The sequence below is a fragment of the Sorangium sp. So ce128 genome (assembly GCF_051525245.1).
GTDB lineage: Bacteria > Myxococcota_A > Polyangia > Polyangiales > Polyangiaceae > Sorangium > Sorangium cellulosum_B.
The window spans coordinates 3,500,858-3,725,000 of record NZ_CP150313.1; the positions used below are offsets into that span (position 1 = coordinate 3,500,858).

Below are 224,143 nucleotides of genomic sequence, written 5' to 3' on the forward strand. Positions count from 1 at the left end.
GCAAACGCCGCCGTACCGTCCTCACACGCTAGCGTGAGCAGCCGTTCCGCACGGCGCAGCCGCTTGTCGTGGGTTCGCAGGTTTGCGGGTAACTCCTCCTCTCGCCAGCTGGCCTCGGCGGCTCGCTGCGGGTGAGCGCAGCGGTCTGTTCAGGAATACTTTCGCGGGTTTGGCCACATCGGGTGACAGTGGAACTTGGTTCCGGTGCGGTAGCGATCCTGATAAGGTGACGGGGGGATCACTCGTTGCAACCTGAACACTCCGGAGGCGCCCCAGGGAACGGCGCCTCCTCATGGAGGCTCCCTCATGGCCGATCGTCGTGTCGACTCCTCGCGAAAGAGCTCTCCGGAAACGGCCTCCGCTTCCGACTCGGCGCCGCGGAGCCGGCCGTCTGCGCCAAGTAGCCAGGCCAGCGAGACCGCTCGAAAGAAGAAGATCCTCGTCGTCGACGACTCGCTGACTTCGCTGCTGTCACAGCAGCTGACGCTCGGCGTGGACGACTACGACATCGTCATCGCGCGCAACGGCAAGGAGGCCATCGCGAAGGCGATTGCGGAGCGCCCCGATCTCATCCTGATGGACGTCGTCATGCCGGCGATGGACGGCTTCCAGGCCTGCAGGTGGCTCCGCGCGTTCGATGCGACGAAGACCGTGCCGATCATCATGATGACGACGAGGAGCGATCAGACGAGCATCAAGATCGGCTTCGCGAACGGGTGCACCGACTACCTCATCAAGCCTTTCGACAGCAATACGCTGCTCACGAAGGTCCGCACCCACCTCGGCGAATAAGCGATCTCGCCCTCTCGGCGCGCGCCAGGCGCTGCTTCGACCGAACCCTGGCGACCGGAAAGGCCCTCCGCGCGCAGGAGCAGCTTGCAGGAAGATGGGACGGCACGCGCCGCGCGAGGCCTGCCGCAACGCATACGCGCCTTGCGCGAGGTGCCCTGTCACGAGGGGCGCAGAGCAGCCACGCGGCGCGCGCGACAGGCTCGGCGCCGGCCGTCGATCAGAAGAACTGGGCCACGACGGCGCCGGACACGGGCAGTCCGGCGCATTCGCGCAGGTTCTCTATCACCGTGTTGCACCCGGCGATGGCGACGTCTCTGCCGTCGCACACGAACTCATCGTCGATGCAGGAGATGGCCTCGTCGAACTGGTCCTCGCAGCCGTCGTACTCCGCGGATCTCTCGGCGTCCTCGAGGGCGTCCACGCACTCCACCTCGTCTCTTTCGCTGCACGAGCCAGTGCAATCGCACTTGTCCTCGCACAGGCCGGACAGCGAAGCACCACAGCCCGGAAGCATGGCGAGCGCGAGGGCGATCGTGAACGAGGGGGCGAGCTTCAAGGGGTATCCTCCGACTTGGACGCGCAGCGCGCGAGCTTCGATGACGGTGGCCCTCTTATCGCGTCCGCGGAGGAGGCACAAGCCGCACGTGCGCCGCCAGCCGTGCGCCAGGGAGCTGGCCAGTGTGCGATACCGCCTCCCTCTCAGTTCCGCTGGCCCCGTTTGGCCCCTTCGGACTGCGCCGGCCAGAGCCGGCGGAAGCCGACGCCGAGGAGGGTGCCGTCGTCGCGCCGCACCAGGCCGCCGAAGCGGCACTTCTCCACCAGCGTGCCTTCGGCGAGATCGCCGCCGTCTTGAAACCGGATGCGCTGGCCCTCGCTCAGGGCCGCGAAGACGCGCGCGTCGGCCGCGATGGCGTTGAGCGACTCCGGCGCAGCGACGCGCAACGGCGCGAGGTCGGCAGGGCGCGCTCGGTGAACCACGCCCCGGCGGGTCACGGCGCTTGCGAGGCCCAGGCTTCGCGCTTCGTCCGGGATGGATGATGCCGTTGTGGTGGTGTCAATCCACACATCGACGGTGGTGCCACCCCTGAACAGGACCACGCCAGGGAGCGCCTTGCCCGTGGCGGTGGTCAGCAGGACCAGCTCGCCCACGCCGGGCTCGGTCGACGCGCGCCCGCCGAGGCGCTCACGCACCGCGTCCACCGTGGGCGTGGCCGACGCAGGCGCCGCCGCGCGGTCGGTGCGGGCCCGGTGGAGCAGGGGGAGCGAAAACTTGCGCGTCATCGGCCCCAACCATTCTACGCGAACCGACGCGCCCTCGCTCGGGCGCGGCCCTGGAATCCGCGCCTGAAGCCGCCTGCGTGTCTCCCATCAGGCCGACGCTCGCGGCCCCCGGTTACAGGCCGATGGCGCCGCGGTACATCCACCCCGTCTTGCCGCGGTGCTCGATCTTGTACCAATCGTTCTGCCGGCCAACGAGCTTGACCCGAGTGCCACGCACCAGCCGCATCACCACATCACCCTCCTTGGGCGCGCCGCGGACGAGCGCAGTATCCCAGCTCACCGTGGCCAGGCCGCTCACGGCGGTCTCGCTCGTGGTCGTGCCGGCGGCCTGCTCCTGGTCGTCGCCGCCGGCCTCCGCCTTGGCGGCGTCGGACTGCGCGCCCGGGGGATGGAAGGTGGCAGTGTAAACGAGGGAGTACCGGCGGTACTTGTGCGGGACTTCCTCGAGGGACACGTTCGAGAACTCCCGCGCTGCGCACTGGAGAATGCCGCTGACCGTCGAGGCCGGCAGGCTCGTCTTCTTCCCCTTGACGACCTGGACCTCCTTCTTCTCGAAGTTGAGCTCGAAGCCGATCGGGAGCTTGCCGTCCACGCCGAGCGCCGCCGGACACTGGGCGAGCTCCTTCAGCCGGGGCAGCGCGATCGGATCGAACTGGAGCTCTCCGCAGTCCTCGACCTTCTTGTTCTTCTTGTCGGAGCAGCGCGTGATCCTGCCAGGGCCGACCACGACCTGCTGCTGGTTCTTCGCGGCGGCCTCGGGAGGCTTGGCCTCGGGCTCGGCGGTCCCGGGCGCCGCCGCCGCGGGGGGAGGGGACGCCGGCGCCGCCGTGGCCTCGGCCGTTGCCTTGACGTCGGAAGGCACGGTCGGGCCGATGCGGACGCCGGCGAGCTTGGGCCACGCGACGCCGACGACAAACCCCACCAGCGCGATCACCCCGACCCGCGACCAGACCGGCTGCTCATCGCCGGGACGGGGGATGTCGACCGTCAGCGGGCGCTGCCTCTTCGCCATGTCCGCCTTCGCCATGTCCAGCACGTCGCCTAGCACAGGTGAGCCATCAGAACGAAATAGTCCGTTCGATCGGGCCGTGGACCGCTCAGTCGCCCGCGATGCCCGCCGCCTCGAGGAGCGGTCGCACCCGGGACTGCGCGATGGCGTAGACCGCGCGCACGCCGTCGCGCCGGGCGTAGACGATGTTCGTGCCGCGGAAGGCGTCGCCCGCGCCGATCGCGATCGTGAACGACCCCACGGGCGCCCGCGGCGGGACCGCGACGCTTTCCTCCGCCGGGGCGGCCTGCGGCCGGGAAAGCTCGGCGGTGACCCGGAGGCGCGGCGGGCTGAGGCCATGGTGCCGCTCCGGCTCGCCCAGCGCGACGGCGCCCTCGGCCCGAAGATCGGCCAGCGCGTCCCGGACGCTCGCGGCCAGCGCGGCGGCGCTCGCCTGATCGGCCGCTCCCGCGATCGTGAAGCCCTCCGGTGAGCGCTCGAGCACGACCGGCTTCGCGCCCCGAGGGACCAGCGTCACCCGGGCGATCTCGTGAGGCGGGACGAGGAAGACGTCGCGGCGGAGCAGCAGGCGACCGGCCGCGGCCTCCAGCGCCGGCGGCGCGACGAACACCGCAGCGCCGTCCCCGGCGCGCGCGAAGGACCCCGCGCCGCTGCGCGCGCCGAGCGCCACCCGGGCCGCGCGCGTCGCCGCGCCGGTGCTTCCACCGCCGGGCTCCGGCGCGGGGTCGAGCTCGGCCTCGACCACGAGCCGGGGCGCGCCGAGCCCGTAGCTCTGGCCAGCATCCTCGGCGATCCAGCGCTCGGCCTGGAGGCCGGCGAGCAGCTCGGCGAGCTCGTCCGCCAGCCCGCTGTCGGCCGCGAGGCCCTCGCCGCTCGGCTCGACGAGCCGCCAGGCGCCCTCGCCCGTCCGGCGGAGCCGCTGGACCAGGCCGGGGCGCTCGAGCCGCAGCGCGCTGACCCGATCGGGGGTGAAATCGAAGACCTTCATGGAGCGCAGCGACACCTCGGAAGGGAGGAGCGCGCCGGCGGCCAGGGCCGGGATCTCGGCGATCGCGCCGTCCTCGAGCCGCCGGACGTGCACCACGCCGGCCTGCTCGGCGCCGATCTCGAGCGTCTCGATCCGCTCCTGCGGCTCGCCCTCGGCGATCGCGCCCGGCGGCGTCGAGACGACGCGCAGGGTGGCCCGAGGCGAGGCGAGGCCGAGCGCCGCGAGATCGCGCGCCCCGGGCAGGAGGCGCGTGGCGCGGACGTCGAGGATCGCCTGGACCAGGGCGCGGCCCGTCTCGGTCGGGACAGGCCGGTCCTGCGGGGCCCTCAGGTGCCACTCGCTGCCGGCGCGCGCGAGCTCCAGCGAACGCTCGCCGGCGGCGAGCTTCACCTCGGCGATCTCGTCGAGCGGCGCGGCGACGAGCGCGAGATCGACGAAGCGCGACGCCTCCTCGGTGAGCGGATCGAGCACGCTCGCGGGCACGCAGGCGGCCGCGCGCGCGGGCTCGCGCCGCGCCGCGACGACGTGGCCGGGCCGGCCCGGGCAGGCGCCCCCCACGTCGATGACGGCGCGCTTCGCCGCGGGATCGCTGGGCTCCAGCGTCAGCGTGACCCGGGGGCCGCCGGAGGACGCGGCCTGCTGCGCTTCCTCCTCGGAGAGGAACGCCTCGGCCTGCATGCGGCCGAGCGCCGAGAGCACGAGGTCGAGCGCCGGCGCGCTGACCCGGACGCCGCTGCCCTCGGGCGAGCCCTCCGCGAAGCGGAAGCCGGCCCCGCGGCCGCCGCCCCAGGGGGCGCGCGAGAACCGCCGCGATCCGCCGTCGCCGTCGAGCGTGAGGCCCGAGAGCTCCGCGGCGACGTAGGGGACGAAGCTCCGCGAGCGGAAGCGATCCGGCGCCACGTCAAGGGCCGAGGCGAGCTGCTTCGTGATGACGAAGACGCCTCGGCCCGCGACCTCGGCGTAGACCGCGCCGGGCGGCGTCGGGGCGCCGCCGCCGAGCAGCAGGCGCTCGCGGCGCGGGCCCATCGCGAGCGCGATCGAGAGCCTGGGCGAGGCCAGGCCGAGGGCGGCCGGGTCGCTCGCCTCCGCGGAGACGCGACGCTCCGCGGTCGCGAACTCCAGCGTGCCGAGGAGCTGGTCGACCGTGGGCTCGTCGGCCGGGTAGCGCTGCCCGTCGATCTCGACGTTCCAGGGGCGCTGGCCGGCGTCGTCGACCTCGCCGCGGGTGAGCCGCGCGGTCTGCGGCGCGCCGGGCGCGGCCATCGTCACGGTGAGCTCGGTGATCTCGTCGGGCCGCCACGCCTCGATCAGGTGCTTCTTGCGGCGCTCGGCCTCGTCGGTGGACACCGAGCCCCGGTCGAGGACGAGCAGCGCGACGGCCGCCGCGGCGGTGAGCGCGACCAGGAGCAGCGTCGTCGCGTGCCGGCGCAGCGGCCGCATCACGGCGATCCTTCGCGCTCGGCCCCGCCCGGCGCGCCGGGGCCCCCCTTGTCGCCGGGGCGGCGCTCGGAGCCGCGCCGCGCCAGGTACACGGCGAGGCCGAGGAGGGCCGCGGCGAGCGGCATGTACACGATGACGTAGCGGAAGATCCCGGCGAGCGAGTCCTCGCTGATCCGCAGGCCCGCCGTGAACGCCGGCTTGTCCGGGATGTCGAGCATGGGCGGGCTCGCCGCGAGCCAGGACAGCGCGCTCTCGACGAGCACGGCTGTCCCGCGGAGCTCCGGGCTCTGCCAGTTCGCGCCGTGGAGCACGCCGGGCGAGCCGACCACCACGACGCGCGGCCCGTGCGCGGCGCTGGACCCCGCGGGCTTCGGCAGCTCCGAGGCGCAGGCGACCGTGAGCGGACCTGGATGATCGCCGTCGCGCGGCTTCGGCTCGGACGGATCCCGGGCCCAGCCGAAGAAATCGACCATGCCGAAGGCCTGGTCGCTCGTCACGAGCAGGGGCGCCGGGACCACCGGCCCGCTCGCCGTGGGCGCGAGCGAGCTCGCCACCGTGAGCACCGGGCCGAGCCCGAGATCGGCCGCCTTGATGAGTCCCTCGGTGATCGGGTGCGGCCTGACGATCGGCGCGAAGGTCTCGCCGAAGCCCTGCGTCGACCGGAGCTTCGGGTCGAGCTCGAACACGAAGTCCGACCGGAGCTCGACCCCCGCCACGGCGAGCAGGCCCGAGAGCCCGAGGTCCACGTACCGTTGATCGCTCTCGTCCGGCACGGGCCCGAGCGCGATCAGCGCGCTGCCGCCCTTCTCGATGAACGCGCGGTAGCGGGCCACGTCGCTGGCCGGCACCGGCTGGCTCGGCCCGGCGAGGACGAGCACCCGGCAGCGGTCGAGATCGACCTCCGGCGCAGGCTCCGGCGGCGCGGCGAAAGCCTCCTCCTCGTCGCCGTGGCCGTCCGCGCCGCGGCCGCCGCCGAGCGCCACGACCTCGTAGTTGTTCTTGTTGAGCCGGTCCTTCAGCGCCGCGAGCCCGCCGGCGCCGCCGGCCTCGATCGACTTCTCGCCGTGCCCGGCCGCGAAGCAGATCAGCGGCCGCTCGCTGCGCAGGACGCTCCGGAGCGCGCCGGTGAGCGCCTGCTCGAGCCGCGGGCGCGACCGCAGGTCGTCCTCGTCCTCGACCTCGACCAGGTCGCTCGCCGTCAGGAAATGGGGCCGATCGCCGCGCGCGACGATGATCGCCGCGTCCGTGACGATGCGCCCGTCGTCCGTCTTGCCCGCGACGACGCCGTAGCGCTGCTGCACCGCCAGGAACTCCGCCGGGCGCCGGTCGGGATCGGTCACCTCGACCTCGATCCGCGGGTTCTCGGCCCGGTACGCGTCGAGCAGGTGCCGCACCGAGAGCGTCAGGGGGTCGCCCTCCGAGAGCAGGACGTAGACGCGGATCGGCTCCTCGATCGAGCGCAGCGTCGAGACGGTCGCGTCGCTCAGCGTGTACAGGCCGCCCTGCGTCCAGTCCCAGCGCCTGTAGTGGCGAGCGACGAGCAAGTTGACCAGCACCGCGAGCACCATCGCCGCGATGATCCCGACGCTCGCCGAGAGCTTCTCGCCGAGCGAGGTGCCCGGCGGCGGAGCCCCGGCTTGCGCGGGCCGCTCGCCGGACATCAGCCCCACCTCCACGCGTCCACCGCGCGCACGGTCACGAACAGCGGCAGCGCGACCACCGTCCCGTCGAACACGAGGCGGCGCAGATCGACGATCCCCCGGGAGAAGTCGTTCATCTGCGTCCACACCGACACGTAGGCGCAGAGGTCGTGCGCCGGGCCGTCCGGGAAGATGAACTCGCCGATGCCGAGGATGAACATGCCCATCACCGCCATCGTGCTGAGCACCGCGGCCATGAGCTGGCTCTTCGTGAGCGCGCTGGTCATCGTCCCGATCGCGAGGTAGCCGGCGCCGACCGCGAAGACGGCGAGGTAGCTCGACCCCACGACCCGCCAGTCGAGCTCGCCGGTCCTGCCGATGAGGACGACGTAGAGCAGCGTCGGCGCCCACATCGCGACGTACGTCACGAGGGCCGCTGCGTACTTCGCCAGCACCACGCCGGCGGAGCCGACCGGCGCCGTCAGGAGCGCCTCGATGGTGCCGCTCCTGCGCTCCTCCGCGAAGAGGCGCATCGTGAGCAGCGGGCAGACGAAGAGCAGCGGCAGGTAGATCAGGATCGTCTGGCCGAAGAAGACCTGCACCGGGCCCGTGTCGGCGGAGAGCTCCACCTCGCCCGCGAACTGCGTCGCGATCAGGAAGAAATGCACGCCCTGCACCAGCAGGAACGTGGTGATCAGCACCCACGCGAGCGGCGTCACGAAGAGCGAGAAGAGCTCCCGCTTGAAGATCGGCCAGAAGCCCCTCACCGCCGCTCCTTCCCCGCGCCGCCCTCGCCGCGCCGGGCCGCGCTGCCCTTCTTCTTCCGGTTCCCGGCCGCCGGCCGAGGCGCCTCGCCGCCCTCCGCCCCGGGCTCGACCGGCTCTCCGGCGCCGCCCCGCGCGCCGGCGTCGTCGGCCGCGGTCAGCTCGGAGAAGACCTGCTCCAGCGAAGGGGCCCAGGGGACGAGCTCGCGCACCCCGAAGCCCGCGGCGACCAGCGCGGCGACGAGGCGCTCCGCGGCCTCGCCCGCGTCGGCGCCGGCGTCGAACTCGACCGTGAGCCGCGCCGCTTCGCCGGCGTCCTCTGCCTCGGCGGAGCGGACCTGCGCCGCGCCGCGCGCCACCGCGAGCGCCGCGTCCGCCGCCCCGCGCACGACGACGCGCGCGCCGGACGACCGGCGCATCGCGCGGAGCTCGTCGATCGAGCCCTCCGCCACGAGCCTGCCGCGGGCGATCACGAGCGCCCGCGTGCACGTCGCCTCGACCTCGGAGAGGATGTGCGTCGAGAGGAGCACGGTACGGCCCGGGCCGAGCCGGCGCACGAGCGCGCGCACCTCGCGGATCTGGTTCGGATCGAGGCCCGCCGTCGGCTCGTCCAGGATGAGCAGCGGCGGGTCGCCGACGAGCGCGTCCGCGAGGCCGACCCGCTGGCGGTAGCCCTTCGAGAGGTGGCCGATCAGGACGCTCGCGACGTCCTCGACGCGCGCGTCGCGGAGGGCGCGCGCGACGGCCTCGCCGCGCGCCCTCCGCGGCACGAGCTTCAGCTCGGCGCGGAACGCGAGGTACTCCGAGACGCGCATCTCCGGGTAGAGCGGCGAGGTCTCGGGCATGTACCCGAGCGAGGCCCGCGCGCGCATCGGCTCCTCGGTGATGTCGTGGCCCGCGATCCGCACCCGGCCGGACGTCGCGCCGAGGAACCCCGCGAGGATGCGGAGGGTCGTGCTCTTGCCTGCGCCGTTCGGCCCGAGGAACCCGACGATCTCCCCCTGGCTCACCTGGAACGAGAGGTCGCTCACCGCCTGGTGGGGGCCGTAGGACTTGGAGAGGTGCTCGACCTCGATCATCGTGGCATCGGGCGCAGGGGGTCAGGGCCGCCGGCGCGGTGCGCGCGGGCAGGCGGTCGATCGCGCGGAACGCTTAGCGCACCGGGCGTGGCAGGGGAAGCGCGCGCCGGGCTCTGGCGGTGGTCTGGCGGCGGTCTGACGACGAGCGCGCCGGCGAGTAGCCAGAGCCGCGCGTCTCTGGTAACCCTGCGCCGTCGCGCCCGGCGGCCCGGGCGCTCACGCCATGGGCCCCTTTGCGAGGCGACGCACCCGGTGCGCCGAGCGCCGCGGCCCCCTCACACCCACCGCTGCACGATGGATCAGACGCTCCTCCGGTCGTATTTCTCGACCATCTACGAGTTCCCCACCCCGGCGGGGACGCTGCGCGTCTCGCTGGACGGCGAGATCGTCCAGGATCAGGCCGGGCTCCCCGATCTCCTGACCCGCAAGTTCGCGGTGCTCACCGCCTACAACCCGCGCTCGATGCTCATCCCGCGCCGGGTCAACGATCAGCGCCACCACGTCCTCCGCGATCTCCTGATCCTCGGCTGTTACCGGGTGGAGCCGTGCGTCGGCTCCGAGGCGGAGCCGGAGGGCATCTGGCGCGAGCCGGCGTGGCTCGTCCACGGCATGGACCGGGACGAGGCGATCGCCTTCGGCCGCGTCTTCCGGCAGAACACGATCGTGTTCGCGCAAGGCGGCCGGCCGGAGCTCATCATCACCGATCCGACAGCCGACGACATCGGCCGAACTTTCCAGGGGAACTGGCGGGTGCGGTCCTGACCCACGCGGCGGCCGTGGACGCGGATCGCCGATTCCATGTTGAAACGTACCCGCAAAATGTGGGTTCATGCCTTGGCGTTTAGGGATGGGCGGACCGGCCTCGCTCACCACATGAGGAGACACAGCAGAATGCGCACCCAGGTCACCCTCGCAGCGCTCGTCGCTGCGCTCGGGCTCGTCGCCGGCGCTGGCGGCTGCGGCCAGAACAAGGTCTCGGAGTGCAACGCGCTCATCGAGGTCATCAACAAGGGCGTTCAGAGCATCGAGAAAGGCACCAAGGCCGGCACCGACCAGGGCGGGTCGAGCGAGCTGAAGGCGATGGCCGACGCGATGGACAAGGTGGCGGCCGACGCGGCGCAGGTGAAGCTGACCACCCCGGAGCTGCAGAAGTTCTCGGGCGAGTACCAGGCCATGGCGAAGGACGTGGCCAAGGCGGCGCGCGATCTCGCGACGGCGGCGGACGCCAACGACGCGGAGAAGAGCAACGCCGCCCAGGCGTCGATCGAGAAGGCGATCAAGCAGGAAGACCCCCTCGTCGACAACATCAACAAGTTCTGTCAGGCGCCCTGACGGGGCGCGCCCCCGAAGCGCTCGCCCTCCGATCGCCGCGGGCTGGGGCCGCCCCGCCCGCAGCGCGGCCCTCGCGGCTGTGATCAGGGGACGAAGCGATAGCCGACGCCGCGCACCGTCAGCAGGTGGCGCGGCGTCGTCGCGTTCTCTTCCAGCTTGTTGCGGAGCTGGAGGATGAAATTGTCGATGGTGCGCGGGGTCCCGTGGTGCGTCGGGCCCCAGACCTTGGCCTGGATCTGCTCCCTCGACAGGACCCTGCCGCCCGCCTCGGCGAGGCAGAGCAGCACGTCGAACTCGGTCGCCGTGAGCTCGATCAGCGCGTCGCCGCGGCGGACCTCGCGCGTCGCCGCGTTGATCACGATGTCGCCGGCGCGCAGCTGCGCCCCGTCGGCGCGCGCGATCGCGTCGCGCCGGAGCACGGCCTTCACGCGCGCGAGCAGCTCGGCCAGGCTGAACGGCTTCGTGATGTAGTCCTCGGCGCCGAGCTCGAGGCCCATCACCTTGTCCATCTCGGCGCCGCGCGCGGACAGCATGATCACCGGCAGGGTGCGCCGCTCGTTCCGGAGGATGCGGAGCAGCTCGAAGCCGTTCAGCCGGGGGAGCATGACGTCGATGATGATGAGATCGATCCCGCCGCCGCGGGCCAGCGCGAGCCCGCGCTCCCCGTCCTCGGCCACGAGGACGCGGTAGCCCTCGGCGGTCAGGTTCATCTCGAGACCCATCGCGATGCTGGGGTCGTCCTCCACGAGCAGGACGGTCCGCGCGGGTGTCTGAGGGGTTCGGGTCATGCTGAGGAGGTCCTCTAGCATGTTCATGTCCTGACCGGCGGCGGCCGCGCTACGGCGGCGCGCTCGCGTCGGCGCCGTGATCCGACGCGTCGTTGTGCGCCGCGGCGACCGCGGGCGCCGCAACCCGCGGGCGTCGCTCGGCGCTCGCCTTGGGCATGCTCCGGAGCGGGAGCACGAGGGTGAACGTGCTGCCCTTCCCGGGCTCGCTGTCGACGAGGATCTTACCGCCGTGCGCCCGGATGACATGCTTGACGATCGACAGCCCGAGCCCGGAGCCCTCCTGCTGCCGGGCCAGGAGATCGTCGACCCGGTAGAACTTCTCGAAGATCCGCTTGTGCTCCGCGCGGGCGATGCCCTTGCCGTTGTCGCGGACCGTGAGCAGCGCCGACCGCTTGAGGACGTGGGCGGAGACGCTGATCTTCCTCGGCTGGCCGCCGTACTTGTAGGCGTTCGACAGGAGGTTCACGATCGCGTCGACGAGCGCGCTGCGATCGCAGAGCACGGGCGGGACGTTCGCGTCGATGGAGACGTCGAGGTCGACGCTGCGCTTCTCGCGGGTCGGCTCGAAGGCGTGGATCGCCTCGTCGGCGATCTCCCCGAGGTGGTGCTCCGAGAGCTCGTAGACGCGCCGGCCGCTCTCCATCCGCCCCCAGTCGAGCAGCCGATCGATGAGCTGCTGGAGGCGGGCGCTCTCCTTGGTGAGCGCCTCGATGCAGCGATCCTCGCTGATCGCGTCGCCGCGCCGGAGCGTGAGGGTCTCGGTGAACATCCGGATCGACGTGAGCGGGGTGCGCAGCTCGTGCGAGACCTTGGACACGAAATCGGCCTGGAGCTCGGACAGGTTGCGCTCGCGCCGGAGGAAGACCCACACGAGGATGACCCCGGTCGCGAGCGTCCCGCAGAACGTGAGGACGATGATCCCCATGATGAGGTTGTACTGGGCCTCGCCGAGGACGAGCAGGAGGAAGCCGACGCCCGACAGGAGCACGCCCGGGATGATGACCAGGTAAACGAGGAGCTGGATGATCCGCCGGTAGCCGAGCGTGGTGAGGTCGCGCCTCGGGGTCCGCATGCCGGCAGCTTAGTGGGGCCCCGCGCCGCCGGCGAGCGCCCGCGAGCGCACGCGCGCGGCTATGCCTCGATCCGCTCCAGCACGAGCGCGGGCGCCTCGGCGGGCGCCGGGCCGAGCCGGAAGGCGGCGCGGACGCGATCGGCCGCGGCCCGCGCGTCGTCCGCCCGGCGCGCGTGGATGCGGGCGAGGGGCGCGCCGCGGTCCACGCGATCGCCGCGCACCGCGGCGAGCTCGATCCCCACGGCGGGGTCCACGCGCTGGTCGGCGCGCGTCCGCCCGGCGCCGAGCGCGACCGCCGACAGGCCGATCTCCAGCGGATCGACGGCGGCGACGTACCCCTCGTCCTGCGCGGCGATCTCGACCACGACGGGGGCGCTGGGCAGCCGGCCGGCGTCCTGCACCACGGCCGGATCGCCCTTCTGCGCGGCGATCATCCGCGCGAGGACCTCGGCCGCCGCGCCGCTCGCGATGGCGGCCTCGAGCTTCGGCCGCGCCTCGGCCGCGCTCGCCGCCACGCCGCCGGCGATCAGCATCTCCTCGCCGAGGGCGAGCGTGCACGCGACGAGGTCGCCCGGCCCGCGGCCGTGCAGCACCTCGATCGCCTCGCGGGTCTCGATGGCGTTGCCGACGGCGCGCCCGAGCGGGGCGCTCATGTCGGTGAGCAGCGCGGAGACGCGCTTGCCGGCCGCGGTCCCGACGCGCACGAGCGCGGTCGCGAGGGCGCGGGCGTCGCCGAGGGTCTTCATGAACGCGCCGCGCCCGACCTTGACGTCGAGCACGAGCGCGTCGATGCCCTCCGCGAGCTTCTTCGAGAGGATGCTGGCGACGATGAGCGGGATCGACTCGACCGTGGCGGTCACGTCGCGCAGCGCGTAGATGCGCTTGTCCGCGGGCGCGATCCGCGCGGTCTGCCCGATCATGCACGTCCCCACCTCGCGGACGATGCGCGCGAACGCGTCGACGTCGAGCGCGACGTCGAACCCCGGGATCGCCTCGAGCTTGTCGAGGGTGCCTCCGGTGTGGCCGAGGCCGCGGCCGGACACCATCGGGACGGGCACGCCGCAGGCGGCGACGAGGGGGGCGAGGCAGATCGAGACCTTGTCGCCGACGCCGCCGGTCGAGTGCTTGTCGACCTTCCGTCCGGGCACGCCGGACAGATCGAGGACGTCGCCCGAGTGGAGCATCGCGCGCGTGAGCGCGACCGTCTCGGCGTCGTCCATGCCGCGGAAGAAGATCGCCATGAGCAGCGCGGCCATCTGGTAATCGGCCAGCTCGCCGTCGCTGTGGGCGCGGACGATCCGCGCGATCTCGTCCTCGGACAGCCGCCCGCCGTCGCGCTTCTTCGCGACGAGCTCGACAAGGGTCTGCATCGGCGTCGAGCTTACCCGGGTTCGCCCCTATTTGTCCCTGGCGCGGGCCCCCCTATGGTCGGCGGGAGCGCGCGGACCGTCCCCGCAGGAGAGCGGACACGGCGTCGGTCGCGGTCGCGCGGGAGAAGGGAGCCGACCTGGGCCTCATGAACAGCCTCCTCTATGCCCGGGCCCAGATGGGCCTGTCGCTGGCATTTCACATGATCTTCGCCGCCGCCGGGGTGGCGCTGCCGCTGATCATGGTCATCGCGGACGCGCTCTGGCACCGGACGGGCGATCGAGACTACCTCGAGTTCTCGAAGCGCATGGCGAAGGGGACAGCGATCCTGTTCGCGGTGGGCGCCGTGTCGGGGACGGTGCTCTCGTTCGAGCTCGGGCTCCTGTGGCCGAGCTTCATGGGGACGTTCGGAGAGGTGATAGGGCTCCCGTTCTCGCTCGAGGGGTTCGCGTTCTTCACGGAGGCGATCTTCCTCGGCATCTATCTCTACGGGCGCGGCAAGCTTTCGCCGAGGCTGCACCTGCTCTCGGGCGCGCTGGTCGCGCTGAGCGGCGCGCTCTCGGCGTTCTTCGTGATCCTGGTGAACGCGTGCATGAACCACCCTGCCGGGTTCACGATGGTCGACGGGCGCCCGGCGGACATCGACCCGGTCGCGGCGATGTTCAGCCCGCCGTGGAAGCACGAGACGCTGCACGGCATCCTCGCGTGTTATCAGGCGACGGCGTTCGTGATGACGGGGATCCACGCGCTGGTGCTCCTTCGGCACCCGTCGAGCCCGCTGTTCCGCAAGGCGTTCGCGGTGACGTTCGCGATCGCCGGGCTGACGGCGCTGGCGCAGCCGCTCGTCGGTCACTACGCGGCGGTGGAGGTCGGGACGGGGCAGCCCGCCAAGCTCGCGGCGATGGAGGCGCACTTCGAGACCTCGGCCCGCGCGCCGCTCCTCGTCGGCGGCCTGCCCGACGTGGAGCGGGGCGAGGTCGACTACGCGATCGAGATCCCGGCGGGGCTCTCGGTGTTCCTGCACGCGGATCCTGACGCGGTGGTGCCCGGGCTGGATGCGGTCCCGCGGGACGAGTGGCCGCCGGTCACGGCGACGCACCTCTCGTTTCAGGTGATGGTGGGCGCGGGCTCCGCGATGGCGCTGCTGGCGGTGGTCGGGGCGGTGCTCGCGTGGCGCCGCAGGGGGATCCCGGATCAGCGCCCGTTCCTCTGGGCGGCGATCCTGGCGAGCCCGCTCGGCATCGTGGCGATGGAGGCGGGCTGGCTGGTGACGGAGCTCGGTCGCCAGCCGTGGATCGTGCGGGGCGCGATGCGCACGCGCGACGCGGTGACCCCGTTCCCGCACCTCGCGGCGCCTTTCTGGACGTTCACGGCGCTCTATGTCTTTCTCGGCGTGGTGGTGGTCTACCTGCTCGTGCGCCAGCTCCGCGCGGCGCCGCTCGGGGTGACGGGCGGCGGCGGCGCGCCGCGTGCGTCCGGGGGAGGCGAGCCCGATGCGCACTGAGTGGTTCATCGGCGGGGTGATGATGGCGGCGCTCGTGCTGTATGCGCTGCTCGGGGGCGCCGATTTCGGCGGCGGCGTGTGGGATCTGCTCGCCTCCGGCCCGCGGAAGCGGGAGCAGCGCGCCCTCATCGAGCGGGTCATCGGCCCGATCTGGGAGGCCAACCACGTGTGGCTCATCCTGGTCGTGGTGCTGCTCTTCACCGCGTTTCCTCCCGCGTTCGCCGCGATCTCGATCGCGCTGCACGTCCCCCTCACGCTGTTCCTCGTGGGCGTCGTGTTTCGCGGCTCGGCGTTCAGCTTCCGCAGCTACGATTCCCGGGGGGATCGGCGGCAGAAGCGCTGGGGGTTCGTCTTCTCGCTCGCGAGCGTCATCGCGCCGGTGCTGCTCGGCATGATCGTCGGCGCGGTGGCGTCCGGGCGGATCCGGGTGGCGTCGGGAATGGTGACGAGCGGCTTCTTCGCGCCGTGGCTCTCGCTATTTCCGTTCGTGGTGGGGCTGTTCGCGCTGGCGCTGTTCGCGTTTCTCGCGGCGGTGTACCTGACGAACGAGGCGAAGGAGCCTGCGCTCGTCGACGATTTCCGGCGGCGCGCGCTCGCCTCGGGCGGCGTGGTGGCGGCGCTCGCGCTGGCGTCGTTCGCGGCGTCGTTCCGGGGCGCCCCGCTCATTCGAGAGGGGCTGACGGATCATCCGATCACGTGGCCGCTCCACGTCACGACGGGCCTCGCGGCCACCGCGGCGTTCTTCGCGTTGTGGACCCGCCGTTTCCGTCTGGCGCGCTTCGCGGCGGCGGCGCAGGTCACGCTGATACTGCTCGGCTGGGCGGCCTCGCAGTACCCGTTCCTGGTGGTGCCCGACGTGACGCTCGAGGGGGCGGCGGCGAACCCGAGGACGCTGCGATTGCTTGTCTGGGTGCTCGGCGTCGGATCCGTGCTGCTGTTCCCATCGCTGTACGTGCTCTTCCGTGTCTTCGGCAGCGGCCGGGCGGGGGCTGCGTCGGACGGCGACGACGACCATTGAGCGGGAGTGGGGCCGACGTATGTGGAAGTCGCGGTGGCCAAATTTGATGCACCACCTCGACCTACCCGCAGGAGAGGCGTGAGGACGGCTGGCTGAACAGTGGCTCTGTGTCCGTCCGGGCGCTAGGGGGCGATGGCGCGATGCCGGTCGCGCATTGCATTCCTGGGACCTGCAACCCGCTCTCGCGGCACCCCCGAAAAAATGCGAACGCTTTCGCGGGCCTCCCCACGGCGGACGAACCGTGTTACGCTCGCAGGCGCGAAGTTTTCAGGATGCTTGTGGGGGAAGGAGCCCTGTGGAGATGGCGAACATGGCTAGATACCGTCGACACGCGATTGTGGGGTTACTTGCAGCGACAGCCGGTGTGACGGGCTCGTTCGCCGCGTGCACGGACTCGTACCGCCAAGGGCTCACCGGCTCCGGCTCGGGCCCCACCGGGACCGGCGGCGGCGGCGGCGGCACCGGCGGCGCGGGCGGGGAGGGGGGGAGCACGGGGACCTTCGGGGAGGGGGGGCGGTGCGAGTACACGTGCTCCAACGATCTGAAGAAGGTCATCAGCTGCAATGGCGCGACGATCGAGGAGTGCAAGCCTGACGAGGGTTGCGTCAACGCGGAGTGCGTGCCCAACCCGTGCGAGGCGGCGGAGAGGTCGAAGAGCTCGTACGGATGCGACTATTGGGCGCTCAAGACGGCCCTCCGGCCGACCGCTCAGGGGGCCTGTTTCTCCGCGATTGTCGCCAACACGTGGGAGCTGCCGGTCCATATCAATGTTGAGCGCGGTGGGCAGCCGCTTGATGTAGAGAACTTCGCCTACATTCCGGAGGGGCAAGGTTCCATCGAAGACATCCAGTATAAGCCCTACGATCCGGTCGCTGGGCTCGGCGTCGGAGAGGTCGCTGTCCTGTTCCTCTCGAGGCTCTCTGCGGGATCGAGCGTCGTTGATTGCCCTGAACCGGGCGCGTTGGATGAGGAGACTGGTGTCGATGGCACCGGTCGCGGAGCAGCGTTTCACATCACGACCGACTATCCAGTCGTAGCCTATCAGATGCTGCCCTACGGCGGAGGGCAGGCCGCCATCACCTCCGCGACCTTGCTCCTGCCGACCAGCGCCTGGCACACCAACTACGTTGCCATCAACGGCTACTCGTCATCGGACTCGGCCGCCTACCGCGGTGCGTTTCCCTCGCTGGCCATCGTTGCCCATCAGGACGAGACGGATGTGACCATCTTGCCGAAGGTGAATATTCAGGAGAGCACCGGTGTAGAGGGAGCCGAACAAGGTGTGGCGAAGACTTACCGGTTGAACGCCGGTGAATTCCTGCAGATCACCCAGGCGGATGAGCTGACTGGCAGCCCTATCGAGTCGACGAAGCCCATCGGCCTCTTCGGAGCCCATGCTTGCATGGTCGTGCCGAACGGTGTCGCCGACTGCGATTCAGGTCAACAGCAAATCGCGCCGGTTCGGGCTACCGGGAGCGAGTACGTGTCGGTCCGCTACCGGAACCGCATCGCGGATCGCGAGGAGTCGCCGCCCTGGCGGATCGTAGGCATGGTGGACGATACGAAGCTCACCTGGGAGCCGTCCAAACCAGAGGGCGCGCCGGATACCGTCAAGCTCGGTGAAGTGTATCAGTTCGACAGTGGCGGGCCTTTTATCGTCAAGAGCCAGGACGTGAATCATCCGTTCTATGTCGGTCAGTACATGACCGGCGGTAGCGCATACACGAACATCGGCGATCCGGATTGGGTCAATGTGGTCCCGCCGTCTCAATTCCTGGATTACTATGTGTTCTTCACAGATCCGACCTACCCCGAGACGAGCCTCGTCGTCGTCCGTACCCGTTCTAGGGTGAATAACGAGTTCGCCGACGTCGAGCTGGACTGCGCAGGCAAGCTTACTGGGTGGACACCGATCGGAGACGGAGACTACGAGTACACCATCGTCGATATTACCACGGGGAACTTCGAGCCGATAGGTGATTGTGCCAATGGCCGGCACGAGATGCGGAGCGATCTTCCCTTCGGGGTCACGGTATGGGGGTGGGGCGCGATTCAGCAAAACTATCGTGTTTCTTACGCTTACCCTGCCGGTGCTGGGTTCCTGCCCATCAATGAGGTCGAGATTCCACCCATTGCCAACTAGCTGACGCGGCAGTGGACTCCCCCGCCGGCGTCCTGCATCTCTGCCCTGCGAACCCCGTGTCCGAGCCCAGATCGAGGAGTGAAGGGCGGTCCCAGGGCGACTGCCGTACCGGACGTCAATGGGGCGTATCGCCGACGCAGTCGCGCTCGTCGTGCGCGCAACCCCCGGCGCCCGAGCTCGAGGCGCTGTCGCCGCCAGCTCCGCCTCCCCAGCACCCGCCCGCGGAGCGTCCTTGAAGTCGTCAAGCCCGAGCACCAGGCCGCAGCTGGTCATCCCGGCCGCAATTGCCAGGGAGCCATCCGTGCACCCGCGCCGTAGCCCGTTCGCCGCTTTTTCACCGTCGCCACGCGGCCCACGCTACATACCGTGCCGAGGGCGCGGTAGCACCGCGCGCCAGCCCGCCGCCTCAACCCCGCGCGCCCCGGACACAGCCGCCCGCTTCCGCGGCGGTCCTCGCACCTCCTGGTTCGACCCAGGAGACATCCTCCCCCGGGCCGAGTAGTCTCCCGCCCGGACGCCGGCCCGCATGCGGCGGAACGCCCGCGTCAACCTCGTTTTTCGAGCGTTGCTTGGAGGACAGCTCACCGTGATGGATCGACGAAACCTGCCGGGCCGTGCGCCGCGACGCCCGTCGCGCCTTCGCTGCGCGCTGACCGCAGCGGCCCTGGCCGCACCGGCCCTCGCCGCGCTGGCGCCCTCCGCCGCCCGCGCGCAGGACCGGACCTTCTACCTCGATCGCCTCAGGATGGCCGGCGCCCCCGACGACGGAATCGGCGTCTGGCGCCCGCACATGGGGGAACGGACGCGCTTCTTCGGGCAGCTCGGGCTGGGGATGTCGGTCCACCCGCTCCGCGACGACAACTACGTTGACAACCTCGCCATCGAGGAGCGGATCGAGGGCGACGGGCCCGTCACCTCGCAGCTCATCACCTACCTGAACGCGGGCGTCGAGATCCTCGGCCGCGGCGCCCTCCAGGTCGCGTTCCCCATCGTCCTGTTCCAGGACGGCAACCAGACCTACCACCGCGAGCTCGGCCTCAACCAGAGCGTCGACCTGAAGACCGCCACCCCGATGGACCTCCGGGTCGACGCGCGCTTCATCGCCCTGGAGCTCGACGAGCGCCGCTTCCGGCTGGGCGTCACCGGCGCGGTCTTCGTGCCCATCGGCAACACGTACTCGTTCGCCGGCGACCGGGGCGTGAGCAGCTCGTTCGGCCTCGGCGCCGAGTACGACTTCAAGGATTTCTTCGTCACCCTGAACACCGGCGTCGCCATCCGGCCGCGCGTGGCGCTCAACGAGCTCGTCGTGGGCAGCGAGCTCACGTACGGCGTCGGCGGCTACGTCCCGCTCCTCGACGGCAAGCTCCGCCTCGGGGCCGAGATCTTCGGCTCGTTCGGCCTCCTCAAGGAGACCGCGGGCGAGCTCGATGCCTCGCCCATCGAGTGGCAGCTCAACAGCAAGATGTTCCTCACCAAGGACAAGGCGGTCTACGTCGGCGCCGGCGTCGGCACCCGCATGAGCGGCGGCTACGCGCCCGATTTCCGGGGGGTCGCCCTCGTCGGCGGCTCGTTCGGCATCGCCGACTCCGACGCCCGCTCGCCCGGCTTCAACTACGTGATCACGGCGGAGAAGGACACCGACGGCGACGGCTACCCCGACGTCATCGACCTCTGCCCGGAGGACCCCGAGGACGGCAAGCAGCCCAAGCCGAGCGACGGATGTCCGGACATGCCCGACCGCGACGGCGACGGCATCCCCGACGTCGTCGACAAGTGCCCGGACGACCCCGAGGACAAGGACGGCATCGACGATCGCGACGGCTGCCCCGAGGAGGACGCGGATCAGGACGGCATCCCCGACGCCACGGACAAATGCCCGAAGGAGCCGGGGCAGGTCGTCGTCGAAGACCCGGAGAAGAACGGCTGCCCCTTCTACATCCGCAGGATCACGGGCTCCGCCGAGATCGAGATCATGAAGCAGGTCGAGTTCGAGTTCGACAGCTCCAGGATCCTCCCGCAGAGCTATCCGATCCTCGACGAGGTCGTGCGCCTGCTCAAGGCGAACCCCGAGATCAAGCTGCTCAGCATCGAGGGGCACACCGACAACCAGGGCACCATCGACTACAACGACCGGCTCGCGCACAACCGCGCCATCGCGGTCAGGGTCTACCTGATCAACAAGGGCGTTCAGTCGGAGCGGCTCACCTCCGTCGGCTATGGCTCCCGCCGGCCGCTCCTGTCCAACGACACGCCCGAAGGCCGGCAGCGCAACCGGCGCGTCGAGTTCCATATCAAGTCGCAGACGATCGAGGGCCGGTAAGCTCCAGCTGGAGCGGCTGGCCGATCCTCCCCCCCGAGATCAAGCGACGTTTGCGTGCACGTGCCCCGGCATGTGCACGCAAACGTCATCTCCTGAGCGCCGGCCGGGTTCGGCCCGGCCACGCGGGCGCGTCCCACGCAAGCGCGCTCCCGGGGATCGGCGTTCAGTCGTCGCGGTGCGTGGGCGCCGGGCGACGATGGTCGCACTTGCCGGGGATCGGAAAGCCGCAGACCGCCTCTTCCGTCAGGCAAACCTGCTCCGCGGGACACTGCTCCGGATCGAGGGCGCCGGGATCGCAGGGACGAGAGCAGAAATCGGGCCTCGCCAGCGGGGCGTCGTAGCGGCCGTTGCCGTCGACATCGATGGTGATCGGGTTCGTGATCGCATAGGGCGGGACCGGCGACCAGTCGGGCACCGTCGGCGTGGGCGCGAACAGGGCGCTGAGCGCGGGGATCCGGCCGAACGCGTCGCCGGCCAGCCGCGAGAGCTGGATCTCACCGAAGGGGACGTCCAGGGAGACAGGGCTCATGAGGTTCCTGTCCTCGAGCCCCATGGCGATGATCACCACCCAGGAGTCGCGATCCGGCGCCGTGAAGGTGACCTTGCCGCGCACGTCCACGATCGCGCTCGGCGGCATGGCCGGCTCCAGCAAGCGGACCATCCCGCCGTTCAGGTAGATCTCCACCCGATCGACGCCGAACCAGCTCGCCGTCTGGACATCGAACAGGAGCTCGAGCGACTCTCCGGCGCTCGCCGCCGCCACCTCACCATACGTCTTGCCGCGGATCGTCGCGCGGATGAAGGGGCCGTACGTCGCGAAGGCGTGCGCGCCCCGCAAGCTCTCGACCGCGGCCGGCGTCTCGAGGGCGGCCGGGGAGTCGGTCGCGCTCCGGAAATAGGTCCGCGGGAAGCCCGGCTCCTTCGACCCGTCGTGGCTGTCGCTGCTGGCGATCTGCGCCGGGGCGAAGCCCCGATCGAGGTAGCGGAAATAATCGTCCACCTGGCCCGCGCGGTACGTGCACGGCGCGTCGCGCGCGTCCTCGGGGACCGGATCGCCGCCGAGCGCCGCGGGCCCGCAGAGCTCCTGGCTGTCGGAGGTCGTTCCGGAGAAGCCCCAGTTGTTCGCCTGCTCGTCGGGCGTCCGGGCGAGGATGCGCTTCATCAGCGCCCACGCGAGCTCGGTGCGGGCGCGGCGCTTGCAATCGGAAACGGCCAAAGCGGCGGCAGCCGCGCCTGCGCCGGGGGCGCCGCCCGGCGCGGACGTCGCCGCGCACGGCGCGCGCAGCCAGCCCGCCGCCTCGGGGCACGCGGCCTCGATCTCGGCGGCGCTCCCGGCGGCGTTCAGCCGCGCGAGGCAGCGGTTCCAGTCGACGACCTCGGCCACGCTCGGCGTGCGCACCAGATCGAACCGCTTGCCGTTGATGACCTCCATCGCGTCGAACGCGCAGCTCGCGGTCCGGAAGACGGGGTTGTTCTCCTCGAGGAACGTCGGCGTCCGGCCCATCGTGTAGGTGTCGACGCCGAGCTGGTCGATGTAGCCGAAGAAGCCGTCGCGCGGGTGCGCGACGATCGTCAGCGGCGCCACGGTGCCGTCGCCGGAGGCCCGGAGGGCGTCGAGGATCGCCCCGCCGGGCTCGCACGTCCAGTCGTGCGCCCCGTGGCCCGGGACGTCGAGCTCGTCGTATTCGAGCGGGAACCCGATGAAATGCCCCTGCTCCAGCGTGGTGATCTCCGCCCCGATCGCCGTGGCGAGGTGAGGCGCGAGCCCGAGCGCGCGCGCTGTCGGCTGGTAGTCCGTCTCGACGTCATGGTCGGTCGACACCGCGAGCTCCACGCCCTCCGCCGCCACCGTGGCCACCCGCCGCGGCAGCGCCATGCCGCTGTCGAAGCTCGGCTCGGAGTGGAGGTGCATGTCGGCCGACATCCACCCCCTCGTGTCGACCTCGCGCACGAGCGTGGCGTCGAGCTGCAACGTGCGGCCCGGCGCGAGCGTGACGTCACGCTCCACGTAGATGCCGTACTCGATGCCGCGCGACACCGTGATCTGGTATCGCCCCGGCTCGATCTCGACCTCTCCCTCGCCGGTGGCCGTGATCTCGACGGCGCGGTTGCCGTTCCCGAGCCGGCCGTCGCCGAGGTAGACCCTGCGCCGGCCGTCGCCCGGGAGCCTCCGCCCCGCCTCGTCGAGCGAGGCGAAGGCGAGCTTGGCCGGCACCCGCTGGCCCGCCTCGTCCGCGACGCGGTAGCGCACCCGTGCCGGCGCGGGGAGGCGCGGCGACACCACGGCTTCCTGTCCCGCCCGCAGGCTCACCCGGATGGGCGCCGACATCGCCGTCCCCGCCGCGTTCCTCGCCACGAGCAGGTAGCTTCCGGGCGGCAGGGCGCCGCGGAAATCGCCGTCCTCGGACGGGTCGAGGCCGAGATCCGCGTCGATCTCGTCGATGAGGCCCACGTCGCCGCGCGCCTCCCGGTTGGCCGCCACGAGCTCGTCCAGCGAGGCGAAGGGCCGCGTGGGATCGGGATCGGCGAAGACGAACACCCGGGCGTTCGGCGCGGCCTCGAGGGTGTCCTCCCACAGCACGTGGCCGCTGACCGCGCCGGTCGCGGTCCCGCGGAGCCGGTGCATCACGCCGGTCACGCTCGAGACGTCTCCGTCGCCCACGGCCAGGTAGCGCTCGTAGCTGAACGCGCGGTGGGCGTCGCACGCCGCGTCGTCCTCCTCGTTGAACAGGCACGATCGGCTGGCGGACACGAACGCCGTCGCCGCGCTCGCGAAGAGGGGCACGTTGACCAAAGGCGGCGCCGCGCCCTCCGCTGCCTTCGTGAAGTAGCCGTAGCTGACGTCGCCGCCCGTCGCGGCCACGAAATCGAAGGTGAGCGGCGCCTGGAAGGAGTTCCGCCCCGCGTTCCAGGCGTCCTGGACCGCCGTGTCCTCGTCGAAGCCCGCGCCGGGCGCGAAGACGTCGTTCTGGTTGCCGAAGAACACGAAATCTCCGGCGACGATGCCGGCGCGGCGCGACGACGCCTCCTGCGCGGCCTCCGGCGGATCGCCGAGGACGCCGCCGAACACCGAGACCGGGGCCGTGGCGTTGTCCAGCGGCAGGACGTCGCTGCACGCGCAGGTCAGGCAGCCGCCCGGATCCTGCCGATACCCGTTCGGGCACGGCTCGCAGCTCCTCTGGGGCTCGCAGCCGGGCGGCGGCCTGTCGTCGAGCAGGAGGACCGTGCGCACCGTCACGAACCGATCGCCCGGGTGAAGGAGGTAGTCTGTCCGGAAGCGGATCCTGGAGCGGACGCCGGGGAAGAAGAGGCCGAGCAGATCCTCCTGCGCCCGGAGCAGGCCTATCGCCTCGAACAGGAACTCGCCGTCTCCCTCGACGCGGATCCCGGCCTCTGCGCCGTCGGAGCCGTCCGCGAGCACGGAGACGTCGGTCGCCGTCGGGTCGGGCACGATGAGGTTGGCGAGCGAGAACATCTCCGCGAACCGGTCCCGCCCCTGTCCGCCCTCCTCGCCGATCCGGCCGCGCCGCCGGTCGACGTCGACCACGGCCCCGCCGAAGATCCCCGGCCCAGGCGAGTCCCGCCCGCCCAGGATCGCCACGCGGATCTGGTCGTTCTCGAGGAGGAAGTCGCCTATGTCCGCCATCGCCACCGGGCCGCCGACGAGCTCGGCGCGCTGCTCTATCCGCTTGGCGCGGAGCAGCCGATCGCCCCCGCAGCTCGGCAGCGCGGGGGCGGCGAGCGCGGCGGCGGCGAGCGGGACGAGCGCTACCCGGGTGAGCCAGCGGTGGGTTCGCCGCACAGAGCTCTCTCCTACAGCGAGAGCTGGAGTTGCAGGAGGAGCACGTCGTTCGAGCTCGACAGCCCGCCGAGCTCCTCCCGGTGCGTGTATTCGAGCTGCGCCTTCACCAGATCGTCGTACGCGTGGTAGCTCGCGCCGCCGGTGAGCACGAGGTTGTCCCCTTCATCGTCGATATCCAGGTTGGGGTCGATCCACTCCGCGCGACCCGAGACACCGAGCTTCCGGGCGATGAGCATGTAGCCTGCCTCGAAGACGAGCGCGAGCGACGAGACCGAGGTGATCTGCGCGATCGGCTGGGTGGGCACCGCCTTGGGGCTCGCCCCGGTCCAGAGCACCTCGCCGAGCGCGTGAAGCCCCGCGGCGTGCATCAGGACATCGGCGCTCGCGCCGTAGAGCGTGCGCGCGCCGCCGTCGCTGAAGAAGCCGTCGGCGCCGACCCCGAGGCGGAAGGGCGAGCGGGCGACGTCCTGGAGCGTACGGCCGAGCGGGCCCCGCGGCTCGGTGGCGACCCGGCCGGCGACGGCGATCCCCTCGAAGCGGTTGCCGAGGGGAGCGAGGCTCTCGGAGGGACCTGCGTAGAACTGATCCGAGCGCTGGAAGGCGTTGTAGACGCCCGCGTGACAGCTGAAGGCGCGGTCCTGGAAGTGCCCTTCGGCCTGGATCCCGACCTGCGTGAACGGGGCGATCGCGCGGACGGCGAGCGGCCGCTCGGCGAGGGCGCCGTCGCCGGCGCCGGTCATCGCCGAGCGAGAGAAGGGCACGGTGCGCGCGCCCGCGATCACCTCGAGCGCGCGCGCCGCCGTGACGCCGGCCCACGCCTCGTGGATGCGCGCCGTCCCCTCGTCGTCCCCGGCGAGCTCCGTCGAGATGGCGAACCGCACGAGCCCCGCGACGTCGCCGCGCAGCCCGGCGCGGACCCGGCGCAGCCGGAAGCCGGGCTGCTCGGCGCTGTCGCCGGCCTGGCCCAGCGCGTCGTCGCCCACGTAGGGCGCGGCTTGCAGCGCGAGCAGCGCGATCGGCGCGATCTCGAGCGGCCCGAGCGCGACCCGCACCCGCTCCCGGAAGCCCGGCGGCAAGAGGTCGCCGCGGTCGCCGCTCGCGGGCGCCGGAGAGGCGGGCGCTGGCGCCTCGCGCGGCCGCGGCTCCCGCGCAGGCGCGCTCGGCCGAGCGGCCGGCGCCGCTGCGCCTCCCGGCTCGGCGGCCGCCTCGACCCCTTCTGCCTGCGCGTCGCCAGGGCTCGCGACCGCGGCGGCGGGCTCCTCTGCCGCGGGCCCGGGCTCCTGCGCGCGCGGCGTGGCGGCGGCGAGCAGGACTGCGGCGCCGCCTGCGACGCGAGCGAGGTGCCTCATGGATTCGGGTCTCCTGGAGGGCTGCGTGGAGCGCCCCGTGCCGCTCCGGCTGGCCAGTGGTCGTCACCTCGTGCCGTGTCCACCCGGCGAGGTGCCCGGGAAACTAGAGGAAGACACGCGGCGCTGCAATCCGCGCGGCGCGCTGTGCTAACGCTCGCGGCCTACCCGCTCCTCGCGCAGCAGCGGAGAGAAGGGGAGCGCCACACTTCTCATGGAAATGCCCGGTTCGAGCCCGTCCGACAGCGATCCCACGCCCCGGGCCAGCGCGTCCGCCGCCCCGCCGCCTCCATCTCCCGGCGCGGAGGCGCCTCCCGCGGTCGGGAGCGGGAATCGCTGGCCCTGCGACAGGGCGTTCATCGCGACGTTCGTGCTCCTCGCCGTCGCAGCCATCGTGCCGATATGGCGGGTGCGGTTCCTGCCGCTGCTCGATCTGCCGAACCACCTCGCGGCCGTCCATATCTGGCACAGCTTCGATGAGCCGTGGACGCGCTTCAGGGACTTCTACGAGCTCAGCCTCCGTCCGGCCCCCTACGGCGCCTATCACATCCTGACGCACGTGATCGCCTATGGCGTCGGCCTCGAGAACGCGAATCGCGTCGTGCTCTCCGGGTATGTGCTCGCCATCCCCGCGGCGGCGCTCGGCTGGGCGCGCCGGACGCGGCGCAGCCCCTGGCTCTCGGTCCTCACCTTCCCGCTGGCCTTCACCCTCTCCTGGGCGTGCGGCTTCCTGCCGTTCCTCGTCGGCGTCGCGCTGCTGCTCGCCGGCGTGCTCGCGCTCGACGCCTACCTCGATCGGCCGAGCCCCTTGCGCGGGGCTGCCGTCGCGCTGCTCAGCGTCGGCTGCGGCCTCAGCCATCCGCTGATCCTCTTCGGCTTTTACGTCTGCGTCGCCGTGCTGATGCTCTGCCACCTGCCCCGGTGGTCGCGGATCGCCGTCGCGCTGCCGCTCTTCGCGCCCGCCGTCGCGCTCGTCCTGTGGCAGCTCGTCGCCTTCAAGAGCCCCATGGTCGATCTGCGGAGCGGCCCGCGGTTCCAGGGCGTCTGGGTGCCATGGCACGAGATGCTCCGATCGTTCCCCGAGTACACGCTCGACTCGGTATCGGGCGATCTCGACACCCGGCTCTTCTGGGTGCTCCTCGCGGTGGCGTCGCTGCTGGGCCTCTCTGGCGTCGCGCGCATCGCCCGGCGCTTCCTCCTTGGCCGCGGCCTTCCCGCGCGCGAGCCAGCCGCGCCTGCCGGCCCGCTTCTCGACCGGCTGCACCGCCATCGCTCTCTCGCCCTCTGCGCTGCGATGGCGATCTGCTATTTTCTCGTGCCGCTGCACCTGGCTCGCCCCTTCGACTGGTGGTTCGTGAGCGGGCGCTTCTCGCCGTTCATCTGCTTCTTCGGCTTCCTGGCCATCACGGCGCCGCTCCAGGGCCGCTCGCGCCTCCTGATGGCCCCCGCCGTGGCGGCCGCGCTCGTGCTGCCGCTCCACCTCTCGGAGAAATACGCGCGCTTCGACGAGCGCGTCGCGCCGTTCGCCCGGATGGTGGCGCGCATCCCGCCGGGCGCCGAGGTCCTCTTCTTGACGCTGCCTCCACGGACCGATGAATCGTTGATCATCGAGGGCACGAACCACTTCTCCTCGTGGGTGCAGATCATGCACGGGGGCTTCAGCGCGGACGGCTGGCACAACGTGGGTTTCCCCTTCACGCTGAAGCGTCGCCTCCCCGCGCCGCCGTCGAACCGCGGTGAGTGGTTCAAGCCGGATGTCCATGGCGTCGCGTACGATTACGTGATCCTCCGGAACGAGCGGCCGGATAAGCCGGTGTTCACCGCGGCGCACCCCTCGTTTCGCCGGATCGAGCGCGATGGCGCCTTCACGCTCTACGAGCACACGCGTTGAGCGACGCCCCGGTCGCACCTCCGCTCGGCGCGGCCGAGCGCGCCGCTGTCGTGTGTCGCGCGTCGCGAAGCGCGCCGTGGTCGCAGGGGGCGCGTCGATGACGTGACGTTCAGGCGAGACGCCTCATCCCCGCCGATCTGCCGTCGTTCCAGGCACCGACCGGGTAGTCTACGATCCTTGCGGTCGGCCACCCCTCGGGTGCGTCGCGCCGAGGAGGGGAGCCGCTTGCCGATGTCGACCAGAACCCGCGCAGTCCGTCGCCGCCCGCTGGCCTGGAGCGGAGGGCTTGCCGCCGTGGTCGGGCTCGCGCTGGCGTCCGGCGTGGCGCCGTCCTGCGCCGGCGCGGCAGGCCCCGACACCCCGCGAGGCGCCGGAGGCGAGGGCGCTTCCGGCTGTCCGGCCGATTGCGCCGCGGACCCGAGCGCCCCGCTGTGCGACCGGGAGACGGGCGACTGCGTGGCCTGTCTGCCTGGCCCTCTGGCGTGCCCGCCCGGTCAGGTTTGTGATCCCGAGGCGAAGCGCTGCCTTTCGGGCTGTGAAGACGAGTCCGACTGCGCAGCTCCGCTCACCTGCGATCCAGCGAAGCACGCCTGTGTTGCCTGTATCGTCGACGGCGACTGTCCCCCGGGCGCGCTGTGCACCGGAGAGGGCGAGTGCGTTCAGGGCTGCTCGGCGGCGCACCCGTGTGAGAGCGGCGCGGCATGCTGCGATGGTGTCTGTCGGGATCTCTTGACGGACGCGCTGAGCTGCGGCGCCTGCGGTCGCGCCTGTCCGGAGCTCTCGCACGCCGGGATCGCCTGCGCCTCGGGAGCGTGCGCGCTCACCGACTGCGAGGACGGGTTCCTCGACTGCAACCACGACCCGGCGGACGGGTGCGAGCACGACGAAGCAGAGCGCGGGCCCTGCTCGTGCACGCCGGGCGACACGAGGGTGTGTTACGAGGGATCGCCGGGTACCGAAGGGGTCGCTCCCTGCGCCCCCGGGGTCTCCACCTGCAGGCCGAGCGGCCTCTCGTGGGGGCCATGCCTCCACCAGGTGCTGCCGGCGCTCGACGTGTGCGCCGACGATGTCGACAACGACTGCGACGGTGCCGTCGACAACCCACCCGATCAGGACGGCGACGGGTGGACGATCTGCGACGGCGATTGCTGCGACTCCCCGTCGGACGGGTGCGGCACCCCGGCCCTCGTGAACCGCGGAGCGTTCGAGGTGGCGGGCAACGGGATCGACGACGACTGCGACGGCGTGGCAGACAACACCGCGCCTTGCGACGCCGGGCTCACGAGCGACTCGCCGACCGCGCTCGACTATGCGAAGGCGATCGACCTCTGCGTCACCACGACGGCGAGCCCACCGTCGCGCTCGCAGCGCACGTGGGGTGTCCTCTCCGCGAGCTTCCACCGCGCCGACGGCGCAAGCGCGCCGGCCGCGGCCCAGCGATCGATCCGCCAGGGCTTCGGGTCCGGCATCACGCCGCTCCGGGGCGCGCGGCTCGCGGTGCTCTCGACCGGCGTCGCCGCGGCCGAGGCGGCGCCGAACAACACGAGGCCGAGCTTCGCCCCGTTCCAGGGCGGTCAGGACATGGGGACGTCGAGCAGGGTGCCCGCGGACTGGCTCGACGCGAACGGCGACAACCTCCCGAACGCGCCCGGGTGCCCTGACCCGCAGGGCGGCGCGACGGCCTTCGATCCCGTGATGCTGAAGCTGCGCGTCCGCGTGCCGACGAACGCGAGCGCGTTCAGCGTCTCGACGTTCTTCCTCTCGTCCGAGTATCCGGAGTGGGTGTGCAGCCGGTTCAACGACTTCTTTCTGGCGCTCCTCGACTCGACGTTCGAGCCCTTTCCAGGCGAGGCGGCGAACCCTGCGGACGGGAACCTCGCCTTCTATGACCCGCCGCCCGCGGGGGCGCCGGTCTACCCGCTGGGCACGAACCTCGCGTTCGGCGACACCGGGCTCTTCACCCAGTGCGTGAACGGGCCGACCGGGTGCGGCGGCGGCGCCACCCCCGGAACGACGACCACCTGCACGAGCATCACCCAGCTCCGCGGGACGGGGTTCGATGCCACGAGGCCGCCCGCCCAGGTCGGCGGTGACCCTGGCTGGTGCGGATCGAGCGAGCTCGCGGGCGGCGGGACCGGATGGCTGGTCATGAACGGCAATGTCACCCCGGGTGAGATCATGGAGCTGCGCTTCGTACTTTGGGACACCGGCGATCCCTGGAACGATTCCGTGGCCCTCCTCGACAACTTCCAGTGGTCGACGTTTGCCTCGACGCCCGGCACGCGGGAGTGAAGCGCTGCGCAGGGCGGTAGGGCAGGCGCCGCTCCGGGGCACGTCGGGGCGCGGCGCCCGATCACCCGATGGGGGGGCCTCGGCGGCGCCCCTGGCGAGGGCGCTGTGGGGACGCGGCGCTTCGAGGAATGGCGCCCCGACCGAGGCGCGCGACCGCAGCGGACGGACGGCGACCCGATTACACTGCGCGGCGCACAGAGGACCGCGGCACGCATCCCTCGGCCTCGCGCTCGTCAGGAGCGCTTCCGTTCATCACCCAAGGAGACTGCATGAGGAGAACGATCACGCCGCTCGCGCTGTTGCTCGCGAGCCTGTCTTTCGCCACGCTCGGCTGCGATAGCAAGGGGAGCGACGCGACGGCCCCCGGAGCGGTGGCCGAGGGCAAGCCGACCGAGAGCGCCGCCCCTGCGGCGACGACGGCCGCGCCGGCGGCGACGGCGGCCGTGCCGGCCGCGGCGACCGCCGAGCCGACGGCCGCTGCGTCGGCCGCGCCGGCGGAGACGGCCGTGGCGACCGCCGCGCCGGCGGAGACGGCCGCGCCGAAGGCGACGGCCGTTGCGTCTGCCGCCGCGGCCGCGGGACCAGCGTCGACCGGCGCCGCGCAGGCGGGCGAGAAGAAGTTCGAGTGCGGGGCGAAGGGCCAGAAGATGTGCCCAATGCAGGCCTGGATGAAGAGCACGATGGCCTCCGCGACCTCGAGCGGCGACGCCGCGAAGATCGCGACGGCGCTGCAGTACGTGGCCGGCAAGCCGCCGCCCGGCATGGGCAGCTGGGTGGCGATCACGAAGGCTGGCATCGCCAAGGCGAAGGCCGGCGACGTCGACGGCGCGAAGGCGAGCTGCAAGCAGTGCCACGACCTCTACAAGGAGCAGTACAAGAAGACGATGCGCGATCGTCCCTGGTGAGCCGCCCGCCGGCGGCACGGCGGATCCGCTCCGGTTCACGCCGCTCGCCGCTGCGTCCCCGCGGCTCACCGCGGCGAAATTCCCGTAACCCAGCGACATTTTCGCGGGCTCACGGCGCCGTGGCGAGCGCTGAGCGCCGCTTCCTGGAGCGCCGCGAGCGGCGAGCGTCGCCGCCGCGCGCCCGGCCGGCGATCGCTGCTCGGTCGGCAGGGCGCGGGACAAACATCTTGGACGGGAGGGGGTGATGCGATAGAGCGCTGAGCTGATGGCGCGCGCTGTTCGCACAGGCCCTGGGGGTGCCCATGCGCCTGCCACCTCGTCGTCTACTACCCGCGCGCGAGGGGCCGGCAAATCGAGCGGGGCAGCGGCTGCTCCGCGCCCGCGCGCCGGCCAGACCGCCGACCCGTTCTCGAGCGGCGCGACGCCACCCTCGAAGCCGCGCGCGGGCGCGGCGCCGCGGCTCACCGGGGACGAAGCGGCCCTCGACGTCCGATCGAGCACGGCGGCTCCGAGCGTGCGCCCTCCAGCGGCCCCGTCCGCGCCGAGCGTGCGCCCTCCAGCGGGCCCTCCGCGGGCGGACGCGGGTGCTCCTGCGGCCGCCTCGAAGAGGCCTCCTCCGCCGGACGACGACGACGACGACGACGAGGACGACGCGCGGGGCGGCGCGCAGCGCGGCCGGCCGCGCGGCCCGTTCACGCAGCACCGGCGGCTCGACTCGCTGCGCAGCCTGCTGCAGAAGCACCCTGCCGGCCTGACGATCTACGATCTCGCGCGCGAGCTCAACGTCACGCCGCGCTCGCTCCGGCGCTACCTTGTCGAGGTCAAGCGCGAGCTCGATCTCGTGTCGGTCGCCACGCGCCCCGGGGGCCCTCGCCTCTGGCGGCTGTCTCCGAGCGAGGCGCCCCGGCGCGTCGAGGTGCGGCGGACGCAGGCGTACGCCCTGCTCGCCGCCCGCCGGCTGTTCGAGCCGATGCGCGGCTCGACCCTGTTCGAGGAGATCGACCTCGCTGCGCAGCGCCTCCTCGGCGTCGCGCGCAGGCCCGGGCGCGGGCCGAACGCCGGCGTCGCCGACGCGCGGCTGGAGGAGCGCTTCCTCTATCTCCCGTTCGCCCCGAAGGACTACGCCGCGCGCACCGAGGAGCTCGACGACCTGTTCCAGTCCGTCGCCGACCTGCGCCCCCTGCGGTGCCGCTACCGCCGCTCGCGGGACGGGCGCGAGGAGCGGGTGCTCATCCACCCGTACGCGCTCGTCCTCTACAAGGACGCGATCTACTGCGTGGGCCTCCACGTGGGGCGCGGCGAGGTGCGCACGTTCCTGCTCGATCGCATGCGCGACACGGAGTGCGCGGTCACCGAGCGGTTCGAGCTGCCCCCGGATTTCTCCATCGACGACTACTTCCAGGGCCAGTTTGGCATCTGGCGCGGGGGCGAGCCCCGGCGCGTCGTGATCGACTTCGACGAGCGCGTCACCGAGTTCGTGCGGACGCGCAAGGTGCATCCGTCTCAGGAGATCACTCCGCTGTCCGGCGGCGGCGTGCGGCTCACGATGCTCATCGGCGACATGACGGAGCTCGCGACGTGGGTCCTCGGCTTCGGCGAGACCGCGCGCGTCGTCGAGCCGCCCGACCTCGTGGACCGCGTGAAGCGTGAGCTCGCCGGCGCGCTCGCTCGCTACGAGGAGCCGCCGTCGCCGGCCGAGGCCTAGCTCCGCAGTCCAGCGATCCCGGGTGGGATCCCTGACCCGCGGAGCTGGCCCGCCTCAGCGCGAGGCCTGGAGCGCCTCGTCGATCATCTTCTGGTGCTCCGCCGGGTCCGCCCAGCGGGCGCGCCCCTCGGCCGGCAGCTGATCGATCGGATCGAAGTACGTGTACCGCTGCCCCGGCTTGACGCTCGGCGCCTCGAACACCGAGATCCCGGTCGTGCGGTCGTAGTGCTCGAACGAGTGCGCGTCGCGCTTGCCTCCGCCGCCGGGCGCGTCGACGACGAACGTCGGCGTGTTGAACCCGGCGGTCGAGCCGCGCACGTACTTCTCGATCGTGAGCCCGGTCGCCAGCGTGGTCCGGAGGTCCTCCACGCCGCGGACGAGGTCGTGGATGTAGACGTAGTAGGGGTGCACGTGCACGTGCCCCAGGCGCTTCACGAGCAGCTTCATCGTCTCGGGCGTGTCGTTCACCCCGCGCTGCAGCACGGACTGGTTCCTGACCGTGATCCCCCGCTCGAAGAGCTTGTTCATCGCGTCGCGGGTGACGCCCGTGATCTCGTTCGGGTGGTTGAAGTGCGTGTGGATCACGACCTCCTTGTGCAGCTTCCGGCCGAGCTCGACCGTGCGCGTGACCGCGTCGATCCACTCGTCGTCGGTCAGGATCTTCTGCGGCATCACGGCCGGGCCCTTCGTGGCGAGGCGGATGCGCTGGATGTTCGGCATCCTGAGCAGCGTCTCGCCGATCGCGCCGAGCTGCTCCGGCCGCAGGTTGTACGCGTCTCCGCCGGAGACGACGATGTCCTCCAGCTCGGGGCGCGACGCGATGTACGCGTACGCTCGCTTCCAGCGCTCCTCGTCGACCTTGAAGTGCGTCTTCTCGACCTCCTCCGTGTCGATGCCCACCGCGTAGCTGCGCGTACAGAAGCGGCAGTACACGGGGCACGTGTCGAGCGGCAGGAAGAGCGCCTTGTCGGCGTACCGGTGCGTCAGCCCGGGGACGGGCGCGTCCGCGCGCTCGTGCAGCGAGTCGAGCCCGAGCTTCGGGTGATCCGGCAGGAAGCGCGAGGCCAGCGGGATGAACTGCGTACGGAGCGGATCGCCGTACGGATCGTTCCAGTCGATCAGAGAGAGCATGTACGGCGAGACCCGGACGCTCATCGGCGCGCGCGCGAAGCCCTCGGTCGCGTCCCGGATGAAGTCGTCCGACACCATCCCGCGCAGCGTGTCGAGCAGCTTGTCGGGGCGGGTGATCGACTTCTTCGCCTGCCACCGGTGGTCCATGAACTGCTCGTCGGTCACGTCGGCGTAGGCCGGGATCCTCCGGAAATCGGGCAGCTCGAGCAGGTTCGCGTGCTGGAGGGACGCCGGGTCCACCGGCGGCTTGAGGGGCGCGATGTCGTGGCTTCGCTTGCTGAGTTCGATGAGGCTCGAGGTGGTCGTCATGTCGTGGACCCTTGCTCGCGCGGAGCAAAGAGAGCGTCGAGGGATGGCCGCGTGCCTGCGCCTACGCGTCTCGGGGCCTGCCCGGGAGAGGCTGCGGCAGCGGTTCCTGGGAGCGTAGCATCGCGGTACCCCGGTCGGGGGCGATGTGCGCCGCTTGTCGCCGAGCGGCGCCTCCGGCGGGCGGGCGGGGGGTTGGCGAGCGCGCTCGCGGTTGGCGGGCGCGCGAGCCGGTCAGGGTTCGATCGACGCGACCGTGGTGTCGCGGGTGGTGCGGTAGCGCGCGTAGTAGGTCCGGACGCGCGTCACGTAGGCCTGGGTCTCTTCGTACGGCGGGATGCCGCCGTGCCTCATGACCGCCCCTTCACCGGCGTTGTAGCCGGCGATGGTGAGATCGAGATCTCCGTTGAAGAGGTTGGCCAGGATGCGCAGGTACCGCGTTCCACCGAAGATGTTCTCTCGCGCGTCGAACGCGTCGCGCACCTGCATGCGGAGCGCGGTCTCTGGCATCAGCTGCATCAGCCCCTGCGCGCCGACGGGCGAGACGGCCCGTGGATCGTAGTCGCTCTCGCACTTGATCACCGCGCGGACGAGCTCCTCGGGGATCTGATAGAGCGCGGCGGCCTGCCGGATCCACGCGTCGTAGCGGCTGAAGCGCTCGAGCGATTTGTCGCTCGGCGCGACGGGCGTCACCCCCGCGCGCGTCGTCGAGGAGCGGCGCCCGTCGCCCTTGATGTACAGCTTGAACCGCGCGTCGCCGGTGGGGCGGTTCGCGAAGTGCACCGTTCCATCCGCGTCGGTGTACGTGAAGATGTCGGCGAGCGCGCTGCCCGGGTGCAGCGCGAGGACGGCGAGCCCGAGCGCGGCGGCGAGGGCGCGCAGGGGCACGCGAAGGGAAGGCCCGGAGGTCGACGGGGCAGGCATCTCTCGGTTCAGCATAGGTTGCGATCGTCCGCTCGCGCAAACCGCACCGTATCGGCGGAAATCGTGCCAGTGGAATCGGAGGAAGCTGAATTGGAGAGCAACGCTTCGGGCACGCGCCGTCATTCCGAGGACGCCGTCGTGAGGCGATCCGGCGCGCCGCCCCCCCGTCGTGGAAGCTCGGTCTGGTGAGCACGTCCCGGGCGCTGTAGTAAGGCGGGCGCCATGGAGATCGGCTGGCGGCATGTGCTCGCGGGGGTTGCGGCCCTCTTCATCCTGTTCCTCGTCGTCAAGATGCGCCCTGCCCGGCGGCGCCGGGACGCGCTGAGCGCCGAGGTGCAGGCCGCGCGGGAGCGCGCGCGGCGCGCGGCGACCCCGCGCGAGCGGGCCGAGGCCCTGTGCGACGCTGGCGTACAGGCGATGCACGGCGGCCGCCGCGTGACAGCGGCCGTGGGGTTCTTCGTGCGCGCGATGCGCGCCGACCCGACCTCGGCTCGGGTCATCGAGCTCGCGAGCGGCGCGCTGGCCAGGCGCAAACCTCGGCTCCTCGAGAAGATCCTCTGGCGGAGGCTCGCGGTGCTCCCCTGGGACGGCGAGCACCGCGACGCGGTGCGCGCGGCCGCGGGCGGGCTGGAGGCGCTCTACCGGCGCGGGATCCGTGACCGAAGCCGGGCGGAGATCATGCGCAAGCTGACCCGGGCGCTCGGCTGAGCCAGGGCGCGAGGGCGCGTCATCGGGCGCGCCGCCGGCCGGCCGGCGAAGACGTCAGAAGACGTCACGTCCCCCAGAACGATCGCGGCAGCGCGCCGCGGTTCGACAGCGCGACGAGGTCCATGAGCAGCGCGATCGTGACGTGGACCAGGAAGCCCGAGTAGATGCTCTTCGTGCGCATCGCGAGCGAGCCGAGCGCGATCCCGGCGACCACGGCGCCGGCCGCCTCCAGGTACGGCTTGCCGAAGTGGATCATGCAGTAGGGGACGATCATCGCGAAGATCGCGCCGGAGCCCAGCGTGTGCCGCAGGCCGGCGAGCCAGAAGCCGCGGAAGAAGATCTCCAGCGCGAAGAACTGGGCGAAATACATCGTCTCCCAGGCGATGAGGTCGAACCAGGAGCGGGAGGACTGCTTGTAGAACGGGTAATAGGTCCCGAAGTCGGGCGCGCTCGCGACGACGAACACCGCCGGGACGACGACGGCGAGGCAGAGCAGGTAGATCCACGCGTGCTTCGCGAGCCCCCGGACGCGCAGCCCCATGTCGAGCAGGCTGTCCTTCGGGAAGCAGGCCTTCCACGCGACCATCGGGATGGCGACGTACCCGAAGACGCGGGTGAACGACCACCAGACGTAGCTGTAGAGCTCGTCGTAGCGGCGGATCGAGATGGGCAGCAGCGTCCCGCCCGGCGAGAGCGCCTGAGCGAGCTCGAGCTCGCGCAGCCACGGCCGGATGTGCTCGTCGTAGACGGCGCGGCCGCCGTAGTACTGCTGCAGCATGAGCACGACGGCGGTGATGGTGAACAGGACCGCGGGGCGGCGGTCGTAGCCGCCGGCGGCGAGGGTGCGCCGCTGGTGCTCGTGGGCCTCGACGTCGAGCTCCCGCCAGGTGCGCCGGAAGAAGAGCCAGAGGACGGGCGCGAGCGCGATGTACGCGACGACCGGGAACAGGGCCTTGAGGACGGTGCTCCCCAGGGCCGACGAGGGCCCGGCGAGGCGGGAGCTGACGTCCGAGAGGGGCGGCTGCAGCGGCCGGAGCCGGTCGACGTGCGCCACGAGCCAGCTCCCCAGGTTGAGCATCGGCGCGCCGTGTACCACGATCCGCGGCCCAGCACAGCGGCGACACTCGGGCGACGCGGGATCTCGACCGCCGCCGGCGCCGCCCCTCCGCAGCGCGGCCTTGCGGCGCCCTGCCCTGCTCTGCTAGATCGCGCCCCTCTTCAAAGCCGCGCGAGTCATCTCGCGCATGTCCGGCGCAGGCCTCGCCTGCCCGTGGGAGTCTCAGCAATGGCCAGCAAAAATCCGCTTGCGATCGTGAAGGAGCGCTTCGGCGACAAGGCGAAGCTCGTCGAGGCCGTGAAAGGGTTCGCGACCGAGGACCTCTGGCTCGGGCGCGTCAGCTCCGATCGGGGCGGCACGAAGGGCCTGGATCACGTCTCGAACGCCAAGCTCCTCCGCCTCCACGCGACGTTCAGCGTTGTAAAGGAGAAGTTCGGGACGCGGGCGAAGCTCATCGACGAGACGTTGACCGTCCTGAACCGGTCGAAGGACCAGGGGTACAGGAAGCGCCTCGAGGCGTACCCCGTCCCGCGCCTCTATGATCTCTACCAGTCGGCCTCGAAGCGGGCGAAGGCGGCCTCGAAGGCCCAGGCCTGAGCGCGCGCTGCTCGGAGCCCCCTCCCGCCGGTTGTGACCGGGCTGCCTGCCCTTGAAGGTCAGGCGTTCCTATCGTAATGAGCCGCGTCGCCAGCGCGCGGCATCCAGCCGTCCTGCGTCGGACCGACGATCTGACGTCCCCCTGATGAGCCAGAAGCCCCCTCGTGGGGGCCCTCCCAGAGAAGGTGTGGGTGCCGCCGGCCGCGGCCCCCGCCAAGGAGAACGACCGTGAGCAGCGCGCACGAGACCGAGACCGACGTCTGGACGACCGAAGACGCCAAGTCGCTCTACATGATCGACCGCTGGGGTCGTGGCTACTTCGACGTGAGCCCGGACGGCAACCTCACGGTCGCGCCGCTCCAGGAGCGCGGCAGCAAGATCGCGATCCGCGACGTCGTCGACGCGGCGCTCGAGCAAGGGCTCCGCACGCCGCTGCTCATCCGCTTTCAGGATCTCCTCCATCACCGGGTGCGGGCGCTCAACGAGGCCTTCAACAGGGCGATCGCCGAGAGCAAGTTCCGCGGGACCTACCGCGGCGTGTTCCCGATCAAGGTGAACCAGCTCCGGGAGGTCGTGGAGGAGATCCTCGACGCGGGAAAGACCTACCACTACGGCGTCGAGGTCGGCTCCAAGCCCGAGGTGTTCGCCGGCCTGTCGGTCCATACCGACCCCGAGTCGCTGATCGTCTGCAACGGCTACAAGGACGAGAACTTCATCCGGACGGCGCTGATCGGGCGCAAGCTCGGCAAGAAGGTGATCCTCATCGCGGAGAAGCTCTCCGAGGTGCGCATGATCACCCGCGTCGCCAAGGAGATGAACGTCGAGCCGATGATCGGGCTCAGGGTGCGGCTGCTCACCGAGGGGGCGGGCAAGTGGAAGACCTCGGGCGGAGAGAACGCGAAGTTCGGGCTCTCCACGGCGGAGATCCTCGCGGCGAGCAGGATCATGGACGAGGCGGGCATGAGCGCCTCGTTCAAGCTCCTCCACTTCCATATCGGCTCGCAGGTGCCGGACATCCTGATCATCAAGCGCGCCGTGCGCGAGGCGACGCGGTACTACGCGAAGCTCCGCAAGATGGGGCAGCGCATCGAGTACATCGACGTCGGCGGCGGGCTCGCCATCGACTACGACGGCTCGCGCTCGACCTTCCACTCCTCGATGAATTACTCGGTCGAGGAGTACGCGCGCGACATCGTGCACAACATCGCCGACATCTGCGACGAGGAGCGGGTGCCTCACCCCAACATCGTCTCCGAGTCCGGGCGAGCGATCGTCGCGCACCACTCGGTGCTGGTCGTCCAGGCGTTCGGCTCGATCGAGAAGACGCCGATGTCGCCGATCGACATCCAGACCGAGGAGCACAAGCTCATCCAGAACCTCCTCTACATCAAGGACAACATCTCCGGGCCGAACCTCGGCGAGTCGTGGCACGACCTCCTCCAGATCAAGGAGGAGGCGCAGAAGATGTTCGAGCTCGGCCTCCTCAACCTCGACGTGAAGGCCCGGGTCGAGATCCTCTTCTGGGAGATCGCCGAGGCCATGCAGAAGATCGCGTCGTCGCTCGAGCCGGAGGAGGTGCCGGACGATCTCGGCGAGCTCCGCAAGCAGCTCGCCGACCAGTACATCTGCAACTTCTCGGTGTTCCAGTCGCTGCTCGATCACTGGGCGCTCGGCGCGCTCTTCCCGATCGTGCCGATCCACCGGCTGAACGAGCGCCCCGCGGTCGACAGCACGCTCGTCGACATCACCTGCGACTCCGACGGCAAGGTGAGCAAGTTCATCGATCTCAACGACGTGAAGGACACGCTCCCGCTGCACCCGATCTCGGGCGACCAGCCGTACTACGTCGGCATCTTCCTGACCGGCGCGTACCAGGACATCATGGGCGACATCCACAACCTCTTCGGCCGGGTCAACGAGGTGCACGTCTTCCTCGATGAGGACGAGGAGAGCGGGTACTACATCGAGGAGACGATCGCCGGGAACAAGATCCACGAGGTGCTGGCGCTGACCCAGTACGACAACCGCGATCTCGTGGGGAAGGTGAAGGCCCAGGTGGACGGCGCGATCAAGCAGGACCTGCTCAAGCCGACGGAGGGCATGCGCCTCCTCGCCGACTACGAGCGAGGGCTCAAGGACCAGACGTACCTGAGCCTCACCTCCGCGCCGTGATCTCGGAGAGCACGGCGCCCACGGTCCGCGCGTCGCTCCCCCGGCGCCGGCCCGGCTGGGCGCGCCAGGCGGCGCTCGTCGCGCGGAAGGACCTCGCGATCGAGCTCGCCACGGGCGAGATCGTCACCACGAGCGGGTTCTTCGCGGTGCTCGTCGCCGTGATCGCGTCGCTCGCGTTCTACGCGGGCCAGGACGCGGCCGAGCGGGTCGCGCCCGGGGTCATCTGGGTGAGCGTGGCGTTCGCGTCGGTGCTCGCGCTGAGCCGCACGTGGCAGCGGGAGCGCGAGGACGGCGCGCTCTCGGGCCTGCTCGTGCTGCCCATCGCGAGGAGCGCGCTCTTCGCCGGCAAGGCGCTCGGGCTCTGCGCGTTCGTGATCGCGGTCGAGGTGATCATCATCCCGGTCGCGGCGCTCCTCTTCGCGGTGGATCTCGTGAAGACGGGCCCGGGGCTCGCGCTCTTCTGCCTCGCGGCGACGCCGGGCATCGCCGCGAGCGGCACCCTCTTCGGGGCCATGACCGTGCGCACCCGCGCCCGCGACCTCGTGCTCGCGAGCGTGCTCTTCCCGCTGCTCGCGCCCACATTGCTCGCCGCGGTCGCCGGGACGAGGGAGCTCTTCGGCGGCGCGACGATCGGCGAGCTCACCGACTACGTGGCGCTCATGGGCGTGTTCGACGTCGTGTTCCTCGCGGGCGGGCTCGGCCTCTTCGATCTGATCATCGAGGGCTGAGCCGCCGCGCGGGTCGATCTCGACGCGCGCGCCCGCAGGCTCACGCGGGCGCGCCGCGCGCCGCGAGCACGTCGTCGGCGAGGGTCGTCGCCGCCCGCTCGATGCCGGCGAGATCGAGCGAGGCGCCGGTGCACTCGCCGATCGCCCACAGGCCGTCACCGGCCTTGCCGCGCGCGTCGACCTGCACCGCGTACCCCGCGCGCGGGTGGATCTCGACGCGCGCGCCCGCCTGCGCGGCGACCTCGAACGCGGGCGCGGCCGGCGCGTCCACCGCGACGGCCACGACCCGGACGTCGCCCGTCGGGCTGTCGGGGGCGAACGGCGCGTCGCGCACCGTGACGCTCTTCACCTGCGAGATCCCGTTCACCGCGGCGAGCGCGGCGAGCGGGATCCGGACCGCGAGGCGGTCGCCGAGGGCGCTCGCGAGCTCGTCGGCCCAGAGGCCCTCGCCCGCGAGCGCGACGGGGCCGGTCGGCTCGACGCCGCACGCGAGGAGCCGGCAGAACGCGCGCGCCGAGAAGACCCCGGGCAGATCGTTGTTCGGGAACGCCGCGACGCCGTCGTGCGCCCCGGTGGCGAAGACCTTGGCGGGCGCCCTGATCACGGTCGCGCCCGCGTCGCCGGCGACCAGGAGCTCGCCGAGGTAAACGCCTGCGGCCACGTGACGGCGGAGCACGCGGACGCCGTCGAGCGGGTATCGCGCGAGGAGCTCCGCCGCGCGGCGCGGCGCGCCGGCGAGCGACCCGCCGGGGGCGAGCCCGTCGTCGACCAGCGCCACGCGGAGGCCGCGCGCCGAGAGCGCCGACGCAGCCGCCACGCCTGCGGGCCCGGCGCCGATCACGGCCGCGTCCACGTCGAGCCGCGCGGCGCGCTCGGGGGGGAGCGGCGCGCTCGGCAGCTGCCCGAGCCCCGCCAGCTTGCGCGCGATCGACTGCATGACCCCGGACAGGCCGGGGACGCCGGCCATCAGGTGGTGGTGGTCGATCCCCTGCGGGAAGAACCAGTCGGTCACCTGGAGCAGGTCGGCCTGCCGCGAGCCCACGACGTTCTGCACCTCGATGCGCTCTCCACCGGCCGCCGGTCGCAGGCAGGTCATCACGTTGGGCACGCCATCGACCCGCGCGAGGCAGCCGTCGCAGCCTCCGCGCAGGCAGGTCGGCGCCCTGGGACGGTGCAGCTTCGGGCTCCGCGCGAGCGTCACGCGCCCGGAGGCGATCAGCGCCACGGCCAGGGGCTCGCCCCGCTCCGCCGGGACGTCCGCCCCGTCGAGGGTGATGGTGACCGGATGCTGGAGCGCGCGAGCTCGCCGAAACATGGGCGGACGCTAGCAGACGCGCGCCGCGCCGGCAGAGGAGGGCGCGGGAGCAAGCAGGAGGAGAGAGACGGAGAGAGGCCGGAGCAGGGAAAGACAGACGATCGCCGGCGGCAGGAGCCCGACGCGCGGAGGCGCGCAATCACGGGAGGCGCGGGAGGCACGGGAGGCGCGGACGGCGCGGGAATCATGGGAGGCAAAGGGAGGCAATGGGAGGCAGCCGAGGCGCGGGTAGCGCGCAGAGCGGGCGGAGTGGAGAAGGTGCCCTCACCTTCGCGCGGTGATCTATGCTGTGTCCGATGCGCCTCGGCGTCCTCGGCCCTGCTCAGGGTGATCTGCCCGCGCTCGCTCGCGGCGCGCAGCACCTGCTCGACGAAGGCCACGCCGAGCGGGTCATCTACGTCGCCGAGGACGACGCGCTCGACCGGGTCGTCGTGGGCTGGGCGCAGCGCCTGGTCGGCGCGGACCCCACCGAGGGCGCGCTGTTCGATCGGGCCGCTCGGTGCGCCGCCGCGACGCCGGACCAGATCGACGCCTTCGTGGCGTCCGAGCGCGCTCGGCTGCGCCTCCGGGTGCTGATGAGCCTGCCGTCGGGGCGGCGCACCATCGAGATCCTGGACGGGCGCGTCGCGCTCTTCGTGTTCGACAAGGCGGCGCTCGACGAGGAGGACATCGTGGCGGCGTCGCTCCTCGTCTTCGGCAAGAGCCCGGAGCCGCTCATCAAGAAGGTCGGCTCGCGGACGTTCTTCTCTCCGGGGCCGATCGGCTCCGACGGCGGCACGGCGCTCCTCGACGACGGGCAGGGCGGCGTGCGGATCGAGGTGATGAACGCGAGCGGCGCGGTGACGGCGCGCGAGATCGTGGGCCCGTCCGCCGCCGGCCCCAGGCTGAGGGTTCAAGGTGGCTCGCACGGTTGATGCGCCCGCCCGCGCCCCGGCCGCGCGCGCGCCCGAGGCGCGCCGCGTCGCCATCTTCGGGGGCAGCTTCAACCCGCCCCACGTCGCGCATGTCCTCGCGGCCACCTACGCGATCTCCATCGCGCCGATCGACGAGGTGCTCGTCGTCCCTGTCTACCGCCACCCCTTCTCGAAGGAGCTCGTGCCGTTCGAGCATCGTCTGGCGATGTGCCACCTCGCGCTCGGGTGGCTCCCGGGCGTGTCGGTGTCGCCCGTCGAGCGCGATCTCGGCGGCGAGAGCCTCACGCTGCGCACGCTGGAGCACCTCGCCGCGGCGCACTCGGACTGGGCGATGCGCCTGCTCGTGGGCGCCGACGTGCTCCCCGATCTACCGAGGTGGCACCGCTTCGACCGCATCGAGCAGCTCGCCCCGCCGATCGTCCTCGGCCGCTCCGGCGTCGTCGCGCCCGCCGCGGAGCGCCTCGATGCGGAGCCGGCCGATGATCGTCCTCACCTGCGCCCCGCTGACGTGGAGCTCCCTCGGATCTCGAGCAGCGACATCCGCCGGGCGCTCGCGGCGGGCGATCTCGAGGCCGTCCACCAGCGCGTGCCGCGCGCCGTGCTGGACTACGTGCTCGCGCACCGCCTTTACGGGAGCGGCCCGTGAGCGAGATGGACAGCACGCGCCCGTCGCCGGTGCACCCGGAGGACAACGCCCTCCTGGAGGTGTTCATCTATGGCGGCGGCAAGGTGGGCCGCGGGCTCGCGCGCGCGATCCGCGACGCGGGGCTACGAGTGACCCTCCGGCCGGCCCGGGACGGCCTGCCGTCGGAGCGCATCGAGGCGAACTTCGTGATCCTCGCCGTGCGCGATCGGGATATCGCGCCGTGCGCCGAGGCGCTGCGCGACCGCGGGCTCGTCGGCCACAGGGACGTCGCCGTGGTGCACTGCGCCGGCGCGCTCGGCCCGGAGGCGCTCGCGGCGGCGCGAGGCGGCCGCGTCTCGGTCGCGCAGATGCACCCGATGATCTCGTTCGCCTCGCCCTCGTTCGCGCCCTTCCTCGAGCGTGGCCAGCTCCACATCGACGGCGATCCGACCGCCGTGCGCGCCGCTCGCTCGCTCGGGGTGTGCCTCGGCATGACGCCGCGCACGTTCTCCGGCCTCGACCGCGTCGCCTACCACGCGGCGGCGGGCCTGGTCGCCAACGGCGCTGCCGCGCTCGCCGCCGCCGGCGTCGACCTGCTCGAGCGCGCGGGCATCGATCGGAGGACGGCGGCCGAGATGCTCGGCCCGCTGCTCCGAACGGTCGCGGACAACGTCGAGGTCCTCGGCGTGCCCGACGCGCTGACGGGGCCTGTGCGCCGCGGCGACGCGGCCGGCGTCGCGCGGCACCTCGAAGCGCTCTGTCGGCTCGCGCCGCACCTCGTACCGTTCTACGTCGCCGCCGCGGCGACGCAGCTCCCGCTGGCCCGCGTCCTGGGCGAAGCACCCGCGGATGCGTTCGACGCCATCCAGCGGGTCCTGGACGGAGCAGGGCAATAAGACTGTAATTTTATTATGGTGAGGTAGGCGCCTCATTATATTCAACGGCGGGATCCATTGATGCGAGGTCCGGCGGAGAGGTACGCTTTTGTTGCCTTGGGATCCGTTGCCGCAGCCTGCGTTCCTTCTGTCATCACGAGCGACTCCGGGGGGTTCCGGGCGCTCGATGAGCGCGTCCGTGATGCCGCGTCGCGTGGGGTGCTCCACGTCCATGGACAGCGGTCGGTCCTGGACGCCGTTTGTTCCCACCTCGCGCGCCGCGCTCGAGGTGTGGGACGCTCGCTGATCTCGGCCGCGCACGCCGCGGATCGGGATCCCTGGCGCGATCTCGCGCTTCGCTGCGCTGTCACTTCTGCCGATCCGGCCGCGGCCGCTCAGGGCATCAGCGCCGCCGCGCAAGGCGCGATCCTGCTGGTCGCCGAGGGAGAGGCCACCAGCTGGGGGAGCCTGGTGCTGGATGAGGTCACGCGCCTCATCGCGGAGGGGTCGTGCTCCGCGCTGGTCATCGTGTGCAGCGACGGCGCGATGCGGCCCTGGACGAGCGCGCTCACGATCGACGGCATCGCGTCGCCGGACGATCTGCACCGCTTCTGGGAGGCGTTCGCGGCGGACGCGGAGCGCCGGGTCGTCGCGAAGATCGAGCGGCTCGACGCGCTGGAGGGCTGGTGCTCCGCCGTGCTGGCCGCGCCGCCCGAGCAGCGCCCCGCGCGGCAGCCGCCGAGCCGCGACGCCGCGCGCCTGCTCGACCGGCTCGCGCTGAGCCAGCGGCCCTGGCCGTCCGCGCAGCTCCGCCAGCTCGCGGCGCGGCGCGCGGAGCCCGGGCCGGGGGACGCGGCGTGCCAGGGGGTCGCCCAGGAGCTCGCCGCCCTCGGTCTGATCGAGGTCGACGATCGAGGGTGGGTCGCCGCGCGGCGCGCGATCGTCGACCCGGCCAACGTCGACCGCGAGGATGTGTTCGCGATCGCGGAGGCGCTCGTGGAGCAGTCGTCCGACCCGTGGAGCCTCTCGCGCGCGAGCGAGCTCCTCGCCTCGCTGGGCCAGGACGACCGCGCCGAGGCCGCGGCGATGCTCGCGATCTCCTCGGTCGGCGAGCCGTCGGCGCGCGCCGATTTCTGGCAGCGCTGGGCCCGGACGATGCGGGCGCTCTCCGGCGGGAGCGCCGCGTCGGGCGAGCGGCTGCTCCGCGCGGCGACGCTCGCGCTCCGGCTCGGCGACATCGAGTTCGCCATCGACTTCTCCTCCGCGGCCCAGCGCGAGCGGGAGACGTTCGCCGCGCTGCTCGTGCGCGGCCGCGCGACGAGCGCGCGCGGCGACCTCACGACCGCCGCGATGGTGCTCTCGCGGGCGCTCTCGCTCGCCGCCACGCCCGAGGAGCGGGCGCGCGGCGCTGTGGAGATGGCGGAGCTCTGCTGCAAGACGGGCGACCTCGCGGCGGCCAAGGCGCGCGCCGAGGAAGGGCTCGCAGGCGCGGGGGAGATCGCGACGCGCCTCCAGGCGCGCAACATCCTCGGCAAGCTCCTCCTCGCGCAGCAGGCCTGGGCCGAGGCGGAGCTGCATTTCGCGGCCGACGCGTGGGAGGCGGCGTGCGCGGGCGAGCACGTGAGCGAGCTGCGCGCCCGGCTGAACCGCGCCATCGCGCTGCTCTCCAGCGGCCGCCTCGACGAGGCGCGCACGATGCTCGCCGGCGTGCTCGAGGAGGGAGAGCGGCGCGGCGAGCGCGCGGCGACCGGCTATGCGCTCACGAACCTCGCGGTCATCGCCCACCTGAAGCACGAGTACCCGGAGGCGTTGCGCCTCTTCGAGCGCGCGATCGAGATCTTCCGGAGGATCGGCGACAAGGTCGCGCTCGTGAACCTCATCACGAACCTCGCCGAGATCCGGCTACAGCTCGGGCTGATCGAGGAGGCCGAGCAGGCGCTCGCGTTCGCGCGGAAGGCCTGCGGCCACGTCATCCCTGGCGTTCGGATCACGCACGTCGCCTACGTCGCGGCGCAGATCCACCTCGAGTGCCGCCGCACGGTGGACGCCTGGTCCGAGCTCACGGCCGCCTTCGCCTACGGCGCCGGCTCGAAGCTCGGCGAGTGCTACGCGATCGCCGCGCGCATCGCGCTGCACGACGGCGACCTCCTGCAGGCCGGTCAGATGATCCAGCGGGCGCGCGCCGAGGCGACCTCCGACCGGCACCGCGCCGAGATCGCCCTCCTCGAGGCGATGTGCTCGCGCGCCGCCGGCGCGCCGTTCGGGCCGATCGCCGCCGAGGCGCTCGCGCTGTCGCGCCAGGCCCACAGCCACGAGTGCGCCCTGGAGGCGCACGTGCTGCTTCACCACGCGTCGTCCGCCGGGGACCGCGCGTCGCGCGCCCCCGAGGACGAGCCCACGGCGGCGCGCTCGCACCTGGAGGCGGCGATCGACCTCCGCGATCGCATCGCCGAGTCGCTCCCGCCCGAGATCTCGCGCAAGTTCCTCGCGCGCCGGAGCTTCGCCGAGCTTGCCCGGCTGGAGGCGTGCGCGCGCAGCGCCGCCGAGGCGGAGCCGAGGGGCTGCGAGCTCTGCGGCTCCAGCGCGTGCGCCGGGTGCGCCAGGGGGGCGGCTCGCGCCCCGCGGCCGGCGAGCGTGGGCCCCGCGATCAAGCGGATGGTCGGGACGACGCCGGCGCTGCTCAGCCTCATCCACCAGATCGAGAAGGTCGGCGCGAGCGACGCGACCGTGTTGATCCACGGCGAGAGCGGCACCGGGAAGGAGCTCGTCGCCGAGGCGATCCACGAGGTGAGCGCGCGGCGCGCGGGCCCGCTGATCAAGGTCAACTGTGCCGCCCTGGTCGAGACGCTGCTGCTCTCGGAGCTGTTCGGCCACGAGAAGGGGTCGTTCACCGGCGCGGCGTCGCGCCGTCGCGGGCGCTTCGAGCTCGCCGAGGGGGGAACGCTCTTCCTCGACGAGATCGGGGACATCTCGCCGCGCACGCAGGTCGCGCTGCTCCGCGTCCTGCAGGACAAGACCTTCGAGCGGGTCGGGGGTGTCACGCCGCTGCGCGCGAACGTGCGGATCCTCTGCGCGACCCACCGCGACCTGCGTGCGATGGTTGCCCGGGGCGAGTTCCGGGAAGATCTCTATTACCGGCTCCGGCAGGTCGTCCTGGAGGTCCCCGCGCTGCGCCATCGGCCGCGGGATCTGCCCGCGATCGCGGCCGCGATCCTGGAGAGGATCGGCGGCGAGCGTGGCGTGGCGCCGAAGCGCCTGTCCAGCCGGGCCATCGAGGCGCTGTCGCGGCACTCCTGGCCGGGGAACGTGCGCGAGCTCGAGAACGCCCTGCGCGCCGCGGCGATCTTCGCGGACAGCGATGTGATCGATCTCGAGGATTTCACGACGAACGTCGAAGGGCTGCGGGAGCTCGACGCCGCGGAGCTGGTGAGCGCTCCGATGACGCCGAGGGCTGGCATGCACCCTGCCTTAGAATCGTCGAGAGAATCGTCGAGAGAATCGTCGAGAGAATCGCCGAGAGAATCGTCGAGAGAGTCGTCCAGAGACGCGCCCAGAGAGCCGTCCAGCGGGCCACGCGCGTCGGCGCCCGATCAGGCGACGCTGGTGGCGCATCCCCCGTCGATGCCTGTGGATCGCACGCCGCTGGAGCTCGCGTACGCTCATGTCCGCGGAGGGGTCAGCCTCAGCGACATGAAGCGCGAGATCGAGCGCGAGTGCGTTGCTAGGGCGCTCGACGAAAGTCGTGGGAACATCACACGCGCCGCCGTGCTCCTGGGCATGAAACGTCCGCGGCTTTCCCAGCTTGTCAAACAGTATGGCTTTGGCGGGACTTCGGAGGATTGAAGTGATGCGAGGTTGCTGGAGGAGTTGGCTGTCGGGGGGCTTCGCGGCGCCTCTGCTGCTGGCGGGCTGCGCGATCGCGTCCCCGGAGCACGAGGAGCAGAGCGTCGAAGCGTGGAGCGATCTCGACCCGATGATCTCCGAGGAAGCGTCCGGATCGAGCGATGGCACCGACGGCGATGTCGTCGTACCCGTCACCGACTTCGTCACGCCTGCGTCGCTCCCGCCGCGCGACGTCGCGCCGCCGTCCAGCGGTGACGGCGCGCCCACGACGATCGAGGTGCGATCGCAGGAGCGCTGCAACCCGGACCCGCTCCCGTGGAGCCCCAGCAGCGCGGACAGACACGACGCCGCTCCCTCCGAGAGCGACGGGACGCGCTGAGCCGCGCGCCCGGGCGGCCTGAGCGCGTCCGCGCCCCGGCGCCGCCCGGCCCCGCTCCCCGGCGCGTTTTGCGGTCGCCGCGCGGCTCTCCGCGGTAGCCTTCGCGCGTGGCGCCGCTCGGGATCGATCTCCGCACACGGACGACCCTGGTCTGCGGGGCCCTTGCCCTCGCCATCGCGGCGTCGACGCTGCTGCGAGGTCGCGTCCGCCGCGTCCACCTCTTCTTCGCTGCGTTCGCCGCCGACGTCGGGCTCTGGTACCTCTCGCAGTCGCTCTTCGGCTTCTTCCAGGCCTCGATCTGGGAGCGCTTCACGGCGATCCTCGCCGTGCTGCTCCCGCAGTTCGCGCTGCAGCTCTTCGAGGCGATGATCCCCCATGACCCGGATCGGCGCTCGCGGCTGCTCCGGTTCGCGGGGGTGCTCGTCATCCCGCTGTTCATCCTCGTGCTGGTGAGCCGGGAGCCGGGCTCGTGGCTCGACTGGCTCACGCGCGGCTGCATTTTCCTCTACGTCTTCGCGCTGCTCACCGCGGGGCTGTACACGCTCGGCCAGCGCGGCAAGCAGAGCTCCTCGCGCGCGACGCAGCGCCGCGTGCGGTTCCTCGTGGTGATCGGCGCGCTCGCCGGGCTCGCCAGCGTCGCCGACTTCGCCTGGTTCCTCGGCGCGGAGCCGCCGCCCGTGGGCGCGGCGCTCTCGATCGTGTTCCTGTTCGTCCTCGCCCAGGCCCTCCGTCACGAGCGCCTGCTCGACGCTTACGAGATGCTCGCGCGCCTGCTCGTCGCCACGGCGGTCGCGTTCCTGATCGCGCTGATCTTCTATCTCCTGCTCACGTTCATCGGCGGCTTCAACACGATGTACCTGAACGCGGTGCTCGCCGCGATCGTCATCCTGGTGCTGTTCGACCCGCTGCGGGAGCGCGTCGAGGAGCAGCTCCAGCGCGTCTTCTTGCGGGAGCGGTTCGATCTCGACCGCTCGCTCGCGGAGGCCCGGCGGCGCCTCGTGCACACGCTCGAGGTGGACGAGATGGGCTCGATCGTGATGAGCGCGCTCGAGCAGTCGCGCCGGGTCACGGCGGCGGCGCTCTACCTCCGCGATCAGGACGGGACGGGCTTCGACCGGCTCGCCTCGCTCGGGCCGCGGGTCCCCGAGCGGATCGAGGTGGCGACCGCGAGGGCGCTGCTCGATCGCCTCGACCGGGGGCCGCTCGCGATGGAGGAGCTGGAGCGGGAGGCGCGCGAGCGGCGGGCGCGCCGCAGCCAGAGCGACGCGGACGACGACGGCAACTTCGCGCGGCGGACGGAGGTGCGGCCCCAGGTCCCCGAGGACGCGGTGCTCGCGGCGGCCGAGGTGCTCGGCAGCCTCTGCTCGGGCGTGGTGCTGTGCGCGCGCGACGAGCAGGGCGAGCCGATCGGGCTCCTGGTCGTGGCGGACACGCGCGTGCGCGACGCGTTCTCTCCCGAGGAGCTGACCCTGCTCGAGACGCTCGCCGCGCAGATCGGCGTCGTCCTGGAGAACTCGCGGCTCTACGCGCAGATGAAGGAGCGCGACCGGCTCGCGCTCCTCGGCCAGATGGCGGCCGGGCTCGCGCACGAGATCAGGAACCCGCTCGGCGCGATCAAGGGGGCGGCGCAGCTGCTCGCCGATCCCGTGCCGGAAGCGCAGATCGACGCGGCGTCGCGCGAGTTCCTCGGGATCATCCTCGAGGAGGTCGATCGGCTCGATCGCGTCGTGGGCTCGGTGCTCGATCTCGCGCGGCCGGCGCAGGGCTCGGTCGTCCCGACCGACGTGAACGCGATCGTGCGCCGCACCTTGCAGGTGCTCTCGATCGAGCGCAGGAACGACCAGCTCGAGGTCGAGGTCACGCTCGATCCCGATCTCCCCCGCGTCGCCATCGATCCAGAGCAGCTGCGGCAGGTGCTGATGAACCTGTTCCGCAACGCCGTTCAGGCCATGAAGAGCCGGGGCAAGGTGGTGATCTCGACGCGCGTCCGCTTCGGCCGCGGCACGCGGCCCGGCTCGGGCTCGGACGAGCCGTTCGTCGAGCTCAACGTCACCGACAACGGCCCCGGGATCTCCCAGAAGGTGCTCGCGAACATCTTCCTGCCGTTCTTCACGACGAAGGACAAGGGGACCGGGCTCGGCCTGTCCATCAGCCAGCGCATCGCGCAGAGCGCCGGCGGCCGCATCGAGGTCCGGTCGTACGAGGGGAAGGGGAGCACCTTCGCCGTGATCCTCCCCGCCGCCGTCGACAAGCTGAGCGCGCCGCAGCCGTCGCCCGCGGCGCTGGCGCCCGCCGAGCCGGCCCCTCAGGAGCGGCCCGGCTGAAGCGGGTGACCCCGGAAGCGCCCGCGGCGTCCGGGCGGGTGCGCGCTGCGCGCGTTGCGTCGAGCGGGGCGCTCAGCCGTAGCGCGAGGTCATGAGCCGCTCGAGCGCGGGATGCTCGCGCACGAGCGCGAGCGTGTGCTCGGCGTGTCCGTGGGCGTAGCCGTTGCCGATGTAGAGGTCCACGTCCTTGCCGATCCCCTCGGCCCCCAGGGCGGCGGCGGTGAAGCTCGTGCTCATCGCGAAGAAGTACGTCTTGCCGCGATCGCGCGTGGCGACGATCGCGCTGAGCTCTACGCCTGGGACGTTCACGCACGAGAGCGTGAGGTCGGCGCCCGCGTCGCCGGTGAACGGCAGCACGGCGTCGCGCACGGCGAGGGGGTCGCGCGCGTCGAGGACCGCGACGTGGTCGCAGATCGCGAGCGAGCGCAGATCGGCGGCGAGCCCCGGCGACGCCTCGATCCCGATGACGCGCCCGGCGCGGCCGACGCAGCGCCGCGCCTCGGCCGCGCACAGGAGGCCCGATTTCCCGCCCGCGCCGAGCACCACGACGCTGTCGCGCGGGCCGGCGAGGCGCGCCACCTGAGGCGCCGCGCCGGCGACGTCGAGCAGCGCGAGGGCGAGCCGTTCGGGCATGTCGGTCGGCATCCGGGCGAGCGGCGCCGACCCGAAGAGGATCGCGGTGCCCTCGACGTCGATCTGCGCGGACGCGGGCCTCACGGCGATGACCCGGCGAAGCGAGAGCGGCGTGAGCGAGAGCGACGCGAGCGTCGCGATGCGATCGCCGACGGCGACGCCGCGGTGCTCGGCGAGCGAGCCGACCCGACGCACGACGCCGAGCAGCATGCCGCCCGAGCCGGTGACCGGGTTGTGCTGCTTGCCCCGGCGCGCCACCGTCTCGAGGACGAGCTGGGCCACGCCGTCCGTGCTGCCGCCGGAGGCCTCCTCCATCTGGCGGAAGCTCGCGGCGTCGATGTTCAGCGTCTGCACATCGACGACGATCTCGGTCTCGAAGCGGCGCGAGGCGTCGGCGTCCAGCCGCTCTGCCGGCTGCGGCATGGCCCCCGGTGGGTCGAGCACGCGGTGCGTGCCCAGCGGATCGCCTGCGGAGAGGGTGGGTCGCGTCGCTTCGGAGCTCACGTCGAGGCCGTTCAACATACCGGGCTCGAAAGCAAGGGCAATGAGCCGAGCGACCGCAGGATTCCTCGCTGAGGCGGCCCGGCGCACCACCCGGGGCCCGGGGGCCCCGGAAACCGGCGATGCTGGCCGTTTCGACGGAGCCAATCGCCCTCTTTCCCTCAAATTGGATACACTCGCGTGCGCCGAGTACGTTGGCCCCTACCCCCGCGGCTCGCCACTGTGGCGGCCGAGGGAGGGGGGCCGGCGCGTTGCGTCAGGATCGGACGAGCCGACTCATTTGAAAGAACAGACCGGATCTCTTGACCACCTTTGCTCGGTGAAACTAAGCTTTGCCCCCTGCTGGCGCTCTCGTAAGCGCACGAAGGTTTTTACTCCCTGCGATGGATAACCACGCTCCCAAGGTGTCGGCAACGCGGCAACTAGCGTTGCGCTTCATCTCCGGGAAGTACCAAGGCGGCGAATTCCCCCTCGGGGAGCAGCAGGAGATCGTCGTGGGTCGCTCCAGCGACCTCGACATGGTCCTCGTCGAGGACATGGTCTCCCGGCGCCATGCCCGGATTGCCTGCACCGAACAGTCGATTGTGATCGAGGATCTCGGCTCGACGAACGGAACGTTCGTCAACGGCGAGAAGATCAAGAAGACGACCCTGAAGGAGGGCGATCGGGTGCTCATCGGCACCAGCATCCTCAAGGTCGTCTCCACCGACCCGGGCGCGCCGCCGGCGCGGAAACGGATGGACGAGCCATCGCTGAGGAGCGGTCAGACCCGGTCGATGTCCGGGTCGATCGACGAGATCCCGCTCCCGGATCTGCTGCAGCTCTTCGGCACATCGAAGAAGAGCGGCGTCCTCGTGGTCCGCTCCGACGACGACGTCGGCAAGATCTACCTGCGCAAGGGCATCGTGACCTTTGCGACCATCAACGATCTGACCGACGTCCCGCCGCTGAAGAGCGTCTACCGGATCCTCACCTGGGCCGGCGGGACGTTCGACCTCGAGGCGGCCGAGGAGCGGGTCATGACCGGCGAGATCAGCGCGACGGTGCAGGAGCTCCTCATGGAGGGGCTCCGGCAGATCGACGAGCTGAACAACATCCGCCACCAGCTCCCGGACCTGTCGGCGCGCCTGGTCATCCCCCAGCCGCTCAAGCCGCAGCTCCGCGATCTCTCGCCCATCGATCTCGACGTCCTCCAGGTCGTCTACAACCACGGGCACCTCGCGATGGTCCTCAACAAGAGCCCGGCGACGGATCTGGAGACCGCGCAGTCCGTGTTGAAGATGATCAACGCGGGCTACCTCCGCGCCGAGTGAGCCTGGCGGGAGCGCACGGCGTCGCGAGGCCGCGCAAGGCGGCCGATCGCGGCGGCGCGCGCAGCGCTCGGCTGAACCGAGCTCGATAGGTCAGGGGAGCGCGGTCGACAGCGCGTCCTCGCGCGCCGCGCTCCCGAGGGCGCGGCGCGCCGGGCGGCAGCGCGGTGTCAGGACTGCGACGTGCCGCGCTTCGCGGGGTCGGTCGCCTTGCTCGCGAGGCGGAGCGACACGGCGCGGGCGTGCGCCTGCAGGCCCTCGGCCAAGGCCAGCTTCTCGATGATCGGGCCTTGCGTCCGGAGCGCCGCGCTCGAGTACCGGATGAGGCTCGCGCGCGTCACGAAGTCGTAGACCCCGAGCGGCGCACCGAAGCGCGCTGAGCCGCCGGTCGGGAGGACGTGGGACGGCCCCGCGAGGTAGTCGCCCGCGGCGACCGGGGTGAGGTCGCCGAGCAGCGCGGCGCCGAGCGTGCCGATCTCCGAGAACAACCCCTCGGCGTCGGCGACGTGGAAGGCCACGTGCTCGACCGCGAGCTGGTCGGCGATCTCGGCGAGGCGGGCGCGCGAGCCGACGACCAGCGCCGCCGCGTGCGTCGAGAGCGACGCCTGCACGATCGTGCGACGGGTGAGCTCGGGGAGCGCCGCGTCGAGCTCGCGCGCGACCGCCTCCGCCAGCTTCGCGGAGGTGGTCGCGAGCAGGGCGTAGGACGCCTCGTCATGCTCGGCCTGCGAGAGGAGATCGGCGGCGACGAGCCGGGGATCCGCGGATTCGTCGGCGAGCGCGAGGATCTCGCTCGGCCCGGTGATGCCGTCGATCGACACATCCCCGAAGACGAGCTTCTTCGCGCAGGCGACGTACGCGTTGCCGGGCCCCACGATCTTGTCGACCGGCGCGAGCTCCGGGAGCCCGTAGGCCAGGGCCGCGATCGCCTGCGCGCCGCCCGAGTCGAGCAGGGTCGTCACGCCGGAGAGGTGCGCGGCGGCGAGCGTGGCGTCGTCGGCCGACGGGCTCGCGAGGACGATCTCCCGCACGCCGGCGATGCGCGCGGGGATGGCCGACATGAGCACGCTGGAGGGGTAGCGGGCCTTGCCGCCCGGCGCGTAGACGCCGACCCGGCGCAGCGGGCGCACGCGCATGCCCAGCAGGACGCCCTCCTCTTCGTAGCTGAAGCCGGCCTGCAGCGCGGGGCCGCTCGCCGCCACGTTCGCGGGGCCGAGATCGCCCGCGTCGCGCTGCCGCTCATGGTAACGCGCGATCCTCGCTGCCGCGGTCTCGAGCGCGGCGCGGACCTCCGGCGAGAGCCTCGCGAGCGCCTCGGCCCCGCCGAAGCCGCCCTCCGCCTCGGGGCCTGCGTGGCGGACGAGCGCCTTCGACGTCCTCCGCTCGAACTTCTCGATGTACCCGAGCACGGCGGACGTCCCCCCGCGCCGCACGTTGTCGATGATCTCGGTCACGGCCGGCGTGACGTTCGCGAGGTCGCCCGTGCCGCGGGTGCGCAGGGCTGACAGGGTGGACTCGAACTGAGGCGAACCTTCGATGTAGATGGGCAGCATGGCTTGAGTTGGACCGGCGCGGTGGAATCTCCGCGTGGGTGGCGACACCCCGTACCACACCACCCCGGCCGCCGGTACGTCGGCCGCGCGGCTGCGGCCGCGGCGCGCGCCGCGGTCGCGGCAGCGCATCGCGGCGGCTGCCGCGCGTCGCTCCCCGAGTTCCCCGGCCTGAGCGGATCGAGTAGGGTCGCCCGATGCGGTCCGGCTCGTTGGGTCTCGCCTCCACCGCGCTCTCGGTCGTGCTCCTCGCGCTGGCGCCTGCCGTGCTCGTCGGTTGCCCGGAGAACTCCTGCTTCCTCAAGATCTGCCAGGGCAGCAGCTGCCGCTGCTCGATCTCGTCGTGCAGCGACGGCGCCGGCTTCGACACGAAGCAGAACCGCTGCCGATGCCTGAAGGGCTACCTCTCGGTCGCGGGCCAGTGCCTCACGCCCCAGGCGGCGAACGCCTACTGCGGCGTGGGTCGCCACTACGAGGCCGGTGGGTGCGCTCCCGATCGCTGCCGGCCCGGCGACGAGATCGACCAGAGCACGGGCTACTGTGTGTCGCGCGAGCAGGTGGCGACCAACATCGGCGTCGCGGTCGGCGCCGGGCAGAAGCTCGGGTGCCCACCTGGCCAGGAGCTCATCGTCGACGGTCCGACCGCCGCGTGCGTACCGCTCTCGCAGACCTGCGCGCGCGACGAGGTCTGGACCGGCCAGGCGTGCGCGAAGGTAGGGCGCTGCCCAACGGGCGCGATGTGGGATCCCGCGCTCGCCCAGTGCGTCCAGTACGCGCAGGGCTCGGGTGAGAGCGGGCTCACGGTCAACGTCGGGCAGTGGGCGTCGGCGAACTACGGGCCCGACGGCGGCATGGGCACGAGCGGCTTCTGCGGCGCTTTCGCGAAGAAGCCGTACAGCTTCGGGATCGTCGAGGGGGCCTCGGCCTACGTCCGTGCCACGGTGATGATGTCCTTCCCGGAGGGCGAGATCGCCCGCGGCGTCGTGCAGGCGGTGACGGTGTTCGACGCGAGCGGGAACCCGGTGCCGCCGCGCGGCGCCGCGGAGGTCGATGCGGCGGCGCGCAACATCTTCGGCACGCTCGTGCTGGGCGGCGGGCGGGCGAGCGCGCCGACCTCGTCGACGACCGTCCGCTGCGCGGTCATCCACGCCGGAAAGCCGCAGCCGGTGCCCGCGGTCGGCGGATTGTAACGCGGCGTGCCGCGCTACAGCCGCGACAGCGTGCTCACGACGCGCGTGGCGGGGAGGGCGCTGAGGCCGACGCAGCTGACGACCTTGCCGCGCTCCACCACGAAGTTGCTCGTCGATGGCTCGATCTTCGCGAACTCGACGCTCAGGCGGGCCCCGTCGAAGCTCGCGCGCAGGGGGTGGCCCTCCACCGCGCTGCGGACGTCCTGGCAGGTGCCCCTGGAGCGGGCCGGATCGAACTTGCGCGACTCGGGGGCGATGAAGCGGAGCCGGTCCTCGACGGCGAACACCCCGGTCTCGCCGGGGATCTCGCGCAGCGAGAAGCGGGCCTCGCCCTCGGCATAGTCCTGCGGCGCGAACTGCTCCGGGCGGCGGACCCGGAACTCGAGCGACTCGCCGGCAAGGATGGCCTCGAGCTCGCGCCCGTTGCCGACCCACAGCCCGATCAGGCTGGCGAGCGGCGACGACTGCGGCTGCTCCGCGCTCGCCGCCGGGGTGGTGCTGCTCGCGCTGGCCGCGGGGCGCTGCTCCCTCGACGAGACGGCCCGGCGGCGACCATCGCGCGGCCTGTCGAGCACGCCCAGCCCGAGCAGCGCGGCGGCCCCGCCGAACATCACGAGGGCCCCGGCGCCGATCGCGAGCCACGAGCCGCGCGCGCGCTGCGACCCCGCAGGCCCGCTGGCCAGCGCAGCGCCCGACGGCGACCGCAGCCCCTCGCGGACCTCGTCGACCGTCGTGGCCGCGGGCGGCGGCGGGCGGCTCGACGCGCCGAGCGGCGCGGCGGCCGCGGCAGGCGCAGGGTGGGCGATCGCGTCGACCGCGGCGAGCAGCTCCTCGCAGCTGGCAAAGCGATCCGCCCGTTCCTTGGCGCAGGCCTTCTGGAGGAAGGCGTCGAGCGCCGGAGGGACGTCGTGACGCACGGCGCTGACCAGGGGGAGCGGCACCTCCGCGTGCTGCCGCATGATCTCGATGTCGCTCTCGGCGTCGAACGGCACCTGCCCTACCAGCATCTCGTAGAGCACGACGCCCAGCGCGTAGATGTCCACCCGCTTGTCGAGGTCGCGGCGCCCGAGGACCTGCTCCGGCGACATGTAATAGAGCGAGCCGATGATTCCCTTGGTCAGCCCGCGCCCCGCGAGCGCGTCCGCCTCGGCCTTGGCGATGCCGAAGTCGGTGACCTTCGCGACGCCGTCCTTGCCGCGGATGAGCACGTTCGCCGGCTTGAGATCGCGGTGGATCACGCCCTCGCGGTGCGCGGCCGCGATGCCGGAGGCGATCTGGCGGAAGATCGAGAGCGCCTCGGGCAGGGGCATCCGCCGGCGCTCCTCGGCGTACCTGGCGAGCGTCTGCTCGAGGCTCTCGCCGTCGATGTACTGCATGACGAGCCAGAGGTCGTCTCGCTCCGCCACCACCGCCTTCAGGTGGACGACGTTCGGATGATCGATCTGCGCGAGCGCGCGGCCCTCGGCGAGCGTCCGCGCGCGCACGTCCGGCCGGTGCCCGAGCTCCTGGCGCACCGCCTTCAGCACCACGTGCAGGCCGGTGTGGACGTCCCGAGCGAGGTAGACGACGCCCATGCCGCCCTCGCCGAGCACCCGCTCGACCACGTACTTCTGATCGACGAGCGTCCCCGCCGGCAGGTGGCCGCCCGGCGCGCGCCGCGGCAGCGAGCCCGCCAGCGGCGCGGGGACGATGTGAGGCGCGTGGACGTTCGCTGCGGGCCCGTTCGCGCCGCCGGCCGCGAGGGCCGAGAGGCGGGCCCTGTGCGCCGGATCCTCGGGCACCAGCGCGCCCAGCAGCGGCTGCCCAGGGACGGTCGTCCGCGGGCCGGGCGCAGGAGGCGCCGAGGTCGCCGCGCCGACGCCCGCCTCCTTCGCGGTCAGCGACGCGCCGCACGCCACACAGAACCGGGCGGAGCCGGGGTTCTCGGCGTTGCATACGAGGCACCTGGCCATGGCGCGGTCAGCTCGATCCGCGGCGCGCCCGGCGAGCAGCGCGCCGTGGAGGTTACGTCAGGTCCAGTGGCCCGCGCGGAGCGCCGCGGCGTCGATGGTCTTGATCTTCGGCGCGAGCGCCTCGCGGAAGATGGCCTCGTCGTCGTCGTCGAGGCCGCTCTCTCCGAAGCCGGACGCGACCTCCATCGAGGTAGCGAGGATGCGCAGGAACTGCTGGAAGCTCGACGCGCAGAGCTCTGGCTTGAGCGACTCGATCCCTGTCATACAGGTGAACACAGGGCAGTCGCCCTCGGCGTCGAGCTTCGAGATGTCGAGGAAATAGGGATCTCCCAGCAGGGCGCTGCGAGCGATGAGGATCCAGCTCTTGCGCCAGCCTGCGAGGGAGCTGTCGCCGCCGTTCGCCTGCTGCTCGGCCGCGAGCTTCTCGGAGGGGATGAGGCGTACACGCTCAACCGGGGTCACCGTCTCGACGTCGAGCGGGTCGGCCTCCTGCAGGAAAGCGCGGTACCTCGCGGGCACCCGCAGCGTCTTGCGCAGCTCTTCCACCGCCGCTGGAGCCGCCTTTCCGAACCTCGCAGGGATGCCTCTTCGGACAAAGGCATCCTTGAGCGCCGTAACCGACTCGGCAAGGTCGCTATCCACCGAACATCCCTTCCTTTGCAAGTCCACCGGGACAGCCCGCTGGGCGGGCGCCCTCATCGCTTCGAAACCACTCCGCTCCCGGGGAGAGCACCGGCGCGCACCGGAGGAATACCCCGCGCCGGGCCAGGTAGTGTAACAGAAAAACGATGGTCGACGTTGCGTACGCTGAGAGTCGATTCCGGCCCCCCGAAATCGCCCACCGGTACGGTCCGTGCGTGCACCTGCTCGATGACCCGCTCGCATGGACTCTGCTGGCTCGAGCCTGCTCCCCGGAGACGGTCCAGCCCGACGTCGGGCGTCTCGTCGGGGTTCTCTACCAGAACCTGGCGCGCGCCGTCCTCGCCGCCGAGCTGGGGCGCGCGCGCGTCGACATCCCGACCCGGATGATCTCCTCCCACCCGGAGGCCGTGTATCGCGGCGCCGCGCTGTCGCGCGCGACCAAGGCCGTCACGGTGGGCATCGCGCGCGCCGGGACGATGCCCTCCCAGGTCGTCTACGAGCTCTTGAACGAGGTCCTCGACCCCGCGCTGGTGCGGCAGGATCACCTGTTCATGAGCCGGCAGACGAACGAGCAGGGCGAGGTCGTCGGCGCGACCTGGCACGACGCCAAGATCGGCCGCGACGTCGAGGGGCGCCACGTGCTCTTCCCCGACCCGATGGGCGCCACCGGCTCGTCCATGGTCAGCGCCATGACGTACTACAAGACCGCGCTCGAGGGGCGGCCGGCCAAGTGCATCGCCATGCACCTCATCGTCACGCCCGAGTACATCCGCCGCGTCACCGAGGCTCACCCGGACGCCATTATCTACGCGCTCCGGCTCGATCGCGGCCTCTCGCCGGCGCGCGTCCTCAAGACCGAGCCGGGCACGCACTGGGACGAGGAGCGCGGCCTGAACAGCATCCAGTACATCGTCCCGGGCGCCGGCGGCGTCGGCGAGATCCTCAACAACGCCTGGCTGTGAGCGCGAGGGCGTCGCCGCGGCGGCGCCCCGCCCGCTGTCAGCGGCCGCGCTTCGAGCGGCGGTTGTGACCGGCGGCGAGCGCGCGATAGTCGATGTCCGCGTGCGGCCGGCTCACGGCGGGGCGCAGATCGCTGCAGAGCCGCGTGAGCTCCGCGACCATCGCGCCGAGATCGCTCGCGCCCGCGGCCCTGCGCTGCGCGAGCTCGCCGTAAGCGGCCGCGAGGGACGCGATGCCCTTGCCGGAGACGTGCCCGCGGCGCGACAGATCGACGTAGCTCCGCGCGAGCGCGACGCTGTCGAAGTTGTGGGCGACGACCAGCGACTGCGCGACGCGGAGCACGGCGTGCGCCGCGATCCGGCCGTCCTCGTGAAGGACGAACGCCGCCTGCAGGTAGTTGTAGAAGGGGACGACCCGGTCGCCGAAGATCCGGAAATCCGAGGGCGAGGACTGGCGGTCGAGGTGGATCAGGATGCGCTCGACGACGGGGCCCTTCTCGACATAGCTCGCGAACCGGATCGCATCGACGATGGTGTCGTCGTACGCGTGCCCGAGCCGCATCACCTCGCCGAGCTCCAGCGGGGTGACCCGGCCCTCGCAGACGTCCGCGTACAGCGAGTAGACGAACGCGTCGGCCTCCGCGTCGTCCCCGAGCAGCACCTCGCGGATGAGCGCGCCGCTCTGGTCGCGCTGATCCGCGAGCTCGCAGCGCCGCTGGAGCAGCGCGGGCAGCTTGTAGCCGAGCTGCCCGCGCAGCGCGCGGAAGCGCAGGCGGAGGATGTTCTGCAGGTTGGGCTTCAGCGTGAGCGACGCCCAGCGCGCCCCGTCGAGCCGCAGCTTCTGCTCGATGCGGGAGCGGAGCTGCTCCGGGCTGCCCGAGAGGATGTGGGTCTCGACGCCCGCGCGGCCGAGCTCGCGCAGGAGCGACCCCGCGCCCGGCACGGTGCGCTTCTGATCCGGCCGCTCGATCGCGGTCCGCACGAGGTCGCGCAGCGTGTCGAAGTCGGTCCGGAGGTAGGTCTTGTCGAGGTCCCACCGCGCGATGAACGGCGCGCGCGGCGGCGATGCCGCTGCGTTCGCCGGCGATCCGGGCCCTCGCGATCGTTCCTCGTCGTTCACCGTCTCTCGCTCAGCGCGACATCCACTCGCGCCGCATCTTGTCGAGCGACTGCACCACGTCGCTGTCGGCGCCCTGCCGGGCGAGGTCCATCGCCTCGCGGAGGTACATCGACGCCTCGCCCGTGCGCTCGCGCTGGTGCGCCACGTGCGCCAGCGCGCCCAGGACGAGCGCGCGATCAGGCCCGCCTGGGCCGGCGAGGTCGAGCGCCTCGCGCAGCACGCCGTCGGCGTCGGTCAGATCACCGGCGCGCGCGAGCGCCTCGCCGAGCTTCCGGCTGAAGATCAGGACGGCGCGCACCGGATCGTCGAGCTCGCCCCGGAAGATCTCCCGCCGCGCCAGATCGAGGCCGCGGCGCAGCGCGAGCACGCTGCCGGCGCTGTCCCCGCGCGCGGCGGAGCGGTCCGCCGCCTGCTCGAGGAGCATCAGCGCGACGAACGCGTTCTGCGCGTGGTAGGCGTGGATCGCCTGCACCTCGAGCGGCAGCGCGAGCGGGTCGCCCGCGCTGTCGAACGTCGCCTTGGCGTGCAGATCGCGCCGGACGCCGGCCGGGATCGTCGCGAGCGTCACGTCGCGGAGCAGCGGGTGCGCCGTGCGGATGCCGCTCGAGTGCTCCTCGATCATGCCCGCCGCCGCGAGCTTGCCGAGCAGGTCGTCGAAGGCGCGGATGTCCGGGAGCAGGCGCTGCAGCGTGGCCCGGTCCGCCGCGTCGCCGATGACGGCGAGCGCCTGCAGCGTGCGGCGCGCGTCCTGCGGGAGCCGCTCGATCCGCGCGGCGACGAGGTCGGCCATCCGCGCGGGCGGGTCGCTGCCCCCCTCGAGCGTGTAGCGCACCAGCTGGTCGATGTAGAGCGGCGGCACCGTCGCGGCCTCGCCGCCGAGGACGGCCGGGCTCGCCGCGCTCGGCGGCAGGGCCAGCGGGGTTTGATCGGCGGCGCCGTCCGACGGGTCGCGCCGCGGCGACAGCCGCAGGCCGCCCATGCTCGGCGGCGTCTTGCGGGCGGCGCGGTGGTCCAGGCCGACGCTGCTGCGGAGGAGCGAGAGCGCGATGTCCTTCGGGAGGCCGCCGAGCGCGCGCGCGGCGCCGCCCCACTCGGGCTCGAAGCCCGGCGTGTGGCTGGCGACGATGAGCAGCGCCGCGAGCGGCGGCTCCGCGATCACGTCGGCGAACGCGTTCCGGCTCGCGCCGTCGACGGCGTGCAGGTCGTCGATCGCGAGCAGGACCCGGTGCGGGAAGGCGGTCTGCTGCGCGCGAGAGAGCGCCCAGCGCAGGGCCTCCGCGGCGATGAAGCGGCGATCGTCGGGCGACAGGCCCCCCGCCGTCGGCTTGTTCCACGCGTGCCTGCGCACGTCGCTCCCGCGGTCGCCCTTGCCGAAGATCTCGAGCAGCCCGCGCCGCGCCTCCGGCGTCGCGCCGCTCCAGTTCGACGCGTTGCCGCCGTCGGGCGGGAGCTCGGCGAGCCCGGCGATCGCCCAGCGGAGCGCGTAGTAGCCGACCTCCGCGCCCCACGGGTCCGGGCCGGTCTGGATGACGATGTCGCCCCGGCTCGCGGCGACGTCGAGGAACTCGCGGAGGAGCCGGGTCTTGCCGACGCCGTGCTCGCCGACGATGCGCGCGGCGACGACCGAGCCCTCGACGTCGGCGAGGCAGGTGTCGAGCCACGCGAGGTCGTCCTCGCGCGCCGCGAACGGGAGCGGGAGCGTGGGGGCCGAGGGGGCGCGATCGCGCCGGGCGGCCTGGGGCGCCGCGCGCGGCGCAGGGGCGGGCGAGTGCGCCTGCGCGATCCTGGCGCCGCACTCGCCGCAGAACTTCTGGCCGCGCGGCACGATGGCCCGGCACGAGCCGCAGATGACCGTCGCGTCGGAGAACGAGAAGCGCCCCGAGGGGGTGTCGAACGTCCCGAGCGCCGCGCGCAGCGCCGCCGCGAACTCGTCCGCCGACTGGTAGCGCCGCGCGGCGTCCTTCTCGAGCGCCCGGAGCGTGACCTCGACGAGCGGCTCGGGGATCTCGCGCTCCGGCGCGAGCAGGGCGGGATCGGGCGGCGGCAAGGAGAGGTGCATCAGCACCACCTGCGTCGGCGATTCCGCCTCGAACGGGAGCCGGCCCGTCAGCAACTGGAACAGGATGACGCCGCACGCGTAGAGGTCGCTCCGCGCGTCGATCGGATCGCCTCGCCCCTGCTCCGGGGCCATGTAGTCCGGGGTCCCGCAGACGATGCCGGGGCTCGTGATGTTCGTCGTCGCGACCTCCCCCTTCAGCTTCGCGAGGCCGAAATCGACGACCTTCACGAAGTCGCCGCCCGAGCGCATCGGCTCGAGCACGATGTTCTCGGGCTTGAGATCGCGGTGGATGATGCCGAGGTGGTGCGCCTCGGCGAGCGCCGCGAGCACCTGGCAGAGGATGTCGACGATGCGGCGGAACGGGAGCGGGCCGTCCTCGTAGACGACGCGGGCGAGGTCGCGCCCGCGCAGGAACTCCATGACGAGGTAGAGCTGCCCGCCGTTCTTACCGAAGTCGATGACCCCGACCGAGTTCGGGTGGTTGAGGCGGCTCGCGGCGCGCGCCTCGGTGATGAACCGGACCGACGCGCTCTCGTCGCCGAGCAGGTGGGGATGGATGATCTTGACGGCCACGGTGCGCCCCAGGGCCTTCTGCTCGGCCCTGTACACGCGGCCCATGCCGCCCACCCCGACGAGCTCCAGGATCACGTAGTTGCCAGGGAGCGTCGTCCCGATCAGCGGATCGTCGGACGTCCGGTTGAACTCCGAGATCGGGAAGCCGCACACCGGGCAGAATTTGTGCGCCTGCTCGCACGGATTCGCGCATTGCGGGCAGACCACTGTGGACACGCGCGGGACCTTACCACGTTCGGGATAGCGATTGGAGTCGAGGTCTCCCTCGGCCCGAGGGGGCGCCGTCTGGAGGGGGCGGGGGGGCTCGTCCAGCCGTCTGTTAGGTCCTGGATCCTTCTTGGGGTAACCTCGGGCGCGATGGTTACGCCTCGCCTACGTCTCGGTCAGCTCCTGGTCGACGCGCGGATGATCACCCAGGACGCCCTCGAGAGGACCCTGGAGCAGCAGCGCACGGATGGCCGGCGGCTGGGGACGCTCCTTGTCGAGCAAGGGCTCATCAACGAAACCCAGCTGACGCAGATCCTGTCGCACCAGCTCGCTGTCCCGTGGGTGTCGCTCCTGCACATCGAGTTCTCGCGGCAGCTGCTCAACCTCGTCCCGCACGACGTGGCCGAGCGCTACTGCCTCGTCCCGATCTACGTTCGCCACGTCCGCAACCAGGGCGAGACGCTGTACGTCGCGATGGACGATCCGACGAACGAGGACGGCATGAAGGAGTGCATGGCGTTCTCCGGCCTGCCCGTGCGCGCGATGATCGCTCCGCCGAGCGACATCCGGAACGCGATCCGGGTCTATTACGGAGCGCGCGCCCGCTCGGCGCCGCCGCCCGCGCCCGCGAAGCAGGCCCAGGTGAGCGAGCCGCAGTCGCGGGCGCGCCCCGCCGACCCGCCGCCTTCGTCCGAGCTCTCCGGAGCGCCCGAGACCGCGCGCCACGCGGAGGACACGCCGCTGACGCCATCGACGCCGGAGCCCTTGCTGCTCACCAGGCCCGCCATGCGATCCGGGGCGCGGCTGGTCGAGGACGCGGGGCCGGCGATCGAGACCTCCGACGTCGACCCCTCCGACGTGGGCGTCATGGATGACGAGCTGGCGTGGGAACCGCCTCGCTCCGCGGCCAAGGAAGTCCGCAGCTCCCCGGAGGAGCGGCAGATCCGCGGCCGACCGGACGAGCGCTCGCGGCCGACGTTGAAGGTCGCGCCGACGCCCGAGCTGCTCGCGGCGGCGCAGGCAGCACGATCTGCGCAGCCAGCGCAGGCGCAGTTCACGCAGGCGGCACAGGCGCAGTCCACGCAGGCGGCGCAGGCGCAGGCAGCGCAGCCGGAGCGCCGGAAGACGATGCGCCCGAGCTCCGCACCGGGGCCCGTCGCGGCGTCCGCCGGCGACGCGGCGCCGAGCATGGACGGGGCGCCGACGTCGAGCACGCCAGCCGCGGCTCTCCTCGGCGCGGTGCTCGGACGCGCCAGCGCTGCGGCGCGCACCGTCCCGGAGAGCGTGCCCGACTACGGCGACGAGCCCCCGAGCGAGCGCGAGGTGCGCAACATCCCCGCGCCGCAAGGCCGCGGTCGCCGGCGGATGGTCTCGCTCACCCTGCTCGACGGGACGACGATCACGCTCCCCGCGCGCGGGTCCAAATCCCAGCAGCAGCCGCAGCAGCCGCGAAAAGAAGCCCCGTCCCCCCGCGCCACCGCGCAGTCCGAGCCGCCTCCTCCTCCCACGGCGGACGACTCGGGCCTCACCGCGCGCGATCTGGTGTCCGCGCTGCGCGCGGTGTCCCACGGCGCCGACGCGAGCGAGATCCTCGGCAACAACGTGCGCTGGGAGGCGATGTTCGCCGCGCTCCTGTCGCTGATGCTCAAGAAGCACCTCATCGCCGACTGGGAGTTCGTCGACGAGCTGAAGAAGATCTGACGCGAAGCAGCAGCTCGGTCGCCGCTGACGGCGCGCCGCGCGCATCTTCGACGTGGCACGTGGCGCGCGGCGCGCTCGCGAACGGCGGCCGTCAGCGCGCCTCCCGCGCCGCGCCTGCGCGGATCAGCGCGTCGATGTCCCCTTCCGAGAAGCCCGCGTCGCGGAGCACGGCGCGCGTGTGCTCGCCGGCTCGAGGCGCCGGCGAGAACGCGACGCCCGCCGGCGTGACCGGCGTCCTCAGCTGGGGGATCCGGCCGCGCGGCGAGGCGATCTCGAACACGAGATCGCGCGAGGCGAGGTGGGGATCCGCCGCGGCGCTCCGCGGATCGAGGACCGGCTCGAGGCAGCAGTCGCGCTCGGCGGCGAAGGTCTCCCACTCGGCGCGCGTCCTCTCCCGAACGACGGCGGCCAGCTTGCGCTTGAGCTCGGCCTGGTGCGGCCCGGGGACGAGCGCGCTCGGGTCGGGATCGAGCCCGGCGCCCTCGCAGAACGAGGCCCAGAACTTCGGCTCCAGCGCGGCGAGGGCCATCGCGTGCCCGTCCTTCGAGAGGTAGGTGTTGTACGGCGCGAGCCCGCCTGTGAGCGGCGCGCCGCCCGCCGCGCGCGCCGTCTCCCCGACCGCTTCTCCGCCGCTCGCGAGCGCGGCGGCGAGCGTGGGAAGGGCGAAGCCGAGCACGCCGTCGGTCATGGCGATGTCGAGCACCGCGCCCTGCCCGGTCCGCTCCCGCTCACGCAGCGCGGCGAGGATGGCGATCACGCACCACATCCCGCCGCTCATGTCGGCGACCTGGAAGCCCGGCACCTGCGGCGGCCCCTCGGCGGGCCCCTGCGCGCCGAGGACCCCCGCGCGCGCGATGTAGTTGAGATCGTGCCCCGCGCGCGCCGCCAGCGTGCCCGTTTGACCGTAGCCGGTCAGCGCGCAGACGATGAGCCGCGGGTTGTCCGCCCGCAGCGCCGCGTGACCGAGCCCGAGCCGATCGAGCACCCCCGGGCGGAACTGGTCGAAGAGCACGTCGTAGCCGGCGACGAGCCGGCGGAAGGCGTCGCGCCCCTCAGGCGCCTTCAGGTCGAGCAGGGCGCTGCGCTTGCCGCGGTTCAAGAGCTGGAACGCCGCGGATTCTCCGGCGATCTGCGGGGGGAGCTGGCGCAGGAAGTCCCCGCCGGCGACGTCCTCGATCTTGTCCACCGTCGCGCCGAGATCCGCGAGCACGAGGGTCGCGAAGGGGCCCGGCAAGAGCCTCGAAAGATCGAGGACGCGCGTGTCGGTGAGAGGGCGCACGGCGGCTTTCCTGTCGTTGCGCGAGATCCGTCGAGGGATCGAGCGATCGAGGAATCATGAGCGAAGGGCGCGCCGCGCGCAGAAGGCACCCGAGGTTGGCTGGAGCGGACGCGCAGGGGCTGCGATCCACCAGCGAGCCGTTACCGCGCGCGGCGGCGCAGGCGGGCTCGCCGGATCTCCGCCGGCGCCCGGATCAGCCCGCGTTGAGCTGGAACAGCTTCGGGAGCTTCATCGCGAGCATCTGGTTGCCCGTGACCTTCAGCTTGCCCGCGAAGAAGAGCTGCATCGAGTTGGCCTGCGGGTTCTCGTGCAGCTTCTGGAAATCCTCGCTGCTGAGGGAGATCGTGACATCCGCGTTGCCAGGGTTGCCCGAGGAGAGCTTGGGCCCGCTGTCGGACAGGTCGATCAGCCACTCGCCGCCGCCCTCGCCCGTCACGTTGATCTGGTACTTCCCGCCGATCTGCTTGGCCGCGTCCGAATGCTTCACCAGCGCAGCGGGCAGCTCCTCGTTGAACAGTTTCTGGATATCGACGGCCATGGATCGCCTCCGGATGTCGTGTGGGACGTGGTGACTCGAAATCGCCTGGATACCAAGCGCGGTTTACCCGTGCCCGCGCGCGGGAGTCAAGCGAAGCACGACGCCCGCGCGCTGTCTCCTCGCTCCGTCAGGGCAGCCCTGGCGCGCCGTCTCGTCGACCCATCAGGGCAGCCCTGGCGCTGGGTTCACCGTGGATGCGTCATGCACGCGCGCGCGGCGCCTGCGCGGCGGGCCGGGGCGCCTTGTCCAGCGCGGATCGGATCGGGACCATCAGCAGGCGATCGATGGCGACGCGCTGATCGGCGGGCGGCGGGCTCTCCGGTATGCCTTGCATCAGCCGGAGGTCACGGAGCGCGCCGCGATCGAGCGGGCCGAGCGATGCCCCCAGCCCGTCGAGCGCCGGCGTCATCGCGGGGAGCAGACAGACGAGGGAGAGCTCGTTGGTACCCTGGCGTACCCACGTTCCCTGGTACACCGCGATCGCCTGCCCGAGCGCCTCCTGGAACACGAACGCGCGCCACTCGAGCGGCGCCGTCAGATCGAAGACGCGGCCGCCGGCGCGGAGCTCGCGGCTGTCGAGGCCGAGGGCGGCGCCGCGCGCGTCGGTCAGGAGGAAGCGCTCGAGGCACCCAGGAGAGCGCAGCGTGAGCTCCTCGAGGAGCGCGGCGAGCGCCGCGGGGCTGAGCGAGATCGGCTCGCCGTCCGGGCCGATCGCCTCGAGCCCGACCTCGTCGGAGCCCACGACGGACGCGTGGTCGAGCAGCGCGGCGAAGGTGCGCCGCGAGGGGCCGTCGAAGCCGGCCCCGATGGAGGACATCCCGGCGCTGGAGCTGAGCAGGGCGACGATACGATCCCGGCGCGGCGTCGCGAGGAGCGTGACGCCGAACCGCTCGCGGGTGGTGAGCAGCACGTGCTGCGCAGCGCTGCTCTGGCTTCGAAGGAGCAGCTGATCGCCCTCGAGGCTCAGCCCGCGCCGGCTCACCTGCGGAGGGGGCACGAGCTGCCGCCGTCCCCGCGCGAGCAGCGCGACCGCCGCCGTCACGAGGGCGACCGGCAACAGCGCACGGAATATCAGGCCGCGCGCGGTCACGACCAGCACGAGCGCGGCCAGGAAGAGCGGGATCGCCCAGCGCCGCCGGGTGTCCGTGCCGCCCGCCGGCGTCACATCGGGAGCGGTCGCGTCGAACCAACGGGCCCGTGGGACAGGCGTCACGGCGGCGTCGCTCGCCGGCTCGCCCGCGCGCTGCGTCGCCGGCCTGCCTGTCGCAGAGGGAGGCTCGTGGGCTCGGACCTCGATCGACGGGAGCATCGCGACGGACCCAAGCGGGTCCTTCTGGCCCTTCGCCTCGCGTCCCATCGCACCTCCACCCCGACCGAAAGTTGGCGGTAGAATAGCATTGACCGAGGCCGGAGCGAGGGGACTTTGGGACAACGCGCTGCGTAGGGTGCTGCGCGTTGTTGACGACCCGCTCTGTTACAACCGGTTACGACTGGTGTTGACCGGTTACGACCGACTACGGCCTGCCGAGGACGTCCCCGGCGGGTCGCGAATCGCGTGCGCTGCGACGTGTCACGCCGCGTTGCGACCCCTCCTCGGCGACGAGGAGCCCGATGAGGTCCGCTCGCATGCTTCCTCGAACTCGCGGTTTTCCGTACCCGAGCTGGATAGCGCCTGCCCCGGAACGACTGGTGATGCGGCGGATCCGGTCGAAGCGGAGGTAGCTCTCGGCCGCAGGCGCGGGACCGATGGCGTACGAAGCGCTCGCGAGGCGGACATGGAGGTTGTCGCCGCCTGCGTCGCTGCAGACGGCGATGCCCTGGAGGCCGGCCTCATGCAGCGATCGGAGGACTCGCACGGCGATCTCGCCGCGGTCGGGGAGGAGGACCTTGCGGATCACGAGCCGGCCCTCTCACACGGAATCGCCTCCGCGAACGGCCCGTCGCTCCGCCGCTCCGCGCCGAGCCTCGTCGCGCGCCCGACGGCGGGCTCGCCTGACGCGGGATCAGGCCCGCGAGAGTCTTTCCACAGGCCGAGCAAAAGGGTACGTCTGCCCTGTGCAGCGCCGCGATATCCCGCCCGAGCTCTCGTTCGCGGCCCTTCCCGTCGCCGAGCCTCGCGAGCTCACGGGCCCGCCGCCCTCGCGCCGCCAGCGGGGCGCCGAGCCGGAGGTGGTCTCGGTCGCGGAGCTGGATCGCCGGCTGAAGCGGATCCTCGAGGGGTCGACCGCGGACGTACGCGTCGAGGGCGAGATCTCGGGCCTGCGCGTCGTGGGCAGCGGCCACGCCTACTTCACGCTCAAGGACGAGAGCGAAGAGGCGGCCATCGACTGCGTGATGTACAGGACCGCGGCGCCGCGCGCGCGGAAGCTGCTCGCCGACGGCGCGCGCGTCGTGCTCACCGGCCGCGCCACGGTCTACGTGCCTCGGGGCCGGCTCCAGTTCTCCGCGGACGACGCGCGCCTCGCCGGCCGCGGCGCGCTCCTGGAGGCGCTCTTCCGCCTCAAGGAGAAGCTCGCCGCCGAGGGGCTCTTCGCGCCGGAGCGCAAGCGCAAGCTGCCCGTCGATCCGCAGATCATCGGCGTCGTCACGAGCGGCGACGGCGCGGCGATCCACGACATCGTGACCGTCGCGTTCCGCCGCGGCGGCGCACGGCTGATCCTGGCGCGCACGCCGGTGCAGGGCGCCGGCGCAGGGCAGCGGATCGTGCGCGCGATCGCGCTGCTCGAGGAGTTCCCGGGCATCGAGGTGATCATCGTGGGGCGCGGGGGCGGCTCGGCCGACGACCTCAGCGCGTTCAACGAGGAGATCGTCGTCCGGAAGGTCGCGGCCGCGCGCGTGCCGATCGTGAGCGCCGTGGGGCACGAGATCGACGTCGCGCTGACCGACCTCGCCGCCGACGCGCGCGCCGCCACGCCCTCGCAGGCAGCAGAGATGCTCGTCGCGGACGCGGCCGCGCGGCGCGCGGCGCTGGAGCACCTCGAGGCCCGCATGCGCCGCGCGATCGCCCACCGGCTCCGGGGCGCTCGGGCCGATCTCGACCGGCAGCGCGCCCGGCTCGGCTCGCCCGCGCAGATCCTGGCGGAGCCCCAGCAGCGCATCGACGACGCCATGGCGAGGCTCCGGCGCCGCATGGAGCGCATCCTCGTCGAGGATCGCGCCGCGCTCCAGCGCCTCGAGCGGAGGCTCGCCGCGCGCCACCCGCGCGCGGTGCTCGCGGGCGCCCGCGGGGCGCTCAGGCCGCTGTCGGTGCGCCTCGCCGCCGCCGCGCACCGCCACGTCGCCCTCCTGCGGGAGGGCTTCGCGGGCGACGTGGCCCGGCTCGAGGCGATGTCGCCGCTCCGCGTGCTCGCGCGCGGCTACGCCATCGCGACGGACGCGTCGGGGCGTGCGGTCCGCGATCACCGCGAGGTCGCGCCGGGCGATCCGATCGCGGTGCGCGTGCACCACGGAGCGCTCCTCGCGCGGGTCGTCATCACCGCAGGTCCGGACGAGCCGCTCGTCGAGGGCCACGCGCACGCGCCGGCAGCGGAGGCAGCGGTGGCAGCGGCGGCGCCCGCGCCGCCTGCGCGCCAGGGCGGCGGCCCGCGCGCCGCGTCCGGCCGCGCGCCGAGGCGCAAGAGGACGCAGCCCGGCGCGCCCGCGTGCGAGCAGCTCGGGCTCGGCTTCGCGGCCGAGGAGCACGCCCCGGCCGTCGGTCGCGCGGGCGCCGTCGGCCAGGTCTCGGTGGGGCAGGGCGGCGCGGAGGCCGGCCCTGAGGAGAGGCACCATGTCGAACGCTGAGCGGCGAAGGTTCGGTCTTGTGGGGCACCCGGTGGGCCACTCGGTCTCGCCGGCGATGCACTCGGCCGCGTTTCGGGCGCACCACCTGCCGCACATCTACAGCGCGTTCGACGTGCCCACCGGCGCGGAGCTCGCGCGCTTCGTCAGCGACATCCGGAGCGGCCTTATCGCTGGCGCGAACGTCACGATCCCGCACAAGCGCGCGATCATGTCGATGGTCGACGACGTGGACGCGAGCGCGGCCGACGTCGGCGCCGCGAACGTCCTCTGCGCGACGGAGGCGCGGCGCGTGACGGCGTACAACACCGACGTGGTCGCGCTCCGCGACGAGCTCGCGCTGCTCCTGGGATCCGCCCCGCCCCGCGGGGACGATCCGGAGGGGCCGTACGGCGCGCGCTCGAGCCCGCGCCAGCGCGCGGTGATCATCGGCGCGGGCGGCGCGGCGTTCGCGGCGATCGCCGCGTGCAAGCTGCTCGGCTATCACCTCATCAGCGTGACCACCCGCTCGTGGACCGGCACCGAGGCGATGCTCGAGTCGCCCGCGGGGCAGCGCGCGTCCGAGCTCGGCGCGCTCACCGCGCCCTGGCCGATCCCGACCGACAGGTCGATCAGCAGCAAGTCCTCCGTGGCGCTGCGGCTCAACTGGAGCGAGTTCACCGTCGCCGCCGACCTGATCATCCAGGCCACGAGCGCCGGCATGCTCGGGGGGCCGCCCGGGGAGGAGGTCACGGGCATCATCCCGTGGGACGCGCTCTCGCCGAGCGTGTGCCTCTACGACCTCGTCTACAACCCCCCGGTGACGCCCTTCCTCCGGACGGCGCGCGAGAGAGGGCTCCGCGCCGAAGGCGGGCTCGGGATGCTGGTCGGCCAGGCCGCGCAGTCCTTCACGCTCTGGACCGGCCTCCCGGCGCCGGTCGAGGTGATGCGCTCCGCCGCCGAGGATTCGCTCAGGAAGGCAACCGGCGGTCGATGAGCTCGGACGGATCCCGGCGGAATTCCCCGACCCACGACGCGCTGTCGTCCACGCCCGCGGCGCCCCGCGGCCAGGGCGCCGCGCTCGAGCACGCCTCGCCGTGGCCGCACGTCGAGGTGCGGGGCCAGTTCTCGATCGCGCGCAAGGAGTGGCTGCACACGAACGGCGCGGGGGCCTACGCGAGCTCGACGATCGCCGGCATGCACACCCGCCGTTACCACGGCCTGCTCGTCGCGGCCCTCGACCCTCCGCGGCGCCGGCACGTCATGCTCTCGCACGTCGACGTCTGCGTCCGCCCGGTCCGACAGCAGGGCGCGCCGTCCGAGCGCCGCGCCTCGTGGCCGCGGTGGGACCTCGCCAAGCACCAGTTCCCGGGCATCGATCCGGAGAGCAGCTCGTTCTACCTCGAGCGCTTCGATCAGGATCCGCTCCCGCGCTGGGCGTACGCCGTCCCGGGCGGCGAGCTCGAGGTGACGCTCGGCCTCGTGCGCGGCGAGAACGCCGCCGTCCTCCGTTATGCCTGGAGCGGGGCGGATCCGGTGATGCTGACGCTGCGCCCGCTCCTCGCCGCCCGCCACATCCACCAGCTGCTCCGCGAGAACGGCGGGATCTCCCAGAAGGTCGAGCTGCGCGCAGGGGCGGCGCGCGGCGAGCCCGGCTCGGGGCGCGACCGCCCCGTGATGGGCGAGGTCCGGGTGCAGCCGAACCGCGCGCTGCCGAGGATCTGCTTCCGCTACCAGGGCACGTTCGTCGGCTCGCAGGACTGGTGGCGACGCTTCGAGTACCTCGGCGAGCAGGATCGGGGCCTCGACTTCCTCGAGGATCTCTGGACGCCGGGCCATTTCGAGACGGTGATCGGCGCCGAGCCCGTTCACCTGCTCGTGGCGGTGGGCGCGCTGCCCGACGACGAGCCGGAGAACCTCCTCGCGGCGGCGAGCGCGGCGATCCGCGCCGAGGACCCGGGGCCCCGGCGCCCGCTCCTGGAGCGGAAGCTCACCATCGCGGCCGAGGCGTTCCGCGCCGACGCGGCCGCGCGGCCCAGCGTCATCGCGGGCTATCCCTGGTTCGAGGTGTGGGGCCGCGACGCGCTCATCTCCCTGCCCGGTCTCTACCTCGTGCCCCGCAAGACCGAGGCCGCGATCCGCGTCCTCCGCGCGATGATCGACGCGATGCAGGACGGCCTCGTGCCGAACCGGCTCCCCGACGCGGGCGAGCCGGCGGACTTCCACGCGGCCGACGCGACCCTCTGGCTGTTCGAGGCGGCTCGCCTGCTCGGGGACGCGGTCGGCGACACGCACCCGTTCGTGGCGGGCGAGCTGCTCGGCGCGCTCCGCGACGCCTTCGAGGCGGCCATGCGCGGGACCCGGAACGGGATCCACGTCACGGCCGACGGCCTCTTCGCCGCAGGGCGCCTGGGCGAGGGCGCCGTCGACGGGCTCACGTGGATGGACGCGCGCGTCGCGGGCCGCGCGGTGACCCCGCGCGCCGGTTGCCCGGTCGAGCTCACGGCGCTGTGGGCGAAGGGCTCGGAGACGCTCGCGCGCCTCGCGCGGGCCGCCGGCGACGCCCGCCTCGCGGGGCGGGCAGAGGCGGCCGCGAGCGCGGCGCGCCGGGGCTTCGCCGCCCGCTTCTGGTGCGAGGAGACCGGCTACCCGTACGACGTCATCTCGGAGCGCGCGGACGGGGAGGGCGCGTTCCGCGACGCGTCGATCCGCCCCAACGCGCTGATCGCCGTCGCCGTGGATCCCGCCTGCTTCACGCCGGAGCGGGCCGCGTCGCTGCTCGACCGGGTCCGCCTGGAGCTCGTGACCCCCGCCGGCGTGCGCACGCTCTCGCCGGCCGATCCGGCCTACGCGCCCCGGTACCAGGGAGGCCCCGAGGCGCGCGACAGCGCCTACCACCAGGGCACGGCCTGGCCGTTCCTGCTCGGGTTCTACGCGCGCGCCGCCCGGCGCTTCTCCACGCTCGGCGAGCACGTGATCCCGCTGCTGCACCGGCTCGCGGCCTCCGCGGCCGCGAACGAGATCGCGCTCGGCCAGGTGCCCGAGGTCGCCTCCGGCGAGCCGCCGCACCACCCTGGTGGCAGCTTCGCGCAGGCCTTCAGCGTGGCAGAGCTCCTGCGCCTCGTCGCCTGGGACCTGCCCGCCCAGGACCCAGGCAGCGCCGCGGGCGCGCCGCGCTGAGCCACGCCGGCCCGCGGGGCCGGCGCGCGCCTTCAGCCTTCGCGTTCCAGCGCCGACTCCTCGCGCAGCGCCTTGCCGCCCCGGGCGGTGAAGCGGAGCAGCTTCCCCGGATCCTCGGCCTCCATGGCGAAGGCCTCGACATCCTCGAACAGCGCCTCGATCTTTCGAGGACCGCACGTGGGCAGGAAGCCACGGAGCACGCGCGGGTCGTAGAACCGGAAATACTGCTGCTTGCCTGTCCCGTTCTCGACAAGGAGAAACCGGCGGAGGTGCTTCCGCACGTCGCCGAACGCGCGGTCGCTCGTCAGGAAGACGCCCCAGCAGTCGCCCCAGCCTCCGTCGACCAGCGCGTCGAGCAGCCTGGACCCGTGCGGGAGGTGCACGAGCGTGGGGCCGACGTCCGCGAGGATCTCGCCCTGGAAGCCGGTGTAGAGCGAGGCGGTCTGCTCGCCCGCGTCGCCGAGCAGCAGCCGGATGCGCGGGTCGCGGGCGGCGTCGACCACCGCGAAGAGGGGCGAGCGCTCCTGCCGGAGCCGCGCCCGCGCCGACGCGGCGAACGGCGCCCCGGTCGCGAGCACCGCGGCCCTGCGCGCGCGGCGCGAGGGCGGCGCGGGCTCGGTCGGCGCGTAGCGGCGGCTCACCTCGCGGCGCACCACCGCGAAGACGGTCCCCCCCGCGCGGATCTCGTCGCCGTCCCGGAGCGACACCTCGCGCGCCCGCTCCCGGTTGACCTGCGTCCCGTTGCGGCTCCCCAGGTCGCGGAGGAGGTAGCTGCCGTCGATCTGCTCCACCGAGAAATGCAGGGCAGAGAGCTCACCGTCGCTCGTGATCGAGAGATCCGACTCAGGCGCGCGGCCGACGAGCAGCGGACGGTCGCCAGGGATACGCGCCGTCTGCCCGGCCAGGGGGCCCGTGATGACCCGGAGGACGAGCCCTGCTTCCTGGTCTTCGCTCATGGTCGTCTCCATCGCACAAGGCGCCGATGAGGCCGGCAAGTAAGCCTAGAACACCGATCGGCGGGAAATCCACCCGAAGGCGGGCGCCACGCGGGAGACGACCCGGCCACTGTCAATCTTTTCCGCCTTCCAGGCGAGGGCCCTTTGGCGCAGCCTGCGCGCATTTCACGCTGGCAGCCCTCGTTCGCCGCCCGAGACAGCGAGGGTGCGACGCGCGCGGATGCGTCAGCCGTGGCGACTCCGCAGCGGTTCGAGGCGCAGCCAGCGCGCCACGAACGCCCGGTCCTCGGGGGCGAGCGCGCCGGTGACCCGCGCGGCCACGAGGTAGAGGCCCGCGTAGAGCGGGGCGCAGAGCGCGAGGCAGAGCGCGGGGCGCCTGTCGGTCGCGCCCGTGAGCAGGAACGCGGCGAGCGGCGCCGCGGCTACGATCGCGGTGGCCGCGACGCGCCCGTAATGGCCCCACGGGAAGACGCCGCGGAGGCCGACGCCGGAGAAGCGCGCGATGCAGGCCACCGTCAAGGCGATCACGAGCACCTGGGTCAGCACCGCCGAGAGCGGCGCGCCGACCATGCCGACCGTCGGCAGGAGGACCAGGTTCGCCGCGGCGTTGAACGCCATCGAGAGCACCTGGATCCGCAGGATCATCGACGTCTTCCCGAACGCCATCAGCATGATCGCGTACGCCGTCACGCGCAGCGGCAGGAGCGCGGAGTAGATGCGAAACGGGACGGCGGCGCCGGCGTAGGCGTCGCCGTAGATGGCGCGCATGAGCGGCTCGGCGAAGAGGAGGAGGAACACCGCGATCGGGAGCATGATCAGCGTCGTCTTGCGGACGCCCGAGTGCCACAGGTCGATCGCCGCCCTCGCGCCCTCCGCCGGCGTCCGGCCGTTCTCGACGCGGGCGACGAGGTCGGGGAGCATCGTCGAGGCGACGGAGTAGGCGAGGACGCCGACGAGCGGGAGCTCCTGCGAGCCGACGGAGAACTCGGCGTAGAGACCCGCGCTGAAGAAGAGGCCGATGACGAACTTGTCGAGCTTCTGGTTGAAGAGGCCGGCGAAGCGCGTGACCGAGAGCGGGAGCGCGTAGGCGAGCTGCGCCCTGACGCCGCCGGGGAACGGGGCCGCGGCGACGTCCTGGAACAGCCGCGCGTAGAGCCGGTACGAGAGCCAGAGCCGGAGCGCCTGCGCGGCGCACTGGGCGGCCACGATCCAGGCGATAGAGCACCCGAGCGCCGCGGGGACGATCGCGCTTGCGGCGTTCGAGAGCGTGACGATCAGCGCGAGCCCCGCCGACTTGCGGTGGTTGTTCGTGGCGATGAAGAGCGGGCCGAACACGCTCGCCGGGTAGGCGATCACGCTCATGAGGCCGATGAGCAGGAGGAGCTGCGTGACGCCCTCGCGGCCGTCGAGGAAGACGCTGGGGACCAGCGCGAACACCGAGAAGGCCAGCGCGGACAGCGCCCCGAGGCCGACCAGGAGCAGCATGCTCTGCCGCACCAGCCCACGGAGCTCGGCGCGGGTCACCTTGGGCGCGAAATAGAGGAACGACTCCGGGAGGTAGAGCAGCGCGAAATCGCGCCCCGTCACGAACAGCATCGTCGCGAACGCGAGCACGCCGTACTCGGCCTTGCCGAGCAGCCGCACCACGACGATGCCCTGCACGAGGACGATCAGCGTGTTGACGACCTGCCCGCCGACGATCATCCCGATCCGGTCGGCCAGCGATGTGCCCTGCGCCTCGCCGGGGCCCGGCGCTGCCTTGGCAGCCCGCGCGACCTCCGGGGCCCGCGAGGGCGCGCTCGGCTCGACCGGGGCGGGCTGCTCGTCCTGCATGGCGGCTCGGTAGCACATGCGCGGGCAGGAGCGGCCTCCCGAGGCGTGCGCGCGGCGCCCGGCTAGCCCGTGATATAGGTCCCGCGATGAAGCGCGCGCTCCTCGTGAGCTACTACTTCCCCCCGCGGTTCAGCATCGGCGGTAAGCGCGCGTACCGCTTTGCGAAATTTCTGCCGGAGCACGGCTGGGAGACGACGGTGCTCGCGGCCAAGCCGCCTCCCGGCGAGCGGGTGGATCCGTCGTTCACCGACGCCGACCTGCCCGCGTGCGATGTGCGCCGCGACTACCTCACGGACGCCGAGCTCGCGCGCATGCCGCGCCGCGCGCTCGGCTCCGACGGCACCCTGGAGGCGCCGACCGAGGCGCCGGTGCCGGTCGCGCAGCGCAAGGGCTTCGCGCGCGTCGCCGCCGAGATCCGCTACGTCCCGGTGATCGGCCCGGATGCAGGCCGCGCCCCGGCCCTCGCGGTCCGCATCGCGCGCCTCGCTCGCGAGGTCGGCGCCGAGGTGATCTTCGCGAGCGGGCCGCCGTGGGAGGCCGTGCTCGCGGGCGTGCTGGCCGGCAGGGCCATCGGCCGGCCGGTCGTCGTCGACTTCCGCGATCCGTGGTCGTTCGGCCCGCTGATGGCGACGCGGCCCGCGTGGAGCCGCGCGGCCGCGGCGCTCGTCGAGCGGGCCGTGGTGGGCGCCGCCGCGGCCTTCACGGTGACGTCCGAGATGACCCGCGACGCCTACGCCGAGCGGCGCATCGCGCGCCGCGTCGAGTGCATCCGGACCGGCTTCGATCCGGACGCGGCGGCCGCCCCGCAGCGCGGCGAGGCGGTGACGCTCGTGCACTTCGGCAACTGCTACAGCGAGCGCACGCTCGCGCCGTTCGTCCGCGCGCTCGCGGCCGTCGCGCGCCGGAGATCGCTCGGCCCGGGCGCGATCCGGCTGCTCAACCTGGGGCGCGTCGCGAGGAGCGACCTCCGCCTCGCCGAGGAGCTCGGGGTGTCGCGGCTCTTCGAGTACCGCACGGTGCTGCCGTACGCCGAGGGGCTCGGCCTCGTCGCGGGCGCCGATCTCGCGCTGCTCGCCGGCTGCGGCGAGGAGCCGTACTTCCTGCCTGGCAAGCTCTACGACTACCTCCTCGCGCGCGCGCCCGTGCTCGCGGCCTTCGCGTCCCCTGAGATCGAGCGCATCCTCGAGACGACCCGCCTCGGCTGGACGCACGCGGCCGGCGACGCCGCGGCGATCGAGCGCCGCATCGAGGACGCGCTCGACGCGCGCGCGGCCGGTCGGCCGCTCGTCGAGCCCGATCACGCGGCGCTCTCCGCGCTGAGCGCGCGCGCCAGCGCGGGGGCGCTGGCCCGCCTCTTCGAGGACGTCGCGGCGAGCCCGAGGGGCTGACGCCGCGCTCTCCGCGCTGAGCGCGCGCGCCTGACGCCGCGCTCTCCGCGCTGAGCGCGCGCGCCGACGCCGTTCCCCGGGCGGCGCCCGCTCGACATCCTTGCCTGCGCGGCGGCCCCCGTGGCATGCGAGCCCGCGATGCCTGACCATCTTCTCCAGGATCGAGCGGGGCTCCCCGAGGCCGAGCGCGCCCTTCAGGAGGCGTGGCGCGCGAAATACGCGCCCGAGGTGAAGGAGCTCATCGTGCGGCGCGAGGTCCCGTCGCCGAAGCTCACGCTGATCGTCATCTCCTACAAGGCGAAGGACTACCTGATCGAGTGCCTCCAGCACGCGCGCGGCCAGACGGCTGCGCTCGACGTGCCGTTCGAGATCCTGCTCGCGGACAGCGGCGGCATCGAGCACCTGCGGCCGCGCTCGGCCCCGCTCGTCGACGTCGAGCTGCGCCTCACCGACGGAATTCCGCTGAACGCCGCGCGCAACGCCGCCATCGCCTGGGCGCGGGGCGAGTACGTCGCCTTCATCGACGACGACGGGCTGATCGCGCCGACGTTCGTCGAGGTCGTCTGCCGTGTCTTCCAGGACCCCCGCATCGCGGCGATGCGCGGCCGGATCATCCCCAAGGAGCACCCCTATTTCTGCACGCTCGCGGGGCACTACGACCGCGGCGACGACGTCGTCGACGACGTCCTCGCGACCGAGGGGCACATGGCGATCCGGCGCGGCGTCTACCTCTCGACCGGGGGGTTTCCCGATCAGTTCTACGGCGCCGAGGGGGTCTACCTCGTCTACCGGATCGCGAAGGACTTCCCTGATCTGCGGGTCGTCTACGTGCCCGATCTCCTGATGCGGCACGACTACTTCGACAGCTGGGAGAACTTCATCTGGAAGACGCGCAAGTACCGGCGCATCCGGCGCGAGGTGGGCGGCATGGAGCCGGATCCCGAGTTCCTGCGCTACCTCGACGCGTACCTCGCGCGGCGGAAGCCGCATCGCCGGCTCACGGTGGAGCAAATGGTGGCGCTCGGGCTGCTCAAGGTGGTGCGCTGGGGAGTCCAGCGCCTGCCGGCGTGGGCCGTGGGGCAGCCTTGATGGAGCGGGCCGGCGGGGCGCGCAGGGGAGGGAGGCGGACCGATGGCTGAAGAGGGCGGCTTCGAGCGGGATCTCGCGGCGATCAAGCGGCACTACACCGAGCGCTTCCTGCCCGGGAACCCCTGGGCGAGCCTGCTCAACGCCCACCCGTACCTCGTCGCGCGGCAGCGGCAGCGCCGCCTGCGCGAGGCGCTCGTCGCGTGCGGCGTGCGCACGCCCGAGGCGCTGCGCGAGATGTCGGTGCTCGACGTTGGCTGCGGGTCGGGATCCAACCTGGCCTGGCTGGTCGAGCTCGGCGCGGATCCGACGCGCCTCACCGGCATCGATCTCGTCGCGCAGCGCACCGAGCTCGCGCGCTCGCGCTTCGCTGGTATCCGCTTCGTCGCGGGCGACTTCCTGACGGCCGACGTCGGGGGCCCGTTCGATGTGGTGATGATGTTCGCGGTCCTGTCGTCGGTGACCAACACGGAGCTCAAGCGAGGCCTCATGGACAAGGCGCTCCGCCTGCTCCGGCCGGGCGGCATCTTCTTCTTTTACGATGTCGTGTCGCGGCAGCCCGTCCCCGGAAGCGCGGACTACCAGCGCCTCACGTTCGCGGAGCTCGAGGGGTATTTCGCCCCCCGCACGCTGCACATCTTTCGCAGGGACATCCTCCGGCGCGACGTCGCCGATCGGCTCGTGCGGCGCTTCGGCGTGACCGTGGCCGAGCTCGTCCAGGCGACGCGGCTGCTCAACATCGACGGCACCTTCGCCTACGCGCGCGGCTAGGCCGCCCGCAAGCGCCGCGAGCCCGCACCCTCTGACGCGCCGCCGGACGCGCGGGGCGAGCGTCGTGGGGCAAAATTCCCCGCCGGGGTGAAAAGGTCCCGCCGGCAGCCTGCCCGCGCGAGCCGCCCAGGGTGCTGAACAGCCCGGTTCCGCTGTGGCGCGGTCTGGCATGAGACGTGCCGAAAGACGGGGGAAACCACGCGCCAGCACGTGAAGACCACGTGATGAGCAGCCACAGCCGGTCGGTTCAGCGCGCACAGCGCGGCTGCCACCGCAGGAGATGACTCCATGTCCCAACGCGTCCTCCCCCCGTCGGCCGCGATCGCCTGGCACAGCCTGCCTGCCCCCGATGTGCTCTCCAGGATCGAGAGCGCCGAGGCCGGCCTCGCGGGCGACGAGGCCGCCCGGCGGCTCAAGGACGTCGGGCCCAACGTGATCCAGCGCGCGAAGGGCGACGGCCCGCTCAAGCTGCTCTTCCGTCAGATCAACGACCCGCTCATCTACGTGCTGCTCGCGTCGGCGGCCCTCGCGATGGCCATGGGCGAGGCGATCGACGGCGCGGTCGTGCTGGCGGTCGTGGTGCTCAACACGGCGATCGGCTTCGTCCAGGAGCTCCGCGCGGGCAAGGCGATCGAGGCGCTCGTCGACATGGTGCCCCAGACGGCCACGGTCGTGCGCGGCGGCCAGCGGAGCGTGATCCCCGCCGCCGACGTGGTCCCCGGCGACGTGGTGGTGCTCGACGCCGGCGACAAAGTCCCCGCTGACGCCCGGCTGCTCTCGGTGAAGAACCTCCACGTGGACGAGTCGGCGCTCACCGGGGAGTCGGTGCCGTCGGACAAACACGTCGCGGCGGTCCCCGAGGACGCCGGCGTCGGCGATCGCAAGAACCTCGCGTTCGGCGGGACGCTCGTGACCAGCGGCACGGCCACCGCGGTGGTCGTCGCGACGGGCGCCGCGACCGAGCTCGGCCGCATCTCCTCGATGCTCCACGAGGCGACCGAGATCGAGACGCCGCTCACGCGCTCGATGGCCAAGGTCGGCCGCGTGCTGACCGTCGCGATCGTCGCGGTCGCGCTGCTCATCGTCGGGGTCGCGCTGCTCCGGGGCTACCGGCCGGTCGACGCGATGCTCGCGGGCATCTCGCTCGCGGTCGCCGCGATCCCGGAGGGGCTGCCCGCGATCATCACCATCTCGCTCGCCATCGGCGTGCAGCGGATGGCGCGGCGTCGCGCGGTGATCCGGAAGCTGCCCGCGGTCGAGACGCTGGGCAGCACGGGCGTCATCTGCTCGGACAAGACCGGGACGCTGACGCGGAACGAGATGACGGTCCGGGCGCTGTGGACGCCCGCCGCCGGCGCGCAAGGGGAGGCGGCGCTCGAGCAGGCCGGAGCCGCGCTCGAGGTGACCGGCGTCGGCTACGCGCCCGAAGGCGAGCTCCGCCGCGACGGCGCGCCGGTCGGCGAGGTGCCCGAGGCGGTGCGCGCGCTGCTCCGCGCGGGGCTGCTCTGCAACGACGCCCGCATGACGCGCGAGGGGGACGCCTGCGGCATCGAGGGCGACCCGACGGAGGGCGCGCTCGTGGTCGCGGCCCAGAAGCTCGGCGTGGACGTCGAGGGGACGCGGCGGGAGCACCGCCGCGTCGATGTCGTCCCGTTCTCGTCGGAGCGGCAGCTCATGGCGACGCTCCACGAGGTCCCCGGCGGAGACCGGGTGATCTTCATGAAGGGGGCGCCCGAGGCGGTGCTCGGCCGCGCCGCGATCGGCGAGGCGGGGCGGGCCCAGGTGATGGCGCAGGTCGAGCAGATGGCGGCGCAGGGCATGCGCGTGCTCGCCGTGGCCTCGCGGCCGGCGGGCCGCGACGTGGCCTCGCTCGACGAGGAGCACCTCCCGGAGGGGTTCGAGCTCCTCGGCCTGGAGGGGATGATCGACCCGCCGCGGCCCGAGGCGATCGACGCGATCAAGGCGTGCCACGCGGCCGGGATCACCGTGAAGATGATCACGGGCGACCACCTGGCGACCGCGCGGGCGATCGGCGGGCAGCTCGGGCTCGTGCCGGACGGGGCGCGCGCGATGAACGGCACGGAGCTCTCGCGGCTCTCGGAGGGCGAGCTGCGCGCGGCGGCGACGTCCACGCACGTGTTCGCGCGCGTCGCGCCGGAGCACAAGCTCCGTTTGGTGAAGGCGCTGCAGGCCGAGGGGAAGGTCGTCGCGATGACCGGCGACGGCGTGAACGACGCGCCCGCGCTCAAGCAGGCGGACATCGGCGTGGCCATGGGGATCACGGGGACCGCGGTGTCGAAGGAGTCCGCCGACGTCGTGCTGACGGACGACAACTTCGCGAGCATCCGGGCGGCGGTCGAGGAGGGGCGCCGCGTCTATGACAACCTGGTCAAGGCGCTCGCGTTCGTGCTGCCGACGAACCTGGGCGAGGCGCTGATCCTGCTCGTGGCGGTGATGAGCTTCCCGATCGTCGGGGGCGCGCCGCTCATGCCGATCACGGCCGTCCAGATCCTCTGGGTCAACCTGGTCGCCACGGTGGCGCTCTCCCTGCCGCTCGCGTTCGAGGCGATGGAGAAGGACGTGATGAGCCGCCCGCCCCGGGATCCGGGCGAGCCGATCCTGAGCCGGTTCGTGCTCGTGCGTACGGCGATCGTCGCGGTCCTCATGACGGCCGGGGCGATCGGGCTGTTCTTTTACGAGTACTTCACGGAGGTGCGCGGCGGCGTCGTCTCGGAGATCGCCTACCGCGAGGCCCAGACCGCGGCGGTCACGACGGTCGTGCTGTTCCAGATCTTCTACGTGCTCAACTGCCGGTCGCTGCGCGATTCGATGCTGAAGATCGGGCTCTTCTCGAATCCCTGGGTCTACGTCGGGATCGGCGCGCTGCTCGCGCTGCAGCTCTGCTTCGTCTATGCGCCGTTCATGCACACGCTCTTCGGCTCGGCGCCGCTCTCGCTCGACGCGTGGGTGAAGTCGACGCTGGTGGCGATGTCGATCTTGCCGGTGATGAGCGTCGAGCGGTGGTGGCGCACACGCCGGGCGCGGCGCTCGGCGGATCGCGAGCGCAGGTCCGACGCGTCCGACGTGGGCGGCGTCGCGGGCGCGATGGCGAACCGCGGCGCGTAGGTGTCGTCATCGTAAGTCGTGACGACGACGATGACGATATCGAGCGCCGGCCGCGCCCGCGGCTCCGTCAAAACGCTGGTGCTGCGCCGAGTACCACGGCATCATCCTCGGTCGAGATGATCTACCTCGTCGCCGCGACGCGCCCGAACTTCATGAAGCTCGCCCCCATCTGCCGCGCCCTCAAGGCGCGCCGTCTACCGATGCGGCTGCTCCACACGGGGCAGCACTTCGACACGACGATGAGCGATGTGTTCTTCCGGGATCTCGGCCTGCCGACGCCGGATCACACGCTCAAGGCAGGCGGCGGCTCGCACGCCCAGCAGACGGCGGCGGTCCTCGTCGGCGCCGAGGCCGACATGATCGAGCACCGGCCCAAGGTGGTTGTCGTCGTCGGGGACGTCACCAGCACCCTCGCAGGCGCGCTCGCGGCGTCCAAGCTCGGAATTCCCGTCGTCCACGTGGAGTCCGGGCTGCGCTCGCGCGACTGGACGATGCCCGAGGAGATCAACCGCATCCTCACGGACCAGCTCTCCGATCTCCTGCTCACCCCCTCTCACGACGCCCACCCCAACCTGCTCGCGGAGGGCATCCCGCCCGAGCGAATCCGGTTCGTCGGCAACGTGATGATCGACTCGGTCCACTACGCCCTCAAGCGCCAGACGGACGCGCTCTCGCGCTTCGGGCTCGAGCCGAAGAAGTACGCGATCGCGACGCTCCACCGCCCGGCCAACGTCGACAGCGCCGAGCGGCTCGCCGAGACGCTCGACGCGCTCGAGGCGATCGCGCAGCGCCTGCCGACGGTGTTCCCCGTCCACCCGCGCACCGTCGCCCGCGCCGAGTCCTTCGGGCTGTCGGCGCGCCTCCGCGAGACAAAGGGGCTCCGGATCATGGAGCCGCTCGGATACGACGATTTCGTGACCGTGATGGGCAATGCGCTGCTCGTCGCCACCGACTCCGGCGGCATCCAGGAAGAGACGACCGCGCTCGGGATCCCGTGCCTCACGATGCGTCAGGGCACCGAGCGGCCCATCACCGTGACGCAGGGCACGAACATCGTCGTCGGGCTCGACGCCGCGCTCATCGCGCGCGAGGTCGACGCCATCCTCGACGGCCGCGCCAAGCGAGGCTCCGTGCCTGAGGGATGGGACGGCAAGACCGGCGAGCGCATCGCCGACGCGCTGGAAGCGTTCCTCGCGGGTGATCCGCCGCCCAAGACCGCTGGCCCGCGCGCCTGAGCTCACCGCCCAACCTCGCTCGCCGCGGTGCCGGCGCGACTGACGCGACTGACGCGACGCCGAGCGCAGGATGCACCACGCGCGCTCACCGCGCCGCCACATCGCTTCTTCCGTGGCCTACGTGGGAGTCGCGCCGGCCGCACGACCACACTCCCCACAACCCCCGACCAAACAGCGTTCCATGGCCCAGCGCGCTCTGGGTTGTGCTTGTTTATCGATGAACAGCCCCGGTATATAGTTGTATCGTGGCAAGAAATTTTCGACCTGGCGTGGAGTGGGCGGCTCGAGGGCGAGGTCAACGAGGTTTCTCGCTCGTCGAGGTGATGGTCGCGGGCGGGGTCGTGGCGATCCTGGCCGCCCTGGGGACCCAGGGGGTGTCGAAGTACCTCGTCCTCGCCAAATCGGCCGAGGCCAAGCAGACGGTCGGCGGCATCGCCAGGGCCGTCGTCGGTTCGGCCGAGCGTCTCCAGGCGATGTCGGGCACCGCGGCGGTCCAGCCGCTGTGCAGCGATGCGGTCACCGTGCCCAACGCGTTCTATCGTGTCCAGGGGAAGAAATATCAGCCCGATCCCAGCCCGGGTGTGGACTACAACACCGGGAGTCCGACCGTTGGCTGGAAGTGCCTTGCGTTCTCGGTCAGCCACCCTCAGTCGTACCAGTATCGATATCGACTCGGTGGCTCTCCCATGCCTGTCTCCGTCAACCATTTCCCGGAGGACGTGCCGGTGGATCGCAGGTGGGCCGCCTATGCGCGAGGCGACCTCGACGGGGACAATACACACGCGTGGTTCGCGCTGGACGGCTACATGAAGGACGGGCAGGTGGTGTTCGCGAGCACGATCGGCACCATCGACCCGGACGAGTAGGCGGCGCCGCCATGGACACCGCAGCTCTCCACACGCTCTTCGGTGCCCTCTCGTCGCGCCGCGGCGGCGAGAGCACCGCCATCGAGCTCCCCGGCGCGGACCTCGCGGCCGCGCACCTGCGCTGCGCCGACCTCCAGGGCGCGAACCTCGCGGGCGCGCGCCTCGACGGGGCCAAGCTCACCGGCGCGAACCTCGGGGGGGCGCGGCTCGACGCCGCGTCGCTCGTCAACGCCGACCTCACCGGGGCCGACCTGCGCTGGGCCGATCTCTCGGGGGCGCTGCTCGGCGGGGCGCTGCTCGCGGCCGCGGATCTGCGCGGGGCCAAGCTCCCGCGCTCGCTCTCCTCGGCGGGCTCGCTCGTGGGCGCGCGCGTCGATCCGTCGGCGTGCGCGCGCTCCGGCTTCGACGAGGAGGCCATCCTGGCGCTGGCGAGCGCGGGCGCGTCGTTCGACGACATCGCGTCGTTCCCTTCGCCGCTGCGCGACGCCCTCGCGAGCGCCGACGCGGTCCCCGAGAGCGCAGCGCGGAGCCGTCGCCCCGCGGCGCCGGACTCGCGGCGGATGGAGGCGGCGCCGGACTCGCGGCGGATGGAGGCGGCGCCGGACTCGCGGCGGATGGAGGCGGCGCCGGACTCGCGGCAGATGGAGGCGGCGCCGGACTCGCGGCGGATGGAGGCGGCGCCGGACTCGCGGCGGATGGAGGCGGCGTGGTCATCGCAACGGAGCTCGGCGCCACCCGAGTCTCAGCGGATACCCGAGTCTCAGCGGATACCCGAGTCTCAGCGGATGCCCCCCGCGATCGACGTTCCCCGCCAGGGCGTGGCGCGCCGAGCTGCCGGTGAGCGCGAGCCTCCGGCGGTCCGCCGCGCCGCCGTGTCCGGTGGCCCTCGGAGGGCGCCGGACGCGCCCCAGCTCGTGCGGTCGACCGAGCTGCGCCTCGCGCTCTCCGGCGGCGCATTGCTCCTCGTCCTCGCGGCCGCCGTCGCTCTGGCGAAGATCCCTCCACGCGGCCTCCTCCTGGCAGCGCACGCCGGCAGCGCGCTGGGCGCGGCGCTCTTGACCTTCGCGCTGCCTCTTGTCGGCGCCGAACGCAACGCCCCGCGCTCCCTGGGCGCCCGCCTCGTGCTCGCCGCGTTCGCCGCGACGCTCGTCTACGGCCTCGATCCGTCGCGCCTCGCGGTCTTCCGGCTGCGCGCCACGCTCGCCTCGGGCGACGCCGCGCAACGGTCCACCGCCGTACGCCTCCTCGCGCGGAGCGGTCACCGCAGCTTCGACGGGCTGGATCTCTCGGGACTCGATCTCTCCCGAGCCGATCTCAGCCAGAGCAGCTTCCGGAACGCGCGCCTCGCCGGGGCGGACCTCTCGGGCGCCGCGCTGATGGAGTCGACCTTCGGGACCGCCGAGCTGACCGCTGCCAACCTCCGAGGTGCCGACCTCACCGGGACCGACGCCGAACAGGCGACCGGCTGGGAGCTCGCGGCGTGCGACGCGGCGACGGAGCTGCCCGGCGAAGGCGCGTGCCTGCTGGGACACCCGGTGCGGGCAAGTCAGCCCTCGGGCGACACCACCGCGCGCTCCGCGCACGAGGGCGCCGCGCCGGCGGGGGCGCTGTAGCGAGCGGCGCATCGGCGGTCGCGGGCCGGATCGCTCGAGAGGTCGGGCGCCGGACTGGCCAGACGTCTGGCGGTCCCTGGCCAGGCGTCTGGCCGCTCCGTCACCGCGCCGACGTCAGCCCGGACGCCGCGCGGCCGCGTGGGTTGCGCGGGCCGCCGCCGCGTCGTCGACCGCGAGCGCCTCCTCGGCGATGGTGGCGAGATCGGCGAACGAGGCGCCGGCGAGCGCGTCCTCCACCGCGTCGAACGCGGAGGCGCACATGCTGAGGCGCGTGATCCCGAGCCCGACGAGGAGCGGCGCGACGCCGGGATCGCCGGCGGCCTCGCCGCACACCGAGACCGGCCGCTTCGCGGCGTGCCCCGCCTCCACCACCGTACGCACGAGCCGCAGCACGGCCGGGTGCGCCGGATCCGCGAGCGCGTGCAGCCGCGGGTGACCGCGCTCGGCCGCCAGCGTGTGCTGCGTCAGATCGTTGGTCCCGATGCTGAAGAAGTCGGCCTGGCGCGCGAGGCGCTCCGCCATGAGCGCCGCCGACGGCACCTCGACCATGATGCCCGTGGCCACGGGCCAGCGGTGCGCCGCGCCCGTCGCCGCGAGCGCCTCGTGCGCGCGCTCCAGCGCGGCGCGCACGGCGCTCACCTCCGCGGCTGTCGAGACCATCGGGATCAGCACCCGGATGTCATGGCCGCGCCCCGCGACCAGGATCGCGCGGAGCTGCGCCTCGAGCAGCGCCGGCCGCGCGAGCGAGAGGCGGACGCCGCGGACGCCCAGGCTGGGGTTCGCCTCGGCGTCGAGATCGAGGTACGGCAGCGCCTTGTCCCCGCCGGCGTCGAGCGTGCGGACCACGATCGGAGCGCCGGCGAACGCCGCGAAGATCTCCGCGAGCAGCTCCGCCTGCTCGTCCTCGCCAGGCTCGTCCACGCGGTCCAGGAACAGCATCTCGGTGCGCAGGAGCCCGATCCCGACGGCGCCAGCCTCGCGCGCGACGCGCGCATCCGACGGGCCAGCCACGTTCGCCCAGAGCTCGACCTCGCGGCCGCAGGCGAGGCGCAACCGGCCGTCCCTGGCGCCTGGCGGCCGCCGTGACGCGCGGAGGGCCGCTTGCCGCCGCTGGAGCTCGATCGTGGTCTCGGGATCCGGGTCGAGCCACACCTCGCCGGTCGCGCCGTCGAGGCCGGCGCGCGCGCCGCCCGCGTCCGGCACCAGCGCCGCGGCCCCGGCGACGGCGGGAATGCCGGCGCTCCGCAGCAGGATGGCCGCGTGCGAGGTGGGACCGCCGCGCCGGTCGATGACGCCGAGCACCCGCCCCGGTTCGAGCCGCGCGGCCTCCGACGGCGTGAGGTCCTCGGCCACGACGACGGCCGGCGGCCCGTCGGGCAGCACCGCCGCGGCGCCGCCGAGCAGGGCGCGCACCACGGCGTCGCCCACGTCGTGAACGTCGGCCTCGCGCGCCCGCAGGTACGGGTCGTCGAGCTGCCGGTAGATCGCGGCCGCGGCGTCGATCGCCTGGCGGAACGCCCAGGCGGCGTTGCAGCGCTCCCGCTCGATGCGGGAGATCGCCTCGTCGACGAGCGCCGGGTCGCAGAGCAGCGCCTGATGGGCGTCGAGGATGTCGGTGCCGCGCAGCGCGCTGCCGAGGTCCTGCGCTGCCAGATCGAGCGCCCGCCGCAGCCGCTCGGCCTCGGCCGCAGGATCGTCGACCGTGGTCTCGGGGACCTCCGGGATCGACCGCACCAGCCGGACCATGGGGCCGAGCGCGACGCCGGGCGCGACGGGGATCGCGTGGCACGAGGCGGGCGGCGCCGTAGGTGCGGCCGGTGGCGCGTCGCGCTGCAGGAGCGCAGCGAGCGCCTCGACCGCCTCGACCGCCTGCCGCCCGGTCCCGCGCAAGCGCAGCACGTCGCCCCGGCGCGCCCCGAGGGAGGCGAGCGCGATCAGGCTCGAGGCCGGCACCGGACCGCGCGCGGCCGTCACGTTCTCCAGGGTGAGCGCCGCGTCGAAGGCCACCGCGCGCGTGATGAGCCGCGCGGCAGGGCGGGCGTGCAGGCCGCCCGGATCGGCGATCGCGAGCTCGACCGTCGCGGCCAGCGCGCCCGCATCGGTCGCGGCCACCGCCGCGGCGGCCGCATCGGTCGCGGCCACCGCCGCCGACGCAGGGCGCTCCGCCTCGCCGAGCTGCTCGGCCTTCGGACCGAGCGCCTGCCGCGCCTCCGCGGTGACCTGATCGAGCGTGCCGCCCGCCGCAGCCCGCACGGCGGCCGCGACCGCCCCTTCCACGATCGGCCCGCCGGTGAGGCGCGTGCGCGCGGCGATGGCCGGATCGATGAGCTCGAGCGCCATCTCGGCGCTCAGGATCGCGCCGCCGATGTCCATCAGCACGACGGCGCCGGCCGGCCCGCAGACGCGCTCGATCGCCGCGGCGATCGCGGTCGCGTCGGTGCCGAGCTCCGCGCCGCCGTCGCCCGCGCCCGCCGCGCACGCGATGGCGACCGCCTCGCCGGTCATCTGGCGGGCCAGCGCCTCGGTGGCCTCGGCGAGCACGCGGCTGTGCGAGACCAGGACGAGCCCGACGCGGCCCGCCGCCCCGCTCATACGCCTGCCGTCGCGGCCAGGCTCCGCAGCAAGAGCGAACACGACGTGGCGCCGGGGTCCTGGTGCCCAGCGCTGCGCTCACCGAGGTAGCTCGCCCGGCCCTTGCGAGCGATGAGCGGCACGGTCGCAAGCGCGCCGGCCTGCGCCGCCTCGGCGGCGCGAGCGAGCCCGTCCATGAGGGGGGAGCGCGCCGGGTCGCCCGTGGGCGCCGGCGCGCTCAGCGCGGCCTTGAGCGCGTCGACCGCAGGGGAGAGCGCGTCGACCATCGTCTTGTCGCCGGGCGACGCCTTGCCTCGCCGCTTCACGCCGTCGAGGCCCGCCTCGAGGCACCCGGCCAGGGCCGCGAGGTCCAGCACCGCCGCGCCGGTCGCCCGCTGGCCCGCGTCGCGGAACAGCGTGCCGTAGAGCGGGCCGCTCGCCCCGCCGACGGTCGACAGCAAGATCATCCCGACGCCCTTCAGCAGCGCGCCGACGTCGCCGTGATCGAGGCCGCCGAGCCGGGCGCGCACCGCCGTGAAGCCGCGCGCCATGTTGACGCCGTGATCGCTGTCGCCGATCGCCGCGTCGAGCTCGGTCAGGAGGACCTTCTCGCGCTCCATGACGTCGGCCGCGCGCTCGATCCACGCCGCGATGTGCGCGCCGTTCAAGGCGTCCATGGCTCAGGTCCCCCAGCGCAGCGCCGGCGTGTGCACCGGCGCGTCCCACCAGCGGAGCATCTCGTCGTCGAGCTTGAGCAGGGTCGCCGACGCGCCGGCCATCTCGAGCGACGTGATGTACGACCCCACGAGGCTGCGCGCGACCTTGAGGCCGCGGCCCTGCGCGATCGCGCACGCCTTGCGGTACACGACGTAGAGCTCGAGGAGCGGCGTCCCGCCCATGCCGTTGACGAACAGCAGCACGTCGTCGCCCGGCTCGAACGGCAGGTCGTCGAGGATCGGCTGCATCAGGATCTCGGCCACCCGGTCGGCCGGCTCCAGCATGGCCCGCCGCCGGCCGGGCTCGCCGTGGATGCCGATGCCGACCTCCATCTCGCCCGGGCCGAGCTCGAACGACGGCTTGCCGGCGTGCGGCACCGTGCAGGCGGAGAGCGCGACCCCCATGCTGCGGCCGCGCGCGTTGACCCGTCGGCCGAGCGCCGCCACCTCCTCGAGCGGGCGGCCCGCCTCGGCGGCGCCGCCGCAGATCTTCTCGACGAGGACGGTCGTCCCCACGCCGCGCCGTCCGGCCGTGTACAGGCTGTCCTCGACCGCCACGTCGTCGTTCACGAGCACGCCTTCCACCGGGATTCCCGCCTCGCGCGCGAGCTCGGCGGCCATCTCGAAGTTCATCACGTCACCGGTGTAGTTCTTGATGATGTGGAGCACGCCGGCGTCGCCGTCGACTGCCCGCGTCGCTTCGAAGATCTGGTCGGGCGTCGGGCTCGTGAACACGGCGCCGGGGCAGGCGGCGTCGAGCATGCCGCGCCCGACGAACCCGGCGTGCAGCGGCTCGTGCCCGCTGCCGCCGCCGGAGAGGAGCGCGACCTTGCCCTTGCCCTTCGCCTCCGCGCGCGTGACGAAGCGCGGCGCGGCGTTCACCCGGAGGAGCTCGGCGTGCGCGAGCGCCATCCCCTCGAGCGCCTCATCGACGAGATCGTCCGGCGCATTGATGAGCTTCTTCATCCGGCCTCCGCTCCGTACCCGTTCGGCCCGCGCGCAGGATATCCCCATGCCATTGCCCGCCGCGAGAGGAGATCTTCCGACCGCGCCGTCCTATGCTGAGATCGCCGTGGACCGAATCGCCCCCACGCTCCGCCCCCCTGGCCGCCCGGCGGGCTTCCAGCGCTGGAGAGAGCTGCTCTTCCTGCACTGGGAGACGCCGATCGCCGCGCTGCGCGCCGTCGTGCCGCCTGCGCTCGAACTCGACACCTTCGAGGGCAGGGCCTACGTCGGCGTCGTCGCCTTCACCATGCGCGACGTCAGCCCCTGGTGGTCGCCGAGCGTGCCCGGGATCTCGAACTTCCACGAGCTCAACGTCCGCACCTACGTTCATCACGAGGGGCGAGCGCCGGGCGTCTGGTTCTTCAGCCTGGACGCGGCCAAGGCGATCGCGGTCGTCGCGGCCCGGGTCGGCTGGCACCTGCCCTATCACCACGCCTCGATGGATCTCGACTCGACGGACGGGGAGGTCCGTTACCGCAGCGAGCGGCGCTGGCCGGGCCCCGTGCCTGCGCGCTTCGAGGCGCGCTATCGCGTCGGCGAGGCGATCGACGGCGGCGCCGCGGCGCCGGGGACCTTCGAGCACTTCCTGGCCGAGCGTTACCTGCTGTTCGCCGCGAGCGGCGGCGCGCTCAAGATCGGGCAGGTGCACCACGCGCCCTATCCGCTCCACCGGGCCGAGGTGACCCACGTCGAGGAGAGCGTCGTCGCCGCGGCCGGCCTGCCCGCCCCGGCGGGGGCGCCGCACGTGCTCTATAGCCCGGGCGTGGACGTCGACGTCTATGCGCTGACGCCCGCCGCGCCGCGCGGGTGACGCCGCCGCGCCGCGGCCGCGCGGTGATCCGATCGCGCTCCCGCGCCGCGATGCCCTGGGGAGCCCGGGAGCCAGCGCGCCGCGGGCACGGCCGCGCCTGCGCCCGCGGGTCAATGCCTCGTGAGCCAGTGGATGACCTGGGACTCGAGGCCCGGCGCCGCCCCGAACCCGAGGCTCAGCGTCCGCGGGAAGCCCACGTGTCCGCCGTGCCGGAGCCACTGCACGTCGAGCAGCGGCGAGCGCGGGTGGGCATCGATCGCCGGCCGCACCGTGTCGAGCGGCACCATCGGGTCGGCCTCCGCCGCGACGATCAGCGACGGGACGGCGATGTCGCGGAGGCGCGGGGCGGCGCTCTCGCTCGTGTAGTAGGCCTCCGCGCTCTGGTAGCCGAAGCGTCGCGTCATGATGCGCCGGTCCCATTCGCGGATCGTGCGAATGGCGAGCGCCTCGTCGAGGGGCACGGGCACGGCGCGGCGCGAGGCGACGGCGGTGTACATCTCCTTCAGCCCGGCCATCACGTGCCTGCGGTAAACCCACCGTTCGGGCTGATCGATGGCGGCGACGGCTCGCTCCAGGTCGAGCGGCGGGCAGACGGCCGCCACGGCGGAGACGCGCCCGTCGAGCGAGCCCGACGCCGCGTAACGGAGGGCGATATGCCCGCCCAGCGAGTAGCCGAGGACGAGCACGCGCTCGTACCGGTCGAGCTCGGGGGAGGTGATGGCGGCGTGGAGATCGGAGAACAGGCCAGCGTGGTAGATGTCGTCTCCGTCGCCCCCGGCGCCGCGCAGGTTGATGCGCAGGCAGGCGAGCCCCGCGCGCTCGGCCCTCAGGGCGGCCTCGACCACATAATAACTCTCGCTCGTACCGCCGAGCCCGTGGACGACGACGAGGATCGAGCCCGCGTCTTCCCGGTGGCGGATCCTGCCGAGCAACCGGACGGGCCCGGCAGGAGTCTCATCGACGTGGACCGAGAAGGGGGAAGACGGAGCGAGCCGCGGGGCGTGAATCTGATGCTTGAGCCAGGGAGCGACCGTCCAGAAGTGGCCGTGGAGGATGCGCTGCATCATCCCGTTCGTAACACGGGCGACGCAGCGTTTCTATTTCACCCGCTCTCTCAGCGACACACGACCTCTGACGAGCCGCTGCAATCGTTCCGGCACACGTCGCAGTGGGCGCACTGGAGCATCGCTTCGTAGAGGGCCGCGCTGGCCGGGTCTGCCGTCCCGCAGGCCTCCTTGCAGGCGGCCGTGTCGCACGTACGGAAGCAGCTCACGTACTCCATGCACGGGATGCTCTCCGTGCACGCCGAGAGCTCGTCGGCGCAGCTGGTCTCGAGCGCGCACCGGGTGCACCCCGAGCTGCCGTCGCCGCAGGTGCCCGAGCCGTCGCATACCGGCGGCGGGACGGCCCGCTTCACGTTGAGCGTGAACGCGCCGTCGCTGGTGTCGGTGGAGCCGTCCACCACGACCACGACGGTCTGACCCGCCGTGAGCGTCACCGTGACCTCCGACTGCTCGACGTCCGTGTCGTCGTTGCACGCGAGCTGAGCCCCCCTGCAGGTCGCGTCGTGCACGTGGAGCATCGTGTCGAACGCCGATCCGAACGTATCGAAGGTGTAGTCGCCGGTGACCGGCGCCGTGAACGCGTATCCCGCGTCGGGGCTGCTCGATTGGCGACAGGCCGTCGTCACGGTCGGCCGCACGCTGTTGGGCCGGCCGATCGTGCTGCCGGTGATCGTCTGCGGCACCGACGAGGCGAGGGTCCCCGCCGGGCAGCTCGGCGCGCTCGCCCGCGTCACGCTCAGCTCGAAGGTGCCCGCCTGGCCCTCCGCGCCGTCGACCACGATGTAGACGGTCTGGCCCATGGCCAGGTCGGCCGTGATGACCGCGCTCGGGTCGGCGCTGCACGCGAGCTCGGAGCAGCCCGTCGCGTCGAGGAGGGCGAGGACGACGCTGTAGCCGGAGTTCGTGCTGTCGAACGAGTAGACGCCCGCGGTCGCGGCGGTGAACGAGTAGATGCGCTCGCCCGAGCTCGCGGCGGAGCAGGTCGGGGAATAGGCGTTCGCCTGGCCCGCGGTCGTGCCGTTCACGATCTGCGGCACGGCGCTGCCGAGATCGTTGCCCGGGCTCACCGTGCACGCGCACGCCCCGGCCTGGCAGACCTGCGAGTCGTTGCACGCGGCGCCGCACTCGCCGCAATGATCCGCGTTGGTCTCAAGGTCGACGCAGACCTCGACGCCGTCGCAGGCCGTGAGCCCGGAGCCGCAGCCGTCCTGGCATTCGCCGGCGACGCACGTCTGGTCGTCCGTGCACGTGGTGCCGCACGCGCCGCAATGCCCGGCATCGTTCTGGAGGTTGACGCAGGCGCCGTTGCAGTCGGTGAGCCCCGTCGAGCACTCGCCGTCCTGGCACTCGCCGGACTCGCAGGTCTGGCCGTCCGTGCACGCGGCGCCGCACTCGCCGCAGTTGTCCGGATCGGACGCGACGTCGACGCACGTGCCGCCGCAGTCGGTGCGCCCCGCGGGGCAGCCGCCCTCGTCCTGGCACTCGCCGGCCTCGCAGGTCTGCCCCTCCTCGCAGGCGTTGTTACAGCGGCCGCAGTTCGCCTCGTCGCTCTGGGTGTCGACGCAGCTGTCGCCGCACGCCGCGAGGCCGTCGTCGCACGCGGCCACGGCCACGCACTCGCCGTCGCGGCAGGTCTGATCGCTGCCGCACGCCACGCCGCACGCGCCGCAGTGGCTCGTGCTCGTGCCCGTGTTGATACAGATGCCGTCGCACTCCGTCTCCGGCGCGACGCACGCGCTCGTGCTGGGGCCGCCGTCCGAACACGATGCCACGGAGGCGAGCGCCGCCGCAGCGAGCCAGAGCAGGGTATACGTCGGCGCGAGCCTGAAGCGCGATTTGAGCTTTTCCATGAACCTTCCCTCGGCAGAGTCGCCGACGACGGGGGTCGTAACGCGGAGCTACCGGGAGGATACGACGATGGCCTTCCAGGATGTCAATGCTTGCAGCCTGAATCCCGCGCGCAGATCGTCGATCGTCGCCTGCGCCGGCGCGTGCGCGCGCCGTTTTGCCACCGTCGCACACCTTGACCACAGGGTGCGCTGCTCGGGCTGGCCTAGCCGCGCGTGGCCAGGCCAGCCCGCGCTCTCTGGAGGGGCGGGAGGCAGCGCGGATTGCCCTGGCGCGGGAGGCGGTCTACGGATGGATGGCGCGCGCGAGGGCCTGCCATGACGCAAACCGCTCCGAGCACCGACCGATTCCCCCCTCAGATCAAGTACATCATCGGAAACGAGGGGTGCGAGCGCTTCAGCTTCTACGGGATGAAGAACATCCTAACGTTCTTCATGATCAACACCATGTTGATCCACGAGCATGTGGCCGAGGCCAATTACCACCTGTTCGTGAGCGCCTGCTATTTCTTCCCGCTCCTCGGGGGATTCCTGTCCGACCGTTTCCTCGGGAAATATCGGACGATCCTCTGGCTCTCGCTCGTCTATTGCGCGGGGCACGCGTGCCTCGCGGTCTTCGAGAGCCGTCCGGCCGGCTTCTACGCGGGGCTCGCGCTCATCGCCCTCGGCTCGGGCGGCATCAAGCCCTGCGTCTCGGCGCACGTCGGTGACCAGTTCTCCGAGGAGAACAAGCACCTCGTCAAGAGCGTGTTCGCCCTCTTCTACTGGATCATCAACTTCGGCTCGTTCTTCGCATCGGCGCTGATCCCGAAGACGCTGGAGTGGTGGGGGCCGAGGGTGGCGTTCGGGATCCCGGGCGCGCTCATGTTCATCGCGACGCTCGTGTTCTGGATAGGGCGCGACCGGTATGTGCACGTGCCGCCGACCGGCAAGAACCCCCACTCGTTCCTTCGCGTCCTCTGGGACGCTGTCCGGGTGGGGCGCGACGCGCGTGGCAGCGCCGCGCGCGGGCACTTCCTCGACGCCGCGCGCGGCAGGCACCCGGAGGGCGCGATCGACGGCGCCAAGGCCGTCCTGCGGGTGGTGACGATCTTCGCCCCCATCCCGGTGTTCTGGGCGCTGTTCGACCAGAAGGGGTCGACCTGGATCGTCCAGGCGACCCGCATGGATCTCGAGGTCCTCGGCCACAAGCTCGCTCCGTCGCAGCTCATGGCGCTGAACCCGCTCCTCGTGATGCTGATCATCCCCTTCAACACGATGATCCTCTACCCCGCCCTCGAGCGGCGCGGCGTCCGCCTCGCGGCGCTCGGCCGCATGACGGCCGGCATGGCGATCGCGGGGCTCTCGTTCGTCGCGGTCGCCGCCATCGAGCTCGCCATGACCTCGGGTGATCGCCCGAGCGTGCTCTGGCAGGCCGGGCCGTACCTGCTCATCACGTTCGCCGAGGTGCTGGTGTCCACCACGGGCCTCGAGTTCGCCTACTCTCAGGCGCCGCGGGAGATGAAGAGCACCCTCATGAGCTTCTGGAACCTCACCGTGACGGTCGGCAACCTGATCACCGCCGGCGTGGCGGCGCTCAACGTGTTCACGGGCGCGCTTCGATACCTCTTCTTCGCGGCGCTCATCCTGATCGCGGCCGTCGTCTTCGGCCTCCTCGCCCGGCGCTACGTGGTGGTCGACTACTTCCAGCGGAGACCCCCGGGCGCGTCCGTCCCTGCGTCCTGACGCGTCGCGCCGGTTCAGCCGTCGCCGCGCCGCTCCTCGTCCTCGGGCTCGCTCGCATGCGCGGGCGGGATGCGGACCCGCACCGTGCGGATCTGCCGCGAGCTCGCGTCCACGATGTGGAGCTCCGCCCCGTCCGGGGTCGTCACGACGTCGCCGGGCGCGGGGATGCGCCGGGCGAGCCCCAGGCAGAGCCCCGCGACCGTCGACCAGCGGACGTCGTCCGGCAGCGCGATCGCGAGCTGTCGGCTGACCTCGTGGACCGGCATGTCGCCGGGCACGAGCGCCGACCCGTCCGGCTCGCGCCGGATCGTCTCTGCGTGGGGCGGGTGCGCCTCGTTCTCGGCGAAGATCTCGCCGACGAGCTCCTCGACGAGATCCTCCATCGTGATGATGCCGATCATGCCGCCCTGCTCGTCCACGACGACGGCGAGCTGGAGCCGGCGCCGCTTCAGCTCGGCGAGGAGATCGACGGCCGGCATCGACCCGACAACGAAGTATGCCGGGCGCAGGATGCTCTCCAGCGAGAACTGCCCGTCGCCCCACAGGAGCGCGAGCACCTCCGGCATCGTGACGTAGCCGATCACGTTGTCGTTCGACCCCTCGTAGACCGGCATCCGCGTGTGGCCGTGCTCCAGCACGGCGCGCTGCACCTCCGGGGCGGCCGCGTCGCGCGGGAGCGCCACGACGCGGCCGCGGGGGAGCATCACCTGGAGCGCGGTGAGCCAGGCGAAATCGATGGCGCGGGACGCGATCTCGCCGGCGCGCTTGTCGACCGAGCCCGCCTCGGCGGCCTCGTCGACGATCTGCTGGATCTCCTCGGGGGAGAGGCGCGCCTCGACGAAGTTCGTGCGGTCGCCGAAGAGCCTCAGCACCAGGTTGGAGCTGGCGGTGAGCAGCCAGACGAGCGGGCGGGCGAGCGACGAGAGCCCGCGGAGCGGCGGGCCGACGAGCATCGCGTACCGCTCGGAGGCGCGGAGCGCGAGCGACTTCGGGACGAGCTCGCCGACGACGAGCGACAGGAAGGAGACGAGCGCGACCACCGCGGCGAACGCGAGCTCATCCGCCGCGTCCCCGACCCAGGGCACCGCGCGGAGGACCGGCGCGAGGTCCTTCGCGAGGGTCGACCCGCCGAAGGCGCTCGCGGTCGCGCCGACGACGGTGATGCCGATCTGCACGGTGGCGAGGAAGCGCTCCGGGTTGCTCCGCAAGCGCTTCACCGCCCACGCCCGGCGGCTCCCCGACTGGACGAGCTGGTCGAGCCGCGTCTTGCGGACCGTGACGATCGCGATCTCGGCGCCCGAGAAGACGCCGTTCACGAGCACGAGGGCCAGGATGATGAGGATTTCCGAGAGAATGGCGGCTCCCTCCGCGGCGTTCCCGGGTGCAGGCATAGCGTGTCGCTCGCCCGGACGGCAGCGGCGCCGGGCCCGCGGCGCACGAAACCCAGGCGGCCGTGGCTGCAGCGTGCCGCGGGCCGTGAATTGCGCTCGTGATGAAATTTTCTGAAGGGATCCGCCAGGCGCGGCGGGTCGGCGCGTCGCCAGGCGCGGCGGCCGCCGCGCCATCACGCACGGCCGCGGGCGCTGCGCGGAAAACTCACGCGGCCTTGCTGGCTCGCCGGTCCCGCACCGCCTGCGCGAGCAGCTCGAGCACCGGAACGGTGTCGTTCCAGCCGAGGCAGGCGTCGGTGATGCTCTGGCCGTAGGTGGGGAGCTTGCCCGGCGCGAGATCTTGCCGGCCTTCCACGAGGTGGCTCTCGATCATCACGCCGAGGATGTCCCGCGAGCCCGAGCGCAGCTGGTCGGCCAGGCTCTCGGCCACGATCCTCTGGCGCGCCGGATCCTTCTGGCTGTTGCCGTGGCTGCAGTCGACCATCAGCCGGCGCGGCAGGCCCGCCTTGGTCAGGCGATCGGCCGCCTCGCGGACGTGCTCGGCCGCGTAGTTGGGTCCGCGCTGCGAGCCGCGCAGGATCACGTGACACGACGCGTTGCCGCGCGTCGCCACGATCGCCGAGATCCCCTGCTTCGTCACGGAAAGGAAATGGTGCGCCTCGCGCGCGGCCCGCACGGCGTCGACCGCGATCTGGACGTCGCCCTCGGTGCTGTTCTTGAAGCCCACGGGGCACGAGAGCCCGGAGGCGAGCTCGCGGTGGATCTGGCTCTCGGTCGTGCGCGCGCCGATCGCGCCCCAGGAGATGAAATCGGCGATGAACTGCGGCGAGATCGTGTCCAGGAACTCGGTCGCGCTCGCGAGGCCGAGCTCGGCGATGTCGCGGAGCAGCCCGCGGGCGACGCGGAGCCCCTTGTTGATCGAGAAGCTCCCGTCGAGGTCGGGATCGTTGATCAGCCCCTTCCAGCCGACCGTGGTGCGCGGCTTCTCGAAGTACACGCGCATGATCACGAGCAGATCATCGCTCAGCCGGTCGCGCGCCTCCCGGAGCTGCGCGGCGTACTCCAGGGCGGCCTTGGGGTCGTGGATGGAGCAGGGGCCCACCACCACGATGATCCGGTCGTCGTCGCCCGAGATCACGCGCTCGGCGGCCTTGCGCGTGAAGGCCACGGTCTCGGAGGCCGCGGGGCTGACGGGGATCTCTTCGATAAGGATCGCGGGGGGGATCAAGGGCCTGAGCCCTGCAATACGAAGGTCGTCGGTCGAGTAGTACATCGTTGAGGCTCCAGCATAGCGCGACGACATACGCCCCGACTACCCGCGCGTGGGCCGGAGGCGCTTTCTGGTCGTTGTACGGCGCCCCGTACTCCCGTATCCCGTACGCCTTGCGATCGGCCTGAAGATTTGTCTCGCGGGCGCGGGCGGGCTATCGGGCCATGGGGGGCCGTCGGATCCGGGCTCACGCTGGCGTTCGCGCGCGCGCTGGCCCGACCGCGCTGGCGGCCTCCGCCGGTCATATGCGCGCTGGCGAGTGCGCCTGCTCCCCGCCCGGTCGCCGCAGGAACGGGGCGCCCTTCGGCTGCGTGCGGCAGGGCGCCGCCGGCCGCTTCGTGCCCGCCGCGGTCGAGCGGGCGGGTCGCTCTACCAGCGCCGTCCGGCGTGGGGTGTTCGCCGAGCGTGTGGCGCTCGCCGAGCGCGCCGCCTCGGTGACGTCGCTCGCCGTCGGTCGCGGCGGTCGTTGCTGCCTGCGCTCTGCGCGGGGCTCCTCGAGCAGCGCGCGCAGGGACGCGAGCGCGCGCGTGCGCCACTTGTACGCCGTCGACAGCGGGATCCCGTGTTGTTCGGCGACCGTCGCCATCGGCACGCCTTCGATGTCGTGCGCGATGAGGATCTGCTGCTCCTCGGCCTGCAGCGACCTGAGCCGCGAGAGGATGAGGGAGCGCGTCTGCTCTGCGTCGATCTGCTCCTCGGCGTTCGGGCGCTCGTCGGCGACGCGGCGCGGGGCGTGGCCGGAGGACAGCTCTTCGCGCCGGTGGTGCGCGCGGTCGCGGTAGTGGGCGGCCACGTGGACCGTGATCCTGTTGAGCCACCGCTCCGGTCGCGCGCGGAGCGGGTCGTACGATGGGAAGCTCTGGTATCCGGCGAGGAACACATCCTGGAGAATGTCTCGCCGATCGCGGCGTGGGACCCCGAGCCGCCTAAGCCAATTCCATACGGAGTCGTAGGTCTTCCCCCGAAAGAGCCGGACGAAGGCCCGCTGTCTATCCAGCGGCATCGACGGTGCGAGAGTGCGATGCGGTTGTCCCATGCTCGCTTAGTTAGGAGGAGCTGATCTCCCATCTCAAAAAAAAGCCACCGGCTCTGAAAATTGATCTTCTGTGCGCGCGCGATCCCCCGCAACTCACCCCCAAGCGCCGCGGACGGGAGAGCAGTAGTCGGCGGCGGTTGGGATGGGTCGTGTCCTGTACAGGAGAGCAGCACTGAAGTCGTGCCTTGCCATCCGAGCAGTGCTCTGCAGCGGTTTCCGCCCACCTCTGCTACACGCAGAGCAGAGCGGCGGTCTCCCGCACAGGAGACGGGCCCAGATCGGCGTTTTCGGCGCGCAAGCGCACTCCGGTCTCAGGATCCTACACATCTCGCTTGATGTGTGCTGAGCGACGTGATCAAAGCTGCGGATGGGTTCACCTGCAGCAGAGCACGCAGCGGCGCTCGCCGAGGAGATGAGCGACGCGCACTTCGGCGATGCGCGGCTTTCGAAGCGCCAGAGCAAGCTGGTGCAGAAGCTGGCGCAGGCGCCGGACAAGAGCTTCCCCTCGCTGCTGTCCGACAGCGAGCTGGAGGCGGCGTACCGTTTCTTCGGCAACGACGCCGTCACGCCCGCGGCGATTCTGGCTCCGCATGTGCGCGCCACCCTCGCGCGCATGGAGGCCGAGCCGGTCGTGCTCGCCATCCATGACACCACGACCCTGTCCTTCCGCTCGGACGGCCAGCGGCAGGGGCTCGGACGGCTGCGCTCCTCGGGGCAGACGTTCTTCGCCCACTTCACGCTGGCGGTCAGCGGCGATGGAACGCGCCGCCCGCTCGGCGTGCTCGATCTGAGCACGCACGTGCGCGACGACGGCAGGACGGACAACGAGCACGACCGCTGGGGAGAGCAGGTGGAGCGAGTCGCGGCCTTGGGCGCTACTGCGCACGACGTGGTGCACGTCATGGACCGCGAAGGCGACGACTACGGCCTGTTCGCGCAGCTTTTGAGCGCAGGGCATCGGTTCGTGATTCGGCTCGCGCACAATCGCCTCGTCGAGGCTGACGCCCTCGGAGAGCAGGCCAAGCTCGAGCAGGCGCTCGCGCATGTTCAAGCGGTGGCCGTACGCGAGGTAGAGCTTTCGCCGCGGCCGGCGGGCAATCGCAGCCCTCAACAGAAACGGCTGCATCCTCCGCGCGCAGGACGCTTGGCCAAGCTCGCCCTTGGAAGCACGCGCGTGACCCTGCGGCGACCGAGATCCCAGCCGCGCGAGCTGCCTGCGACGCTGTCGCTGTGGGTCGTACGCGTCTGGGAGATCGAGCCGCCGCCGGGCGAAGCGCCGGTCGAGTGGGTGCTGCTCACGAGCGAGCCGGTCGAGTCCGTCGAGCAGCTGACGCAGCTGGTCGACTGGTACCGGGCGCGCTGGATGGTGGAGGAGTTCTTCAAGGCCCTGAAGACCGGATGCGCCTACGAGAAGCGCCAGATCGAGGACCTGCACGGCTTGCGCAACGTGCTGGCGCTCTTCGCGCCCATCGCCTGGCAGCTATTGCTGCTGCGCAGCGAGGCTCGGCGCGCTCCGGAGCAGCCCGCGACCGCCGTGCTCACGCCCACCCAGATCGAGGTGCTGCGGGTCTTCGCGCGCAAGCCCCTGCCCGAGAACGCCACGGCCCGCGATGCCTTCCTGGCAATCGCCGGGCTCGGCGGACACCTCCGGCGAAACGGCGAGCCCGGCTGGCAGACCTTGGGCCGTGGCTACGAGCAACTCCTCACCCTCGTCCAAGGCTGGAGCGCCGCGAGGGAGGTGGGGAAAATATGATCAATCCTGAGACTCCGGTGCGCTGAGCACCGAAAACGTCGAGGTGGGCCCGTATCCGAAGCGGGTGACCGTCGCTCTAGAGCAGCGGGCGTGGCCCGGCGGCAGCCGTCCTGGCGCGGAGCGCGCGCAGCGCAGCGTTCCTCTCGGCGGTGAGGCGGCCAGCTGGGAACCTCATCCGGTGCTCGATCAGGCGGCGCTTCGCCTCCGCATAGTGACCGCGCGACAACGCCGTGATCGCGCCGTCGATGAGGGTGCGCTCCGCGGCGATCTCCTGATCGTTCGACGCCCCAGACGGTCCCGCGTGGGGCAAGGTAGCTCCGCCCGCCGTACGGGGCGCGCCCTTCTGCGCGCGCAGCGCCGCGCTGGTCGCTCGCGAGCTCCCGGCGCCCGGGATCCGGCCGCCCTGCGGAGCGTCCGCCGCTGCAGCTGCGCCGGGCGGCGGCGGCAGCGCAGCCGGGGACGGCGGCGGCAGCGCGGCCGGGGGCGGGGGCGGCAGCGCAGCCGAGGAAGGCAGCGATAGCGTGGCCGGGGACGGCGGCGGCAGCGCGGCCGGGGGCGGGGGCGTCCGGATGACCGCCATGGCGAGCCCGGTCGCGGCGCGCGCTCCGGCGGCGGCCGGCGTCGAGGCGGCGCGCAGCGCGCCTAGCGTGAGCGCGATGACGGCGGCGGCGCTCGCCAGCGGGACTGCGATGCTCGCTGCGATATGGAGCGAGCCTGCCCGCGTCGGCGCGCTGCCCTCGATCGGGAGCTTGCATGACCACGGAGAGAACACCCCGCGGACGCTGCGGTACAGCCTCGTGAGCAACGTTGGCGCGCCCTCGCCTCCCGCGCGCGCCTCCTGGACGAGCGCGCCGGCGCTGAAGGGGATGAGCGCGAGCCCGCGGCCGCGCTGCCGCGCCTGCCAGCGACGCATCGCCGCCTCGATGTCGACCCAGGCGAGCCGGTGCCGGCTCCACGCGGTGCTCAGGGGGATCGACAGCTGCTGGGCGATCTCGGACATGTCGATTTCCTCGAGCTCATGGGCGACGAACACGCAGCGGCGCTCCATGGGCATCTCCTGGAGCAGCTTGTCGAGCACGCAGCGCCGGTCCCTCGCGATGGCGTGCTGCTCGGAGTCGGGGGTGACGTCAGGCAGCGCCGCGAGATCGTCGAACGGCCGGAGGCGCTCGTGGCGGCGGTGAGCCCGCCGGAAATGATTCGACGCCTGGTGGGTCGCGATGCCCATGAGCCACGACCGCACGGTGCCCCGGCTGGGATCGAACCGCGGCAGCGCACGGTAGGCGCCGGCGAGGACCTCCTGGGCGACGTCCTCGATGTCCTGCGCGCGAACCCCGAGGCGGGCGAGGTAGCGGGCGATGAACGAGAAGTGCTCGTCGGCGATCTCCGCCATGCGGGCGTGGGAAGGCTCTGCGGATGTGTTCTTGCGTGACTGTGACCCCATCTCTGTTCCCCCCTCGAGCGTGGCGACGGCGTCGTCGCGAAGCTTGTCAATGCGCTGCCTCGGCACCCCGAGGGAGGGCAGCGCGACGCGCGGGCGCCTCGCTCCGCGGATCGAGATTCACGTCCAGACGGAGGCCCACGAGCCCGCCGTAGGCGGGCGGGGTCCAGAGCACACCTTCCTGGCTCTCGACGCGGAACTCCGAGAGGCGCAGCACGATGTCGCCATAGAACTGGATGGCGAGCCGATCGGAGATCGGCATCTCGATGCCGGCGCGCGGCCCTGTGGCGAGCCAGAGCGACGAGGTGTCGATGATCCTGGCGTCGGTGCTCGAGGTGGTCACGACCCCGACCGACGCGACGGCACAAGCGAAGAGGTGACGGCGCTGAGAACACGGCATCACGTTCGCCGCCGCGAGCCAGGTCGAGATGCTCGTCGCCTCGTCGAGCTGAATCGTGACCGGCAATTGAACGTGGCCTTCCATGCCGAGGGTGAAGGATGGATAGCGGAGCGCGACATGGAGCGCCGTCCCGGCGGTCGTCTCCTGCAGGGTTCCGAACACCGCGGACCCCGCAAGGCCGATCCTGACGTCGGGCCACGCCCGCCGCGCGGGCGCGGCGGCAGCGGCGTCGGGCGGGGGCGGGGCAGGGGAGGGCGGCGGTGGGGGCGGGGCGGGCGGCACGTGGAGGCTCGGATCGAGCGCGACGCGGAGCGAGAGCGCCATGTTCATGACAAGCTCTTTGCAGTCGTCGTGATAGACGACCAGGTGCCGAGACCATGCGATGGCCCCATCCGCGTCGTAGAGATCCATGGTGGCGTGTATCTCCCTCCCTGGACCGCGGAAGACAAGGGCCTTGGCCTGCGCGGCCGCCTCGGGCTCCACCGGGTCATAGCCGAGCTGCCTGGCCATCTCCTCGCGCAGGAGCGCCTCGCCCGGGCAGCGCTCGGCCCCTGGCGCGCGCCGGTACTCGAGCTGCACTGCGGCGCGGGGCGGCGCGGCGCCGGCGCGCCAGGGCCACAGCAGGGCCGCGGCCGCAGCGACGAGCCACCACGGCGCTCGGACGCTAGCTCCGCTCGCCCGAAGTCCGGCCAGGGATTGCCGACGCGCGGAGCTGGGTCGGTCCTGCGTTGCCGCGTCAGCCCCGGTGTCTCTTGCTGATGCTGCTGACATGGTGCTCATCGCGGCGTGGTGACCGCTTGTTCAGGCCAGGTGTCATCGGCCGCATTCCCGTCCAGGGAGCGGCCAGTGTGACTCGCTCAGAAGGCATCCACGGGGAGCACGAGCCCCACGCCGACCACGCCGGAGAGCGGAGGGACCCGCCATACCTCTCTGTTGTTGACCCAGAGGGACGGACGGCTGTGGTTCGTGTGCAGCTCGGCGAACCCGCGCAGGAACAGCTGCTCGGAGAAGCGCCAGTCGCCCGCGACCCGCAGGCCGACCGAGCTGACCCACGGCTGGCGCGCTTGAATGCTGACGCCGGGGTCGCTCGTGATCCGCAGCTCGCCGGCGTCGAAGACGGCGCACACCGACAGGACCCCGCGATGACCGCAGATGTCGAGCGTCGGCATCGCAAGGCTCGCATGGACCAAGACGCCGTCCGCGAAGGTGTCCGCCAGGGAGGTGAACATCCGCGCCTCGACGCCGATCGACAGGCTGGGCCAGCGGAACGCCGTGGCGAAAGAGGCCCCTCCGCCGAGCGCGGGCAGGAGGCCCACCGCGAGCAGCGGTGACGCGGAGATCTCGCCGCGGAACATGTGGTCGTCCTCCTGAGTCTCCCGTCCCGATTCAGACCGAGGCGTATCCGCGTGCACCGGGGTCGTCGCCATCAAGACAACGAGCACGGCGGCACAACCGGCGCGTCGCATCGGCGTCCCGGCTAGGGCGGGATCGGTGCGGTACGGAGCGGAGTGGACACCTCGACCCGATGCACGCCGCTGTCTCCCGTCCGGCCGCAACACCCCGCCATGTGGCCCCCCTCTTCACCGTCTCCGGCGCCCGTAGGACAGTGCACCTCTGCCGCGTGACGGAGGCCGGCTCGACGTCGCCGCTCCCACGTCGTGATCCTGTAGATACTGACTTTGGAGCGCACGTAAAGGCTTTTGTGTGCGCTCTCGAGCGCGCGGGTCGCATTGCGTTTTGGCTCGTCGATTTCTCCCTATCGAGAGATTTTTCCGTCATGCCCACGGATCCATCTACTTGGCGCCTTTGCCTGACATCGCAGGTTCTGGTCAAGCCCGACTGTGGTTCAGGAGAAGCCCGAATCGTTTGGCTCGGGCGGCGCTGCGCCGCCCTTCGCGGCGCGTCACCGTCACCCGTTCTCGCCTGGACGTGTTTGGCAGCAAAACGTGCTCGGACCGGTGAGGACGATCTCGCCTCGCAGCTCTCCGCCGCTCGGCTCGCAGCTTCCGGGCTGGTTGACCTGCCAGATAGCCCTCATGCTCTTGGGCGTTTCCCCGGGCTTGGCGGCGACGCACCCCGGGGCATGGCTCGAAGCGGTACCGGCGGTGATCAGCTCGCCGCACGCGCCGTCCCGGAAGGAAAGGAGCGCCAGGGAACACTCGCTGCCTGTCGGAGGACCGCACTCACACGGCGTGCAGTGGCGTTCGTCCCTCATGCCGTCGTAGAGGACGACGTCCTCCGGGTAATCTTCCGGGCAGGTCACCTCGCCCTCGCCGAGGTGCATGATGCACTGAGCGAAGCCGTGTTCCTGAACGGGCGACACGCACGTCTTCGACGGAGAGGCGCACGTGCGTTTCTCGGGGATGCCTCCGCACGCAACGCCGGAGCGATACCACCGCAAGCTGAACTGTGGCACCGGGGGGGGCTCGATGCTGGCTTCGCAAGGCGTCACTCGGGTCGCGCCGAGGACGAGCGATTGCTGATCGTTCACCAGGGCGTCGCTGGGCACCACGCAGGTGCCGTTCAGCATGTCCCGGGGCTCATGCACCGACACCGGCGAGCCACCGCACTTCAGCGAGGCGGCCGTCCTGAGATCGGCGGGCAAGGCGCAGGCTGGCTCGCCGCACCGACATGGGCTGCACGCGAAGGGGAAGTCAGCGGCCTCGTACCCCCTGTACACCCTGGTCGGGGCGCTGCCGGGGCAGTTCGGCTCGTCCACCGTTCTGCCGACCCAGAGCAGCGCCGGGCCATAGAAGCCCTCCGGAGCCGGCTCGACACACTGGTCGCCGCTGCACGTGTCGTCGCATGCCGAGATGCACGCGTCGCGGTCGGGCTGGTTTCTACACACTTTCGCGCATGTCCGACATTCCGCTATGCAATCCCAACGGTCGGGCCCGTAGGGCTCGCTTTTACATTGATCCACGCACGTCCCGCATTCCGCTAGACACGCGTCCTGGTTGGGCACGTTCTCACACTCGGTGTCGCATGTTTCGATAGTCTCTCTGGTGTAGAAGCAGCCTGGGAGGCACGCCAGCAGCGCAAGCGCGAGAGAGGTAGTCTTCATAGACCTCCTGTCGGGAAGAGCTCGCAGCCCGCTTTACTACAGACGCGACCGTTTCAAGCGAAGATGGGCCGGGATACGCCAGGAATGACCCCTCTCGACGCATTGCGATCAGCGCCGGGGAATTCCAAGAGAACGCCAGCCGCGGCGATTTTTTGTCAGCGCAGCCCGGGCTTGAGCGCAGCGAGGCACCTCATGAAATGAAGACACGCTGGGCCACGTAAGCGCTCGGTGTCGGAGTGCACTCTCGACCCAACTCCTGGGTGACCGAGCGCGCTCCTGCGCAACCCTGCGCGACCGAGCGCAGGTCGCGGCGCTCAGGCGCGAGCCAAGGCGACCGGGCGCACCGCGTCGGAGGGGGTCGGTTGGGCTCGGATGCGCCCGCGCCCGATCGCAGGAAGGCGAGCCGCGTGTTCCCAGGCGGCGTACTGGGCCGGGCTCAGACGCTTGAACCCTGCGTCACAAGCGTCACAAGCGTCGAAAGCGCTCGCGGGGCGTGCGCTTGCTGCGTTAGGCTCCGATCCTGATGAGTGGGGATCCACCCGATAGCGAGCGCGGGCTGCATCAGGCCGGGCTCCGTCCTCAGGAAGAGATGGGCTCGCGGGGGGCGGCGAGCGGCGCGCCGGTCCACTCGGCCACCGTCTCGCTCTCCTCCGGGCGGCGCTACGAGATGGAGGTGACGTCGGCGGGCGATCGGCTCGTCGTCCGCGGAAGGACGGGTGAGATCGTCCTGCAGATGGAGATCACCGACGCCGGTCCGGTGCTGTCGTTCGCGGCGCCCGACGGCGAGCGCGCCGGTTCACGGCGGGGCGGCCGGGAAAGCGCCTCCTCCGCGCCGCCGCGGCGCGCGGCCTCGCCGCCGCAGTCTGTGATCGTCCCCACGTCGAGCGGAAAACGCCCCCCCTCGGAGGGCGAGGCCGACGAGACCGTCGAGGTGCCGCGGGCGCTGCCGCTGCCCTCGATCAAGCTCCCGCCGGAGGCCGAGCCGCTCGAGCTCGATGGCGGCAACGCGCGGTCGGGGGTCACCCTCCGTCGATCTCCCGGCGAGCTCGACGCGAGCGGCGCCGTGCCGGCCGCGCCGGCGCTGGCGACGCCGAGCGGTGCGGCCCCTGCGCCCGCCTCGCGGAGCGACCTTCCGGGCGCGCTGCCCTCGCTCAGCCTTCAGCAGTACGCGGTCCTCTGCGCCGAGTCGTCGATCGGAGCCGCCTCGTCGTTCGACCAGGCGCTCCTGCGCCACGGCATCGCCGACCGCGACCTGTGGAAGGCCGTCGATCGCAGCTGGCAGGATCGGCTCGAGCGCGAGCCGATCCTCACGTTGCGCTGGATGGAGCTCACGACGCGCTACCGCGAGCACCTGACGCGTCGGTGAAGCTCGCGGCGTGATGCAGCGCGGATACCTGCTACAGCAGCGCCCCGCTCATGCCGGGCAAGCTCCCGGAATCTGGAAGGCGAGGCAGCGGAAGAAGAGGAAGAAGACGCCTGAACCTCTTTCCGTCATCTTCGTCTTTCTGTGAACATCCCAAGAAGTGGCGCTGGTCCCGGGAGAGCGCGCGAGCTACCGCAGCCAGCCGTCGGTGTCTGGAGTCTCAGTGCAGGGTCTTCTCGAAGCCATCAGGAAAGCCTGTCTTCCGGGCCTCTGGTCCCAGGGCGTCAAGCTCGCCCGTGAGGGCGCTGCCTTCGGACGGGAGGATCGCGGCGATTCGATCGTGGTCCGCGTCAAGGCGGCCGGGCAGCCCGTTGCACCCACCGTCACCCTCTACCCAGCGGACGCCGAGTGGACGTGCGACTGCGGTGGAAAAATCGACCCCTGCGCGCACGCTGTCGCGGCGACGCTGTCGCTCTCGCAACCGATCGCGCAGGGCCAGCCGGCGGCGCAGGGCCAGCCGGCGGCGCAGGGCCAACCGGCGGCGCAGGGGCAGCCAGCCGCGCAAGGCGGCGCGACCGCCGCGGCTGCGCCGCCGGCGCGGCTGCGGTACCGGCTCCGGCGCAAGGGGCTCGTGCTCGCGCTCGAGCGGATGATCGTGCACGCGAGCGGCGCCGAGGAGCCGCTCCGGGTCTCGCTCGCCAGCCTCGCTGGCCGCGCCGTGCGGGCTCCAGCGAGCCCGGAGCGGCCGGGGCCGAGGCTGCCCGAGCTCTACCCGACGCACGAGGACCTGGCGGTCGACCGCCTCGTGGGCACGAAGCAGCACGGCTACTTCCCCTCGGATCGCCAGCCCGAGCTCTTCGCGGCGCTGGCGGGCGTCGCGGACGTGGAGCTCGACGGCGCGCCCGTGCGCATCTCCAGCGAGGCGATCGGCCCTCGCGCGGCGGTGCGCGATCACGACGACGGCGCAGCGCTCGTCGTGGAGCGGGACCCGCGCGTCGACGAGGTGATCGCGTCGGGCGTCGTGCGGTGCGGCGGCACGCTGCACCTGCTCCGGGAGATTGACCTCACGGGGCCGAAGCTCGAGCGGCTGCCGCTCCGGCGGGTGTTCCCGCGGGGGGACCTCGGCAAGCTGGTGACCGACGTCCTGCCGGAGCTGACCAAGCGCGTCCCGGTCACGATCCAGAGCCAGCGCCTGCCCCGCGCGGGCGGCGCGTCCCGGCCGCGGATCCTCCTGGAGCTCAGCCAGAAGGAGCACACGCTCTCCGTCGTGCCCAGCCTCGTGTACGGCGACCCGCCCGAGGCGCGCATCGAGAACGGCCGGCTCGTGCACCTGTCCGGCGCCGTGCCCGTCCGCGACGAGCCCGCGGAGCGCATGTTGCTGATCCGGCTGCGCGACGAGCTCCACCTCATCCCGGGACGCCGGGTCGACTTCGATGGCGTCGAGGCGATCCGCTTCGCCTCGCGCCTCGAGTCGTGGGACGCCCGCGCCTTCGCCGACGCGCGCGGCGAGATCTTCGGCAAGGCCGCGCTCGTGCCGCGCTTCGTCATCCAGGACCGGGCCTTCGACGTCGAGTTCGAGCTCTCGGCGGGGCGCGACGACGGCGCGGGCGACGAGGGCGACGGCGCCGGCGCGCCCCCGAAGCGCGCGGACGCGACGGCCGTGATCCGCGCGTGGCAGGACGGCCTGCCGCTCGTGCCGCTCCTCGGCGGCGGGTGGGCGCCGCTGCCCTCGGCGTGGCTCGACAAGTACGGCGCGCGCGTCGCCGATCTGCTCGCGGCGCGGCGCGAAGACAAGGAGGTGCCGCCCGCGGCGCTCCCGGCGCTGGCCGCGCTGTGCGACGAGATCGAGTACCCGCGCCCGTCGGGCTTCGACAAGCTCATGCCGCTGCTCGACGGCTTCGCGTCGCTCCCGGAGGCGCCGCTGCCCTCCGACCTGACCGCGACGCTGCGCCCCTACCAGCGACGCGGCGTCGACTGGCTGTCGTTCCTGCGCGACGCCGGCCTCGGCGCGGTGCTCGCCGACGACATGGGGCTCGGCAAGACGCTGCAGACGCTCTGCTCGCTGCGCGGGCGGACGCTCGTCGTGTGCCCGCGCAGCGTCGTCCACAACTGGGCCGACGAGATCCGGCGCTTCCGCCCGGGCCTCCGGTTCGCGATCTACCACGGCACGCGGCGCGCGCTCGATCCTGCGGCCGACGTCACGCTGACGACCTACGCCGTGCTCCGCAACGACGCCGAGCTGCTCGCGGCGCAGGCCTGGGAGGCGGTGGTGCTCGACGAGGCGCAGGCGATCAAGAACCCCGACAGCCAGGCGGCGAGGGCGGCGTTCGCGCTCCGCGCCGAGCTGCGCGTGGCGCTGAGCGGCACGCCGGTCGAGAACCGGCTCGAGGAGCTCTGGAGCCTGCTCCACTTCACGAACCGCGGCCTCCTCGGCGGGCGGAGCGCCTTCCAGGAGCGCTACGGCCGGCCGATCGCCGAGGGCGTGCAGGGCGCCGCGGCCGAGCTGCGGCAGAAGATCCGCCCCTTCGTGCTGCGGCGGTTGAAGGGCGAGGTGGCGCCGGAGCTGCCGCCGCGGTCGGAGATGGTGCTCTACTGCGAGCTCGAGGAGGCAGAGCGCGAGCTCTACGACGCGGTGCGCGCGGCCACCCGCAAGGACGTGGTGGAGAAGCTCGCGGAGGGGGCGAGCGTCATGGCGGCGCTCGAGGCGCTGCTCCGCCTGCGCCAGGCGGCCTGCCATCCGGCGCTGATCCCGGGATCGAGCGCCGGCGGCGCGGCGCCGGCGGCGCGGACCGTGCCCTCCTCCAAGGTGACGCGGCTGATCGAGGCGCTCGAGGAGTGCGTCGCGGACGGCCACAAGGCGCTCGTGTTCTCGCAGTGGACCTCGCTGCTCGACCTCGTCGAGCCGCACCTCGGCGCGGCGGGGATCCCGTGGAGCCGCCTCGACGGCGGGACGCGCGACCGCGCCGGGGTGGTCAACGAGTTCCAGTCGCCGGGCGGCCCGCCGGTGATGCTCATCTCGCTCAAGGCGGGCGGCACCGGCCTGAACCTGACCGCGGCGGATCACGTCTTCCTGCTCGATCCCTGGTGGAACCCGGCGGTCGAAGATCAGGCGGCCGATCGGGCCCACCGTATCGGACAGCACCGGCCGGTGATGGTCCACCGGCTCGTCGCGAAGGACACGGTGGAGGAGGGGATCCTCGCGCTGCAGGAGCGGAAGCGCGCGATCGCGGGCGCCGCGCTGGGCGAGGCGGACAGGGCGGCCTCGCTGACGCGGGAGGATCTGCTCGCGCTGCTGGGGTAGCGCACATCGATCGCGGCCTTCCGCGCGGCGCTCCCCGTCGTGTCGCTCGCGGGCGGGCGCATCGCCGCGGACCCTGGCGGTGTACGCGTTGCGCGTGTTGAGCCGCCATGGGATGAGCGGGTGTGATGCGAACGTTCATCCTCCCCCTCGCCGCGCTGCTGGCGCCGCTCGCTGCGTGCACCGTCAACGGTCCGCGCGAGCCGGCGCCCGAGCCGTCATCACCCGTGGAGCCCCCGGCGCCGCTGTCCACCGCGGCGCCGGGCGCGCCCGCGCCGCAGGCTTCGGCCACGGTCACAGCGACGACCCAGGCGCCGGCCACGACAGCGCGGACCGCGCCCGGCGAGGAAGCGCTGTTCGGCACGTGGAGCTCCGCCGCGTGCGGTCCGCGCAAGTACGAGCGCCGGCTCTCTCTCGCGAAAGACGGCAGCTTCGTCGCCGAGGATCGCGTCTCTCCCTGCCCGCCGAGCGCGGTGTGCGTCTGGTCGGGCATCGTCCATCGCAAGGGGGCGTTCAAGCGCGCCGACAGGACGCTCCTGCTCTCGGTCTCCGAAGGGTCGCAGGGGCCGGGCGCTCACCCGTTCCCGACCACGCTCACCATCGATCCTTCGACGGGCGCCCTCGCCGAGACCGGAGAAGGCGGCGCTCCCTGCCCCTACGCGCCCGCCGGCCAGTAGCGGCCTCGGTGCGCGAGCGCACCGCTCTCAGCACCCGCACGCCTTCTGGACCGCTCCAAGGAGGGCCTCGTAGCGGATCGGCTTCCTGAGCAAGGGTGTTCCGGGCGGCGGGGACGTGATCGACGCGGCCGACAGGACAACGACCGGGATGCCCGCGAACCGCGCGTCGCGCCGCATCCGGTCGATCAACTCCACACCGTCCATGACGGGCATCAACAGGTCGACGAGCATCATATTCGGCCGCTCGCCGCGCTCGAGCAGCGCGAGCGCCTCCGCTCCGTTTCCAGCCGTCATGACGCTGTAAGCGCCGTCTTCCTCGAGCGCATCGCGAAGCGAGATCTGAATATCCTCGTTGTCCTCCACCAACAGGATGTGCTTCATCGTGTCAGCTTAAGGAGATTTGGTCTCGGTGTCATCGAGGTTCCCACGTTGTCGAGGCAACTCCACAGTAAAGGTCGAGCCGACGTCAGGTTCACTCGCGACGGACACCGTCCCACCCATGGCCCCGACGACCTGCCGCACGATCCACAGCCCGAGCCCGAGCCCGCCGTAGTGCCGCTCCGAGACCGCGCGCTCGAACTGGTTGAAGATGATGGCCTGGTGCTCGGGCGCGATGCCGATGCCCTGGTCCGTGATCGTGAGCCACGCGCGGACATCGCTTGACCACACGGTGATCGTGATCGGACGTCCACGGCCGTATTTGAGCGCATTGGTGAGGAGGTTGTTCACCACCTGGTCGAGGCGCCTGCGATCCCAGCCGCCCGTGGCGTCGGCGGCGAGCTGGAGCGACATCGAGTTCCTGGCGAGGTCGTATTTGTGCTGCTCGACCACCTCGCACACGACCTCCGCGAGGTCGACCTCCTGTATCTGAAGCTCGATCCGTCCAGCGGCGATGCGCGAGACGTCGAGCAGGTCGGAGACGAGCCGTTCCAGGCGGTCGATCTGCCGCTCCACGACCGATAGCTTGATGACCAGGCGCTCGGGCGTGAGGCGGTCTGCGCGCGCGGCGCGCGCCGCGCGCAGCACGCTCTCCACCTCGGCGCGCAGCGGCGTGATCGGTGTCTTGAGCTCATGGGCCGCGACGGCGAGGAAGATCTCTCGCGCCCTCACGGCCTCTCGCGCCTGCTGGAGCATCACCTCGCGCTCCTCGGCCGCGATCTTCTGCTCCTGGATGTCGGTGCAGGTGCCGAACCACTTCACGATCCGCCTGGCCGTGTCGTGCAGGGGCAACCCGCGCACGAGGAACCAGCGGTAGACCCCGTCGCTGCGCCGCATTCGGTACTCGATCTCGTAGGCGTCTCCGCTGGCGAAGCTCTCCTTCCAGCGCGCCACGACCCGATCCGCGTCCTCGGGGTGGATGGCGGCCGTCCAGGCCGCGCCGCTGGGCAGGCGCTCGCCGACATACTCCGCGAAGCGCCGGTTGAAGTAGTCGAACTCCCCGTCCGGCGTCGCGGTCCATACGAGCTGGGGAATGGCCTCCGCGAGCGCCTCCCGCGTGTTCTCGTAGAGCGCCGAGAGCTGGCGGTTCAGCTCCTCCCTGCGGAGCTCGTCCTCGCGTGTGATACGCGCCGCGCCCGCCATCGCGACCACCTTGGGCAGCAGCGGAAAGAGCAGGATCGCGGTGCCGACGGAGGCGATCGCCGTGATGGCCCGGAGGGCCCCATCCAGCCAGTACAACGGCTGCCAGATGACCCACACATCCATGAAGTGCGTGAACCCACAGGCAACGATGAAGGTGCCGAACGCGAGGTACACCCGCTGGAAGGGGATGTCCCGGATGCGCCGGACCAGATGGGCGAGGGTCAGGGAGATCGAGAGATAGGCGAAGCCGATCGCCAGGTTGGTGATGACCTGCAGCCAGACCATGCCCGGCTGCCAGAAGTAGCAATGGCCATGGGGCATGAATTCCGTCGCGAACAGACTGTGTGGCGACTCGAGCATAAGATCCTCTGCTGGAGTTTCCGAGGGCTCAGGGTGATGTGAGGACGTAGTGTACAATCCTTGGCTGGCGAACAGGACGCGGCTCGCGCGACTCGTCCACGGGGCTCTGGGCGCGGCGCGGTGCAGAGCGGCGCGGCGCGCCGCGGTGCAGAGCGGTTAGAAGCGTGCCGGCAGGACCCGACGCGCCGCCGCGGTTCGCGCGCGGCCTCCCGCGTGCTATGCACGCACGCTTCGATGAGTCCCGACCGCGAAGCCGCCGGCGCAGGCCGGCCGTTCACTGCTGCCGATCTCGACGCTTGCCTCAAGGTGCTGGAGGCCGTGGCCCTCGATCGCGCGCAGCTCGCCGCCATCAGCTCCGAGGACCGCCGCCGGCTTCTCCTGGCCGCTGGCCGCGTCTCGCGCCCCGAGCGCGCCGAGCAGCGAGAGCTCGCCAGGGCGTTCCGCAAGCGCGACCGGCACGCGCAGAAGTCCGCCGACGCCGCCCTGCTCGATGCGGTCGGCATCCGCGTCGCCCGTCGAGAGCCGGTGTTCCGTACGCCGGACGCGCTCGCCCAGGCAGCGCCCCCGCTGTCGTGGGCCGACCCCGCCGAGGAGCCCGCGTCGCCGCCCGAGGCCACCGAGGAGCCCGGTCCGCCGGCCGAGCCGGGCGCGCCGGAGCTCGCGCGGCCGCGCAAGTGTTACGTCTGCAAGGTCGAGTTCCGCAAAGTCCACTTCTTCTACGACGCGATGTGCGCCGCGTGCGGCGACTTCAACTACCGCAAACGCAGCCAGACCGCGCCGCTCGACGGCCGCATCGCGCTCGTCACGGGCGCGCGCGTCAAGATCGGTTATCAGGCGGCGATCATGCTCCTCCGCGCCGGCGCGCGGGTCATCGTCACGACCCGCTTCCCGCACGACGCCGCTCGCCGCTTCTCGGCGGAGCGCGACTTCGACGCCTGGGGATCACGGGTCGCGATCTACGGCCTCGATCTCCGACACACGCCGAGCGTCGAGCTCTTCACGCGCCACCTCCTCCACACGCTCGACCGGCTCGATTTCATCATCAACAACGCCTGTCAGACCGTGCGGCGACCGCCGGGCTTCTACGGCCACCTCATCGAGGGCGAGACCGCGCCCGTCCGCTCCCTCCCGCAGGGCGCTCAGCCCCCGCTCCGCGAGTACGACGCGCTCCGCGCGTGCGGCACGCTCCCCCTCGTCGCCGGCGCCGACCCCACCGCGGGCCTGCGCGAGCCCGCCTTGCTCTCCCAGATCCCGGCTCCGGGCGATGAGCGCCTCGACGAGCTGCTCTTCCCTCAGGGGCGCTACGACGCCGATCTCCAGCAGGTCGATCTCCGGACGCTGAACAGCTGGCGGCTCACCCTCGCCGAGGTCCCGACCGTCGAGATGCTCGAGGTGCAGCTCGTCAACGCGGTCGCCCCCTTCGTCCTGAACTCCCGGCTGAAGCCGCTCATGATGCGACGGCCCACGTTCGACAGGCACATCGTCAACGTCTCGGCGATGGAGGGGCAGTTCTACCGCCGCTACAAGACGGACAGGCACCCTCACACCAACATGGCGAAAGCCGCGCTCAACATGATGACGCGCACGTCCGCGCCCGATTATGTGAAGGACGGCATCTTCATGAACAGCGTCGATACCGGGTGGGTCACCGACGAGGACCCCGCGGCGCTCGCCGCGCGCAAGCTCGAGGAGCACGGCTTTCATCCGCCGCTCGATATCGTCGACGGCGCCGCCCGCATCTGCGACCCCATCTTCGCCGGGCTGCTCAGCGGCCAGCACGCGTACGGCCAGTTCTTCAAAGACTACATGCCGACCGATTGGTAGCCGCCGCCGCCCGCGCCAGGGCGCGCTCCTACCCTCAACAACCGCCCGTGCGAGGCACCCGGCGACGAGCTGGTCGAGCTGGGCCCGCTCGTCCGATCGCGCGGTGCACCCGGTCGCTCACGCTGCCTGCCTGACGCGCCGTCTGCGCGCCTCCGACGTCCTGTTCAGGTCGCTTGACGCTGCGCATCCCTTTCTTGACAGTCGAGACAGCCCGCTGATAAGCGATAACTTAACACTTACCACCAGGAGGGAGCGCTCCGTATGGAGATCCTGATTCACAACCCGCTGACCCGCTTCCTCATCCAGGCGTTCTTGATCATTGCCTGCGCGAGGCTCGTGGGCCTGGTGGCCCGCCGGATGGAGCAGCCGATGGTCATCGCCGAGGTCACGGCGGGCATCCTGCTCGGCCCGTCGCTGTTCGGCTGGCTCTTCCCCGATGCGTCGGCGGTCCTGTTCGCAAACGATTCGCTGCCGCTCCTGAAGCTGGTGAGCGAGGTCGGCCTCATCGTCTTCATGTTCCTCATCGGGCTGGAGCTCGATCCGAAGCTCTTGCGCGGGCGGGGCCACGCCTCGGTCATCATCAGCCACACGAGCATCGTCGTGCCGTTCGCGCTGGGCGGGCTCCTCGCGCTCTACCTGTACCCCCGGCTCTCCGACAGCTCCGTCCCGTTCTCGTCGTTCACGCTGTTCATGGGCGTGGCCATGAGCATCACGGCGTTCCCGGTGCTCGCGCGCATCCTCACCGAGCGGCGCCTGCTGCGCACGAAGGTCGGCGCTCTCACCATCACGTGCGCCGCCGTCGACGACGTGACCGCCTGGTGCATCCTCGCGTTCGTCGTCTCGATCGCGCGCGCCACGGGGCTCGTGGGCGCTGTCTGGACCACCGTCTTCGCCGTCGCCTACATCGCCGGCATGCTGTTCCTTGTCCGCCCCTTCCTCGTCCGGCTCGGCGAGCGCGGCTCCAGCAAGGAAGGGCTCTCGCAGGACCTCGTCGCCGTCACGCTCCTCCTGCTCATCGTGTCGAGCTGGATGACCGAGATGATCGGCATCCACCCGCTGTTCGGGGCCTTCATGCTCGGCGCGATCATGCCGAAGGGCACCGGCTTCGCGCAGAGCCTCGCCGAGAAGCTCGAGGACTTCGCGGTGGTCTTCCTGCTCCCGCTGTTCTTCGCCTACAGCGGCCTGCGCACGCACATCGGGCTGCTCAACTCGGCCGACGGCTGGATGATGTGCGGCCTCATCATCCTGATCGCCTGCGTCGGCAAGTTCGGCGGCAGCGCCGTGGCCGCCCGCTTCACCGGCCAGAGCTGGCGGGAGGCCAGCGCCGTCGGCATCCTCATGAACACCCGCGGCCTGATGGAGCTCATCGTCCTGAACCTCGGCTTCGATCTGGGCATCATCTCGCCCAAGCTGTTCACGATGATGGTGCTCATGGCGCTGGTCACGACCTTCATGACCTCGCCGCTCCTGCGCTGGATCTACCCGCCGGAGGAGCTCGCCAAGGAGCTCGCCGACGTGCCGGAGCGGACGCCTCTGCCCACGGCAGCAGAGGTGTTCACCGTGCTCATGTGCGTCTCCTACGAGCGCTCCGGCCCCGGCATGGTGACGCTCGCGAGCGCCCTCGCCGGCACGGGCCCCGAGGCGAGGCGCCTCTACGCCCTGCGTCTCATCCCGCCGACCGATCGTGGCTCGTTCTACCTCGAGCAAGGGCTCGAGCGGCAGGGGACGGCCGCGCTCGCGCCGCTCCTGTCGCGGGCCAAGGAGCTGGGCGCCGAGGTCCGGCAGCTCTCCTTCGTCTCGCCCAAGCCGAGCCACGACATCTGCAACGTCGCCGACGTGAAGCAGGCCGATCTCGTGCTGGTCGGCTGGCACAAGCCCATCCTCAGCCAGACCGTGCTCGGCGGCACCGTCTACGAGGTCATGCGCGGCGCCCACACCGACGTCGGTGTGCTCATCGATCGCGGGCTCGCCGCGGTCCGCAAGCTGCTCGTGCCGTTCCACGGCACGTTGCACGACAAGGCGGCCCTCTCGCTCGCCCGCCGGCTCGCGCAGCAGGTCGGCGCCGACGTCACCATCCTCCACGTCGTCAAGCCGAAGCGCAGGTCCGACGACACGCTCGGCGCGCAGCAGACGGTCGACGAGGTGTTCGAGGGCGAGGAGGGCGGCGCGCTGCAGAAGTCCAAGGTGCTTCTCAAGGTGGTGGAGCACGACTCCCCCGCGGACGCGGCCCTCGAGGAGGCGAAGCGCGGCTACGATCTCGTCCTCGTCGGCGTCGGTCCCGAGTGGGGCCTCGCGCAGCGCCGGTTCGGGATCCGCGCCGAGCACATCATCCAGGGGTGCCCGACCTCGCTGCTCGTCGTGCGGCACTACGAGCCCGCCGCCGTGTCCGCCCCAGCCGCGGCGCCCGTCCCGAAAGTCCTCCCGACCGCCCTCGCGGTCGAGCCCGATCGCTCCTGAGGCCCCATGCCAGCGATGTCCGACGCTGACGGCGCCGCGCGCGCCCGCGCGGTCGCCGCGTTCGGGGCCGCGCTGCGGCTCCTCCGCGTCGAGGCGGGCCTGAGCCTGCGCGCGCTCGCGCACCGCATCGGCGTCTCCAGCGCCTACCTGAGCCGCGTCGAGCATGGGCACGACGCCATCCCCACGCCCGACCGGCTCACGGCGATCGCCGGCGCGCTCGAGCTCCCGCCGGCGGTGCTCCTCGAGCTAGGCCATCAGGTCGAGCCGCTCGTCTCGCGCTACCTCGAGCGCGTTCCGTCGGCGAAGGCGCTCTGCGCGGAGCTCGCGCGGCGCAACCTCAGCGCCCCCCAGCTCGCGCGCGTCAAGGCGTTCATCGACGCCGAGTTCCCGGCGAACGCGGCCTTCGGGGGGGCGCCCGCGCGGCGGCTCAGCGGCCTGCTCACGCCAGAGCGGGTCGTGCTCCACCTCTCGTGCGCGGACATCGAGGACGTCATCGACGTCGCGGCGTCCCGGCTCGCGCCCCCTGGCGGCCCGATTTCGGCGAGCGCGCTCGCCCAGGAGATCCTGCGGCGCGAGCTCGAGTCGCCCACGGCGCTCGGCAACGGCGTCGCGGTCCCGCACGCGATCGTCCCCGGCGCGTGCCAGGCGGCCGTGCTCGCGACCCTGGCCGAGCCGCTCGCGGTGCCGACGCCGGGCGGCGCCCCGCTCCGGCTGTTCGTCGTCCTCATCTGCGGCGAGGGGGGCCGCGCGCACCTCGAGCTGCTCGCCCAGGCAGCCAGGCTCGCCAGCCTCGGCGCCGCCGACGCGCTGTGCGCAGCCCACGACCCCGCGCAGCTCATCGACCAGCTCTCGCAGATCGAAGCGGGCTGCGGCTGATCGCCGCGGGGGGCCGCGGGGCCCCCGTCACTCGACGCGGACGAGGCGCTGCACCACGGACGAGCCGCCGCGCGCGTCGCGCAGGACCGCGGTGATCGTGGCGACGCCCGGCTCGGCAGGTGGGATCCACGTCACGGCGTGATCGCCGATGTACCCCTCGTTCGCGTCGCTCACGAGCTTGATGCCCCCGTCGAGATCGCCCAGATCGGCGAAGTAATCGACCCAGACGATCTCCTTCAGCGCCTGCTGCTGCGCGCTGGGATCGTCCTCCGCCACCTCGGGATCGACGATCGCCTCGAGCTCGTAGGCCGTGCACTCGACGAACGGATCCTCCGCGCTGCAGCCGGCCTCGCGCCGCGCCTCCGCGCTCACGTGGCAGCGCTGGACGGTGGGGATGTCGGCGAAGTCCTCCGGCAGGGGCTCGCCGTCGAGCGTGAGCCCCTGCATCTCCGGGTTCGCGTTCTCGCGACCCCCCTCGAAGGCGTAGATCTGCGTGTAGCCGGGCACGAAGCTGTCCGGGCCGAGCCGGCGCCCGCCGCTGAAGCAGGCGGCGGGGAACGTCCCGGCGCGGCCGGTGCCCTGGTCCTCCACGAGACCGAGCTCCCCGGTGCAGGCGACGAAGAAGACGAACGCGCTCCCGAAGGCCGGACCCCCGGTGGCGGGCGGCTTGCGGCCGGCGAGGATGTCGTCGCTGATCGTGATCGTGTACGTGTCCCCGAAGCCGGGGCGCACGCCGTTGAGGTCGGGCAGCGGGACCGTCGGGTCGCCTCGCTCCAACCACGCCTCGATCTCGGAGGCGATGCCTTCGAGCTGCGCGTAGCAGCCGTAGTAGTCGTCCCCGACGGGGTTCTCGCACCCGCCGAACCAGTAGACCGAGACAGGGCGCGACCCGTCCTCGGGGCCGCCCAGCCCGTCCTGGTAGTGGATCCGGAAGGTGACCTGGTCGCCGGGGTTGGCGTACGGCTTGTCGGCGACCACCGCGAGGACGCGGAGCCCGCCCACGAGGCTCGGCGGATCGAAGCCCGCGACGCACCCCGAGGCGATCGCCGGCGACGCGATCGCCGCGAGCGCGAGCGTCCCGAGCACCGCGCGCCGCCACCGGCGCCCGCGGCCCGCGCCGTCGCGCTTCGCCGCGCCGTTCATCGCCTGCGCCCCGCGCATCTCAGAACTCTCCTCGCATCCCGAAGCTCGGCAGGATGGGCAGCCCCGTGACGTACTGTCGGGCTGTGTAGTTGTAATTGTACTGAATCGCCTCGCTGTTCGCGTTGTTGTAGACGTTCTGCACGTCGAGGTAGGCCGAGAGCCGCCAGGTCTTGAACTTCCACGTCTTGTCCAGGCGCAGATCGAGCTGGTGGAACGCCGGGAGCCGCTCGCTGTTCGGGCCGGAGAACGGGATGGGCGTATACGTCCCGGTGGGCGCGTAGAAGAGCGCGTTGGTGCGGTACGGGTCGCAGCTCTGCTCGTTGACGTTGCACACGTTGGGCGTGACCAGGTTGCCGGAGACGAGGCGGAACCGGGCGCCGAACTCCCAGCCGTCGCCCAGGCGGTAGCTGCCGAGCACCGTCAGGATGTGGGTCTGATCGAACGGGACGAGCCGCTCCGGCTCGCCGGGCTCCGGCACCCGCGTGCTGCGGGACAGCGTGTACGCGGCCCAGCCGAAGAAGCGATCGTCGGGCTTGTACTTGAGCAGGAACTCGCCGCCGATGACCCTGCCCGAGCCGACGTTCTGGTAGTCGAGCTGGATCGACCCGGGTCGGTTCACGCCGACGACGAGCTCGTCGAGCTGCTTGTAGAACCCCTCCGCCGACGCCTCGATGTGCCGGGTCAGCTCCTGCTCGACGCCGGCCGCATAGTGCAGCGCGCGGGTCGACTTCAGGCCGGGGTTGCCGAGCGGCGGGATCACCTCCTGGAACTGCGGCGGCTGATGGAACACCCCGAGGCCGCCCTTCACCGTGGTCCGAGGGAACCCGGGGACGACGTCGAAGCGCCCGTTCACGCGCGGGCTCACGGTGAGCTGCTGGTTCAGGTCCTGGTAGTCGAGGCGCAGGCCCGGGACGATCTTCGCCCGAGAGGTCGGGGCGAGCTCGAGCTCGGCGTACGCAGCGGGGTAGAAGAACTCGCCGTCGCGCGAGACCTCCTGGAGGGTGCGCGTCGAGAACGGCTGGTTCGGCGGCTCGCCGGGGCGGTTCGGTCCGGGGGCGCGGAGGTTCACGGCGTAGAGGCCGGCGAAGACGTCGAGCCCCGCGTTGAACACCGTGCCCTTCGAGATGCGCCGCGCGTACTCGAGGCGGCCGGAGATCGTCTTGAGATCGAGCTGAAAGTAGATCGGCCCGATCCCGAAATCGGCGTCGTCGCGCGCGATGGCGAGCACGCCGTCGAGCCGGTCCTTGTCGGTGAGCTCGTGATCGTAGCGGAGCTGCAGCCGCTGAAACGCCGTGTGCAGCCCGACGTTGCCGGAGAGGGCCGGCTCGTTGGGCGCCGGGTCGCTGAGCAGCAGCTCGAGGGCGTCGTCGGAGCCGAAGAACGTGAGGCGGACCCGCGCGGAGGGCGTGGGCTCGGTCTCGAGGAGGACCTGGTAGTCGTAATAGACCGGCGCCTGCGTTACGCCTGCGCCCGCGGCCTCGAGCACCGGGCCGAACGACTCGCCGATGTAGCTCCGCCGTCCCGCCACCATGAAGCGGGTGTTGTCGAGGAACGGCACGGGGCCCTCGAGCAGGACGCGCGCGTCGATGAGGTCCATCTGCGCCAGGCCGTGGAGCCTGCCGTCCTCCTTGGGGGAGCGGAGGGCGACGTCGACGATGCCGCCCTGCACCCGGCCGTACTTGGCGCTGAAGTTGCCGGGGTAGAAGTCGATCCGATCCAGCATCTCGGTCGGCACGACCGAGGAGAGGCCGCCGAAGTGGTAGATGAGCGGCACCTGCGTGCCGTCGACGAAGGTCTGCGTGTCCTGCGGGCCGGAGCCGCGGACGATGAGCAGCCCCGCGATGCTGGGCGGGCGTGCGACGCCCGGCAGGTTCTGCAGCGAGCGCAGGGCGTCGCCGTTCGTGCCGGGGATCCGGTTGATCTCGCGCTGCTCGATCGTGCGCTTCGTGACCTCGCGCGGCGGCCGCTTGCCGCGGACCGTGACCTCGAGGCCGTCGCCTTGCGGCAGGAGCCGGTACTTCACCTCGAGCTGCTCCCCGGGGGCGAGCGCCTCCTCGACGGAGAGCGGCTCGAAGCCGGGCGCCGCGATGGTGACCTGGTAGCGCCCCGGCGGCAGCGCGGCGAAGGCGAAGGCGCCGCCCTCGTCGGTCGTGAGCCCCGGCGGCGCGGCGATCGTCGCTGCGCCCGCGCCCGCGCCGGCGATGCGCGCGACCGAGACGGCGGCGCCGGCGAGCGGGACGTCGCCCCCGCTGGCGAGCACGGTGCCGCGGAGGCTCTCGGCGGGCCTCGCGGGCCTCGCGGGCTCGCCGGCGGCCGGCGGCGGCGAGGCCGTCTTCAGGGTGAACGAGTAGCGGTACAGGATGCGGGCCGGGGCGGGGGTCCCGTCCGCGCGGCGGGCGGGCTCGAACTCGAGCTTCTGGGCCGCGGCCAGCGCCGACTCATCGAATCCGTGCCCCGCGCTCTCGACGACGACGGCGTGCTTCACGCGCCCGTCGCGGTCGATGTCGAGCTGCAGGGTCACCGACGCTTCGCGCCCCTGTTTCTCGGCCTCCGGCGGGTACTCCGGGGGCGTGTAGTTGAGCGCCCGCGGCGGCGTCGCCTTCCCCGCCGGCGCGGCCGTGGAGGCAGGAGGCGTGACGATCGCGCCGCCCGGGCCTCGGGGCACGGCCGCCCCGCCCTCGGGCGCCTGCCCCTCCTGGCCTTGCTGTTGCGCCTGCGCCAGGCAGGGGGAGAGGGCGGCGAGCAGCGAGAGGAGCGCCGCGGCGGCCGGCCTGCGATCGCCGCGCGCGCGCCGGTCATCGATGCGGATGGAAGCGGCGGGCTCCTGCGTGGTCACGACGTCACACCGGGTCGCGCCGCTTCAGCACCGCGCAGAGCGTGACGAGGATGAGGAACGTCATGCCTGCGAGCACCGCATAGGGCATCCAGGTCTGATCGTACGTGGTGAAGCCCCACGCGCCCGCGTAGTTGTCGGCCGCCATCTGCGCGATGGCGCACTTGAACTTGCCGCCCTCGATGAAGTCCGCTGCGCTCGTGTCGGTGCGGTGCAGATCGATGACCCACGCTGGATCCTCCGCGGTCGCGAGCCGCTCCGGCGCGATCGCGCCCTCGAAGCCCCAGCGCGCCGGGATGATGTACATGAGCGGCCGGAGGTGCGGCACGGTCGTCATCGGCACCATGAGCCCCCCGAGGACGACCTGGGGGATGAGCGCGATCGGCGTGAGCGCCATCGCCGCCTCGGACGACGCGACCACCGTGGAGAGGAGGAGCCCCATCGCGACGGCGCTGAGCGAGGTGGCGGTCAGCGCGGCGAGCTGCATGCCGAACGCCTGCATGCCGCCGTGGAAGCCGAGGGCGAAGAACACGATCGCGAGCAGGACGGTGCACTGGACGAGGCAGAAGCCGGCGAGCAGCAGGTACTTGGAGAGCACGTAGTTGACGAGCCCCAGGTTGACCATGCGCTCGCGGAGGTAGATGGCCCGCTCGCTGACGATCTCGCGCGCCGCGTTCGAGGTCCCGAACCAGACCGCGGCGACGACGAGGAAGAAGATCGCCGCGGTGTGGTCGGTGGTGACCTCCATGCCCTTGATGACGTCGGTGCTCTTGTCCGCGCCGCCGGCGCGGCGGCCGAGCTCCTGGAGCGCGCCGAGGCACCACGCCGGGATCGCCTTCTCCTGCCCGCCGAAGACGATCGCGAGCAGGATGCCGATGATCGGGGCCTGGAGGAGCATGATCAGGGTGCCGCCGATGTCGCGCTTCTTCACCTTGAAGTAGCGCGACAGGAGCAGGCCGAGCTGCCCCTTGGTCGTGGCGCGCCCGGCCGGGATGCCGCGCTGCCCCTGGCCGGTGCCGATCTCGCGCCGGCCGGAGTACATCCGGCGGTACGTCGGGTTGCCGTCGCTGAAGAACTCCTTGCGCCACTCGATGGCGGCGAGCTTCCTGGCGTCGCCGCGCGACGCGTTCGGGTTCCGCGCGCGGAGCTGATCGAAGATGGGCCGCTCCCGGAGCGCGAGCATCTCGAACATGTCGCGCGGGTTGTCCACGTCGTTCTGCTGGCCGTGCCGCTCCTTCCAGCTACCGAAGAAGCGGTACGCGTCGGGCCGGGTCGGCCCGAAGAACATCGGGATGCCGCCGTAGCCCAGGATGAGCGCGTGGCTGAACTTCTCGAACTCGTCCTTCGCCGGCTGGTGGATCGTCATGATGATCGTCTTGCCGGTGGCCTTCGTGAGGTCATGCAGCAGGCTGATCAGCGCGGTCGTGTCGTCGGCGGCGAGGCCCGAGGTCGGCTCGTCGAGGAAGAGGATGACCGGATCGGTGACGAGCTCGAGCGCGATGTTGACGCGCTTGCGCTGCCCGCCCGAGAGGATCTTGTTCTCGGGCTTGCCGATCTGGAGGTTCTTGACGCCCTCGAGGCCGAGATCCTTGATCGTCTGCTCGACGCGGGCGTCGATCTCGGCCTCGGTGTAGTCGGGCGGGAGGCGGAACTTCGCGCTGTAGCGGACGGCCTCGAAGACGGTGAGCTCCGGGTGGACGAGATCGTCCTGCGGCACGTAGCCGATGGATCCGCGGAGCGTGTCGTAGATGTTGTAGAGGTCCTCGCCGTTGATGCGGACGACGCCGCTCGTCGGCGGCAGGTAGCCGTTCAGCGTGAGCAGGAGCGTCGTCTTGCCGGCGCCCGACGGCCCCATGAGCGCGATCATGTCGCCCGGCAGCGCCTTGAACGACACGTTGTCGAGCAGGGTCTTCTGCTCGTTCGGGTTGTCCCGGTCGGGGACCTGGAGGGCGAGGCTCCACGCCTCGATCTCGTAGAGCGGGCGCCCTGCCCACCGATCGGCGGAGTACTCCTCCTGGACGACCTCGACGGCGCCCGCGCCCCCCATCTCGATCTGGAGGGGCATGGGCCCGATGTAGATCTTCTCGCCGCTCTGCACGGCGATCTTCTGGCCGGGCGCGATGCGGTTGCCGCGGACGTAGGTCCCGTTGGCGCTGCCGCTATCCTCGACGTAGAGCTGCCCGTTGATCGAGTGCAGGAGCGCGTGGTGGCTCGACACCTGGGGGTGGGCGAGCACGATGTCGTTGTCGGGCGTGCGGCCGATCTTCTTGACGTTCGAGCCGCCGCCGGAAAAGTCGAGCTGCCCGAGGACCGTCTTGTTCTTCCTCCCGGGCGCGCCGGCGGCGGGCACCGAGGACGCCGGTTGCGCGGGCTGCTGCGGCGGCGCGTAACCGCCGGCGACGCCTGGCGGCGCGTAACCCCCGGCGCCGGGCTGCTGCGGCGGCGCGTAGCCGGAAGCGGCAGGCTGCGGCGGCAGGACGCTCACCGCGGGCGGGGCGCCGGAGGCGGCCGGCAGCGCGGATTGCCGGGCGGCCTGCGCGAGCTGGACGAGCAGGCTGATCTGGACCGGGACGGGCCCGAAGGCGATGGCGCCTTGCGGATCGATGGGCGTCGGCGAGCCAGCGGCGATGCGCTGCGCGCCCACGTACGTGCCGCTCGTCGAGTTGTGGTCGATGACCATCATGCGATCGAGCGTGACGGTCGCGTGCTGGCTCGAGACGCTCGGGTGCTGGAGCACCAAGGAGGCGCGCCCGGGGTCTCGTCCGATCACGACCTGGCCGGGCGCGGGCGCGAGGCTCCCGGGCGACGCCAGCATCAGCGTGATGGCCGGATGGTTCAGCGGGACCGGCGTCTGCGCGACCACGAACTGGGTGCGGAAGTCGAACGGGACCTGCTCTCCCGGCGAGAGGGGCCGCCCGTTCGCCGACGCCGGCCCTTGCCCGCAGGAGAAGAGCAGCTTGCCACCCCCCTGGTTGACGATGCGCGCGTGCTCGGGCAGGACGCCGGGAGCGACGAGCACCACATCGCAGGTGGGGGCGCTGCCGATCGTGATGCTTGTTTTGCCTAGCCCCGGGATCATGCGGGCCGCGTTTCACCACAGGCCGTCGGGGAGGGCAAGGGAAGAGGCGCGTCCCGTGCGCCGCATCTCGCCACGCTGGCGCGGTGCCGCTCGCGGGAGAGGAGCGCGCTTCTGCACGCGCGCGGCGATGGGCGCCGTTCGGCGAGAGGCTCTCGCCCGCTGGACGAACGGAGTGTCGGCGCGGAGCGTCGTGACTTCCGGGAACAGGTGGTTCAGCGGGTCACAGATCGAGCAGCATGAAGCCGGCGCGGGCCTCCTCGAGAGAGGGTGTACGGGTCGACTCCGGCACCTCTTCTTCCAGATCCTCAGGCGCGCCATCCATGTCGTCGCCGTGCTCGAGCTCTTGGTCGCCAAGCATGGAAGGACCTCCGGAAAGTTAGGCTAATCCGGAATCCGATCTTTCTTCAATCGCATTCCGCGAGCGGGGCCGTTGCGCGGTGGTCGTCTGAGTTGAGCGAGCCGAGCTCGGTCCTCGTTCTCGTTTCCGTCGCGATTTCCGCTCATCCGTGCGGGGCGGTGGGTGGGGGGGCGGCTTTTCCGCGTCTTTCCGCGTCTTTCCGCGTCTTTCCGCGCCGCGCTCAGCTGCCGAGGAGCTTCCAGAGCAGGAAGACGAACAGCGCGAGGATCACGGCCGCGGCCGAGGCGATGAGGGCGATGTAGACGCCGCGCGTGGCGCGCACGGTGCTCGGCACGCTCGATGCCCCGGAGGACGAGACGGGTCCTGAGAAGCTCGGTGCTGGCGCGGGGCGCGGGCCGGTCGCGGCGTGCGCGTGAGCATGCAGCGGCGCGGGCGCGAGGTGAGGGGGTGGGGCGGCGGCGACCGGAGGACCACCGGGCGCTGCTGGGTTGTGCCCCGGGAAGGCCACCGAAGGCGGCGGAACATCCTGCTCGGTCGCGTGGAGAGGCGAACCATAGGCGGCGCCGACGTGAGGCGGCGCGCCGTACGCGGCGCCAGGATGGTGCGGCGTACCGTAGGGGACGCCAGGAGGGGGCGGCGCGCCGTAGGCGGCGCCAGGAGGGGGCGGCGCGCCGTAGGGGACGGCGGGGTGGGGCGGAACGCCGTAAGCGGCGCCTGGGTGAAGCGGCGCTCCGAACGAACCAGGCTGATGGGGCGCGGCGCGGCCCATCGGAGACGGCGCAGGAGCGCTCAGGGGAAGGGGAGACAGCACGGCGGGCGCGTCGGGCGCGTTCGGGTAAGCCACCGGGGGATGGGCGCCTGGCACGGTTGGAGGCAGCGCCAGCGCGGAGTCCATCGGCGTGGGCGTCATGGCCGACCCGCCATCGGCCGCCGTGGGGCTCACGGCCTTCGCGCTGGGGGCAGCGGCAAGAGCCACGGGAGGCAGCTCGTCGGTGGCCGTGGGGCTCACGGCCGGCGCGCTGTCGACGGTGGTGGGGCGAAGCGCCGGCGCGCCAAGGGCAGCGCCCGGCGCGACGGCCGGCACGTTGTCGGTGGCTGTCGGCGCGACGGCCGGCACGTCGTCGGTGGCTGTCGGCGCGACGGCCGGCACGTTGTCGGTGGCCGTCGGCGCGACGGCTGGCACGTTGTCGGAGCCCGTCGAGGCCGCGGTCGCCGCGGAGCGGGGGGACGCTGGACGCAGCACCGGCGCGCCGGTGGAGCCCGCCGGGACCACGGTGACCGCGTCGCTGGTGGGCGCAGGGCGCGGCGTGTCGGGGGAGCCCGTCGGGACCACGGTGATCGCGTTGTTGATGGACGCCGGGTACGGCGCCGGCGCGTTTCCTGCGGCCGCCATGCCCGCCGCCGCGCCGCTCGCGGCCGCAGGAGCGCCATGGCCGCGGGGGAGCGGCGTGCTCGTGGCGTGCTGCTGGCCGATCGCCGCCGCCTCGGACCGGGTCATCGCGACGGTCTCCTGAGGGCGTGAAGCGCGCGCAGGATTGACGCCGTCGCCCGGGCCAGCCGTCCCTGGTGGCCCGTGCGCGATGGTCAGCGAGCGGCCGCCCGTCTCGAGCACCCGGACCATCTGGACGGTGATGTTGTCGTGACCGCCGCGGTGGTTCGCGAGCTGCACGAGCATCCGGCACGCGTGATCGACCGAGCCCGATGCGAGCGCTTGCCGCGTACACCCGAGGATGTCGCCGGGGAGCACGAGGTCGGTGAGCCCGTCGCTCGACTGGATCAGCACGTCTCCCGGGTAGAGCTCCATCGGCTCGGGTCGAACCTCGACCTCCACCTCCGGCCTCATCCCGAGCGCGCGCGTGATCTTGTTCGCGTCGGGGTGGCCGATCGCCTGCGCCTCCGTGAGCATGCCCGCGTCGATCATCCCCTGCACCATCGAGTGGTCGCGCGTGAGGGGATAGATCTGGTGGCTCCGGATCACGTACGCGCGGCTGTCGCCGACGTGCGCGACATCGACGCCGCGCTCGTGGAGGACCATCGCTACGACGGTCGAGCCGGGCCGGACGCGGTTCTCCGGCGGCCCGCCCAGCTGGTAGACGCGGCGCCCCGCTTCCTCGATCGCGGCCTTGAGCGCCCCGCTCGGATCCACGGTGGCGGGCGTGCGCTCGATCATCTCGAAGATGGTCTGGATGGCGGTGCGGCTCGCCTCGCTGCCGCCATAGTGTCCGCCCATGCCGTCGCACAGGACGCACAGGTAACCGAACTTGGTCTCGGCGTAGCCGCAGGCATCCTCGTTGACCTGCTTGTTCGGGTCCCTACCAGCATCGCTGGCCTGGGCGAACTCGATCTTGAGGTGCGGGGAGGACTCGGTCGGGGGCATCATGGGGGGGCGTCGCTCGGGGCGCGAGAACGGGCCCCGGACACGCTACTCCAAACGGACGCTGAACTCGACGGGGCCGAACCGCAACGACGCGCCGGGTGGCACGAGCGTCCACACGGACGCGGCGATGCGCTGGCCGTTCACGTAGGTCCCGTTGTTGGAGTTCTCGTCCCGCACGAACAGCTGGCCGGCCTCGAGCTTCACGCTCGCATGGGTGCCGGAAACGCGCGGCTCCGACAGCGCGATCAGGCACGAGGCGCCGTCGCGCCCGGCGCGCACCTCGGCGCCGGGGTGCACGGTGAAGATGCCCGCCGGGCCCGAGAGCGTCGCCCGGCTGGCCCCGCCCATGGGAGGGCCCATCATCGGCCCGCCGCCATAGCCGAAGTCGCCCGGAGGCGGCGGCGCGGGCGCGTAGGGCGGAGGCGGCCCGCTCCCCGCCACGATGGGCCTCGGGGGCGCGGCCGCCACCGTGCCGCCGCGTCGCTTCCCGCCGCCGCGGAAGATGGAGACGAGGAGCAGCACGATGACGACCCCCCCGAAGGTCACGCCGCCGATGAGCAGGTACGGCAGCGGCGCCTCCTTCGCCTTCAGCGTGAGGATCTTGTCGGCCGTGACCGCGCTCGTCCGCCGCGCCTGGTTGTCGTAGACGATGAGGCGCGCCGTCATCTGGTCGCCCTTGCCGACGAGGAACTTGTCGGTGTCCGGGAGCTCGAACTCGACGACGCTGTCGCCGGCCGAGATCGCCTTGCCGCGCATCCCGCCCTCGATCAGCGTCCGCTGGGCCTTCTTCGCGTCCTCGAGGTTCCCGCCCTGCAGCGACTGCGGCGCGGCCTGGTTCTTCGGGACCATGTAGATCTCGGCCCGCTGCGCGTTGCCACCCCAGCAAAAGTTGCCGAAGATCTTGATCGTGCCGCCGGGATAGAGCGGCGTCTTCTTCGCCGCGCGGTCGGTCGCGTCGCGGTCGATGTCGATCGGCCACGCGGTCGGATCGATGCCGACGGGGACGTTCTGGAAGGTGGCGTCGCCGGCGATCGGCGGATCCGTGTTGATGAAGGCGAGCTTGAACGTCTGCGTGATGCTCGGCGCGACGCACGAGACCCGCCACTTCACGATGTGCATCTTGTTGAAGCGGGTGCGGATCGCGTTGACGATGTTGGCCGCTCGCCGCTGCTGGCCGTCGCGCACCACGCTGAAGAAGCCGCCGATCTCGGTGTTCGCCATCCCTTCCATGAACTCGCGAGCGTTCGCCGTGAACTCCTCGACGAGCTGGCTCGGGAACCAGATCGAGATGACGGGCACCGGCGTCTTCGGCAGGACGTCGTTGTTCTCGGGGAACCGCCCCTTCGTCAGGTACTCGCGGAGGAGGTTCGACGCGGCGGCCGTCGAGCTGGGATCCGCGCCGGCGGAGCCGTTCGAGAGGACCACCATCGCTTGGTGCATCGGCACCTGGACGCCCTGACCTGCGTTGCCGAGCTCCTTGAACGCGTCGGTCGCGGCGTTCTTGATGATCGTGAAGAGCGGGCGCGTGCGGCCCTGCGTCGGGTAGGTGCGCGCGACGCCGGCGATCGCCTGCGCCGCCGCCTGCTTGTTGCTCACCCACTTCGAGTCCTCGACGATGCCGCGATCGTTGAAGAACATCACGTCGACGATGTCGTTCGGCTGCATCGCGTTGACGAACGCGCTCGCGACCGCCTTCGCCTCGTCGAAGCGGTTGCCCATGCTCGACGCGGCGTCGATCAGGATGAGCCACGCCGTCCCGACGCCCGGCTGACCGGCGCTGTCGCCCCACCGCGCCTTCGACTCGAACTTCGCCGGCAGATCCGTGCCGTCGACCGTGACGGAGAGGATCGCGTTCTTGTCCGGGAAGTCGAACGAGGAGTAGAGCGCCGACGGCTGCTCGATCGCATCGGCGACGCAATCGAGGTTCGCGTTGCCCGTGAGCGCGGCGCAGTTGCGGGTGAGGTCGCTGAGGCGCTTGTTCTGCACGACCTCGAGCACGGTCGTGAGCACGGGCGAGCCGTCCACGGTGCTCGCGCGCGGGTCGATGCGGAGCACGTGCGCCTCGGGCGCGGCCTCGGCGCGGCGCTGTCCGGCGAGGAGTGCGAGGACAGCGGCCGCGAGCGCGAGGAGCCTCGCGCAGCGCAGGGTCTTGCCCTCGCGCCTGCCGCGACGGGCGGAGGCGCTCATGGAGTGGATCGGGCGAGTCGCGTCATGAGAGGGAGTCATGCGTGGGGATCTCCAGCGGGCGCGAGGGAGCAGAGGAGCGCTCTCTGCGCGAGCGGGGCGGCCGCCGCGCGCTGGCGACGGCTATCCGGTTGGTTTTCACGCAGCCTGGCCGGGGCGCCAGGTGCCGGTCGAACGTCGCGGGGGAAGGGGGCCAGGCTCGGCAACGCCTCTCCTCGTGCGATGGGCCCGTCAGGCCCGCGCCGACACGCTGAGCAGGATGACGCTGAACCCGCCGAAGCGGATCTTGTCGCCATCGCGCAGCTCGCGTCGGCCCTGGAAGCCGATCGCCTCCTCGTTGTGGAACGTCCCGTTGGTGGAGCCGAGGTCGGCGAGGACGAGCCGACCGCCGTCGATCTCGACCGTCGCGTGATGCGTCGACGTCGTCCCGTGCGCTATCTCGATGTCGACCTTCTGCCCTGTCTCGGCGCGGCCGACGATGTTCTTGCCTTGCCAGAGCGGCCAGAACCTGCCGAGCGCGTCGTCCTGGAAGCTGACGAGGAAGCCGGCGAGGGTGCGGCGGCTCTCCTGCCCCGCGGCCCTCGGCGGCGCCGGCGTCGGCGGGCGCACCGCGGGAGGAGGCGGGATGTACGCGGGCGGCGGGCCCGGCGGGGCGATGTTCTGCTGTGGCTGCGGCGGCTCGCCGTAGGCTCCGCTGCCGCTCGCCTGCGGCATCGGCGGTGGCGCGGATGCCCCTTGCTGGTTGGGCGCGTAGGCCGTCTGGTTGAAGGGATCGCCGCTCATCTGGATGCCGTCGAGGGCGATCGGGTGGCCTCCCTCCATGCAGAACGAGCCGCCCGCCGGGATCGCGTGCCCCTGCACGCAGCGCGCGCCCTGCGGCTGCGGGGGCGGACCGAACCCGGGCTGCGGGGGCGGGCCGAAGCCGGGCCGCGGGAGCGGAGGGCCGGGGTAGCTGCCCTGCTGCTCCGGAAAGCTCGGGGCCGAGCCATAGCCGCCGCCCGGCGCGCCGTAGATCGGCGGCTCCGGCGGGAACGGCGGAGGTTTCAGCGGTACCGGAGGAGGCGGCTGGGGCGCCCCGTAACCACCAGGCTGCGGCCCGAAGGGCGGAGGCGGACCGAAGCCGGCCGGGCCGCCCTCGGGCGCCGGCGGGAACCCGGGAGGCGAGCCTGGAGGAGCCCCGAAAGGCGCCGGCGGGGGCGGACCAAAACCGCCGCTCGGCGAGCCATAGTTCGGGGGAGGCTCGGGGGGCGCCCCGAAGCCCGGAGCAGGAAACGGCGGAGGAGGCGGCGGAGGAGCCCCGAACGCTCCAGGCCCGGACGGGGTGAGCGGCGAGGCGCACACAGCGCAGAATTTATCGGTGGGGGTCGCGGGCGCACCGCAACGCGGACAGAGCATGGTGATCCTTCTCGGGTTTCGCGGCGCTGGGGCACCGCCGCCGCGAGCATACCGTGGCCGCTCGGCCGAGGATCAAGGAAGAAGTATGCGGGAACCCTTGCTACAGGCTGGCAACGCGGTGCGTGCGCGTGCATGCAGGCGTCATCGCCCAGCGCGCAGCTGCTTCCGCGCTGTGCCATGGATGCCTGCGCGCGCGATCGAACCAGGGAGCCGGCTGTCCCCCTGGCAATCTGCTCTGCGGGAGCGCTCTCCTCGCGGCCGGGGCGCCGGCCGGCGGGATCAATCCTTTGCGTCGCGGACGCGAGCGGCCTTGCCTGCCAGGTTGCGCAGGTAGAAGAGCCGCGAACGGCGGACCACGCCACGCGAGACGATCTCGACCTTGTCGATGCGGGGGCTGTGGAGGAGGAACATGCGCTCGACGCCGACCGTGAAGCTCACCTTGCGCACGGTGAAGGTGCTCCGGACCCCGGCGCGGTGGCGCTTCAGAACGACACCCTGGAACACCTGGATGCGCTCCTTCTCGCCCTCGACGATCCGGTAGTGCACGCGCACCGTATCGCCGACCCGGAAATCCGGGATCCCCTCGCGGAACAGGGGAGCTTCGATCTTCGCGAGGATGTTCGAGGTCTGCATGGTCGGTCAATCCTTCAAAGGGTCGGGGATCCGTCTTCGCGGTCCCGTGCCCGTGCTCAAGGGGGCTGGGCCGCCGCCGTTCGTGGACTGCGTCCGGCGGAGCGGGGGCCGCGCGCGGCCCTCGTGCTTCACGCGATGAACGCAGATGGAACCCGGTTGCGGTTCCGGGAGAACATGGGCGCGAGCGCGTGCCCGCGCACCTCCCCGGGGGGTACCGGAGAGGTGCGGCATTATGCATGCGGGCGATCCGGTGTCAACGCCGGCAGCGGCGCAGTCGCTCTTGATGCGCGCGTCTGGTGCGCGTTTGGTGCGCGCTTCGTGCCGGGCCTTCTGCCTCAGCGGCGGACGGGGATGATCTGCACGCGGCGGGCCTCTCCCTCGCCGTCGCTCTTGGTGACGACGCCCGGGAACTTCGCCAGCGCCAGGTGGACGACGCGGCGGTCCTGCGGGTTCATCGGCTCGAAGGTGATGATCTTGCCCTCCTCGACCGCCTGCTTGCCCAGCCTGCGCGCCATGGAAGAGAGCGTGTCCTCGCGCCGCTGCCGGTAGCCCTCGGCGTCGATGATCACATGACGCCGCTTCTTGCCCGGCCGGTTGATCACGCGGTTGGCGAGGAACTGCAGCGCCGAGAGCGTCTGTCCCTTCTTGCCGATCACGCGGCCCGCGTCCTTCCCCTCGATCTCGAGCCGGATCTCCTCGGGCGGATCCTCCTCCTCGTTCTCGAGGAGGTCGACGGTGCAGTCCATGCCCATCGCCGCGAGCACATCGATGACGAAGTCGAGCGCGACGTCGGCGCGCCCGTCCTCCTCGAACTCGGCCGCGTCGTCAGCGCCCTGCGCCTCGGCATCGACATCCGCTGCGTCGATTCCCCTTTCGGCAACTTCACTATCCACGGACACGTGCTTTTCCCTTTCCGAGAGCAGGGGCCGACTTGTCGTCGTCGCCCGGAGTCTTCTTCATCGCGGATTGGGGCTCCGCGCTCGCGATCTCTCGCACCTGGATGCCGCCGGCCCGTTCGTTCTTCGCCTTCAGGTAGCGCTCGACGAGCAACTGCTGCCCGATGCCGAGCCAGGTGTTCGTCAACATGTAAACGCCGAGGCCGGCCGGGAGGAAGAGCATCATCGCGGTGAAGATGCCGGGCATCAGGTACATCATCATCTTCTGCTGCGCCGGGTCGCCCTGCGGAGGCATGAGCTTCTGCTGGATGAAGCTCGAGCCGCCGAGGACGATGGGAATGATGTAGTACTTTCCCGGGGCCGACAGGTCCGGAATCACGGGGCCGAACGGGGTGTGGTAGAGCTCCACCGCGGTCTGGAGCGCGGTGTAGAGGGCGAACCATACCGGCATCTGGAGCAGCATCGGGAAGCAGCCGACGACCGGGTTCGCGACCTTGTTCTTGCGCCAGAGCTCCTGCATCGCGAGGCCGCGCTGGGCGGCGTCATCCTTGTACCTCGCGTTGATCTCATCCATCTCCGGCTTGAGCTTGCGCATCGCCGCGGCGCTCTTGATCTGCTGGATGCTCAGCGGGAAGAGCAGGAGCCGGACCGTGATGGTGAGCAGGACGATCGCCCACCCCCAGCTGCCCACGGCGCCGTGGAGGACGTAGAGGTACGAGACGAGGAGCTTCGCGATCGGCGAGAACCAGCCGAGGTTGATGACCTCGCTCGCCCCGTGGTCCACGGCGGCGAGCAGCTCGCGCTCCTTCGGCCCGGTAAAGGACAGGAGCTTGTAGGTCACCGCGCCGCCGGGCGCGAGCTCGTGCTCCGGATAGGCGAGCCGCGCGCGATAGACGTGCCCGTAGCTCGGGTCCTTGCCTTTGTCCTGGAACTTCGATGTATTCCAGACGTCCTCGATCTGCGTCTCGGCCGTGGGCTGCCCTGGCCCTTCCAGCGGGATCGCGATCTTGCTGAAGTAGCTGCTCGAGACGGCGGCGAACCGCGCGTTGCCCGGGGTGCGCCGCCAGCGCTCGGCGGTGAACTCCGGGTCCTTGAAGTCGCCGGGCTCGAAGGCGTCGGGGAGCTGGCGCTCGGTCTTCTGGTCGGTCGCGGCGACCGTCTCGGTGATCCACTCCGAGATCATGCCGAGATGTCCCTCCGTCTCCTTCTGGGTTCGCCACGATGTCTGCTCGACGGCGAGCCGGTGCTTGCGCGGCTCCTGCGCGAGGTTCTCGACCGTCATCTGCACCGAGAGCTCGAAGGGGCGCCCCGTGGCCGCGACGACCTTGGTGAGCCTCGTCGCGTCGTCGGCGTAGGTGAACGTGCAGCTCTTGCCGTCCTGCGCCGAGAGCTTCCAGTCGAGGTCGTCGAACGGCACCTGCTGCGCGCTGCCGCCGGGCAGGTGCAGGTCCGTCCTGAGAGGCATCCGCGACTCGAGCGAGGTCGTGACCAGGTCCATCGGCCTGCGCTCGCCGTTCCCCGTCGTGTATTTCGGGTCCGTCATCCAGAGGTGCCGGAGCGACCCGCCTCGCGTGGACAGCTCAGCCTTGAAGCGATCTCCGTCGATGGCGCACGTCTCTTCGGGGGCGCGTTCTGCGGGGGCCGTGCTGTCCTTGACGTCGAGCGGCTGGAGCTGCGGCGCGCCCTCACCGAAGAGGAGCGGCTTGCCGAACTGGAAAAACAGGATGATGGCGAGGCCGAGGAACAGCCATTTGGCGATATTGCTGCGTTCCATGAAGTCCTTCGTCGATCCCAGGATCTCGAGCCGCGCCCTTCGCTGCGGGCGTCTCGTGACGCCTCACGAGGCTGCCCAGGGTCGCTTCGCGCGGGCTTCGCTCCGCGGCGTGTCGGGCGCCGTGCCGCAGGGGGCCTTGTCGATGGCCGAGGGGGATTAGTCCATGAGGGTGACCCGGCCGCTGAAGCCCGCTCGACAAGGGGATGAGGCGTGCGAGGCGAGCTCCGCGCCAGTAGACGAACAGCGTGTCGTATCCCGCGGGTCAGCGTCCCGTTGACGCGGCATCCGAGCAGCCGCGGCACGGCGAAGACGAGGTGGTGGCGGAGGGTCGAACCCGCCTGGATGAAACGGGTGACACCTACACAGTCGCTTGAGCGAAAGCAAGCTCCCCCGGAGCGCCCCGTGGTCCACGATGCAGGCGGCGGCGTAGCGCGAGCAGGAGGGCTCGAACCGACAGACCGGGCCCATCAACGCCACGATGAGCCTGGAGAGCGTCATCTGGTAGGCGCGGATCAGCGCGAGGAGGAGCGTCGCCAGCATGCGGTGAGCCGTGAGAGAGCGAGGAGCTTGGGGCCCAGCGCACCACGGCGCAAGGTATGCGGCGCCATCTTCTAGCTGTCGGTTGTGTCGGTTGGGTCGGTCGGGCCAGTCTGGTCTGGCGCGGGCGCTGGTGGATCGCTTGCGCTGCGCTCGGCCATGACCTCCGTTCGCGCGCGTGGCGCGGCGGTGAGCGCCTCCTTCGCTCGGCGGCGGAGCACCGGAACCACGCCACGAAGCTCCGCGAGGACGTCATCGAGGCCGAGCGAGCCGGCGCCAGTGCGGAGGATCACCACGATGTCGACGCGCTCCGGGAAGAGCTCCGGGAATCTCCGGAACGCCTCCCTGAGCAGGCGCTTCGCGCGGTTGCGCGCCACAGCGCCGCCCACCTTGCGCGAGGCGACGAGGCCCAGGCGAGGCGCCCTGGATGGGACAGGCGCGGCAGCGCTCTTCGTGCCGCGGGGGACCCCGCCGTGAGCAGCGCCCTCGGTGGGGGCCGCGACGAGGAACAGCAGGTGGCGGGTGCTGACGCGATGACCACCGTTCTGGATGCGGACGAATTCTGCCCGCCTGCGAATGCGGCGCTCGCGCGGGAACGAGGAGGAGGACGCCGACAAGCGCGGTTGCGCTGGCGCCATCACCGCCGCGTTACTTCTTGTAGATGGTGGGCGCGAGCCGGGCGCGGCCCTTGCGGCGGCGGTTGTTGATGACTTTGCGACCGCCGGCGGTCGCCATACGCGCACGGAAGCCGTGGGTCCGGGCGCGGCGGGTGTTATGGGGCTGGTAGGTGCGCTTCATGGCTGGTGGTCCCTCGGTCTGGACCGCGAACGGCGGCATCCTGGCCGCACGTCAAGCGGGCGCGCAAGAAAGCACGGCATTTGGCCCAGGTCAACAGTAGACGACGTGGTGACGCGCGGTTACGCGCGGTTACGCGCCTTGCCCGGGTTCGCCGTTCTCTCTCACCTTTCTAGAGGCCTGGGTTAGCGTGTAGCCTCCGATCGACCGCAACGGTCGTTCAAGAGCGGGTCACAGGAGGGAATTTGACGCGCACCGGAGGACATGAGGGGGAAAAGCAGCACGCGCCCGCACGGGGCGTCAAGCGACGCGCGCTGGCGGCTGCTGCGGCGGGAGCCTTGTTCTTGAGCGCGCTCCCTGTGAGCGCGCAGACGAGAACGTTCTACCTGGACCGGCTCTACATGGCCGGCGCTCCCGACGACTCGATCGCGCTCTGGCGACCGCAGGTGGCGCCGGAGACGCGCTTCTTCGGGCAGTTCGGGCTCGGCCTCGGCCTCAATCCCTTCCGGGTCGAGAACATGCTGAATGACGACCAGGCCGCGGGGCGGTTCAGCAGGGAACACGGCTCGCCGGTGTCCTCGCAGCTCATCGGCTACTTCAACGGGGGCGTCGAGCTGCTCGACCGCTTCTCGTTCCAGGTGGGGCTGCCGATCATCGCCCTCCAGACGAGCAACCCGACGAACGACCCGAGCGTCGCCGGCGCAGAGGACGCGGCGAGCCCGGCGACCGCCGCGCTCATGGACATCCGGCTCGACGGGCGGGCGATCCTGTACCGCACCGAGGATCGCTTCTTCAAGCTGGGCGCCAACGCGACGGCGTGGGTGCCGACCGGCAGCAAGCTCTCGTTCTCGGGCGACAACGCCGCGAGCGCGATGATCGGGCTCTCGGGTGAGATCGATCTCAAGTCGATGTTCTTCGTCCTGAACACCGGGGTGCACTTCCGTCCGTACTCATCGCTCAACGACTTCGCCGTGACGAACGAGTGGAGGTGGGGGATCGGCGGCTTCCTCCCGCTGCGGAACGGGGCGCTGCGGCTCGGCGCGCAGATCTTTGGATCGACGGGCCTCGGCCGCGGCACGACGTTCAGCGGCGACAACACGCCGCTGGAGTGGATGGCCGAGGGGCGGCTCGCGCTCGATCAGCGGAAGAAGGGGTGGCTCGGGGTCGGCGCCGGAACGCGGCTGTCGGGCGGCTACGCGCCGGATTTCCGGATGGTCGCGGTCGTCGGCTACTCGTTCGGCATCAAGGATGTCGAGCCCGCGTCTCCCGGCAGGCGCTTCCAGGCGGTCCCGCCGCGCGCCGCGGATACGGACAAGGACGGGCTCCCGGACGACATCGATCTCTGCCCGACCGATCCCGAGGACGGCAAGCCGCCGAACGCCGACGACGGCTGCCCGGCGCTGCCCGATCGCGACGGCGACGGCATCCCCGACATCAGCGACAAGTGCCCGGATCAGCCCGAGGATTTCGACAAGATCAACGACGCCGACGGCTGCCCGGAGGACGACGCCGACGAGGACAGCATCGCGGATGCGAAGGACGCCTGCCCCAAGGAGCCGGGGCAGCCGAGCCCCGAGCCGACGAAGAACGGCTGCCCGCAGTTCATCCGTCGCATCACGGGGTCGAGCGAGATCCAGATCCTGAAGCAGGTGCAGTTCGCGACCGGCAGCGCGAGGATCCTGCAGAACAGCTACAGCATCCTGGACGAGGTCGTCCGGCTCTTGAAGGTGAACCCCGAGATCACGCTCGTCGCGATCGAGGGCCACACCGACAACCGGGGCTCGGACCAGCTCAACGAGAAGCTCTCGAACGATCGCGCTCACTCGGTCAGGACGTACCTGATCGAGCGGGGTGGCATCGATCCCGCCCGGCTCACGGCGGCGGGCTTTGGTCCGAAGCGGCCGATCGACGACAACAACACCGAGGCTGGGCGCCAGAAGAACCGGCGCGTCGAGTTCCACATCCGCGAGAGCAACACGGGCGGGAACAAGGCTGGCGGCGACAAGGGTGGCGGTACCGTCACGCCGTAGGTGGCCCATCCGGACGGCGCGCGCGGGAGCCCTGCTGTGCGTGGTGCTCTCGCCGGCGTGCCGCCCTGAGCAGGGCACGCCATACCGCTGCAGCTGCACCTTCGTCACGGACTTCGACGACGACTCGAGGCTCGACGTGGAGGTCTGCGCTCCGAGCGACGCCCGCGCCGAAGGCGTCGGACGTGGATGCGCGCAGACCCACGCGCCGGGCCCGGTGTCCGGATGCACCTGCGGAGGCGCCCCGGATCGCGGCCCGTGCGAGCTCAGCGCGTGCCGCGTTACGCCAGCAGCGCCTTGAGGTCGGCCGCCGTCGTGACGGGCGCCGAGCACGTCCGCCCGCGACACGCGTAGGCGACCGCCTCGTCAAGGCGCGCGGGCTTGCCCTCGGCGACGACCTTCACCGCCGCGGCGCTCTCCGGCCGAGCTGGATCCACGAGCACGATCGCCCGGTTCGGCAGGTACGCCTTGAACGCCTCGCGCGCGAGCTCGGCCGCCGACGCCGAGCCCGCCTCGCCGACCACCACGACCGTCACTGCACCGCGCGTCAGGCGGTCGAGAACGCACACGGTCTGGCCGAGACCGAACGAGTTCTCGAGCGCCGTCGGCGCGAGGACGTCCAGCTGCCGCTCTGCCGGTGAGAGGTAACGCTCGTCGGCGATCTCGGAGAGGCGCAGGCAGAGGAGCGCCGCCATCGAGGCGGCCGAGGGCGCGGCCTGGTCGTAGATGTCCTGCGTGCGCGCGATCAGCGCGTCGCCGTCGTCCGGCGTGAAGAAGAACCCGGGCGCGGCCTCGTCCCAGTGGTGCGCGATCATCGCGTCGGCGATCGCGCGGGCGACGTCGACGTAGCGCGGGTCGGAGGTGGCCTCGTACAGGTCGAGGGCCGCGTTCCCGAGGTACGCCTGGTCGTCGAGGAACCCTGGCCGGACGTCGCCCACGGCCGCCCCGGAGCCGCCTCGCTCGCTCTTCGCGCCTGCAGGCGCGCCGTCCTTGAGATAACGGCCGACGCGGCCGCCGCGGATGAGCTTCCGATCGAGCAGCGCGAACGCGCGCGCCGCGGCGTCGACCCAGGCGGGCTCGTCCAGCGCGCGCCCGGCGTCGGCGAGCGCCCCGATGAGCAGCCCGTTCCAGCTCGCGAGCACCTTGTCGTCGCGCGCCGGCCGAGGCCTCGCGTCGCGCGCCGCGAGCATCGCGACCCTGGCGCGCGCGAGCGCATCGCGGCACCGATCGAGGTGGGTCGAGGAGCCACCTCCCGCGCCGTCGTCGATGACCGCCGCGGCCTGCTCGAGCGTGCGGTGCTGCGAGAGCACCGTCGCGCCGCTGTCCTCGAAGTTGCCCTCCTCGCTGATGCCGAAGACGAGGCGGGCCACGTCGTACGCGAGCTGATCCTCGCCGACGGCGTCGCGGAGCTGCTCGAGCGTCCACACGAAGAACTTGCCCTCGCGCCCCTCCGAGTCGGCGTCCTGCGACGCGTAGAAGCCGCCCTCCGGGTCGCGCATCTCGGCGAACAGGTAGCCGACGATCTCGCGAGCCGTCTCGGCGTAGATCGGCTTCTTGAACGCGCGGAACCCGTCGGCGTAGAGGCGCAGGAGCAGCGCGTTGTCGTAGAGCATCTTCTCGAAGTGGGGCACGAGCCAGCGCTCGTCCGTCGAGTAGCGGTGGAAGCCGCCGCGCAGGTGATCCCAGATGCCGCCGTCCCGCATCCTGTCCAGCGTGAGCTCGACGCCCTCCGCCGCGACGCGATCGCCCTCCAGCACGCCGCGGCGGAGCAGCACGTCGAGCGCCATCGTGTTCGGGAACTTCGGCCGCGATCCGATGCCGCCGTGGCGGGGGTCGAGGCGCGCGAGCAGCTGCCGCGACGCGCGCCGGAGCAGATCGGACGACGCGGGCGCGACGACGCTTGCAGCGCGCGCCGGCGCGCGCTGAGCGCGCTCGATGGCATCGGTGATCTCCTGCGCCTGCTGCTCGACGTCGTCGCGCCGGTTCCTGAAGGCGTCGGCGATCTTGTCGAGCACCTTCGGGAAGCCGGGCATGCCGAGCGCGTCCTTCGGCGGGAAGTACGTGCCCGCGAAGAAGGGGCGCTGATCCGGGGTGAGGAACACCGTCAGCGGCCAGCCGCCGCTCCGGCCCATGAGCTGCACGACGAGCTGGTAGATGTGGTCGAGATCGGGCCGCTCTTCCCGGTCGACCTTGATGTTCACGAAGAGGTCGTTCATGTGCCGGGCGATCGCCTCGTCCTCGAACGACTCGCGCTCCATCACGTGGCACCAGTGGCAGGCGGCGTAGCCGATGGACAGGAGGATCGGCTTGTCCTCTCGGCGAGCGAGATCGAGGGCCTCGGCGCCCCACGGGTACCACGCGACCGGGTTGTGCGCGTGCTGCAGGAGGTACGGCGACGACTCGCTCGCGAGCCTGTTCTTGTGGGCTGCCATGGGCCCCACGTAGAGCCGGGCGCGGGGGGCCGCCAGCCGTCCCGCGGCGGTCGCCGGCGCTACGCCCGCTCCAGCACCAGCGCGCAGTTGTGCCCGCCGAAGCCCGCCGAGCACTTCACCGCGTGACGCAGATCGACCGCCCGCCGCTCCCTCACGACGTCCAGGGAGCACTCCGGATCGAGCTCATCCACGTTGATCGACGGGTGCAGCAGCTGGTCGCGCAGCGAGCACACGACCGCGATCGTCTCGACGGCGCCGGCGCCGCCGAGCAGGTGCCCGATCATCGACTTGGTCGCCGAGATCGGGATGCGCGCGAGGCGCTCGCCAAAGACGCGCCGCAGCGCGAGCACCTCGGCGGCGTCGCCCTGCGGCGTCGAGGTCGCGTGCGGGTTGATGTAGCCGATCGCCTCCGGCGCCGTGCCTGCCCTGGCGAGGGCGCGCTCCACCGCGAGCGCGAGCCCGAGCCCCCCCGAGTGCGGCCGCGTGAGGTGCTCCGCGTCCGTGGTCATCCCGAAGCCGGCCACGACGGCGAGCGGCTTCGCGCCGCGCGCGAGCGCGTGCTGCTCCTCCTCGAGCACGAGCGCGCCTGCTCCCTCGCCCATCACGAAGCCCTGGCGGCGCCGGTCGAACGGGCGGCTCGCGCGCGTCGGGTCGCCGTCGACGGCCCTGGCGAGCGCCTTCGCATTGCCGAACCCCGCGACGGTGTTGAGCCGCGTCGCGGCCTCGGCGCCCCCCGCGACCATCACGTCGGCCTCGCCCGCCTCGATCATGAGGGCCGAGGTCGCGATCGAGTGCGTGCCCGTCGCGCACGCGCTCGCGAGGTTGTACGACGGCCCCATGAGCCCGTATCGCATGGAGATGAGCGCCGCCGCGCCGTTCGGCATGACCCCCGGGATGAAGTAGGGCGACACGGCCCGCGGGCCGCGCGCCGCGCTCCTGCCGACCTGCTCTTCAAAGATCTCGACCGACCCCATGCCCGTGGACATCAGGCACCCGACGCGGGTCCGGTCGATGCCGCTCGCCGGCGCTGCGGCGGCGAGCGGCGGCGCGCCCTGTGCCCGCGCGCCCGCGCGCTCCGCCGCCTCGTCCTCCGCGCCAGAGGCGCGCTCGATCGGCACGATGCCGGCCTCGCGCAGCGCCTCCACCGCGGCCGCGAGGCTGAAGTGGGTCACGCGGCCATAGATCTCCGCCTCCTTGGGCGACAGGTACCTCCCGACATCGAACCCCTTCACGCTGGCTGCGATGTCGCTGCGGAGCCTGTCGACGGGGAAATCGCGGATGTAGTCCACGCCGGATCTGCCGGCGAGGAGGTTTTGCCAGGTGGTCGCGACGTCGTTGCCCAGCGGGCAAACGGCTCCGATCCCGGTCACGACGACGCGCCTTCGCATCGGACTGCTCTTGCTCGTTGGGGGGAGGTGGAAGGTTCAGGCGGACAGCGCCTGGGGCGCAGTGTTGTCCAGGTTGGGAGCGCTTGCGAGGCCCTCGATCGAGGGGTCACGGCGCTCACCGCCGCGGCGAAGATCGAGCGCGGTGCGCTGGGCGGCAAGCATCTCGTGCCGGTTCACGCCGAGGTACTTGAGGATCGGCATGTAGACCTTCTGGATGAACACGTTCCGGTCGACGCCGGCCTCGCGCATCTTCAGGATGCGCGAGTCGTAGTCGGGGACGATCCCGACGCCCGGCATCTCGAAGTTCGCGAACACGTGTGCCATGTCCGTGAGCGTCCCCGGCCGGTCCTCCTCGAGCAGCACCTTGATGACGCTCTGGTAGAAGCGGCAATGGGCGATCTCGTCGCGGGCGATGTAGTCGTAGATCGTCCGCAGGCACTCGTCGCCCTCCGTCGCGGCCCGCTCCCGGTGCTTCACGTAGATGACGAACGTCGCCATCTCCTGCACGCAGCCGTAGAACGTCATCTGCCGCGGCGTGTGGAACGGGAGGTCCCACTTCTTCGCGAAGATCTTGTGCTGCAGATCGCTGAGCTGCTCCTCCGTGCGCTTGCCGGAGCGCAGGAGGTACTGCATCAGCGTGAGCGAGTGCTTCGACTCTTCATAGGCCCAGTTGGCCTGGAACCACGCCTGGCCGAAATACTTCCGCACGAGGTTGATGCCGTTCGCCACGTAGTCGGGCAGGTACATCTCGACCGAGCAGAAGGTCTCCGCGCACAGGGCGAGCTCCTCGCTCGCGTCCTTGTTCACGCGCTCCCACGGGATGTCCTGGAAGACGTTCCAGCGGCGCTCGCGCTCCGCCTTCTCGAAGAACGTCATGTACTCCTGGAAGATCTTCTCCTCCAGCTGGCTCATACGGTCGCCTCCAGCCGCTCTCCGACCTTCTTGCAGAGGTCGCCCACGGTGATGAGCTCGACCAGATCCTCGTCCGGAATCATGATCCCGAGCTCGGTCTCCATCTCTCCCACGATCTGCATCATCGAGAGCGAGTCGATGCCGAGCTCGGTGATCACAGACGTCGCGGTGACATTGGGGAACTCGCGCTTGTCCACCCGGGCGGCAACCGTCTTGAAAATCTCGAGCAGATTGGTCTTGTCCGTCATGGTTCAGTCGATCCTGCGAAGCTCGTATTGAGCGAGGGAGCTGTAGTGCTTGTCGAACGCGTTCACGCACGTCGACAGGTAACGATCGTAGTCGTCGAAGACCTTGTCCCCCCACGTCGACCGGATGGTCTTCTCGTTCAGCCGGAGCCGGCGGAGCCACTCCGCGGTGGTGCGCTGGTAGTGCTCGCGCCGCGTGTTCACCTGCATGACCTCCCAGTAGGGGTTCGCCGCCTGGATGATGTCCTCGAGCCGAGGGTTCAGGCCGCCGGGGAAGATCTCCTTCGTGACGAAGTAGATGTCCTCCAGCTCGTTCCTCGTGCCGGCGGGGAGCCCGCCCCAGGGCGTCATCCGCGGCGTCCGGTTGCGGAGGATGGTCTGGAGGCCGAACCAGGCGCCCTTGTTCGTGAGCTCCCAGGCCTTCTTGAAGTAAGCCCGATAGATGTCGATCGCCTTGCCCTGGCGCGCCTCCTCCGGCGAGCACAGGTGGTCGATCATGCAGATCGAGATGAGGCTGTCGAACCGCTCGGCCGTCGCGAAGGTCCGGAAGTCGCCGCCGACCACCTCGACGCCGGGGATCTTGCGGGCGTTCACCTCGGCGGCCTGCGCGGTGGACAGGGTGACGCCGACCGCGCGCGTCACGCCGCGCGTCGTGGCCACGTACTCGAGCGCCGCGCCCCAGCCGCAGCCGATGTCGAGCACCTTCTTCCCGGGCCCCGCCTTGGCGAAGTCCGACAGGATCCGGAGCTTGTTCAGCTGCGCGGCCTCTAGCGACTGCTCGGGGGACTCGTAGACGGCGCAGGTGTAGTTCATGCGCTCGTCGAGCCAGAGCCTGAAGAACTCGTTCGAGACATCGTAGCTGACCTCGACCTCGGCCTTACTGGATCCCATCGATGACTCCTTCGACACGTGCCGGGGCGCCGCCCGCGCGGCCCCCTTCGGTTCGCGACGCCGGTCCGCTCGCGCGGATCGCGTCGCCATGGGGAGAGGGCGTCGCGCCCTCGTCAATATCCGAGGCGACCTCGAGCTCGCCGGCCTCGAAGCGCCGCTTCATCTCGCGGCGCCGCACCTTGCCGCTCGACGTCTTCGCCAGCGTCCCCCGCTTGATCAGCGCGACCTCGGACAGCTGCACGCCGAGCTGGGCACGCACGGCCTGGGTGATCGCCTGCGCGACGCCGGCCACGCTCCGCTTGGCCTCGGCGACGACGATCGCGCGCTCGGCCCCCTCGGCGGTGAGGCACGAGAACGCGACGCAGTGGCCGTCGCGCACCCCCTCGACGGAGGACGCGATGCGCTCGATGTCCTGGGGGAAGTAGTTCTTGCCGCCCAGGATGATGAGGTCCTTGGAGCGACCGCACAGGTACACTTCGCCGGCGACGGTATAGCCGAGATCCCCTGTCCGCAGCCAGCCCCCTCCGAACGCCGCCTCGGTCGCCTCTGGCTCGTTGAAGTAGCCGGCGGCGACGCTCGGGCCGCGCACCCAGATCTCCCCGACCTCACGCGGGCCGAGCGGCGATCCGTCAGGGCCCGCGATGATGAGCTCGTGGCAGGGGAGGGGGCGACCGCAGGAGACGAGCTCCAGCGACGCGCCGCCGTTCGTGGGCCACGCCTTGCCGGCCTGCATCGCCTTCGCGTCCACGCGATCGGTGGTGAGCGGGGCCTTGAGGTCGCTGAACGTGATCGCCAGCGTGGCCTCGGCCATGCCGTACGAGGGAAGGATGCTCTCCGGGCGGAGCCCCCGCTCGCTGAAGCGGCGGAGGAACGCGCGGAGCACGTCGGCCTGGATCGGCTCGGCGCCGCACCCGAGCGCGCGCACGCAGGAGAGGTCCCAGCTGCCCGCCTGCGCGTCGGTGACGGCGCGCGTGGCGAGGGCGAAGGCGAAGTTCGGGGCAAAGGTGATCGTGCCGCGGAACCTGTGGATCGCGTCGAGCCAGAGGGACGGGCGGCGGATGAACGCCGTCGTCGGCAGGAACATCACCGGCACGAGCGCGTAGAGCGGCGCGATGACGAAGCCGATGAGCCCCATGTCGTGGTAGAGGGGCAGCCAGCTGACGCCGCGATCTTCCGGCGTGGAGCGCAGCCCGTCGAACATGATGGCGTGGCTGTTCACCGTCAGGTTGCGGTGGGTCACCATCACGCCCTTCGGCCGCGAGGTGCTCCCCGAAGTGAACTGCAGGAACGCGAGGTCGTCGAGGGACACGCGCCAGGGCTCGGCCGCGTGCGGTGCGTCGGATGCGTCGAACGCGTCCAACCCATCGCGCGCGCGCAGGTCGCGCTCGAGGACGACGCGCAGGCCTGGCAGGGCCTCACGGCTCTCTCCGTTCGCCGCGAGGTAGGCGTCGATCATCTCCTTGAGCTGCTCGTTCGTGACGAGCACGCTGGCGCCAGACGCCTCGAGGATGTGCTGCACCGTCTCGCCGTACGCCTCGAGCTTGGCCAGCGACTGCGGCGGGTACATCGGGACGGCGACGATGCCTGCCGTCAGCGCGCCCACGAAGGTCAGGACGAACTCGTCGGCCTCCGTCAGGATCAGCGCGACGCGGTCGCCCTTGCGGAGCCCGAGCTTGCGAAGGGCGTAGGCCCGGCGCCTCGCCTCGACCCAGAGCTCGGCGTAGCTGATCGCTCGCTCCTCCCCGGAGCTGCGAACGAACGTGACTGCGCGGTCGGCGTGCACCGAATTCTGCTGAAGGACTTCGACGAACGTGCGCATAGGCTCTCTGGCGGCTCAGGTCGGCCGGATGTCGTGATCCGTCCGGTAAGGACAGCGGGGGCCTGAGTGAGCGCAGCCATAAGCGAAAATCGAGCCAGGGCAAACAGAAAACACGGGAATCCAGGGTTTGGGCTTGATTCCGCCGTGAACGCCTCTGAGCCCACCGGGCGCCATGGTCATAGGTGACGAAAAATCGTGCGCAGAGTGCGTCGAATATTCGTCACATCGGCCCCTGAGTGCGAATCGAGGTTCGCGTGGCTCGAGAGCTACACCGGGCCGATTGATTGCACCGACCCAGGTTGAGGGTGCCAGCGCCGATCCAGGTTGAGGTTGCCAGCGCCGACCCAGGTTGAGGGTGCCGAGGTTGAGGTTGCCAGCGCCGACCCAGGTTGAGGTTGCCGGCGCCGACCCAGGTTGAGGGTGTCTGGTTGGGCCGCTGAGACGCCGACGCGGCTTCGGAGACGGGCGCACAAAATGCAAGGAGGCGCCGGTCTCCCAGCGCCTCCCGCTCTCATGCGCGACGTCGCCTGCTACTCGGCGTCGTCCAGGCCCATGTGGCCCGCCGCCTCATCGTCATGGGCGTCTTCGCCCTTCTTGTCGTCCTTCTTCTCGGCCTTCTCGAACCTCTTCGGCTCTGCGATGGCCCAGTCGGCCGACCACGACGACAGCACGTAGATCGTGCCGTCGCCGCCTTCCTTCGTGGCGTAGCGGCTCGATCCCTTCGCGGTCTTGCCCACCTTGACGGTGAAGTCGCCCGCGTTGTCCTTCAGCTTGATCGTGATGATGCCGCCGTTCGAGGCCGCCGCGTCGAGCCCCGTGTCCGACTTCTCGTCGCCGAAGTCCTCCGCGCCGAGGTTCTTGTAGGCGCGCAGCAGGTCCTTCACCTTGGCCTCGTCGAACTTCTCCCACTTCGCGGAGGCCGCGCCCAGCTTGCCGCCCTTGTCGCGCTGAGCGAACGTGCCGGCCCACTTGTCGCCGTTCTTCGAGAAGCTGAACAGGCCGTTCTTGTTCTCGACCGAGACCTGGATAGCGTTCTCGTCCTCGAACTTGAGGATCGACGTCTCGCGCCAGTTCTTGGGCTCCCGCGTGTAGAGGTAGCTCGAGTAGCCGCCCGCGACGTAGACGCCGTCCTGCCCGTCGACGCGCGCCATCTGCCCGCGCGAGCCGCTCTTGCCGAGGTACAGGTCGAGCGCCTTCTCCTCACCCTTGTACGCGACGACGTGGACCGCCTTCTCGTCCGTGAGCTCGTACTGAGGGTACGTGCCGCTCGTCCGGTCGATGACCTCCTTCAGCTTGAGCTCCTTCAGGTTGTCGAGGAGGCTCCGCACGTTCGCCGCGTTCGCCTTGGCGTTGACGGGCTTCGTGACCTCCCACGTGTCGCCCTTCTTCTCGAGCGTCACGTCGGACTTGTCGGCGTTCTTGATCGCGATCTTCGTGACCTTCTCGACGTCTTCCTTCGAGATCCCCACCTTCGGCAGATCCGCCGTGGCGGCGGTCGCCGAGTGCGCGGCGAGCTCGTCCTTCTGCCTCTTCTGCGTGAAGTACACGCCGAGGCCGAGGAGCGCGAGGACGGCGAGGGCGATGTAGATTCTGTGCTCGGTCTTCATGGCTCTTTCACCCGATGGGGCTCTGGCTCAGTCGAGCGTGATGTTCTCGCGGGCGTTCTCGCGACGCCGCCACCGGATGAGGCCGAACACGGCGAAGAGCGCCGCCGGCAGGAGCGTCAGCGTCCACTGCACGCGCTGCTGCACGGTCTTGCGCTCCGCCCGGTACTCCTCGGCCTTCTTGGCCAGGGTGGCCTCGTCGTCCGTGGCCTCCTGCTTCGGCTTCTCGATGCCCGCGTAGGTCAGGTTCGTCTCGCCGAACATCTTCGCGGTCGCGGCGAGCAGCGTGCTGTCCCCCGCCATCCAGTCGAGGGTGTTCTTGAACGCCAGGATGGTGGCGGTCAGGTACTTCTGCGCGTACGGCTGCGAGAGCATCAGGAGATCCTCGTCGCCGCCCATCCCGCCCATCATCGCCATCTGCGGCGGCATGGGGGGCGGGTTGCCGGAGCGGGCGAACGGGTTCGCGAGGAACTGCGACGCCGAGAGCACGAGGATCCGGCCCTTGTCCGCGCTCTCCGCGGGCGCGCTGATGCCGAGCCCCTCCTGGCCGCCGAAGGCGCTCTTGAGCTTGCCCTCGACCGTCACCGCGATCGCGCGCTGCGCGTACTCGCCCTTGGGCTTCCAGTCGGCCGAGAACTTCATGTCGATGGCCTCGGACACGTCGACCGTCGTCTTCGGCGTCGAGCGCGCGACGACCTTCATCGTCGCCTCGGGCTGCTTCTCCGGGTGCGGCACGAGGGTCGACGGGAAGGGGAAGGCGAGCTCGGGGAGGCGGAAGAAGCCGGGGAACGACGAGTCGAGGATCTGCTCCTTCTCGTCGAAGCGGCTGTCCTCCTGGAGCTGGAGGATGCCCGGCGCGCGGAACCACATCATCTGGCCCGACTGCGTCTGCACCGGGATGGCCATCGAGCGGCTCCAGTCGAGGATGGCCTCCTTCTTCATCTCGACGCCGTAGCCGTCGAGCAGCTTCTCGAGGCCCCAGGTGTTGAGCGACGCCTTCATCGCCGGGTCGGACGCCTTGAGGTTCACCGCGCCGGCGAACACGGCGAGCGCCTTGTTGCCCAGCATCATGAACTGGTCGATGCGGCGCAGCTCCTTCTCGGTGAACTCCTTGCCCGGCTGCGTGATCACGAGGCCGGCGAGCTCCTTGTTGATCTCGCTGTCGCCGCCCTTCAGATCGACGTCCTCGAACTTGTAGAACGGGAAGTGGTGCTCGAGCAGCGCGCGCATCGACGGGCCGCCGCCCCGGCCGCCCTGCGACGCGACGAGGTTCGGGTCCGTCAGCTTGATCTCATCCTTGCCGGTCACGACGCCGATCTTGGTGTCGATGGCGTCCGCCTTGTCGCGGATCTCGCGGATGGTGTTCGTGATCCAGAACTCGAGGCCCTGCGCCTGGTCCGGCGAGAGCATCGGGATCGCCTCCTTCTCGCTGCCGTACTTGAAGGCGATGCCCATGAACCCGCGGGTGATCGTGGCCTGATCCTGGCCGGTCTCGCTCCCCTCGCCGAAGGCGGCCTCCTGCAGGCCCGCCTCCTTGGCGGCGGCGCGCTGCTCGTCCGTCTTCGCCTCGATGATCGCGTAGTGGAGCTTGCCGTTCGAGGCCTGCTCGTACTCGTTCATGAGGTCGGTGAGGTCCTGGATGAACGCCTCGTGCTTCGGGAGCCCCCGGGTGACGTAGACGTCGATCTGGAGATCCTGCTTGAGCCCCTCGCGGACGAGGTGGGCCGAGCCCTTCGAGAGGGTGAACCTCTCGGTCTTCGTCATGTCGAAGCGCTTGTAGGCGCCGTACGAGATGACGTTGGCCGCCACGAGGATGGCGGCAACGATGGCCAGGTAGACGCCTGTCTGCGTCGCGGCTTTGGCTTTCCGTTCCATGGTTGGTCCTTACGCCCACTTCCTGCGCTCGAGCGCCCTGAACGAGGCCATGAGGCAGCCCGCTGTGATCGAGAGGAAGAAGACGATGTCTCGGGTGGACACCATGCCGCGCGCGAACGGCGTGAGGCGGGTGTCGAAGCTGATGAAGGAGAGGACGTCGCGGATGAGCGACGGGGCGTAGTCGGCGAGGTTGTCCACGCCGTGCAGGAAGCCGAGCACCAGGAAGGTGATGAAGAACGCGATCACCTGGCTGTCGGTCAGCGACGAGATGAGGAGGCCGATCGACACCGCCGCCGCGCTGTAGAGCACGAGGCCGATGTACCCCGAGAGCACCGGCCCGCTGTCGAGCGCGCCGAGGTGCCAGGGCCACACGAACATCATCAGCGGGTAGAGGATCGTCGAGAAGACGAGCACGAGGACGAGCCCCCACGCGCCGAGGAACTTGCCGAGGACGACCTCGTGATCCTGCACGGGCAGGGTGATCAGCATCTCCAGCGTGCCGCTCCGCTTCTCCTCGGCGAGGAGCCGCATCGTGATGACGGGGATGATGAGGAAGGAGAGGCCTATCGGCGCCCAGCTGAACAGCTGCACGAGCGAGGCGCGGTCCGCCTGCCAGAAGCCGCCGTTCATCAGGAAGAAGATGACGCCGAGCGCGATCAGCCCGAAGCAGATCACGACATAGGCCAGGGGGGAATCGAAGTTGGAGCGGAACTCCCGCTTCGCGATGGTCAGGGTGGTGCTCATACCGTTCAGCCCTTCTTCTTGGCGGGCGCTTCTTCCTCTGCGCCTTCGTCCTCGTCGCCGTCGCCGCCGTCCTTGGCTTCGTCGCCGGCGCTGTCGTCGTCCTCGTCCTCGTCGTCCTCGTCGTCGGCCGGCGCGCTCGCCTCGTCCTCGTCGTCGAGATCGTCGGTGATCAGCTTGCGGCCGCGGTCCTTGCGCTCGTCGCCGCGCGTGAGCGCCTTGAACACGTCCTCGAGGCTCTGCGAGTCGCGCCGCATCTCGAGGAGGAGCCAGCCCTTCTGCACGACGAGCTGGAAGAGCTCGGGCCGGATGTCGCCGCCGAGCGCGCCGAGCAGCTGGAAGCTGTGGGCGCTGTCGCCGGTCGGCAGCTCGGTGACGCTGGTGACCCCGGGCAGACCGGAGAGCGCCTCCTGGACCTCCTGGGCCGTCGGGGGCTTGCGCGCGCCCGACCGGTAACCGTCGCCGCCCTCGAAGACCTTCTTCTCGTGGACGGTGATGACGTACCGGACCTTGCCGCTCTTGGCGCGGATCTCGTCGAGCGGGCCGTCGGCGACGACGCGCCCCTTGGAGACGACGATGGCGCGGGCACAGGCTGCCTCGACCTCGGACAGGTTGTGGGTGGAGAGGAGGATCGTCCGCTCCTTGCCGATCTCCTTGATGTAGCGGATGACCTCCGCCTTCTCGTTCGGGTCGAGATCGCTCGTCGGCTCGTCGAGGATGAGGATCGGGGGGTCATGGACGAGCGCCTGGCCGAGGCCGACGCGCTGGCGATAGCCGTGGGAGAGCGTGCCGATGTCCTTGCCGAGCACCTGGGCGAGGCCGCACACCTCGACGATCCCCTTCATCCGCTTCTTGAAGAGCGAGTGATCGAGGCCGCGCATGTCGGCGACGAACGAGAGGTATTCCCAGACGTTCATCTCGCCGTAGAGCGGGGCGCGCTGGGGCAGGTACCCGAGCTTGCGCCGGACATCGAGCGGGTCGTCGAAGACGTCGTACCCGTGGACCCGCGCCGTCCCGGCGGACGCCGAGAGGAAGCAGGTGAGGATGCGCATCGTCGTCGACTTGCCGGCCCCGTTCGGTCCCAGGAAGCCGACGACCTCGCCGCGATGGACCTCGAAGCTCACCTTGTCGAGCGCGCGCAGCGACCCATAGCGCTTGGTCAGCGAGCTCGCCTCGATCATCACATCGCTAGCCAAAATGACCTCCTTAGATGGTTCCTTGAGAAGCGGAGCGCCCGGCTCCGTCGTTCGCCCCTGGCGATCCCCCCCGCCATGGCCGGCGGGCGCGCCGTTGTAGCACCCTGGATCACCCATTACCCAGGCGAAAGGCGGCGCCATCGTAGCGGCGGGTGGATCTCTGTCAACAGCGCCGACCCGAAGCGGTTGAACCTGGGGTTTATTCCCGGCGATCGGGGCTGCTCCGGGCACGGTTGTCCGGGCTATCCCCGGTTTGGCGGGGTCGCAGCGGTTTCTCCGCGACATGTCGTGCGCAGGACGGGCTCGCCGGGCGCGCGCGGCGGTCGAATTTCTCCTTGACCTGGGCGTCTGTGTTGGACTAGTTGGCCACACCTCGCGTGAGCCTCATCGTCCAGAAGTTCGGCGGCACGTCCGTCGGGTCCATCGAGCGCATCCAGCGGGCGGCCGCGCGGGCGCTCGCCACACAGCAGGCCGGTCATGACGTCGTGGTCATCGTCAGCGCGATGGCCGGCGAGACGAACCGGCTGCTCAAGCTGGCGTCGGACATCGCGCCCGTGCCCGACGCGCGGGAGATGGACGCGCTGGCGGCGACCGGCGAGCAGGTCTCGGCCGCGCTGATGGCGATGGCGATCCAGGCGCAGGGGGGCAAGGCGCGGAGCTTCCTTGGCCACCAGCTGAAGATCCTGACCGACAGCGCCTATACGAAGGCGCGGATCAAGGCGATCGACGCCCAGCGGCTGCACGAGGCGCTGGCCGGGGGGAAGATCGCGGTGGTCGCCGGGTTCCAGGGCGTGGACGACGCGGGCAACATCACGACGCTCGGCCGAGGCGGCAGCGACACGAGCGCCGTGGCGATCGCGGCGGCGGTGGGCGCCGAGTGCGAGATCTACACGGACGTCGACGGCGTTTACACAACGGACCCGAACATCTGCAAGACGGCGCGGAAGATCGAGCGGATCAGCTACGAAGAGATGCTGGAGCTCGCCTCGCTGGGAGCGAAGGTCCTTCAGATACGGAGCGTGGAGGTTGCGATGAAGTACGGTGTCCCGGTGCATGTGCGGTCGTCGTTCTCGGACGTGCCGGGCACGTGGGTCGTCAGCGAGGAGCAGTCTCTCGAGAGCGTGACGGTGACGGGCGTGGCGCTCGACCGGAACGAGGCGCGGGTGATGCTCGTCGGCGTCGACGACAAGCCGGGCGTGGTGGCGCAGATCTTCGGCGCGCTGGCCGAAGAGAACATCAGCGTCGACATGATCATCCAGAACGCGCCGAGCTACGGCCTGGAGGCGCGCGGCGCGTCCGGCGAGGTGAAGGCCGACGTCACGTTCACCGTCGGCAAGGCCGATCTCCCGCGGGCGAAGCTCGTGATGGAGAAGGTCTCCAGCGGCGTGCGCGCCGTGAGCATTCGTTACGAGGAGGACATCGTGAAGGTGTCGATCGTCGGCCTCGGGATGCGGACGCACGCGGGCGTGGCGGCGCGGATGTTCCAGCTGCTCGCGGCGGAGGGGATCAACATCCAGGCGATCTCCACGAGCGAGATCAAGATCTCGTGCCTCGTCTCGACGAAGTATGCCGAGCTCGCCGTCCGTGCGCTGCACGATGGCTTCGGGCTCGGCGCCAAGGCCTGACGAAGCCCGCGCTAGCGTCGTAACGCGCTCGCCGTGAGCGGCTCCCGACCCGGTCGGTGAGGCGGCTCGCGGCGTGTTGCGTTATGGTGTCGCGATCGCTCCGTCAGGGGCGCACGGCGTCGCTCCATGCGAGCGATGAGCTCATCGGGCCGAGCGACGTTGCCGTCGGCACCTTCGGCCGTCCTTGGCCCAGCAGCGGACTCGGCGCCCGCTGCTGCGCTCCTTGGGTTCGCGCTCTCCAGGGACGGGACGCTAGTCCTGCGCCATCGCCGCGGCGAAGCGCAGCAGCCCCTCGCCCCAGCCGCCGAGGATGTACGTGCGATCGTAGAACTCCGGCACGAGCGTGTCCTGGTACCCGGCGACCTGGACAAGGAACACGCGCACGTCGCGGTTCACCCGCGCGCGGTACGTCGCCACGAGCTTCGCCACGTCGATGTAGTGCCCGTTCCAGGCGAAGTCCGCGTAGTCCTTCGGCCGCGTACCGTACAGGCCGCCGTGGCCGGCCTGCATGTCGCTCATCACGAACACCGAGTCCCAGCGCTGCCGCTCGCGGATCGCGCGATCCCAGAAGAGCCACACGCCGTTCTCGGTCGCCGTCCCGATCGTGCGGGCGAGGTGCTCCGCCTTCTCGAGCTGCGAGAACACGCTCTCCTGCTTGCGCACCGCGAAGGTCTCCAGCCGGTCGCCGAACACGCCGAGGTGCCCGTCGCTCGCGCGCATCCCGGCCACGACCCCCGTGAGGTTCGCGATCGTGGAGATCTGCATCGTCCCGAGGCTGCTCGTGGTCGTGCCCTGCGCGGAGCCGCTGTTGTCGCAGAGCACCATCACGCGGCCGGGGAAGTACGGCACCTGGCCGAGCGATCGGTTCAGGCACTTCTCCACCGCGTCGAGCACGGCGCCCGGCGCGCAGCCCTTCACGGCGCGGTAAGCGCTGTAGTACCGGAACGGCAGCTGCTTGCCGTCCGCGGCCGTCTCGACGAGCTTCGGCAGGAACTGGTCGAACGGCACGCCCGCCGCGATCAGGTTGCGCAGGTTGCGCAGCAGGGCCATGTGGCCCATGACCGGCAGCGCCTTGCGCCACGCGCACCGGTTCGAGCCGCGCGCCGAGACGATCGCCTCCCAGGTGCGGCCCGTCGCGCGGAGCGCGCCCTTCGCGAGGCGGTCCACGCTGGGGCTCTTCGGGTGCACGAGGTTCATGACGTCCACGGTCTTGCTCCCCTTGCCCTCGAGCCGGTACTTCGCGAGGGCGTGATCATCGAAGCGCTCGAGGGCGTCGCGCAGCGCGCGCTTCAGCGCGTTCGGCACCGGCTTGCCGAAGCGGTAGAGCTGGTACGCGAGGGCGACCGCCGGCTCGTCCGCGCGCTTCAGGATGCGCGGCGCGTAGCTGCGCACGAGGCCCGTTCCGCGCACGGAAGCGGTGTTCGCCGCGCGCACCAGGATGACCTGGGGCGTCGTGCGCAGATGCTCCTCCTCGCGCAGCCGCGCCGCCTCGGCGAGCGTCGCCTCCGGATCGGCCGCGAGCGCCTCGTCGATGGCCTTCTCGATCAGCGCCGCCGGCGAGAGCTTGCGCCACTCGGCCGGGTCCACGGCGCCGAGCGTCTCGCGCAGGCGCCGCACCTCGGCGTCCGAGAGGCGCGCGCGGGCGGCCGCCTTCTTCGCGGCCTTCGCCGATACCTTCGTCTTCGCCGCGTTCACGGCCTTCGCCGGGCGCGGATCCGCGGGATCGAGGTGGTAGTACATGGGCTCGCCGAAGAAGCACGACGAGGCCGCGAGGCGGAGGCGCTTCAGCGGATCGGCGATGTCGTAGGAGCGGCCGCCCATCCAGTTCAGGTGCGAGTCGGCGCTGCGCTTGTCCTGACGCTTGAGATGCTGAAAGAACGCCATGATGACACCTCCATCCTCGACGCACGCGCGGCGAGGGGTCGAGAGCGGGGCGCAGGTTGAAGGTGCGCCCCGCTCGAGAAAGCGGGCGCAGCGCGGAGGATGGTGGTCACGGGGTTGGTCGTGTTCAAACGAAGGAGCCGTGACGCTCACTGCCGCGCTGCGCCCTGGTGCCAGAGGCGGGACTCGAACCCGCGACCTCGTCCTTAGAAGGGAAGTAACCCCGGATCTCACTGCCGGCGCTCATCGCGCCGGAGAACACCGTCCGGAGTTTGTTTTCGCGCTCTAACCGCTGAGCTACTCTGGCGTGGACGCTGGGGGGTATTGCAGGGCGGATGCCAAGGTGATCTCGGCGGGTGCCGACCGCAGAAACCCCGGGGGAACGGGCGCGAGCGAGGGCCGCTGACGTCTCCCGTCGGTACGTGACCTATCCCATGAGATAAAATCCTAGATGAACCGATAGGTCGGGGCGTTCGCCGTGGTCCTCGCGTCAGAAAGGGGCGCGCCGTCGAGGAACGCGCCCGTCGAGCGAGCAGGATGCGACTTGGCACAGGGTAGATGGCGCAGGATGGCTCATTTGGCGGGCCGATGAGCCAGATCGGCCAGAATTGGCTGTGCTCGGCGGCGGCACCGGGTTTGCTGGAGCCGCCTCATGCTCACCAGAATGCGGAGCTCCTTCGTCTGGGCCATGTGCCTTCCCCTCTTCGGCTGTGCCAGCGTCGTCGACGATGGGGACGCGTCGAGCGACACGGGCGCTCCGGGCGGCGCGAGCGTCGACGCCAGGCCAGCTCCGGAGGGCTGCAACGGGTATCTGGAGGTGCCGGATCCAGCGCTCGCCGCGGGCTTGCGAGAGCAGCTCGGCCTCGGCGCCGGCGAACCGATCCCGGGGGCGGCGGTCGCCGCCGCGCCTGAAGTGCTCGACCTCGCCGGCCTTGGCATCGAGAACCTGAGCGGCCTCGAGTGCGCCAAATCGGTCGAGCAGCTGTTCCTCCAGGGCAATCAGATCGAGGACATCTCGGTCCTCGCGCGCCTGCCGCGGCTCTACAACCTGCACCTGAACGGGAATCGGATCGTCTCGCTGGGCGCGCTCTCCGGGCACCCGGCGCTCTTTTCGCTGTACGCGAAGGACAATCTCGTCTCGTCGACGAGAGACCTCAAGGACCTTGCGGAGCTTCAGAACCTGATCTTGTCGGGCAATCCGCTCGAGGCCCTCGAAGGGCTGGACGGTACACACGCCCTGTACCATCTCTCGGTCGACCACACCGACGTCGCCGAGCTCTCGATCCTCTCCAGGTTTCCGCGCCTGAACAACGCGGACTTCACCGACACCAAGGTGACGAGCCTCGCGACGCTGCCGGGCCTCCACTCCCTGACGACGCTGATCCTGGATGACGCGGAGGTCGAGGACGTGAGCCTCGGCGCGGTCCTTCCGGCCCTCGCGAACCTGCACCTGAGCGGCAATCACATCGCGTCGATCGCAGGGCTCGATCCCGCGAGCGTGCCCAGCCTGCAGCACCTGGGGCTCGCTCGCAACCCGCTGACGGACACGTCCCTGCTCGCCGCCTACCCGCAGCTGAGGGGGGTGACGATCAGCGAGATCGGATCGAACGGCGCGGATCTGAGCTGGGTCACGGGGCTCGCGGGCCTCGAGCGGATCGAGGCGCGCTCCGACTCCATCACCGACCTCACGCCCCTCCTGGGCGTGCCGCTCATCGTCACGCTGGATCTGTCGGACAACCTGATCGAGGACGCGTCTCCGCTGAACGACGTCGTATTCAACCACTGCGCGCAGGTCTCTCTCTCGGGGAACCCCGGTGAAAGCTCGTTCGGCAGCGTGCTGGACGCCCTCTGCGCGAGGAATGTCGTGGTCGACGGCTACTGCCTGCCCGCTGTTTGCGACCCTTGCGCGAACCTGGGCTGCGATTGAGCGCCTCGGCTCGACGGAGCTGACCCAGGCGCCGAGCTCCGGCCGCCTCGCACGTCAGGGCCCCCATCGAATGGACAGCGGTAAACTCCGCAGCCTGCGGGTGATGCGAGGCGTGTCCACCGTGTGGAAGGGGCGAGGTGGCTCTTGAAGTACCAGCGTCGTGATGGCGTCGTTTCGGCGATCGCGCTGGCTGCCGTCATCGGCGGTTGCGTGGCCGGGGGCAGCGGAAGCGGCGGCGCGAGCGCCGGCGACGGCGAGGCTGGTGGCGGGGGCTCGACCTCCGGAGGGACTTCGGGGGCGGAGGGCGGCTCTGGCAGCCAGAGCGGCGGCGGCAGCGACGGCAGCTCGGGCGGCCAAGGGACGTCGACCGGCGGCTCCGACGGGCTCGGGTGGCAGCGCCGGCAGCGGCCCGGCGACGGGCGCTGGCGGCGGCGACCCGAGCGACGGCTGCGCGACGCCGGACCAGGCAACCGAAGGTTACAGGTCGATCGAGGTGGGCGGCGCGACCCGCCGCTACTATCTCGTTCCCGCAACGACGAAGTCGCCCGCGCCGCTCGTCATCAGCTTTCACGGGCACAGCGGCACGGGCCAGGGAGACGTGTCCACCTTCGGCTTGCGCGACACCACGGAGGGACAAGCCGTCCTGATGTTCCCCGACGGCGTGCCGCAGGATTGGTACGGCGGTGCCGTGGGATGGGACAACCGCAGCACGACGTCCCCCGACGTCGCGTTCACCAAGGCGCTCATCGACGAGGCCGCGGCGTCGCACTGCATCGATCGTTCGCGCGTCTTTCTGGTGGGCTTCAGCTGGGGTGGCTGGATGTCGGCCCAGGCGGGCTGCGCGTTGGGCGATCAGGTGCGCGCGCTGGTCTCGGGCGCAGGCGGGCCGCCCGAAGGGGGCCTCGGCTGCGTCGGGCAGGAGCTCCAGAACCAGCGCTGCATCGCCCGAGTGCAGCGCGGGGATCCGGAACGTCGCGACCGTGGCGGGCGCTCATCACCGTGGGCGTGAGAGGGTCACGATCTGGGGTTTGGTAGAATTTTGAAGCAACGCCCAGATCCAGACCTGGGGGTTGCGTCGTGGCGCGTGTCCCGGGGAGGTCGAGACCTCTGGGGCGGGTCCGAGAGGGGTAGTGGTCAGTTTTGCCCGCGAGTGGTCAAAATAGCCTGATTCGCGTGGCGAACAGCGATCTCGGTCCGTAGCGTTCGGCGCAAGGAAGTGCAGCCCGCGACGACGGCAATCGTCCGGGCTGCGTGGCCGAACCCCGACAGAACCGAGGTCCGACATGCTGACCGTAGTCCGTTCGCCTTCTGGCGAGCAAGAAGGCGAACGTGCGCCCAAGCGCCGCCGCCGATCCGCCTCCTGTCTCTCACTCACACCTACCCAGCGCAAGCGCCTCCGGGCAGCGCTGAAGAACCTGCGAACCGCGTACGGGTCGTGGTCCTGCCTCGCCGAGGTCATGGACGTCTCCGTCGCGTGCCTTGAAGGCATCGCCCGCGGGCGTGACCACGGCTCGCCCGGGACCGTACAGCGCGCCGCGAAGGCGGCGGGCATCACTGTGGAGCAGCTGCTCGGCGGGCTCGCTGCGGCGGACCGATGCCCGACGTGCGGCCGAGGTGCCCCATGAACCCGTGGGGCCCGCACGCTGGCCCCGCTCGCGTCCTGAACATCACCGAGATTGCCGCGCAGGAGCCGCTCATCCGCAGCGCTCTGCGTGGCCTCGGTGTGCGCGCCGTCGACCTCGACGACGTGTGCCAGGACGTCGTGCTCGGGGCGTGGATGAGCTCGCAAGCCGGGCGCTACAGACCCGACCGCACACGCGAACCTCTGGACGCGCTCAAGCGCTGGCTGTTCGGGGTGTGCAGGTTCCACTGCACGCACTACCACGAACGCGCCTTCCGTCGCCGAGAGGTGCCGGTCGACGACCCGTGGGCCGCCACGGCTGAGGAGCGAGTCGACCCCGGTCACGTCGGCGAGCGCATCGACGCCGGTTCGGCGCTCATGGCGATCGCTGCGATGCCGCTCTGGGCTCGCGAGGTGCTGGTCCTCGCCGCTCTCGGGCACGGCGGCACCGAGATCGCCGACATCCTCCGCATCCCGCTCGGCACCGCTGGCAGTCGCCTGCGGCTCGCGCGGGCAAGGCTCGCTCGGAAGCTCCGCCGACGGCGCTGAGCGAGCGGTGGCCCACCGACGACTCGCCCGAGATCGCGAGCGACGGCGCAGATGGCCCGCGGATAGCAGGCAAGCTGTGCCGCACTATCACGATAATTCCGCTTATGGCGTAACTTGTTCCGCGCTAGCACGCCATCCAGCCCGGCGCTAGACTTAGGTACCATGCGCACCGGTCTTCAAGTCGACGGGCTTACTCAGGCCGCAAAGAGTTACATGCTAGCCGCCGCTACAACTGCGGCGGAGCGCGACCGAAACCGGCGGCTCAAAGCTGGACGCCGCCTAGCCGCTAACGTGATTGAGCGCCTGTCAAAACTTGCGAGTCGGCCGATCCAACTCACCCATGGAGTTGCAAGCCAAGAGGAAGAAGAGGTCATTGTGGAAGCGCAAGAAAAAAATGAGCGCGTGAAGAACCAGATAGAATCCGCATTGGCCGACTTAGAGTCCGAAGAACAGAAGGAGAGATTTGAGGCGTTCCTCGCGCAGTATGCACCGGAGTTGCTCCAAACATACAGGCGCGTTCTTATCGAGGCCATATCACGCGGACGCGAGATCGTGGCCACGCTTATGTTCATCGAAGGTGACGACTACAGCGCGTACAGTCGTCCAGCCATACCGCAGTACACTCCTGGGAGTGTGAAGGGACCAATCGAAAGCGCGGAAGACTTCTTTCGATGAGTGCAACTCCGCCGAATTTGCTGGCGATCAACTGGACGCCGCTGGCGAAGTTGCAGCTTACAGAGATCCGCAGCCGAGCCGACAAGAATCCTCACGGATTCGAGGGAGCCGTATTAGCCATTCTGCGAGGCACCATAGCCAATGGGCTTGCTCGGCCATCGGTCGCGTTTCATCCGGCCAACGAACTTAAGAATCGAAGACACGACTTCTCGGGCGTACGAAGAGCGAAGATTAACAATGCCAGTCGAGGGGTGCGGATTTTCTATCTTGCGTCAGCTTCACACAACGCGCTCACGCTGCTGATGCTCGGCGAGCGTCGAGTAGGGCGACCAGAAGACGCGTATGAGACTTTGGCGTCGCATATCGACGTTGGCGATTTTGACACGGCGTTTGCTGCATTTTCGATGTCGAGGCCCGTGGTTGCTCAGCCGGTCCATGGAATGCTCATGAGCCCGAGCGTGGACCCCTGGTCACCAGTGCCGCCAGTCAGCTAGTCCTCGTCGAACAAACTCAACTGCTTCATCCGCCTAGGCTTCGGTGCAGGCGGCGGTTCCGGAGCGGGCGCAGGCGCCACCGGCGCAGCCGGCGCGCTTCCGACCAGCCGGAGGAACCCGCGCCCGTTGGGCAGGGCCCTGGCGGGCGACGTGGGCGCTCCCGCGGGCGGATCGGGCAGCTTCAACGCCTTCGGCTTCGGGGGCTCCCCCGGTGCCTCGGAGAGCGCCGCCGTGACGAGCTCCTCCACGCTCCACACGTGATCGGTCAGCCCCGCCTCCATGGCAGGCGTCACGCGCAGCGCCTCGTGCGGCCGGCAGAAGTTGTAGAACGCCATGTGCAGCGCGACGGCCGCCTTGTGGTGCGGGAGGCGCTTGCTGAAGCCGTTGCAGAGCCGCGTGAACCTGCGGATGTGCATGCGGATCGTCAGGTTCTGCCGCTCGACGTGAGACGTGCTCGCGCGCTTCATGTCGGGCACGCCGAAGACCGGCGTCTTCGTGATGAACGGCTCGCGGGGCGGCTCGTAGCGGTGATCGTCGTCCTTGCGAGCCTTGCGGTTGTAGCGCTTCACCACCTGCGCGTAGTCGACCGAGCCCGCGAGCGCGAACGCGCCACCGACGGCAGCGACGTAGGGCGCCCAGCCGTCGCTGTAGAGCTGCGGGATGGTCACCAGCCGGGCCCGGAGGTCCTTGATGAACGCGGTGGTGTTCTCCTCGTCGCGCTTGCCGACGCGGTAGGCGATCACGAGCTTCGACGCGCTCGCCATGCCGACGAACGTGTACGCCTCGCCGAACTCCGGCGAGTCGCCCGGCTGCACGCGCGCCTCCTTCTTGTGGACGTAGCTCCAGATCTCGTCGACCTGGACCGTCACGCAATCGACGTCGCGCACGAGCCGGTTGTGCAGCCGCTCGCAGCCTTCGCCGACGCGCAGCAGCAGCGACAGGATCGCAGGCTTGCTCACGTCCGTGAGCCGCGTCGTGGGCCGGATGCCCGCCCCTTCGACGAGATGTGACACGACCTCGACGCGCTTCGCCATCGGCAGCACGTGTGCCATGCAGGGCCTTGCCTCTCCCCAGCCGACGGCCCATGCTGCACGTGCGAAGTGCGCTGGACGGGCCACCGTCCGGTGTTCCGCAGCCCCGTCTCGGGTTCCAGCCGAGGCGGGGCGCTTTGCTAAGTACCCTGCAAGATAGCAACGAATCGCCTATGTTTCCCGGCGTTTCTGCGTGGGTATGACACCAGATGTCCTAGCCAGCGTGCGCGTTTACAGCCTGTTTGACGGCGTTTTCGCGCCGTCGGACGCGAGCGTCAGCGGGGCGCGCGGCGATGCGCGGGCGCGGCGGTCGGAAGGTGTGGGAGGGGTCGCGCTTCGGGAGCGGGAGCGCGTCAGGCGTCAAGGTCGCGAGGGGCCCGTTGGTCAAAATTGACCACTACCCCGAGAGGAGGATTCCGCGAGGACGAGACCTTGGCGGCAGGTGTGGAGAGGAGGGCTCGGCCAGATCGCGACCTCGGCGGCAGCTGGCCGAGGAAGGCTCGGCCAGATCGCGACCTTGGCGGCGGCCGGCAGAGGAGGGCTCGGCCAGATCGCGATCTTGGCGGCAGGTCGGACACGAGAGGCTGGTCAGGTCGAGGCCTCTGGCTCAGGAGAGAGATGAGGGCTCGACCAGGTCGAGACCTTGGCGGTTGCGGCGATCGGGCCGACGGTTGAGCCATGGGTGGCGTCAGCTGCTGCGAGGCGGAGGCGCGCTCCGCGGCGGGGCGCGCGCCGCGAGCGCCCCCGGGGTTCGGCCGCGCGATCGTCACCGCCGGCGCGCGGAGAGGAAACCGGCGGCGATCTCGGTTGTGTAGAGTGCGAGATGACGGCGCTGGTGGTCGGCTCATGGTGCATCGCGGCGGACGGGTCCCTCGCGCCGAGGCTCCCGTGAACGTAGCCGCGCGATCCCGGCTCGGCCCTCGGGCCGGGGCCGAGGAGCTGCTCCCCCGTCCCGCAGACGGCGAGCGGTACGACCCGCCCGAGCACATCGCTCCCATGTCGTCCCAGGACCTCCCGGCGTCCAGGGTGCGGGCCTCGGGCGCAGCGGCGCTGGACGCCGAGGCGCTGTACCGCCGCCACCATCCCCTGGTGTACCGCCTCGCCCTCCGTTACGGCCGCGGCAACGTGGCCTGGGCCGAGGATGTGACGCAGGACGTGTTTCTCGACCTCATGAAGGCGCTCGCGACGCTGACCGATCGAGACAACCTCGAAGGATGGCTGTACCGGGCGACCTCGAATCGCTGCCTGAACCGCCTGCGCCGGGACCGGTTCCTCGAACTCGCGCCCATCCGCTGGCTGCTCGGGCAGGACGAGGCCGATCCGCGCCCGATGCTCGAAGAGGTGGCCATCGCGCGCGACGATCTGCGTCGGGCGTTCAAGGCGCTGGGCACGTTGCCTCCCAAGGATCAGGTGGCGTTCTCGATGTTCTATCTCGACGGCAAGGAGCAGGAGGAGATCGGGAGCGTCCTTGGCCACTCCAAAGGGTACGTGTGCAAGCTGATTCAAAGGGCCGTCGCGCGGCTCCGCGACGCCGGGTGGGAGGTGGGGCCATGACGCGAGATCGCGACCTGCTCGCGCTGCTGCGTGAGGTCGACGAGCGGCTCGCGGCGGTGACGCCATCGCCCCGGCTCGCGGCGCGCCTCGGCGCGCGGCTCCGCGGGGAACGCCCGTCCCTCGCCCGGCGCGTGGGGCGCCCGCTCGCGCTGGCCCTCGCCGCCGGAACGGCCGCGGTCGCCCTCGGCGCGGCCCTCCAGCGCCCCGTGACCCCCGAGGTCTCCGCGCGCAGCCCGGCCGTCGAGCCCGCGATCGGGATCGTCGGTGATCGCCCCCACGCGGACGGCGGGATCCCGGAGCGCACGCCGGCCGAGGGCCACCCGACGGCGGCGCCCCGGATCTACGCCCCGCTCCTCCGGGAGCCGCCCCGCCGGCTCGCTCCGCCGCCGAAGACCTCGCCCCCCGCGCCGCACAGCTCGGCAGCGCCGCCGGACGCGCGCGACGCGCCCGTAGACGAGCGCCGCGGCGAGCTCCCCGAAGGCCGCACCCCAGCCCCGCCGTCGCGCGCGCGCGCCCAGCCGCCGGCCGTCGCGCTCCCGCCGAGCCCGGGGTGGGTCGACCCCCTGGAACGGGCGCCGCTCCACGCGTCGCGCGGACCGCTCCCCGCGTGGAGCCGAGGCTCCGGCGGCGCCAGCGCTCCGGTGGAGGTGGCTGGGCAAAAGGGCGAGCGAAGCGCCGAGAGCAGCGCCGAGGGGGCGGACGGCACGGCGACCGGGGAGCCCCGCGAGAAGCCGACGGGTCCGCAGGAAGAGGCGGGCTGCCGGACCGCGGAGGAGTTGACGAGCGACGTCGAGGCGGTGTGCGACGCGCAGGGCCTCGTCCTCAGCGACGTCAGGCTGCTCGATCCGTGTAGAGACGGCGGCTACCGCGGCGTCGAGCACACGTGCCTCGACGGCGAGCCGACCGAGTGCTGGCGCGGCCAGCTCGGCGACGGCCTCACCTGTCATGACAGCAGCGATCTGAAGGATCAGGCCTACATCACATGCAGCAACCGGGGCGCGAATCTCACCGAATTCACGTACGACCGGGGTGTCCCTGGGTGCGGGCCCAGCGAGACGACAGGGGCCGTCTATGCGTGCTGCCCGGCGGCGGAGCCGCTTCCGTCGCGCCTGTGCTGGACGACCAAGATCGACCACGGGGACGTGTGCCAGGCGCAGTCGACGCTCGGTGAAGAAGCCAGCGCCATGTGCGCAGACGTCGGGCAGCGGATCTTCCGCATCTGGTACAGCTCCGGCACCGCGATCTGCCCCGAGGCGCACGACACGAGCGCGCTCTTCACCTGCTGCCCGTGAGCAGCGGTCGCGGGCCTGCCTGGCGGAGCTTGAAGTTCCGTATCCCCTCCGGCACGAGCGAGAGCGACGCGGCCGCGGGTGAAATCGACGCGGCGGCGGGCGAGGGCGCGTTCGTCGCTGCGCGCAGGTAGCTCGGCACCGCCGGCGCGTGGCTCGCGGCCGGCTCGCCGGTCGGCCGCGGCGCGTGCGCCTCGCTCGGCTCGGGCGGCGCAGGCGCCTCCGCGCGAGCAGCGCCGGCTGCGTCCGAGGGGGCGCGCGCCGCTGCCGCCGAGGGGGCGCGCGCCGCTGCCGCCGAGGTCGGCGCGCCAGGCCGGGGTCGTGGCGCGTTCGGCGACCGGATCATCAACAGGCTCCTGAGCTGTTTCGTGATCATCGCCGTCGTCGACGCCCCGTCGTTTTCACTCTCGCGAGGTCGACTCCTTTCGTCAACGCCGGGGACAGGTATGATGGCGCCCGCCCTGAACGCGCCCGCGCGCCGTGGAGTCGCTCCCATGCCCGATCCCTACATCTACCAGCGTGACATCGAGACGTATGGCCGCCTCACCGCGTCGCAGATACAGAAGCTCGTCCTGCCGGTCGACGCGGGGTTCGTGACGGCGCTGCGCACCGTCACGGCGCGCCTCGACGCCGCGACCGAGGCCCTGCGCAAGGCGAAGCTGGACGCGACGGCCGCTCCCGTGCCTGCCAGCGCGTCCCGCGGCTCGAGGGGCGGCCGGGCCAATCCGGTCGCGGCGGGCCGCGGCCTGCTGCGCCGCCTCGTGGAGCACGCCGCCTCGCGGCCCAACGGGGTCGCGCTGGCCCGCGAGCTCCTCCAGGGCCAGTCGCTCGCCACCGTGCTGCGCGGCCGCCCCGCGGCGCTCGCCGCGGCGCTGACCCACGCGATCGAGGTGCTCGAGCAGCACGAGGGGCAGCTGCCCGAGCGCGAGGCATGGACGGCCGACCTGGAGCGCTCCCGGGACGCCCTCGAGCCGCTCATCCGGAGCGTGCGCAAGACCCGGCTCGCGCGCCGCACCATGACCCCGGCGATGAAGGCCGCGCGCGACGAGTGGATCAACACCTATCGCGCGGCGAAGCTTCTCGTGGAGTGTGTGCTCCGGCTCCACGGCAAGACGTCGTTGATGCAGGAGATCTTCGGCGATCTCCCGCGCGCACCTCGCGCCGCAGCCGGGACCAGCACAGCGCGACGCCCACCGGCCAGCGCGTCTGCGCTCGCGTGACGACTCCGCTGCTCACTCCGGAGCTTGACGGGTTGAAACCGCCAGAAGAGAGCAGAATCTAGAACCGCCATGACACCACGGACGCCAAGGAGAGAAAGGCTCCTGGCGTCATGGTGGTTCATTTCTCTCCTTGCCTGCCGTCCCCGCCCCCGAGGTGCGCCCGGAAGAAACGCACGAGGTGCCCATACTGGAGCACCTGGTTGTCCCGCTTCTGCGCGCCGTGCCCCTCGTCGGCGAACAGGATGAGCTCGGACGGGATCTTCCTTGCCTCCAGCGCCTGCTGGATCTGCACCGACTCACCCGCAGGGACCCGCGGATCCGACACGCCCTGCACGATCAGCAGAGGCGCCTTCACCCGATCGAGGTACGTGATCGGCGAGAGCTTGAGCAACGCGTCCCGATCTTTCTCGGGATCACCGTACTCGGAGATCCGGAGGATGCGCCGGTAAGGCGCCGTGTTCTGGAGGAACGTCACGAGGTTGCTCATCCCGACGACGGCCGCGCCCGCGTCGTACGCGCCGGCGAACATGGTCATGCCGATCAGCGAAGAATAGCCGCCATAACTGCCGCCGAAGATGCCGACCTTCGGCGGCCGGCCCTCGTGGCCGAAGCTCGCCTTGACGAACTTCGCGGCGTCCTCGATGTCCGTGATGACGTCGAGCCGCTTCGCGCCGTCGTCGGCGTGCAGCCACGTCTTGCCGTAACCGTCGCTCCCGCGGACGTTCGGCTCGACGAACACGAACCCGGCGTCCACGAAGATCTGCGCCCGCGCGCTGAACCCAGCCCTGGTCTGGACCTCCGGGCCGCCGTGGAAATGGACGATCACCGGACAAGGCCGCTCGCACCGCGCAGGGCGGCGCACGAACATCGGGATCTGCGCCCCGTCGCGCGCTGGATAGGACTCCAGCGTGGTCGCCGAGAATGCGCCCGGCGCCATCTCGGGCATGCTCGGAGCGTGCCACTGCGAAAGCTTGCCAGTCGTCCAGTCGAGGACATGCGCCGTCGCCGGGGACGTCGAGGTCTCCAGGAGCAGCGTCGTGAACCGGCCGTCCCGCGTCGTCGAGACCGGGGTCACATGATCCGCCGCCGGGAGCGCGGGCAGCTTGATCTCGCGGTGCGACCTCGCGTCGAGCGCGCGGAGCCGCGTGTAACCCCGCTCATTCACCGTGTAGAGGATCCTCTTCCTCGCCCGATCGATGGAGAACGCGCTGACGTCGAACGGGATCTCCGGCGAGATCGGCGTGAGCTTCCCCGCCTTCCAGCTGTAGAGCCGGCGGTGCTCCCCGAGGCGCGGCGTGAGCACGAGGATCTCGCCGGGCGCCGCGCCGTACAGGGCCTTGTAGTCCTCGCGCTCGCCCTGCCCGAAGAGGGGAGTCAGCGCGTCGGCGCCCGGAGCGGCCTTCGCGCCAGGCGCCCACTCGAAGAACTCGCTCATGTTGGAGCCCACGTCCTTCGCGAGCAGCAGGCGGCCGTCGCCCGTGGCGTCCACGGCGCGCCAAATGCCCTCGCGATCGAACACGACCTCTCGCTGCCTCGACGCGATGTCGTACCGGTAGATGACGTACGCGTCCTTCTTGACGTCGTTGGCCCGATAGTAAACGTGCCGCCCGTCGTCGGAGACGAACTGGAGCTGCGTCTGCACGCCGGGCATGTGCTGGATGGCGACGAGCGGGCCGCCCTTCGCGTCCTGTAGGTAGAGCCCGGGGTTCTCCTCGCCCTTGCGGTCGCGCGAGAGGACGAGGCGCGCGCCGTCCGGCGTGACGTCCGCCACAACGGTCGGATCCTCGCCGCCCGTCAGCTGCAGCGGGAAGCGCTGCGGCCCGTCGAGCCGGAAGACCTGCCTCGTCCCCGTGATCGTCCACGTGAAGTAGAGCGCCCTGCCATCCGGCCCGAGGACGCCTCCGGAAGGAGCGCGCACGTCGAGCATGGCCTGGATCCGGCGCGAGACGTCGTCCGGGAGCGGAGGCGGCGCGTAGCGCGCCAGGATCTCCGGAGAGACGCTCGCCGCGCCGTGCCCCGCGTACCCGGGCCGCTCCGGCGCGGGCGTAGACAGCGGCGGTCCCGCGGGCGAAGGCGGCGCCGGAGGCGCGGACGCGGCAGGCCGAGGCGCAGCCGCCGGAGGGACCGGCGGGGCCGGCGCGCACGCCGCGGAGAGGGCGAGGGAGCCGAGCAAGCCGAGCAAGGAGCGCCGCGCGGCGCCATGGCGCCTGCGCTGCGTCGAGGAGGACGACATGCGGCGCATTTCGCCGGAGCGGGCGCATGCCGGCAAGGTCAAAGGCCGCGGGGCGCGGGCAAGGTCAAAGGCCGCGGAGCGCGGGCAAGGTCAAAAGGCCGCGGGGCGCGGGCCCGCCTCAGTCGGGCTCGCCGGGGAGCTTCGCGCGGCCGAGGGCCGCTTCCGCCGCCGCCAGCTGCGCCGCGAGCTTCCGCAGCTCCTCGGCTTCCTCGCCCTGGAGCGAGATGTTCGGGACGAGCGCGTTCAGGGCGCGGCGGTTGTACGCGAGCCCGAGCGGCGAGCCCTTCTCGAGGTTCATCACCATCGACTCGGCCAGCACCGCCAGCGCCTCCCGGTGCAACCCCTTCGCCGAGAGCACCTCCGCGAGCGCGGCCGTCGAGCGGGCCAGGCCGAGCAGGTCGCCGAGCGCCTCCTCGGCCTCGATCGCCGCGGTCAGGCGCTGCGTCGCGCGGTCGAGGCGGCCGTTGCGGAGCTCCAGCCGGCCGATCGTCTCCCACACCCGGGCGAGCTCCCGGGTGTCGCCGAGCTGCTTGTAGGCGCGCTCCGCGGCGAGCGCGTGGTCGAGGCCCATCGACACCGCGTCGGACTCACGCCCGGGACGGGCGGGGACGTGGAGCGGGATCCGCGCGAAGAGGTGGTCGGTCTCGGCGAGCTCGACGCGCGCCGACGGATCGACCCGGGCCCGCTCCTCGAAGGTCCGGCGCGACTCGATCAGGAGGTGCGTCGCGCGGACGGGATCGCCCATGCGCACGTGGACCGCCGCCTGATCGTTGAGCAGCCGGGCCGCGCCGAGCGCGTCCCCGGCGTCGAGCAGCTGGCGGCTCGCGGTCGCGAGCTCCTCCAGCGCGCGCTCCAGCGAGCGCGCGTCGCCCATGTCGTAACAGACGCCGGCGATGAGCGTGGCGACCTCGGCGTGCAGCTCCGGCGGGTCGCCCTGCGCGAGGAGCGCGCGCGCGGCGTCGAGCACCTCGAGCGCGCCCGCGAGCGTGCTGGCGGGGTCCGGGCCGGCCGCCTGCCATTGCACCCGAGCGATGCCCGCGAGCGCGCCGATGCGGAGCCGGCGGCGCGCGGGCGTGGCCGGCATGCCGTCGAGCAGGGAGAGCGCCTTCCGCCCGTAGCTCAGCGCCTGGGCGTACGCGCCCATGTCCGCCGCCTCGACCGCGGCCGCGCAGTAGCGCCGCGCCGCTTCCTCGTGCTCGCCCGCCTCGGTCAGGTGCGCCGCCGCGCGGACGTCGTGGAGGTGGCGTCCAGCGCCGTGCGCCGCCGCGCTCGCGGCGCCCGCTGCCTCGGCGCGATCGGGCGCCGCGGGCGCCGGGTACATGGACACGCCGAGCGGCGCCGCGGCGCGCAGGGACTCGGCCGCGGCGCGCCCGGCGACGGAGTCGGTCGCTGCCGGCCAGGAGAAGGCGTGGCGGGATCCGGAAGACGATCGCTCGGACAGCGCGGCAGGGACGCGCAGCGAGGCTCCGCGGGCCGAGCGGCTCGGCTCGTCCGGGAAGGCGCCGCCGAGGGACGCGAGATCGCGGGGCACCCGCATCGGCCCCGGGATGGGCGCGTCGAGCGAGTCGGGCGGGGCGTCGAACATGATGGACTCGGGTGGCTCCGAGACGCGGCGGCTCTCGGGGCTGCGGTGGAACAGATCGGCGTAGGGCCACGCAGGATTGCCGGGCTCTGCGGGGGCCATCGGCGCGGGCCTGTCCTGGGTGACGCGCGGCGGCGCGCGGCGCGTGTTGCTCATGGACGCACCGCCCGTATGGGCCATGGCTGGCGGCGGCCTCAGCGTCTCGGCCGCCCGCGGCACCCCGCCGCGCACCACCGAGAGCGTGGGGTCGGCGGTCTTCTCCCACTCATCGGCGGTCGCCGCGCCGCCGGCCTCGGGGGTCGGCCCGCCGGCGACGGGCGCGCCGGGCGAAGCGGCCGCTGGTGACGCCGTCGACGGCCACGGGCCCGCTGGCGGGGGCGCGGCGGCCATCGTGCGCGGCGTCGCCATGGCGGGCAACGACGCGGACGGCGGCGCCGTCGAGAGCGGCGGCGCCCCGGCCTTTGCCTGCGCAGCGGCGGCCCTCGTGGTCGGGTCGTCGCCGCGAGGCACGCCGAGGTTCGCTCCGCCGATGACGTGCCGCTCGACGGTCGACGTGAGGATGGCCGCGCTCTGGGTCGGCGGCGCCGCGGCATGAGCCGGCGCCGCCGCGGCATGGGCGGGCGCCGCCGCGGCATGGGTCGCCTGGTGATCGGCCGCGACGACGCCCAGCGCGGCGCGCGGCTCGCGCGCGGCCGGGGCGTCCGGCTCGATCCGCTCCTCGCTGAGCAGCGTCGCGAGCCGCCGGTGCCACACGCGGGCGAGCGACGGGAGGATCGATCCGCGGAGCGTATCGACGGTCTCCTGCGGGAGATGGAAGCGCCCGTCGCCGCGGTCCTCGACCGGAACACCCGCGTCCGCGGCGCGCTGCAGCGCCTCGAGCACGTCGAGCGTGTCCACGCGGAGGAGCGCGGCGACGAGCTCGCTCTCGAACCCCGAGCCGACGATCGCGCCGGCTCGGAGCACCCGGAGCACCTCGCCGGGCAGCTCGCGCACCGCGACCTGCGGCGGCGGCGGCGGCGGCGGCGTGGTCGCGCTCGTCAGCGTGATCGCGCCGTCGGCCGGCCGGAGGAGCGCGTCGGCTCCGCAGGCGGCGCGCATCGCGTCGACCAGGCCGCCTGCGGGGCCGGTCGGCGCGTGCAGGCGGAAGGAGAGGACGAGCGCGACGCGGAGCGCGTCGGGGCGGGACACCACCCGGCGCAGCACGTCGAGCGTGGCAGGATCGGCGTGCTCGACCGCGTCGAACACGATGGCCCACGTGCGATCCGCCCGCTGCGCGAGGCGGTTGGCGGTCTCGATGAACTCGGCGTCCACCATCAGCTCGTGCACGTCGCCGAGGAGGCGGCGCCGGAGCCCCGGGGCGGCGCGGCTGCGCGCCTGATCGAGCGTCGGCTGCGCCCCGCCGGCGAGGCGCTCGATCTGGGTCCGCGCGTCGCGCAGCGGTCCGAGCGTCATCTCGGGGACGTCGCAGCGCACGCGCACGATCCGCAGCCCGAGCCGTGCCGGCGGATCCCCGGGGACGATGTTCAGCAAGGCCGTGTGCCGGCCCTCGGAAATGCGCTGCCAGAGCTGTTCCACGGTCCGCTCCTCCTCTCTCCAGGCGCACACGGCCCAGAGCGGGGCGCATCGTCGTGCGCCACGGGATCATCCGCGTCGTTCGGCTCGCTGCGGCGTACTTTCGTACGCCTCGCGCGCCTGCCTCGCGGCTGAGCCCGTATCCTACGAGCCTGCACCCTGCTCTAGTATCCCCAGAGGAACTCCGCGCGGGCGAACGCCGTGAAATAGCTCCCCGGACCGTCGCCCGCGCCAGGGAGGAGCAGCGTGTACTTGCCGGCGAAGCCGGCGGCGAACTCGCGATTGAACGCGTAGTCGATGCCGAACGGGATGGAGACCCCGAACTGCCCCCGGTGGCAGCCCGGCTGGCCAGACGAGCCGCAGGGCGCGAGGCGCACACTGTCGTACGCGCCGGTCATGAGGCCGACGTAGGGGACCCACTGCAGAATATCGATGACGTACGTGGCGCCGGCGGACGCGCCGAGGAGCATGAGATCGCCCCCCGGGTGGGACGCGGTGTTGACCTCGGCGACCGCGTTGAAGGCGTCCGTGAGCCCGTAGGCGAGGTGCAGGCTGCCGCCGATCCCCGGGTACGTCCCGCCGTCCGCGAGGAGCGCGTACCCGACGCCGGCGCCGGCATGCCATTGCCGTTCAAAGGCGTCGGCCCGCGAGGGGGCGAGGAGCGCGAGGAGCGCGAGCGCGGCGGAGGTCAGCAGGGCGACAGGGGAGCATCTCATGGTCGGTTGCGGCGAGCAGCCCGGAGCGCCCCCGCGGCGAACCATGGATCGAGGGCGACGACGGCGCGCGCCGGGCGCTCGATGGGCGCGCGCGGCCGAGGCTAGCACGCGCGCCGCAGGACATGTTCAGCGGAGCTGCTCGCGCCGACGCGGGGCCCGCGACGCCCCCGCGTCCTCCTCCTCGAACTCGTCGGCGTAGATGCGCGCCGCGGGGTCGGCCGCGCCCTCGCCCGGATCGATGCGGAGCGACGGCCGGGGAAAGCGGACGGCGGACGCCCCCGAGATCCCGGGGAAGGTGTAGAGGATCTCGCCGCGCTCGCCGATCTCGACGCCCACGTCGCCGGGGCGCTCCTTGGCGAGCTCGGTGAGCAGGGCGTCCGCCTCCGGGGCCGGCAGGTCGAGCGCGACGCCGACCTCCTGCGCCGTGAGCGGGCGGCGGCGGTGCGACGCGAGCGAGAAGATCGCCTGAACCTGTGCGTCGCGCGAGGCCTTCGCCCCGGAGCGAGAGAGCTTCCGTCCGCCCAGCAGGAGGAGCAGGCCGAAGGCGAGGGCGACGAAGCCGATCGGCAGGCCGATCGCGAGGCCGGCGATCGACCCCGGGAACAGCGCGGCCGCGCCCAGCCCGAGGAGGAGCGCCAGCGCGGTCCCGCCGACCAGGACCAGCCAGCCGAGCACGCCGGCGACCGCGCCGCCGACCCTGGACGGCTGCCCCGCCAGGCTGACCGATTTGCCCGCGAACGGCAGGCGCTCCCGACCGCACGCGGTGCAGTACGCGGCGAGCCCGCGGTGGATGACGGGCGCGTTCTTTCCGCAATGAGGACACATGAGGACTCCCCCGCGAGCAGATCGTCGCGAGCCAGGCCGTAGCGTAGGAATGAAGCCCCTCCGCCGCCAGGTGTGCGACCGCGGGATCTCCAGGTTTTTCGCGGTCCCGCCGCGCGGGTCGGCGTCGGTCGGCGTCGGTCAGCGTCGGTCGGCGTCAGATTCCGAGGTAGCGCGCGATCTCGGCGCGGGCCGGGTCGGAGGCCACGGCGCGCAGGGCGTCGTACCGGCGTTGCCATGCGGCCGCGCTGCCTTCATCTCCACGCCATCGCGCCGCCTCGGCGCGGGCGAATGCATAGCTCCGGAGCGAGAAGCGCGAGGCGTCGAGCGCGAGGAAGGCGTCGAGCCACACCTCGGGATCGCCCTCGCCGTCGCCGAGCAGCTGGGCCGACAGCGCGGCGTACGGGACGAGCGCGGGCGGCGCGTCGCCGCGCCGGCGGAGGGCGGCGTAGCGGAGCGCGCGGCGCGTGGGCGGCGGCGCGTCGCGCGCGGCGCTCCAGGCGGAGAGAGCGCGCGAGAGCGCCGGCTGGTCGTCGCGCGCCCAGGGCGCGTCGAGGCTCGCGAAGCCGACCCACGGCCAGGCGGCGGCGTGGCCCGCGGTCAGCTGGGCGGGCGGGCTGCCCTGTCGGAGCGGCGAGTCGCCCGGAGGGAGCGCGAGGGAGAGCCGGGTCCACCGCGATCGGGCGTCGAGCAGGGCGAGCTCCGCGCGGGCAGGCATCGCCTCGCTGGCGGGCACCGCCGCGCGCGCCGCGGCGGCCTCCTCGTCGGCGAGCACGGCCGCGCGCGCGGCGTCGCGCCGGCGCCCGCTCGAGGCGAGGAGCTCGGCGCGCTGCAGCAGCACGGCCGCGCGGAGCGCTGGCGGCGCGGCGGCGAGATCGACGCGCTCGACGAGATCGAGCGCGCGATCGCGCTCGCCGACGAGGGCCCACGCGCTCGATCGCGCGAGCGCGCGGGCCGCCTCCGGCGCGAGCGGGCCAAGGCGATCCAGCGCGTCGACCGCCCGGGGCGCGTCGCCTTCGAGCGCGAGCTCGCGGGCGGCGCGCAGCGCGAGCGCGCCCGCGGCCGCGCGCAGCGCGTCGGCCTGGGACGGCGAGAGCTGGGGGGCGGCGGCCAGCTCGGCGGCGCGCGCGGCGGCGCGCGCGCGCAACGACCCGGCGATCACGGGCCTCGCGAGCCCACGCTCCGGGAGCCAGTCGAGCGCGCGCAGCGAGCTCGCAGGCAGCGCCGTCGGCACGCGGGGCTCCGCGCGCGCCGGGGCGCCGTCGAGGCTTGCCTCTCCGGCCACGGGCTCGTCCCCATCGTCGTCCGGCCGCGCGAGCGCGGCGGCTTCGGCCGCGTCGAGCGCCTCGTCCTTCGCCAGCACGACGGCGAGCAGATCGCCGCGGGCCTCGGGATCGAGCGCGGCCGAGGTGCCGAGCAGGTCGCGGATCGCGCGCGTCGCGCGCTGCGTCGCCTCGGCGGCGTCCTTCCGGGCGGCGGCGAGGCGGGCGCGCTGCGCGAGCCGCACCTCCACGGCGTCGGCCACGCCGGCCTCGGGGGCTTCTGGCATCGGCGGAGGCTCCACGCCGGCCCGGGCGGCGCAGGCGACGAGGACGGCGCGGACCTCGCCCCAGTTGCGCGCCATGCCGGCGTAGCGCCTCGATGCCCGGTCGTCCTGGTTGAGCGTCAGGAGCTCGATGCCGCGCTTCGCCTCGGCGCTTGCGCCGAGGCAGAGGATCGCGCCGGTGGTCGTGCGCAGATCCTCGTCGCGGGGCTCCATCGCCGCGTACTCCTTGGCGATCGCGAGCGCGCGCTGCAGATCGCCCTCGGTGAGCGCCGCGCGGAGGGTGTGCACGCGCACGTGCCAGTCGGTCCAGCGGTCCGGCTGCGAGAGGAGCGTGCGGCGATCGCCGAGCCTCGCCGCCTCGCGGCCGAGGCTCGGCGCGCCGCAGGCGGGCCCGAGCTCATCGAACGTGACGCGCCCGGTCCCGGCGGCGACCGTGGCCTGGGCCGTCGCCACCGCCTCGGTTGCGCCGACGAGCGCCGCGCCATCCGGCCGGCCGACCGCGGCGTCGGTGTAGTCGGCGATCGCTGCGCGCACGCCGAGCTCCTCGGCCAGCTCGCTCGCCGCCCTGTGGGTCCAGGGCAGCCGCGACGGCAGCGCGAACCAGCGGATCTCGGGCCTGCAGTCGGGCAGCGCCGGGCCGCGCGGCGCCTCGATCGAGGCGAGGCACGCGGCGGCGGTGCGCGTGCCCACGAGGATCGCCGCGACAAGGCCAAGGAGAGCGAGCGCGGGCACGACCACGGCCGCCGCCGCGAGCGCCAGGGCGAGGGGGCGCCGCCAGGGCGGCCGCGCGGTCGATGCGTCGCGGTGGAGCGGGGAGCTCCCGTCGCGCTCACGGGGCCGTGGGGTGGGCTGCGCGCACACGGGACGGCTTTTAGCCCACGGCACGGCCGAGCGACACTGCCTCCGCGACGCAGCGTGCTCCACGTCCCGGGCGCCGGCGTCACCCGCGGAGCGCGCGTCGTGCGACGCGCAACGTCGGCGCGCTCTCGCCCCGGAGGCCGGCGCGCGCCTAGGGCGCGCTCCGGCCCTCGGCGGCGCTGGCCTCCGGGGCGAGGAGCGCGCCCGCGAGATCCGTGACCGCCGACAGATCCTCGACGCAGGCGACGTCGAGCTCGAGCCCGCGGGTGAGCAGCGGCGCGCTGGCGAGGGCGACCTCGGCGACGGTGAGCTTCCGCCCGGTGAGCTGGTGGAGCGACGTCACGCCGTGCTCTCGGATGCCGCAGGGCACGATCAGCTCGAACGCCTTGAGGTCCACCGCGATGTTGAACGCGAAGCCGTGCATCGTGAGCCATCGCGACAGGCGCACGCCGATCGCGCCGAGCTTCGCGATCTCGCGCGCCCACTCGGCGCCGCCCCACGCCTCCGGGGCGGCGCGATCGACCCAGACGCCGATCATGCCGTCGACCACGCCGCCCTCGACGTGGTGCTCGCGCGCGAGCAGGATCATCACCTCCGCGAGCGAGCGCACGTACCTGCGCACGTCGCAGCGGTCCGGCCTGAGATCGAGCAGCGGGTAGCACACGAGCTGGCCTGGGCCGTGGTAGGTGACGTCGCCCCCGCGCCCCGTCGCGACGAGGTCGATGTCGCGCTCGTCCAGCGCGCGGGCGTCGAGGAGCACGTTCTCGGGGTTCGCTCGCGGGCCGAGCGTGATCACGGGATCGTGCTCGAGGAGCAGGATCGTGTCGCCGATCCGCCCCTGCGCGCGCGCCTCGACGAGCTGCTTCTGCAGATCGTGGATCGGGGCATAGCGGCGCCGGCCGATCCACACGGCGCGCGCGCGCCTCGGCCGGGGCGCCTCGACGGACGTCGTCTGGCCGTTCGCGGGCTGGAGGAGGTCGCGGAGCGAGGTGGTCGGCATGGCTACTCCGGGACCTTCTCGCCCCGCGCCCGCCGCTCCTCGCGGTAGGCCTCGATGTGCGTCGTGAAGGTGGCCGCGATCTCGGGGTCGAACTGCGAGCCCGAGCACCGCTCGATCTCGGTCACCGCGACCTCGTGGGGGAGCGCGCGGCGGTACGAGCGGTCGCTCGTCATGGCGTCGTACGTGTCGGCCACGGAGATGATGCGCGCGATGATCGGGATCTCGTTGCCCCGCATCCGGAGCGGGTAGCCGCGCCCGTCCCAGCGCTCGTGGTGCAGGTGCACGCCGGGGATGAGCGGGTGCAGGAACTTGATCGGGTCGAGGATGTCACGCCCGTAGGCGGGGTGCCGCTTGAACACCTCGTACTCGTCGTTCGTGAGCTTGCCCGGCTTGTTCAGGTTGAGCACGCACCCGATCTTGCCGATGTCGTGCATGAGCGCGCTCTGCCGGACGATCTCGATCTCGTGCGGGCCGAGGCCGAGCCGCTGCGCCAGCAGCACGGCGTAGACGGCGACCCGATCCGAGTGGCCCGAGGTGTAGCGGTCCATCTTGTCGATCGCCTTGGCGAGGCCCTCGATCGTCTGCTGGAACGTCGCCTGGAGATCCTGGTAAAGGCGCGCGTTCTCGATCGCCGCGGCGGCGCGCGAGCCGATGATGCTGAGCAGCTTGCGCTGCCCCTCGTCGAAGCGCCTCGTCCGCGTGAACGACGCGACGGCGAGGAAGCCCATGAGCCGCTTCTGGATGCGGAGCGGCACGGCGACGAGCGACTGGAGCGGGAGCGCCGGCTCCGCCGCGAAGAACCTGAGCCCCTTCATGCCCTGCTCGAGGAGCTGCGCGTCGGGCCGGAAGTGATCGAGCACGAGCGCGGGGTCGAGCCGCCCGAGGTCGGCGCCCGCCGGGATGGAGGGGCCGCGGAGGTGCTGGCGCTCGAAGAAGCCGCCCTCGCCGTCGTCGAGCCAGGTCGAGATGAGATCGCCGCACACCTCGTGGAGGCAGCTGTCGGCGACGGTCTCCAGCACCTGGTCGAGCGAGAGGCTCGCCGCGATGGCCTCGCTCACCTTGTAGAGCGACACCGCCTCGCGCAGCCGGATGTTCTCGGCAGCCATCCGTTGCTTCTCGATCCCGCGCTGGACGACGTGCACCACCTCGTCCAGCTTGAACGGCTTGAGCACGTAGTCGTAGGCGCCGCGCTTCATCGCGTCGATCGCGGTCTCGACGGTGCCGAAGCCCGTCATGATGACCGTGAGCGCGTTCGGCGCCGTCTTGCCGATCTCGTCCAGCAGCGCGATGCCGCCCATCCGCGGCATCTTGAGATCGCTGATCACGAGATCGTAGTGACCCTTCGTGAGCTCGTTCAGCGCGCTGGAGCCGTCCTCCGCCGTGCGGACGTAGTAGCCCTCCATGCCGAGGAAGTCGGCCAGCATGTCGCGGATCACCTTCTCGTCGTCCACGACGAGGATGCGAGGGCGGTCTTCTGGAAACGTGGACATGCGGCCGGTAAGCCTACCAGATCCGCTCGCAGCGCATCGCACCAAGGTGGGCGGGTCGGGCACAGGAGCGGGCCCGCCTCGCCGGGGTGGCCGAGCGGCGGCGCGCGCCGCTCAGTCCTCGTCGCCGGTCGAGATGATGGGGTGCCGGATGGTCCGGGGCGACTCGTCCAGATCCGGGACGCGGATCGAGATGGGCCCGGGGCTGCGGATGGAGGGAGGAGGCGCGGACTCCGCGTCCTCGGGGCGGAGCGGGATCATCCTGCTGCTCGGCGCGGGCTCGTCGCTCGCGGTCGTCAGGACGGGCACGGCGCGCTGCTCGCCGAGGGCGTGCTTCTGCTCGAGGAAGCGGAGGACCGAGGGGCCGGTCGAGCGCTCCAGGGCGGAGCGCAGATCGCCGGGCAGCGTTGACTCGATGATCATCTTCACCCCGGTGCGGGGGTGCTCGATCTCGATGCGCACGAGGTGCACGAACGAGCGATCGAGCCCGTGCTTCTCCTCGAAGTACCGGTTCGTGGGCACGTGACCGTAGCGCTCGTCGCCGAGGATCGGGTGCCCGATCGCGGCGAGGTGCCGCCGGATCTGGTGCGTGCGCCCGCCGTCCGGGATGACGCGGAGGATCGAGTGGCCCGAGGCGACCGCGAGGCGGCGGTACCGCGTGCGCGCCGTGTACGTGCGCGTCCCTTCGCGGAGATCGCGGGTGATCGCGCCCTTGCCCGGCGTGACGCCCTTGGCCGCGGCGAGGTAGATGAGGCGCCCCGTCTTCACGAGCGCCTCGCCCCAGCGCGCGGCCGCCTCCTCGCTCCGCGCGAGCATGACCAGGCCGCTCGTGCCCGGATCCAGCGGGTGCACGATGATGGGCGTCGTCGTGCTGCCCGGGATGCGGGCGCACCGGGCGAGCAGCGAGCCGAGGTACTCCGGCTGCGTGGCCACCGGCTCGTGGGGGCCCTTCTCGACGACCAGCACGCCGTCGTCGTCGTAGATGACCTTCGGCGCGGGCGGGGGCGTCCGGCGGAGCGCGGCGATCGTCTCGATCTCCTCCGTGAGCGGGATCATGTCGAGCGGCGTGAGCTCCGTCGACGAGTACCCGAGGCGGCAGAAGTGATCGAGGTCGCGCGCGAGCGTGTCGGGATCACACGAGACGTAGACGAGCAGCGGCGCGCCGAGGCGCGCGATCGCCTCGCGCGCCGTCGGGGAGACGCCGCGGCGCGGCGGGTTGACCACGATGCCGTCGAACTTCTCCGAGCTGTTGACGAGGGAGCTGACGATCTCCGCGACGTCGCCGGTGCGCACCTCCACGCGCTGGCTGAGGCCCTGGGCCTCGGCCGCGGCGCGGGCGTTCGCCGCCGCGGGCGCGAAGGACTCGACCATGAGGACCCGGTTGCCGCCCTGCGCGAGGGCGAGCGAGATCGCGCCCGAGCCGCCGTACAGATCCAGGATGCGCGGCGGCTCCTTGCGCCGGGAGGCGGGGCCGAGCGCGGCCTCTCCCTCGATGACGGGCCCGTCGTTCTCGAGCGACGCGATCTCGCGGAGCAGGAGGGCGTGCACGCGCGCGGCCTGCGCGCGGTGCGCCTGCACGAACGAGCCGAACGCGGCGATGTGGTAGGTCTGCCCGATCCGGTCCTCCGCGTGCGCGGCGCCGTCGAGCACGATCGTCTCGGGCCCGAGGATCTGCGGCGCCTCCGCGTCGTGGAAGTTCGCCGCGACGCCGATGACGCGCGGGAGCATCGGGCGGATGGCGCGGCCGGCCTCCCGCAGCTCGTCGCGCGTGCACGCGCGCTCGCGCTGCAGGACGAACGTGACCAGCACGAACGCCGGGTTGTCCTCTGTCGCTCCCGCCTCCGCGAAGAGCGGCGTCCCGGGCGCGAGGTGGACCTCGCGCAGATCGAGGGCGCGGAGCACGCCGCCCCTCGCCGGGTCGTACGGGAGGAGCAGCGGCCGGACCTCCGGCGGCGGCGACGCGATCAGCTCGCGCAGCCGCGAGGTGACCGCGGCGAGGGCCGGGGTGAGGACCCGGCAGCCCGGGATGTCGACGACCTCGTGATGTCCCGTGCGGCCGTACAGCCCGATCGCGCCGGAGGGGGCGACGATGAGCTTGGCTCGACCGCGATAGCCGGTGATCGGATCGGCCGGGATGACCGAGCTCGTCTGGAGCAGCCCGAGCGATGGGTAGTGCGCGGCTGCGGACACGACCCGAGCACGCTTGGTGCCGAGCTGCTCCGCGTAATCACCCGCGATGAGCGGACAGCCCGCGCACTCGACCGAGTGCGTGCACTCGATCAGCGTGTTCGGGATCTCGCCTGCCTTCAATGTGCGTCGCACGGGCCCGGACAAAACACCGCCGCCCGATCCCTCTGCGCTGGTGCTCTCGCCCAGCCCGTGCGGTCCTTCGATACCTGCGCCGGAAGCCATTCCGGGGGAGCTTACAGGGGCTCTCGGCCAGCGTCGAAGGTGTAAAGCGGAATCCGTCGAGCTTTTCGTCTGCGGCGCTCGGCGCGCCGGGGAGCGCTCTTGGAACCTGACGAGATCCCGCGCTTTCGCCGGGGTCTGCGCTATCTGCCCGGACGGTGGGCCGTCCAGGCCCCGCTCGCTCCGTCGAGCCAGCCGCCAGGCAACGCAGGGGCCAATGTGGGCGATCCCTGGCGCTGCTCCTTACCTCGGGCCGCGCCGTTCGCGACATCCGCGGTCGTAGCGTCGCAGCGCCCGGTCCGTCCCGCGCGCCTCGCGGGGGGCAGTGGTAGACTGAGCGCCTCTTGCGTCTTCCGATCGCTTCTCTCTTCGGCCTCCTGGCTGTGCTGCTCGCCCCTCCGGTGTTCGCCGGACCCGGCGACAAGGAGGCGAACCAGGGCATGAACGCAGCCAGAGGCGGCTTCTGCAAGCGGGCGATCCCGCTGCTCGAGTCCGCCGAGAGCCAGCGGCATCGCCCGAGCTCGGCGGTTCCGCTCGCCGACTGCTACGTCAAGCAAGGCGAGCTGCTGAAGGCCAGCGAGATCTATCACAAGGTCGCGAGCGAGAAGAAGGCGCCCGGCTACAACGCGCGGGATGTCGCGGCCATCACATCGGCCAAGAAGAAGGCAGCTCAGCTCGATGCGCGCATCCCGACGCTCGTCGTCACGCCGGCGGAGCCGTACGAGGGGCTGGTGGTCGAGATCGACGGGGAGGTGATCAGCGAGCCGTCGGCGCCGCACCGGTTCGATCCGGGCGAGGTGCTGGTGATCGTCGCCAGGGCCGAGGGCCACGAGGAGACGTCGCAGAAGATCACGCTGAAGGAGAAGCAGCGGCGCGAGATCAAGCTGCGCCTCAAGCCGAAGCCCGGGGGGAAGAAGCCGCCGGAGAAGCCTGTCGCGAAGAAACCACCGGAGAAGCCGCCGGAGAAGCCGGTCGCGGAGAAGCCGGTCGCGGAGAAGCCGCCGGAGAAGAAGCCGCCGGCGAAGCCGATCGCGAAGAAGCCGGCGGAGAAAAAGCCACCGAAGAAGCCGGTCGCGAAGAAGCCGCCGGAGAGGAAGCCGCCTCGCGCCGCCGAGAAGCCGGTCGCGAAGAAGCCGCCTCGCGCCGCCGAGAAGCCGGTCGCGAAGAAGCCGCCTCGCGCCGCCGAGAAGTCGGCCGAGGACAAGCCGCGCGTCGCGACGGGCCCCGACGAGAGGCCGAAGCCCGCCGTCGAGTTGCCCGAGCCCACGCCGCCCAGCCCGCGCAGGCAGCGCGACGTGTGGCTCGGCGCAGGATTCCAGGGCTTCTTCATCCCTCAGCTCATGTTCGGGCTCCTCGGGGAAGGGGGGCGGGACGTCCTCGTCCCCGGCGGAGACATCTCGCTGTCCACGCGGCTCGGGCGGCGGTTCGATCTCGTCTTCTCTGTCGCCTACGCGCGCTTCTGGATGGACGAGACGCCGTTCAAGCCGAAGGGACACCCGGACACCGACTACGAGATCGTCGAGAGCGATCTCCAGGCGCTCCAGGCGGGGGTCCGCCTGGTCTGGAACATCCCGCTCGATCGAGACGAGCTGTTCGCCTTCCGCGTCGGGGCCGGCCTTGGCGTGGGCTGGACGTTCATGGGCGACCTCTACCGGACCCAGGCATATCCCGGCGACGCGGTGCCTGGCGACCCGGGCTCCTTCGTGCCGGGGGACCCGTACCGCTATGTGAAATGCCGCGGACCCAACAATCCGATCGGGAGCTTCCGGTACTGCAACGAGCTCGATTACGACGCGGATCACTACCCAGGCTATGTCGAGCCGAGCTGGTTCACCCGTCCCAAGGGGCGGCCTCAAGGCCTGCGGCCGCTCGTCTATCCGTGGCTCGTCCTGCCCGAGATCGGGCTCGCGCTTCGCCCGTGGGACCGCGTCGCGTTCGACCTCCGGGTCGGCGCCTCCGTGACCGGCCTGCTCGGAGGGCTCGGCATCCGCTTCGCCCTGTGATGCACCTCGCGCCGCGGACCGCGCGGCTCAGCGAGCGAGCTTCACGGCGCGGTCGAGCTTCCGGGACAGCACGGCATCGAGCGTGCTCCAGAGGTCTTCGCCCGACTTCTGGGCCACCCAGCGGTCCTCGGACGGCCGGTAGTCGAAGTGCCACGCGGCCCGCTCGGCGGCCATCCAGATCTGCCGCGCCGCGCGGTGGCTGTTGATGACGTACTTGATGCCGTCCTCGAACTCCAGGGTGAGGATGCCGCTCTGCAGGTCGGCCTCGACGCCGTCGGGGATCTCGTTGATCGCTCGATCCAGCGCGCGCAGCGACCGATCGGCCACGTCGTCGAACTCTCGCTCCGATAGGGACTCTCCGCTCATGCCGATCCGCTTACAACGGCGCGCGCCGAGGCGGTACGGGGAAGCGTCGGCGCCCCCTCACTCCCAGGGGACCGTGTAGAGCTTCACGTTGGTCATCGACTTCATCGCCTCGACGACGCCCTCCTTGATCCCGATGCCGCTGTCCTTGATCCCCCCGAACGGCGACAGCTCGGACCGGTACCCCGGCACCTCGCGCACGTTCACCGTGCCGCAGCGGAGCTCCCGCACGAGCCTGTGGACGCGCCCCAGGTCGTTCGTGCAGACGCCGGCGGAGAGGCCGTAGCTCGTCCCGTTCGCCACCGCGATCGCCTCGTCGATGTCCCTCACCCGCAGGATGGGCGCGTGCGGGCCGAAGGTCTCGTGCTGCACGGAGGGGGCGTCCCGCGGGACATGATCCATCACGGTGGGGCCGTACAGGGCCCCGCGGCGCTCGTTCCCGAACAGCAGCCGGGCGCCGCGCGCGAGCGTGTCCTCGGCCGCCGCCTCGAGCTGCCGCGCCGCGGCCTCGGAGATCACCGTCCCCATGTCGGTCGCCGGATCGAGCGGATCGCCCACCTTGATCTGCGCCGACGCGGCGGCGAGGCGGCCGGCGAACTCGTCGGCGACGCGCTCGCTCACGATGAGCCGCTTTACCGCCGTGCAGCGCTGCCCCGAGTTCCTGTAACAGCCGTACGCCGCGAGCCGCACGGCCTCGTCGAGATCGGCGTCGTCGAGCACGATGAGCGGGTCGTTGCCGCCGAGCTCGAGCACCGCGCGCCGGTAGCCGAGCAGGCCGGCGATGCGCTTGCCGATCTCGACCCCGCCGGTGAAGCTCACGAGCTCCACGGCCGGGTGGGTCACGAGCGCGCGCCCGATCTCCGCCGGATCGCCGGTCACGACGCTGAGCATGCCGGGCGGCAGCCCCGACTCGTGCAGCACGGCCGCGAGGTAGATCGCGGAGAGGGGCGTCTTCTCCGACGGCTTGAGCACCATGGAGCTGCCGCTCGCGACGCTCGGCGCGACCTTGTGGGCGACCTGGTTGAGCGGGTGGTTGAACGGGGTGATCGCCGTCACCAGGCGGAGCGGCTCGCGCAGCGTGTACCCCCGCCGGGGCTTGCCGTTCGCCGAGATGTCGAACGCGAGGCACTGGCCGTCGTCGCGGAGCGCTTCGTACGCGGAGAAGCGGAGCACGTCGAGCGCGCGTCGCACCTCATAGGCCGTGTCCTTGAGGCAGAGCCCGCTCTCCCACGTGATGAGCCGCGCCACCGCCCCCGCCTGCGCCTCGATGTGCGCCGCGGCGCGGAGCAGGATCTCGCTGCGCTCGTGGCGAGAGAGCCGCGGCGGGCCGGAGGAGGCGCTCGCGAGCGCCTCCAGCACCGCCCCCTCGTCGAGCCTCGGCACGCTGCCGATCACCTCCCCCGTGAACGGGGAGCGCACGAGGATGACCTCGTCCCGGTTCACCGGTCTTCCCCCGATCAGGCACGGAAAATGGAACGCTGGTCGATCGATTGAGAGCATCGAGCCCATCCCTGTCCCCCCTTCAGGCGCTCGATCGTCGGCGCTAGGCCATGGCGGTCGAGAGTCGGTTGAGCACCAGATCGAAGACGTCCGCGTTCGACAGCGCGCTCGGCCGGCCCCGCGCGGCGTCGGCGTCGGCTGCCTCCGCGCCGAGGAGCCAGGCGCGCTCCCCGGGCCGGAGCGGGTGGCTCGCGAGGATCGGCACCTCCGCCTCGTGCAGGCCGCCGTGGGACCTGAGCCCGCGCTGCACGGCGGAGAGGTCGTGGTAGGCCGCGCTCTTGCCGAGCACCGTGCTCCGATCGCCGAGGACGACGAGGTCGCCGATCCGATCCGGCGGCAGCGCGAAGCGCCGCGCGGCCTCCTCCCGGGTCAGGACGAGCTCCACGCCCGGGAGCCGCGCGAGGACCTGCGCGGCGCGCGCGCCGTCGTCCGGCGCGCCGAGGTACACGGTCGCGTACGACCCGAGCGCGCCGTGGTGCACGACGTACGGGTCGGTGATCGGCAGGAGCACGCGGAAGCCCGAGATGCCGGCCTCGCGCAGCGCGTCGTCCAGGTAGCGCACGTTCGGTGAGCCGTCCTGCGCGGTCTTGTCGTTCATGCCGTGATCCGCGGTGATGCCGCAGACGAAGCCGGCGTCGAGGTACTCGCCGAAGAGGGCGTCGAAGCGGGCGTAGAACCGATCGGACATCGGCCCGCGCGGCGGCTCCTTGTGCTGCACGTAGTCGGTCAGCGACACGTAGAGCAGCGTGGCCGAGAGCCGCTCGTGCAGCGCGAGGCCCATCTCCATGGCGTAGTGGGAGATGTCCCAGTCGTAGATCGACGGGCTCTCGCGGCCGACCGCGGCGGTGATCGAGCCGATCCCGTGCTCCGGGATGGCCTGCTCGTGCGCCTTCTCCGCCGACAGCGAGATCGGGCGAGGGCCCCCCTCGCGGCAGGCGCCGAGGAGCGCGCGGAGCTTGTCCTTGGCCGTGACGCAGAGGGTCCTGACGCCCGCCTGCTCCATCTTCTCGAAGAGCGTCGGGACGCGCAGGAACCGAGGATCGTTCATCGGCACCTCCTCCCCCGTGGCGGCGTCGAGGTAATAGTTGCCCGAGATGCCGTGCACGCGCGCCGGCTGGCCGGTGACAATCGACACGTTGTTCGGGTTCGTGAAGCTCGGGATCTGGCCTCGACCGCGCACATACAGGCCGCCGGCGGCGAGCGTGCCCGCGAGCCGCGGCATCAGCCCGTCCGCGAGCGCCTGGTCGAGGTACTCCGGCCCGCACCCGTCGACGCAGAACACCACCGTCTTGCGCGCGGGCAGCGCATAGCGCCGGTCGCCGAGTTCGATCATGCCGAACGCTGACACGCAGCGCGCCGGCCGAGAAGGGCCGTCGCTGCGCCGCCTCGGGCGCTCCTCCGCCTCGAACGGCGGGCAGGGGAGCGGCGGTGCGTCAGTAGCCCGGCCAGGGATCGGCCGGCTTCGGAGGCGCCGGGACCGGCCGCTTGAAGCACATCACACCGGCGTCGAGCGCCACGAGCTCCCAGCCGCCCTCGCCCCGCGCCTTCGCGATGGCGCGGGCCTCGTCCACGCCGTGCGCCTGCTCGCAGTCCTGCTCCCACCGCGGCGCGGGGACGCTCGGCGTGAGCCCCTGGGCGCGCACCCGCCCCGCCGCGAGCGCGACGGCCGCGCCCAGCACCAGAGCGCCCAGCACGAGCGCGACCCTCTTGTTCATGGCGTCAGGGACATGGTGGTCCGCGCCGGGCAGCACCGTCAAGCGACGCACCGAGGACGTTCGGCACGCCCGGCAGGATTCGAACCTGCGACCCGCGGCTTAGAAGGCCGCTGCTCTATCCAGCTGAGCTACGGGCGCTTGGACGACAAGCGCATCTCTCGTACTGCATCGCGGACGCGGAATCGAGCGTTACGAGCGTTACGAGCGTTACGAGCGTCGCCAGCGCCGTGGGCGCGGCGAGCGCCCCGGCGACGTCCGCTCAGGTCGACGCGGCCAGGCGGCGGACCTGCTCGCCGGTCCGGCCGTAACGCCGCTGTCGCCGGCTGTAGGTCGCGACCGCCTCGTCGAAGGTCGCCTCGGTGAAATCGGGCCAGAGCGTGTCGGTGAAGAACAGCTCCGCGTACGCGGCCTCGAAGAGCAGGAAGTCGCTGAGGCGCTTCTCTCCGCCGGTGCGGATGATGAGATCGGGATCCGGCATCGCGCTGGTCGTCAGGAAGTTCCGGAGCGACTTCTCGTTGATCTCCTCCGGGATGACCAGCCCGGCCCGCGCGCGGACCGCGAGCGCGCGCATGGCGTTCGCCATGTCGCGGCGACCGCCGTAGCTCAGCGCGAGCGCCAGGGTCATCTCGGTGCCCCCGGCGGTGTCCTCCACGAGCTTTTCCATCGCGCGCCGCGTCGGCGTCGGGATGTCCTCGAGATCCCCGACCACCTGAACCGCGATCCCTCGACGGATCAGCTCGTCGTGCTCCCCCTCGGCGAACTCCTGGCAGATGCGCATCAGCGCGTCGATCTCGTCCTTGGGCCTCGACCAGTTCGCCACGCTGAACGCGTAGAGCGTGAGGTACGGGATGCCGCGATCGCGGCAAGCGCGCACCGAGGTGCGCACGGCCTGCGCCCCGTGCTGGTGCCCCCGCATGCGGGGGAGCCCCCGCGCCGCCGCCCAGCGGCCATTGCCATCGAGGATGATCGCGACGTGCTTGGGGAGATTGCTGGACGTCATGGGCTTTCCTGGCTGGGGACGACGACGGACTCTGCGCCGAGCATGAGCGCGGCAGGGGGGCCGACGGTGGTGCGATCGTGGAGGTTCTGTGGAGGATGGCGCGGGAGAGCTCAAAGCGCTCTGGCCGCTGACGGGTGCGCGAGCTCTTTGGCACGCGCTCGCTCGCCCGAAGACCACCGCCGCGCCTTCGCACCACCGATCCGGTGCGCTGTCAAACCGAGGAAACCTCCCGGAAACCAAAAGGGTCGCCGGGAGGGGCGGCATGGCGAGAGAGCTCATCCTTTCACAGGATCAGGCCCCCGGCAGCGAGAGCTTGAACTCGACCTCGGGCGGCCCGCGGTGGGTGCACTCGGCCGAGCCGCTGTGGGCCTCGGCGATCGCCTTGACGATCGCGAGGCCCAGGCCGGTGCCGCCCCGGTCGGCGCGGGTCGTCACGAAACGGCGGAAAAGGCGGCCCGCGACATGCCGCCCGATCTCGCCGCGGTTGCGGATCGAGATCGCGACCTGTCCGCCCACGCGAGACACGGCGATCTGGACGGGGGCCGCGGCGTCGCCGTGCGTCTGTGCGTTGTCGAGCAGGTTGTCGACGGCGCGCGAGAGCCACTGCTCGTCGCCCCGCACCGTCGCCGAGCTCGGCGCGTCGAGCTCGACGCGGCTGCCGCGCTCTCGCGCCCGCGCCGCGGCGGCCTCTGCGATCGCGACCAGGTCGACCACCGCGGCGTGCTCCACGCCGCGCGCCTCGAGGCGCGCGAGCGACAGCAGCTCCCCGAGGAGCGCCTCGATCCGCGTGGTCGCCTCGCGGATGCGCGCGACGAAGCGGGCGGCCTCCTCGGCGTCGTCGAGCGCGCCCTCGGAGAGCACCTCGGCGCTCGCGCGGATCGCGGCGACGGGGTTCTTGAGCTCGTGCGAGAGATCCGCGGCGAACGTCTCGACGAAGGGGCGGCCCTCGATCTGGCGCCGCATCGAGTCGATGGCGCGCGTCAGCCGCTGGACCTCGCGGCCCTGCGCCGGCGGCGTCGCCGCGCGCACCTCGCCCTCGCTCACGCGCACCGCGAACTCGGTGAGCGCCTCGATCGGCGTCGCGATGGTGCGGCCGATCAGGAACGACGAGATCGCCGCCGCGGCGCCGAGCACCGTGCTGAGCACGAGGATTGGCGGGGCGAAGTCGGCGACCATCCGCTGCACCACGATGGTCGGCTTCACGACCTGCACGCTGCCGACGCGCTGGCCGCGGACCTGGATGGGCGCGGTCACGAAGACGGTCCCGGGCTCGCCCGGCGAGGCGCCGCGCGCCCGGAGCACGCGGCCCTCGGGATCGAGCAGCGCGATGCTCTGGGCGGTCGGGCCCTCGGCCTCGCCGTCGAGCGCGCGCACCGCCGCGAGATCGACGCCGCGCACCTCCATCTCCATCGCGGCCACGGCGGCGAACGCGGCCGCCTCGTCGCGCGCGCTGCCCTCGGCGAGCAGCGTCGCGCGCGCCTCGATGCGATCGATGACGAGCAGCCCGAGCCCGAACGCAAACGCGCCGACGATGCCGCCGAGCGCGATGAAGATCTGCATCCGGATGCTCATCCCCGCCGTCCGGGCGCGGACGAGGCGCGAGGCGAACAGCGCGACGAGCAGGATGAGCGAGACCGCCGCCGCCGCGGTGACGACGAGGCGCAGCATGCGTCAACCGCCGCCTTCCGCGGGGCCCGGCTTGTCCGCGACGCGGTAGCCGACGCCGCGGACCGTCTCGATGAGGTCGGCGTCGCCGCCGGCCTCGACGACCTTCTTCCGGAGCCCCTTCACGTGCGAGTCGATGGTCCGGTCGGTGATCGCGAACCCGTCGCCCCAGACGCGATCGATGAGCTGCGCGCGCGTGAAGACCCTGCCCGGCGCGGCGAGCATGCAGGCGAGCAGATCGAACTCGACGCGGGTGAGGTCGACCTTCTGGCCGCTCACGTACGCGCGCCGCGTGGCCTCGTCGACCACGAGCGGCAGCGGCGCGGGCGAGGCGGCGGACGGCGAGGGCCGCGCGGCGCGGCGCAGGACGGCTCGCACCCGCGCCACGATCTCCCGGGGGGAGAACGGCTTGGTCACGTAGTCGTCGGCGCCGGTCTCGAGCGCGGCGACGCGGTCGGCCTCGCTGTCGCGGCTCGACAGGACGATGATCGCGGCGCGCGCCGCGCTCCGCCGCGCCTGGCCGATCAGGTCGAAGCCGCTGCCGTCGGGGAGCATGAGATCGAGGATGATGAGGTCGGCCTTGTCGATCTCCCGCTCCGCGGCCGCGAGCGTGGTGGTGACGGTGGCCGCGAACCCGTCGCGGCGCAGGAAGTAGGCGATCGACTCGGCGATGGCCGGCTCATCCTCGACGACCAGGACCTTGGCCATGGTCGGTGAGCCTAGAACGGCGCGGCGGACGCGTCGACAGGGCTGGTCGGCGGGGCTGGTCAGCGGACCTGGCCGGCCCCGCCCCTGCGGGGGCTCGCGGGCGTCGCGATCGCCGCGTTCGTGCGCGCTCAGGCGTGCGGGATCGCCGCGTTGACGAGCTCGCGCACGACGCCGAGCAGCCGCTCGTAGTGCTCCGGGATGGGCCGCAGGCCGGCGCAGTGGACCACGAGGCCGCCAGGGCGGAGCTCGAGGTGCCCCTGGAAACCGCGGCGGGCGAGGAGCTTGCGCAGCCGCGGATGGAACGCGCCGGCGGCCTCGCGCTGGGAGGCGGCGAAGGTCGTCACGTGGGCGTCCCAGAGCGCATCGTCGAGGGTGACCCGGGGCGGGGGAGCGCTCTCGATGAAGGCGACGCGCGTCAGGAAATGCTCGCCGACGCGCATCGAGGCGCGGCGCTGGAGCGCCGGGTGCGCCGCGAAGCCGAGCAGCGTCCGCTCGAGGGGCTCGGCTTCGCCCTCGGCGTACCAGGGCTCGGCGATCACCGCGTGCCCGGGGTTCGCCGTCCACGTGCACGCGGAGAGGTACGCGGAGGGCGGCGCGATCGTGTCGTAGGGCTCCCAGCGGCGGAACCAGGCCTCGTCGGGGCGCGCGGTGAAGGCGAGGCCGCGCCGGGCAGCCCACGCCGCGATGTGCTCGGATCCCAGCGGAGGCGGCATGGATGCGAGGTTAGTCGGCGCGGCGTCGCCTCGGAAGCCTCCGGCGCCATGCGACCGCGAGCGCCCCGGCGCCGAGCGAGAGCCAGGACGCCGCACCCGCGGCCGCGCCGTTCCCGGGCGCGTCGCAGGAGCATCGGCCGTAGATGCCGACCGTCGTCTCGTCGTCGTGGTCGTCGTCGTTGCCCAGCGGGGCTCCAGCGCCTCCGGGGCCTGCGGTCGTGATGGGCGCGCCGCCGGCGTCACCGGCGTCGCCGCCGCTCCCGCCTGTGCCGCCGCTGCCGCCCGTGCCGCCGCCTTCACCGCCGCTCCCGCCTGCGCCGCCGCCGCTGCCTGCGCCGCCGCTCCCGCCTGCGCCGCCGCTCCCGCCTGCGCCGCCGTCGTCCGCGCAGCGCGTGAGATGGAGGGGACGTTTGCGCGTGCAGTCCGTCGGCGACGCGCAGCGGGGATCGGAGAGCGCGGGCGGCGCGCCTGTGCCGCCGATCTCGCCCAGGTCAGGGTAGGCGACCTCGGTCCTCTCCCAGCGCCCCGCGGTGTGCTCCATCCAGCCGAACACCCGCTCCTGGTACGGAACGGCGCCGCCGATCGCCGGGTCGTAGACGCCGCGGCCCGCGTCGTAGTTGGGGTTGTTCGGGTTGTTGACGTACGCGAGCCCGTTGTAGGCCCACACGGCGCTGTACCAGTGCTCGATGAACGCGGGTTGCCGGTCGCCGACGCAGCGCGTGGCCCTCCACTTCGAGGCCAGGATCTGGGTGCCGGTGGCCGCGTTGTAGGTCGGCTCCGCGGCCACGCGGCGCGGATCGAAATCCGGGCTGTCGCCGCTCCGCATGCCGCTCGTGATCTGCGAGGCGCCGTAGCCGCAATCGAAGGAGATGATCGTCCGCGAGCTCTCCCCAGCCTGGTCCATGGGCCGGTCCGGCGCGCAGAACTGCTGCCACCCCGACTCCTGCATGGCGATCGCCTTGAGCAGCTCGCAGGGGAACGTGGCGGGAACGTCGCGCCGCGCCTCGGGCAGGTCGCAGCCCTGACCGAGGTTGAAGGCCGGCGGGCCGGCCTCGCCCCAGGCCTCGGGGCCCCGCGAGACGCGGTCGAAGATGGCGTTCCACTCCGCGACGGAGGGGTTGATCCCGGGCACGGCCTCGATCGCGCAGCCGCGATCGTTGTACGCGCTCGACGCGGTGAAGCAGGGGCAGTACGCGGCGCGCGCGGCCGGCGCGACCAGCGCGGCCGCGGAGAGCGCCGCCGGGATCAGGAGAAGGCGGCCCGTCACGGCTCCTCCTTCGCGGCGGTGAAGCCGGCGACCGCGATGCGCGCTCCGGGTGGCGCAGGGATCGCGGCGACCTCGCCGCTCTCCACCCGGATCGCGAAGGGGACGGCGAAGGCGGACGGGTTCGTGTGCAGCGCCGCCACCCACGCCGCGTCCTGCGAGACGGCCTGGATGGCGTCGATGCCGGGGCCGAGCGGGCTGCGGACCGTGGCGCGCGCGCCGACGACGAATAAGCCGGTGGCGCGCTCGGGCGTGTACGCGAGCCCGCCGCCCGGCCAGGCGTACGGGGCGAGGCCGTGGCTCGCGCTCGCCTCGAGCCGGGTGCGCTTGCCCCGGGCGAGATCGATCCGATCGATGACCCACATGCCAGGGTCGGTCTCGTGCCGCTCCTGGAACACGAGCGCGCCCGCCGCGGCGTCGATCGAGAAATCGCGCGCGAACGGCGGGATCGACGGGGCGATCGCCCGCGTCGCGCCGGAGTCGGGGTCCACGAGGACGATGTCGGCCGACGCCGGGGAGACGCGGTAGAGGACGAGCTCGCCGTTCCACGCGCCGGCGAGGAAGGCGAGGTGGCCGGTGTGTCGGTGCACGGTGCGGAGCGCGCCGGTGGCGAGGTCGACCTCGTCGATGGTGAGCGCGTCGACCCGGAGCTGCGCGGGGTCGTTGTCGGGCTGCGGCTCCGGGCCGGCGACGCCGCGTGAGACGAAGACGCGCCCCTCGGCGGTGACGAGCGGGCGGCTCGCGTGGACCACGCCGTCGCAGAGCGCGACGGGCTCTGCGCCCGGCTGGATCCGGAAGAGGCTCGCGTTGAACGAGCGGTCGCTGGACGGGCTCGTCTCGGCGGTCGCGACCACGAGCCGCGTTCGCGGGACGACGCGGGCGCGGACCACGGCGTCGCTCAGGTGCCGGAGCGTGGCGAGCGCGGGACCGGCCTTGGCTCCGCCGATCGGCGCGATGTGGAGCGTGGTCCGGGCCGCCCCCGGAGGCGTCGCGAGGAGCGCGATGCTGGGTGGAGCGGAGGGATCGGCGGGCGCCGCGACGGCCGTGGGCACGAGGAAACGGCCGACCCGCGAGATCGCGGGCGCAGGGGCGTCGCAATCGGCGAGCACCGCCGCCATCGTGCCCGTCAGCGCGGCGAGCAGCGCGCAGGGGAGCGCGATCCTGTGCAGACGGCGCCGTGTCAGGGGCGAGCGGGCGTAGGAGCTGAGACGCACGACAGGAGAGTAGACGATGCGCCGGTGAGCGCCCGCTCGCGAGGCGGCGCTCTCTTGCCAGCCTCTGCCTCCCCGCCGTTCCGCGCCGTCGGGGCGCCCGACCCCGTCGCCGTCGCGCCCGGCGAAAGGCAGCGGGTCGCCAGGAAGCCGGCCCTCAGAAGCGGCCGGTCATGCCGAGCCCGGCCGCGCCGGGTCCAGCGACCGGCGTCAGCTGGATCCTGCTGGGCCAGGGCTGGTTGAACCCGAGCTCCCAGATGAGGCCACCGGCGACGCCGGCGGCGCCCAACCCGAGCAGCACGCCGCCGACCGTCGCGTGCGTGCGCCCCTGATTGCCCTTCTCGGCCACCTCCTCCGCGCAGCCCTTGCGCGACGGGCAACGGTCCTCGGCGGCGCCGATGTCCGCGAAGCCGCTCGAGGTCAGGATCCCGCCGACCAGCAGCGTGACGACCCCGGCGCCCGTCGCGACCCACGGCGAATAGCCGTAAGGAGGCTGCGGCGGAGGCTCCTCCTTGGGGCGGTCCGGGATCGCCGAGGCGGTGGGGGCCGTCGGGAGCACCGCCGGCGCCGACGCGGACGCGCTCGCGCTGGCGCTCGGCGCCGGCCGGAGGGCGTTCTTGAGATTCTGGATCTTGTCCTGGATCGTCTGCGCGTCGCTCGCGTCCGGCGTGCGGGCCAGGTAGGTCTCCAGCGCCGTGACCGCCTCGGCCCGCTCGCCCTTCTTCTCGTAGGCGTTGGCGATGTTGATCAGCACGCCGTGCGCCGAGCAGTCGAGCTGGTAAGCGTCCTTCCAGTACTGGATGGCGCGATCGTAGTCAGCGCGCTCGTAGAACTGGGTGGCGGCCTTGTGCGCCCCCTTGGCGCCTTCCAGGTCGGCGGGGGTCGCCGTGCGGTAGCACTCGGGGTACTCGATGGCCGGATCTCCTGCTAAGGCCAACCCCGCGGCGAGGAATATCCCCGCGCCGAGACCGACCAGCCAAGTCCGAAGCACACGCATCCGAGCCGCCCTCCGAGAAGTGGCCGCAGCATACTGATCCGCTTCGCCGGCAGCGAGAAAAAGGAATAGTTGCGGACCTCGGGGCAATGCGTTCGGCCTGCCGACCGGCGTGGCGAGCGCCGAGCGAAGCGGCGGCCAGGGGAACGGGACGGGAGCGCCGAGCGAAGCGACGGCCGGGGGACGGCATGGGAGGGCGGCCGCGGGAGCGGGACGGGAACGCCGCCCGCGCGGCGCGAGGGCGGCCGACCGGAGCGTCGAGAGACGGTCCCGGCGCTTGCTTGGTTTCCGGTTCTGCTAGTCTCGCCCGGTGATGCTCCCCGAAAAGAAGCAGATCCTCGTCGTGGATGACGAGGCGAACCTCCGGCGAGTCCTCAGCGCCCAGCTCGGCCGGGATGGCTACGAGGTCCACACCGCGGAAGACGGCGAGGAGGGGCTCGCGTTCCTGAAGGAGCACCACATCGATCTGGTCATCACCGATCTCCGGATGCCCAAGGTCGACGGCATGGACCTGCTCCGCGCCGCGCTCCGCGACGACCCGTCGCGGCCTGTGGTGCTGCTCACGGCGCACGGGACCGTCGACAACGCCGTCGAGGCGCTCAAGACGGGCGCGTTCGACTACATCACGAAGCCGTTCGATCAGAACGAGGTGCGCGTCGTCGTGAAGAAGGCCCTCCGCACCCGCGATCTCGCGAGCGCGGACGCGACGCGGGACGTCTCGGCGGCGCAGCCCCGGGGGGGCTCCGACCGGTTCGGCATCATCGGCGAGAGCCCGCCCATCCAGGAGCTCTACGCGATCCTCGAGCGGGTCGCCGACACGCCGACCACGGTGCTCATCAGCGGCGAGAGCGGCACCGGGAAGGAGCTCGTCGCGCGGGCGCTGCACGAGAACTCCGGCCGTCGCGACCGGCCGTTCATCAAGGTCAACTGCGCGGCCATCCCGAAGGACCTCATGGAGTCGGAGCTCTTCGGCTACGAGCGCGGGGCCTTCACCGGCGCGGTCGCCTCCAAGCCGGGGCGCTTCGAGCTCGCCTCCGGCGGGACGCTCTTCCTCGACGAGATCGGCGAGATCCCGAACGAGATGCAGGTGAAGCTCCTGCGCGTCCTGCAGGAGAGCGAGTTCGAGCGGGTCGGGGGCATCAAGACCATCCACGTCGACGTCCGGCTCGTCGCCGCCACCAACCGCGACCTCAAGCGGGAGATCGCGGCGGGCACGTTCCGGGAAGACCTCTTCTATCGGCTCAACGTCGTCCCGATCGCGCTCCCCGCGCTGCGCGACCGGAGGAGCGACATCCCTCACCTCTGCACCCACTTCGTCGCGAAGTTCAACGCGCGCCTCAAGAAGAGCATCGAGAGCATCGAGCCCGAGGCGCTCGAGCGCCTGGCCTCGCACGCCTGGCCGGGGAACATCCGCGAGCTCGAGAACGTCGTCGAGCGGGCGCTGCTCTTCGCCGACGGCGCGCGCATCCGCCTCGACGACCTGCCGGAGGAGATCCGCGGCGGCGCCACGTCGGCGGCCGGCGCGTCGCTGCCGCTCGTGGCCGCCGCCGCGGACACCTCCGCCGCGCCGTCGACGCCCGACGGCCTCAAGGAGCAGGTGAAGGCGGCGATGAGCAAGCTCGAGCGCGACCTCATCGAGCGCGCCCTCAAGCAGACGCACGGCAACGTCACCCACGCCGCGCGGCTCCTCAAGATCTCGCGCAAGGGGCTCCAGCTCAAGATGAAGGAGCTGAACCTCCGCGAGCGCGACGCCGAGTGAGCCTGTGGGCCTCGGCGAGCAGCGCTCCGTCCGCGCGCCGGGGGGGAAGGCCCTCGCCGCCGCCGCCTCGCTCGCAGGCCTCCTCGCGGCCGCTCCCGGCTGCGATCGCGGCGGCGCCTCGCCGGGCACGGACGCCGATCTCGACGCCGCCCCGCCCTGGGACGTGAGCCAGACCGAGCCGGAGCCGCGCCCCGGCATGGCGTGGATCCCGAAGGGCGTGCTCATCGCGGGCACGCCGCCGGACCGGCTGCCGCGCATCGCCGACGAGGAGATGGCGGGCGCGCAGGTCGTGATGCACGGCTTCTACATCGACACCTTCTCGTACCCCAACGAGGTCGGCGCGATCCCGACCACGAACATCGCGCAGGACGAGGCGCGCGCGCTGTGCGAGGCGCAGGGCAAGCGCCTCTGCACGGAGCTCGAGATCGAGCGGGCCTGCAAGGGGCCGGACAACACCACGTACGAGTACGGCGACACGTACAAGGCGCCGGTCTGCGCGACCGGGCAGAGCCGGGTCCTGACGCCCAACGGGGTGAACGCCGGGTGCGTGAGCGCGTTCGGGGTGCACGATCTCCATGGCGGCGTATGGACGTGGACCTCGAGCCAGTGGCAGCGGGACAGCGGCAAGTCGGGGCTCGTCACGCTGCGCGGAGGCAACGGGCCGACGGGCGAGCTCGTGGGGCGATGCGCCCACGGTCGCGGCGCCAAGCCGGACACGCGCCGCCCCGAGGTCGGCGTCCGCTGCTGTGCCGGCGAGGTGAACAGCTTCGAGGTGGTGCTCGAGGTGACGCGCGATCGCCCGCTCCGGCTGGAGCCGCTCGTCGACGCGCGCGCGGCGGCGCAGCTCGCGGCGCTCGCGCCGGAGGAGGTGCGCAACGCGTCCCGGGCCGGGTCGGCCGAGGGGGCGTTCAGCGTGGAGCGCATGTGGACCTGGCACCCCCGGGGCAACGAGGAGCTCGTGCTCGGCGGCGGCTGCGCGCGGCCGGCCGGCGTGAACGGGGCGCCGCGCGGCCGCGGCAAGCGCGCGAAGCGGGCGCGCCCGGGCGACGGGACGACGTGCGGGCTCCTCATCGGCCGGATGCGCATGAGCGCGCCGGCGCTGCTCGCGTTCGTCCCGTCGGATCTCTGGGAGCCCACGATCGGCGAGACGGACTCGCCGCGCGAGCTCTTCCTGTACGGCGGCGATGCGCTGGGCGCCTTCCGCCGTCGAATCACCTACGAGTGGGGCAAGATCGGCGTCGCCGACAAGGAGCGCAAGCGCAAGCACAAGGGCCGCCGCGGGCTCTCGTACGACTGAGTCCCCTCGGCGTCGCGACGAGCGCGCAGGGGCTCGCGGTCGCGACGCCGTCGTAACGGGTGGCGCTGGCGCGCGGCGGCACCACATTCCGGCGGCGCGCTCCGGTCCGCGGCACATTCGCCTTGCGCCCGGGCGCCTGGAAGGGCAGCGCTAGCAGCGCGCGTCGCCGCCGCGCCGTCCGCACGCTCCCACCGATGACCCGCCCGCACGACCCCGAACCGCGCGACGCGCCGAGCAAGCGTCCGGACGATCCGGTACGGCGGCGCGCGGCCGCGCGGCGCTCGCTGCGCGCAGCCGTCGCGCTCGGCTGCGCGCGGCTCCGCGGCGCGCGCGGCGGGCGGCTCGGCCTCGCCATGGCGGCGCTCATCTCGCTGGGGTGCGGCGTCATGGCGCTCGTGCTCCGGCTGGACGACGGGACGACCTCGCTGGAGGCGCTGCTCGGGTCCGCGGCGCGCGGGCTCGCGTGGGCGGCCGCCGGCCCCATCGCCCTCGCCGCGGCGCACGATCGCCCGGGGGCCGACCGCCGCGACGGCATCGAGGCGCTCGCCGCCGCGCGGGGGATCTCGCGGGCCTCGCTCCATGGCGTGCGCAGCCTCGCCGCGATGCTCGAGGTCGCGCGCGTCGTCGCGCTCCCGCTGGCCGCGCTCTCGGTGCTCGCGTCGCTCCTCTCCGGCTCGCTGCTGCTCGGCCTCCAGCACCTCGCGTACGGCGCCGCGCTCGCCCTGTTCGGCGTGGTCTCCGGTGTGACGCTCGGCGGCCTCGCCGCGGCGAGCGGCCGCGTCGCCGGGGCGCGAGGACGCGCCCTGTTCCTGGTGCTGACCCTCGTCCCCTGGGGGCTCGCCGATCTCGCCGGCGACTCGAGGTGGTCGATCCCGGGAGCGCTCGGCGCGTTCCTCTCCTTCGCGGCCCGCTCGGCGGGAGGCCCTGCAGGATGAGCCCGAACGCTCCTGTCGTGGTGCTCGAGGGCGTGCGCGCGCGCGACGGCGCCGGCGAAGAGGGGCGCCCTCGGGGGGGCCTCTCGGGCCTGTCCTTGGCGCTCGGCCCGGGCGTGCACGCGGTGCTCGGCGCCCCGGAGGACGGGACGCTCGCCCTCGCGGAGGTGCTCGCAGGGCGCGCAGCCCCCCTCGCCGGCCGCGTCCTCGTGGCGGGGCGCGACCCGCGCCGGAGCGCGGCGACGCGGGCGCGGATCGGCGTCCTCGCCGCCACCCCGGAGCTGCCCGACGGCGCGTCGGTGGCGTCGTGCATGTCGGTCGCGCTCCGGGCCCGCGGCGCGCCCGCGAGCGGCGCCGCGGCGCTCCTCGAGCCGCTCGGCGTCGCGCCGCTCCTCGCCCGCCGCGCGGCCTCGCTGAGCTTCTCCGAGGCCCGGGCGGTCGAGCTGTCGCTCGCCCTCGGGGTGCCGCGGCCGCTCCTGCTCTGCCTCGTCGAGCCGTTCGCCGACGTCGCCGTGCCGTCTCCGGAGCCGGTCCGAGAGCGCCTGCGCGCCCTCGCTGCAGCTGGCGCCTGCGTCGTGCTCGTCACGTCCTCGACCGTCGACGCGAGCGCCCTGGCCGACCGCATCCACGTGCTCGATCGCGGCGTCATCGCGCGAACCGAGCCTGGCGCCGGCGACCACCTCGCCGCTGCCCCGGGCGCGGACCCGCCGGGCGCGGGGCGGCCCGAGGTCGAGATCCACGTGCTCGTCCATGAGCGGGCGCCCGACGCGCCCGGCGCTCGCGCGCTCGCCGCGGCGCTCGCGAGCGCTCCCGCCGTGCGCGCGGGCGCGTGGGAGCAGGGGCCGGCGGAGGCGTCGTCGACGCTGCGGATCCGGGCCGCGGACAGGGAGGCGGCCGCGCTCGCGATCCTGGATGCGGCCGCGAGGGAGGACGTCACGCTCCTCGCGATCTCCTCGCCGCCCCCGTCGATGCACGACGTGCGGGCGGCGACCGCGCTGCACCTGGCCGCCGTTCGCTCGCGCCGGCCCTTCGGCGCACCCGCGATCGAGGGCGCCGCCCCGCTGCCGGGCGCGCCCGAGGGGCCGTTTGCGGTGGCGGCGTTCGACGCACCGACGCCGCTCGGCCTGGCAGCGCCGCTCAGCCGGCCGTCGGACGGTCCGTCCGCGCCCGCTGGTGAGCCGCTGTCGGCGCACGGCGATGCCGCTGCCGGCGGACGGATCGGGGCCGACCCGCCGGGGGCCGACGGTTCGCCGCGCGCCACGGAGACAGGACGCCACGATGGTGGGTGAGAGCGCATCGAGCGCCGCAGCGCGGCCGCTTCCTCCAGCGGAAGGGGGGGTCGAGCGGGGCGGGCGCGCGCTGACGGGCGTCCGCCTCGGGATGGAGATGACCCTGAGCCGCCTCCGCGCGCGGCGTCCGCTGCTGGCGTTGGGGCTCGGCGCCGCGCTCGCGGTCGCGGCCGCGGTCATCGAGATCGCGTTCGGGCCTTCCGGGGCCGTGGACCGGGCGCTGCTCTCCACGTTCCGCCTCGCCACGCCGCTCACGATCTTCGCCCTCGCCGCCGACGCCGCCGATCGCACCACGCTGCGCGACGCGGCCTGGCCGGCGGCCCGCTTCGGCGCCTCGTCCCACCATGTCGCGCTCGGCATCGCCCTGTCCACGGCCCTCGCTTCCGCCATCGTGGGAGCGCTGCTCGCCGTCGTCGTCGTCGCCGCCGCCCATGGTCCCGGCGCTGCGCCATTCGTCCGAGACATGCTCGTCAGTGGGTGGATCGGCGCGCTCACCGGAGCCGCCTACGCTGGCTGGTTCTCGCTCGGTGCGACCTTTCTCCGGCGCGGCCTCGGCCGCTTCGTGCCGCTCGCTGCCGATCTCCTGCTCGGTGGCTCGGCCGGGGTGATCGGCGCACTGTTGCCCCGGGGCAACGCCGTCAACCTCCTCGGCGGTCCGCCGCCGCTCGGGCTCGGGCAGCCCGCGAGCGCCGCCCTGCTCGCGTCGAGCGCCCTTGTCCTCGCGCTCGTCGCGGCGGCTCGCTGCAGGGAGTAGCGCGCGGGCCGGGGCCGCGGCGGCTCGGCTCGCCTTGCCCCGACCGGCTGCTTGACGACCACCGCGATGGCGTGAGCGGCGCAAGAGGGATGGCTTCATCCGCTCGTTCACGTACTCTTCAGGGAATGACTCAGGAGCACGGGGACGACGAGGCCACCAAGGCGGTCAACGCGCCTCGATCGGTCCTGCTCGTCGGCTCGTCCGAGGCGCTGGCGGCGCGCTGCAGGGGGATGTGCCTGCGGGCTCGCGTCATGCTCATCGTCGAGAGCGACCTGGCGGCGCTGACGAACACGGCCGTGGAGCGGAAGCCGCTCGCGCTCCTGTTCCCCGACGACATCTACGCCTTCGACAGCGCGGAGTTCGACGCCCTGGCGCGCGACATCCAGGCCGCGGTGGTGACCCTCGAGCCAGGCGTCACGGACGAGGTCATCGAGGCGCGGCTCGCGGAGGCGCTGCTCCGAGCCGAGCTCCTCCGGCAGCCCGAGCCGTCGTCGAGCCGTTACGTGCTCGTGCCCGACGGTCCCCGCCGCTCCAAGCGTCGCTGACCGGCGCGCCCTTGCATGATGATGAAAAGGAGCTCCATCCGATGAGCGAGCTGCACCTCGATCCGAACGCGTCCCGCCTGACGATCCACACCCGAGCCGTAGGGATGCTCGCGCGCCTGGCGCACGACCTCGAGATCACGGCGTCCGAGCTGCGCGGTCGGGCGCGGCTCGACGGCGAGTCATGGAGCGCCGAGCTCGAGGTCCCCGTGGCCAAGCTCTCCGTCGCGGGGGTCCTGCGCGGCGATCGCGTCGATCCCGACGCGCTCTCCGCGGGAGATCGCGGCGACATCGAGCGGCGCCTGCGCGGCGAGGTGCTCGCGGGGACCGAGATCGTGGCGGTGCGCGCCTCGGGGGCCACGCGTGACCGCGCCGAGGTGCGCGTCCAGATCGCCTCGGGGAGCGCCTCGCTGGTGGCGCGGCTCTCCTCGCGCGATCGCGGCGACGGCGCGATCGGGGTGACGGGAACCTGTCAGCTGTCGATGGCTGCGCTCGGCGTGCGCGAGGTCAAGGGGCCGCTCGGCGCCTTCAAGGTGCGGGACGAGCTCGACGTCCTCTTCGATCTCACTCTGCGTCCGGCGGGCTAGGCGGCTCGGACGGGAGCTCGGGCGCCGCGTCGCCGCGCGAGCAGGCGCCGTGGACCTGGTAGGGCTTGCCGGCGAGCCGCTTCGCGAGTGAAGCCCCGCGCCAGGCGACGTACGCCTTGTTGAAGTCGAGCAGCTGGTCGGGGGCGAAGTAGGGGTTCTTCGTCTTGCCGAGCGTGACCAGCGTGAGCACCTGCTCCGCCACGCTCACGGGGCAGCCCTCGAGCCGGAGGGTGGTCTCGTTCCGGGCCATCGCGAGCTTGGTCGTCACCTTCACCATCTTCGCGAGGACGTCGTCGTGCTTCGCGGTGTAGGGGTCCCGCGCGCTCCGCTCCCGGTACAGGCTCTCGATGCTGACCAGCTGATCGCCGATCTTCCCTTTGTACGTCGCGCAGTCGCCGATGAAGATCACCTTCTCGCCCGGCTTCGCGTCGATGGGGCCCTCGTAGGCGCCGAACACGACGTGCATCCGCGGCATCTTCGCGTCGCACTCCTTGTCGTACTCGCGCAGGATCTCGATCGCCTCCTCGATGGCCCCTGGACAGCCGCCCCAGCAGTAATCGGTGTGCTCGGGCTCGGGCGGCGAGCCCGCGTAGGCCGTGATGTTCGTGCCCTCGAAGTACTTCTCGACGCGGACGAGGCCCACCTTGAACCCCTTGGCCTTGTGCTTCGCCTCGTCGAGCGTCACGTCCCCCGTGATCTCGATCTCGCCGAGGTCCATCGGGCCGAAGCCGCGCTCCGACGCCAGGCGGATGTGCTCGACGCTCCTCGGATCGACGCCGATGATCTGGCAGCAGACCGAGTCGAACGCGACCTGGTTGTTCCCCATGATGATGAGGCCCAGGTCGAACGGCGAGGGCGTGAGCATCCGCCCCTCGCCCGCGGTGATGGCGTCGATCGCGATGAACTGCGGCTGCACGATGTACTGCAGATCGGCGACCTTCTCGTTCAGCCGGTGATCGTGATCGATGAGCCTGTGCCGATCGTCCTGGATCCCGATGTAGTTCTTCATCGAGAAGGTCACGGTGGTCCAGGGATGCGACTTGAACTTGGGGCAGTTCACGAAGAAGTCGGCCTTCGCGACGGGCTCCGGCGTGAACACGTAGTCGCGCAGCCGGCCCTCGTGCGTGAGCGGGATCTCGACCTGCTGCTCTTCCTCGAAGTGGTAGTGCTTGACCCCGGTCCGGCGGAACATCGGGTAGTAGCCGGCGCTCTCGTACGTCATGCGGGTCGGGAGCGTGATGCCGCACCGCTCCCCGACGGCGAGCTCTCTCACGCGCCCGTCGTCGCGATCCTTGAGCGCGCCGATCACCCCCTCGACGAACTCGGGCCGCGTGTACGCGTGCGGAAAATGCGTTCCCGACGCGACGACGTTGGGCTTGATGAGCGTCCGGCCGTGCGGGCGCAGCGAGAGCTCTTCGAGGCCGCTGCGCACGATGCTGCGGATCTTCGCAACGTCATACGTCGAGCAGCGGCGCAGAATTACACGAGGGCGCGACGTAATTTTCATAGAAAGCCAGCGTATGGGGCGCGCTGAGCCATCGCAACACTCGCCGCCGGACGAGCCGCGCCGCGCTACCGCTGCAGAACAGCCTGGGCGTTCGCTGCTGGACGGATCGTCGTGGCTCAGCCCGTACGTTCGCCGCCGACGAGCCGCGCCAGCTCGGCGCGGACCTCGCGCGTCGCATCGATGAGCCGGCCTTCGAGCTCGTAGGTGCGCTCACCGGGCGCCGCGTCGTTGGGCTCGGTGGGTGTGCGCAGGCGGCACCGGGCGACCTTCACCCGGATCGCCGTCCCCGTCGCTTGCAGCGAGCCCTCCACGCGCGCTCCGGGCGCCGAGGAGGCGGTCGAGTGGAGCCGCACGCGATCGCCGTCGATCTCGACGAGCTCTGCCTCGCCGCCTTTGGACCAGGTGAGGTGCGACGTCATTCCGGCCTCCGCAGGCCGGCGCTCCGCCCGCGGGCGGCGCCGCCGCGGGCTCGCTCGATCGCCGCGCGGGCTTCGCGGGCGGCGTCCTTCTCTTTCAGGCTCTCGCGCTTGTCGACGGTCTTCTTCCCCTTCGCGAGGGCGATCTCGGCCTTCACGCGGCCGTTCTTGAAATAGAGGCGCGTCGCGATCACCGTCATGCCCTCCCGCTCCACGCTCTTGCGGATCGTCTCGATCTCGCTCTCGTGCAGCAGCAGCTTGCGCGGGCGCTTCGCCTCGTGCCCGAAGGCCGCGCCGGACATCACGGGGATGTTGACCCCTTTCAGGAACACCTCTCCGTTCTCGATGGCGCACCAGCTGTCGGTGAGCTCGGCCGCGCCGTCGCGGAGCATCTTCACCTCGCTGCCGAGCAGCACCAACCCTGCCTCGAACCGATCGTCGAGGGTGTAGTCGAACGTCGCGCGCTTGTTGCGCACGATGAGCTTCTCCCCCTCTCGCTCCTTCTCTTTGCCAGCGCGGCTCACGCGGCCGCATAGCGCGCGCGCCGCCGCCTGTCCACACCGCTTCACAGGGCGGCGCCTGCGCCGGCGCTGCTGCTGCGCGCCGCTCGCGCGGCGCGCCCCGCTGCAGTGGCGGCGTCCTCGCTTGACGCCGATCGCCGCCGCTCGTCCAATGGTCCTTTCGCACGACCTGCCGTCGGCCTGGAGGACTCAGTGAATCGCGGACTGCGCTTTTCGGCCTGGCTCGGGGCGATGGTGGTGAGCTCTGCGCTGCTCCCCGCGTGCAGCTGCAGCTGCGGCGTCGCCACGGACTCCGGCACGGTGGACGGCGATGGGGGGTGGGGCGGCGGCGGGCAGGGCGGCGATGGGCACGCCGGCGGCGGGCACGGCGGCGATGCGCACGGCGGCGGCGGCGGGCAGGGCGGCGATGGGCACGGCGGGGGCGCGCCGACTCCCAGGCGCGTCGGGGCGACCGAGACGGTGACGGCTGGCGAGGTCGCGAGGAGCTCGCGCTACCGCATGGTGTTCACGCTCGGGCAGCCGACGCAGAACCAGGGGACGTCGACCTCACCCAAGGTGCGGATGCGAGGAGGGCTCATCGGAGCCGACGGGAGCTTGCCATGACGAGGAGCTGGCGATGAGGACATCGATGATCGCGCGATGCATGACGGCATCCGCCCTGGCGGCGGGCGCGGTCGTGCTCGCGGGGACCGCGGCTGCGGCGGTCCCGGCGACCGTCACCCATCAAGGCCGGCTCTACGACGAGCGCGATGTGCCCATCAGCGCGACGCTCGATGTCGTGTTCGCCCTTTACGACGAGCGCGACGCTTCGACGCCCCTGTGGAGCGAGGTCCATTCGATCACGTTCGAGGACGGCTTCTTCTCGGTGCGCCTCGGCTCGATCGTCCCGTTCGAGCAGGCGATCTTCGACGGCGCCGAGCGGTACCTCGGCATCACCGTGGGCGACGATGTCGAGCTGGAGCCGCGCGCGACGGTCGCGAGCGTGCCGTACGCGCTCCTCGCCGGCAATGTGAACGGCGACATCACGCCGACCTCGGTCACGGTGAACACCACGAGCGGCAACACGCTGGTGCTCGGCGAGCGTGGGGTCATCGTGAACGGCGTCCTCGTGATCGACGAGAACGGCGAGTGGGTCGGCTCGCCGACGGGACTTCAGGGCCCACAGGGGCTGCCTGGACCGATCGGTCCGGCCGGTGCGACCGGGCCGGAGGGGAGGGTCGGTGCGACTGGGCCTGCGGGCGCTGCTGGTCCGACAGGGCCGGCCGGGCCGATCGGAGCGATCGGGCCGACGGGCGCCGCAGGCCCCACCGGGCCCACGGGGCCGGAAGGCGTGGCTGGACCTAGGGGGCCGGAGGGCCCGGCAGGGCCCGCTGGCGCGGCAGGGCCCATGGGGCCAGAAGGCCCGGTGGGCGCAATCGGACCGGAGGGCCCGATGGGACCAGACGGTTCGATGGGCCCGACGGGACCAGAGGGCCCGACGGGCGCGACCGGACCGGAGGGCCCGATGGGCCCGAGGGGGCCAGAAGGCCCGGTGGGCGCGATCGGACCGGAGGGCCCGATGGGCCCGAGGGGACCAGAAGGCCCGGTGGGCGCGATCGGTCCGGAGGGCCCGATGGGGCCGAGGGGACCAGAAGGCCCGGTGGGCGCGATCGGTCCGGAGGGCCCGATGGGCCCGAGGGGACCAGAAGGCCCGGTGGGCGCGATCGGTCCGGAGGGCCCGATGGGGCCGCTCGGGCCAGAGGGGCCGGTCGGTCCCATGGGACCAGTGGGCCCTACCGGTCCGCAGGGGCCAGTGGGCCCTACCGGTCCGCAGGGGCCACGCGGGTTTACCGGCCCCGCTGGTCCGACCGGGCCCCAAGGGGTCGTGCTGACGTTGACGGTCCAGGGCGTCGGGCCGCACGCCGCGCTGCCGGTCGGGAGGCCTGTCGACTTTTTCGGGCCGACAGCGTTGGTGGCGGTCTCGTCGACGAGCCAGTCGATCTATGCGACCGCGCATCGGTACCTGGGCACGGACGGCTCGCCTGCGGACAGCCTCAAGCTCTACATGTGCTACCAGCGGGTTCGTTCCGGGCCGTCTGGCACGGTGCTCGACGACGTCCAGGCGGTCGGCCTCGGGATGGCCGGCGGCCGGGTCCCCGCGGATACCCGTGTCCCCTTCGGGCTCAGCGCCGTCATCACCAATCTCACCGCGGGCACCTACAACATCGGGATGTGCGGCCAGACCTTGAGCCCGAACTGGACAAGCAACGATTACGGCTACCTCTCGATCCTCCTCGTCAACGGCTAGCCGCCGCGCCTGCCGGGCGCGCCCGCCGCGCTCGGCTTGCCGGGTCGCCCGAGCGTCGTGCGCACCCCTCGCCACGGACCGTGATAATTCGACGACGCGGAACGCAATGCCGCAGCACGCTGGGTCGGCACGCCGCCCACGTACGATCGTTCGCGACGATGGGCTGAAAGGGGGCTAAACACTCGCGGTTTTCACGCGGCCGTGTCCACTCCGGACGGCGTCCCCGCGGGTTCACCCTACCGCGCGTCCTATGCACTCGATCTGTCTCCGCGGCGCCCGCACGCACAACCTCCAGGGCATCGACCTCGATTTCCGGCCCGGCGAGCTCGTGGCCATCGCTGGCGTCTCGGGCGCTGGCAAATCGTCGCTCGCGCTCGACACGCTCTATTCGGAGGGACAGCGCCGGTTCGTCGAGAGCTTCAGCCCGTACGCTCGCCAGTTCCTCGAGCGGCTCGAGCGGCCGCCGATCGACGCGCTCGAGCCGGTGGCGGCCGGCGTAGCCGTCGATCGACGCGCGCCGGTCAAGAGCTCGCGGTCGACCGTCGCCACGATGGCCGACCTGGAGCCGTATTTCTGCGCGCTCTTCGCGCGCGAGGCGGTGCCTGTCTGCCCGTCCTGCGAGGCGCCGGCCGCGCGGACCGACCCGGCGCGCGCGGCCGACCTCGCCGCGAGCGCGCACGAGGGGGCGACCGCGCTCGTCACGTACCCGATCGCGGTCGCTGGAACCGAGCGGTTCCTCGACGTGCGCGAGTCGCTGCTCGCCGCCGGCTACCGGCGCCTCCTCGTCCGCGGCGAGGCGCGCGACATCGACACCGTGGCGCCGTCCGAGGCGATGAGCGGCGCGGACAAGGTCGAGGTCATCGTCGATCGCGTCCGGGTCGCCCCCCGGGAGCGCCGGCGCCTCGGCGCCGCCATCGAGGAGGCGTGGAAGGGCAGCGGGGGCGATGCCTCGCTCCACCTGCAGCGCAAGGCCGATGAGCAGGGCGGCCAGGGGGCGGGGCCCACGCGGCTCCGGCTCGTGCGCGGGCTCGCCTGCCCCTCGTGCGCGCGCGCCTTCGATCCGCCGCGCCCCGGGCTGTTCTCGTACCAGTCCCCCACCGGCGCGTGCCCCTCGTGCCGCGGCTTCGGCCGCACCCTCGGCATCGACTACGATAAGGTGATCCCGGACCCCTCGAAGTCGATCGCAGGCGGCGCGATCCGGCCCTGGAACGGCCGCTCGACGACGTGGGAGCGGAAGCTGCTCCGCGCGTTCTGTGAGCGGAAAGGCATCCGCACCGACAAGCCGTGGCGCGACCTCTCCGACGCGCAGCGCGCGCTCGTGCTCGAGGGGGAGGGCTCGTGGACCCAGGGGAAGTACCCCGGCGTGAAGGCCTGGTTCCGCTGGCTCGAGACGCGCACCTACAAGATGCACGTCCGCGTGCTGCTCGCGCGTTACCGCACCTACGACGTGTGCGGCGCGTGCAACGGCAAGCGGCTCGCCCCCGAGTCGCTCCTCTACCGCGTCGGCGGCCTGGATCTCGCCGCGTGGCACGAGCTCGAGCTCCGCGACGCCCGCGCGCGCCTCGAGGCCGAGCGCCCCCAGACAGGCCAGGGGGAGATGGCGCGCCGCGAGCTCATCGCGCGGCTCGGGTACCTCGAGCGGGTCGGGCTGGGCTACCTCTCGCTCGCCCGCCAGGCGCGCACGCTCTCGGGCGGCGAGGCGCAGCGCGTCGCGCTCACCGCGGCGCTCGGCACGTCGCTGACGGGCGCGCTCTTCGTGCTCGACGAGCCGACGGTCGGCCTGCACCCGACGGACATCCCGCCGCTCATCGCGGCCATGCGCGAGCTCGCCGATCGCGGCAACGCCGTGCTCGTCATCGAGCACGAGCCCCTCGTCATCCGGGCGAGCGATCGCGTCGTCGAGCTGGGCCCCGGCGCGGGCAAGCAGGGCGGGCGCGTCACCTTCGACGGCCCGCCCGACGGGCTCGCCGCGCGCGGCCCGCTCGCGTCGGCGCGCGCGGAGCGCCGGACGCCGAGCGGGAAGATCGCGATCCACGGCGCGCGCGAGAACAACCTCCGCGACGTCACGGTCGACGTGCCGCTCGGCGTCGTCGTGGCGATCACGGGGCCGAGCGGCTCGGGCAAGAGCACGCTGGTGAACGACGTGCTCTACCGGCACATCGCGAGGGCGCGCGGCTACAAGGACGTCGAGGCGCCCGGCCTGTACAGGCGCATCGAGGGCACGGCCGACATCCGCACCGTCACGCTCGTCGACCAGGCGCCGCTGGGGCGCACCTCGCGGGGCAACCCCGCGACCTACACCGGCGCATGGAACCGCATCCGCGCGCTCTTCGCCGAGCAGCCGGAGGCGTCGGCGCGGGATCTCGGGCCCGGCCACTTCTCGTTCAACGTCGCGCTCGGGCGCTGCGAGGCGTGCGCGGGCGAGGGGAGCGAGACGATCGAGATGCAGTTCCTCGCCGACGTGTCGCTGACCTGCCCGACCTGCAAGGGCAAGCGGTTCCGCGACGAGGTGCTCGAGGTGAAGCTCGACGGCCGCTCGGTCGCCGACGTGCTCGACCTCTCGATCGACGAGGCGTTCGAGGTCTTCGTGGGGCAGCCCGCGATCCGGCGGGCGCTCGCGCCGCTCAAGCAGCTCGGCCTCGGCTATCTCACGCTGGGGCAGCCGCTCTCGACGCTCTCCGGCGGTGAGGCGCAGCGGCTGAAGATCGCGCGCGCGCTCGGCGAGCCCTGCGCGGGCGCGATCTTCCTCCTCGACGAGCCGAGCGCCGGCCTGCACCCCGCGGAGGTGACGCACCTCAACGCCGCGCTCTCCGTGCTCGTGGCCGAGGGCGCCTCCGTGATCGTCGTCGATCACGACCTCGACGTCATCGCCGCGGCGGATTGGGTCGTCGATCTCGGCCCGGGCGCGGGCAGCGAGGGCGGGAGCGTCGTCGCGGAGGGGACGCCCGAGGAGGTGGCCCGGACGGCGACGCGGACCGGCGTCTCGCTGGCCGAGTGGTTCGCGCAGCGGGGCGACGGCGGCGCTCGGCGCCCGCGGCGCGGTGCGGCAGCGGCGCCTGCCGCCCTGAAGCCCGGCAAGCGCGGCGGCGGCGCGCGCGCGTCGCTCGACCGCGGGCGGATCGAGGTCGAGGGCGCCCGCGAGCACAACCTCGCCGAGGTCTCGACCGTGATCCCGCACGGCGAGATCGTCGTCATCACCGGCCCGAGCGGCTCTGGCAAGAGCACGCTCGCGTTCGACGTGGTCTTCGCCGAGGGCCAGCGGCGCTTCCTCGAGACGCTGACCCCCTACGCGCGCCAGTTCCTCCCCACGCTGCCGCGGCCGGACGTCGATCGCGTCACCGGCGTCCCCCCCTCGATCGCGCTCGAGCAGCGCACCACGCGCTCCGGCGCCAACTCGACCGTCGCGACCGTGACCGAGATCGCGCACTACCTGCGGCTGCTCTACGCCAAGGTCGGCGAGGCGCGCTGCCCGGACTGCGACGTGCCGATCGAGGCGCGCTCGCCGGACGAGGTGTACCGCTCGCTCGTCTCGACGCGCGGCGCGCGGACGCTCCTCGCCCCCGCCGTCGTGGCGCGCAAGGGGACGTACCTCGACGTCTTCACCGCCGCCGCCCGGGCCGGCATCACCCGCGCGCTCGCCGACGGCGAGCCGTGCGCGACCGACAGCCCTCCCCGCCTCGACAAGCGCCGCGAGCACTCGATCGATCTCGTGATGTACGAGGGGCGCATGGACGGGCTGGATCGCGCCCTCTTCGATCGCGCCCTCGCGTTCGGGCGGGGGGCGGTCAAGCTCGTCGGCGGCCGCGGCGGTGAGCAGCTGCTCTCCACGACGCGCACCTGCCCGCGCTGCGGCGTCGGTGTCCCGGAGCTCGATCCCCGCTGGTTCTCTTTCAACACGAAGCAGGGCCGGTGTGAGTCATGCGAGGGGACGGGCGCCTCGGACTTCGACGACGACGCGCTCGCGACGCCGGACCCGTGCGAGGCCTGCGGCGGCTCGCGCCTCGCGCCGATCCCGCGGGCGGTCCGGCTCGCGGGAGAGCGTTACCACCAGGCGTCGGGCCGGTCGGTCGCGGCCGCGGCCGCGTGGGCGAGGGGGCTACAGTTCACGGGCGACCGCGCGCTGATCGCCGAGGCGCCGCACAAGGAGCTCTGCCGCCGGCTCGACTTCGTGTGCGAGGTGGGCCTCGGCTACCTCACGCTCGATCGGCGCGCGGCCACCCTCTCGGGCGGCGAGATGCAGCGCCTGCGGCTCGCGGCGCAGCTCGGCAGCGGCCTCACCGGGGCGCTGTACGTCCTCGACGAGCCGACCATCGGCCTACACCCGCGCGACACCGACCGGCTGCTCGGCAACCTCCGGAGGCTCGCCGGGATGGGGAGCACCGTGCTGATGGTGGAGCACGACGCCGACACGATCCGCGCGGCGGATCACCTGATCGACCTCGGCCCCTCGGGCGGGCGTAAAGGTGGCAGGATCGTCGCGGCGGGGCCGTCGCGCGCGGTGCTCGCGAACCCCGACTCGCCGACCGCCCGGGCGCTCGCCGGCGAGGATGCGCTGCTCAGCGCTCGCCCGGCGCGCCCTCCCGAGCGCGAGCACATCGAGCTCCTCGGCGCCCGCGCGCACAACCTCCAGGGGGACACGCTCCGGATCCCCGCGGGCCGGATGACGGTGGTCGCCGGCGTGTCCGGCTCGGGGAAGAGCACGCTGATCCAGAAGGTGCTCTACCCCGCCGCGCGCCGCGCGCTGAAGCTGGAGGCGCCCGAGCCGGGCCCGCACAAGGCGCTCCGGCTTCCGAAGAGCATCCTGCGGGCGGTGGCCGTCGATCAGTCGCCCATCGGGCGGACGCCGCGCTCGATCCCCGCGACGTTCCTGGGCGTCTGGGACGAGGTCCGCAAGCTCTACGCTGCCTGCCCCGACGCGCAGGTGCGCGGCTACGGCCCTGCGCGGTTCTCCTTCAACACGGCCTCCGGCGGGCGGTGCCCCGCGTGCGAGGGGCAGGGCGTCATCGCGCACGAGATGTCGTTCTTGCCGGACGTGACCACGCCGTGCGAGGCGTGCGGCGGCGCGCGCTTCGAGCCGGCGACGCTCGACGTGCGCTACCTCGGTCTGTCCGTCGGCGAGCTCCTGGACCTCACCGCGGAGGAGGCCGTCGAGGTCTTCGCGGCCCACCCGAAGATCCGCGCCCCGCTCTCGACGATGTGCGATCTCGGCGTCGGCTACCTCCACATCGGCCAGGGGTCGCACACGCTCTCGGGCGGCGAAGCCCAGCGGCTCAAGCTCGCGGCGGAGCTGACGGCCGGCGCGCGGCCGAAGCCCACGCTCTATGTGCTCGATGAGCCCACGACCGGCTTGCATCTGGCGGACGTGACGCGCCTGGTCCGCGTGCTCGATCGCCTCGTCGAGCGCGGCGACACGCTGGTGATCATCGAGCACCACCCGGCGGTCATCGCGTGCGCGGATCACGTGGTGGAGCTCGGCCCGGAGGGCGGCGCCGGCGGCGGGCGCATCGTGGCGGAGGGCACCCCGCGCGAGGTGGCGCGTCAGCCGACGGCGACGGGCGAGGTGCTGAAGCGGATCTTCGCGAAGGCTACGTGAGCGGGCGCGCCGCGCGAACCGGCGCGCTGTCCCGGAGAGCGCGGCTCAGCCGCCGGCGCGCTTCGCGTACTGGTACGCGGTGTAGGCGGAGATCAGGTGGCAGATCCAGCCGAGCCAGCCGCCCGAGCCGATCCACAGGCCGGGGGTGACGATCAGCCAGAAAATGCAGCGCAGGAACGCGCCGTTGTAGAGCTGCCCAACGCCCGGAATAAGGAACGAAAGCACTGCGGCGATCCCGGATTTGCTCATGGCATCGGAACCTGATCACCGTGACCGCCCTGTCAAGCGGGCTGGGGGAACCTCGGCACGGACCCGCCGCGCCGCTGCCAGCGGCACAGCGGGCGGCGCAGGACAGCTCAGTGGCTGCCCGGTAAGACGATCCTTCGACGGCCCGTCGAGGACGTAGAAGGGGTCGGCGCAGAGGTCGTCCCCGTGGCGGTGGGTGCAGGGGTCGTCCCCGTGGCGGTGGGCGCAGGGGTCGTCCCCGTGGCGGTGGGCGCAGGGGTCGTCCCCGTGGCGGTGGGCGCAGGGGCCGTCGCCGTCGGCTTGGGTTGTGCTTGCGCCGTCGGCTTCGGGGCTGCCGCCGGGGCAGGCGCGGGCGGCTCCGGCGCGGTCGCCGCGGGTGTGGCGGCCGTCGGAGGGGGAGGCGCCGGATCGCCGGCGACCGACGCAGGCGCCGGGGGCGCCTCGATGGGCGTCAGCGCTGCAGCATCTTCGGACGATCCTCGGCTGCGCATCACGAAGAAGACGGTCGTCAGCCCGCCGATGACCACGAACGCGCCGATCCCGATCAGCGCGAGCGTCGCGCTGGAGCTCTTCGCGCGAGGCCGCGCGGGGATCGGCGCCGGGTACAGCGCACCGCTGCCCGGCGGCTGGGGAGCGCCGCCGGCGTGAAACCCCGGCGCTCCGGCGGCCCCGGGGCCACCTGGGGCCCCGAACGGCGAGCCGCCGTACGGGCTGGGAGGCTGGGGCGGCTGCCCGTAAGCGCCTCCTGCTCCAGGTGGCCCGCCGTAATTCGCTGTCGCACCGGGCCCGTACGGGCCGGGTACACCAGGTGGCGGCGCGCCGTACGGGCCAGCGGGAGCGCCGTAAGGGCCGGGCGTTCCGGGAGGCGCGCTGTTGGTCCCGCCTTCGACGAGGGTCCGCGGGACGGCTGCGCCAGCGGCGTTCGGATCGTGCGGCGCGGTGCCGGGCGGCACGGGAAAGGCGCCCTGCGGCGAGTTGAGCCCTGCGAGCGGAGGCTCGCCGGGCACGGTCTTGCCAGGGCCGTACATGCCGCTCGGGGGCGCAGGCCATCCCGGCGGCGGACCGCTATTCTGGTTGCTCATCGAGATCGCATCCTACCTACCGTAGGCGCTGGGCGCGTCAGTTGTTGGGTACGATGATCACGCGCCGTCGAGGCCTGTCCGACGGCGTGGTGGTGGTCGGGCTCGTCGTCGGCGGGCTCGTCGTCGGCGGGCTCGTCGTGTTCGGCTGTGGGTTGGCCGGCGGCTGTCCGCTGGGCGGCGCGGGGAACGGGAACGGCGGCAGCGTCGACGGGATGACCCAGGGAAGCTGGGGGATGATCGTCGTCCCGCTGGGGCGTGTCGTCGGCGCCGTCGTGGTCGTCGGCGCCGTCGTGGTCGTCGGCGCCGGCGGCTTCGCCGTCGTGGTCGGCCGGGGCTGCGGCTTGGCGACCACGGGCGGCTCGACAGGAGGTGGCGTCACCGCCGGGGGCGTCACGGCGGGCGGCGTCGTCGCGGGCGGGCTGGGATCCGAAGGCACCGTGTTGGCCGGCTGGAGGGTCGGCAGGGCCGGCGCCACGTCGGCCTGCTCCTTCCGGCTCAGCTCGTTGGCGATGTACAGACCACCGACGACGGCCCCCGTGATCCCCGTGGCGAGCAGCAGGATGGCGAACAGCGACGTCCCGCCTCGCGCGGGCCGCTGCGCGCCGTGCGCCGAGGCGCTCTGCGAGATCCTCGGCAGCGGATCCATCGGCGCCGTCCCAGGGATGTAGCCCTGCGCGCCGCCGCCATACGCGCCGCCATACCCGGGCGCTGGGCCGCCGTTGAATCCGCCGCCCGGGGCCGCGCTCCTGTCCATGAACGGCGCGCCTCCGACCGCCGTCCCTCCCGGGCGCGGCGACACATCGAAGGGTCCCGGCTCGTGGCTCGTGGCGGGCACCCCCTGGGGGAGAGCGTAGGGGGCGGCGCTCACGGTCGCCGGCTGCGCGATCTGGGGATACCCACCCTGTTGGGGATAGCCCCCTTGGGCGAAGTACGGGCCTGAGGAGGGCTCCGGCCTCGGCGTGAACCCTGGAGCTGACGCCGAGGGACCTCGGGAATCCGAGGAAAAGCCGCCCATGGGGGTCGAGGGACCGAGGCCGCCCGGGGGGCCGCTGGACGCGTGCTGCGCGCCGCCGTCCTCCGGCGGAATCGTCTTGGGAACGGAGCTGGCGCGACCGTCCCCCATCGCGTTGGTCGCGGGCGCCGCCGCGGAAGGCGTGAGCATCCCGGGCGCCGCGAGGGCTGCCGCCAGGGCGGCCCCGGACGACCGCGCCAGGCTGACCTCGGACGGCGCGGGGGTGAGCGCTGACGGGGCGCGGGCGGCTCGGGCGAACGGCTCCAGGGCGCTGCGGAGCTCGGCGGTGGTCGCGAAGCGATCCGGCGGCGAGGCCGCCATGGCGCGGTGGACGGCGGCGCAGAGGCCGGGCGCGAGCTCCGGCGCCAGGTCGGAGAGCTGCGAGATCTGGCCCGAAAGGTAGGCTCCCGCGATCTGCTGGGGCTCATCGCCGCCGACCGGCCGCCGGCCGGCCAGCATCTCGAAGATGATGACGCCCAGCGAGAAGATGTCGGCGCGCGCGTCCACGGAGTCCGCGGAGTAGGCCTGCTCGGGCGCCATGTACTCGGGGGTGCCCATGATCACGCCGGGGCGCGTCAACCCGCGATCGAGCTCCCCCGTGACCTTCAGCTTGGCGATGCCGAAGTCGAGCAGCTTGATGAGCGGCTCTCCCTTGGCGGACTTCGTGATGATCACGTTGTCCGGCTTCAGGTCCCGGTGGACGACGCCCGCGCGATGGGCGGCCTCGACGCCCTCCAGCATCTGCATCGTGTACTCGAGCGCGTCGGGGTACCCGAGACGAATGCCTGCCCGGTAGAGCTCCTCGTACAGGGTCTGGAGCGTCTTCCCCTCCAGGTACTCCATCACGATGAACGCCAGGCCGGACGCCGTCTGGTCGACGTCGCTGACGCGAACCACGTGCGCGCTCTGGATCTGCGCGGAGACGCGCGCCTCCTGAAGGAAGCGCTGCACCAGGCCGGAGCGGCGGGACAGCTCGGGGTGGAGAAACTTGAGGGCGACCGTCGTCCCCAGCACCTCGTGGCGGGCTTCGTAGACGCTCCCCATGCCGCCATCGCCGATGAGGCGCACGAGTCGGTACTTGTTGTTGATGACCTGGCCTGCCTGCGGACGCATCGATCTCCGTTGAGGGCGCTGGAGTTGCTCGGAGAGTCTCACAGGCTGGTAGACGAACGTCAGCCCCATTTGTGCGACACAGCGTCGCGATGATCGCGAACCGCCCTGCTTTTCGGCGCAGCGAGCCCCATCCATTTCCGCCCGCGTCCCGTCCAGGGCGCCCATACGGCTGAGGTCGCACGCACCAGGGTGCACGTGCCACCACAAGGATTCGCGATGACGCAATGCGTTATCGCGCTTCGTGTGGGCGCGACAGCGCTGATGCGCGCGTGCGGGACCGAGTATACCTGGGAGCGCCGCGTGGGAGCGGCGCCGAGGAGATGCCCGTGCTGGCTGCGCCGTTGCTCGATGCCCTGATCGATCGCTCTCTGGAGGAAGACCTCGCGGGAGGCGATCTCACCACCGAGGCTTGTGTCGAGGCCTCCGCGCGCGCGACCGCGAAGGCGGTCGCGCGCAAGCCGCTCGTCGCGTGCGGGGGCGACGTGTTCCTGCGCGTCTTTCAGCGCCTGGATCGGCAGGTGGAGGGCGAGGTGCTCGTCGCGGACGGCACCGCCGTCGGCGCCGGCACGGCGCTGTGGACGGTGCGTGGCCGCGCGCGCTCGCTCCTCAGCGCGGAGCGCACCGCGCTCAACCTCGCGCAGCGGATGAGCGGCGTCGCCTCCGAGGCGCGCCGCTACGCCGAGGCGATCCCGGCTGGGTCGAGCGTGCGCATCACCGACACCCGCAAGACGACGCCCGGTCTCCGCGGGCTGGAGCGCTACGCGGTGCGCGTGGGCGGCGCGCACAACCACCGCGACAGCCTCGGGAGCGCCGTGCTCATCAAGGACAACCACATCGTCGCGGCGGGCGGCATCACGACCGCCATCGCGCGCGCGCGGGCGCGTGCCCCGCACACGACGAAGGTCGAGGTCGAGGTGGCCTCGCTGCAGGAGCTCGATCAGGCGCTGGCCGCCGGCGCGGACATCATCATGCTCGACAACTTCACGCTGGCCGATGTCAAGGCCGCGTCCGCGCGCGTGCGGTCGGCGCAGCACGGCCGGCCTCTCCTCGAGGTCTCCGGCGGCATCACGCTGGAGCGCATCCCCGAGCTCGTCGCGGCGGGCATCGACATCATCAGCGTCGGGGCGCTGACGCATTCGGCGCGCGCCGCCGACATCGCGCTGGATCTCTCGCTGTGAGGCGGCTCGACGGGGAGGCGATGGAGCGCGAGCTCTCGCGGCTGGGCGCGTCGTTCGGGCGGCCGCTCGCCGTGGCGGCCGAGACCGCGTCGACGAACGACGACGCGCGGAGCGCGGCCGCAGCCGGCGCGCCGCACGGGGCTGCGTTCCTGGCCGACGCGCAGACCCAGGGTCGGGGGCGCGGCGGGCGCTCCTGGCACTCTCCGCCCGGCGAGAACCTCTACCTGTCGGTGGTGTTGCGCCCGAGCCTGCCGGCGAGCCGAGTGGCCCCCATCGCGCTCGTCATGGGCCTCGCCGTCGCGTCCGTCATCGAGCGACGGCTCGCGCCTCTTCCGTCCCGCGGCGCGTCGGGCGGCGGCTCCGCCGTCGAGGTGCGGCTCAAGTGGCCCAACGACGTGCTCGCCGGGGCCCGCAAGCTGGCGGGGATCCTCGTCGAGGCCCAGCTGCGCGGCGAGTCGGTGAGCAGCGTGATCGTCGGCGTCGGGCTCAACGTCCATGCGTCGAGCTTCCCGCCGGATCTGTCGGCGCGGGCCACGTCGCTCGCGATGCTCGGGATCGACGACGTCCCGCGCGAGCGCCTCGCCGCGGAGCTGCTCCAGGCGATCGGCGACGCGGCGGCGAGGTTCGAGGCAGGAGGGCTCGCGCCCTTCGCGGAGGATCTCGCCCGGATGGACTGGCTGCGCGGCCGCCGCGTCGAGGTCGGCGGCGTGGTCGGCGTCGCGGCGGGGATCGATCTGGAGGGGCACCTGCTGGTCCGCGGCGCGGACGGCATCCTTCGAGCGGTGGCGGCGGGCGAGGTCAGCGTCATCTCCAGCTGAGCGCCCCGCGCCGCTTGCGTTGCGCGCTCGGCGCGGCCAAAGCTCCCGCCCCACTTCGGGTCGCCGGCGGCATTGCGCCGCCGAGGCCGACCGAGGCTCCTCGGAGGCGTCGCTTCCTTGAAAGAAGACACCCTCGTCGTCCACGAAATCTACGCCAGCGTGCAGGGCGAATCGACGTTCGCCGGGCTGCCGTGCACCTTCGTCCGGCTCACCGGGTGCAACCTGCGCTGCGCCTGGTGCGACACGTCGCAGGCCTTCTACGGCGGCAAGCGGATCCGCCGCGGCGAGGTCCTCGAGCGCGCGCTGGCCCTCGGCACGCCGCTCGTCGAGCTCACGGGGGGCGAGCCTCTCCTTCAGCCCGGGTCGTTCCCGCTCCTCGCGGAGCTCTGCGACGCGGGCCGGACGGTCCTCGTCGAGACCAGCGGCGAGGCAGACGTCTCGCGCGTCGATCCGCGCGTGCACAAGATCATGGACCTGAAGGCGCCTGGCTCGGGGGAATCCCACCGGAACCGCTGGTCGAACCTGGATCACCTCACGCCGCGCGACGAGATCAAGTTCGTGCTCGCCGATCGGACGGACTATGCGTGGATGCGGGACACCATCCGCGAGCGGCGCCTCGACGCGCGCGGCGTGACGCTGCTCGCCTCGTGCGTGTGGGGCAAGCTGTCGCCGAAGGAGCTCGTCCAGTGGGTGCTCGACGATGGCCTCCGCGTCCGCGTGCAGGTCCAGCTCCACAAGGTGATCTGGGGAGCAGACGCGCAGGGGGTCTGACCCGCCGGTCGCCCCCCGGCGCTGCGGCTCGTGCCGGTGAGGACGGCGCCCTTCTCTCGCAGCCTCAGCGCTCGCCGCGCACAAACTGCTCGAAATCTTCGACGTCGCGGGGCGAGCCGAGGACGAGCGGCACGCGCTCGTGGAGCGACCTCGGGACCTTGTCGAGGATGCGCTCGGCCCCCGTGCTCGCCTTTCCGCCCGCGGCCTCGAAGATGAACGCGAACGGGTTCGCCTCGTAGAGCAGCCGCAGCTTGCCCTGGCCGCCTCGATCGGCGGGGTACGCGAAGATGCCGCCCTTGAGCAGCGTCCGGTGCGCGTCCGCGACCAGCGATCCCACGTAGCGCGCGCCGTACGGCCGCCCCTCGTGCTTGCTGTCCTCCTTGATCCACGCGTTCCAGCGGCGCACGTCCTCCGGCCATCGCGCGCTGTGGCCTTCGTTGATGGAGTACGTCGAGCCGCGCTCGGGGATCCGGATGTTCTCGTGAGAGAGAAAGAACTCTCCCACGGTCGGGTCGTAGGTGAAGCCGTGCACGCCGCCGAGGCCGGTCGTGATGACGAGCAGCGTCGACGAGCCGTAGAGCACGTAGCCGGCCGCGACCAGATCGCGGCCGGGGCGAAGGAAGTCCGAGGGATCGGCGCCCATCTTGGCGTCGCTCTTTCGGAGCACACCGAAGATCGTGCCGATCGAGATGTTCACGTCGATGTTGGACGAGCCGTCGAGCGGGTCCACGACGACGATGTACTTCGCTCGTGGGTCCGTGGAGAGGAGCCTCATTTCCCCGAGCTCCTCGCTCACCACGGCCGCGCAGTGCCCGCGCCTTCCGAGCACGCTGAGCAGCGTCTCGTTGGCGACCTCGTCGAGCTTCTGCACGACCTCGCCCTGGACGTTGGTCTGTCCCGTGTATCCGAGGACGTTGGCGAGGCCGGCCCGCCGGACCTTGGACGTCACGAGCTTCGCCACCAGGCCGAACTGGTTCAGGAGGGAGGTGAACACCCCTGTCGCCGCGGGGAACCCGAGCATTCCTTCGAGGATGTATGTCTCGAGTGTGATCCCGATGCGTGACGGCGCCTCCGGCGGCTTCCAGCTCAGATCCCGTTGGTCCGACATGATCCCTCCGCGTTGTCGGCGAGGACGTTACCGCCCCGCCACGTGCTCGCGCTCGCGTCCGCCGCTGTGGCCCCGAGGGCGGACCGGCGCAGTCTCGAGAATTGCGTATCCGATGGCTTCGTACAACATCCTCGGGGCGCTGGACCGCCCGCGCGTTGGGCTCGATACGTTCGTCCAAGTCCTGAAGATGCGGCCCGAGCCCGCTCGCCCGAGCACCCTGGCACGGCGCCGCGGGCATGACGGGGTGGGTTCACGCCCCGGGCGGGCCACGCGCTTCCTGGCGCAGCAGCACCTTCGACGGAGTGATTCATGGCGCTCACCACCCGTGTAGAGCAGATCCTCTCCTGGTACGCCTCCGAGAACTCAGGCACGCTGACGAACCTCGTCCGGCTGCTCAACCATGGCGCGCTCGCGGGCAGCGGAAAGATGGTGATCCTGCCGGTGGACCAGGGCTTCGAGCACGGTCCGGTGCGATCGTTCGCTCCGAACCCCGAGGCCTACGACCCCGATTACCACTTTCAGCTCGCGATCGACGCCGGGTGCAACGCCTACGCGGCGCCGCTCGGATCGCTGGAGGCGGGCGCGGCCAGGTTCGCGGGGCAGGTGCCCCTGATCCTGAAGCTGAACAACAGCGACACGCTGGCGAAGGTGGAGCAGCCCGTGTCGGCGGTGACCGGCTCGGTCGAGGACGCGCTCCGCCTCGGCTGCGTCGGCGTCGGCTACACGATCTACCCGGGGTCCGGCGCGAGAAACAGGATGTACGAGGACCTTCGCGAGATCGCCCTCGAGGCCAAGCGCTGGGGCCTGGTCGTCATCGTCTGGAGTTATCCGCGCGGCGCCGGACTGTCGAAGCAGGGCGAGACGGCCATCGATGTCTGCGCCTATGCGGCGACGATTGCGGCCCAGCTCGGCGCACACATCATCAAGGTCAAGCCGCCGACCGCTCATATCGAGCAGGAGGAGGCGAAAAAGATGTACGAGAAATACAACATTCCCATCCGGACGCTCGCCGACCGGACCCGGCACGTCGTGCAGGCGACGTTCGGCGGCAAGCGCGTGGTGATCTTCTCTGGCGGCGAGTCCAAGGCGACCGACGCCGTCCTGGAGGAGGTGCGCGAGATGGCCGCAGGCGGCTCCTTCGGGTCGATCATGGGGCGCAACGCGTTCCAGCGCCCTCGCGCCGAGGCGCTGCGGCTCCTCGCCGACGTGATCCAGATCTACGAGTCGGCGCGCTGACGCCGCTGGATCCGGCGCCCGGGCCGGGCCGGCTCGGACCCGCAGTCCGGAGGGCAGCGTCGCGCGAGGCGCTCCGACGGCGGGCCGCCGAGCGCGAAGCCTGCGTGGAGCCGCGCGGAACCGTGCGGGACCGTGCGGGACCGTGCGGGACTACGCGCCTGGGAGCGGGAGCGCTGTCCCGCCCGCACCTCGGGCCGACCGCCTGCGGGCATCGTCCACGTCGACGGGGTTAGCCCTTCGTGTTTAGATGCCGCGCTGGACACCCTCCACATCCCGGGCTCAGGAGACCGCATGCCGATCAAAGTGAACCTCGCCTCGTCCGACCCGCTGAGCATCGCCGTCGACGTCGTCGTCATCGGCGTGCCTGAAGGCGCTTCGACGGGTGAGGGCGTGCTGGCGAGGCTCGTGGCGGCGCTGGGCGAGTCGGTGACTCACCAGGTCAAGCGTGACGACTTCACGGGGAAGAGGGATCAGAGCATCGATTTCGCGACGCACGGCGCGTTGAAGCCCGGCCGTGTGCTGTTGCTCGGGCTCGGGTCGGGCAAGGTCACCGACGTCGAGTGCCGGCTGCTCGCGGCGAAGGGGGCGCGCTTCGCGAACGGCGTGCGCGCCGAGAGCGTCGCGGTCGTGGTGCCTCCCGGCGTCGAGCGCGCGGAGCGCGCTGCCGCGGAGGGGCTCGTGCTCGGGGCCTACCGGTTCACCCGCTACTTCACGGGCGATCGTGTGCCCAAGGTCGAGCTCTCCCGTGGCACCGTGGTCATCGAGGGCAAGGGGGGCAAGGCGGCGCGCGATGCCGTCGCGCTCGGCCAGCAGGTCGGCGAGGCGATCTGCGTCGCGCGCGACCTCGTCAACGAGCCGCCGAACGAGGTTTATCCGGAGGCGCTCGCGCGTGTCGCGGTGGACGTGGGCAAGCAGAACCAGCTCAAGGTGACGGTGCTCGACAAGGCCGCGCTCACCAAGCGGGGCATGAAGCTCATCATGGCGGTGGGGCAGGGGAGCGCGAGGGAGCCTCGGCTGGTCCACATGGTCTACGCTCCTCCCGGGAAGCCGAAGGGGAAGCTCGTCTTCGTGGGCAAGGGGCTCACCTTCGACAGCGGCGGGCTCTGCATCAAGCCAGCTCCGGGCATGGAAGAAATGAAGGGCGACATGGGCGGCGCCGCGAACGTGATCGCGCTGATGGCCGCCGTCGCGGCCGCCAAGCCGAACGTCGAGGTGCACGGCGTCATCGGCGCGGCAGAGAACATGCCCGACGGCGCGGCATACCGGCCCGGCGACATCTTCGGCTCTCTGGACGGCAGGACGGTGGAGATCATCAACACCGACGCCGAGGGGCGCCTGGTCCTCGCCGACTGCCTCGCCTATGCGCGCGCGCTGAAGCCGGACCTCATCGTCGACAACGCGACCCTCACGGGCGCGTGCGTCGTGGCCCTCGGGCCGACCGTGTCCGGCTTCTTCTCGAACCGCGAGGAGCTCGCGGAGCGCCTGCGGAGCGCCGCGAAGGCCGCGGGCGAGTCGATGTGGCAGCTCCCGCTCATCGAAGAGCTCCGCGACGGCCTCAAGAGCGACTGGGCCGACATCAAGCACACGGCCGACCGCTGGGGAGGGGCCATCACCGCGGCCTTGTTCCTGCGCGAGTTCGTGGGGGATGTCCCCTGGGTCCACGTGGATATCGCTGGCCCATCCATGGCGAACAAGCCGTACGGCATCTTCTCCAAGGGCGGGACGGGCCACGGCGTGCTTACCTTCCTCCGCCTCATCGAAGGCTTCACCGGCTAAACCGTGCAACTCCGCCGCAAGCTCGCGCGCGCCATGGGGCGCGCCATCACCGACTTCGACATGATCGCCGACGGCGATCGGATCCTCTGTGCTGTCTCGGGGGGCAAGGACAGCTACGCGATGCACGCGCTGCTCGTCGACCTCGCGCGGCGCGCGCCGGTCCGGTTCAGCGTGATCGCGGTCAACATCGACCAGGGGCACCCTGGCTACCCGGGACACCTCCTCACCGACTACATGGCGGCGGGCGGCCACGAGTTCCGGATGATCTCCGAGGACACCTACTCGATCGTCACCGAGAAGATCCCCGAGAACAAGACGTACTGCTCCCTCTGCTCCCGCCTGCGCCGGGGCATCCTGTACCGCATCGCGCGCGAGCTCGGCTGCTCGAAGATCGCCCTCGGCCACCACCGTGACGACGCCGTGACGACGCTGCTCCTGAACCTGATCTTCGCCGGGCAGCTGAAATCGATGCCGCCGAAGCTCATCTCCGACGACGGCGACAACATCGTGATCCGTCCGCTGATCTACTGCGCCGAGGCCGAGCTCGCCGCGTTCGCCGCGGAGGAGCGGTTCCCGATCATCCCCTGCGACCTGTGCGGGTCCCAGGACAACCTCCAGCGCAAGGCGGTGAGCCAGCTCCTCGCGGATCTCGACGCGCGCCACCCCGGGACGCGGCAGAACATGCTCGCAGCCCTCGGCAATGTGCGCCCGAGCCACCTCTTCGACACGGGCCTTTGGAAGCGGCTCGGGCTCGAGGTCGCCCGTGAAGAGGGGAGCGCAGGCGACCAGGCGGGCGTGGGTGCCCCAGCGCCGGACGTGCTGCCCGTGGGCAACCTCCTGAGAAACCTGGCCTAGCGCTCGCTCATGAGCACGGATGCCCCCGGCGCCATCTCGATCGGCGCTCCGCGCGAAGAGGAGTCCACCGCGTCGGCCTCCGTCGGTCGCGGCGGTGCGTTGACGCGCGGGGTCGACGGGGCGTCAGGCTCGGACCATCCGGAGGCGCCGCTGCCGGGGGCTGCGCGCTTCGACCTGGGTCCGAGCGGCGGGCGCGCCCCGCAGGCGTTGCTCGCCGCGGTCGTCGCCTGGATGATCACGGTCGCGCCCGCGGGTTTCGGTCGTGGCGCGCCCGTGGTCGCCAGCATCGCCGCCACGCTCGCCTTCCTGTGCGGCGTCGCTGCGCCGCTGCTCGCCGCCACGCACCGCCGGGTCGCCCGGCACCTCGGCATCTCCGTCTTTCTCGCGCTGGTCACGCTGACCTGGCTGCTGGCTTCTCCTTCCCTTCAGCCATCCCGCCTCGACCCGGTCCGCGCGGCGATCGGCGCGATCGCCTGGGGCATCTTCGCGCTTTCCTGGCGCGATCGCTGGGATGTGCGGCGCCAGCCGGAGCCGGAACCAGACGCCCCGCTCCTGCAGGCCCGAGCCCACCTCCCTCTGCTCGCGACGGCGATCGTCGCGTTCGGAGCGCTCGTGAGCCTCGCGATCCTCGTGCTCGCCTGGCGCATCCGGGACCCGGAGCGCGCCCTCTTGGCCCAGGCCGTCGCGGTGGCCTGCGCTGTCGCGCTGATCACGGCGGCGTCCGGCGTCGCGGTGGCTCGTGGCCGCCGGCACACGGGCGGCGGACGGCGGCTCCCCCACCGAGCCGTTCGGCACCTGGTGGTCCTGATCGTCTTTGCGGTCCTGGGGGCGGTGGCGATGACGCTGCGGTGAGCCGCGGCGCGGCCGTGGCCTCCCGGCTGCCGCCGCTCCCTGGTGTCCCCGCATCCCCGCCGGTTCCTCACCAAATCGCGTTACACTCATGGGCGTGTCCCGCGCAGTCGATGTGTTCGCGGTTCTGCTCCTCGTCGCCGCAGCGTTCTCCTTTGCCTTCGGGGTTCACGCGCTCGGTGATCGCCAGGATTTCAAGGCGATCTACCTCCTCGTGATCGGCGGCCTCTCGCTCAAGGCGTCCACGGAGATCCTTCGTCCCCGCGGGGGTAGCGCGTGAGCCCTGGGCGCCGAACGATCGCGGCCGTCGCGTGTCTCTGCGCGTGCGCGGCATGGGCTGCTCTATCGACGTCCGCGAGGGGGGCGGCGCCGCTGCCGCCCGACGTGGCGGCCCGCGTGGGCGCGAGCGACATCGCCGTCGACTCGGTAGCGCGCATCGCGGCGGCGCAGCAGATCCCGCCTGCGCAGGCCCGGGACGCGGCGGTCCGCGACGCGCTCTGGGCCGCCGAGGCACGAGCTCGCGGCCTCGAACAGGAGCCCGACGTGCGGCGCGAGATCAGCCTGCTGCTCGCCCGTCGCATGCTCCACCGCCTGAAAGAGGAGGCGGCGAACGCCGGCCCGGTGACCGACGACGAGCTGCGCGTCGCCACCGAGCGCCACTGGCTCGATCTCGATCGTCCCGAGGGGTACCGCACCGTGCACGCCGTCGTGAAGCTCTCGGAGGACGCTGGCGAGGCTACCCGTGACAGGGCGAAGGCGATCGCCGACGCCGTCCGGACGGCCGTGTTGTCTTCGCGCGAGGTCGCTCAGCGCACCGAGCCGCCCCGCGCCGCGGCGACGCCCCAACCGCCCCCCGATCCGGCTGCAGAGGCGTTCATCAGCGCCGCGAAGGGCGTCGCTGCCGAGGGCTTCGAGGTCGTGGCGCAGGCGCTCGCGCCGGTGACGGAGGCGGGCCGCGTGCTCACGCCGGAGCCGCAGCAGTTTGACCCCGCGTTCTCCCGCGCGGCCGCGTCCCTCGTCGCGCGCGGAGATCTCACCGAACCGGTCACATCGGCCTTCGGCGTTCATGTCATCATGCTCCTCGAGCGCATCCCGGCGCAGGTGGTGCCTGTCGAGGAGCGACGCGGCCTGGTGCGCGATGAGGTCGTGGCGGACCGCGCGCGCGCCGCCCAGTCGAGGTTCCTCGAGGTGGCACGGCGCGAGCCGAAGATCGCGGGGGCCGTCGATGCGTTGCTCGAGCTCGTGCGGATCGAGCCATGACCACCTCGCGCAACGGAGGTCGCAACCGGACCCGACGCCGGCTTCCACGTGACCAGGCGCCGTCCT

Annotated in this window: 169 protein-coding genes and 2 tRNA genes (1 of these 171 only partly in view); 76 read left to right on the plus strand and 95 right to left on the minus strand. The window is 71.9% G+C overall.

What is annotated here, in order from left to right; genetic code table 11:
• Positions 1–306 precede the first annotated feature (306 nt).
• Positions 307–792 carry a response regulator gene (locus WME82_RS13665; RefSeq protein WP_437535278.1) on the plus strand — a complete coding sequence of 162 codons (486 nt, stop codon included), beginning with the start codon at positions 307–309 and terminating at the stop codon, positions 790–792.
• A gap of 217 nt (positions 793–1,009) precedes the next feature.
• Here WME82_RS13665 and WME82_RS13670 read toward each other — a convergent pair whose 3' ends face one another.
• The 7 genes from WME82_RS13670 to WME82_RS13700 form a co-directional block, all read right to left on the minus strand.
• Positions 1,010–1,348 carry a hypothetical protein gene (locus WME82_RS13670; protein ID WP_437745887.1) on the minus strand — a complete coding sequence of 113 codons (339 nt, stop codon included), beginning with the start codon at positions 1,346–1,348 and terminating at the stop codon, positions 1,010–1,012.
• A gap of 143 nt (positions 1,349–1,491) precedes the next feature.
• Positions 1,492–2,073 carry a hypothetical protein gene (locus WME82_RS13675; protein WP_438043204.1) on the minus strand — a complete coding sequence of 194 codons (582 nt, stop codon included), beginning with the start codon at positions 2,071–2,073 and terminating at the stop codon, positions 1,492–1,494.
• 112 nt (positions 2,074–2,185) lie between these two features.
• Positions 2,186–3,100, minus strand: coding sequence for an SH3 domain-containing protein (locus tag WME82_RS13680; protein ID WP_438043205.1), 915 nt, complete (start codon positions 3,098–3,100; stop codon positions 2,186–2,188).
• A gap of 70 nt (positions 3,101–3,170) precedes the next feature.
• Complete coding sequence (locus WME82_RS13685) at positions 3,171–5,510, minus strand: DUF4340 domain-containing protein (protein WP_438043206.1); 2,340 nt, start codon at positions 5,508–5,510, stop codon at positions 3,171–3,173.
• Positions 5,510–7,171 carry a GldG family protein gene (locus WME82_RS13690; RefSeq protein WP_438043207.1) on the minus strand — a complete coding sequence of 554 codons (1,662 nt, stop codon included), beginning with the start codon at positions 7,169–7,171 and terminating at the stop codon, positions 5,510–5,512. The genes WME82_RS13685 and WME82_RS13690 overlap by 1 nt, the downstream gene beginning before the upstream one ends.
• Entirely contained in the window at positions 7,171–7,917 is a 747-nt protein-coding gene (locus WME82_RS13695) for an ABC transporter permease (protein ID WP_012235062.1), read from the minus strand. The genes WME82_RS13690 and WME82_RS13695 overlap by 1 nt, the downstream gene beginning before the upstream one ends.
• A complete protein-coding gene (locus WME82_RS13700) occupies positions 7,914–8,993 on the minus strand; it encodes an ABC transporter ATP-binding protein (protein ID WP_438043208.1) in 1,080 nt (359 codons plus the stop codon). The genes WME82_RS13695 and WME82_RS13700 overlap by 4 nt, the downstream gene beginning before the upstream one ends.
• Positions 8,994–9,287: 294 nt before the next feature.
• Between WME82_RS13700 and WME82_RS13705 the strand changes: the two genes are divergently transcribed.
• Entirely contained in the window at positions 9,288–9,755 is a 468-nt protein-coding gene (locus WME82_RS13705; RefSeq protein WP_437592584.1) for a DUF3293 domain-containing protein, read from the plus strand.
• Positions 9,756–9,884: 129 nt separating this feature from the next.
• Entirely contained in the window at positions 9,885–10,325 is a 441-nt protein-coding gene (locus tag WME82_RS13710) for a hypothetical protein (RefSeq protein ID WP_437299476.1), read from the plus strand.
• Between the two features lie 83 nt (positions 10,326–10,408).
• On the opposite strand, the gene WME82_RS13715 is transcribed toward WME82_RS13710, so the two are convergent.
• Genes WME82_RS13715 through WME82_RS13725 form a run of 3 tightly spaced genes read right to left on the minus strand, consistent with a single transcriptional unit; the run spans position 10,409 to position 13,555 of the window.
• A complete protein-coding gene (locus WME82_RS13715; RefSeq protein ID WP_437871204.1) occupies positions 10,409–11,113 on the minus strand; it encodes a response regulator transcription factor in 705 nt (234 codons plus the stop codon).
• 49 nt (positions 11,114–11,162) lie between these two features.
• Positions 11,163–12,185: a sensor histidine kinase gene (locus tag WME82_RS13720; protein WP_438043209.1), complete on the minus strand. Its 1,023-nt coding sequence runs from the start codon at positions 12,183–12,185 to the stop codon at positions 11,163–11,165.
• 59 nt (positions 12,186–12,244) lie between these two features.
• The gene (locus WME82_RS13725) at positions 12,245–13,555 is read right to left on the minus strand and encodes a thymidine phosphorylase (protein WP_438043210.1); all 1,311 of its coding nucleotides are present in this window, start codon (positions 13,553–13,555) and stop codon (positions 12,245–12,247) included.
• A 146-nt stretch (positions 13,556–13,701) separates the two neighbouring features.
• On the opposite strand from WME82_RS13725, the gene WME82_RS13730 reads away from it, so the two are divergent.
• The 4 genes from WME82_RS13730 to WME82_RS13745 all read left to right on the plus strand — a co-directional run bounded on the left by WME82_RS13730 (position 13,702) and on the right by WME82_RS13745 (position 20,538).
• Positions 13,702–15,057 (plus strand): cytochrome ubiquinol oxidase subunit I, encoded by a 1,356-nt coding sequence (locus tag WME82_RS13730; RefSeq protein WP_438043211.1) that lies wholly within the window; start codon positions 13,702–13,704, stop codon positions 15,055–15,057.
• The gene (locus WME82_RS13735) at positions 15,047–16,075 is read left to right on the plus strand and encodes a cytochrome d ubiquinol oxidase subunit II (RefSeq protein WP_438043212.1); all 1,029 of its coding nucleotides are present in this window, start codon (positions 15,047–15,049) and stop codon (positions 16,073–16,075) included. The genes WME82_RS13730 and WME82_RS13735 overlap by 11 nt, the downstream gene beginning before the upstream one ends.
• 301 nt (positions 16,076–16,376) lie before the next feature.
• Positions 16,377–18,218, plus strand: a complete 1,842-nt coding sequence (locus WME82_RS13740; RefSeq protein ID WP_438043213.1) for an IgGFc-binding protein — start codon at positions 16,377–16,379, stop codon at positions 18,216–18,218.
• Positions 18,219–18,807: 589 nt separating this feature from the next.
• Entirely contained in the window at positions 18,808–20,538 is a 1,731-nt protein-coding gene (locus tag WME82_RS13745; protein WP_438044888.1) for an OmpA family protein, read from the plus strand.
• 163 nt (positions 20,539–20,701) lie between these two features.
• On the opposite strand, the gene WME82_RS13750 is transcribed toward WME82_RS13745, so the two are convergent.
• Complete coding sequence (locus WME82_RS13750; RefSeq protein WP_438043214.1) at positions 20,702–24,340, minus strand: PHP domain-containing protein; 3,639 nt, start codon at positions 24,338–24,340, stop codon at positions 20,702–20,704.
• Positions 24,341–24,351: 11 nt separating this feature from the next.
• Positions 24,352–25,689, minus strand: coding sequence for a porin (locus tag WME82_RS13755; RefSeq protein ID WP_438043215.1), 1,338 nt, complete (start codon positions 25,687–25,689; stop codon positions 24,352–24,354).
• A gap of 211 nt (positions 25,690–25,900) precedes the next feature.
• Here WME82_RS13755 and WME82_RS13760 point away from each other — a divergent pair, with 211 nt between their 5' ends.
• The 4 genes from WME82_RS13760 to WME82_RS13775 all read left to right on the plus strand — a co-directional run bounded on the left by WME82_RS13760 (position 25,901) and on the right by WME82_RS13775 (position 32,479).
• The gene (locus tag WME82_RS13760; protein ID WP_438043216.1) at positions 25,901–27,577 is read left to right on the plus strand and encodes a hypothetical protein; all 1,677 of its coding nucleotides are present in this window, start codon (positions 25,901–25,903) and stop codon (positions 27,575–27,577) included.
• Positions 27,578–27,808: 231 nt separating this feature from the next.
• Entirely contained in the window at positions 27,809–29,869 is a 2,061-nt protein-coding gene (locus WME82_RS13765) for a MopE-related protein (RefSeq protein ID WP_438043217.1), read from the plus strand.
• A 269-nt stretch (positions 29,870–30,138) separates the two neighbouring features.
• Complete coding sequence (locus WME82_RS13770) at positions 30,139–30,774, plus strand: hypothetical protein (protein ID WP_438043218.1); 636 nt, start codon at positions 30,139–30,141, stop codon at positions 30,772–30,774.
• 547 nt (positions 30,775–31,321) lie between these two features.
• Complete coding sequence (locus tag WME82_RS13775) at positions 31,322–32,479, plus strand: helix-turn-helix transcriptional regulator (protein WP_438043219.1); 1,158 nt, start codon at positions 31,322–31,324, stop codon at positions 32,477–32,479.
• A 54-nt stretch (positions 32,480–32,533) separates the two neighbouring features.
• Here the strand turns inward: WME82_RS13775 and WME82_RS13780 are convergent, their stop codons facing one another.
• Complete coding sequence (locus WME82_RS13780; RefSeq protein ID WP_437871264.1) at positions 32,534–33,919, minus strand: KamA family radical SAM protein; 1,386 nt, start codon at positions 33,917–33,919, stop codon at positions 32,534–32,536.
• Positions 33,920–34,150: 231 nt separating this feature from the next.
• On the minus strand, positions 34,151–34,855 hold the full coding sequence (locus WME82_RS13785; RefSeq protein WP_437745905.1) for a transglycosylase SLT domain-containing protein: 705 nt from the start codon (positions 34,853–34,855) through the stop codon (positions 34,151–34,153).
• A gap of 207 nt (positions 34,856–35,062) precedes the next feature.
• Here WME82_RS13785 and WME82_RS13790 point away from each other — a divergent pair, with 207 nt between their 5' ends.
• Positions 35,063–35,548, plus strand: a complete 486-nt coding sequence (locus WME82_RS13790) for a hypothetical protein (protein ID WP_438043220.1) — start codon at positions 35,063–35,065, stop codon at positions 35,546–35,548.
• A 64-nt stretch (positions 35,549–35,612) separates the two neighbouring features.
• Here WME82_RS13790 and WME82_RS13795 read toward each other — a convergent pair whose 3' ends face one another.
• Complete coding sequence (locus WME82_RS13795; RefSeq protein ID WP_438043221.1) at positions 35,613–36,626, minus strand: CPBP family glutamic-type intramembrane protease; 1,014 nt, start codon at positions 36,624–36,626, stop codon at positions 35,613–35,615.
• 207 nt (positions 36,627–36,833) lie between these two features.
• Here WME82_RS13795 and WME82_RS13800 point away from each other — a divergent pair, with 207 nt between their 5' ends.
• The 3 genes from WME82_RS13800 to WME82_RS13810 all read left to right on the plus strand — a co-directional run bounded on the left by WME82_RS13800 (position 36,834) and on the right by WME82_RS13810 (position 40,102).
• A complete protein-coding gene (locus WME82_RS13800; RefSeq protein ID WP_012235084.1) occupies positions 36,834–37,202 on the plus strand; it encodes a hypothetical protein in 369 nt (122 codons plus the stop codon).
• A 228-nt stretch (positions 37,203–37,430) separates the two neighbouring features.
• On the plus strand, positions 37,431–39,374 hold the full coding sequence (speA, locus tag WME82_RS13805; RefSeq protein WP_438043222.1) for a biosynthetic arginine decarboxylase: 1,944 nt from the start codon (positions 37,431–37,433) through the stop codon (positions 39,372–39,374).
• Entirely contained in the window at positions 39,371–40,102 is a 732-nt protein-coding gene (locus WME82_RS13810; protein WP_437745909.1) for a heme exporter protein CcmB, read from the plus strand. The genes speA and WME82_RS13810 overlap by 4 nt, the downstream gene beginning before the upstream one ends.
• A gap of 40 nt (positions 40,103–40,142) precedes the next feature.
• Here the strand turns inward: WME82_RS13810 and WME82_RS13815 are convergent, their stop codons facing one another.
• Positions 40,143–41,417 carry a (2Fe-2S)-binding protein gene (locus WME82_RS13815; RefSeq protein ID WP_438043223.1) on the minus strand — a complete coding sequence of 425 codons (1,275 nt, stop codon included), beginning with the start codon at positions 41,415–41,417 and terminating at the stop codon, positions 40,143–40,145.
• A 296-nt stretch (positions 41,418–41,713) separates the two neighbouring features.
• Here WME82_RS13815 and WME82_RS13820 point away from each other — a divergent pair, with 296 nt between their 5' ends.
• From WME82_RS13820 to WME82_RS13845, 6 genes are all read left to right on the plus strand, one after another.
• Positions 41,714–42,331: a hypothetical protein gene (locus WME82_RS13820; protein ID WP_231864811.1), complete on the plus strand. Its 618-nt coding sequence runs from the start codon at positions 41,714–41,716 to the stop codon at positions 42,329–42,331.
• The gene (nadD, locus tag WME82_RS13825) at positions 42,315–42,977 is read left to right on the plus strand and encodes a nicotinate (nicotinamide) nucleotide adenylyltransferase (protein WP_437871269.1); all 663 of its coding nucleotides are present in this window, start codon (positions 42,315–42,317) and stop codon (positions 42,975–42,977) included. The genes WME82_RS13820 and nadD overlap by 17 nt, the downstream gene beginning before the upstream one ends.
• Positions 42,978–42,982: 5 nt before the next feature.
• A complete protein-coding gene (locus WME82_RS13830) occupies positions 42,983–43,852 on the plus strand; it encodes a DUF2520 domain-containing protein (protein ID WP_438044889.1) in 870 nt (289 codons plus the stop codon).
• A 270-nt stretch (positions 43,853–44,122) separates the two neighbouring features.
• On the plus strand, positions 44,123–47,674 hold the full coding sequence (locus tag WME82_RS13835; RefSeq protein ID WP_438043224.1) for a sigma 54-interacting transcriptional regulator: 3,552 nt from the start codon (positions 44,123–44,125) through the stop codon (positions 47,672–47,674).
• Between the two features lie 4 nt (positions 47,675–47,678).
• Positions 47,679–48,053, plus strand: coding sequence for a hypothetical protein (locus WME82_RS13840; RefSeq protein WP_438043225.1), 375 nt, complete (start codon positions 47,679–47,681; stop codon positions 48,051–48,053).
• 107 nt (positions 48,054–48,160) lie between these two features.
• Entirely contained in the window at positions 48,161–50,377 is a 2,217-nt protein-coding gene (locus WME82_RS13845) for an ATP-binding protein (RefSeq protein WP_437745914.1), read from the plus strand.
• Between the two features lie 72 nt (positions 50,378–50,449).
• Here WME82_RS13845 and WME82_RS13850 read toward each other — a convergent pair whose 3' ends face one another.
• On the minus strand, positions 50,450–51,532 hold the full coding sequence (locus WME82_RS13850) for an L-erythro-3,5-diaminohexanoate dehydrogenase (RefSeq protein ID WP_438043226.1): 1,083 nt from the start codon (positions 51,530–51,532) through the stop codon (positions 50,450–50,452).
• A gap of 362 nt (positions 51,533–51,894) precedes the next feature.
• Between WME82_RS13850 and WME82_RS13855 the strand changes: the two genes are divergently transcribed.
• Positions 51,895–52,824, plus strand: coding sequence for a DUF4388 domain-containing protein (locus WME82_RS13855; RefSeq protein WP_438043227.1), 930 nt, complete (start codon positions 51,895–51,897; stop codon positions 52,822–52,824).
• Positions 52,825–52,991: 167 nt separating this feature from the next.
• Here the strand turns inward: WME82_RS13855 and hisD are convergent, their stop codons facing one another.
• Positions 52,992–54,374, minus strand: a complete 1,383-nt coding sequence (hisD, locus tag WME82_RS13860) for a histidinol dehydrogenase (RefSeq protein ID WP_438043228.1) — start codon at positions 54,372–54,374, stop codon at positions 52,992–52,994.
• Between the two features lie 194 nt (positions 54,375–54,568).
• On the opposite strand from hisD, the gene WME82_RS13865 reads away from it, so the two are divergent.
• Positions 54,569–55,561 (plus strand): hypothetical protein, encoded by a 993-nt coding sequence (locus WME82_RS13865; RefSeq protein ID WP_438043229.1) that lies wholly within the window; start codon positions 54,569–54,571, stop codon positions 55,559–55,561.
• A gap of 14 nt (positions 55,562–55,575) precedes the next feature.
• On the opposite strand, the gene WME82_RS13870 is transcribed toward WME82_RS13865, so the two are convergent.
• Positions 55,576–57,513 (minus strand): protein kinase domain-containing protein, encoded by a 1,938-nt coding sequence (locus tag WME82_RS13870; protein WP_438043230.1) that lies wholly within the window; start codon positions 57,511–57,513, stop codon positions 55,576–55,578.
• Between the two features lie 57 nt (positions 57,514–57,570).
• On the minus strand, positions 57,571–58,059 hold the full coding sequence (locus WME82_RS13875; RefSeq protein ID WP_437745919.1) for an SMI1/KNR4 family protein: 489 nt from the start codon (positions 58,057–58,059) through the stop codon (positions 57,571–57,573).
• A gap of 242 nt (positions 58,060–58,301) precedes the next feature.
• On the opposite strand from WME82_RS13875, the gene WME82_RS13880 reads away from it, so the two are divergent.
• Positions 58,302–59,117, plus strand: a complete 816-nt coding sequence (locus WME82_RS13880; protein WP_012235100.1) for a uracil phosphoribosyltransferase — start codon at positions 58,302–58,304, stop codon at positions 59,115–59,117.
• A 37-nt stretch (positions 59,118–59,154) separates the two neighbouring features.
• On the opposite strand, the gene WME82_RS13885 is transcribed toward WME82_RS13880, so the two are convergent.
• Both WME82_RS13885 and WME82_RS13890 read right to left on the minus strand, forming a co-directional pair.
• On the minus strand, positions 59,155–60,234 hold the full coding sequence (locus tag WME82_RS13885) for a hypothetical protein (protein ID WP_437745920.1): 1,080 nt from the start codon (positions 60,232–60,234) through the stop codon (positions 59,155–59,157).
• 10 nt (positions 60,235–60,244) lie between these two features.
• Positions 60,245–63,082, minus strand: a complete 2,838-nt coding sequence (locus WME82_RS13890) for a protein kinase domain-containing protein (protein WP_438043231.1) — start codon at positions 63,080–63,082, stop codon at positions 60,245–60,247.
• Between the two features lie 189 nt (positions 63,083–63,271).
• Here WME82_RS13890 and WME82_RS13895 point away from each other — a divergent pair, with 189 nt between their 5' ends.
• Positions 63,272–64,774, plus strand: coding sequence for a hypothetical protein (locus WME82_RS13895; protein WP_438043232.1), 1,503 nt, complete (start codon positions 63,272–63,274; stop codon positions 64,772–64,774).
• Between the two features lie 91 nt (positions 64,775–64,865).
• Here WME82_RS13895 and WME82_RS13900 read toward each other — a convergent pair whose 3' ends face one another.
• The 4 genes from WME82_RS13900 to WME82_RS13915 form a co-directional block, all read right to left on the minus strand.
• Complete coding sequence (locus tag WME82_RS13900) at positions 64,866–66,053, minus strand: CaiB/BaiF CoA transferase family protein (RefSeq protein ID WP_438043233.1); 1,188 nt, start codon at positions 66,051–66,053, stop codon at positions 64,866–64,868.
• Between the two features lie 193 nt (positions 66,054–66,246).
• Entirely contained in the window at positions 66,247–66,591 is a 345-nt protein-coding gene (locus tag WME82_RS13905; RefSeq protein ID WP_012235105.1) for an SCP2 sterol-binding domain-containing protein, read from the minus strand.
• A 199-nt stretch (positions 66,592–66,790) separates the two neighbouring features.
• Complete coding sequence (locus WME82_RS13910) at positions 66,791–67,948, minus strand: IMP dehydrogenase (protein ID WP_438043234.1); 1,158 nt, start codon at positions 67,946–67,948, stop codon at positions 66,791–66,793.
• Between the two features lie 157 nt (positions 67,949–68,105).
• The gene (locus WME82_RS13915; protein ID WP_438043235.1) at positions 68,106–68,489 is read right to left on the minus strand and encodes a biotin carboxylase N-terminal domain-containing protein; all 384 of its coding nucleotides are present in this window, start codon (positions 68,487–68,489) and stop codon (positions 68,106–68,108) included.
• A gap of 157 nt (positions 68,490–68,646) precedes the next feature.
• On the opposite strand from WME82_RS13915, the gene xseA reads away from it, so the two are divergent.
• From xseA to WME82_RS13930, 3 genes are read left to right on the plus strand one after another with little or no spacing between them, the layout of a single operon-like run.
• Positions 68,647–70,371 carry an exodeoxyribonuclease VII large subunit gene (xseA, locus tag WME82_RS13920; protein ID WP_438043236.1) on the plus strand — a complete coding sequence of 575 codons (1,725 nt, stop codon included), beginning with the start codon at positions 68,647–68,649 and terminating at the stop codon, positions 70,369–70,371.
• Positions 70,358–71,344: a shikimate dehydrogenase family protein gene (locus tag WME82_RS13925; protein ID WP_437745927.1), complete on the plus strand. Its 987-nt coding sequence runs from the start codon at positions 70,358–70,360 to the stop codon at positions 71,342–71,344. Before xseA ends, WME82_RS13925 begins: the two co-directional genes overlap by 14 nt.
• The gene (locus tag WME82_RS13930) at positions 71,341–73,527 is read left to right on the plus strand and encodes an amylo-alpha-1,6-glucosidase (protein ID WP_438043237.1); all 2,187 of its coding nucleotides are present in this window, start codon (positions 71,341–71,343) and stop codon (positions 73,525–73,527) included. The genes WME82_RS13925 and WME82_RS13930 overlap by 4 nt, the downstream gene beginning before the upstream one ends.
• A gap of 32 nt (positions 73,528–73,559) precedes the next feature.
• On the opposite strand, the gene WME82_RS13935 is transcribed toward WME82_RS13930, so the two are convergent.
• Both WME82_RS13935 and WME82_RS13940 read right to left on the minus strand, forming a co-directional pair.
• A complete protein-coding gene (locus WME82_RS13935) occupies positions 73,560–74,483 on the minus strand; it encodes a DUF4123 domain-containing protein (RefSeq protein WP_438043238.1) in 924 nt (307 codons plus the stop codon).
• A 225-nt stretch (positions 74,484–74,708) separates the two neighbouring features.
• The gene (locus WME82_RS13940; protein ID WP_438043239.1) at positions 74,709–76,316 is read right to left on the minus strand and encodes an oligosaccharide flippase family protein; all 1,608 of its coding nucleotides are present in this window, start codon (positions 76,314–76,316) and stop codon (positions 74,709–74,711) included.
• Positions 76,317–76,402: 86 nt separating this feature from the next.
• Between WME82_RS13940 and WME82_RS13945 the strand changes: the two genes are divergently transcribed.
• The 7 genes from WME82_RS13945 to WME82_RS13975 all read left to right on the plus strand — a co-directional run bounded on the left by WME82_RS13945 (position 76,403) and on the right by WME82_RS13975 (position 86,401).
• Positions 76,403–77,704: a glycosyltransferase gene (locus WME82_RS13945; RefSeq protein WP_438043240.1), complete on the plus strand. Its 1,302-nt coding sequence runs from the start codon at positions 76,403–76,405 to the stop codon at positions 77,702–77,704.
• 138 nt (positions 77,705–77,842) lie between these two features.
• A complete protein-coding gene (locus tag WME82_RS13950) occupies positions 77,843–78,793 on the plus strand; it encodes a glycosyltransferase family 2 protein (protein WP_438043241.1) in 951 nt (316 codons plus the stop codon).
• 42 nt (positions 78,794–78,835) lie between these two features.
• On the plus strand, positions 78,836–79,561 hold the full coding sequence (locus tag WME82_RS13955; protein WP_437745933.1) for a class I SAM-dependent methyltransferase: 726 nt from the start codon (positions 78,836–78,838) through the stop codon (positions 79,559–79,561).
• A 288-nt stretch (positions 79,562–79,849) separates the two neighbouring features.
• Positions 79,850–82,687 (plus strand): cation-translocating P-type ATPase, encoded by a 2,838-nt coding sequence (locus WME82_RS13960; RefSeq protein WP_438043242.1) that lies wholly within the window; start codon positions 79,850–79,852, stop codon positions 82,685–82,687.
• Between the two features lie 116 nt (positions 82,688–82,803).
• On the plus strand, positions 82,804–83,922 hold the full coding sequence (wecB, locus tag WME82_RS13965; protein ID WP_437535334.1) for a non-hydrolyzing UDP-N-acetylglucosamine 2-epimerase: 1,119 nt from the start codon (positions 82,804–82,806) through the stop codon (positions 83,920–83,922).
• A gap of 269 nt (positions 83,923–84,191) precedes the next feature.
• Positions 84,192–84,788, plus strand: coding sequence for a pilin (locus WME82_RS13970; protein ID WP_438043243.1), 597 nt, complete (start codon positions 84,192–84,194; stop codon positions 84,786–84,788).
• A gap of 11 nt (positions 84,789–84,799) precedes the next feature.
• Positions 84,800–86,401: a pentapeptide repeat-containing protein gene (locus WME82_RS13975; RefSeq protein WP_438043244.1), complete on the plus strand. Its 1,602-nt coding sequence runs from the start codon at positions 84,800–84,802 to the stop codon at positions 86,399–86,401.
• A 114-nt stretch (positions 86,402–86,515) separates the two neighbouring features.
• On the opposite strand, the gene ptsP is transcribed toward WME82_RS13975, so the two are convergent.
• From ptsP to dhaK, 3 genes are read right to left on the minus strand one after another with little or no spacing between them, the layout of a single operon-like run.
• The gene (gene ptsP / locus WME82_RS13980) at positions 86,516–88,993 is read right to left on the minus strand and encodes a phosphoenolpyruvate--protein phosphotransferase (protein WP_438043245.1); all 2,478 of its coding nucleotides are present in this window, start codon (positions 88,991–88,993) and stop codon (positions 86,516–86,518) included.
• The gene (gene dhaL / locus WME82_RS13985; protein ID WP_438043246.1) at positions 88,990–89,649 is read right to left on the minus strand and encodes a dihydroxyacetone kinase subunit DhaL; all 660 of its coding nucleotides are present in this window, start codon (positions 89,647–89,649) and stop codon (positions 88,990–88,992) included. Before dhaL ends, ptsP begins: the two co-directional genes overlap by 4 nt.
• 3 nt (positions 89,650–89,652) lie before the next feature.
• Positions 89,653–90,654, minus strand: coding sequence for a dihydroxyacetone kinase subunit DhaK (gene dhaK, locus WME82_RS13990; RefSeq protein WP_437871348.1), 1,002 nt, complete (start codon positions 90,652–90,654; stop codon positions 89,653–89,655).
• A gap of 106 nt (positions 90,655–90,760) precedes the next feature.
• On the opposite strand from dhaK, the gene WME82_RS13995 reads away from it, so the two are divergent.
• Positions 90,761–91,504 carry a YqjF family protein gene (locus WME82_RS13995; RefSeq protein WP_438043247.1) on the plus strand — a complete coding sequence of 248 codons (744 nt, stop codon included), beginning with the start codon at positions 90,761–90,763 and terminating at the stop codon, positions 91,502–91,504.
• A 110-nt stretch (positions 91,505–91,614) separates the two neighbouring features.
• On the opposite strand, the gene WME82_RS14000 is transcribed toward WME82_RS13995, so the two are convergent.
• Positions 91,615–92,571 (minus strand): YheT family hydrolase, encoded by a 957-nt coding sequence (locus WME82_RS14000; protein ID WP_437745942.1) that lies wholly within the window; start codon positions 92,569–92,571, stop codon positions 91,615–91,617.
• 47 nt (positions 92,572–92,618) lie between these two features.
• A complete protein-coding gene (locus WME82_RS14005; protein WP_438043248.1) occupies positions 92,619–94,418 on the minus strand; it encodes an MXAN_6577-like cysteine-rich protein in 1,800 nt (599 codons plus the stop codon).
• A 315-nt stretch (positions 94,419–94,733) separates the two neighbouring features.
• Here WME82_RS14005 and WME82_RS14010 point away from each other — a divergent pair, with 315 nt between their 5' ends.
• On the plus strand, positions 94,734–96,140 hold the full coding sequence (locus tag WME82_RS14010; protein WP_438043249.1) for a POT family MFS transporter: 1,407 nt from the start codon (positions 94,734–94,736) through the stop codon (positions 96,138–96,140).
• Between the two features lie 14 nt (positions 96,141–96,154).
• Here WME82_RS14010 and WME82_RS14015 read toward each other — a convergent pair whose 3' ends face one another.
• From WME82_RS14015 to WME82_RS14025, 3 genes are all read right to left on the minus strand, one after another.
• Complete coding sequence (locus WME82_RS14015) at positions 96,155–97,531, minus strand: hemolysin family protein (protein WP_438043250.1); 1,377 nt, start codon at positions 97,529–97,531, stop codon at positions 96,155–96,157.
• Between the two features lie 205 nt (positions 97,532–97,736).
• On the minus strand, positions 97,737–98,804 hold the full coding sequence (locus WME82_RS14020) for a 3-deoxy-7-phosphoheptulonate synthase (protein WP_438043251.1): 1,068 nt from the start codon (positions 98,802–98,804) through the stop codon (positions 97,737–97,739).
• Positions 98,805–99,042: 238 nt separating this feature from the next.
• Positions 99,043–99,837, minus strand: a complete 795-nt coding sequence (locus tag WME82_RS14025) for an RNA polymerase sigma factor (protein ID WP_438043252.1) — start codon at positions 99,835–99,837, stop codon at positions 99,043–99,045.
• Positions 99,838–100,204: 367 nt separating this feature from the next.
• Between WME82_RS14025 and WME82_RS14030 the strand changes: the two genes are divergently transcribed.
• Positions 100,205–101,590 carry an IS4 family transposase gene (locus tag WME82_RS14030; protein ID WP_438037969.1) on the plus strand — a complete coding sequence of 462 codons (1,386 nt, stop codon included), beginning with the start codon at positions 100,205–100,207 and terminating at the stop codon, positions 101,588–101,590.
• Positions 101,591–101,666: 76 nt separating this feature from the next.
• Here the strand turns inward: WME82_RS14030 and WME82_RS14035 are convergent, their stop codons facing one another.
• The 4 genes from WME82_RS14035 to WME82_RS14050 form a co-directional block, all read right to left on the minus strand.
• Positions 101,667–102,980 carry an RNA polymerase sigma factor gene (locus tag WME82_RS14035; RefSeq protein WP_438043253.1) on the minus strand — a complete coding sequence of 438 codons (1,314 nt, stop codon included), beginning with the start codon at positions 102,978–102,980 and terminating at the stop codon, positions 101,667–101,669.
• A gap of 97 nt (positions 102,981–103,077) precedes the next feature.
• Entirely contained in the window at positions 103,078–104,007 is a 930-nt protein-coding gene (locus WME82_RS14040; protein ID WP_438043254.1) for a hypothetical protein, read from the minus strand.
• A gap of 278 nt (positions 104,008–104,285) precedes the next feature.
• Positions 104,286–104,783: a hypothetical protein gene (locus tag WME82_RS14045; protein ID WP_437552330.1), complete on the minus strand. Its 498-nt coding sequence runs from the start codon at positions 104,781–104,783 to the stop codon at positions 104,286–104,288.
• A 554-nt stretch (positions 104,784–105,337) separates the two neighbouring features.
• Positions 105,338–106,276, minus strand: a complete 939-nt coding sequence (locus WME82_RS14050) for a hypothetical protein (RefSeq protein WP_438043255.1) — start codon at positions 106,274–106,276, stop codon at positions 105,338–105,340.
• Between the two features lie 739 nt (positions 106,277–107,015).
• On the opposite strand from WME82_RS14050, the gene WME82_RS14055 reads away from it, so the two are divergent.
• The 3 genes from WME82_RS14055 to WME82_RS14065 all read left to right on the plus strand — a co-directional run bounded on the left by WME82_RS14055 (position 107,016) and on the right by WME82_RS14065 (position 111,830).
• Positions 107,016–107,858 carry a hypothetical protein gene (locus WME82_RS14055; protein WP_438043256.1) on the plus strand — a complete coding sequence of 281 codons (843 nt, stop codon included), beginning with the start codon at positions 107,016–107,018 and terminating at the stop codon, positions 107,856–107,858.
• Positions 107,859–108,078: 220 nt separating this feature from the next.
• Positions 108,079–111,156 (plus strand): SNF2-related protein, encoded by a 3,078-nt coding sequence (locus WME82_RS14060; protein WP_438043257.1) that lies wholly within the window; start codon positions 108,079–108,081, stop codon positions 111,154–111,156.
• A gap of 125 nt (positions 111,157–111,281) precedes the next feature.
• On the plus strand, positions 111,282–111,830 hold the full coding sequence (locus WME82_RS14065) for a hypothetical protein (protein WP_438043258.1): 549 nt from the start codon (positions 111,282–111,284) through the stop codon (positions 111,828–111,830).
• A 27-nt stretch (positions 111,831–111,857) separates the two neighbouring features.
• Here the strand turns inward: WME82_RS14065 and WME82_RS14070 are convergent, their stop codons facing one another.
• Together WME82_RS14070 and WME82_RS14075 are read right to left on the minus strand one after the other, a co-directional pair.
• A complete protein-coding gene (locus WME82_RS14070; RefSeq protein ID WP_012235137.1) occupies positions 111,858–112,211 on the minus strand; it encodes a response regulator in 354 nt (117 codons plus the stop codon).
• 9 nt (positions 112,212–112,220) lie between these two features.
• Entirely contained in the window at positions 112,221–113,732 is a 1,512-nt protein-coding gene (locus WME82_RS14075) for a PAS domain-containing sensor histidine kinase (RefSeq protein ID WP_437871366.1), read from the minus strand.
• Positions 113,733–114,005: 273 nt separating this feature from the next.
• Here WME82_RS14075 and WME82_RS14080 point away from each other — a divergent pair, with 273 nt between their 5' ends.
• The 3 genes from WME82_RS14080 to WME82_RS14090 all read left to right on the plus strand — a co-directional run bounded on the left by WME82_RS14080 (position 114,006) and on the right by WME82_RS14090 (position 118,928).
• Entirely contained in the window at positions 114,006–115,595 is a 1,590-nt protein-coding gene (locus tag WME82_RS14080) for an SDR family NAD(P)-dependent oxidoreductase (protein ID WP_437745955.1), read from the plus strand.
• A gap of 261 nt (positions 115,596–115,856) precedes the next feature.
• On the plus strand, positions 115,857–118,052 hold the full coding sequence (locus tag WME82_RS14085; protein WP_437745956.1) for a cation:proton antiporter domain-containing protein: 2,196 nt from the start codon (positions 115,857–115,859) through the stop codon (positions 118,050–118,052).
• 6 nt (positions 118,053–118,058) lie between these two features.
• On the plus strand, positions 118,059–118,928 hold the full coding sequence (locus WME82_RS14090; RefSeq protein ID WP_437745957.1) for a PTS sugar transporter subunit IIA: 870 nt from the start codon (positions 118,059–118,061) through the stop codon (positions 118,926–118,928).
• A gap of 27 nt (positions 118,929–118,955) precedes the next feature.
• Here the strand turns inward: WME82_RS14090 and WME82_RS14095 are convergent, their stop codons facing one another.
• The 13 genes from WME82_RS14095 to rpmH form a co-directional block, all read right to left on the minus strand.
• Positions 118,956–120,089 carry a hypothetical protein gene (locus tag WME82_RS14095; protein ID WP_438043259.1) on the minus strand — a complete coding sequence of 378 codons (1,134 nt, stop codon included), beginning with the start codon at positions 120,087–120,089 and terminating at the stop codon, positions 118,956–118,958.
• Position 120,090: 1 nt separating this feature from the next.
• On the minus strand, positions 120,091–122,907 hold the full coding sequence (locus WME82_RS14100; protein WP_438043260.1) for a TonB-dependent receptor domain-containing protein: 2,817 nt from the start codon (positions 122,905–122,907) through the stop codon (positions 120,091–120,093).
• A 4-nt stretch (positions 122,908–122,911) separates the two neighbouring features.
• A complete protein-coding gene (locus WME82_RS14105) occupies positions 122,912–125,983 on the minus strand; it encodes an FHA domain-containing protein (protein WP_437871373.1) in 3,072 nt (1,023 codons plus the stop codon).
• Positions 125,984–126,203: 220 nt separating this feature from the next.
• On the minus strand, positions 126,204–126,341 hold the full coding sequence (locus WME82_RS14110; protein ID WP_437745961.1) for a hypothetical protein: 138 nt from the start codon (positions 126,339–126,341) through the stop codon (positions 126,204–126,206).
• Positions 126,342–126,561: 220 nt separating this feature from the next.
• Positions 126,562–128,721 (minus strand): protein phosphatase 2C domain-containing protein, encoded by a 2,160-nt coding sequence (locus tag WME82_RS14115; protein ID WP_438043261.1) that lies wholly within the window; start codon positions 128,719–128,721, stop codon positions 126,562–126,564.
• Positions 128,722–128,763: 42 nt separating this feature from the next.
• On the minus strand, positions 128,764–130,905 hold the full coding sequence (locus WME82_RS14120) for an FHA domain-containing protein (RefSeq protein ID WP_438043262.1): 2,142 nt from the start codon (positions 130,903–130,905) through the stop codon (positions 128,764–128,766).
• Positions 130,906–131,133: 228 nt separating this feature from the next.
• Positions 131,134–132,297, minus strand: a complete 1,164-nt coding sequence (locus tag WME82_RS14125) for an FHA domain-containing protein (protein WP_438043263.1) — start codon at positions 132,295–132,297, stop codon at positions 131,134–131,136.
• A gap of 279 nt (positions 132,298–132,576) precedes the next feature.
• A complete protein-coding gene (gene rplS, locus WME82_RS14130; protein WP_012235149.1) occupies positions 132,577–132,930 on the minus strand; it encodes a 50S ribosomal protein L19 in 354 nt (117 codons plus the stop codon).
• 335 nt (positions 132,931–133,265) lie between these two features.
• Complete coding sequence (locus WME82_RS14135) at positions 133,266–133,823, minus strand: protein jag (RefSeq protein WP_437745965.1); 558 nt, start codon at positions 133,821–133,823, stop codon at positions 133,266–133,268.
• Complete coding sequence (gene yidC, locus WME82_RS14140; RefSeq protein ID WP_438043264.1) at positions 133,816–135,600, minus strand: membrane protein insertase YidC; 1,785 nt, start codon at positions 135,598–135,600, stop codon at positions 133,816–133,818. Before yidC ends, WME82_RS14135 begins: the two co-directional genes overlap by 8 nt.
• A 156-nt stretch (positions 135,601–135,756) precedes the next feature.
• Positions 135,757–136,140, minus strand: a complete 384-nt coding sequence (gene yidD / locus WME82_RS14145; RefSeq protein ID WP_276598071.1) for a membrane protein insertion efficiency factor YidD — start codon at positions 136,138–136,140, stop codon at positions 135,757–135,759.
• 71 nt (positions 136,141–136,211) lie between these two features.
• Positions 136,212–136,775, minus strand: a complete 564-nt coding sequence (rnpA, locus tag WME82_RS14150) for a ribonuclease P protein component (RefSeq protein WP_438043265.1) — start codon at positions 136,773–136,775, stop codon at positions 136,212–136,214.
• 10 nt (positions 136,776–136,785) lie between these two features.
• Entirely contained in the window at positions 136,786–136,935 is a 150-nt protein-coding gene (rpmH, locus tag WME82_RS14155) for a 50S ribosomal protein L34 (protein ID WP_012235155.1), read from the minus strand.
• Between the two features lie 341 nt (positions 136,936–137,276).
• Here rpmH and WME82_RS14160 point away from each other — a divergent pair, with 341 nt between their 5' ends.
• The gene (locus WME82_RS14160) at positions 137,277–138,962 is read left to right on the plus strand and encodes an OmpA family protein (protein WP_438043266.1); all 1,686 of its coding nucleotides are present in this window, start codon (positions 137,277–137,279) and stop codon (positions 138,960–138,962) included.
• Between the two features lie 278 nt (positions 138,963–139,240).
• On the opposite strand, the gene WME82_RS14165 is transcribed toward WME82_RS14160, so the two are convergent.
• From WME82_RS14165 to WME82_RS14210, 10 genes are all read right to left on the minus strand, one after another.
• Positions 139,241–141,391: a thioredoxin domain-containing protein gene (locus WME82_RS14165; protein WP_438043267.1), complete on the minus strand. Its 2,151-nt coding sequence runs from the start codon at positions 141,389–141,391 to the stop codon at positions 139,241–139,243.
• A 59-nt stretch (positions 141,392–141,450) separates the two neighbouring features.
• Entirely contained in the window at positions 141,451–142,761 is a 1,311-nt protein-coding gene (locus WME82_RS14170) for a beta-ketoacyl-[acyl-carrier-protein] synthase family protein (RefSeq protein ID WP_438043268.1), read from the minus strand.
• Between the two features lie 54 nt (positions 142,762–142,815).
• Positions 142,816–143,691 (minus strand): acyl-ACP desaturase, encoded by an 876-nt coding sequence (locus WME82_RS14175; protein ID WP_437745971.1) that lies wholly within the window; start codon positions 143,689–143,691, stop codon positions 142,816–142,818.
• The gene (locus tag WME82_RS14180) at positions 143,688–143,939 is read right to left on the minus strand and encodes an acyl carrier protein (protein WP_012235160.1); all 252 of its coding nucleotides are present in this window, start codon (positions 143,937–143,939) and stop codon (positions 143,688–143,690) included. The genes WME82_RS14175 and WME82_RS14180 overlap by 4 nt, the downstream gene beginning before the upstream one ends.
• Before the next feature lie 3 nt (positions 143,940–143,942).
• Positions 143,943–144,827, minus strand: coding sequence for a class I SAM-dependent methyltransferase (locus WME82_RS14185; protein WP_438043269.1), 885 nt, complete (start codon positions 144,825–144,827; stop codon positions 143,943–143,945).
• Positions 144,814–146,610, minus strand: a complete 1,797-nt coding sequence (locus tag WME82_RS14190; RefSeq protein WP_438043270.1) for a fatty acyl-AMP ligase — start codon at positions 146,608–146,610, stop codon at positions 144,814–144,816. The genes WME82_RS14185 and WME82_RS14190 overlap by 14 nt, the downstream gene beginning before the upstream one ends.
• Positions 146,611–147,176: 566 nt before the next feature.
• Positions 147,177–148,253, minus strand: coding sequence for a DUF4340 domain-containing protein (locus WME82_RS14195; RefSeq protein WP_438043271.1), 1,077 nt, complete (start codon positions 148,251–148,253; stop codon positions 147,177–147,179).
• A 27-nt stretch (positions 148,254–148,280) separates the two neighbouring features.
• A complete protein-coding gene (locus WME82_RS14200) occupies positions 148,281–150,125 on the minus strand; it encodes a GldG family protein (RefSeq protein ID WP_437745975.1) in 1,845 nt (614 codons plus the stop codon).
• 9 nt (positions 150,126–150,134) lie between these two features.
• Positions 150,135–150,869 carry an ABC transporter permease gene (locus WME82_RS14205; protein ID WP_437535377.1) on the minus strand — a complete coding sequence of 245 codons (735 nt, stop codon included), beginning with the start codon at positions 150,867–150,869 and terminating at the stop codon, positions 150,135–150,137.
• 5 nt (positions 150,870–150,874) lie between these two features.
• Entirely contained in the window at positions 150,875–152,062 is a 1,188-nt protein-coding gene (locus tag WME82_RS14210; RefSeq protein ID WP_438043272.1) for an ATP-binding cassette domain-containing protein, read from the minus strand.
• A gap of 377 nt (positions 152,063–152,439) precedes the next feature.
• On the opposite strand from WME82_RS14210, the gene WME82_RS14215 reads away from it, so the two are divergent.
• Positions 152,440–153,687: an aspartate kinase gene (locus tag WME82_RS14215; protein ID WP_437745977.1), complete on the plus strand. Its 1,248-nt coding sequence runs from the start codon at positions 152,440–152,442 to the stop codon at positions 153,685–153,687.
• A gap of 252 nt (positions 153,688–153,939) precedes the next feature.
• On the opposite strand, the gene WME82_RS14220 is transcribed toward WME82_RS14215, so the two are convergent.
• Positions 153,940–155,571, minus strand: coding sequence for a TROVE domain-containing protein (locus WME82_RS14220; RefSeq protein WP_438043273.1), 1,632 nt, complete (start codon positions 155,569–155,571; stop codon positions 153,940–153,942).
• Between the two features lie 165 nt (positions 155,572–155,736).
• Positions 155,737–155,875: transfer RNA gene (locus tag WME82_RS14225), tRNA-Arg, on the minus strand.
• 345 nt (positions 155,876–156,220) lie between these two features.
• Between WME82_RS14225 and WME82_RS14230 the strand changes: the two genes are divergently transcribed.
• From WME82_RS14230 to WME82_RS14250, 5 genes are all read left to right on the plus strand, one after another.
• A complete protein-coding gene (locus tag WME82_RS14230) occupies positions 156,221–157,495 on the plus strand; it encodes a leucine-rich repeat domain-containing protein (protein WP_438043274.1) in 1,275 nt (424 codons plus the stop codon).
• A 493-nt stretch (positions 157,496–157,988) separates the two neighbouring features.
• Positions 157,989–158,504 (plus strand): alpha/beta hydrolase family esterase, encoded by a 516-nt coding sequence (locus WME82_RS14235; protein WP_438043275.1) that lies wholly within the window; start codon positions 157,989–157,991, stop codon positions 158,502–158,504.
• 612 nt (positions 158,505–159,116) lie between these two features.
• Complete coding sequence (locus WME82_RS14240; RefSeq protein ID WP_438043276.1) at positions 159,117–159,665, plus strand: RNA polymerase sigma factor; 549 nt, start codon at positions 159,117–159,119, stop codon at positions 159,663–159,665.
• 162 nt (positions 159,666–159,827) lie between these two features.
• The gene (locus WME82_RS14245; RefSeq protein WP_438043277.1) at positions 159,828–160,340 is read left to right on the plus strand and encodes a hypothetical protein; all 513 of its coding nucleotides are present in this window, start codon (positions 159,828–159,830) and stop codon (positions 160,338–160,340) included.
• On the plus strand, positions 160,337–160,834 hold the full coding sequence (locus tag WME82_RS14250) for a hypothetical protein (protein ID WP_438043278.1): 498 nt from the start codon (positions 160,337–160,339) through the stop codon (positions 160,832–160,834). The genes WME82_RS14245 and WME82_RS14250 overlap by 4 nt, the downstream gene beginning before the upstream one ends.
• Here the strand turns inward: WME82_RS14250 and WME82_RS14255 are convergent.
• A complete protein-coding gene (locus WME82_RS14255) occupies positions 160,831–161,886 on the minus strand; it encodes an IS1 family transposase (protein ID WP_438043279.1) in 1,056 nt (351 codons plus the stop codon). The two genes, WME82_RS14250 and WME82_RS14255, sit on opposite strands and share 4 nt — an antisense overlap.
• 867 nt (positions 161,887–162,753) lie before the next feature.
• On the opposite strand from WME82_RS14255, the gene WME82_RS14260 reads away from it, so the two are divergent.
• A complete protein-coding gene (locus WME82_RS14260; protein WP_438043280.1) occupies positions 162,754–163,419 on the plus strand; it encodes an RNA polymerase sigma factor in 666 nt (221 codons plus the stop codon).
• Positions 163,416–164,711 carry a hypothetical protein gene (locus tag WME82_RS14265; protein ID WP_438043281.1) on the plus strand — a complete coding sequence of 432 codons (1,296 nt, stop codon included), beginning with the start codon at positions 163,416–163,418 and terminating at the stop codon, positions 164,709–164,711. The genes WME82_RS14260 and WME82_RS14265 overlap by 4 nt, the downstream gene beginning before the upstream one ends.
• Here WME82_RS14265 and WME82_RS14270 read toward each other — a convergent pair.
• Entirely contained in the window at positions 164,695–165,084 is a 390-nt protein-coding gene (locus WME82_RS14270; RefSeq protein WP_438043282.1) for a hypothetical protein, read from the minus strand. The genes WME82_RS14265 and WME82_RS14270 overlap by 17 nt on opposite strands.
• A 118-nt stretch (positions 165,085–165,202) precedes the next feature.
• Between WME82_RS14270 and WME82_RS14275 the strand changes: the two genes are divergently transcribed.
• Positions 165,203–165,928 carry a hypothetical protein gene (locus WME82_RS14275; RefSeq protein ID WP_438043283.1) on the plus strand — a complete coding sequence of 242 codons (726 nt, stop codon included), beginning with the start codon at positions 165,203–165,205 and terminating at the stop codon, positions 165,926–165,928.
• 118 nt (positions 165,929–166,046) lie between these two features.
• On the opposite strand, the gene WME82_RS14280 is transcribed toward WME82_RS14275, so the two are convergent.
• The 8 genes from WME82_RS14280 to WME82_RS14315 all read right to left on the minus strand — a co-directional run bounded on the left by WME82_RS14280 (position 166,047) and on the right by WME82_RS14315 (position 180,066).
• The gene (locus WME82_RS14280; protein ID WP_438043284.1) at positions 166,047–168,161 is read right to left on the minus strand and encodes a S9 family peptidase; all 2,115 of its coding nucleotides are present in this window, start codon (positions 168,159–168,161) and stop codon (positions 166,047–166,049) included.
• Positions 168,162–168,279: 118 nt separating this feature from the next.
• Positions 168,280–171,318, minus strand: a complete 3,039-nt coding sequence (locus WME82_RS14285; RefSeq protein WP_438043285.1) for a hypothetical protein — start codon at positions 171,316–171,318, stop codon at positions 168,280–168,282.
• A 161-nt stretch (positions 171,319–171,479) separates the two neighbouring features.
• Positions 171,480–172,031, minus strand: a complete 552-nt coding sequence (locus WME82_RS14290; protein ID WP_437745986.1) for a hypothetical protein — start codon at positions 172,029–172,031, stop codon at positions 171,480–171,482.
• A gap of 126 nt (positions 172,032–172,157) precedes the next feature.
• Positions 172,158–172,856 (minus strand): hypothetical protein, encoded by a 699-nt coding sequence (locus WME82_RS14295; RefSeq protein ID WP_437871509.1) that lies wholly within the window; start codon positions 172,854–172,856, stop codon positions 172,158–172,160.
• A gap of 154 nt (positions 172,857–173,010) precedes the next feature.
• On the minus strand, positions 173,011–175,260 hold the full coding sequence (locus WME82_RS14300; RefSeq protein ID WP_438043286.1) for a hypothetical protein: 2,250 nt from the start codon (positions 175,258–175,260) through the stop codon (positions 173,011–173,013).
• A 148-nt stretch (positions 175,261–175,408) separates the two neighbouring features.
• A complete protein-coding gene (lipB, locus tag WME82_RS14305; protein ID WP_438043287.1) occupies positions 175,409–176,257 on the minus strand; it encodes a lipoyl(octanoyl) transferase LipB in 849 nt (282 codons plus the stop codon).
• Between the two features lie 2 nt (positions 176,258–176,259).
• Complete coding sequence (locus WME82_RS14310) at positions 176,260–177,747, minus strand: HD domain-containing phosphohydrolase (protein WP_437745990.1); 1,488 nt, start codon at positions 177,745–177,747, stop codon at positions 176,260–176,262.
• Between the two features lie 111 nt (positions 177,748–177,858).
• Positions 177,859–180,066, minus strand: coding sequence for a pseudouridine synthase (locus tag WME82_RS14315; protein ID WP_438043288.1), 2,208 nt, complete (start codon positions 180,064–180,066; stop codon positions 177,859–177,861).
• 431 nt (positions 180,067–180,497) lie between these two features.
• On the opposite strand from WME82_RS14315, the gene WME82_RS14320 reads away from it, so the two are divergent.
• Positions 180,498–182,156 (plus strand): hypothetical protein, encoded by a 1,659-nt coding sequence (locus WME82_RS14320; protein ID WP_438043289.1) that lies wholly within the window; start codon positions 180,498–180,500, stop codon positions 182,154–182,156.
• Positions 182,157–182,183: 27 nt separating this feature from the next.
• On the opposite strand, the gene cyaY is transcribed toward WME82_RS14320, so the two are convergent.
• The 12 genes from cyaY to WME82_RS14380 all read right to left on the minus strand — a co-directional run bounded on the left by cyaY (position 182,184) and on the right by WME82_RS14380 (position 193,232).
• A complete protein-coding gene (cyaY, locus tag WME82_RS14325; protein WP_438043290.1) occupies positions 182,184–182,522 on the minus strand; it encodes an iron donor protein CyaY in 339 nt (112 codons plus the stop codon).
• A 57-nt stretch (positions 182,523–182,579) separates the two neighbouring features.
• The gene (gene phnY, locus WME82_RS14330) at positions 182,580–184,028 is read right to left on the minus strand and encodes a phosphonoacetaldehyde dehydrogenase (protein WP_438043291.1); all 1,449 of its coding nucleotides are present in this window, start codon (positions 184,026–184,028) and stop codon (positions 182,580–182,582) included.
• A 34-nt stretch (positions 184,029–184,062) separates the two neighbouring features.
• Positions 184,063–185,352: a phosphonoacetate hydrolase gene (gene phnA, locus WME82_RS14335; protein ID WP_438043292.1), complete on the minus strand. Its 1,290-nt coding sequence runs from the start codon at positions 185,350–185,352 to the stop codon at positions 184,063–184,065.
• A 100-nt stretch (positions 185,353–185,452) separates the two neighbouring features.
• A complete protein-coding gene (locus WME82_RS14340; protein ID WP_438043293.1) occupies positions 185,453–185,734 on the minus strand; it encodes a hypothetical protein in 282 nt (93 codons plus the stop codon).
• Positions 185,735–185,798: 64 nt separating this feature from the next.
• Positions 185,799–185,872 (minus strand) — tRNA-Arg (locus WME82_RS14345).
• Between the two features lie 121 nt (positions 185,873–185,993).
• Positions 185,994–186,734, minus strand: a complete 741-nt coding sequence (gene uppS / locus WME82_RS14350) for a polyprenyl diphosphate synthase (RefSeq protein ID WP_437745996.1) — start codon at positions 186,732–186,734, stop codon at positions 185,994–185,996.
• A gap of 291 nt (positions 186,735–187,025) precedes the next feature.
• On the minus strand, positions 187,026–188,402 hold the full coding sequence (locus WME82_RS14355; RefSeq protein ID WP_438043294.1) for a histidine kinase dimerization/phospho-acceptor domain-containing protein: 1,377 nt from the start codon (positions 188,400–188,402) through the stop codon (positions 187,026–187,028).
• Between the two features lie 3 nt (positions 188,403–188,405).
• Complete coding sequence (locus tag WME82_RS14360) at positions 188,406–189,107, minus strand: winged helix-turn-helix domain-containing protein (protein ID WP_438043295.1); 702 nt, start codon at positions 189,105–189,107, stop codon at positions 188,406–188,408.
• Positions 189,108–189,235: 128 nt separating this feature from the next.
• Positions 189,236–189,820 (minus strand): hypothetical protein, encoded by a 585-nt coding sequence (locus WME82_RS14365; RefSeq protein ID WP_437871567.1) that lies wholly within the window; start codon positions 189,818–189,820, stop codon positions 189,236–189,238.
• A 10-nt stretch (positions 189,821–189,830) separates the two neighbouring features.
• Positions 189,831–191,087: a hypothetical protein gene (locus WME82_RS14370; protein ID WP_438043296.1), complete on the minus strand. Its 1,257-nt coding sequence runs from the start codon at positions 191,085–191,087 to the stop codon at positions 189,831–189,833.
• Positions 191,084–192,298, minus strand: a complete 1,215-nt coding sequence (locus tag WME82_RS14375; RefSeq protein WP_438043297.1) for a hypothetical protein — start codon at positions 192,296–192,298, stop codon at positions 191,084–191,086. Before WME82_RS14375 ends, WME82_RS14370 begins: the two co-directional genes overlap by 4 nt.
• Positions 192,299–192,452: 154 nt before the next feature.
• Complete coding sequence (locus WME82_RS14380) at positions 192,453–193,232, minus strand: tetratricopeptide repeat protein (RefSeq protein ID WP_438043298.1); 780 nt, start codon at positions 193,230–193,232, stop codon at positions 192,453–192,455.
• 370 nt (positions 193,233–193,602) lie between these two features.
• On the opposite strand from WME82_RS14380, the gene WME82_RS14385 reads away from it, so the two are divergent.
• From WME82_RS14385 to WME82_RS14415, 7 genes are all read left to right on the plus strand, one after another.
• On the plus strand, positions 193,603–195,048 hold the full coding sequence (locus tag WME82_RS14385; protein ID WP_438044890.1) for a sigma-54-dependent transcriptional regulator: 1,446 nt from the start codon (positions 193,603–193,605) through the stop codon (positions 195,046–195,048).
• A 4-nt stretch (positions 195,049–195,052) separates the two neighbouring features.
• On the plus strand, positions 195,053–196,345 hold the full coding sequence (locus tag WME82_RS14390; protein WP_437916038.1) for a formylglycine-generating enzyme family protein: 1,293 nt from the start codon (positions 195,053–195,055) through the stop codon (positions 196,343–196,345).
• Between the two features lie 194 nt (positions 196,346–196,539).
• The gene (locus WME82_RS14395; RefSeq protein WP_438043299.1) at positions 196,540–197,280 is read left to right on the plus strand and encodes a hypothetical protein; all 741 of its coding nucleotides are present in this window, start codon (positions 196,540–196,542) and stop codon (positions 197,278–197,280) included.
• A complete protein-coding gene (locus WME82_RS14400; protein WP_438043300.1) occupies positions 197,277–198,566 on the plus strand; it encodes an ABC transporter ATP-binding protein in 1,290 nt (429 codons plus the stop codon). The genes WME82_RS14395 and WME82_RS14400 overlap by 4 nt, the downstream gene beginning before the upstream one ends.
• The gene (locus WME82_RS14405) at positions 198,556–199,320 is read left to right on the plus strand and encodes a hypothetical protein (protein ID WP_438043301.1); all 765 of its coding nucleotides are present in this window, start codon (positions 198,556–198,558) and stop codon (positions 199,318–199,320) included. The genes WME82_RS14400 and WME82_RS14405 overlap by 11 nt, the downstream gene beginning before the upstream one ends.
• 125 nt (positions 199,321–199,445) lie before the next feature.
• Positions 199,446–199,865 (plus strand): hypothetical protein, encoded by a 420-nt coding sequence (locus WME82_RS14410; protein ID WP_272103474.1) that lies wholly within the window; start codon positions 199,446–199,448, stop codon positions 199,863–199,865.
• 41 nt (positions 199,866–199,906) lie between these two features.
• Positions 199,907–200,449 (plus strand): hypothetical protein, encoded by a 543-nt coding sequence (locus WME82_RS14415; RefSeq protein ID WP_437746007.1) that lies wholly within the window; start codon positions 199,907–199,909, stop codon positions 200,447–200,449.
• On the opposite strand, the gene WME82_RS14420 is transcribed toward WME82_RS14415, so the two are convergent.
• From WME82_RS14420 to smpB, 3 genes are all read right to left on the minus strand, one after another.
• On the minus strand, positions 200,427–201,881 hold the full coding sequence (locus WME82_RS14420; RefSeq protein WP_438043302.1) for a DUF362 domain-containing protein: 1,455 nt from the start codon (positions 201,879–201,881) through the stop codon (positions 200,427–200,429). The genes WME82_RS14415 and WME82_RS14420 overlap by 23 nt on opposite strands.
• A 191-nt stretch (positions 201,882–202,072) precedes the next feature.
• On the minus strand, positions 202,073–202,375 hold the full coding sequence (locus WME82_RS14425) for a hypothetical protein (protein ID WP_437746009.1): 303 nt from the start codon (positions 202,373–202,375) through the stop codon (positions 202,073–202,075).
• The gene (gene smpB, locus WME82_RS14430) at positions 202,372–202,896 is read right to left on the minus strand and encodes an SsrA-binding protein SmpB (RefSeq protein WP_437535436.1); all 525 of its coding nucleotides are present in this window, start codon (positions 202,894–202,896) and stop codon (positions 202,372–202,374) included. Before smpB ends, WME82_RS14425 begins: the two co-directional genes overlap by 4 nt.
• Before the next feature lie 189 nt (positions 202,897–203,085).
• On the opposite strand from smpB, the gene WME82_RS14435 reads away from it, so the two are divergent.
• The 3 genes from WME82_RS14435 (at position 203,086) to uvrA (ending at position 210,773) form a co-directional block, all read left to right on the plus strand.
• Positions 203,086–203,496: a hypothetical protein gene (locus WME82_RS14435; RefSeq protein WP_438043303.1), complete on the plus strand. Its 411-nt coding sequence runs from the start codon at positions 203,086–203,088 to the stop codon at positions 203,494–203,496.
• 40 nt (positions 203,497–203,536) lie between these two features.
• On the plus strand, positions 203,537–205,180 hold the full coding sequence (locus WME82_RS14440; protein ID WP_438043304.1) for a collagen-like protein: 1,644 nt from the start codon (positions 203,537–203,539) through the stop codon (positions 205,178–205,180).
• A gap of 250 nt (positions 205,181–205,430) precedes the next feature.
• Positions 205,431–210,773, plus strand: a complete 5,343-nt coding sequence (gene uvrA, locus WME82_RS14445) for an excinuclease ABC subunit UvrA (RefSeq protein ID WP_438043305.1) — start codon at positions 205,431–205,433, stop codon at positions 210,771–210,773.
• 45 nt (positions 210,774–210,818) lie between these two features.
• On the opposite strand, the gene WME82_RS14450 is transcribed toward uvrA, so the two are convergent.
• A complete protein-coding gene (locus WME82_RS14450) occupies positions 210,819–211,022 on the minus strand; it encodes a hypothetical protein (RefSeq protein WP_012235204.1) in 204 nt (67 codons plus the stop codon).
• Positions 211,023–211,205: 183 nt separating this feature from the next.
• On the opposite strand from WME82_RS14450, the gene WME82_RS14455 reads away from it, so the two are divergent.
• Positions 211,206–211,667, plus strand: a complete 462-nt coding sequence (locus tag WME82_RS14455) for a hypothetical protein (RefSeq protein ID WP_438043306.1) — start codon at positions 211,206–211,208, stop codon at positions 211,665–211,667.
• Between the two features lie 471 nt (positions 211,668–212,138).
• Here the strand turns inward: WME82_RS14455 and WME82_RS14460 are convergent, their stop codons facing one another.
• The gene (locus WME82_RS14460; RefSeq protein WP_438043307.1) at positions 212,139–214,226 is read right to left on the minus strand and encodes a protein kinase domain-containing protein; all 2,088 of its coding nucleotides are present in this window, start codon (positions 214,224–214,226) and stop codon (positions 212,139–212,141) included.
• Positions 214,227–214,552: 326 nt separating this feature from the next.
• On the opposite strand from WME82_RS14460, the gene nadC reads away from it, so the two are divergent.
• From nadC to WME82_RS14475, 3 genes are all read left to right on the plus strand, one after another.
• Positions 214,553–215,404, plus strand: a complete 852-nt coding sequence (gene nadC / locus WME82_RS14465; protein ID WP_438044891.1) for a carboxylating nicotinate-nucleotide diphosphorylase — start codon at positions 214,553–214,555, stop codon at positions 215,402–215,404.
• A complete protein-coding gene (locus WME82_RS14470) occupies positions 215,401–216,222 on the plus strand; it encodes a biotin--[acetyl-CoA-carboxylase] ligase (protein ID WP_438043308.1) in 822 nt (273 codons plus the stop codon). Before nadC ends, WME82_RS14470 begins: the two co-directional genes overlap by 4 nt.
• Before the next feature lie 117 nt (positions 216,223–216,339).
• Positions 216,340–216,993: a radical SAM protein gene (locus WME82_RS14475; RefSeq protein ID WP_438043309.1), complete on the plus strand. Its 654-nt coding sequence runs from the start codon at positions 216,340–216,342 to the stop codon at positions 216,991–216,993.
• A 64-nt stretch (positions 216,994–217,057) separates the two neighbouring features.
• On the opposite strand, the gene fbp is transcribed toward WME82_RS14475, so the two are convergent.
• A complete protein-coding gene (gene fbp / locus WME82_RS14480; protein ID WP_438043310.1) occupies positions 217,058–218,101 on the minus strand; it encodes a class 1 fructose-bisphosphatase in 1,044 nt (347 codons plus the stop codon).
• Positions 218,102–218,410: 309 nt separating this feature from the next.
• Between fbp and WME82_RS14485 the strand changes: the two genes are divergently transcribed.
• The 7 genes from WME82_RS14485 to WME82_RS14515 all read left to right on the plus strand — a co-directional run.
• A complete protein-coding gene (locus WME82_RS14485; RefSeq protein WP_438043311.1) occupies positions 218,411–219,337 on the plus strand; it encodes a class I fructose-bisphosphate aldolase in 927 nt (308 codons plus the stop codon).
• A gap of 291 nt (positions 219,338–219,628) precedes the next feature.
• Positions 219,629–221,113, plus strand: coding sequence for a leucyl aminopeptidase (locus WME82_RS14490; RefSeq protein ID WP_438043312.1), 1,485 nt, complete (start codon positions 219,629–219,631; stop codon positions 221,111–221,113).
• A gap of 3 nt (positions 221,114–221,116) precedes the next feature.
• Positions 221,117–221,968 carry a tRNA 2-thiocytidine(32) synthetase TtcA gene (gene ttcA, locus WME82_RS14495; protein WP_437746019.1) on the plus strand — a complete coding sequence of 284 codons (852 nt, stop codon included), beginning with the start codon at positions 221,117–221,119 and terminating at the stop codon, positions 221,966–221,968.
• 9 nt (positions 221,969–221,977) lie between these two features.
• Positions 221,978–222,820 (plus strand): hypothetical protein, encoded by an 843-nt coding sequence (locus tag WME82_RS14500; protein ID WP_438043313.1) that lies wholly within the window; start codon positions 221,978–221,980, stop codon positions 222,818–222,820.
• Between the two features lie 94 nt (positions 222,821–222,914).
• Complete coding sequence (locus tag WME82_RS14505) at positions 222,915–223,097, plus strand: hypothetical protein (protein WP_157906650.1); 183 nt, start codon at positions 222,915–222,917, stop codon at positions 223,095–223,097.
• Positions 223,098–223,213: 116 nt separating this feature from the next.
• Entirely contained in the window at positions 223,214–224,077 is an 864-nt protein-coding gene (locus tag WME82_RS14510; protein WP_438043314.1) for a peptidylprolyl isomerase, read from the plus strand.
• On the plus strand, positions 224,074–224,143 hold the 5' end (the start) of the coding sequence (locus WME82_RS14515) for a roadblock/LC7 domain-containing protein (protein ID WP_437746022.1). 584 nt of this gene lie beyond the right edge of the window; the window shows 70 of its 654 coding nt (coding positions 1–70); its start codon is at positions 224,074–224,076; the stop codon falls past the right edge of the window. Before WME82_RS14510 ends, WME82_RS14515 begins: the two co-directional genes overlap by 4 nt.

Bases quoted from the DNA above. Each gene is read 5' to 3' on its own strand.
- WME82_RS13665 (WP_437535278.1), top strand. From the start codon at position 307: ATGGCCGATCGTCGTGTCGACTCCTCGCGAAAGAGCTCTCCGGAAACG.
- WME82_RS13675 (WP_438043204.1), bottom strand. From the start codon at position 2,073: ATGACGCGCAAGTTTTCGCTCCCCCTGCTCCACCGGGCCCGCACCGAC.
- WME82_RS13680 (WP_438043205.1), bottom strand. From the start codon at position 3,100: ATGGCGAAGGCGGACATGGCGAAGAGGCAGCGCCCGCTGACGGTCGAC.
- WME82_RS13685 (WP_438043206.1), bottom strand. From the start codon at position 5,510: ATGCGGCCGCTGCGCCGGCACGCGACGACGCTGCTCCTGGTCGCGCTC.
- WME82_RS13690 (WP_438043207.1), bottom strand. From the start codon at position 7,171: ATGTCCGGCGAGCGGCCCGCGCAAGCCGGGGCTCCGCCGCCGGGCACC.
- WME82_RS13700 (WP_438043208.1), bottom strand. From the start codon at position 8,993: ATGATCGAGGTCGAGCACCTCTCCAAGTCCTACGGCCCCCACCAGGCG.
- WME82_RS13705 (WP_437592584.1), top strand. From the start codon at position 9,288: ATGGATCAGACGCTCCTCCGGTCGTATTTCTCGACCATCTACGAGTTC.
- WME82_RS13710 (WP_437299476.1), top strand. From the start codon at position 9,885: ATGCGCACCCAGGTCACCCTCGCAGCGCTCGTCGCTGCGCTCGGGCTC.
- WME82_RS13715 (WP_437871204.1), bottom strand. From the start codon at position 11,113: ATGACCCGAACCCCTCAGACACCCGCGCGGACCGTCCTGCTCGTGGAG.
- WME82_RS13720 (WP_438043209.1), bottom strand. From the start codon at position 12,185: ATGCGGACCCCGAGGCGCGACCTCACCACGCTCGGCTACCGGCGGATC.
- WME82_RS13725 (WP_438043210.1), bottom strand. From the start codon at position 13,555: ATGCAGACCCTTGTCGAGCTCGTCGCGAAGAAGCGCGACGGCGGGCGG.
- WME82_RS13730 (WP_438043211.1), top strand. From the start codon at position 13,702: ATGAACAGCCTCCTCTATGCCCGGGCCCAGATGGGCCTGTCGCTGGCA.
- WME82_RS13735 (WP_438043212.1), top strand. From the start codon at position 15,047: ATGCGCACTGAGTGGTTCATCGGCGGGGTGATGATGGCGGCGCTCGTG.
- WME82_RS13740 (WP_438043213.1), top strand. From the start codon at position 16,377: ATGGCGAACATGGCTAGATACCGTCGACACGCGATTGTGGGGTTACTT.
- WME82_RS13745 (WP_438044888.1), top strand. From the start codon at position 18,808: ATGGATCGACGAAACCTGCCGGGCCGTGCGCCGCGACGCCCGTCGCGC.
- WME82_RS13755 (WP_438043215.1), bottom strand. From the start codon at position 25,689: ATGAGGCACCTCGCTCGCGTCGCAGGCGGCGCCGCAGTCCTGCTCGCC.
- WME82_RS13760 (WP_438043216.1), top strand. From the start codon at position 25,901: ATGGAAATGCCCGGTTCGAGCCCGTCCGACAGCGATCCCACGCCCCGG.
- WME82_RS13765 (WP_438043217.1), top strand. From the start codon at position 27,809: ATGTCGACCAGAACCCGCGCAGTCCGTCGCCGCCCGCTGGCCTGGAGC.
- WME82_RS13770 (WP_438043218.1), top strand. From the start codon at position 30,139: ATGAGGAGAACGATCACGCCGCTCGCGCTGTTGCTCGCGAGCCTGTCT.
- WME82_RS13780 (WP_437871264.1), bottom strand. From the start codon at position 33,919: ATGACGACCACCTCGAGCCTCATCGAACTCAGCAAGCGAAGCCACGAC.
- WME82_RS13785 (WP_437745905.1), bottom strand. From the start codon at position 34,855: ATGCTGAACCGAGAGATGCCTGCCCCGTCGACCTCCGGGCCTTCCCTT.
- WME82_RS13790 (WP_438043220.1), top strand. From the start codon at position 35,063: ATGGAGATCGGCTGGCGGCATGTGCTCGCGGGGGTTGCGGCCCTCTTC.
- WME82_RS13795 (WP_438043221.1), bottom strand. From the start codon at position 36,626: ATGCTCAACCTGGGGAGCTGGCTCGTGGCGCACGTCGACCGGCTCCGG.
- WME82_RS13800 (WP_012235084.1), top strand. From the start codon at position 36,834: ATGGCCAGCAAAAATCCGCTTGCGATCGTGAAGGAGCGCTTCGGCGAC.
- WME82_RS13815 (WP_438043223.1), bottom strand. From the start codon at position 41,417: ATGTTTCGGCGAGCTCGCGCGCTCCAGCATCCGGTCACCATCACCCTC.
- WME82_RS13820 (WP_231864811.1), top strand. From the start codon at position 41,714: ATGCGCCTCGGCGTCCTCGGCCCTGCTCAGGGTGATCTGCCCGCGCTC.
- WME82_RS13830 (WP_438044889.1), top strand. From the start codon at position 42,983: ATGGACAGCACGCGCCCGTCGCCGGTGCACCCGGAGGACAACGCCCTC.
- WME82_RS13840 (WP_438043225.1), top strand. From the start codon at position 47,679: ATGCGAGGTTGCTGGAGGAGTTGGCTGTCGGGGGGCTTCGCGGCGCCT.
- WME82_RS13850 (WP_438043226.1), bottom strand. From the start codon at position 51,532: ATGTTGAACGGCCTCGACGTGAGCTCCGAAGCGACGCGACCCACCCTC.
- WME82_RS13855 (WP_438043227.1), top strand. From the start codon at position 51,895: ATGGATAACCACGCTCCCAAGGTGTCGGCAACGCGGCAACTAGCGTTG.
- hisD (WP_438043228.1), bottom strand. From the start codon at position 54,374: ATGCTGCCCATCTACATCGAAGGTTCGCCTCAGTTCGAGTCCACCCTG.
- WME82_RS13865 (WP_438043229.1), top strand. From the start codon at position 54,569: ATGCGGTCCGGCTCGTTGGGTCTCGCCTCCACCGCGCTCTCGGTCGTG.
- WME82_RS13870 (WP_438043230.1), bottom strand. From the start codon at position 57,513: ATGGCCAGGTGCCTCGTATGCAACGCCGAGAACCCCGGCTCCGCCCGG.
- WME82_RS13880 (WP_012235100.1), top strand. From the start codon at position 58,302: ATGGTCGACGTTGCGTACGCTGAGAGTCGATTCCGGCCCCCCGAAATC.
- WME82_RS13895 (WP_438043232.1), top strand. From the start codon at position 63,272: ATGATCACCCAGGACGCCCTCGAGAGGACCCTGGAGCAGCAGCGCACG.
- WME82_RS13905 (WP_012235105.1), bottom strand. From the start codon at position 66,591: ATGGCCGTCGATATCCAGAAACTGTTCAACGAGGAGCTGCCCGCTGCG.
- WME82_RS13910 (WP_438043234.1), bottom strand. From the start codon at position 67,948: ATGGGACGCGAGGCGAAGGGCCAGAAGGACCCGCTTGGGTCCGTCGCG.
- WME82_RS13925 (WP_437745927.1), top strand. From the start codon at position 70,358: ATGTCGAACGCTGAGCGGCGAAGGTTCGGTCTTGTGGGGCACCCGGTG.
- WME82_RS13930 (WP_438043237.1), top strand. From the start codon at position 71,341: ATGAGCTCGGACGGATCCCGGCGGAATTCCCCGACCCACGACGCGCTG.
- WME82_RS13935 (WP_438043238.1), bottom strand. From the start codon at position 74,483: ATGAGCGAAGACCAGGAAGCAGGGCTCGTCCTCCGGGTCATCACGGGC.
- WME82_RS13940 (WP_438043239.1), bottom strand. From the start codon at position 76,316: ATGCAGGACGAGCAGCCCGCCCCGGTCGAGCCGAGCGCGCCCTCGCGG.
- WME82_RS13945 (WP_438043240.1), top strand. From the start codon at position 76,403: ATGAAGCGCGCGCTCCTCGTGAGCTACTACTTCCCCCCGCGGTTCAGC.
- WME82_RS13950 (WP_438043241.1), top strand. From the start codon at position 77,843: ATGCCTGACCATCTTCTCCAGGATCGAGCGGGGCTCCCCGAGGCCGAG.
- WME82_RS13955 (WP_437745933.1), top strand. From the start codon at position 78,836: ATGGCTGAAGAGGGCGGCTTCGAGCGGGATCTCGCGGCGATCAAGCGG.
- WME82_RS13960 (WP_438043242.1), top strand. From the start codon at position 79,850: ATGTCCCAACGCGTCCTCCCCCCGTCGGCCGCGATCGCCTGGCACAGC.
- wecB (WP_437535334.1), top strand. From the start codon at position 82,804: ATGATCTACCTCGTCGCCGCGACGCGCCCGAACTTCATGAAGCTCGCC.
- WME82_RS13975 (WP_438043244.1), top strand. From the start codon at position 84,800: ATGGACACCGCAGCTCTCCACACGCTCTTCGGTGCCCTCTCGTCGCGC.
- ptsP (WP_438043245.1), bottom strand. From the start codon at position 88,993: ATGAGCGGGGCGGCGGGCCGCGTCGGGCTCGTCCTGGTCTCGCACAGC.
- dhaL (WP_438043246.1), bottom strand. From the start codon at position 89,649: ATGGACGCCTTGAACGGCGCGCACATCGCGGCGTGGATCGAGCGCGCG.
- dhaK (WP_437871348.1), bottom strand. From the start codon at position 90,654: ATGAAGAAGCTCATCAATGCGCCGGACGATCTCGTCGATGAGGCGCTC.
- WME82_RS14000 (WP_437745942.1), bottom strand. From the start codon at position 92,571: ATGATGCAGCGCATCCTCCACGGCCACTTCTGGACGGTCGCTCCCTGG.
- WME82_RS14005 (WP_438043248.1), bottom strand. From the start codon at position 94,418: ATGGAAAAGCTCAAATCGCGCTTCAGGCTCGCGCCGACGTATACCCTG.
- WME82_RS14010 (WP_438043249.1), top strand. From the start codon at position 94,734: ATGACGCAAACCGCTCCGAGCACCGACCGATTCCCCCCTCAGATCAAG.
- WME82_RS14015 (WP_438043250.1), bottom strand. From the start codon at position 97,531: ATGCCTGCACCCGGGAACGCCGCGGAGGGAGCCGCCATTCTCTCGGAA.
- WME82_RS14020 (WP_438043251.1), bottom strand. From the start codon at position 98,804: ATGTACTACTCGACCGACGACCTTCGTATTGCAGGGCTCAGGCCCTTG.
- WME82_RS14025 (WP_438043252.1), bottom strand. From the start codon at position 99,837: ATGGGACAACCGCATCGCACTCTCGCACCGTCGATGCCGCTGGATAGA.
- WME82_RS14030 (WP_438037969.1), top strand. From the start codon at position 100,205: ATGGGTTCACCTGCAGCAGAGCACGCAGCGGCGCTCGCCGAGGAGATG.
- WME82_RS14035 (WP_438043253.1), bottom strand. From the start codon at position 102,980: ATGGCGGAGATCGCCGACGAGCACTTCTCGTTCATCGCCCGCTACCTC.
- WME82_RS14045 (WP_437552330.1), bottom strand. From the start codon at position 104,783: ATGTTCCGCGGCGAGATCTCCGCGTCACCGCTGCTCGCGGTGGGCCTC.
- WME82_RS14055 (WP_438043256.1), top strand. From the start codon at position 107,016: ATGAGTGGGGATCCACCCGATAGCGAGCGCGGGCTGCATCAGGCCGGG.
- WME82_RS14065 (WP_438043258.1), top strand. From the start codon at position 111,282: ATGCGAACGTTCATCCTCCCCCTCGCCGCGCTGCTGGCGCCGCTCGCT.
- WME82_RS14070 (WP_012235137.1), bottom strand. From the start codon at position 112,211: ATGAAGCACATCCTGTTGGTGGAGGACAACGAGGATATTCAGATCTCG.
- WME82_RS14075 (WP_437871366.1), bottom strand. From the start codon at position 113,732: ATGCCCCATGGCCATTGCTACTTCTGGCAGCCGGGCATGGTCTGGCTG.
- WME82_RS14080 (WP_437745955.1), top strand. From the start codon at position 114,006: ATGAGTCCCGACCGCGAAGCCGCCGGCGCAGGCCGGCCGTTCACTGCT.
- WME82_RS14085 (WP_437745956.1), top strand. From the start codon at position 115,857: ATGGAGATCCTGATTCACAACCCGCTGACCCGCTTCCTCATCCAGGCG.
- WME82_RS14090 (WP_437745957.1), top strand. From the start codon at position 118,059: ATGCCAGCGATGTCCGACGCTGACGGCGCCGCGCGCGCCCGCGCGGTC.
- WME82_RS14095 (WP_438043259.1), bottom strand. From the start codon at position 120,089: ATGCGCGGGGCGCAGGCGATGAACGGCGCGGCGAAGCGCGACGGCGCG.
- WME82_RS14105 (WP_437871373.1), bottom strand. From the start codon at position 125,983: ATGATCCCGGGGCTAGGCAAAACAAGCATCACGATCGGCAGCGCCCCC.
- WME82_RS14110 (WP_437745961.1), bottom strand. From the start codon at position 126,341: ATGCTTGGCGACCAAGAGCTCGAGCACGGCGACGACATGGATGGCGCG.
- WME82_RS14115 (WP_438043261.1), bottom strand. From the start codon at position 128,721: ATGATGCCCCCGACCGAGTCCTCCCCGCACCTCAAGATCGAGTTCGCC.
- WME82_RS14120 (WP_438043262.1), bottom strand. From the start codon at position 130,905: ATGAGCGCCTCCGCCCGTCGCGGCAGGCGCGAGGGCAAGACCCTGCGC.
- WME82_RS14125 (WP_438043263.1), bottom strand. From the start codon at position 132,297: ATGCTCTGTCCGCGTTGCGGTGCGCCCGCGACCCCCACCGATAAATTC.
- rplS (WP_012235149.1), bottom strand. From the start codon at position 132,930: ATGCAGACCTCGAACATCCTCGCGAAGATCGAAGCTCCCCTGTTCCGC.
- yidC (WP_438043264.1), bottom strand. From the start codon at position 135,600: ATGGAACGCAGCAATATCGCCAAATGGCTGTTCCTCGGCCTCGCCATC.
- yidD (WP_276598071.1), bottom strand. From the start codon at position 136,140: ATGCTGGCGACGCTCCTCCTCGCGCTGATCCGCGCCTACCAGATGACG.
- rnpA (WP_438043265.1), bottom strand. From the start codon at position 136,775: ATGGCGCCAGCGCAACCGCGCTTGTCGGCGTCCTCCTCCTCGTTCCCG.
- rpmH (WP_012235155.1), bottom strand. From the start codon at position 136,935: ATGAAGCGCACCTACCAGCCCCATAACACCCGCCGCGCCCGGACCCAC.
- WME82_RS14165 (WP_438043267.1), bottom strand. From the start codon at position 141,391: ATGGCAGCCCACAAGAACAGGCTCGCGAGCGAGTCGTCGCCGTACCTC.
- WME82_RS14175 (WP_437745971.1), bottom strand. From the start codon at position 143,691: ATGAGCCAGCTGGAGGAGAAGATCTTCCAGGAGTACATGACGTTCTTC.
- WME82_RS14180 (WP_012235160.1), bottom strand. From the start codon at position 143,939: ATGACGGACAAGACCAATCTGCTCGAGATTTTCAAGACGGTTGCCGCC.
- WME82_RS14185 (WP_438043269.1), bottom strand. From the start codon at position 144,827: ATGGGATCCAGTAAGGCCGAGGTCGAGGTCAGCTACGATGTCTCGAAC.
- WME82_RS14195 (WP_438043271.1), bottom strand. From the start codon at position 148,253: ATGAAGACCGAGCACAGAATCTACATCGCCCTCGCCGTCCTCGCGCTC.
- WME82_RS14200 (WP_437745975.1), bottom strand. From the start codon at position 150,125: ATGGAACGGAAAGCCAAAGCCGCGACGCAGACAGGCGTCTACCTGGCC.
- WME82_RS14205 (WP_437535377.1), bottom strand. From the start codon at position 150,869: ATGAGCACCACCCTGACCATCGCGAAGCGGGAGTTCCGCTCCAACTTC.
- WME82_RS14220 (WP_438043273.1), bottom strand. From the start codon at position 155,571: ATGGCGTTCTTTCAGCATCTCAAGCGTCAGGACAAGCGCAGCGCCGAC.
- WME82_RS14230 (WP_438043274.1), top strand. From the start codon at position 156,221: ATGCTCACCAGAATGCGGAGCTCCTTCGTCTGGGCCATGTGCCTTCCC.
- WME82_RS14240 (WP_438043276.1), top strand. From the start codon at position 159,117: ATGAACCCGTGGGGCCCGCACGCTGGCCCCGCTCGCGTCCTGAACATC.
- WME82_RS14245 (WP_438043277.1), top strand. From the start codon at position 159,828: ATGCGCACCGGTCTTCAAGTCGACGGGCTTACTCAGGCCGCAAAGAGT.
- WME82_RS14250 (WP_438043278.1), top strand. From the start codon at position 160,337: ATGAGTGCAACTCCGCCGAATTTGCTGGCGATCAACTGGACGCCGCTG.
- WME82_RS14255 (WP_438043279.1), bottom strand. From the start codon at position 161,886: ATGGCACACGTGCTGCCGATGGCGAAGCGCGTCGAGGTCGTGTCACAT.
- WME82_RS14265 (WP_438043281.1), top strand. From the start codon at position 163,416: ATGACGCGAGATCGCGACCTGCTCGCGCTGCTGCGTGAGGTCGACGAG.
- WME82_RS14270 (WP_438043282.1), bottom strand. From the start codon at position 165,084: ATGATCACGAAACAGCTCAGGAGCCTGTTGATGATCCGGTCGCCGAAC.
- WME82_RS14275 (WP_438043283.1), top strand. From the start codon at position 165,203: ATGCCCGATCCCTACATCTACCAGCGTGACATCGAGACGTATGGCCGC.
- WME82_RS14280 (WP_438043284.1), bottom strand. From the start codon at position 168,161: ATGTCGTCCTCCTCGACGCAGCGCAGGCGCCATGGCGCCGCGCGGCGC.
- WME82_RS14290 (WP_437745986.1), bottom strand. From the start codon at position 172,031: ATGAGATGCTCCCCTGTCGCCCTGCTGACCTCCGCCGCGCTCGCGCTC.
- WME82_RS14295 (WP_437871509.1), bottom strand. From the start codon at position 172,856: ATGTGTCCTCATTGCGGAAAGAACGCGCCCGTCATCCACCGCGGGCTC.
- lipB (WP_438043287.1), bottom strand. From the start codon at position 176,257: ATGCCGACCACCTCGCTCCGCGACCTCCTCCAGCCCGCGAACGGCCAG.
- WME82_RS14310 (WP_437745990.1), bottom strand. From the start codon at position 177,747: ATGTCCACGTTTCCAGAAGACCGCCCTCGCATCCTCGTCGTGGACGAC.
- cyaY (WP_438043290.1), bottom strand. From the start codon at position 182,522: ATGAGCGGAGAGTCCCTATCGGAGCGAGAGTTCGACGACGTGGCCGAT.
- phnY (WP_438043291.1), bottom strand. From the start codon at position 184,028: ATGGGCTCGATGCTCTCAATCGATCGACCAGCGTTCCATTTTCCGTGC.
- phnA (WP_438043292.1), bottom strand. From the start codon at position 185,352: ATGATCGAACTCGGCGACCGGCGCTATGCGCTGCCCGCGCGCAAGACG.
- WME82_RS14340 (WP_438043293.1), bottom strand. From the start codon at position 185,734: ATGAACAAGAGGGTCGCGCTCGTGCTGGGCGCTCTGGTGCTGGGCGCG.
- uppS (WP_437745996.1), bottom strand. From the start codon at position 186,734: ATGACGTCCAGCAATCTCCCCAAGCACGTCGCGATCATCCTCGATGGC.
- WME82_RS14355 (WP_438043294.1), bottom strand. From the start codon at position 188,402: ATGCTGCGCCTCGTCGTCACCGCGGCGGCGGCGGTCTCGCTCATCCTG.
- WME82_RS14360 (WP_438043295.1), bottom strand. From the start codon at position 189,107: ATGGCCAAGGTCCTGGTCGTCGAGGATGAGCCGGCCATCGCCGAGTCG.
- WME82_RS14365 (WP_437871567.1), bottom strand. From the start codon at position 189,820: ATGCCGCCTCCGCTGGGATCCGAGCACATCGCGGCGTGGGCTGCCCGG.
- WME82_RS14385 (WP_438044890.1), top strand. From the start codon at position 193,603: ATGCTCCCCGAAAAGAAGCAGATCCTCGTCGTGGATGACGAGGCGAAC.
- WME82_RS14395 (WP_438043299.1), top strand. From the start codon at position 196,540: ATGACCCGCCCGCACGACCCCGAACCGCGCGACGCGCCGAGCAAGCGT.
- WME82_RS14400 (WP_438043300.1), top strand. From the start codon at position 197,277: ATGAGCCCGAACGCTCCTGTCGTGGTGCTCGAGGGCGTGCGCGCGCGC.
- WME82_RS14405 (WP_438043301.1), top strand. From the start codon at position 198,556: ATGGTGGGTGAGAGCGCATCGAGCGCCGCAGCGCGGCCGCTTCCTCCA.
- WME82_RS14410 (WP_272103474.1), top strand. From the start codon at position 199,446: ATGACTCAGGAGCACGGGGACGACGAGGCCACCAAGGCGGTCAACGCG.
- WME82_RS14415 (WP_437746007.1), top strand. From the start codon at position 199,907: ATGAGCGAGCTGCACCTCGATCCGAACGCGTCCCGCCTGACGATCCAC.
- WME82_RS14425 (WP_437746009.1), bottom strand. From the start codon at position 202,375: ATGACGTCGCACCTCACCTGGTCCAAAGGCGGCGAGGCAGAGCTCGTC.
- WME82_RS14440 (WP_438043304.1), top strand. From the start codon at position 203,537: ATGACGGCATCCGCCCTGGCGGCGGGCGCGGTCGTGCTCGCGGGGACC.
- uvrA (WP_438043305.1), top strand. From the start codon at position 205,431: ATGCACTCGATCTGTCTCCGCGGCGCCCGCACGCACAACCTCCAGGGC.
- WME82_RS14450 (WP_012235204.1), bottom strand. From the start codon at position 211,022: ATGAGCAAATCCGGGATCGCCGCAGTGCTTTCGTTCCTTATTCCGGGC.
- WME82_RS14460 (WP_438043307.1), bottom strand. From the start codon at position 214,226: ATGCGTCCGCAGGCAGGCCAGGTCATCAACAACAAGTACCGACTCGTG.
- fbp (WP_438043310.1), bottom strand. From the start codon at position 218,101: ATGTCGGACCAACGGGATCTGAGCTGGAAGCCGCCGGAGGCGCCGTCA.
- WME82_RS14485 (WP_438043311.1), top strand. From the start codon at position 218,411: ATGGCGCTCACCACCCGTGTAGAGCAGATCCTCTCCTGGTACGCCTCC.
- WME82_RS14490 (WP_438043312.1), top strand. From the start codon at position 219,629: ATGCCGATCAAAGTGAACCTCGCCTCGTCCGACCCGCTGAGCATCGCC.
- WME82_RS14500 (WP_438043313.1), top strand. From the start codon at position 221,978: ATGAGCACGGATGCCCCCGGCGCCATCTCGATCGGCGCTCCGCGCGAA.